This is a genomic window from Pseudomonas citronellolis (genome assembly GCF_001586155.1).
Lineage (GTDB): Bacteria > Pseudomonadota > Gammaproteobacteria > Pseudomonadales > Pseudomonadaceae > Pseudomonas > Pseudomonas citronellolis.
In genome coordinates, this window is record NZ_CP014158.1 from 2,927,039 (window position 1) to 3,149,436 (window position 222,398).

Here is a 222,398-nt window from a genome sequence, read left to right on the forward strand (position 1 = left end):
CGAATAGTAGGTCTGTACGCTGGAGAAGCGCTGCCAGTTGTTTTGTCTACTGAGTCCATTCGCCTTCATGATCTGCCAGGCAGGCATGTTGCACAGGCCGATGTATCGGATTTTGCCGGAGCGCACCAGGTCATCGAGGGCGGAAAGCGTTTCCTCCAGTGGGGTCAGAGGATCAAGGCCGTGCACCTGATACAGGTCAATGTGGTCCACCTGCAGGCGTTCAAGGCTGGCATCCACGGCATTGAATAGGTGGTGCCGCGACAGTCCAAGTTGATTGATCCCGGGACCCATGCGGGCGAACGCTTTGCTGGCGATAATTAACTCATCGCGCGGTAGACCTAGGTTGCGAATCGACTGACCAACCAGTCTCTCTGATTGACCAAAGGAATAAACATCGGCAGTGTCGATCAGGTTGATTCCGCTATCAAAAGCCAGCCGAATTTGGTTGTTCACGTCACTTTGGCCGAGAGACCCCATGTTGGCAAAGTACCCGGCACCACCATAGTTCATGGTGCCTAGAGCAAGCTCAGAAACGTAAAGGCCTGTTTGGCCGAGAAGACGATAACGCATGGGAAATAACTCCTTGCAGGTAATGCGCGGCCGGCTCGACGCAACTGCAAGGAGCGCGGGAGAACCGGCCGCTCGGGGGGGTTAGTAGGCGACGCCGAAACGCTGTTTCAGGTGCTGAGGTCGTTCCAGCTCGTCAAGAGTGGCGACCGCATAATCGGCGAACGAAATCGTACTGATGCCATCGGCGTCGGTGAGTAGACTGTCGCCGGTGATGCGGTAATGACCGGTACGTTTATCTCCGTCGAAAATGATTGCTGGGCTTAGATAGGTCCAGTCCAAATCAACGGCCTCATTGCGGTAGAGCTCCAACGCCTTGCCTTGAGCCGTAGCTTCCGGCAGGTACTCCGTTGGGAAGTCGGGCATACTTTTCAGTGGAATACCTGGAGCTACTTCCAGGCTACCTGCACCACCGACTACCAGCAGGCGCTTGACTCCAGCTGTGCGTAGCCCTTGGATCAGTGCGCGGGCAGCATCCTCCAATGAGCAGGCTGGGCCGCCGGCACTGGGTCTGGGGGAGATAGAGTTGACTACTGCATCAGCGCCGGCGACCAACTGGGCGACGGTTTCCGTCTGGGTAGCATCTCCCCGTACCAGTTGCAGACGAGGGATAGACTCTTCTCTCTGCGTCGTAGGCTGGCGGCTAACGCCTATGACGTCGTGACCTCGCTTAAGTGCTTCTTGGACGATGTGGCGACCGGCGCGACCGAGTGCACCGAAAATGACGATTTTCATGTTGGCCTCCTCACGGTCGCGCAGCGGCCTGCGCTGGCTGCTTCTGCAGATAGCGGCCTAGGGCCTCCAATTCTGTGTCACTGATCTCTGTCTTACGGAAGAACGGCATCACTGAAATGCCGTGGCGGACAAAATACTTGACCAACTCGGGCGTCAGGTCGGTGCGTTCTTGAAGAGGTCCGGGGACCGTGCCTTTGTAGCGGGCCTCCAGGGCTAGAGTTCCTGGATACTGAGTACCTTTGCCATGGCACGGCAGGCACCATTTCTCGAAGACCTGCTTGCCTTGGACGTCCTCTGCCGCCCATGCGCCGAGCGAGGGCGCCAGGTAGACGCCGAGCAGAATCACGATGGTCTGTAGCTTCATGCCTTGTTCTCCTTGCGCAGGTGTTTCGGCCAGATGCCGAAGCGGCCCGGGGATAGGATCCCGTTGGGGTCGATCGCATCCTTAAGCGTTTCGTGAAAGCGCAACAGGGCATGATTGTTGAACGAGTAGGTATCCATCACAGCATCCTGGAATGCCGGAGCTGTGCGGTATTCCCCCCATCCGTTTTCTGCTGCGAGCTTGATCAGCTTGTGGAAAGTCTCGCGAGTCTCCTTGTTCTTCTTCGGGTCTTTGGTCATATAGAAGGGCAGGATGAAGGTGAAACTGCGCTCCCACGAAGGCACTGGGACGTTCAGGGCAAAAACCAGCGGTACGCCGAGTTCTTTGGCCGCTTTGCCCAATACTTCGTTGATGCGCAGGATCTCTGCGCCATCACGCGGAATAACTGGAGAGAACCAGGCGTGGCCTTCGGACGGTGGTGCTGGGTTCCATTTCGAGCGGGCACCAATGGCAAAGGTGCGCAGGTTGGGAATTCCAAATTGCGCCGGGTACTGGACCTGTTGCTTCTGCTCTTCGGTCAGCGGCAGGCTGTAGAACTCTTTTTCCTCGAAGGTGGACTCGGGGATTGCCTTGCGGAAACTCTCTTGTACGTATTCCCACTGGGCGCGAATGACCTTTTCTGGTCCATAGAAGGTGAAGGCGCAGGTCCAGAATGGAATCTTGTTACGCCGACCATAATCCTCATACTCTTCTGGAGCTGCTCCGCGTTGCAGTAGTTGCATGTACTCCGCATCCCGTTGTTCTGGTCCATGAACTAGGAAGTCATGCAGGCCAGCTAGGCTTGGAGTGCCGAGGACTGGACTATTGAAGTCGGGGAAGCCGGTAAAGATCTTCGAGTTTTCGAGGTGGGTCATGGTGTCCACGAAAGGGATCATGTCCTTGTACCGCGGCATATGCACGACGCCCTTGAGGAAGGCTTCAGGTTCCGGCATCAACCAGAAGCCCATCTTGGTGACTACCCCAAAGTTGGACTGGCTGAATATGCCGTCGATCCATGGACCGAAACCTGACTTGTACATCTGCCAGGTCTTGGCGCCGGGCATAGCCCCCATTCCGGTGCGCATCAGTGTCCCATCCGCCAGTACCACTTCCATGCCGCAGTGAGCATCGAAGTGGTTCCGGAATTGGGCTGCGGTGTATCCGGCGCCTCGATCCAGGGCATTGCCGAGCATGCTGCCCCAACCGGGATCGGGTACATCGATCCACAGCTTGATCTTTTTTTCCTGCAGGTAGCGGTACATGTCGAAGTAGCTGACGCCGGGTTCGATGATGCAGTAGGCCTGTTTCTCGTTGACCTCGATGATGCGATTCATGCGCTTCAGATCGAGCACCACAGAGCCTGAGTAGCTGGGGGCAGAACCACCGTAACCCAGGTTCTTGCCGGTCGAGATCGGATACATCGGGATCTTGAAGCGGTTTGCGATGCGCATCAGTGCCTGTACTTCTTCGGTGGAAGAGGGCGCGACTGCTGCGGAGGCGATGCGCTCCTCTGCTTCACCCCAGAACGGAGAATAGGCATCTCGGTAGAGGTCCAGATCCTCGTCACTGGTAAAGACCCATTCCTTGCCGACGACGTCGGTGAACTGGCGAATTGCTTCGGCAAAGTCCTGAGGGCTGATGCCCTGTGGTTGGCGCATAAGATGTTCCTTTTGTTTTCAGTTCTTGAAGGTGTACTCAGGCAGGACGGGCCGGGGCGATGACCCAACTCACCAGGGACGCAGAGCGGCCAGGCTGGTGGAGCGCAGGAGAATTAGCGGTGCCACGCGAGCACGCACCTTGATTTCTCCAAGAACAGTTGGCGCTCATGCGAGCGAGGCGATCACTCCAATCGGCCTGCCCCTCTAGCAAGTTGGCTAGAGGTGGCAATTGATGCCCGGGCGCTTCGATCCGGTGCGCAATGCTGCCGTCGTCGAGCCAGTTATGCTCGACACGCAGCACCACGCGCATACCGCGATCCCAGGCCAAGCGTTCGAGGACGAAAAGTGGTTGGCGTGCGGTCATTCCAGCTACTACTGACTGGTGCTTCAGCCACTTTGGATCCAGATGCTCGAACCAGAGAGATGTGATATCTCCGTCGAAGGAAAAGTGCTGTAGTCCGGCTTGTGCTGCCGCTGCTCCGAATTGCCTGCAGCTTTGGAACCTAGCGTCGGAAACGATCAGCGAGGGCCTGTTGCCTGCCCAGGGGAGTGTGCTGGCCAGGCTCAAGCCGCTAACCCCCGTCAAGGCAGGTATTGTCATGCCGGCAAGGCCGGACTTGAGGAAACTGCGTCTTTTCATATTTGTTCCGATCGAGCCCTGGCGCGCGGTTAGTGCATCTGCTTCACCAAGGCGTTGGGTGGTTCCGGAAGGCGGGGGTTATACGAGATTTACTGGGAACTGAGAGGTGGGGGCTTTGAGCTGCATGGGGCATCTCCTGTGCATCGTTCATTGTTCTTATGGCCGTCTATCGAGACGGTGGTCTTGCAGGCAGAATCGATTGTCAAAGCCGCCAGTATGGGGATCACCTATCAAAAGATAGCGATGTACCCAGCGCAGAACGGGGACTTCGGAAGCGATGCCGGTGCCGCTTTATACGCTCGGAGCTGGTGTAGGAGGGGGCTTTTGATGGTGAGTAATTGGGGAGGGGCAGGCAGCATTCTCATGCAACTGCTGGGAGAAGATCGTGCCTCATCAAGCGATGATGCCGATCATTAGGGGCACTTTCAGGATTCGAGAAATTTCGCCAACGGTTTTTCTGCTGAGGTTTCGAGTCGATGAATTTCCTGCAGGAGCTCCCTCAGTGCCTGCTTGGAGAAGCGTACTTGCAGCGTGCGCCCTGCGTTGGCTCGATGAGGGTTGTGATATTGCACCTTGAGCTCTTCGGTTTGAGTGTCAAGGGTGATTTTTGTGATGTTCTGGACTTCAGCCACAGTGAAAATCATATCGTGCCTCCTAGAGGTGGGAGAGAGCGGTGCCGGTATTCACCGGCACCGACTTCGATTGCTTTAGGACTTGATCTTGATGCCGCCGTGAGCACCTACGGTCGGCCCCTTGTTGTTTTGATCTTCGACCAAGAGGGTGGTCTGCCAGTCGGCCCTATAAGAGCGGCCGGACAGGTTGAAGATCGACATCATCGCCTGACGGGTGGCTTCTCTATCTGCCATAAGGGCAAACATGTTCGCTTCGTCCTCCATTCGTTTCGCAGTGTCGCGTTCTTGGGTGCGGCGCTTCATCTCGATGGCCGTGGGGTTGGCAATCTGCAGGAAGCAACGGCGACGCTCATAGGCGTACCAGTCCAATGCGTCCTCGGCGAACTCGCCGGTAATGACGCCACCCAGGCACTTGATCAGGGTGCTGGCATCCTGTACGCCTGAGGTGAAGCCCATGCCGCCAATTGGATTGGTGGCATGGGCGGCGTCGCCAGCGAGAAAAACACGACCAACGCGGTACGTCTTGGCTGATCGTTGATGAACCCGGTAGGAGTTAGCCATCAATACTTCTATCGGGGCATCAGGGTCGGGGAGGAAGTGCTTGAAGCGTTCCTTGATGCGGGCCAGACGGGCTTCCTCCGGAAGGTTGCTGTCTTCGCCGTAGGCAATACGCCACTGCTGGCGATCGTCGATCTTCGCAATCACGCACCAGTGATCGGGGTCGGCGACCATGGTCGAGGGGGCGTAGCCATATTTGTCGAAGTCGTAGAGGACGTTGGTTGCCATGAAGGTATCGTCCCACGTGAAACCTTCGAACTCTACGCCAAGGTCCTTGCGCACACTGGATCGAGCGCCGTCTGCACCAATCACCCAGTCTGCTTCGAGCGTGCGCGGCCCATTGGGGGTGTGTACCGAGACCTGAACGCAGTCTCCGGCCTGTTCGATGGTGTCGAAGGAGGTTTTCCAGCGCATTTCAGCGCCTGGTAGTTTGAGGAACTCTTCCAGGATCATTTCCGCCAGTACGTCTTGCCCGAAGTGCAGGTTGTAGGCGTAGGGAGTGAGGTCCTCGATAACGTGGTAGTTGAGCCGGCCGATGTTGCCAGTCAGAGGGAAGCGAAGGTTGTATTCGTAACCCCAGGCGGCGACGCTTTTAGCCTTGTCTAGCAGGCCGATCTCGTCGATTACCTTGAGCGTCGAGGGCAGATATACCATGGCGCGCGGCCAGCGCAGGATATCGTCTTCGCGGTCGATGATGGTGACCTGTGCGCCCAGGCGCGCCAGACCAAGTGCCGCGACCAGACCAGTTGGGCCGGCCCCGATGACGATGACGCGTTTTCCTTTGTTCATGAGGTGTCTCCATGGGTCTTGTTATTGGGTTCGGAAGGGGAACCGTCGAGCGGTCCGGCAACAGTGCTGGTCGCTTATGGGGATTTTTCCGGTGATGGCCCCTGGGAGGACCTACCCAAAGATAGTCAGGAGAACATTGCTGATCTGGATCAATTCACCGTTGTAGTCGATAACCTGTCCAGATCGCGAATGTTGCTTTCCAGATAGCGCTCGACTCCGCTAGGAGCCCAGTTTTGCTGGAAGTTGATTAGCTTGCTTCGAACGAACTGATAGCGGCGCTGGATGGGGTCTATATTGGCCGCGACGGCTGGTGATGACCGGGTTAGCTCTTGAAGCTCGGTAATGATTTGTGTATCAAGTCGCCGGTTCGTTTCTTCTGAGATGTCCAGGTTGCTTTTGGGAAGAAGAATGAAGGCTCGAGTCTGGTAGAGCAGTAGGATTTTCCCAATATTGAAGCTCAGAACATGAAGTGCTCTTCGTTCAGTTGATAGGGTGCTGGATTCGACTTTATAGCGAGATGAGAGTTTGCCGTCGAGCTGCTGTTGCAGGCGAAGTAGATTTTCAAGCCCGTGGCCATAGCGGTTAGTACCCTGCCTTGGTAGTGATTCGAGCTCATTCACTTGCTTATGCATTTCGTCTACCAACTGCAGTTCCGGTGCCAGTTGTAGATGCTCGCTAATCTGGCGCATGGCAGATAAGTCGGATCGGTATGTCTCCGGTCTTCTGGGGTCGATATTCTCTTCGTAGTCATTGAACTGTACGAGGACGTTAGAGCAGACGAGCAAGTTCAGAGAGCGCATTTGCTGTAGTTGCTGCGCAGTTACGTTGTTGGCAAGGGCGACGGGTGGCAGTAAAAGGACCCCGAGCAGCAGAGTAAATGGATTCTTCATTGAGTGGGTTTCCTCTTCAGGGCTGGCTCTCGACCATGCTGATTGTTGTTGTTCTTGGCGGAAGGGGAAGGCGTTAAGCGCCGACTTTGCAAAAGGAAGGAGCCGTATTCTGCTCTGTTTGCTGATGGCGGGCGGCATTGCGCCGCCCGCTCGTTTGTTCACTCCTGGAAGAACACTGCTGCTGGAGCGGTGTCCGCATACTCCTTCATGCTCCTTACTTTCCTGTCCCGTATAATGAATAAAAAGTGGTAGTCATTGATGTACTGCTTGCCGTTGGTTAATTGTGCTAGGCCGCTGGCTTCTACGGCAACGCGATCACCCTCTTCAGCCATGCCGTGAATGGTGAAGTTCATGCTGAGGATCAGGGGGCCGACTTGATCGAAGAACGCAGCGACCTGATCTTTACTGAGTTCGCCGGGGCCTGGCATCCAGAATCGTGCGTCGTCGCTGGCCAAGGCCAGTGCTGCCCGTGTATCTCCGGACTCCATGTGGCGCAGATAGTCGAGTACGAGTTGCTTGTTGGCTGATACGTTCATTGACGACTACCTTAGCGGCGGAACAGCATGCTGATGAGGAACCACACTAGTTTCGCGTTCAGCAGGCTGAATCCGCCTCGCATCTCCTGCGGTCGCAGTTGTGCAGTAATCGGCATCGCGCCGAAGGCGGTGCCCTTGAGAAGTAGTTGATCGCCGTCTCGCTCGAGCGCATCAATCTTCATCAGTTCGCTACCATCGGGGGAGTAGAGTTTCATCAGGCTACCTTGTTGAATTTGCCGAAGTTCATCTTTAGGTCATCGAACATACGCATTGCGGTTGCGCGACCGGCACCGAACACTCCGCCACCCGGGTGCTGGAACGGGCCAACCAGGTAGAAACGCTCCAAGCCGGGAACGGTGTTACGTCCGAGCTCAGGGGTTGGTCGATGCGCGCCAAATTGGTGTTGGTAGCCGGCAATTCCGTGGAGGTCACCCCGTTGGAAGCTAGGCGAAGTACGCTGCATATCGAGGGGGGTGTCGATGTGCTTCGCAATGATCAGGCTACTGTCCAAATTGTGGAAGAACGGCTGCATGCGGGTTAGCAGTTGCTCGGCATACGCCTCTTTGATTTCGTCCCAATGCTCCGGGGTGTGTTGGCCGACCTGGAAGGGGACATAGGCCCAGGCATGCATGGTCGCTTTACCTGCGGGAGCTCGGCTCGGGTCGATATTGGTCGGGGAGGCGAGAGCGAGCAGCGGGTTTTTCGGGAGTTCGCCATAACGCACGTCATCGAAAGAGCGACGGAACTCTTCGAGATTCACGGCAAGGAGCTCTATGAAGGCAGCCTTGTCAACGTGATCGCCAGCTTTGAAACGGAGCTTTTCGTTGAGTGCGGCATGGATGGTGATACAGGCGCAGGGTGAGGTTTGCGTGCGCTCGGCGCGGTCGAATACGGCTGGGGCTACGCCTGAGTCATCCAGATAATTGCGCAGTAGGTGTGGATGAATACCCCCGATTACTCCGTCACGGGCTTCGAATGTCTGACCGTCATGTGTGCGGACGCCAACTGCGCGACCTCCTCGGGTTTCGATCTTGGCGACATCGATGGAGGAGAGCACTTCACCGCCATGGTCGCGAATGCAGCGGATCAACGCATCGGTCAAGGCACCGCTGCCTCCGACAGGAATACCAATGCCGTATTTCTCCATGAAGCCAAGGAACATGAACAGGCTGATACCTGAGCCAAGCTCTTCGGGGCTCGCTAGGTTTTCACCAACCATGCGAGCGAAGTGCAAGCGGATCTTCTCGTGGCTGAACCACTCGCAGATGATTTCCCAACTGCTTTTCATCATGGTCGCGAACATCTCCCGACCTTCCGGGCTCTGATCCATCATGGCGAATTGTGCGCCCATAGGAACCGGTGCTGAATAGAGTGTGCCGAGTAGCATTGGGAGATAGTGAGCGGCAATCTCAGAGAATTTTAAGTAGGCTTCGGCATCCTTCTGGGAAAACCTGGCCAGCTCCTGGTAGTTCTTCTGACGGTCGCGATAAAGACTTAGGGTGCTGCCATCTTCGAATACAGAGATCAGCGGAGTTTCGGGATAGATGTACTTGAGTCCGTATTTACTGATCAAGCCAAGTTCGTCATTGCGGATCAGTGGATTGGCCTGGATGAAAATATGGCCGACGCTGTGTTGGTCGTGGCGAAAGCCTGGTACGGTCAACTCGCGAGTAACCACGCCGCCGCCGAACCAGGCGTTCCGCTCAAGTATCAGGACTTTCTTGCCGGCTGCGGCGAGGTAGGCTGCGGCGACCAGACCGTTATGGCCAGATCCCACTGCGACGATGTCGAAGGCGCTGCTCATGTCGTGACTTCCTATTGTTCTTGTGGGGGGCGATTGCCCACTTTGAACGATGCTAGGAAGCGACTTCAGGGTGAACACCTATCGATGGATAGTGCGGGAGGCAAGCATGGTGGTCGCGGGCAGGCAAAAAAAAGAGCGATCTCAGCCCGGAAGATTGAGATCACTCTAAAACCAATGTTGGAACGTGACGGGTCTCGAACATTTGGTGAATGGATGTTCCGCTTGGTTGGCGTTGCGGTCTCCTGTCGAAAGATAGTCGTGGGCTTCAGGTGTGGAACTGGCGCACCAACTGTTGCAGTTCACCACCCAATCGGGCCAATTCGCTGCTGGATCTAGCTATGTCATCGGTGGCAGCGGCCTCTTGGTCGGCAATGCCGCGCACACGCTCGACATTTTCGCTTATCTCACCGGCCACGGAGCTCTGTTCCTCTGAGGCGGTCGCTATTTGTAAGTTAAGCGATTCAATACTACTGACTGCGTCCGTGATTCTCGACAGGGCTGCACGTGTCTGCTCTCCATGGGCAACTGCTTCCTGGCTGAGCAAGGCACTGCCGGCCATTTGCTGTACCGCCTGCTCGGACATGCCCTGCAGTTCCGCGATCAAGGTTTCGATTTGTCGGGTTGAGTCTTGGGTCCGCCTGGCCAAGGCACGGACTTCGTCGGCCACCACTGCGAACCCTCGGCCCTGTTCTCCTGCTCTAGCCGCCTCTATTGCTGCATTAAGAGCCAGGAGGTTTGTTTGCTCCGCCACTGCTTTGATGACATCAAGCACTCCGCCAATCCGCTCGCTACCCTCATGCAGTTGGCGAATCATGTGCATGGAGAGCGCTACGTCATCGGCTAACCGGCCAATCTGATCGGCGCTTTGGCGCACGACTTGTTCGCCAGTACTGGCATGTTGGTTGGCCAGTCTCGCCGCGTGAGAGGCTTGCTCTGCATGCCGAGAAACCGCTTCGGCGCTGTGGGCCATCTGTTGGGTTGCTGTGGCTGCCTGCTCCGTTTCGCGCTGCTGGTTTCTTGCGCCTTCACTGCTTGTGAGGCTGGCTTGCTGAAGTTGGCCGGCGGCATTGTGCAGTTCATCGATGCTCTGGACGATTCTTTGGATCAAGTGGCGCAGACCAGAGCTCATAGAGCCCATCGCCTGGCAAAGTTGGCCAAGCTCATCACTACGCTGGGTTACTATGTTTTGGCTCAGGTCACCTGCGGCTATGGCTTGGGCAAGCGTCAGGGTTTGTCGTAGTGGAGGGACTATCAACTGCCGGATGACGATGCCGGCTATCAGCGCGAGGCCGATGATAATGATGGCGCTAACGCTTAAAAGACGAAGGATGTTCGAGGCCCGTTGCTCCATCAATTGTTTATGGCTAGAGAGCGCCTGATCTGCTTGTCTCAAGACTTGTTCGGCTTGTTGTTTCATCTTTTCAGCCGCGTGTTCATTGCTACTACGACTGGTTTGATAGTGTTGGAAAGCGATTCGATAGTTATCGAGCGCCGTTTCAGCTGCTTGAAGAATGTCTTCATGCTCATGTCCTATCCGATCATGAAGGCGCGAGACGTCACCTTCTGTGCCCTGCATGAGTTCCGTCCACTCCTTGAGCGCCTGATCCGAACCTAGTTGGGCGAAGGCAAATTCGCGAGTTCGTATTGCCAGCAGTTGGCGAAGCAGCGCGGAAGCATTTTCAGCGAAGGTCAGGGTGTCGGGGTTCAGCGAGCCCTGAGAGTTCATCACTTCGCGAAGTGAGCTGTACATATCCAGTTCAACGAACTCGAACTGGATGCGTGCCTCATCGGCTTGCTTCTGCATTACCTCAAAGGTCTGCAGTGCATCTTGTGTGCCGGCGACGAATTGATTGAATTGATTGCGGTAGGTTTGGACGCTAGTGCGAATATCGTTCAGGCGGTCAAGGCTAGTGGAGTCGCCTGTGCGAAGCTCTTCGACTCGTTGCTCAAGTTCATCTAGCCGTTGCCCGAGAATTTGCACCGAGTCTTCGTCGTGGCTCAAGGCAAAGCTCTTCTCTGCACTTCGCGCCTGCAGGAGAAGCAGGTTGATGTCGGCCATGGTTTGGCTCTGTTGGGCCCCTTCAAGTAAGCTTTTTGCCGACTGGATGGCTAGGCCAATCGCCGCCAGAGAGAGCACCGAGAGCATGCCAAAGGCCAACATGAGTTTACGGCCGACCGGAAGGTTAGTTAGGCAATTGAGGAGTGGCTGCAGCATTTTTTGTAGTCCTTCTTGGCTGCGGGCGAACAGATTCATCGCTGCGCCGAATAGGCGCAGCGAGTCGAGGCTAGGTGAGGGAGAGGGGGCTCGGCACCTATCCATGGATAGTGCCGAGCCAGAAGGTTAACGCAGGATGCCTAACTGCCGGGCACGTTCGGCTGCTTGGGAGCGGCGCCTAATTCCGATCTTGTCGTAGATCTGTTGCAGGTACCACTTCACCGAGCCCTCGGTCATCCCGAGCTTGTCGCCTATTTCGCGATTCAGCATGCCGACGGCAACCATTTTTAGTATGTCCAGCTCGCGACTATTCAGCGATCCCGCTATGGCTACCGGCTCGAGTGCAGGCAGGACCGGCTTGGCGGCAAGGGCGTCGTCATTCTGGAAGCGGCGCAGCAGTTCGGCGGCAAAGGCGTCCGTCTGTTCGCCGTCGATTTGGGCTGTCTGTAACTGCTCCCGTAGCAGACTATGTAGCCACGCCCCTTCATCCAAAAATACTCGGATGAAACCACCGGGAGCGGCCTGGAACATCGCGCGGCGAACAATTCGTAAAGCTGCTCGTTGATCGCCGGAAAGCAGGGAGATGTGAGCAATGATCAGGTCCCAGCGTAGGACACTGCGAATGGCGTCTGCAGAACTCATGTGGCGGTGCCACTGCTTGGCAAGGTTGAGTGCTTCGGGGAGCCGGTCCTCTGCTTGTGCTACCCGCACCCAGGCAAGGGCTCGAGCCTCATCGCGTGTAGTGATGCCATGATGCGGTGCCACGTGACTCGCCGGGGTGCGCAACTCATGCTTTCGGCCAAGGCGGATTACCGCATCGGTATTTCCTTGACGCAAGAGCCATTTGAGGCGCTCAGCAAGTGAGAAAAGACGGAGGCGCTCGAAGTCGTGCTTTTGCGCAAATATGTCGGCCTCATCAAGCATGTGGAAGGCATTGGTGGCATCGCCATCGATCATCGAGAGACGGGCTCTGGTCAGCCATCCGGCAATCGCCTGATCGACAAATCCCTGGAAATTTATTTGCGGAAGGTATTCCTCCAGTAGCTTGCGCGATTGGGCGATTTCGTCACGCTCATAGTGAATCTTTGCCAGGTGCATGGCTACCACGGCAGCCAGTGGGGAGCCCTTGCCGGCGATTCGCTCGGCTTGTTTGAGGGTTTCGTTTAGCGATTGCAGTGCGATAGCCACGCGGCCGGCAACGAAGCGTGAAGGTCCCAGAATCGCCTGGTGGAATACTTTACCGAGCGGGCTATCCAGGCGATTTAGGAACTCCGAGGCTTGCGTGTTCAGGCGCTCGATGTCACCGAGCTTATAGTGCTCGCGCCTGGTGTAGATCAATGCGGTGAACAGGCTGGCCCTCATCAAGGGATGTACATCGTCGCATTCGTCGATCAGGGTCCTGGCGCTTTCTTCCACCTGGACCATCTGGTCCGCCAACATGTGGAACATCATCTCTCTGTGTAGTACATGATTATTCAGTGAAGCCAGCTCCGATTCAGAGATCTCTCCTTCGGCCTTCAACTGTTCGATTCGCTGACGAGCAGTGCCCAGAAGCTTCTTGCAGGTCTCGAACTGCCAGCCCATCAGTAGCTTCCAGGTCTGAGCCAACATGATGCGCGGAAAGCGCTCCACGAGATGCCTGGGTATCTTGTCGACCAAAAGGTCGGCATTGCCGTCAATACTAAAAATCTGGTCGCAATGGGCGTCCATGATTTCTGCTGCTCGCTCGGCATCACCGCCGGCTAGCGCATGGTTGAATGCTTCTATATGCAGGTTGTTGTCGGATAGCCAGTCGCTTGCTCGACGATTGAGTTGTTCGAACTGAGCGGGATTGCGCTCTTTCAGATGACGTCGTAGAAATTCGGCGAACAAGGGATGGTATCGATGCCACTTCTGCTCATCATCCATCGGCAGGAGGAACAGCCCACGGGTCTCGCATTCGCGGAGCATCTCCTGGCTGTCATTGCTGTCGGTCACGTAGTTGCACAGTGGAACGCACAGGCGATCAAGGATTGCGCTCTGGATCAGGAAGCTCTGAACCTGCTCTGGTTGGCGGGTAAGCACATCTTGCAGAAAGAAGTCGGCGAATTGACGGCGTTCGCCGGTGAAGTTTGCTAGGTTAGAGAGCAGGTCTGGATCGCGCTGAAGCAGCATGGCCGCCAGTTTGAGTCCGCCAGCCCAGCCTTCGAGTCGCGATTCGAGGATATCGAGTTGTGACTGGTCCAGTGCTTCCACGCCATGCAACTCCATGAGTTGAGCAGTCTCTGCATGGGAGAAGCGCAAGTCTCTGGCGCCAATATCGTAGACTTGGCCATGCATGCGTTGTCGCGCTACTGAAAGACATGGCTCGCCACGGAAGGACAGGATGAAATGCAGCCCGGGCGGCGCGTGATCGATCAGCATTGAAAGCACGCGCACTGAGTCGCTTCCAGCCAAGTAATGAACGTCATCGACGAACACGTATAGGGGCGCAGGCTGGGTTCTGGTCATACCAAGGACAGCATTGAAGGCTTGTTGAAGGTTACTCTCGCCGACCCGGGATAGTTGCTCCTGTAGGGCATCTTCATATCCCGCGAGATCAATGGCTCCTTTGAGATGGGCAATGAAAGTGGGCAGGTCTCGACAATCGGCATCCAGCGTGAGCCAAGTAACCCGTTGGCCATGTTGCTTTAGCCAGCGGTGATGCTGGGCCATAAAACAGGTCTTGCCGTAGCCGGGAGGCGCCTGGAGCAAGGCGAGCACTGCATTTCCAGCTTCGCCGAAGCGTTTGGACAGTCTCGAGCGAGTAATCAGGCTGCTGGTTTCGGGGGGCGGTAGAAGTCGGGAGCCGATCAGAAATACTTGAGTCGATTCCCGATATTCGGATTCGGCATTGGAGGATGCAGTGCGCATGGGAACATGTCACCTTTTAAATCTGAGTCGATGATTCGACTTCTTGTTGATTGTTATTTGTACGTTTCGCTAGGCCTGAGGCCAAGCGCAGCGTGCAGACAAGCTCCGTTATCTCCGAAAGGGACGTGGACGTCCAGTTCAACTGCTGGGCGGGAGGTGTAGTGCTACTACGTCATTGTCGGCGGGACCGTGAAACGGGTAGCGTTCACGAACCAGCGGATCATGGCCGGGAATGAGATGTGCTGGTGAGTCGGCTAGAGCCAAGAGCTTTCGATAGCCGTCCAGCATATCGCCGACGTTGAAGACCACTGGGAATGGTGACTCCATTTCCATGTTGTCGTAATAGTGGCTCGCGTCGGAGGCCAGGACGACCCAGCCTCGGGCTGTGTGCACGCGTACGGCCTGCAGGCCTAGGGTGTGCCCGCCAACCTTGAGTAGCTCGATGCCGGGAGCCAGTTCGCTATCGCCATCGTGGAAGACCACTCGTTCCTGATAGACGCCGCGGACAATGTTGACCACGTCTTGGACATTGAAGGGCTGCCGTAGAGGCTTATAGAGCATGTAGCGCCCTGTGGCATAGCGCATTTCTGCTTCTTGTAGGTGGAAGCGAGATTGCGGGAGTAGATCCGTGTTCCCGGCATGGTCGTAATGCATGTGAGTGATCACGGTGTCGGTAATGTCTTGCGGGCGTAGTCCGAGAGCCTCGAGGGCTTTTATGGGGCAGCGTAGTAAAGTACGGCCACGGGCATCGGCCGCCTGCTGGTTGAATCCAGTGTCGACCAGGATGGTTTTTCCTTCACCGCGGATCAACCACACGAAGTAGTCCATTGGCATGGGCAAGTCATGGGCATCGTGAATCTCCATGAAGTTATCCTGACGACGACGTGCCACATGGGCATAGCGCAAAGCAAATACTTCGTGACACGGCAGGCTAGTCATGCTGGAGCTCCTTGAGTGCTTTCCATCTAGTTTTAGGTGCACCGTTCCACGGGAAGCGGTGCACCTTCTAGTTCTAGGATCAGGCGTTATGTTCGGCTTCCCAGGCCTTGATGGCCTCACTGGCTACGCGGAATCCGGCTAGGGCCAGTGGTACGCCACAATAAATCGCGGCCTGCATCAGAACGGCGCGGATCTCCTCTTTGGAAACACCATTGGTGAGTGCTCCTTTTACGTGCACGGCTAGTTCATGATGCTGGCTCATGGCCGTCAGCATGGCCAGGTTGACGATACTGCGGGTCTTGAACGGTAGGGTTTCGTTGCCCCAGATCGCCCCCCAGCAGTATTCCGTTACTAACTCCTGCATGGGCTTGTTGAAGTCGTCCGCAGCGGCCCAGGATCTTTCGACATGAGCGGCGCCAAGTACTGCTTTGCGGTTCTCGAAGCCTTTCTCGAACAATGCTTTGTCCATGCTGTTCTCCTTATTGGGATTTCGGGCGAGTAGGAACTTCGACGCCGGCCCATTGCTCGATCAAGCAGACCATGCGAGTGAAGTCGGCGTTGTCGCCGAAGGCGGCTCGCGTCATGTTCAGGACCTGGCGGACGGCGCTGCCAACTGGCATGGGGACGCCCATCGCTTCGGCTTCGTCAAGGCAAAGACGGGTGTCTTTCAGCGACAGAGCAGTGGTGAAGCCAAAGTCGAAGGTGCGTGGAAGAACGGCACGCGGCAGTTTGTCGGCTGTAGCGCTGTTTCGGCCGCTGCCGGCGTTGAACACGTCGAGCATGATCTGCGGATCGAGGCCGGCCTTGACCCCCATCACCAATGCCTCGGAAGAAACGGCAAGGGCGGTTACTGAGACCAGGTTATTGACCAATTTCATGGTCTGGCCTAGGCCGGGAGCTTCTCCACAGAAAATCACCTTGCCGAGGTTTTGCAGGATCGGCAGCACTTCGTCATAGGTCGCTTTGGGGCAGGAGGTCATCAGGGCCAGAGTACCTTTCTGCGCACCTGCGGCGCCGCCGCTTACAGGACAGTCGACGGCAACGATATTTCGTTTGGATAGCGCTTCTGCCACTAACTTGGCAGTACGCGGACCAGTGGTGGATAGGTCTACGAAAACACGAACCTTGCTACCGCTGACGATACCTTGGTTTCCCAGGGCGACTTTCTGTACAACGTCGGGGGTAGGTAGGCTGGCGAAGACGATTTCTGCCTGGGAGGCTACTGCTGCCGGGTCGGCAGCGCGCTTGGCGCCGAGAGCTACCAGTCGTTCGACGGCAGCTTCATTCAAATCGGATACGCTCAGATCGAAGCCGGCTTGTGCTAGGCGGGTGGCCATGGGTTCGCCCATAGTGCCGAGGCCGATGAAGCCGATGCTGGGTTGTGACATTTGCTTTGGGTCTCCTGGGTGGATCAACTGGCCAGCCAGCCACCGTCTACCGGTAGCATTGCGCCGGTGATATCGGTACCGGCGTCGCCGCTTAGAAATACGATGAGGTCGCCAACATGCCTGGCATCGTTGAAGCGCCCGGATGGTTGCTTGCCGGACAAGAAGCGGCGTACTGCTTCTTCTTCGCTCAAGTTTTCGCTCTGCCTAAGTGCCTCCACTCGAGCCGCGATTGAAGGGGTCCAGGTCGAGCCTGGAGACACCGAGTTGCAGGTGATGCCGAAGTCGAGGTTTTCCAGTGCAACAACTCGACTGAAACCGAGTAGCGCGCTTTTTGTGGTGACGTAATCGACCCGGTTCGGCGTGCCACGCATGCCGTAAATCGACGTTAGATTGATGATTCGTCCCCAGCGCTGTTCGCGCATTGCGGGAAGCACCCTGCGCGTGGCATGGAATACTGCAGACAGATTGACCGCGAGCGCTCGTTCCCAGGCCTCTACTGGAAACTCGTGAATTGGCGCGAAGTGCCGTGTCACCGCGTTGTTGATCAGGATATCGATGCCACCCAGGCGATTCGCGGCGTCATCGACCAGACCCTGTACGCCGGCTTCAGTGCTCAGGTCAGCAGGTTGATATCCGATACTGGAATTGTGTCGCTCGCTCAGCTCTGTACAGAGACTCGCCATATCTTCGGCTGGTGCTCGCCCATGCAGAATCACATTGCATCCTGCATTGGCTAGAGCTTCGCCTATGGCCAAACCGAGGCCCGCTGCCGAGCCGGTGATGAGTGCGCGTTTACCCGTTAATGGCCTCATGGCAGTCGTTTTCCGGAGGGAGTATTTGCCTCCACCCAGTCAGTGATTGTGACAAGCGAACTGGCCGGGGTGATAGAAACTGCCGGCATGTAAAGCGGATTGAGCATGTTGCCCTCGGTTTTGTTGGGCGGCAGCCCAAGGCAGTGCGTGCCGCGTGATCTTGTGTCGGCAGATTTGCGCCTTGGGTGTCTCTCAGGCACCTGCCGAAAGATAGTGTCGAGCCTGACGATGGATAGGTGCCTGCAGGTTGGACGGACGCATAACGTTGAGTCGTCCAGAGAACCTGCGAGGAGAGGTTCACATGCAAAACCGCGATACCCCGACAGAAGGAATGCCGGCCGTTACTCAATCGATTGCCAGCTTTGTATCGGCAGCAGATTGGGCGGACTTGCCCGATGAGGTCCGCCATGAGGCTAAGCGAGCGCTGGTCAACTACTTCGCGGTTTCACTGGCCGGGTGCAATGACCCGGATATTGTGACGGCGCGAACTCTCTACAAGCAGCTTCATGCCGATGGCGCCGCTTCTGTCATTGGGTGCTCGGAGCGAGTGGGAATGCTGGATGCGGCAGCGCTGAATGCGATGAGCGCCAATGTCTTTGACTTCGATGACACTCATATCCCAACCATTATCCATCCAACGGCCCCGGTGGCTGCAGCGTTATTGGCATTTGCTGAGGAAAGAAAGGTCTCGGGTGTCCAGTTCATGTTGGCCTTGGTGCTGGGCATTGAAATCGAGTGTCGGCTGGGGATGGCAGTGCATCCTTGGCATTACCAGCGTGGTTGGCACATCACTTCGACCTGTGGAGTTCTCGGTGCGGCAGTGGCTGTCGGCAAGCTGCTAGGGCTGGATGTACATCAAATAATTTGGTCGCTTGGTAATGCCAGTGCTCAGGCTTCGGGGCTGGTGGAAACCTTGGGCAGTGCTGCAAAAAGTCTGAGCGTGGGAAATGCTCCGCGGAACGGCATCTTGTCTGCATTGCTCGCTCAGAGAGGATTTGCCGGCCCAGAATACCCATTGGAGGGAGGGCGTGGATTCTTGCATGTGATGGGGGATCAGCCTCGATTCGACGAAATAACCAGGGGGCTTGGGGAGCGTTGGTCGATTTCGGCTAATACGTACAAACCTTATCCCTGTGGCGTAGTGCTGAATCCGGTAATCGAGGCGTGCATTGCCCTGCGAAAGGATCCCGGCTGGTCGTTCAAGGAGGTGAGTCGGGTCGAGTTGACTGGCCATCCTCTGCTCAGGCAGCGCACTGATCGGCCCGGAATCAAACTAGGGCGTGAGTCCCAGGTGAGTGCCCAGCATGCGGTGGCCGTTACCCTTGCAACGGGCAAGGCGGGCCTTGGGCAATTTAGCGATTCTGCGGTGGCTGATCCTATGCTGCGAGCTCTGTATCCATTGGTTGTTTTTCATGATGACACTGAATATTCAGTGGAGTCGGCAACGGTGCGGATTTGTCTTGAGTCGGGATGCTACCTGGAGCATCACGTTGCGGCGGCGAAGGGAGGGCTGACTATCCCGCTCTCTGACGCTGAGTTGGAGGACAAGCTCAGAACGCTGGCCGTTCCAACTGGACTCTCGCGTAAGGTCGATCGGCTTTTGGAGGCGATCTGGTCGTTGGATCGGTGTGAGGACGTAAGCTCACTTTTGGTTTTGGCTACCGGCGACTGAAAAGAGCAAGGCCACCCCGAAGGTGGCCTTTTTCATAACCTGAATATCAGTTGGTGAATATACGCTGTAATAGGGCTCGGCCAAGATCTACTTCGGCATCGCTGACCTGATGTTCTCGGCCTGGGTAAACATGCAGTTCTGCTTTTGCCCCCATTGCCTGGAATGTCGCCAGAGTTTCCTGGGTGCGGGCCAGGGGTACCCAGGGGTCATTGTCACCGTTGGTGAGCAAAATCGGTGTGCTGTCCAGCTTGGGATGACTCTCCCAGGCAAGACCCTCTGGGCCGATCAGTCCTCCTGTGAACGCTATAAGCCCACCCCAGCGTTGGGGGTACCGATATAGGTATTCACATGCCAGGCAGGCTCCCTGAGAAAATCCAACCAAGACGATCCGTGAGCGAGGAACGCCAAGTCCCTCTAATTCCACGACCAACCACTCGAGCCGTTGTAGAGCAAAATCCAGGTGGGGTTGGTTGTTCGCCAGCGGGGCCATGAACTTGTCTGGATACCACGAGTTGCCTGCTGCTTCTACGGCGATATATGGCGCCTCGGGTAGATCGATTCGTTTAGCGACAGCGAACATGTCGGCTGGGCTTTGGGTACGGCCGTGAATGAGTATGACTGCTCGACCTACGGCCTCGGGCGCTGGGCCCGAGGCGTAAGTTGGCAGGTGCAGATGGATGTTGTCGCTCATCTGCATTAGGCCTCAGTATTTCAGCGGTTCGAGGTAGGCCGCGATTTCCTGAGCGCGGGCACCGAGTTGTGGAGGGATCTGAATGGTTTTACCCAGGTCCTCGAATGCTTCGTCGACCAGGAAGCCTTCGGGTTTGGATACCGCGGCTTCGAACAGCGCGCCGCCCGGGGTGCGGACGTAAACTGAGTCGAAGTAGCCGCGGTCCTTGCGATCGGAAACATCGGTGTAGCCCAGGCCCTCCAGGTGCAGCTTGACGCTCTTCTGGATTTCCAGGTCGGTAACTTCGAATGCGCAGTGGTGAACAGTCCCTTCGCCATAGCTCCATGAGCCTTGGGGCAACTCGGGCTGAAGCTGGAAGTCGATGATAGTGCCTGAGCCGCCATTACCGACTTCGTAGCGGGTGAAGGCGCCGTCGTTCTCCTTGAGCTTGCCGCTCCAGCCGTAGTGCATGAATTCGGCCGAGTTTTCCAGGTCGCGTACCGACACGGTAATGCCGTGGGTGCCACGAATTCCGAATTCAGATGGAATGACGCCGTTGGAGTAGGGCGTGCGATCATCATCGGCGATACCCACCAGCTCGTAGCAGATGCCGCACGGATGAGCGAAGTGCAGCAGCTGCTCGCCAAAGCGCTCCTGGAATTCGGGCTTGAACCCATGGCTCTCCAAGTGCTTGGCCCAGAATGCCAGCGATGATACTGGAACGGACAGTGCGAGGGTTTTGATCTGGCCGCTTCCAGGACGTCCCATGCGGCCCGACTGGCGCATTGGGAAGCAGGTGACCAGAGTGCTCTCTTCGCCGGTGTCGTTGCCGTAGTAGAAGTGGTAGATCGGTTCACTGCCGTCATATAGACCGGTCTTTTTGACGCTCTTCAGGCCCAGGACCTTGGTGTGAAAGTCATAGTCTTCCTGGGCGCCGCCAACATTCAATGTGATGTGGTGATGACGCAGGATGTGCGGATTGAGTTCCATAACGTTCTCCTATTGTTGATGCTTTTGAACGTGGTATTGCAGTTAAGGACGGGTGCCGTTGAAGGCGTTTTCGAGCAACTCGCGTATGGCTGCAGGCTCGATCGGTCGGGGGTTCCAGTAGGGGGATGAGCAGGCGATCTCTACAGCCCGGGCGAGATCGCCTTCCTTCATTCCGATGTCTGCGAGGCGGGTGGCCGCTCCGTGTTTGTCCGCAAGATCGAATAGGCCTTGTGCCGCGTTTCCGACGCCCAGTGCGCGAGCGATGCGTGCCATGGCGTCGGGAGCAGCCTTCGCGTTATAGGCGGTGGCATGTGGCAGTACCACCGTGTGGGTTTCGGCGTGGGGAAGGTCGAAGCTGCCGCCCAAGGTGTGGCACAGCTTGTGGTGGATGGACATGCCGACGGCTCCGAGACAAACGCCGCATGCCCATGCGCCAAACAGCGCATCCGAGCGTGCTTCCTTGTCTTGTGCATTGGCATGAATGCGTGGAATGGCTCGGCCGATGGCGGCGATGCCTTGTTCTGCAAGCATCGAAATCAGCGGATTGGCATCTTTGGAATACAGAGCCTCTACAGCGTGCGCTATAGCGTTCATGCCGCTGGTGACGGTCATCTGTGCTGAGAGGCTCAGCGTTAGGTCGACGTCGTAGATGATGACTTCCGGCAGTACCTTGAGGGTACGCTGGGTAGTCTTCAGACCATTCTCGGTTTGCCCGATGATCGGGGTGGCTTCAGAGCCTGCGTAGGTGGTTGGAATGACGATTTGTGGCAGGTCGGTGTTGAGTGCGATCGCTTTGCCTAGGCCGATGGTTGAACCGCCACCCAATGCCACCACGCAATCGGCGCCGCTGCTTTTGACAACGGCCAAGGCATCACGTGTTACCTCGACGGGTGTATGCATAGTGGCGTTGTCGTAAAGCCCTACTGCGAGTTCGCCAAGCTGCGTTACTAGCGCTTCGCCTGAAGTGCGTTGGAATGGCGTGGTCAGCACAAGGGCGCGAGAGCAGCCAAGTGCGCGGATCTCATCGGATACCTGGGCCAAGGTGCCGAAGCCAAAAATGACTCGCGAGGGTAGGGCGTTGTAGATGAATGGCTGCATGTCGCGCTTCGTCTCCCGGTGCTGAGGCGCCTTAAGGGCGCTTTGATGTCTATGCAGATTGGGAGAAGAAACGGTGTTAAACACCTGACGAAAGATAGTGGGACGTGGCCTGTCAGCAGATGGGTAATTTGGTGTGTTTCTGCCGCAAGTCTCGCTCTGGCGATCCTTGGGGGGATAACGATGAGTTAGTCGGCTCGCTCGCAGTTACCCGTATGCCCGCCCCGCGATCTTTTCGACATTCGTGTCCTGGAGGTTTTGGAAAGCGAATTCGCATTCTTTGAGAATGGGGATGGGTGGACTTACCGGCGTACTTTGAGCGAGCTGCTCCCTTGTGCTATTGGCTTGGAGTGTCTGGGTATAAGGTCAGGGCATTTGGTGTTGGTTTGACTAGAGGGGTGGGCCAGATGCCCTCCGTGCAGTGGTGGCTATATCGGTCAATAGCTGAATTTGACGCGCTTGAAGGTGCTCACTTGATTTAGGGGGCCGGAGGCCGAGGCGGTGGCCTCCAGTTTCATTAGATGTCCAGTTCCAGCGTGTCGCTCTTGGCTCGCGAAACACAAATCATCATGCTTTTACCCTCCGCCTTGGCTGCGTCGGACAGCACGAAGTCGCGGTGTTCTGGGGTGCCCGAGAGAACCCGGGTTTCGCAGCTGGAGCAAAGTCCTTCCCTGCAGGAAAAGGGGACAAAGTGGCCGTTGTCTTCCAGTGCTTCAAGGATGCTCTTTTCTGCAGGTACATCTAGTTCCTCACCCGTGCTATTCAGGATGATTTTGAAGCCTCGATTGTTGGAGGTTTCCTGGGTTTTGCCAGAGAACCATTCGAAGTGCACGTTTTCGCTCGGGCGACTCTTTGCGGCATCTTCTACGCGCTCCATCAGAGGGGCGGGGCCGCAGCAGTAAATGTGGCTATAGGCCGGCATGGCGGCTACCGTTGATTCGATATCCAGCGGTTGGCCGCCATTTTCATCCAGGAAGTACAGTGACAGATTGCCCGCGCCTAGTTCTTGCAACTCCTCATAGAAGGCCGCGCGTAGTCGACTGCGAGCTAGGTAGTGCAGCGTCCACGGTTTTTCATTTGCAACGCACCAATGGATCATTGCAAGTATGGGGGTGATCCCGATCCCTCCAGCGATAAAGCTGTAATGGTCCCCATTCTCAAGCAAGGGGAAATTGTTACGTGGTGCGCTGATGCGCAGTTTCCCGCCTACCTTCAATCCTCCATGCAGCAAGCGGGAGCCGCCGCGGCTTTGTGGCGATAGTCCGACACCGATCTTGTAGCGATCGCGTTCACGAAAATCATTGCAGAGAGAGTAGTGGCGAATCAGCCCGTTGGGCAGATATACCTCTAAATGGGCCCCGGGCTCGAAAGGCGGAAGATCCCGACCTTGCGGGTCTGCCAACTCAAAGCTCAATACATCCTTGGCTTCGGCATTGATTGCCGTTATCACTGCATCGAGTTGTCCTGCAGACATGGTGTGACTCCGGATTTAGAAAAGAGAGCGGCGCCGGCGATGCCGGCGCAGGTATCAGGCGAGGAAGTTGGATACAGATGCACGTGCTTCGCTCGACTCATCGAGAACTAGATGGCCTGCATTTGGGAAAAACTGCAGCTTTGCGTGAGGGACAAAGCGATGCCAGTGCTCTGCCTGGCCTGGAGGAACGATGCGATCGTTCTCGCCCCAGATCAGCAGAGTGGGCATGTGGATGCGATGAAGCCAGTTGGGGAGCTTGGCATTGGTCATGACTCCATCGCGAGAGATGCGTGCTACGGAGTTACCTTCCCTCATGCGCATCGCGCCGAACTCGTTATCCGGTGTCGTGGGTAGGAATGGTGCTAGCGTGGCCAGGTCATTCACCAGGTAGGAAGGGATCTCCTCTGGAGGAATCACCATAAAGTCCGGTTGTGGGTGCTCTTTGACATCAAGGCCTGCGGGGGCAATCAGGACAAGCTTATCGATTTGGTGGCCATGTTGAATGGCATATTCAGCAGCCATACGTCCGCCCAGCGAAAAGCCGACCAGATGGAAGTGATCCAATTCCATGGCATCGAACAACTCTTGGTAGTGTTGAATGTAGTCTTGAATGCTCTCGATGTTTGGATTGTTGTCGGACTGTCCGAAGCCAGGATGGTAGGGAAGAATTACACGGAAGCGGTCTGTCCACGCGCGGGCGAAATCAATGCCGTGCCACGTCCCGCCTCCATGCAGGAAGACCAAGGGTTCGCCGGTCCCTGCAGTGTAGACAACCGTATCGCAACCATCGATGGAGTAGAGGTGGCGTTCGAAACCGGAATGGTCGACGCGCGAATCACCGAAGCTGTTGTTGGACATTGTTTGCTCCTGAGGCGCTATTGGGATAGGTGCCTCAAGAGTCGGTGAGGTGAGGTGGATGGACACCTATCCTTGGATAGAGTGAGCGGCTCTATCATAGAAAGCTCAAAGCTTCCTACGTTGCTTGATTGGTCGTGAGTCTCGCGAAATATAAAAGCCAGAGAGGCTTTTGCCTCCCTGGCACACTCAGGGAAGTTGACGCAAATTATGCTGCGCGGAACAGGTTGTGCGGGTCGATGACGAATTTCTTCGGCACGCCGGCATCGAACTCGCCGTAGCCTTTCGGCGCCTCGTCCAGGGTGATGACTTCCACCCCGACGATGTCGGCGATCTTGATGCGGTCCCACATGATCGCCTGCATCAGCTGGCGGTTGTACTTCATCACCGGGGTCTGGCCGGTGTGGAAGCTGTGCGACTTGGCCCAGCCCAGGCCGAAGCGGATGCTCAGCGCGCCGTGCTTGGCGGCGTCGTCCACCGCGCCCGGGTCCTCGGTGACGTACAGGCCCGGAATGCCGATCTGGCCGGCTACCCGGGTGATGCCCATCAGCGAGTTGAGCACGGTGGCCGGGGCTTCGTGCTGCGAGCCCGAGTGGCCGTGGCCGCGGGCTTCGAAGCCCACCGCGTCGACCGCGCAGTCCACTTCCGGCTCGCCCAGCAGGTCGGCGATCTGCTCGTGCAGCGGGGTGTCCTTGGACAGGTCGGCGATCTCGAAGCCCTGGGCCTTGGCGTGGGCCAGGCGGGTCGGGTTGACGTCGCCGATGATCACCACCGCGGCGCCCAGCAGGCGGGCGGAGGCGGCAGCGGCCAGGCCCACGGGACCTGCGCCGGCGATGTACACGCTGCTGCCCGGGCCGACGCCGGCGGTGACCGCGCCGTGGTAGCCGGTGGGCAGGATGTCGGACAGGCAGGTCAGGTCGCGGATCTTCTCCATGGCCTTCTCGCGATCCGGCAGCTTCAGCAGGTTGAAGTCGGCGTAGGGCACCAGCACGTATTCGGCCTGGCCGCCGACCCAGCCGCCCATGTCGACGTAGCCGTAGGCGCCGCCGGCGCGGGCCGGGTTGACCGTCAGGCAGACGCCGGTGTGCTGCTCCTTGCAGGTGCGGCAGTGGCCGCAGGCGACGTTGAAGGGCACCGAGACCAGGTCGCCGATCTTCATGGTTTCCACGCCGCGGCCGATCTCCACCACCTCGCCGGTGATCTCGTGGCCGAGCACCAGGCCGGTGGGCGCGGTGGTGCGGCTGCGCACCATGTGCAGGTCGGAGCCGCAGATGTTGGTGGAGACCACCCGCAGGATCACCCCGTGGTCGATCTGCTTGCCTTGCGGGTCCTGCATCTTGGGATAGGGGATGTTCTGAACTTCGACCTTACCTGGGCCGAGATAAACCACACCACGATTGCCAGACATGTATCGCCCTCTTTTGTTCTGGTTGTTAATACTTGTTCACCGCTGCCGCTGGTGTTTCAGGATATTTAGGGATTCGATTGTCCCAATCTTCATCCCTGCCAACCGTGCTTGACTGCCATTGAGGTGTGCACCTATCTATCGATAGTCGTGTCGATACTTCTCACATCGTAATGTAGGCGTTTATTTATTTGGTCACAGTCTCTGATGGTAATGGGGTGGGGCGAAAATGGAGGGTAAGAGGGCTGCCATTTACTATATGAAGGATTGAGGTCGCGGGGAAGAATATATGATGCTCATTCCTGTTCTTCAGTTTGTGCGTAAAGACTATCGTCTAAAGTTCTCTGGAGCTACGACATATAAGCATGCCGCCTATCAAGGTTGCTTCGGATGGACTTGAGTAGCTAGTAGATGTCTTCCTTGGAAGAAAAATTGAGGTTGGGGTTGCTTGATTGTCCGAATAAGTCCAAAATTGTGTCCGCTGCCCGAGCAGTTGACTGGGAAATTACTTCTAATTCAATAGAATAGGGTTCGAATTCAAGACCCGTTTCCCGCTCCAAATATCGATCTGCAGATGTCCACTGGCATTTGCAAGTCACTGAAAAAAGGGCCGAAAGGCCCTTTTTTCGTTCTGGCGAAAACCACTGGAATCCACTCCCAGCCAGGACTTTCAAGTCCATTTTCAAGTACAGGCTTTTCGGGGGAGGGCGCTTTCCGGATTCCTGCTGGAGGAGCGTGGTCGGCGAGACAAGCATCGGGTCCTGACTCTCTTTCAGGAGCCAGGTCATGGCACTCAAAGACATCGTCGTCCGGCAAGCCCGGGCTACCGGCAAGGACTACACCCTTCCTGATTTCGACGGCCTGTCCCTGGCCGTGTCCGCCAAGGGCAACAGGTCCTGGCATTTCCGCTACTACTGGGCTGCCAAGCAGCAGCGCATGTCTTTCGGAACCTATCCGGAGGTCAGCCTTCTCGAGGCGCGCGCTGCTGGCGAAAGGCATCAATCCCAAGATCGATCGCAAGCAGAAGTTCCGAGCTGTGTGCCTGGCTGCGGAAAACAGCTTCGAATCGGTGTATCGGCAGTGGCTTGGCCACCGCGAACTGGAGCTCAAGGAGGGGCGGCAGAGTACGCTTTCGCAGATTCGGCGCATCTTCGGCAAGGAGGTGCTCCCCACCCTGGGCTCGGTATCCATCTACAACGTCCGTCGTCCCGACTTGCTGGATGTGTTGGATCGGATCGAGCAGCGCAGGGCATTATTGCCGGAGCTTTCGAGCAGCGCTCGCTAAGTACCAGGATCGCAATGGAGGTTCCCAGGGCCGAACTGGCGATTGCCATTGAATCTTGGTGGTCAGGCCACCTCGGCTACGCCCCAACGCATGATCTGGCGGCTCTTCCGACCCCCCTTTTTTCCGGCGTTTGAAGAGGCTCGGGTTGCACGCACTGCGCTGGAGTCGATCATCCAGGTGTCCAGATCAAACAGACCTTCCTGATTCGACCGGACATGCAATCGCTCAAGTACTCGGTCAAACGTGCCCTCGTCTCGCCAATCACGGAACCGTTGATACATCGTCGACCAGGGGCCGAAGCGTAGCTACCAGCCAAGCGCAATGAGCGTGCAGCCGAAAGCTACCTGAACAAGATGCTCGAGCGTCATGCTCGACCGATGATCGTGCGAGTAGAGCTTCCCAGCGGGTTTACATACAAACCGCAGCCACTGCGCCACGACGCCCGCAGGCCCCCCGCATCTGGCCTGCAGCACGGTGCAATGTGCGAATTCTGCCGGCAATCGTCCTTTTCCTTATAGGCCGCGTAGCCCTGGCCGCCTCAGAATCGATTCCGGTCAGGATTTCGTGAGCGGGGCGGGTCGCTCGGCCCGTCGACGGACTCCAATCGAAAGTCAGCCGTTACATCGGTGCTTGGCCCGGGAATGCCTGGTTTGCGCCAAGCGAATGCGGCCGGCGCTGTGGCTTGTGAAGTTGTTCCCCAAGTGCTCTTTCGGAAACTAGAAGAGGGTGGTCGTAAATGAAAACAACAAAACAAATGACCCTGGATTTTGCACAAGGAGCCGGTGCCGCAGGTAAGGGGGCGCACGCGATGAAAGCGCTGCTGTCCTGCACGCCGCTATTGTTGGGCCTGGCCGGGTTCGCGCCGCTTGCCCAGGCGGCGGAGTGCGGCACGGTGACGATCGCGAGCATGAACTGGGCCTCCGCCGAGCTGCTCGCCGAGGTGGACAAGTTCATTCTGCAGAACGGCTATGGCTGCGATGCCAGCATCGTGCTGGGCGATACCGTGCCGACCCTGACCTCGATGGCGGAGAAGAGCAAGCCGGACGTGGCGCCCGAATCCTGGACCAGCCTGCGGCCGCCCATCACGCAGAAGAACATCCAGGAAGGGAAGCTGCTGATCGCCGGCAAGGCCTTCACCGAAGGCGGCGTGCAGGGCATCTACATTCCCAGGTTCATCGTCGATGCCCATCCCGACATCAAGACCATCGCCGATGCCTTGAAGCACCCCGAACTCTTCCCCGACCCGGAAGACCCGTCGAAAGGCGCCTGGTCCGCGGGGCAGCAGGGCTGGGGCGGCACCGTCATCGCCAGTCAGTACTACAAGGCCTACAAGGCCAGGGACGCCGGCTTCAACCTGGTGGACACCGGCTCGGCGGCCGGCCACGACGGCTCTCTCATCCATGCCTACGAGCGCAAGAAGGGCTGGATCGGCTACTACTGGGAACCCACTTCGCTGCTTGGCAAATATGAAATGGTGCGGCTGTCCTCGGGCGCTCCCTACGACGAGGCCGAGTGGAACCGTTGCAACAAGGTGGAGAAGTGCCCGGACCCGAAACCCAATGAATGGCCGGCCGATGAGGTCAACACCATCGTGACCAGGACATTCGCGGAGCACGCCGGCCCCGCCTACAAGTACCTCTCGACCCGCTCCTGGCCCAATGCGCTGGTCAACCGGATGCTGGCCTGGATGGCGGACAACCAGGCCACCGGTGAAGACGGCGCCAAGGCGTTCCTGAAGAGGAACCCGGATGTCTGGGTGAAGTGGGTCGACGCTGACGCTGCCGAGAAGATCAAGTCGGCTCTGTAATGCGCAGCATGGCGCGGTGCGTACCATTGCGCTGCGCTCTCTCGGCCGGGAGAAAACAAGAATGAGCCCGGCATATCGGAAAAGGGCAATCACATGAGCTGGTTTCAGGATTTTCCCCAGATGGACGATGACTCCCTGCGCAGCCTCAAGCAGGTCATCGACGAGGGCTTCCGTTCGTTCACCCGTGGCCATGGCGATAGTATCGAGAACTTCTTCGCCCCCCTGCAGAAGTTCCTGCTGCTGTCCGAGCGTTTCATGACGCAGACGCCCTGGCCGATCATCGTTCTCATCGTCCTGGCCATCGCCTGGGTCGCCAGCCGCAGCCTGAAGGTGGTGCTGGGCGCGCTCGCCACCCTGCTGGCGATCGGTTACTTCGGCATGTGGGACGACTCCATGCGCACGGTATCGATGATCTTCGTCTGCACCGTGCTGTCGATCGCCATGGGCTTGCCGATCGGCATCCTGATGGCGCGCTCGGAACGCCTCCAGCGCCTGGTCAACCCGGTGCTCGACGTGATGCAGACCATGCCCAGCTTCGTCTACCTGATCCCCGTGGTCATGCTGCTGGGCATCGGCCGGGTGCCGGGGCTGATAGCGGTGGTCATCTATGCCATCCCGCCGATGATCCGCATGACCAACCTGGGCATCCGCCTGGTGGACAAGGACGTGCTCGAGGCGGCCGACGCCTTCGGGTCCTCCAGCTGGCAGAAGCTGCGGAACGTCCAACTGCCCCTGGCGCTGCCGACCATCATGGCCGGCATCAACCAGACGATCATGATGGCCCTGGCCATGGTGGTCATCGCCTCGATGATCGGCGTGCAGGGCCTCGGCCAGCCGGTGCTGAAGGCGATCGCCAACCAGTACTTCACCCTCGGCATCTTCAACGGCCTGGCGATCGTCGGCATCGCCATCATCTTCGACCGGATCAGCCAGGCCTACGGGCAGCGGCTGCAGAAACACCTGGAGGTGGTCCATGGCTGAGCGGCAGTTCGACGGCATCAGCATTCGCAATCTCTACAAGATCTTCGGCCCGGACGCGGCGGCCCACGTCGAGGCGGTGAAGCAGGGCATGGGCAAGACCGAGCTGATGGAGCGCTTCGGCCACGTCCTGGGCCTGAAGGACATCAACCTGGACATGCCGGCGGGCTGCATCCAGGTGATCATGGGGCTGTCCGGCTCGGGCAAGTCCACGCTGATCCGCCACATCAACCGGCTGATCGACCCGACCGCGGGCGAGGTGCTGGTCAACGGCGTGGACGTGGTCAAGATGAGCCAGGCCGAGCTGCGCGGGTTCCGCCGCCAGCAGACCGCGATGGTGTTCCAGAAATTCGCGCTGCTGCCCCACCGCAACGTGATCGAGAACACCGTCTACGGCCTGGACATCCAGAAGCTGCCCCGCGCCAGGAGCCTGGACATCGCCATGCGCTGGATCGAGCGAGTGGGGCTCAAGGGCTTCGAGAAGAAGTACCCCAACCAGTTGTCCGGCGGCATGCAGCAGCGCGTGGGCCTGGCCCGCGCGCTGGCCAACGACGCGCCCGTGCTGCTGATGGACGAGGCCTATTCGGCGCTCGACCCGCTGATCCGCATGGACATGCAAAGCGTGCTGCTGGACCTGCAGAAGGAGATCAGGAAGACCATAGTATTCATCACTCACGACCTCGACGAGGCCCTGCGCCTGGGCGACCAGATCGCCATCCTGCGCGACGGCCAGGTCATCCAGCAGGGCAGCAGCCAGGACATCGTCCTGCGCCCCGCGGATGACTACGTGGCGAACTTCGTCAAGGAGGTCAACCGGGGCCGGGTGCTGCACGTCGAGGCGGTGATGACGCCGGCGCGCGCGGGCGCCGCTGCGAGCGGGATGACCATCCCCGCCGGCACCACGGTGGAGGAGGCGGTGCGCACGCTGGCGCTGGCGCCGGACGGCGACGTCACGGTGGTCTCGCCGGGCGGGAAGCCGCTGGGCACCGTGACCTTCCGCCGGCTGGCGGAGGCCATGGTCAATGCGCGGGAGCTGCCGAACCCGCGTAGCCAGGGGGTGGCGGCGGTGCGCTGAGTCTGCTCGGGAGCTCGAGTCCCTTTGCGCCCGTAATGCTGTTCATCCAAGCGCTGCCCTGGTTCAGCGAAGGCGTTCCAATCCTGGCTCCGCCCCTCACCCCAACCCTCTCCCAAAGGGAGAGGGGGCCGTTCGGAGTGGGCGGTGAATGCTGAGTCATCCTGATCACGGTTATCCGCCGTTAGCTGTGCCACCAGGGTGACCGGTGTGTGGCCGGTGAGTCCAATCGCGGACAGAGTCCGCTCCTACGCCCGCCGGCAAACCACCCCGTAGGATGGTGTTGAGCGAAGCGATACCCATCACCCCGACCGCATGGGTTTCGCCAAGGCTCAACCCATCCTACGAAGAGCGCCTCGGCGCAGCCGGCAAGACTGTTGCTCCTACACCTTCCGGCAAATATGACGCCGCGTAGGATGGCGTTGAGCGAAGCGATACCCATCACCACCACCGCATGGGTTTCGCCAAGGCTCAACCTATCCTACGAAGAGCATCTCGGCAAAGTCGGCAAGACAGTTGCTCCTACACCTTCCGGCAAATATGAGGCCGCGTAGGATGGCGTTGAGCGAAGCGATACCCATCACCACGACCGCATGGGTTTCGCCAAGGCTCAACCCATCCTACGAAGAGCGCCTCGGCGCAGTCGGCAAGACAGTTGCTCCTACGCCTTCCGGCAAATATGAGGCCGCGTAGGATTGTGTTGAGCGAAGCGATCACCACGACCGCATGGGTTTCGCCAAGGCTCAACCCATCCTACGAAGAGCGCCTCGGCGCAGCCGGCAAGACAGTTGCTCCTACGCCCGTGCTTCCTGGAACCGAGCGGACTCCGCCCTATGCACCCAGGCCCTTCGCCCGGGCTTTCAGCCGGCCCAGGGCGTACTGGCAGACGACCAGGTCCAGATGGGCGCCGCCGGCGTTCTTGTACAGCGTGCGCTCCGTGGCGGCGCGGGCGAAGGGGTTGCGCTGGTACAGGTCGTAGAGATCGCCCTCGATCTGCCCGGGCTGGATGACGCCGGCCTGCAGCGGCCCCAGGATGTCGCCCGCGCAGGCCGCGCTGCCCCGGTCGTCGACGAATATCCGCGCGTTGGCCACCGCCTGGTCGTCCGCCTCGCGCATGTCCGCGCGGTAGCCGCCGACGAGGTCGAGGTGGGTGCCGGGGCGCACCAGCTCGCCGCGGATCAGCGGGGTGGGGGCGCTGGTGGCGGAGGCGATGATGTCGGCGCGGGCCACGGCCGGGTCGAGGTCGTCGACGATCCGCGCGTTCACGCCCCTGGCCTGGAGTTCGGCGCAGGTCGCCATGAGCTTCGCGGCCGTGCGGTTCCACAGCAGCACCTCGCGGAGGGATGGGCGGATGTGCAGGTAGGCGTCCGCCAGGGCCTGGGCGATGGGCCCGGCGCCCATGACCAGCAGCACGGCGCTGTCCTCGCGGCTCAGCTTGCGGGCGGCCAGCGCCGAATCCGCGGCGGTTTTCCAGCGGGTGATCTCGGGGCCGTCGAGGATGGCGGCGATGGCCTTGCTGGCCTCGTCGATGACGATGAAGGCCGCCTGCTCGGTCGGCACCGGCGGCGTCGCGGCGTTGCCGGCGGGGTAGATGGAGCAGACCTTCACCCCGGCGCCGTAGCCGGGCAGCACCACGCCGCGGCTGAACAGTCCGTATTCGGCGTCGCCGATGAAGTAGCTGTCGCCGGCGGGGCGCGCGCCCAGGTGCGCCTGCTGCAGCGCCTGCAGCACGCCTTCCCAGTCCAGCAGCGCGCGGATCTGCGCGGCGTCGATCATTTGCATTCTTCCATCCTCCTGGATGCCTGGCTGAAAAACGCCGAGGGCGCCTTCGGCTGGGAAGGCGCCCTCGGGGTGGATCATGAGTGACGGAGGCTGCTCAAGCCCAGATGTCACCTATGGTGAAGCCCTCGGTGAAGGGATCGTCGTGGTCCAGCACGAAGGTGTTGATTCCGTAGATCCAGCTCTTCCCGGTGATGGTGGGGACCACCGCCTTGCGCTCGCCGATGCGGGTTTCCTCGATCAGCCGACCGGTGTAGATGTTGCCGACGATGCCCTGGTGGCGGAAGTCCCGGTCCAGCGGCAGCTCGCCCTTGGCGTGCAGGGTGGCCATCTTGGCGCAGGTGCCGGTGCCGCAGGGGCAGCGGTCCAGCGCGCCGGTCCAGGTCGCCGGGTCGTCCCAGGAGAACTCGCCCGAGGCCATGGTCACCACGTTCTTCCAGTCGGCCCTGGGGTCGTCGCTGGGCCCGGACAGCTGCGAGATGGTGATGCCGATGCCCGGGTAGTCGGGGTGCGCCACCGGCAGTTGCTCGATGGCCGCCTGGCGGATCATCGAGGAGATGCGGGCGATCTCGGCGCCGTGCTGCGGGATCAGTTCCAGACCCTTGAACTGGCGGACGTCGGCGATGACGTAGAACATCCCGCCCCAGCCCACGTCGACCCTGACCTTGCCCAGGTGCGGCACGTCGATGGTCGCGTCCAGGTGCGCGGCGAAGGCCGGCACGTTCTGGAAGGTGACGCCCCTGACCTTGCCGTCCTTGCACTCGGCCTTCACCCGGATCAGCCCGGCGGGGGCCTCCAGCACCAGTTCGGTGACCGGTTCGCGCATCGGCAGCATGCCCATCTCCAGCAGCACGGTCACCACCGAGATGGTGTTGCCGCCGGACATCACCGGGTACTCGATCTGCTCCATGATGATGTAGCCGGCGTCGGCTTCCGGGTGCGTCGGCGGCACTATGATGTTGCAGCAGTGCGCCGGGTAGCCCCGCGGCTCGCGCAGCATCAGCTTGCGCAGCTGGTCGTCGTTTTCCTCCAGCCACTTCATCTTCTCGTAGACGCTGTTGCCGGGGATGTGCGGGACGCCGCCGGTGATGACGCGCATGGGCGTGCCGGCGTGGGTGTCCACCGCGTGGATCGTTCTCTTGAATGCCATCTTTTCTACCTGTACGTCTGCGGGCGGGGCCCGGGGTCGAGGTTCCGTCCGACGGCAGGAGGCCCGCCATGCGCGGGCCCGTGCTGCCTGTCGGCCGGGTTCAGTAGCTGAGCGAGCTGGCCTGGTGCAGGTCCAGGGAACGGGTTTCCGGGGCCATCAGCCAGGTGACGAAGAGGCCCACCATGGAGACGCCGAAGGCCACGAACATGGTGTTGGCGATGCCGATGCCGTCCAGCGACAGGGGCACCAGGTAGGTGCCGACGGCCGCGCCGATGCGCGACAGCGAGGTCGCCAGGCCCACAGCCGAACCGCGGATGGAGGTGGGGAACAGCTCGTTGGGGTACACGTACTGCAGCACCTGGGCGCCGCCGATGAACAGCGCGTAGCTGCCGAACAACATCAGCGTGAGCAGGGCCGCGCCGTCCGGGCACAGGCCCAGCAGCAACAGGGCCAGGCCCGACCAGAGGAAGCTGTGCATGAGCATGTTGCGCCGGCCCAGCGGGTTGATCAGGCGGACGCCCAGCAGGCAGCCGAAGACGAACATCACGGTGATGGCCACTGCGCCCCAGGCCGCCAGCTCGCCGGTCAGGCCCATGGTGCTGAGGATTTTCGGGGCGAAGGCGTAGATGGCGAACTGCGGGATGATCGAGCAGGTCCAGAAGATGCTGACGAAGAAGATGCGCTTGCCGTAGTTGGAGTGGAACAGCGACCAGACCGAGACGTGCTGCTCCGGGGTCTTCTCCGGCAGGTTGCGCACCGAGTACTGCTCGCCATAGACCTTCTTGATCACCTGGTCGGCCTCCTGCACGCGGCCCTTGCTCAGCAGCCAGCGGGCCGACTCGGGGGTGCCGGCGCGCATGACCAGGAACAGCACCGCCGGCACCACCGCGCTGGCCAGGGCCCAGCGCCAGGCGTCCGGGCCGGCGCTGCGCAGGATCAGCTCGCCGGCGATGTAGGCCACGGCGGCGCCGACGAACCACATCATCACCAGGCTGGCGAGGATGGAGCCGCGCTGTTTCTTCGGCAGGAACTCGGCCAGCAGGGAAGTGGCCAGCGGGTGGTCGGCGCCGATGGCGACGCCGAGCATCAGGCGCAGGGCGATCAGCGACCAGGCGGAGGCGACCCAGAACTGGCACAGGGAGAACAGTGCCAGGACCACCAGCACCAGCACGTACAGCGTCTTGCGCCCGAGCCGGTCGGTGAACAGGCCGCCGACGAAGCCGCCGAAGAACATGCCCACCAGCGAGGCCGCGGCGATCATGCCTTCCTGCAACGAACTCAGCTGCAGCGCCTGGCTCAGTTGCACCATCACCACGCCGATGATGCTCAGTATGTAGCCGTCGAGGAATGGGGCGCCGGAAGAATAGATCGCCAGCTTCTTGTGGAAGCTGTTCAGCGATGCATCTTCCAATGAAATCTTGTGATTGTTGGACATGGAGCCTCCGTCAGCGCTCAGCATGCTTGTCCATGGGGGGCCGGACAAGGCTCGCCGGCGGAACAAACAGCTGTTTCTTGTTGGAATTGTTCAGTGGCTTTATCTGCACGAGTGCATCGGCCCGGCACGGCCACGGGAAGTCGCGCCGACGCTTGCCGGCGCGGCCCTGCATCCTTTCTTTTCCTGGCGTACAGATACGAACCACAGCCTGGTCAGCACTATCTCACCGAGGGCTTTGGCGGCCATATAACAGGCCTGACTACTTATAGGAGATTCCTTCTGGAGGGCCGCGGGCGCTCTGGCTCGCGGGCTGCAGGCCGCGCCGGGCGGGGCCTGCAGAGGGCGGGAAGGGCGCCGCGACGCCGGGCGCCGCGGCGCAATCCGCTAGGCCGGATCCTCGCCGGGCCGGGCGAACAGCTCGCCGGCCACCGCCCAGTCGCAGGGGCTGACGTTCTCGAAGACGACGTGGATCCACTTGCTGTCCATGCCGGTCTTCTCGGCCAGTACGCGGGTGAACTCCGCGGCGACTTCCGCCTTCACGGAGTCGCTCTTGTCATTGAACCAGGTGACGCGGATTACGGGCATGGCAAGTTCCTCGGTTTGTCTGCCGTTGGTTCGGCGGGAGAGGGCATGATTCAGCGAGGCGTGAGTGCGGGATATAAGTACAAAGACAATTAATGCGATATTGAAAACGGCGGCCCGAAAATAAAAAACGCCAGTGGCGACTCCCGGTGCGCCACTGGCGGAAAGTTGTCAGCTGAACTTGTGCCGAAGGCTCACTGGATATTCAGGCACAGGTATTTGATTTCCAGATAGTCCTCGATGCCGTACTTCGAACCTTCGCGGCCCAGGCCCGAAGCCTTGATGCCGCCGAAGGGCGCCACCTCGTTGGAGATCAATCCGGTGTTGATGCCCACCATGCCGTATTCCAGGGCCTCGGCCACGCGGAACACGCGGCCCAGGTCGCGGGCGTAGAAGTAGGAGGCCAGGCCGAACTCGGTGTCGTTGGCCATGGCGATGACCTCGGCCTCGTCCTTGAAGCGGAACAGCGGCGCCAGTGGGCCGAAGGTCTCTTCCTTGGCCACGGCGGCGTCGTTCGGCACGTCGACCAGAATGGTCGGCTCGAAGAAGGTGCCGCCCAGGGCGTGGGGCTTGCCGCCGGCGACGACCTTGGCGCCCTTGCCCACGGCGTCGGCGATGTGCTCCTCGACCTTGGCCACGGCCTTGGAATCGATCAGCGGGCCGGTGGTCACGCCGCTCTCCAGGCCGTTGCCGATGTTCAGCTTGGCCACGGCAGCCTTGAGTTTCTCGACGAAGGCGTCGTACACGCCGTCCTGGATGTACAGGCGGTTGGCGCAGACGCAGGTCTGGCCGTTGTTGCGGTACTTGGAGATCAGCGCGCCTTCCACGGCGGCATCCAGGTCGGCGTCATCGAAGACGATGAAGGGCGCGTTGCCGCCCAACTCCAGGGAGACCTTCTTGATGTCCTGGGCGCACTCGGCCATCAGTTGGCGGCCGATCTCGGTGGAACCGGTGAAGCTCAGCTTGCGCACGATGGGGTTGCCGGTCAGCTCGCCGCCGACTTCGCCGGCGCTGCCGGTGACCACGCTGAACACGCCTTTCGGGATGCCGGCGCGCTCGGCCAGTTCGGCCAGGGCCAGGGCGGAATACGGCGTCTGCGAAGCGGGCTTGAGCACCATGGTGCAGCCGGCGGCCAGGGCCGGACCGGCCTTGCGGGTGATCATCGCCGAGGGGAAGTTCCACGGGGTGATGGCCGCGGTGACACCGATGGGCTGCTTGATCACCATCAGGCGCTTGTCCGGCTGGTGGCCGGGGATCATGTCGCCGTAGACGCGCTTGGCTTCCTCGCCGAACCATTCGAAGAAGGACGCGGCGTAGGCGATCTCGCCCTTGGCCTCGGCCAGCGGCTTGCCCTGTTCCTGGGTCAGCAGGCGGCCCAGGTCGTCCTGGTGCTCGATCATCAGTTCGAACCAGCGGCGCAGCTTGTTGGCGCGCTCCTTGGCGGTCAGCGCGCGCCAGGCCGGCAGGGCGCGGTCGGCGGCTTCGATGGCGCGGCGCGTCTCGGCGGCGCCCATCTTCGGCACAGTGCCGATGATCTCGTTGGTCGCCGGGTTGTTGACCTTCAGGGTCAGGCCGTTGTCGGCGTCCACCCAGGCGCCGTCGATGTAGGCCTGCTGGCGGAAGAGCGAAGGGTCTTTCAGTTGCATGCAATGCTCCTGTGGATTCGAGTGGGCGAAGGCTGGCCAGCGGCCCGGGGCGGGCCGCTGCGTCCATGGGGGTCAGACTTCCGAGCTGCGGGTTCTGAGCTCGATGTTGAGGATGCGGTCGTTCTCCGAGTAGTCCACCGGGCAGTCGATGACGTGCACCCCGGGCGTGCTCAGGCAGCGCTCCAGCAGCGGCAGGAAGCCCTCCGCGCTTTCCACCCGGTGGCCCTGGGCGCCGTAGGCCCGGGCGTACTGCACGAAGTCCGGGTTGCCGTAGTCCAGGCCGAAGTCGCTGAAGCCCATGTTCGCCTGCTTCCAGCGGATCATCCCGTAGCCGTCGTCGCGCAGGATCACCACCGTGAGGTTCATCTCCAGGCGCACCGCGGTTTCCAGCTCCTGGCTGTTCATCATGAAGCCGCCGTCGCCGCACACCGCGAGGATGCGTCGCTGCGGGTACACCAGGTGCGCCGCCATGGCCGAGGGCAGGCCGGCACCCATGGTCGCCAGGGCGTTGTCCAGCAGCACGGTGTTGGGCATGTGCGCCTTGTAGTTGCGGGCGAACCAGATTTTGTAGATGCCGTTGTCCAGGGCCACGATGCCGTCCGACGGCAGCGCGCGGCGCACGTCGGCCACCAGGCGTTGCGGGTACAGCGGGAAGCGCGCGTCGTCGGCGCCTTCGGCGACCTGGGCCTCGTTGGCCTCGCGGATCGCCAGCAGGCGGCCGAAGTCCCAGTGCGAGGTGTCGCGCAGCGCCTCGCCGATCTGCCACACGGCGTTGGCGATGTCGCCGATCACTTCCACCTGCGGGAAGTACACCGGGTCCACCTCGGCTGAGCGGAAGTTCACGTGGATCACCTCGGTGCCGCCGCGGACCATGAAGAACGGCGGCTTCTCGATCACGTCGTGGCCGATGTTGACGATCAGGTCGGCGGCCTCCACCGCGCGGTGCACGAAGTCGCCGGAGGACAGCGCGGCGTTGCCGAGGAAGCGCGGGTGGCGCTCGTCCACCACGCCCTTGCCCATCTGGGTGGTGACGAAGGGGATGCCGGTCTTGTCGATCAACTGCTTGAGGACCTTGGCGGTCATCTTGCGGTTGGCCCCGGCGCCGATCACCAGGATCGGGCTGCGCGCGGCCTGCAGTTTCTCCACCGCGGCCTCGATGGACTTGTGCTCGGCCAACGGACGGCGCGACAGGCTGCGCGGGATGGGCAGGCTGTCGGTCTGCTCGGCGGCGACGTCCTCGGGCAGCTCCAGGTGCACGGCGCCGGGCTTCTCTTCCTCGGCCAGGCGGAAGGCCTCGCGCACGCGGGAGGGGATGTTGTCGGCCGAGGCCAACTGGTGGGTGTACTTGGTCAGCGGCTGCATCATGCCGACCACGTCGAGGATCTGGAAGCGGCCCTGCTTGGACTTCTTGATCGGCTTCTGCCCGGTGATCATCAGCATCGGCATGCCGCCCAGGTAGGCGTAGGCGCCGGCGGTGACCAGGTTGGTGGCGCCGGGGCCGAGGGTCGACAGGCTCACCCCGGTCTTGCCGGTCAGGCGGCCGTAGGTGGCGGCCATGAAGCCGGCGGACTGCTCGTGGCGCGTCAGCACCAGCCTGATCGTCGACTTGCGCAGGGATTCCAGCAGGTCGAGGTTCTCCTCGCCGGGAATGCCGAAGACGTATTCGACGCCTTCGTTCTCCAGGCATTGCACAACCACATCGGCGGCCTTGGCCATCTTGCTTGCTACCTCGGTATTTCGGGGAGTGGAGGGTTGGGCGGCGGCGCGGCGCCACCCGGTGGAGCATAGGCCCGCTGGCGCGAAGGGCGCGGCGTTGCGCCAAACGGTCGCGGGCGGGGGCGCTAGGCGCCGGGCCCGCTCGAGCGGGTCAGCAGCGCGTCCAGCACCACTTCGCAGGCGGCGCCCCAGTGGGCGTTGGCCTGCAGGTGGTTGAGCATGTCCAGCCCGTTGGCGGTGTAGGTGCCGGGCGTGGCGATGGCCTGGCCGAGGGTCCTGAGGTCGACGCCGGGGTGGTGGCGGGCGCTGGCGATGCAGTCCTGCATGTTGTCCAGCACCAGGCTGCGCGCCTTGTCGGCGGGCAGGCCCTTTTCCACCAGCCATTGCTGCAGGTCGTGGAGGAAGAAGTAGAACCAGCCGTTCATGCAGGCGGCCACGGTGGCCAGTTCGAAGTCGGCTTCCTCCTGCAGCACCACCAGGTGCCCGAGCGCTCGCAGCGCCCGCTCGGTGGCCGCATCCGGCGGGCAGACCACCACGGTGGATTGGTTGAACTGCGCCGCATAGGAAAGCATCGCCCGCACGCAGCGGGCTCCGGGGAAGTGCCCGGCCAGTTGCGCCAGGCCGACGCCGGCGACCAGCGAAACCAGCTTGCGCCCCGGCGGCACCCGCACCTCGTCGGCCAGCGCCGCCAGGGCGTCGGGGCGCACGCCGACGACCAGCAGTTCGGCCGCGTCGACCACCGCCTGGTTGCTGTCCATCACCTGCGCGCGGCAGTCCGCGGCCAGTTGGGCGGAGCGCTCGTAGTTGCGCGGCGACAGCAGGATGCGCCCGTCGAAACCGCTGCGGCGCAGGCCGCGCACGACCTTCTCGGTCAGCTCGCCGACGCCCAGTATGCCAAGGCTGTGCATGATTACCCCCTTTGCCGCGGCACGCGCGGCGTGCCTGGCTCTCGATTCGATCGGCCCACTATCTCACCCGCGCGCCGGCTTGCCATATAACGACCGGGACAAGTGATAGGACGTTCGCGGCCGCGGGACCGGCGGGCAGGGGAGCTGGGCACGGCCGGCGTGGGCGGGCGAGGGGAAACCTGCTGGCAATCGTCCTTTTCGTTATAGGCGCCGGGCTGGCGCGCGCTCCAGAATTCGCCATCCGTTGTGAGAGCAGAACACCGTGAAAATACAAGAAACCCCTGCTGACGATAATGGCTGCGGCTGGTTCCACCTCAGCCCCCCGCGCACCCCGCGGGCCGCCCGCGGCGGCCAGGTGCGGGCGCGCTGGGCGGTGGTCGGGGCGGGCCTGACCGGGCTTGCCGCCGCGCGCCAACTGGCGTTGAACTTCCCGGCCGACGAGGTCGTGCTGCTGGAGGCCCAGGAGGTGGGCTTCGGCTCGTCCGGGCGCAACTCCGGTTTCGCCATCGACCTGCCCCATGACATAGGCGCGCCCGACTACATCGGCGATCCGGCCATTGCGCGGATGAGCCTGAAGCTGAACCTGTTCGCCCAGGGCGTGATCACCTCGCTGGTGGCGCGGCACGGCATCGACTGCCAGCTCAAGCCGGTGGGCAAGTACCAGGCGGCGGTGGAGGACAAGGGCCTGCGGGTGCTGGAAGCCTACAAGAGCGGCCTGGAGAAGCTCGGCCAGGCCTACCAGATCATCGAGGCCGACGAGCTGCCCGCGCACCTGGGCACTTCCTTCTACCGCCGCGCGCTGTACACCCCCGGTACCCTGCTGTTGCAGCCGGCGAGCCTGGTGAAGGGCCTGGCCGACAGCCTGCCGGCCAACGTCTCGCTGTTCGAGCGCTGCGCCGTCACCGAGGTGGACTACCGCGGGCCGATCACCCTGCGCCATGCCGCGGGCAGCGTGGTCGCCGACAAGCTGGTGCTCGCCAACAACGCCTTCGCCACCCAGTTCGGCTTCCTCAAGGGGCGCCTGCTGCCGGTGTTCACCTACGCCAGCATGACCCGCCCGCTGAGCGAGGAAGAGCAGGCGCGGCTGGGCGGCAAGCCGGTCTGGGGAATCATCCCCGCCGACCCCTTCGGCAGCACCCTGCGGCGCACCCCGGACCAGCGCCTGCTGGTGCGCAACAGCTTCAGCTTCAACCCCAGCGGCAGGATCGACGCGCGCCTGCTGGCACGGGCCGCGGCGGCCCAGCGGCGCTCCTTCGAGCATCGCTTCCCGATGCTGCCGGGCGTGGCGTTCGACTACACCTGGGGCGGCGCCATGGGCATGACGCGCAACCACGCCGGCCACTTCGGCGAGCTGGCGCCCAACGTCTACGGCGCGCTGGGCTGCAACGGCCTGGGCATCACCCGCGGCACCGGCACCGGCACGTTGCTGGCCGACTGGCTGGCCGGCCAGCGCAACGAACTGATCGACTTCCTGCTCGCCAGCGCGGGGCCCAGCCGCAACCCGCCGCAGCCGTTCCTGTCCCTCGGCGTCAACGCCAGCCTGTGCTGGGGCCAGCACCGCGCCGGCCTGGAAAGCTGACGGCGCGCAACCCTTACGAATCCGCCCGGGCAGGCCCCGGGCACCCCTTGAAGAGGAACCGAACCCATGGCCGTCAAACCGACCCTGATCAAGAACGCCGCGCAATCGCCCATGGGCGAACCGACCCCGGCCAAGCTGCCGGTCGGCGACCTCGTCGCCCAGGCCCGCCTGGGGCAGGACGTCACCCTGGAGGCGTCCTCCGCCTCGGTGGGCGTCTGGGAAAGCAGCCCGGGGGTGTTCCGCCGGCACATCATGAACCGCGAGTTCAGCCACGTCGTTTCCGGCTGGTGCATCTTCACCCCCGACGGCGGCGAGCCGCTGGAGCTGCGCGCCGGCGACGCGGTGTTCTTCCCGGCCAACTGCGAAGGCGTGTGGGACATCCGCGAACCCTTCCGCAAGACCTACGTGATCTTCTGAGGCGCCGGCGCAGCATGATTACCCGTATTGACGCATCGCCCAGGGCCAGCAAACTGGTCATCGCCGGCGACAGGATCGAAACCTCGGGCCTGGTGGCCAACGACTGCGCGGCGGGCATCGCCGGGCAGACCCGCGACGTGCTGGCCCAGCTCGACGCCCTGCTGGCCAAGGCCGGCGTCGGCCGCGAAGGGCTGCTGCGGGTGCAGATCTGGCTGGCCGACATGCAGGACTTCGCGGCCATGAACGAGGTCTACGACGCCTGGGTCGGCGGCGTGCTGCAGCCGGCCCGCGCCTGCGTCGGCGCGCAGCTGGCCAGCCCCGACTACCGCATCGAGATCCAGGCCTGGGCGCAACGCTGATGATCGCCCGTCTCCCCGCCGAACCCCGGCTCGCCAAGGTCTATCGCGCGTTCCTGGAGCGCTTGCGCGCCGCCGGCTTCCGCGGCGAGATCACCCCGGACCAGGCGACGCGCACGGTGCTCGCCACCGACAACTCCATCTACCAGCGCCTGCCGCAGGCGGCGGTGTTCCCGCTGGATACGGCGGACGTCGTCTGCCTGGCCGAGCTGGCCGGCCGCGCCGAGTTCCGCGAGGTGCTGCTGGCCCCGCGCGGCGGCGGCACCGGCACCAACGGCCAGTCGCTGACCGAGGGCATAGTCGTCGACCTGTCCCGGCACCTGACGCGGATTCTCGAGATCGACCCCGAGCGGCGCTGGGTGCGGGTGCAGGGCGGGGTGGTCAAGGACCAGCTCAACGCCGCGCTGCGCCCCCACGGGCTGTTCTTCGCCCCGGAGCTGTCGACCTCCAACCGCGCCACCCTCGGCGGCATGATCAACACCGACGCCAGCGGGCAGGGCAGCTGCACCTACGGCAAGACCCGCGACCACGTGCTGGAATTGCACAGCGTGCTGCTGGGCGGCGAAGTGCTGCACAGCGCGGCCATGGACGAACCGGCGCTGCAGGCGCAGATCGCCCGCGGCGACCGGCGCGCCGAGGTGCTGCGCTGCGCGCGCGACATCGCCGACAGCAAGGCCGAGCTGATCGCCGCCGGCTTTCCCAGGCTCAACCGCTGCCTGACCGGCTACGACCTGGCGCACCTGCGCGAGGCCGACGGGCGCTTCAACCTCAACAGCGTGCTGTGCGGTTCCGAAGGCACCCTGGGCTTCATCGTCGAAGCCAAGCTCAACGTGCTGCCGATCCCCCGTCATTCGGTGCTGGTCAACGTGCGCTACGCCAGCTTCATGAGCGCGCTGCGCGACGCCAAGGCGCTGATGGCGCTGCGGCCGCTGTCCATCGAGACGGTGGATTCCAAGGTGCTGCTGCTGGCCATGCGCGACATCGTCTGGCACGGCGTGGCCGAGTATTTCCCCGAGGATGCGGATACGCCGACCCTCGGCATCAACCTGATCGAATTCAGCGGCGACGACTGGCCCGCGCTGGAGCAGCGCGTCCACGCCTTCGTCGAGCACCTGCGCAGCGACACCTCCGTGCAGCGCCTGGGGCATACCCTGGCGATCGGCGACGAGGCGGTGAAGCGCGTCTACGCCATGCGCAAGCGCGCCGTCGGCCTGCTCGGCAACGTCGAGGGCCAGGCCCGGCCGCAGCCCTTCGTCGAGGACACGGCGGTGCCGCCGGAGCACCTGGCGGACTTCATCGCCGAGTTCCGCGCCCTGCTCGACGGCCACGGTCTGCAGTACGGCATGTTCGGCCACGTGGACGCCGGCGTGCTGCACGTGCGCCCGCTGCTGGACATGAAGGACGTGCGCCAGGCCGCGCTGATCCGCCCCATCTCCGATGGCGTGGCGGCCCTGACGCGCAAGTACGGCGGGTTGCTCTGGGGCGAGCACGGCAAGGGCCTGCGCTCAGAGTACGCGCCGGCCTACTTCGGCGAGCTGTACCCCGAGTTGCAGGCGCTGAAGGCGGCCTTCGACCCGTGGAACCAGCTCAACCCCGGGAAGATCGCCACACCGGCGAGCCTGCCGGAGGCACGGCTGACCGGTGTGGACGAAGTGACCCTGCGCGGCGAACTGGACCGCCGCATCGACGAGCGCGTCTGGCAGAGCTACGACACGGCCGTGCAGTGCAACGGCAACGGCGCCTGCTACAACTTCGACCCGGACGACGCCATGTGCCCGTCGTGGAAGGCCACCCGCTACCGCACGCAATCGCCCAAGGGGCGCGCCTCGCTGATCCGCGAGTGGCTGCGCCTGCAGGGTGAGCAGGGCGTCGACGTGCTGGCGCAGAGCGCGGCGATCCGCCGGGGCGGGCGGCCGCTGGCGCCGCTGTGGCGCTTGCGCAATGCCCTGGCCCGGCGCCTGGGCGAAAGCGACTTCTCCCACCAGGTGTACGACGCCATGGCCGGCTGCCTGGCGTGCAAGTCCTGCGCGGGGCAGTGCCCGGTGAAGGTCAACGTGCCGGAGTTCCGCTCGCGCTTCCTGGAGCTGTACCACGGCCGCTATGGGCGCCCGCTGAAGGACTACCTGATCGGCTCGCTGGAGTTCAGCATTCCCTTCTTCGCCCGCTTCCCGCGGCTGTACAACGCTTTGATGGACTTCGCCCCGGTGCGCCTGTTCCTCGCCCGGGTGGCCGGCATGGTCGACAGCCCGCTGCTCAGCCGCCTGGACTTCGACGCGGCCTGCGCGCGCTGGGACGTGCAACTGGCGACGCCCCGGCGCCTGGCCGGCCTGTCGGCGGCCGAACGCGAGCGCAGCGTGGTGTTCGTGCAGGACGCCTTCACCCGCTACTTCGAGACGGCGGTGGCCATCGACTGGATCGAGCTGGCCTCGCGCCTGGGCTACCGCGTGTACCTGGCGCCCTTCGCCGCCAACGGCAAGCCGCTGCACGTGCAGGGCTTCCTCGGCGCCTTCGAGAAGGCCGCGCGGCGTAATGGCGGGGCGCTGGCGGCGCTGGCCGCGTGCGGCGTGCCCCTGGTCGGCCTCGACCCGGCCATGACCCTGGTGTACCGCCAGGAGTACGCCAAGCTGCTGGGCGAGAACACGCCCCGCGTGCAACTCATCCAGGAATGGCTTTGCGACGTGCTGCCGGCGACGCAAGCGCCGACGGGGGCGGAGCGGCCCGGCTACCGGCTGCTGGCCCACTGCACCGAGAAGACCAACGCCCCGGCCAGCGTCGGCCAGTGGCAGCGGGTGTTCGAGCGGCTGGGGCTGGAACTCACGGTGCTGGCCACGGGTTGCTGCGGCATGTCCGGCACCTATGGGCACGAGACGCGCAACCTGCAGACCTCCAGGGCCATCTACGCGCAGTCCTGGGGACGGTTGATCGCGGAGCATGGCGTGGAGGCGAACCTGCTGGCCGACGGCTACTCGTGCCGCAGCCAGGTCAAGCGCATGGAAGGCAAGGCCCTGCCGCACCCGCTGCAGGCCCTGCTGGCGCACGTGCGCGGCCGGGCGGCCGGGCAGGGCGCGGGCATCAGCCGCTGCGCGACGCCCACCAGCACACCAGGGAACCCAGGGTCACCATCAGCGTGCCCTGCCAGAAGCTCAGGCCCAGGGCGGTGCTGAGGATCACCGAGCTGAAGGCCGAGGACAGCACCGGCGCGGTATAGGAGGTGGCGGCCAGCATCATCAGGTTGCCGGTGCGCAGCGCCTGGTTCCAGGCCGCGTAGCCCAGGGCGATGACCAGCGCCGTGGCCACCAGCAGCCCGGCCCCGCCGAGGCCGGGCATGGCCAGGGACTCGTCGCTGAAGGCATACTTGATCCAGAGCACCGCGCTGGCCATGGCGAAGAAGGGCACGGTGCCGTCCTTGGTCGGCGCCATGCGCTTGGAGATGCAGCAATACAGGGCCCAGACGCAGGCGCAGCCGACGCCCAGCCCGTAGCTCAGCGGGTTCTGCACGGCGTTGCGGGCGATGCTCTGCACCGACAGGCCCTGGCCGCCGCTGAGGATCCAGCCCACCCCCAGCAGCGACAGCGCCATCCCCGGGATCAGCCAGAGGCTGGCCCGCTGCAGCCGCAGCAGCGCGGCCAGCAGGACGGTCAGGCAGGGCCACAGGTGGTTGAGCATGGCCACCTCGATGGCCTGGGCGCGGTTCTGGGCGAAGGCCAGCGCCAGGAACAGGGCGATCTCGTAGGTGACGAACAGGCTCCCGACCACCACCAGGTAGCGCAGGCTGAAGTGCCGCAGCGAAGGCCAGCCCAGCAGCAGGGCGAGGAAGAGCGTGGCCACCGTGTACATCAGCGCGGCGCCGCCGAGGGGGCCGAAGGCCTCGCTCATCAGGCGCATGAGCGAGGCCATGGTGCTCCAGAGCAGGATGGCGCCTATGCCCAGGAGGTTGCCTTTGGTTTGTTGCGACGCTGCGGCGGTGGTCATGCTGTGCCTTGATCGGAAAGCGGGAGGCGGGGCGTGGCTCGGCGGGCGCCGAGCCTGGCGTCAGGGGCCTTCCCTGGGATTGTGTGGGGGGAGCGGATGAGATGCGGGGTTGCCGTGCGCCTGCCGCCGGGGCGGCAGGGCGCTGCGAGCGGGCCGTTCAGTGGCCGGAATTTATCAGTTTTTCCACGTCGTGGCGGCGCTTGCGGAACGAGCAGGGCGTTTCGCCGAACTGCTTGCGGAACCAGAGGATGAAGTGCGAGGCGTCGGAGAAGCCGGTCAGGTAGGCGATCTGGGTGACGTGCAGCTCGGTGTTCATCAGCATCTTGCGCGCCTCGTCCAGGCGCAGCTTGCGCCAGTACTGGGCGGGCGACTCGTTGGTGCTGGACATGAAGGCGCGGTGCAGCTGGCGCTCGTTGGTGCCGATGCTTTCCGCCACTTCGCGCAGCGAGGTGGGCGAGTCCATGTGGTTGCGCATGTAGGCGATGGCGCGCTCCACCAGGGCGTTCTTGTAGACGTGCAGCTCAGTCACCGGGGCCTTGTCGTCGCTGGCCTGGCGCTGGATTTCCTCGTCGTCCACCAGCAGGTATTCCAGGCCCTTCTGCGCGCGGATCAGCCCGCAGTGGCGGCTGATCAGCTTGGCCGCCAGGTCGATGGCGGTGCCGCCGGGACAGGTGATGATGCCGTCGTCGTCGACGTAGCTCTTGTCCACCAGCACTTCCGCTTCGGGAAAGCGCTGCATGAACTCCTCGCGGATGGTGAAGTGCACGGCGCAGCGGCGGCCGTCGAGCAGGCCGGCCTTGCCCAGCACGAAGGAGCCTGAGCACAGGCCGATGATCGGCGTCTTGGCCGCGCGCAGTTCGCGCAGCAGCTGCAGCAGGGATTCGGGCGGGTTGCGCGTCTCGCTCAGCAGGCCGCCGGCCAGCACCACGTAGTCGTACTGGTCGATGACGCTCAGCGGCTTGGTCGGGGAGATCGGCATGCCGCAGCTGGCGGTCACCGGCTGGTCGTCGCAGGTCATCCAGTCCCACTTGCAGAAGATCTGCTGGCTGCGGAAGGACTTGTCGGCGGCGAAGCGCAGCGAGTCCACCAGGCCGGCGACAGGCACCAGGGTGAACTGGTTCATCAGAATGAAGCCCACCCGCAGGTCGGGCTTCACCACCGGGGCTTCGGCGTCGTCGCCACCGGGTTCGTACACACTGGACATCTTCATTATTGTTGTCCTCTACCTCATGCCCTGGCGGCAGGGGCCGGGCGCTCCAGGTCGCATCGCCAGGGGCCGCGCCGCACGCGCGATGCCCTGCGATGGCTGCAGCTTAATCCCGGCCGGCTGTCTTAAATATAACAACGCTCTCGGAATCTATAAGATTTCGGCGCCCCCCGGGGGATTTCGGACAGCTGGCCGTGCCAGCGGGGCGTCCGGCGTGGCCGGTGAGTCCAATCGCGGACAAGGTCCGCTCCTACCGCATGAGCGAGCATGGCTTTTCGTAGGATGGTGTTGAGCGAAGCGATACCCATCACCACGACCGCATGGGTTTCGCCAAGGCTCAACCCATCCGTTGAGGTGCATCTCGGTGCAGCCGGCAAGACAGTTGCTCCTACGCCCGTGCTTCCTGGAACCGTAAGCGGGCCCTGCCCGCGAATCGCGCGCAGGGCGCGCTCCTACATGGGAATGGCGCGGGTGGGGCAGCGTAGGGGATCTCATCCGCGAATTGCGCCGGGATGTCCGGCGATCGCGGACAAGGTCCGCTACGGGGGAATGCCGTGCCTCGGGGCAACCTGTAGGAGCGGGCCCTGCCCGCGATTTCGCGCGCAGGGCGCGCTCCTACATGGGAATGGTGCGGGTGGGCCTGCGTAGCGGATCTTATCCGCGAATCGCGTCGGGATGGCCGGTTATCGCGGACAAGGTCCGCTACGGGGGGAGAAATACCGTGCTTCCCGGCTACCTGTAGGAGCGGGCCCTGCCCGCGATTTCGCGCGCAGGGCGCGCTCCTACATGGGAATGGTGCGGGTGGGGCTGCGTAGCGGACTCCGTCCGCGATTCGGCGGATAACGCCATAGGCGTTATGCGCCCTACGATGAAATACCCGAGCGCACCGGAACGCCCCTTCAGAGCATATGAAAATCCCGTTCCCCCAGCCAGAGAAACGGCATCCTTTCCCAAGCGAACGGCATTGACTCGGCAGCGGGCTTCTAGCATCTGTCCGTAACCTGATAGTGGCCGGCCGTCCCCTTCGGCAACATGTGTTCTAACCATCACATTCGCAGTGGGTGAATACACATGTACCGTGGCTTTTGGTATGCGCAGGCGCTGGATCGCGATTGTCACCTCGCCCCCTCGCTCAAGGGTAATGAGCAGGCCGACGTCTGCATCGTCGGCGGAGGTTTCCTTGGCCTGTGGTCGGCGATCCGCCTGAAGCAGGCGCATCCCGAGCGCCGGATCGTCATCGTCGAGCGCGACCGCTGCGGCTCCGGCGCCAGCGGCCGCAACGGCGGCATCGCCACCAACTGGTGGGCGAAGTACCTGTCGGTGATGAGCATCTGCGGCGAGAAGGAAGCGCGGCGCATCTGCGAGGCCGCCGAATCGGCCATCGACGAGATCGGCAGCTTCTGCCGCGAGCACGGCATCGACGCGCAGTACCGCAAGGACGGCTGGCTGTGGACCGCCAGCAACCAGCGCCAGGTGGACTCCTGGAAGGTGCTCACCGACAGCCTCGAACGCCATGGCGTCAACCCCTTCCGCAACCTCACCCGCGAGGAGGTGCGCCGGCGCACCGGTTCGGCGCGGATGATGGGCGGCATCTTCGACCCCAACGCCGCCACCGTGCAGCCGGCGATGCTGGCCCGCGGCCTGCGCCGGGTGGCCCTGGAGCTGGGCGTGGTGATCTACGAGAAGTCGCCGCTGACCACCCTGGAGCGCTCCGAGCAGCCGGTGGTGCATACCGCGCAGGGCAGCGTGCGGGCGAAGAAGGTGGTCGTCGCCATGAACGCCTGGGGCGCGCAGTTCCCCGAGCTGCGCCGGATGATCGCGGTCATGTCCAGCGACATGGTGGCCACCGCGCCGGTCAAGGAACGCCTGGATCAGATCGGCTTCAGCGGCGGCGAGTGCATCACCGACTCGCGCACCGTGCTCAACTACTACCGCAACACCCCCGACGGGCGCATCGTCTTCGGCAAGCCGCTGGGGCAGTTCGCCTTCGCCGGCAGGATCGGCGACCTCTACGAGCGCCCGACGCCGGCGGCGCAGAAGGTGGCTGCCGAGATGCGCAGCTTCTACCCGCAACTGAGCGACGTGCCCATCGTCAGCAGCTGGACCGGCCCGATCGACCGCGCCATGAAGGGCCTGCCGAACTTCGGCCAGCTGGGCGGCCACCCGAACATCGTGTTCGGCATCGGCTTCTCCGGCAACGGCGTCGGCACCACGGTGTTCGCCAGCCGGATCATCAAGTCGCTGGTGGAGGAGGCCAACGACGAGTGGGCCAACTGCGGCCTGGTCAACCAGAAGATGAAGCTGTTCCCGCCGGAGCCGTTCCGCTTCATCGGCGCCCACCTGGTGCGTGACGCGCTGGTGCGCAAGGAGTCCCTGGAGGACCGCAACCTGGACGCCAGCTTCCTGACCTCGCAGCTCGCCGCGCTGGCCCCCGCCGGCTACGTTCCCGCCCAGAAGAAATAGGAAAGCATTCCAATGAAGCATCGCATCGTCTTCCTCGACGACGAAGGCATCGGGCCCGACGTCCGCGTGCCGAAGCTGCCTTTCGAGCACACCTGGGTCAGCCACCGCTACACGCGCCCGGAGCAGGTGGTGGAGCACCTGCGCGGCGCCAGCGTGGCGCTGACCTGCAGCGTGCCGCTGCGCGAGGAACACCTGGCCCAGTTGCCCGACCTGCGGATGATCTCCCTGGCGCTGACCGGCACCGACATCGTCGACCTGGACTACTGCCGGGCGCACGGCATCAAGGTCAGCAACGTGCCGGGCTACGCCACCTACTCGGTGGCCGAGCATGCCGTGGCGATGATGTTCGAGCTGTTCCGCAAGGTCTCCAGCTACAGCCGCCTGATGCAGCGGGTGCGCAGCGGCGCCGCCGAGCCCAGGAACATCTACTTCGACTACCCGATCCGCGACCTGCGCGGCCGCGTGCTCGGCATCGTCGGCAACGGCCCCATCGGCAAGCGCGTGGCCGAACTGGGCAGGGGCATCGGCATGCACGTGGTCTTCCATGACCGCGGCGGCCGCTACGCCGGGCCCAGCTACGTACCGCTGGACACGCTGCTGCAGCTCAGCGACGTGCTGATGATCAACTGCCCGCTGACCGACGAGACCCGCGACCTGATCGGCGCCGCCGAGCTGGCGCGGATGAAGCCCGACGCGGTGATCGTCAACACCGGCCGCGGCGGCGTGGTCAACGAGGCCGCGCTGATCGAGGCGATGCTCGCCGGGCGCCTCGGCGGCGCCGCGCTGGACGTGCTGGTGGACGAGCCGGTGCAGCCGGACAACCCGATCCTGCAGTTGATCGAGCAGGACAACTTCATCCTCACGCCGCACGTGGCCTGGAGCAGCAACGATGCGATGCAGCGGCTGATCGACCAGAGCGTCGGCAACATCGCCGAGTTCGTCGCCTCGACCGACGGCGCGCAACGCCTCGGGGTGCTCAAGTGAACACCGGCCCGGCCTGCCGCGCGGCGGGCTGAGCTTAACGATCTCCACTTGTGCTGCCCACCGGCAAAGGTGCGCAGCACTTTTTTATGCAGATGCAACCTGGCGTCCAACGACAATCAACGAGGTATGCAGATGCCGTTCCGCCCGCTCGACATGCTCCGGAAGCTGCGCTACACGCGCGATGTGATGCAGTGCCGGGCCGAGCGGGTGCGCGAGATGCCCGGCCACCTGACCCGCCACCGCTTCCACTATCCCCTCCGGCAGGGCGACCGCTACCCGACCTGGCTGGTGGACATGGGCTTCCGGCTGGTGGAGGCCCTGGGCGGCTGGAAGGTGCCCCTGGCCTACCGCCGCCTGTCCCCTGCGCAGGCCGCCAGCGAGAGTGCCCTGGGACGGGGCAGGGCGGAGGCGCTCTCGCGGATCGCCGCTACGAGGCTCGGCTGCTCCGAGGCCCGTCGTCAGGAAGAGCTGTGCCATTTCGAAAGTCGACAGTGCCGGGCTCGCGAACAGGGCCTTGCCCATTGAGCGAAACCTCTCAGGAGGAATGAGCCATGACCCGGGAGGGCCCGCGGCGTAGTGGATGTTTCGTGCAGGATGCGCCAGCGGAAGCGATGGACCGCCTGGAAAGTCCATGGCCAATGCTGTTTGCCTTCAAAACGCTTTTCGCCGCAAAGCTCGGGCACGCGGTCCGGCCGGGTCCCCGGTGGAGCCAAAGGCTCCACCGGGTGAGGGCTTAGCTGCGCCCGCCTCCATGGCTGTGCTGCCCGCCCTTGCGGCCGGCTTCGGAGGCTTTCTCACGGTCGTTGGCGAAGTTGCCGCCGCTTTGCTGACCGCCTTTCTTCCCTGCCTCGGAGGCTTTTTCGCGATCGTTGGCGAAGTTGCCGGGGTTGGTGTTTTTGGAAGTCATGAAAGTGCTCCTCGGATGCATCGCATCCATTGGGTGGGCCGCCAGTCGGCCCACACAGTTACTGGGAAGGCATCGCCGGACAATGGTTCGAAGAAGTTTCGCCAGTGGTTGAAGCACCGTCGGATCAGGCGCCGGAAGGCGTCCGCGAGGGGCGGAGCAGGTCGATGACCTCCTGGTCGTCGAGCTGGTGGAAGTCCCGGTAGTAGTGGCCGACGCTGTGGAAATCCTCCGGCGTCAGCAGGCACACCAGCTCGTCCACCAGCGGCCGCAGTTTCTCCACGGTGGCCGGCGGCCCCACGGGCACGGCGAGGATGATCCGCCGCGGGTCGTCCTCGCGCAGGGCCTGCAGCGCCGCGCGCACGCTGTTGCCGGTGGCCAGTCCGTCGTCCACCAGGATCAGGTCGCGGCCGCGGCGTGACGCCAGCGGTTGCTGCCCACAGTAGCGGGCGCGGCGGCGCTCGATTTCCCGCAGCTGTTCGGCCAGGCGGCGTTCGAACCAGTCGGGCGCCAGGCGCAGCTGGCGCAGCAGGTCCTCGTCCTTCACCCACCTGGGCGGGTCGCCTTCCACCACCGCGCCCACGGCGTATTCCTCGTGGCCGGGCGCGCCTATCTTGCGCACCAGCAGCTCCAGGGGGTATTGCAGGGCCAGGGAGATTTCATAGGCCACCGGCACGCCGCCGCGGGGCAGGGCCAGCAGCAGGGGCTCGTGCATGGGCCGTTCGCGTAGCGCCTCGGCCAGGGCCTTGCCGGCGTGCCGGCGGTCGTCGAATGCGTTCATCGTCGGACTCCGAAGGGGATGGTGTCCGCCGCGTCCGGCTCCGGCAACGGTTCGGCGGCGTGGCAAAGGCGTTCGCGCCCGGCTTCGCTGGCGAAGGAGAACATGCTGCGTACCTCGTCCCGTGGTTCATTCTGGTTTGAGAAGGCAGCGGGGCGGGCGTTCAGGTTTTCAGTGCGGCGGCGGGCAGAGCAGGAAGCGCAGGGCAGGGGGCCGCTGGCCCCGCTCGCGCCGAAAAGCCGACGTCAGGAAATGACGGTAACTGGCTGGCGAAGCGTCGTTATAACTTCTTCTTATACAGGGGGGATTTCAACTCGCGGACGGCGTCCTGGCGCATGAGCGGGCACGGCTTTTCGTCGGATGGTGTTGAGCGAAGCGATACCCATCAGCGCAACCGCATGGGTGTCGCAAGCTCAACCCATCCTACGAAGAGCGCCTCGGTGCGGGGGGCAAAACCGTACCTCCCTGGAATTGTAGGAGGCCCTGCCCGCGATTCGCGCGCAGGGCGCGCTCCTACAGGGGAATGACGCGGGTGGGGTTGCGTGGGAGCGAGCATGGCTTTTCGTAGGATGGTGTTGAGCGAAGCGATACCCATCGGCGCAACCGCATGGGTTTCGCAAGCTCAACACCATCCTGTTCCTCCACGGCGTCCTTGGCGCGGTAGGCCGGTCGGCGAGCGCGGCTGAACCTTGGCCCGGAGCGCCGGTCAGCCGGAGACCACGCACCACGGAGGAACACGACCATGGCGCAGCCCCCGCGCTTTCGCATCCATTACGAGCTCGAAGGCCAGCCCTGCTCCCACGAGGTGGATGCCCCCAGCGGCAACCTGACCCCCGACCAGGCGCGCTTCCAACTGGAAAGCCTGCATTCGGACAGCAACCCGGCGGACATCACCGAACTGCGCATCGTCCCGCTGACGCCCTGCGAGGGCGAACCCGGCCCCGGCGACGGCTGGCAGGCCGGCGCCCTGGATGGCGTGGCCTGAGGCTGGCGCGTGATGAAACCTTGCAAGCCGTCCCGGGCAGGGGAGCCGCCGGCATGAAGTCCGCCCTGTTGTGCCTGCTCAGGGGCTGCGAGTGGGAAGGCCGGGAGATGCTGGAAGTGGGCCACGAGCGCCTGCTGCACCAGTGCTGCCGGCGCTGCGGCGCGCACCGCTACGCCGCCGCGGCCGAGCTGCCCTGAGCCCCTGGCCGCTGCTCGAGGGCGATCGGCTGCTCGCGGGTGCGCCGGCGATGGCTCATTCGCCCTGCGCCAGCGGCAGTTCGGCGAGGCTCTCCAGGTAGGCGCCGAAACCACCGTGGGCGCGGTAGTCGCGGCGGGCGCTGGTGGTCACGCAGGTCTGGTGCGTCCAGACGATGCGCGCGCCGCAGCGTTCCAGGTCGCGCACCAGGTGCACGTCCTCGTCGGTCGGTAGCGGGCGGAAGCCGCCGGCGCGGCGATAGGCCAGGGCGCAGATGCCCAGGTTGGCGCCGTGCACGTGGCGGTGGCCCTCGCGGGCCTGGTAGTGGCGCAGGTAGCGCGCGCGCACCTCGGGGGCATGGGCCGACCAGTCGTCCAGGCACACCGTGCCGCACACCGCCTCGGCGTCGAAGGCCAGCTGGCGCGCCAGCCAGTCGGGGCCGACGCGGCTGTCGGCGTCGGTGCAGGCCAGCCAGCGCGCGCCCAGGCCCAGCAGGTGCTGGGCGCCGGCGCGGCGGGCCTGGCCGACGTTGCGCGCGCTCACCGGCAGCACCGTCACGCCCAGCTCGGCGGCGATGGCCGCGCTGCCGTCGGTGCAGCTGTCGAGCACTGCCAGCACGGTTACCGGCTCGCCGTTCAGGGCCGGGTGGCGCGCCGCTTCCAGCAGTGACAACAGGCAGCCACGCAGGCGCTGTTCCTCGTTGTGCGCCGGCACCAGCACGCCGATCACGGGGCGGCCCCGGCGTTGTCGTCGAACCACAGCTCCAGGCGGAAGTCCGGTTCCAGGTGGCAGACCCGCGCCGGCGTGCCCATGGCCTCGGCGAGCAGGGCATGGACGGCGTCGCCGGCCAGTTCGCAGCCCTGGATCGGATGGCGCCAGTGGCAGGCCGCCAGCGCGGCGCCGCGCTCCAGGCTGGCGGCGGCGCGTTCGCAGGCCAGGCGCCAGGACTCCGCATCGAGGTAGTAGCCCAGCTCGCTGAGCACCACCAGGTCGAAACGGCCGGCGGGCCAGTCCTGGGGCAGGCCGCCCTGGCGCACGCGGGCGTGGTCGCAGCTGGCCAGGCGCTGGCGTGCCAGGCTCACGGCGGTGGCGCTGGGGTCGCTGCACAGCAGTTCATCGCAGCGCTGGGCCAGTTCGATGCTCAGTTCGCCGTTGGCGCAGGCCGGCTCGAAGCCGCGGGCGAAGCGCGGGCGCGGCAGGCAGGCCAGCAGCAGCGCACGCTTGCGCCGTTCGTACCAGCGGGTGCGGAAGGCCCAGGGGTCTGGATCGTCGGCATACAGCGCCTCGAAATGGCTGGCGGGCAGGCTCACAGGAAGTACACCTCGAAGGGTTGGTTGAGGGTTTCCAGCAGGTGCGGGCCGAGGATGGGGCCGGCGCCGTGGGCGGGGTCCGCTTGCAACTGGCTGGCGTGGGCGGCGATGGCCCGGCGCTTGCGCCCCCGGGCGCGCGCGTCCAGGTCCAGGCGCCGGGCCCGCGCCCAGGGCAGGCGCGGGTCGCCGGGGGCGGCCCAGTGCCAGGCCCAGATCGGCACTTCGCAATGGCGTGCGCCGCAGGCAGTGGCTGCCGCCGCGCAGGCCAGGCCGACCTGCTCGTGGTCCGGGTGGCCGTCGCGGCGCCAGGTGCTGAGCAGTCTGTCGCCGGGGCGCAGCAGGCCGCGCAGGGCGGTGTCGAGGGGGGCCGCAGCGACCTGGCCGTCGGCCATGCCCAGGCGCCGCCAGTGCAGGCGCGACAGGTCCAGGCCGAGGCGGGCGAGGGCCTCGCGGCTCTCTTGCGGGCGCACTTCGCGCAGGCGTTCGCGCGTCCAGCGGGACGAGCCGGGGTGGCTGGCCTCGCCATCGGTGACCGACACCAGCAGCAGCTCGCCGGCCCAGTCGCCCAGGCTGGCGAGCAGGCCGCCGCAGCCGAGCACCTCGTCGTCGGGGTGCGGCGCTACCAGCACCAGGCGCCCTTCGCCCAGCAGGGCCCGCGGGGTGATCCGCGGCAAGCGCTGCAGCGCCCGGCAGGCGCGCCAGGCCTGCGGGTCGGTGCCGGCGCCGGCTGCGGCTATCGGGTCCTGCGTCGCGCTCATAGCGCCCAGGCCTCGGCGGCCTGGGCGGTCAGGCGCAGGCCGAGGAAGGCCAGGTCGCGCTCGCCGTGGCTCTGGCGCAGGAACACCGGCAGGTCGGCGGCCAACTGGGCGAAATGCTGGTCGCGGCAGAATGGCGTGGCGCCCAGGGCGTGGCCGACGTGCCATTGCACCGCCTCCACGGCGCCCTCGACCTGGGCCCGCACGCGCCGGGCGCCGAGTTCGGCGCAGGTGTCGGGGTTGCCGTCGATCCAGCCGGCGCATTCCCGCAGCGCGCCGGCGGCGCCGGCCAGGGCGGCGTCCACCGCGCCCAGGTGGGCCATGGCGTGCGGGTCGTCGGTGTGGCCGTGGTGCAGGTAACTGGCCAGGCGGCTGGCCGCGCCGTACCAGCAGGCGGCGATGCCCGCCGCGCCGTGCCAGAAGCCCGGGCGCTCCAGGTAGGCCAGCGGCCCGCCCACGCAACGCGCCCCGGCTGCCGCGAAGCTGACCTCGACGCTGGCGGTGGCGGCCATGCCCACCGCGTTCCAGCCGCCCTCGGCGACCTGCACGCCCGGCTGCTTCAGGCTCACCGCCACCAGTTGCGGGCGCTGGTTCTCGTCCCGGACGCTGAGCAGCGCCTGGTCCACCTGGGCGGCGCCGGAGCACCAGGGCTTGACCCCGCTGATGCGCACCTCGTCGCCCCGGCGCGCCTCGATGCGTACCCGCTGGCTTGGCGGGTCGGCGGCCCACACCGCCCAGACGCCGGGGCGCCGCGGCACTTCGGGGGCCAGCTCGGCGAGGATCGCCAGGGCATCGGTGTGGCCTTCGTACAGCTTGAGCAGCGACAGGTCGGCGCCGGCCACCGTGGCCAGCGCCTGCCAGCGCTGCAGGGTGCGGCCGCTGCCGGGGCGGGGCAACTGGTCGAGGCCGGCGGCGCACAGCTCGCGCAGGCGCCGGCCCAGCGTGTCGGGCTGGCGGCTGAGGTCGCGGGGGAGTTCGAAGTCGGCGAGGGCCTGCAGCAGGCCGGTGGGCAGGTCGTGGGACATGGCGGCTCCGGCGGAGGTCGTTTCCCAGCCGACTGCCGGGCAAGGCCGGAGGTTCAAACCAAGCGCCGAACGCGCCGCCGGCCTACCGCCGGGAAAAAAGCCTGAACTCCGCCGCCGCGCCCGCCCCCAACCAAGAGCCAGTGCGCCCATGGGCGCCGCCCACCTGATCAGGAGATGGACAGATGACGCAGAACAAAGAGTCCGGCAAGCAGAGCCAACTGGCGGGGACCCAGACCACCGACCGCGCCAACGTCAACGAGAAGCTCGAACAGCTGGAGCGCTACCGCGAGGACGCCACCGGGCAATCCCTGACCACCAATACCGGCACGCGCATCGCCGACAACCAGAACAGCCTCAGGGCCGGCCCGCGCGGCCCCTCGCTGCTCGAAGATTTCATCCTGCGCGAGAAGATCACCCACTTCGACCACGAGCGCATCCCAGAGCGCGTGGTGCATGCCCGCGGCTCGGCGGCCCACGGCTATTTCGAGGCCTACGAGGACTGCAGCGCGCTGACCAAGGCGGCGTTCCTGGGCAAGGCCGGCAAGCGCACCCCGGTGTTCGTGCGCTTCTCCACCGTGCAGGGCCCGCGCGGCTCGGCCGACACCGTGCGCGACGTGCGTGGCTTCGCGGTGAAGTTCTACACCGAGGAGGGCAACTTCGACCTGGTGGGCAACAACATGCCGGTGTTCTTCATCCAGGACGCGATCAAGTTCCCCGACTTCGTCCACGCGGTGAAGCCCGAGCCGCACAACGAGATCCCCACCGGCGCCTCGGCCCACGACACCTTCTGGGACTTCGTCTCGCTGCAGCCGGAGTCGGCGCACATGGTCATGTGGCTGATGTCCGACCGCGCCATCCCCATCGCCTTCCGCAACATGCAGGGCTTCGGCGTGCATACTTTCCGCCTGGTCAACGCCAACGGCGAGAGCCACCTGGTGAAGTTCCACTGGCGGCCGAAGTCCGGCACCTGCTCGCTGGTCTGGGACGAGGCGCAGAAGCTCGCCGGCAAGGACCCGGACTTCAACCGCCGCACGCTCTGGGAGGACATCGAGAAGGGCGACTACCCGGAATGGGAGCTGGGCGTGCAGGTGATCGCCGAGGACGACCAGGACAAGTTCGACTTCGACCTGCTCGACGCCACCAAGCTGGTGCCGGAGGAACAGGTGCCGGTGCAGCTGCTCGGGCGCATGGTGCTGGACCGCAACCCGGACAACTTCTTCGCCGAGACCGAGCAGGTGGCCTTCCACGTCGGCCACATCGTGCCGGGCATCGATTTCAGCAACGACCCGCTGCTGCAGGGCCGGCTGTTCTCCTACACCGACACCCAGCTGCTGCGCCTGGGCGGGCCGAACTTCAACCAGATCCCGATCAACCAGCCGCTGTGCCCGTTCCACAACAACCAGCGCGACGCCTACCACCAGCACAGCCTGCACCGCGGGCGGGCTTCCTACGAGCCCAACTCCATCGACGCCGGCTGGCCCCGGGAAACCCCGCCGGCGGCGCGCCAGGGCGGCTTCGTCAGCTACCACGAGCCGATGACCGGCAGCAAGGTGCGCGAACGCGCGGCGTCCTTCGCCGACCACTTCAGCCAGGCCGCGCTGTTCTGGCACAGTCTGAGCGAGGCCGAGCAGAATCACGTGGTGGCCGCTTACGCCTTCGAGCTGGGCAAGGTGGAGCGCCAGGCGATCCGCGAGCGCGAGGTCAACGAGGTGCTGGTGAACATCGACGCCCAGCTGGCCGCGCGGGTGGCCGCGCAGATCGGCGTGCAGGTCACGGCGAAGGCCCCGCAGCGCCCGGCGCCGCAGCCATCGCCGGCGCTGAGCCAGGTGAACCTGCTGGCCGGCGACATCCGTTCGCGCAAGGTGGCGATCCTGGTGGCCGACGGCGCCAGCGAAAGCGAGATAGGCGACATGCTCCAGGCCCTGGGCGCGGAGGGCGCCAGCGCCAAGCTGATCGGCCCCACGGCGGCGCCGGTCAAGACCGACAGCGGCACCAGCCTGGCACCCCAGGGCACCTGGGACGGCCTGCCCTCGGTGGCCTTCGACGCGGTCTACGTGCCGGGCGGGGTGGCGGTCACCCTGGGCGGCGACGGCCGCGGCCTGCATTACCTGCTGGAGGCCTACAAGCACCTCAAGCCGCTGGCCTTCAGCGGCGATGCGCAGGCGTTGCCGGGGCAACTGGGGCTGCAGCCGGACGATGGCCTGGTGATGGGGACGGCGGTGGGGGATGTGTTCGCTGGTTTGAAGAACGCATTGCTGCAGCATCGTATCTGGGCGAGGGAGGCGCAGGTGGGGGTGGTGCCGGCGTGACGTGGGGACGCTCCTACGGCCAGAAGGCACGGACGTAGGAGCAACTGTCTTGCCGGTTGTGGTGATGGATATCGCTTCGCTCAACGCCATCCTACGGGTTGTGTTTGCCGGGGGCGTAGGAGCGGACTTTGTCCGCGATTAGACTCACCGAGCGCACCGGACACCCCGATGGCACGGACAGCCCCCTCTCCCTCTGGGAGAGGGCTGGGGTGAGGGCAGCGGACTTCGCCCACACACCGTTGCCAACCCTGACTCCACACTTGTCTAGCCGCACCCATCGCGGACTGGCCGCCACCGCACTGAACTCGCCGTCCGCTGCGCCAGTCCACTGCCAGAGAAGCTCCGGAGGCGGTGATGAAAAGACGCTACAGCCTGCTCCTGTCGAGCGTCCTGGCGATCCTGGCGTTGCTGCTGGTCGCGCATGTCGCGTTGCCCTACGTGATCCGCGACTACCTCAACGGCAAGCTCGACCGCATGGGCGACTACCACGGCCAGCTCGCCGACGTCGATCTCGCGCTGTGGCGCGGGGCCTACCGGATCAATGGCCTGAAGATCGTCAAGGTCAACGGCAAGGTGCCGGTGCCGCTGCTGGACGCGCCGGTGATCGACCTCTCGGTGAGCTGGCACGCGCTCTGGTACGACCACGGCATTGTGGCGCGGGTGGTGTTCCTGCGGCCGCAGCTGAACTTCGTCGACGGCGGCGACCGCCAGGACTCCCAGAGCGGCGCCGGCACCGACTGGCGCGAGCAGCTGGACAAGCTGCTGCCCATCACTCTGGACGAGGTGCGCATCGACGACGGCCGCATCCACTTCCGCAACTACCGCTCCAGGCCGCCGGTGCACCTTACCGCCAGTGCGGTGCAGGCGAGCCTGTACAACCTGACCAACGTGAGGGACGAGAAGGGCGAGCGGGTGGCCCGCTTCGAAGGCCACGCCCAGCTGTTCGGCCAGGCGCCGCTGGAGGTGCAGGCGTCCTTCGACCCCTTCGCCAACTTCGAGGACTTCGAGCTGCGCCTGCGCGCCAGCGACGTGGAGCTGCGGCGGGTGAACGACTTCGCCGCGGCCTACGGCAAGTTCGACTTCAACCAGGGCCACGGCACCCTGGTGATCGAGGCCAGGGCGGACGAGGGCCGGCTCAGCGGCTACATCAAGCCGCTGCTGCGCGACGTCGACGTGTTCAACTGGCAGCAGGACGTGGAGGAGAAGGACAAGGGCCTGTTCCGCTCCATCTGGGAGGCGCTGGTGGGCGGCGGCGAGACGCTGCTGAAGAACCAGCGCAAGGACCAGTTCGCGACCCGCGTCGAGCTCAGCGGCAACATCCATGACCGGGACGTCAGCGCGTTCCAGGCCTTCCTCGGTATCCTGCGCAACGCCTTCATCCAGGCCTTCACTGCGCGCTACGAGCGTTCCGCGCCCGAGGACTGAGGCGCCCGCTCAATGGCTGGTGGAGCCCTGGCCGCCGTTCTGCGCCGGCGGGCGGGCGAAATGGCGTTCCTGGCCGCGCGGGGTATCGCCCGGCGCCTCGACGTTGCGCAGCTCGCGGACCGGGAAGGCGAAGTCGACGCCCAGCGCCTGCACCCCGGCCAGCAGCCCCAGGTTGATCTGCTGCTGCACGTCCATGTAACGGTTGTAGTCGGCCGTCTGCATGATGTAGACGACCTCGTAGAGCAGGCGGCTCTCGTCGAAGCAGAGGAAGTGGGCGCGGTCGAACTTCGCCTCGCGCTGGGCGTCGATGATTTCCTTCACCAGCTCCGCCACCGCCTTGGCCTGCTCGGCCGAGGTCCGATAGCTGATGCCGAACTGGAAGACGATGCGCCGGGTGTTCATCCGCTTGTAGTTATGCAGCGTCTGCTTTAGCAGCTCGGTGTTCGAGCAGACGATCTGCTCGCCGCTGAGGCTGCGGATGCGCGTGGTCTTCAGGCCGATGTGCTCGATGCTGCCGGCCACGTCGCCGAACACCACGAAGTCGCCGATCTCGAAGGGCTTGTCGAAGCCGATCGAGAGGGACGCGAACACGTCGCTGAGGATGGTCTGCACGGCCAGCGCCACGGCGATGCCGCCCACGCCCAGGCTGGCGATCAGCGCGGTGATGTCGACGCCCAGGTTGGCCAGGATGGACAGCAGCATCACGGCCCAGACGACGATCAGGATCACCACCGAGAGGAGGGTCGCCATCACCGGGTTGCGGATGCCGCCGAAGCGCGAGCGGGCCAGCTCGCCGGTCCACAGGCGCACGCAGGCGTCGAGCCACAGGGCCACCTGCAGCGCCAGGATGACGAACCAGCCATGGGTCAGCGCCGCCTCCCAGTTGCCCGGCAGGGCAACCAGCTTGAGGGCCAGCATCAGCGAGAAGGCGAACAGCAGCAGGTTGCTGGTCTTGTTGGCGATCGCCGAGGCATAGCGGGCCCACTGGCTGGTCCTGGCCGCCAGGCGCTTTCTCAGGGAACCGATGAGCAGGTGCAGCAGCCCGGCGACCACGAAGGCGGCGGCCACCACCAGCAGCAGGCGGCCGAGGAAGGCGAGCTCGAGCCAGGAATTCAGCGACGCCATGGTATTCCCCCTTATCAATGCGTATGAGTAGTTTTGGTCGGGGCGAGGCGGCAGAAGTTCAGGAAAACGGCGAAGCTCGCGCTGCCGCCGGGGAGAACTTCTGAACTCTCGGCCGCGGCGCTTTTCCACCGAGGGCGACACCAGAGGCTTTGGGGGCTCGGCCCCGGGAGAGAACGTGATGAGCGAGAAGAACACCATCGTGCAGAAACCCCGCCCTGGCCCCGTGGCCGAACATGACGACCCGCCGAAGGCGCCGGTGCGCGAGCGCAAGGGCGAGCCGCGCCGGCCCGGCCCGGTCATCGAGACGCCCGAGGAGGACGGCAGCGAGGGTTGCGTGCAGAAGCCCCCGGCTTCGACGGCGGAGTATTCGCCGGAGGACATCGACATCCAGGGGATCGGCGATGAGAAGCGCCCGGGCTGAGCGGCCGGGGCAGCGTGCGAAGGCGGCCGCGCCGGAGGCCGACGAGGCGCCCCCGGCCGCGGCTGGCGCCGAGCGGGAAAAGCCCGGCGGGCTGTCGTTTTCCCGCTTCGCCCAGTGGCTGTCGCTATGGGCCGGGCGCCCGCCGACCTTCGCCGTGGCCTGCGCGCTGCTGGTGGTCTGGGCCGTCAGCGGGCCCTTCTTCCACTTCAACGACACCTGGCAACTGGTGATCAACACCTCGACCACCATCGTCACCTTCCTCATGGTGTTCCTCATCCAGAACACCCAGAACCGCGACACCGACGCCCTGCACATCAAGATCGACGAGTTGCTGCGCACCACCCACGCGGCCCACGACGCCCTGATGGGGCTGGACGAACTGGACGCCGAGCAGCTGCAGAAGCTGCGCGACACCTACCAGCGCATGGGCGAGAGCGCCGGCGCCGGGGAAACGCCCCAGCGCGTGGCCGACCAGGAGCAGGCCGAAGGCGACGAGCCGCCGCGCTGATCCACGCAGAACACTTCGCAGCCGCTCATTTGCCGCTCTCGGGAATGATGGAGATCTTGCCGTTCTTCTCCAGGATGGCGAAGCGGATCTGCTCCATGCGCTCCAGGCCCTGGGTCTGGCGCGCGGCGAGGAGGATGTCTTCCTCGCGCAGGCGCGCCTCGGCCAGGCGCGCGCGCAAGGGCCGGCCGTACTCGACGATGAGCGTCGGCGAGCCCTCGATCAGCCGGTCCACCGCCGGGTGGCGCAGCTTGAGCAGCGACAGGCCGACGTCGATGACGATCAGCGTGACTATCACCAGCGCCGCGTTGATCAGCGAGAAGTCGTTGCCCAGCAGGGCCTGCTGGGTGGCCTCGCCGATGATCATCAACAGCAGCAGGTCGAAGGTGGTGATGTCCGCCAGCGACCGCCTGCCGGCGATGCGGAAGAGGATCAGCAACAGCAGGTAGATGGCCGCGGCGCGCAGGACCGACTCCATGGGGCACCTCCTCAGGGGTAGATGAGCTGGTTGAATTCCAGGGCCTGGCCGGCGCCTTCCACCCGGTAGTCGAGCAGGCCCGGCGCGTCGGGCAGCAAGGTCAGGAACAGGTGCCACTCGCCGCGCTCGTCGTGCCGCCCGTGGATGGCCAGCCCGCCGCGCCAGCTGTCGCCGCGCTGCATCGGCTGCAGGCTCTGCACGCTCTGGCGGGCGAGGAAGTCGCCGCCCAGGCGCAGCTCGGCCGGGCTGCCCGGGGCGCCCCGCAGGCGCACGTGCAGGTTGTGGCTGGCGCCGATGCGGCCGAAGCGCTCGTACTCCACCTGCAGCCGGCCATCCTGGCTGGCCAACTGGCGCGAACTCAGCGGGCCGCTGGCGAACAGGCCGCTCAGGGCCACCAGCACTATGCCCAGCAGGACGGCCAGCCCCAGGCGCTCCAGGCGCCAGGCCCGGCGCTGGCCGGCCATGTGCTCGGCGACCGGGTGGCTGCGTTCGCTGAACTCCTCCGCGGGCTCGGCCGGGAGGGGGCGGGGATGCTCTGTCATGGCGGGTACCTTCGCTTGGCCGCTCTTTGCTGCGACTGCGGCGGCGCCGCTTGGTGCCGGCCAGCTTACCGGCGGCTGCGCTGGGCATTTTGCAGCGCACGGCGGAGCCGCCAGCGCATTCTGCTGATGTCGTCCTGCCATGCGGCGTGGCGCGGATGCTCTGCGCCGGGCTTCGCTCCCGGGTGGCGGGTGGGCGTGGTTCTTGCTCGGTTCCTGCCTGGTAGTGCAAAGGCTCCATTGACCGACAGGAGGGACGAGACATGAGCGAAACGGACAAGGTGGTGCTGCTGCTCGCCGAGCAGGCCGACCAGCTGTGGCGCCTGGAGCAGCTGTTGCTGGAGCGCGGCTACGCGGTGCTCAGCGCGGGCGATACGGAACAGGCGCTGGATCACCTGGCGTCCTCGGTAGTGATCGACCTGATGCTGGTGGACGAGCCCTTCGCCGGGCCGCACACCGGCCCGGCGCTGATCCAGTCGTCCCTGCCGCTGCGCCCGCTGACGCGGGTGCTGGTGCTGACCCAGGACCCGCAGCGCTCGGCCACCCACGGCCGCTCCTACCCCGTGCTGCTCAAACCGGCGGGCCTGGATGAACTGGGCCTGGCCATCGACGTGGCGCTGCACAGCCCGCCCGTGCAGCCGTGGCTGTGAAGAAGGCGCAGGACATGCCGGCAGCCTTGAACGAAGCCGAGGGCCGCGCGCTGGTGGCCTACGGCGACCTCGATGCCGAAGAGGCGCTGGTACAGGCGAGCCAAGTCAAGCGCAGCCAGGAGCGCGACACCACCCCGGGGCACTACCGCCAACCCTGAGGCCTTCAGGCCAGGCGCCGCAAGGTCAGCAGCACCGCGGCGATGCGTTCCACCTGGCGGTAGGCGGGCACTTCCAGCTCTTCGCCGAACACGTCCGGGTCCAGTTCCTCGTAGCGCCATTCCCAGCCGGGGCGGGCCGCCAGCAGCCGGCTCGCCTGGCGCCACAGCGGCGCCTCGCCGTCGATGACCGCGGCGCCCGTGTAGAGCAGCAGGCTGCCGCCGGGCGCCAGGCGGCCGAGGGCGCTTTCGAGGATGCGCAACGACAGCTCCGCGCCCTGGGAGCCGCCGCCATGGCGGTAGGTGCGCTGGGCCGCGTCGAGCATGTAGGGCGGGTTGGCGACCATCAGGTCGAAGTCGCCGGCCAGGCCCTCCAGCAGGTCGCTGCGGCGCACCTGCAATTGCGGCGCCTCGGCCAGCAGCGCGTTGACGCGGGTGAAGGCCAGGGCGTGGGGGTTGATGTCCAGCGCATGTACCTCCGCCTGCGGGCAGGCCCCGGCGAGGAGGATGGCGCCGGGCCCGGCGCCGCAGCCGATGTCCACCGCGCGATGGATGTCGCGGCTGTCCAGCGTGCGCAGGTGCTGGGCGATGGCGCGGGCGAAACGGTAGGTGTCGGGGCCGAAGAACACCGCCTCGGCCGCCTCGGTGGGGTAGGCCGAATGGGCGAACAACTGGTCCTCCAGGCTCGACCAGCGCACCTTGCTGTGCCAGTGGCGGCCGTCCCACTGCAGCAGGTCGGCGGCCGCCAGCAGGGAGAACAGCGAGCGCTCGAGCAGGTCCTCGGCGAAGGGCCGGCTCCAGCCGAAGACGTCGCGCAGGTCGCGGGCCAGGGCGTTTTCCTCGCGGGCATTGACCCGCGCGTGGGTGGCCGGGCTCACGGTGACGAAGGCGTAGCCTTCCCCGCGCAGGCGCCGCCCCAGCGCCAGCAGGGCTTCCAGGCGTGGCGGCAGCGGCGTCATGGCGCCACCCCCAGGTCCTGGCTGAACAGGCGGGTGGCCAGCAGGCCCAGCGGCGTCCAGTGGCGCTGCGGGGCCAGCAGCGGCAGCAGGTGCCGGCGGCGCTGGTGCGGCGCCAGCTGGGCCAGTTCGCGGCGCAGCCGGCGTTCTTCCTCGTCGAGGTCGGCCGGCGCCGCTTCCAGCGCCACCGGCTGCGGCGCGCGCCGGCCAGGGGCGTGCGGAGGCGACCAACTGCCGGCGATCCAGTCGTGCAGCAGCTGCTGCTCATAGCCATCGAAGACGCCGAACATGGCCGCGTCGGGGCCACTGACCAGGCGCCAGAAGCGGCTGTGCGCCGGGTCGGCGTCGCGGCGGATCCAGCCCTCCTGCTGCAGCGCCCGCAGCAGCGCGGCCACGCCCCAGGGCGCGGCCAGCCACTGGTTCAGGGTGCGGCCCTGGATGCGCGTGCGGTCGCTGTGCAGGTGGCGGGCGAAGGGCTGCTTGCGCTCCAGCATGGCCAGCAGCTCGCGGTCGAGGTCGAAGCCGTCGATCACCTGGGTGCTGGACAGACCGACGTCGTTCAGCCCCATGCCGGCCCGCACCCGGGCGAGGAAGGCCTGGCGCCGCGGTTTGTCCGGCAGGTGGTTGTAGAGCGCCTGCAGGGCCCGGCGGGCGTGGCCGCAGCTGGCGTTGTCGATGGTCACGTGGAGGCGGAAGTAGGTGGCGTCGATGCCCAGCTCCTGCAGCTCCCAGGTGGTCACCAGCAGGTGCAGCGGCGGCAGCTCGTAGCCCAGGTTGTAGCCGATCAGCTCGGGCAGGCGCTGCCCGGCCAGGCAGCCCAGCGCCAGTTGCACCGCGCCCTGCACGTAGTGCTCGGCGGACAGCTCGGCCGCGCCGGCGCAGCCCAGGCTTTCCAGCAGGTGGCGGTAGATCAGCACGTGGTTGCTGGCGGCCACGCCGCGGCCGAGTTCCTCCAGGTAGGTATGCAGCAGGGGCAGCAGGCGGGCGTCGCCGGCATGGCCCAGCACGCCATACAGCCAGGCGCCGTCCACCAGCTTGGTGGGGGCCACGCCGCGCAGGAAGTGCAGCGCGTGGGCGCGGTTGCGGAAGTAGCGCCGCGGCGCGCCGGCATGCCGCTCGGCCAGGTACCGGGCATAGTCCCGCGCGGTGCGGGCGGCCCGCGCGTCCAGCCACTGCGGCCAGGCCGCCGGGGTGTCGGGCAGGTCGACGGGCAGCTCGGCCGCCTGGCGCAGTTGCCGGTCGAGGAAGGTTTCGGCCGCCGTCAGGTGCTCCAGGGGCGCATGGAGCAGCGCCCTGTGCAGCGAACGGGCATCGACCGCCTCTTCGCGGGGCGGAGTGCAGGGCAGGTTCATGGGGCGGCTCCTCTGGCGATGGTTCCTGAACATTGCGAGTGGCGCCGGCGGCGAAGGTTTCAACGATCGGCACCAGCGGCTGCGCGTGGGAAAAACGGAACCCGGGGCGGGGCCGCGGCGTCGATCCTGTAACCCTTCCGGCAGGGATCCCCATGGTCGCGACGCCCGCCCACCCACCGGCCCGCTTCGGCATCGAGGAAGAGGCCTTCCTCGTCGACGGCGCCAGCCTCGACCTGGCCCGGCAGGTCCCGCCCGAATGGGCGCAGGCCTGCCGTCGGGCGCTGGGCAACTGCTTCGCCGAGGAGATGTTCCAGTGCCAGGCGGAACTGGTCAGCCCGGTGTTCCGCCAGTTGGGCGAGGCCGCCGCCTTTCTCGCCCGCGGCCGCGCGCAGCTGAGCGAGCTGGCCCGGGCCAACGGCCTGCGCAGCCTGGTGGTGGGTGCGCACCCGTTCAGCCGCCTCGCCGACGCCGCGCCCAGCGAGCAGCCGCACTACCGCGCCTTGTTCGAGGACTACGTGCAGCCGGCCCGCAACAGCCTGCTGTGCGGCCTGCACGTGCACGTGGAAGTGCCGCCGGGGCCGGACCGGGTGGCGCTGCTGAACCGGGTGCTGCCCTGGGCGCCGCTGCTGCTGGCGCTGAGCTGCTCGTCGCCATTCTGGCAGGGCCGCCACACCGGGCTGGCGAGCTACCGCCGGGCGCTGTCCGGGCAATGGCCGCGGATGGACATCCCGCCCTGGTTCGACGACGAGCCGGCCTACCAGGCCTACCTGAAGCTGCTCCACACCCGGGGCCTGATGCGCGAGCCGGGCCACGCCTGGTGGTTCGTCCGGCCCTCGGCACGCTACCCGACCCTGGAACTGCGCATCAGCGACGCCTGCCCGCGCCTGGCCGATGCGCTGTGCATCGCCGGGCTGTTCCGCGCGCTGCTCACCCAGGCCATGGCCGATGCCGACGCAGAGGAGCCGCACCGGCTGCGGGCGCTGCTGGCAGAGAACTACTGGCAGGCCCAGCGCCACGGTTGCCGGGCGCGCTTTCTGCTGGCCGATGGGGATTGCGTGGACCTGGCGCGGTGGCTGGAACTGGCCTGGGCGCAGTGTGGGACAGCGGCGCGTGCCGGCAACGAATGGGCCTATGCCCATGCCTGCCGGCTGGCCCGTGAGGGTGGCAGCGCGGTGCGGCAGGTTCGCAGTTTTCGCCGCCACCTGGCGCGCAAGGGCGATGTGGATGAGGCGTTGCGGGAGGTGGTGGTCGAGTTGCTGGAAGAGAACAGCCAGGCGCCGGTGGGGCTGGCGTAGCCGACGAGTCCAATCGCGGACAAGGTCCGCTCCTACGCCGGTGCTTCCTGGAGCCGTAGGCGCAACCGTCTTGCCTGCTGCACCGAGTCGCTTTTCGTAGGATGGGTTGAGCCTGCGAAACCCATGCGGTGGTGGCGATGGGTATCGCTTCGCTCAACCCATCCTACGGGGCTTTCCTGGAACTGTAGGAGCGGGCCCTGCCCGCGAATCGCGCGCAGGGCGCGCTCCTACATGGGAATGGCGCGGGTGGGGCAGCGTAGGAGGACTCTGTCCGCGATCCGGCGGATAACGCCGGCGGTCGGGGTCAAGAGCACCCTCACCCCAACCCTCTCCCGCAAGCGGGAGAGGGGGCCGTCCGTGCCACCGGAGTGTCCGGCGGGGGCGTTGAGTCCAATCGCGGACAAGGTCCGCTCCTACGCCCGTGCTTCCTGGAACCGAGCGGACCTTGTCCGCGATTCGGATTTCCAGCGAAACATCCGCGCACTCCGAAACGCCCCTTCAGCAGGCCGAGCGAAACCGGCGCTCAGGAGGTCATGCGACATGGATGTCGCGAGAGCCCCGATGGGCTACAGGGACGTACCCTCGGGGCGGGCCTCCGTGGCGGGGGAATTCGTGAGGGTAGCCCGGCTTTATCGGGCCCGTATGTTGGGGCAAGCCTTTTTGGTTCCTTTTGTGGCGATTGACAAAAGGGACTCGCCCGAGGGGGCGAAACAAGACGGTCGGGCAAACTCGGAGCGGCGCAGAAACACCCAAGCCAAGGCAGCTGGGTTATTCCCCGTCGGGCCAGCGCAAGCGCTGTTCGCGATGGAGCCGCGTCCCGCGTTCGCGGGAATGACGAAGTGAAGGACGGAACTACACCTCACCACCATTCGTCGCCCCAATGGCTCCCCCACCCACCCCCGCGACTCACCAGAGAGTCCAGCCCAGCGACCCACGCCCCCAGGAGCCCCCATGTCCACCCACATCATCCACTTCACCGGCCCGATCAACTCCTCCACCTGCGGCAACCTCATCAGCACCTGCACCCGCGCCCTGCAGCAGGGCGCCAGCCACCTGCAGCTGAACATCGCCACCATGGGCGGCGACTGCAGCTACGGCTTCACCCTCTACAACTACCTGCTCTCGCTGCCGGTGCAGGTGGACACCCACAACCTCGGCACAGTCGAGTCCATGGGCAACATCCTGTTCCTCGCCGGCCAGGTGCGCACCGCGTGCCTGTACAGCAAGTTCCTGTTCCACCCCTTCCACTGGTCGCTGCACGGCGCGGTGGACCATGCGCGCATGGCGGAATACGCCATGAGCCTGGACTACGACCTGAAGCTCTACGCCGACATCGTCGACGAGCGCACCCGGGGCGCGGCGGAGCGCCTGGACATTCCCAGCTACCTGATGGCCTACCCGCGCATCCTCGGGGCGCAGGAAGCCATCGCCTGCGGCCTGGTCGAGCGGGTGGACGCCATGCCCATCGCCGATTCCACCTGCCAGTGGACGGTGCACGCCTGACGCCCGGGCAGATTCTTCGAACCCTGGCGGCGACGGACTTTCCACACAGGTGAGTCCACCCTTGAGGAGAACAGCGATGAAAGTCAGCGAAGTCATGAGCCGCGAAGTCCGCACCATCGACCCGGCCACCACCCTGCAGGAGGCGGCGCTGCTGATGCGCCAGGCGGACATCGGCGCCCTGATCGTCGGCGAGGGCGAGCGCATGACCGGCGTGGTCACCGACCGCGACCTGGTGGTGCGCGGCCTGGCCGATGGCCTGGACGGGCGCACGGCGGTCAGCGAGGTGATGAGTCCCGGCGTCTGCTACTGCTTCGACGACGAGGAGCTGGACCACGTGGCCAAGAACATGGGGCAGATCGAGAAGCGCCGCCTGGCGGTGGTGAACCGGCAGAAACGCCTGGTGGGCGTGGTGTCCCTGGCCAACGTCGCCAGCTGCAATGCCGACAAGCTGGGCGCCAACCTGCTGCGGGCGGTGGCGCGGCCGCATTGAGCGCAGGTCCCGCCGCCGGCGCATGCCGGCGGCGGGGCAGGGGGGTTACCAGCGCGGGTTGCGCTCGGCCAGGGCGCGCAGGCGCTCGCCGGCGACCACTATCTTGCGTGGCCGGTGCCGGTAGTTGCCGGGGACGAAGGTGCGCAGCTCGATACGCTTGAGGAACCAGTCGACGTTGTCCGGCTGCAGCGGACCCGACTCGGTGATCAGGTCGCGGCGGATGCGCTCCACCAGGCTGTTGAGCAGGACGTCGTTTTCCTGCTCTTCCTTGTGCAGCACGCGTAGGGCGATGCGCTCGCCGTTGGCGTCGTGCAGGTCCATCAGCACCGAGCCGTCGGGGCGGTAGGAGAATTGCGGGGCATAGGCGCGGAACTGGTTCTGCAGGTATTCGATGGCGGCGTTGGAAATGGCAGGCATGACGTACTCCCTGTGTGTTGGTTGGGTAGCCGATGCCTTTGCAGCAATCGTTCCGCCCGTGCCGCTATTCCTAAGCGGCTGTTTACGTTGAACTTTCAGCTGAATAGATGGCCCTTTGATGCTTGCGCATTGCAAAGCCTCGGCAACGCCCGGCGCCTTACTGCAAGCCCGGATGCTGGCGAAGTGGTGTCGAGGCGCGCCGCGGCTGCGGCAGGCGCCGGCGGTTGGTACGGCGGTACCGATAACGCCCTGGGGCGCGTACCGCTCGTCGGCCCCGGCGTCTTTTTTGGCGACAAGAAAGCGGCGCGCAGGTCCGCGGTCCCGCTAAGTGGATGACCCGCGGAGCGCTTTTGCCAATCAGGCATTCTGCATGGCCAAAGGATGGCGTCCTGCCAGCCTTTTTTCGCTGGCGACCGGCGCTACCTTTTCCCGAAAGAGGGGCTTTTTCCCGGGGAGGGTATCCGCATGACGCATTTCACTCGTGGCGAAATCGAAGCCTTGTTGCAGCACAACCATCCGGGGTTCCGCTTCAACTGCTGCCGGCAGCTCGATGGCTGCTACGCCATCAGCCTGCGCCACCCGTCGCAGGGCAGGGCGCCCACCACGGTGGTGGGCATCAGCGGCGAGGAACTCTGCACCGCCGAGCAGGTGGAAAGCCTGGGCCAGGAGCTGATCCGCACCTACGCCGCCGCCTGAGGCGCGGCGGCGTCGCCTGCGGGAAAAGCTGAACTCCCCGCTTGCGTCCGGCTCAACCGAGGTAGAGCTGACGCACGGAGGAGCCTGGAAATGAAACCCGATATCTGTGCCTGCCCCAACTGCATCTGCGAGCTGGACGCCGCCGCCGTGCGCGAGGGCGAGCGCTATTTCTGCTGCCAGGCCTGCGCCCAGGGCCACCCCGAGGACCGCCAGTGCAAGGACCCCGAATGCCCCTGCGCCGACAGCGGCAGGCTGAAGAAGGCGCAGGAACGGCAACTGGACCACTCCCTGGAAGAAACCTTCCCCGCCAGCGACCCCATTTCCCCCTGAGGCCCATGCGCCGCGCGCGGCCCGTAGGTGGCCGGACAGGGCGGCGCTCAGCAAGAGGAGAAGGCCATGAGCGACGATCGCAAGCACAGCCAGCCGCAGGAAATCGACGACACCGAAGACCGCATGGGCTCGGTGCGCGAACTGGATTTCGAGGACGAGCGCGCCGCGGGCCGCATCGGCGACGAGCGTCCGCGCCGCGAAGTGAATGAGGAGTTCCCGCCGCAGCGGGCCGCCGAGATGGGCATGACCGGCGGCGAGACCCTGGTCGACGGCGAGTACGAGGACCACGTGGACAGCGACGACCTGGCCCCGGAGACGCTGCTCGACGAAGGCACCGAGTCCGAACTCGACCCCGCCGACGAAACCCCGGTGGACCGCGAACTGCGGGTGGTGGGCGAGGAGGAGATCGGCGGCGGCATCGGCCTGGACGAGGCCGAGCTGGGCCGCTCCGCGCCTTTGGACGGCAAGCCCTGGACCGACCAGGTGTCGCCGCCGGACACTGACGAGGAAGAACGCTGAAGCGGCCCGCCGCGGAGGAAACGCCCATGGCCAGTGATACGCCGAGCCTGGAGGAGTACGCCCGCCGCCGTGACTTCAGTGGCACGCCGGAGCCGCGCGGCGAGGCCCCCGGACACCAGGCCGGGGAACTGGAGTTCGTCGTCCAGAAGCATGACGCCAGCCACCTGCACTACGACTTCCGCCTGGAACTCGATGGCGTGCTCAAGAGCTGGGCGGTGCCCAAGGGGCCCTGCCTGGACCCTTCGGTGAAGCGCCTGGCCATCGAGGTGGAGGACCACCCGCTGGAATACGCCGGCTTCGAGGGCCACATCCCCGAGGGCCATTACGGCGCCGGCGACGTCATCGTCTGGGACCGCGGCCGCTGGCAGCCCCTGGGCGACCCGCGGCAGGGCCTGGAGAACGGCCACCTGAAGTTCCGCCTGGAAGGCAGCAAGTTGCACGGCAGCTGGAACCTCATCCGCACGCGCATGGCCGGGCGCAAGCCGCAGTGGTTCCTGGTCAAGGGGCGCGACGATGAGGCCCGCGACTTCCCCCGCCACGACATCCTCGCCGAGGCGCCGCAGAGCGTGCTCAGCGGGCGGACGCTGCCCGGCGAGGCGGCACCGGCGCAAAAGCCGGCCGACCCGCCCAGGCGCGCCGCCGCGGCCAAGGCGCCGCGCCGCAAGGCCGCCAAGGCCGGCGCCATGCCCGAGCGTATCTCCCCGGAACTGGCCACGTTGCTGGATGCGCCCCCGGAGGGCGACTGGCGCTACGAGCTGAAGCTCGACGGCTACCGCATCCTGGCACGGGTGGAAAAGGGCGAGGTGCGCCTGCAGACGCGCAACGGCCACGACTGGGCGGAGCGCCTGCCGGACATCTGCGCCGCGCTGCGCGCCCTGCCGCTGGAGTCGGCCTGGCTCGACGGCGAAATCCTGGTGGTGGACGAGGAGGGCCGCCCGGACTTCCAGCGCCTGCAGAACGCCTTCGACGTCGGCGCCAGCGACGAGGTGCGCTACACCCTGTTCGACCTGCTCTGGCTGGACGGCGAGGACCTGCGCCGGCAGCCCGTGGAGCAGCGCCGCGCCATGCTGGCCGGGTTGCTGAAGCACAATGCCAGCGACCGCCTGCGCTACTCGGAGGATTTCACCGACGACCCGCGCAGCATCCTCGACAGCGCCTGCCGTCTGGGCCTGGAAGGGCTGATCGGCAAGCGCGCCGGTAGCGTCTATGTCGAGCGCCGCTCCACCGACTGGATCAAGCTCAAGTGCAAGCGCCGCCAGGAATTCGTCATCCTCGGCCTGACCCCGCCCAAGGGCAGCCGCCGGCATTTCGGCGCGCTGCTGCTGGGCCTGCACGACGACCAGGGCGAACTGCGCTACGCCGGCAAGGTGGGCACCGGCTTCGACGCCGCCACCCTCAAGCGGGTGCACGACAGCCTGCGCCCGCTGGCCAGCAAGACCTGCCCGCTGGCCTCGCCGCCGCGCGGCCAGGCCTTCCAGGGCGTGACCTGGCTGCGCCCCGAGCGGCTCTGCGAAGTGGCCTTTGCCGAAATGACCCGCGAGGGCCTGGTGCGCCACGCGGTGTTCCACGGCCTGCGCAACGACAAGCCCGCCAAGGCGATAGTCGAGGAACGCGCGAAGCCGGCGGCCGGGGAGGGCGCGCAGCCCACGGCGAAACGCCCGCGCAAGGCGGCGAAGGACGACGCGAAGGTGGCCGGCGTGGCCATCACCCACCCCGAGCGGGTGATCGACGCCGCCAGCGGCCTGCGCAAGCTGGACCTGGCGCGCTACTACGAGAGGGCCGCCGAGCACATCCTGCCCTGGCTCGGCGACCGTCCGGTATCGCTGCTGCGCGCCCCGGACGGCGTCGGCGGCGAGGTGTTCTTCCAGCGCCACGCCTCGCGCAACGCCATGCCCGGAGTGGAACAGCTGGACCCGCGCCTGGACCCGGGCCACGCGCCGCTGCTGCGCATCGCCACCGCCAAGGCCCTGGCCGGCGCCGCACAGATGGGCGTGGTCGAGCTGCACACCTGGAACGCCCGGGTGGACGACCTGGAGCACCCCGACCGCTTCGTCCTCGACCTGGACCCCGACCCCAGCCTGCCCTGGGCGCGGATGATCGAGGCGACCCGGCTGACCCTCGCAGTGCTCGACGAACTGGGCCTGGCCTGCTTCCTCAAGACCAGCGGCGGCAAGGGCATGCACATCCTGGTGCCGCTGGAGCGCCGCCACGGCTGGGACGAGGTCAAGGACTTCGCCCACGCCATCACCCGCCACCTGGCCAGGCAGATGCCGGACCGCTTCAGCGCCGTATCCGGGCCGAAGAACCGCGTCGGGCGGATCTTCGTCGACTACCTGCGCAACAGCCGCGGCGCCAGCACCGTGTGCGCCTGGTCGGTTCGCGCCCGCGAAGGCCTGCCGGTGTCGGTGCCGGTGGCCGAGGGCGAGCTGGATGCGTTGCGCGGCGCCAATGCCTGGAACCTGGGCAGCATCGACGAGCGCCTGGCGCTGAAGGGCGAGGATGACCCCTGGACGAGCTGGGGCGAGACCCGGCAACGCCTGACGCGGCGGATGTGGCAGCAGTTGGGCGAGGAGCGCTGAGGCCGGCCTGCCGGCCGGATCGCGGACGAAGTCCGCTCCTACGTCCGCAAGCACAATCCGTAGGATGGCGTTGAGCGAAGCGATACCCATCGCCACGACCGCATGGGTTTCGCCAAGGCTCAACCCATCCTACGAAAAGCGCTTCACAGTTGCTCCTACGTCCGGGCTGTAGGGCGCATAACGCCTATGGCGTTATCCGCCGTTTGGCCTTGGTTTCCAGCAGCTCCGGGGGGATCTGGGCGTTGGCCATGACCTCGGTGTATCGGCGGATAACCGCGAACGGTTATTCGCCCTACGTCACTGACGAAGTCTCAGGACGACTGCGAATTCATCGCCCACGCCGAACGGCTCCCTCTCCCTCTGGGAGAGGGCTGGGGTGAGGGCAACGGACTTCGCCGACACACCTCTGCCAACCCTGACTCCGCTCCCCCTCCCTAACCCTCCCCCGCAAGCGGGAGAGGGGATCGCTCGGCATGATGCGCAACCACGAAGCTCCCTGGCTCCACAGGCAGGCGAATAGCAGCAGCGAAATGCGCGCAGCCGGCGGGCCGCTGGCGGGAAAAGCTGAACTCCGCCGCCCACGGCCGGCCGAACCCTGTGACCGGCGGGGCTGCGGCCCCGCGCCACGAAGCGGAGGAGACCTGCCATGAGCGACCAACCCTGCGCCTGCCCCGGCTGCCAATGCAGCCTGGGCGCGGCGGCCGTGTTCGCCGACGGCCGCGCCTATTGCTGCCAGGCCTGCGCGGACGGCCATCCCGATGGCGAGAAGCACTGCCAGGACCCGCACTGCCATTGCGGCGAGACCCTGCCGCCGCGCGGCTGACGGCCCGCGCTACCGACCCACGCACCGGAGGACAGCCACCATGAGCGAGAAACTACCGCCCCAGCACCAGGACCGGCAGCCCGGCCGCGAGGAGATCATGCAGCCGCCGCCGGAGTTCGCCTCGGAAAGCTACCGCGCCGCCGGCAAGCTGGAGGGCAAGGTGGCGGTGGTCACCGGCGGCGACAGCGGCATCGGCCGCGCCGTGGCGCTGACCTTCGCCCGCGAGGGCGCCGACGTAATGCTGCTGTACCTGGAGGAAACCGAGGACGCGACCAAGACCTGCCAGTTGATCGAGGCCTGCGGCCGGCACTGCCTGGAACTGGCCGGCGACGTCGCCGATGCCGGTTTCTGCGCCGAGGTGGCGCGGCGCCTGAAGGAACGCTGGGGCAGGCTGGACGTGCTGGTGAACAACGCCGGCGAACAGCACCCGGCCGACTCCCTCGAAGACATCAGCGAGGAACAGTGGGAGCGCACCTTCCGCACCAACATCTTCGGCATGTTCCAGCTGACCAAGGCGCTGCTGCCGCTGATGGGCGAGGGCGCGGCCATCGTCAACACCACCTCGATCACCGCCTACAAGGGCAACCCCAGGCTGATCGACTATTCCTCGACCAAGGGCGCCATCACTTCCTTCACCCGTTCCCTGGCGCTGAACCTGGTGCAGCGCGGCATCCGGGTGAACGCCGTAGCCCCGGGGCCGATCTGGACGCCGCTGATCCCCTCGACCTTCAGCGCCGAGGAGGTGGCGAAGTTCGGCAGCAACACGCCGATGGGGCGCCCCGGCCAGCCCGACGAGCTGGCCCCGGCCTACGTCTACCTGGCCTGTTCCGACTCCTCGTATATGAGCGGCCAGGTGCTGCACGTCAACGGCGGAACCGTGGTCAACGGCTGAGACGCCCGGCCCCTGGCGCAATGCAGCGCCAGGGGCCAGGGATCAGGCCTTGCGCAAGGCCTCGATCAGCTCCTGCTTGCGCATGGACGAGCGTCCGCGGATGTTCTGCCGGCGCGCGCGCTCCAGCAGCTCCTGCTTGTTCATCGCCTCCAGGCGCTGGCCGGGGCGCGGCACGCCGTGCTTGGTGGCCACCGCGCGGCGCGCCGAGGAACGCCGCGATTCGGCCTTGGCCGTTGGGCTCTTCTTCTGGCCCGAGCCGCCGGCTCGCTCGCCGCCGCCGGACTGCTTGTTGACGGTGGCCCAGGCCCGCGCTTCGGCCTCGTCCCTGGACACGCCACGCTCCTCGTAGCTTTCCTCGATATGTTCGGCCTTGCGCTTCTGCTTGTCGGTGTACTTGTCTTTGCTGCCTCGGGGCATCGCTCTTCTCCTTTCGCGGCCGCTTCACTGCGGGGTTCGTTCGGGAGAGGCCGCGGCGCCGGGCGGTGTTCAGCGATTCGGACGGACGGCCGCCCCGGGCGGGGAAAACACCTGAACTCTGGCCGGCGCACCGGGCCTAGATACACGAGGCGGCCGCCGGCGCCGCCCTTTTCCCAAGGCGAACCACGGAGAACACGCCATGCACGGCTCCAGCACCCCCGTTCCCGAACAGGTGGAAACCTTCAAGCAGGAAGTGCTGACGCGACTGCGCTACGACGTCGGCAAGGACGCCGCCGACGCCTACGCCCACGACTGGTTCGAGGCCGTGGCGCTGGCCGCGCGGCGCTACATCGTCGACGGCTGGGACGAGGCCAGCCGCAGCATCGACCGCGGCCAGCGCAAGCGCGTCTACTACCTGTCGCTGGAGTTCCTCATCGGCCGCCTGCTGATCGACAACCTGAGCAACCTCGGCCTGCTGGAGATCGCCCGCGAGGCCCTGCTGCAACTGGGCGTAGACCTGGAGCAGGTGCGCCTGGCCGAGCCCGACGCGGCCCTGGGCAACGGCGGCCTGGGCCGCCTGGCGGCGTGCTTCATGGAGAGCATGGCGACCCTCGACATCCCCGCCTACGGCTATGGCATCCGCTACGAGCACGGGCTGTTCCGCCAGAGCATCGCCGACGGCTGGCAGCAGGAGCAGCCGGAGACCTGGCTGGACTTCGGCAACCCCTGGGAGTTCGAGCGCCCGGAATGCAGCATCAGCATCGGCTTCGGCGGCAGCGTGTACGCCATCGACGGCGGCGACGGCAGCGCGCGGCAGCACTGGGAACCCATGGAGCGCCTGCGCGCGGTGGCCTACGACATGCCCATCGTCGGCTGGCGGCGGGCCGGGGTGAACACCCTGCGCCTGTGGCGCGCCCGCGGCGAGGAAACCCTCAAGCTCGACCGCTTCAACGCCGGCGACCACCTCGGCGCGGTGGCCGACACGGCGCGCGCCGAGAGCATCTCGCGGGTGCTCTACCCGGCGGACAGCACCGAGGCCGGCCAGGAGCTGCGCCTGCGCCAGGAATACTTCTTCGTCAGCGCCTCGCTGCAGGACCTGCTGCAGCGCCACCTGGGCCAGGGCCTGGCGCTGGCCAGCTTGCCGGCGCGGGTGGCCATCCAGCTCAACGACACCCACCCGGCCATCGCCGTGGCCGAACTGATGCGCCTGCTGCTGGACGACCATTACCTGCAGTGGGAGCAGGCCTGGGAGCTGACCGTGGCGACGCTGTCCTACACCAACCACACGCTGCTGCCCGAGGCCCTGGAGTCCTGGCCGGTGGGGCTGATGGAGCGCATGCTGCCGCGGCACATGCAGATCATCTACCTGATCAACGCCTTCCACATCGACGCGCTGCGCGCCAAGGACATCCACGACTTCGCCCTGCTGCGCGCGGTGTCGCTGATCGAGGAGGACAACGGCCGGCGGGTGCGCATGGGCAACCTGGCGTTCCTCGGCTCGCACAGCGTCAACGGCGTCTCCGCGCTGCACACCGAGCTGATGCGCGAGACGGTGTTCCGCGACCTGCACCGCCTGTACCCGGGGCGCATCAGCAACAAGACCAACGGCGTGACCTTCCGCCGCTGGCTGTTCCAGACCAACCCGGAGCTGACCGGGCTGCTCTGCGAGTTCCTCGGGCGCGAGCTGCTCGACGACCCCGAGACGCGCCTGCGCGCCCTGGAGGCCCACGCCGGCGACGCCGCGGTGCAGCGCGGCTTCGCCCAGCAGCGGCGGCACAACAAGGCGCGCCTGGCGCGGCTGGTGGAGGAGCGCCTGGGCATCCGCCTGGACGTCGAGGCGCTGTTCGACGTGCAGGTCAAGCGCATCCACGAGTACAAGCGCCAGTTGCTCAACCTGCTGCACGCCGTGGCGCTGTACCAGGACATCCGCAACGACCCGGCCACCCCGCGGGTGCCGCGGGTGAAGATCTTCGCCGGCAAGGCCGCGCCCAGCTACCACCAGGCCAAGCTGATCATCAAGCTGGCCAACGACGTCGCCCGCATCGTCAACGACGACCCCACCGTGCGCGGCCTGCTCAAGGTGGTGTTCATCCCCAACTACAACGTCAGCCTGGCCGAGGCCATCATCCCGGCGGCGGACCTGTCCGAGCAGATTTCCACCGCGGGCCTGGAGGCCTCGGGCACCAGCAACATGAAGTTCGCCTTGAACGGCGCGCTGACCATCGGCACCCTGGACGGCGCCAACGTCGAGATGTCCGAGCGCATCGGCCTGGAGAACCTGTTCATCTTCGGCCTCACCGCCCAGCAGGTGGAGGCCCGCAAGCACGCCGGCGAGCTGTCCATGGCCGGCGAGATCGCCGCCTCGCCGCGCCTGCAGGAAGCCCTGAAGGCCATCGGCTCGGGGGTGTTCTCGCCGGACGACGCCAACCGCTACACGGCCCTGGTGGAGGGGCTGCGCCACGACGACAGGTTCATGCTCTGCGCCGACTTCGAGGCCTACTGGCAGGCCCAGGAACGCGTCGAGGCGCTGTGGCGCGAGCCGGCGCGCTGGTGGCGGGCGGCGGTGCTGAACACCGCGCGGGTCGGCTGGTTCTCTTCCGACCGCACCATCCGCGAGTACGCCGAGGACATCTGGAAGGTGCCGCTGGGCGGCGCCTAGGGCCTACCAGAAGCCGCCGCCGTGGCGGCGCGCCAGGTAGTCCGGGCTGAGGCCGAAGCCGGTCTGGAAGAAGGCCTGCAGGCGGGTGTCCAGCACCATGCGGTTGAGCGAGGCCAGCGGGCCGACGATGCGCTCCGGCTCGCTGCGCCCGCCGTAGTGGTTCTCGTGCACCAGGCTGGCGCTCTGCGGTTCGGCGCTGATCAGGCAGCGGCAGTCCAGGCCCTCGCCGGGGCGGCGGGCGTGCAGGCCCAGCTCGGAGAGCCCGCCGGCGCCACGGTGCAGGCCCACGTGGCAGAGCAGGCCGTGGGCGCGGGCGTACTCGCCGGCGGCGGCGAAGGCGGGCAGGGCCACTTCGGTCAGGGCCTGTTCGTAGGCCTGGGCGAAGTCGGTGTCGTCGCGGCTGTTCATGGCGCATTCCTTTGGTGTTCGACGCTTGCCGGGGTTGGACAGGCGCGGCGGGCGAATGCGCGGACGATCCGCCGGGCGGTAGTGCCGGCGCTACCGCCGGGGAAATCGTTCAAACCATCGGCCGGCGCGGCAGTCTGCACCTGCAACGGCCCTTCGCGGAGAAGCCCATGGAAACACTGTCGCGCATCGCCGCAGCCCTGCTGGCGGAGTTTTCCGACCTGCGCGAGCTGGAGCAGATCACCCGCGCCTGCTTCCGCCTGGCGCTCGCCGCGCTGCTCGGCGGCCTGCTGGGCTACGAGCGCGAGGCCCAGGGCAAGGCCGCCGGGCTGCGCACGCACATGTTGGTCACCCTGGGCGCCGCGCTCTTCGTCATGGCCATGAGCGAGGGCGGCGCCGGCGACGACGCCATCAGCCGGGTGATCCAGGGCATCGCCGCGGGCATCGGCTTCCTCTGCGCCGGCACCATCCTCAAGGGCGGCGCCGACACCGCGCGGGTGAAGGGGCTGACCACGGCGGCGGGGCTGTGGCTGAGCACCGCCATCGGCATCTGCGTGGGCCGCGGCCATTCCGCCACCGCGGTGCTCGGCACCCTGCTGGCGCTGCTGGTGCTGCACAGCCTGCCGCGCCTGTTCGAGCGGCCGCGGGCGCCGCGCAAGCCAGCCGAGACAGCGGAGCAGCGGCATGTTCCGTGAATTCAGCGGCAGCAGCGCCTGGACCGACGCCATGCGCAGCGGCGGCGCCTACGTCGGGCTGATCGAATACCAGCCCAAGCGCGAGGGCGCGGCGGTGCAGGTGCTCTGGGTGTTCGCCCCCGGCAGCCGCAACGAGGCCCAGGCCGAGGACGCGGCCCGGCGCATGCTGGCGCGCATCCGCGACATTTCGGCGGACGGCCGCGTCCGCTTCGACGACGGCATCTCACTGTAGGAGGCATGCATGGCGCGCGTGATCTGGAAGGGCGCGATCAGTTTCGGCCTGGTGCACATCCCCGTGGGGCTGAACAGCGCCAGCCGCTCCGGCGGCACCGACTTCGACTGGCTGGACGCCCGCAGCCTGGAGCCGGTGGGCTACAAGCGGGTGAACAAGGTGACCGGCAAGGAGGTGCCCAAGGAGCAGATAGTCAAAGGCGTGGAATACGAGAAGGGCCGCTACGTGGTGCTCAGCGAGGCGGAAATCCGCGCGGCGCGCCCACGGGCCACCCAGACCATCGACATCCTGCGCTTCGTCGAACGCGGCGAGATTCCCCTGGCGTACTTCGACTCGCCCTACTACCTGAGCCCCGAGCGGCGCGGCGAGAAGGTCTACGTGCTGCTGCGCGAGACCCTCGCGCGCAGCGGCAAGGTCGCGGTGTGCCAGCTGGTGCTGCACAGCCGCCAGCACCTGGCGGCGCTGCTGGCCGACGGCGAGGCGCTGCTGCTGATGACGCTGCGCTGGCCGGGCGAGGTGCGCTCGGTGGACGAACTGGGCCTGGAGCTGGACGACGTCGACCTGGACAAGCGCGAGCGCGAGATGGCCACGCGCCTGGTGGAAGACATGAGCCAGGCCTGGGACGACGCGGCCTTCAAGGACAGCTTCAGCGACGAGATCCACGCCCTGGTCGAGCAGAAGGCCGCCAAGGGCCAACTGGAGGAAGTGCCCGGCGCCGAGGCGCCGGAAACCGGGGAGGGCGCCGACATCATCGACCTCACCGACCTGCTGCGGCGCAGCCTGCGCGGCAACGCCGGGGGCGGCGGCAAAGCGGCGCCCAGGGGCAAGGCCGGAGAGGCGCCGGCGCCGCGCAAGAGCATCGGCCGGCGGCGCGCCCCGCGCTGAGCCGGCCCGCCGGCGAAAAGTCTGAACTTGCCGGCGGGCCCGGCCTCGGAAAGCATGGGGCCGCAGGTTGCGGCCGACGACGAACATGCGATCGCCTGGCGAGGAGGGCGCAGCGATGAATCCGGACCTGCAGGGGCGCGCCAGCGCCGCGGCCAAGGCGCCGCGCATCGCCATCGAGGGCATCGAGCCCCAGGTCGAGGGCGGGCGCTTCGCCGCCAAGGCCATCGCCGGCCGGGGCTGCCCGGTCAGCGCGCGCATCTTCATGGACGGCCACGAGCAACTGGGCGCCGAAGTGACCTGGCGCCTGGAGCCGGAAGAGGTCTGGCGCAGCCTGCCGCTGGTCTGGCAGGGCAACGACCTGTGGCGGGCCGAGCTGCTGCCGCCCCACGAGGGGCGCATCCAGTTCGTCATCCAGGCCTGGCTGGACCGCTACGCCAGCTTCCGTCACGACCTGGAGAAGAAGTACGCCGCCGGCCAGGCCGTGGACCTGGAACTCAGCGAGGGCGAGCAACTGCTGCGCGAGGCGCGGCAGGGCGCCCAGGGCGAGCCGGCCGCGCAACTGGACGCCCTGCTGGGCCAGCTCGCCGCCGAGCAGGCCCGCGACGGCCGCGTGGCCCTGCTGCTGGCCCCGGCCACCCTGGAACTGATGCAACGAGTGGAGCCGCGCCTGCACCGCGTGCGCAGCCCGCTGCTGAGCCTGGAGGTGGAGCGGCCGCTGGCCGGCTTCGCCAGCTGGTACGAGCTGTTCCCGCGCTCGGAGGGCGCGCAGCCGGGCGTGCATGGGCGCTTCGAGGACGTGCGCCGGCGCCTGGCGGAAATCGCCGCCATGGGCTTCGACGTGCTGTATTTCCCGCCCATCCACCCCATCGGCCGCACCCACCGCAAGGGCCCCAACAACAGCCTGCAGGCCGGCCCGGACGACCCCGGCAGCCCCTACGCCATCGGCGCCGAGGAGGGCGGCCACGAGGCCGTGCACCCGCAGCTGGGCAGCCTGGAGGACTTCCGTGCGCTGGTGGCCGACGCCCGCGCCCACGGCCTGGAGGTGGCCCTGGACTTCGCCATCCAGTGCTCGCCGGACCACCCCTGGCTGCGCCGGCACCCCGGCTGGTTCAGCTGGCGCGCCGACGGCAGCATCCGCCATGCCGAGAACCCGCCGAAGAAGTACGAGGACATCGTCAACGTCGATTTCTACGCCGCCGATGCCGTGCCCTCGCTGTGGCTGGCGCTGCTGGAGGTGGTGCTGGGCTGGGTGGCCCAGGGCGTGACGCTGTTCCGCGTCGACAACCCGCACACCAAGCCGCTGCCGTTCTGGGAATGGCTGATCGCCGAGGTGCGCCACCTGCACCCCGAGGTGATCTTCCTGGCCGAGGCCTTCACCCGCCCGGCGATGATGGCGCGCCTGGGCAAGCTCGGCTTCAGCCAGAGCTACACCTACTTCACCTGGCGCAACACCAAGCAGGAATTGCAGGAATACTTCGCCGAGCTGAACCAGCCGCCCTGGCGCGACTGCTACCGGCCCAACTTCTTCGTCAACACCCCGGACATCAACCCCTTCTTCCTGCAGCGCAGCGGGCGCGCGGGCTTTCTCATCCGCGCCGTGCTGGCGGCCACCGGCTCGGGGCTGTGGGGGATGTATTCGGGCTTCGAGCTGTGCGAGGCCGCGGCCATCCCCGGGCGCGAGGAATACGCCGACTCCGAGAAGTACCAGCTGCGCCAGCGCGACTACCGCGCGCCGGGCAACATCGTCGGCGAGATCACCCGGCTCAACCGCATCCGCCGCGAGAACCCGGCGCTGCACAGCCACCTCGGCTTCCAGGCCTACAACGCCTGGAACGACAACATTCTCTATTTCGGCAAGCGCACCGCGGACCTGGCCAACTTCGTGCTGGTCGCCGTGTGCCTGGACCCGGACAACGCCCAGGAGGCCGACTTCGAGCTGCCGCTGTGGGAGTTCGGCCTGGCGGACGACGCCGCCATGGGCGGCGAGGACCTGATGAACGGCCACCAGTGGACCTGGTACGGCAAACGCCAACGGATGCGCATCGAGCCCTGGCACCTTCCCTTCGGCATCTGGCGCCTGCATCCGCAGCGCCGCTAGGAGTCCGCCCATGGCCAGACGCCTGAGAAAGCCCCGTCCCTTCCTGCACGACCCGCTCTGGTACAAGGACGCGGTCATCTATCAGTTGCACGTGAAGTCCTTCTTCGACGCCAACAACGACGGCATCGGCGACTTCCCCGGGCTGATCGAGAAGCTCGACTACATCGCCGACCTGGGGGTGAACACCCTCTGGCTGCTGCCGTTCTACCCCTCGCCGCGGCGCGACGACGGCTACGACATCGCCATGTACCGTGGGGTGCACCCCGACTACGGCAGCCTGGCCGACGTGCGCCGCTTCATCGCCGCCGCCCATGCGCGCGGCCTGCGGGTGATCACCGAGCTGGTGATCAACCACACCTCCGACCAGCACCCCTGGTTCCAGCGCGCGCGGCGGGCGAAGAAGGGCTCGCGGGCGCGGGAGTGGTACGTGTGGTCCGACACTGACGAGCGCTACGCCGGCACCCGCATCATCTTCGTCGACAGCGAGACCTCCAACTGGACCTGGGACCCGCTGGCCGGGCAGTACTACTGGCACCGCTTCTACTCGCATCAGCCGGACCTGAACTTCGACAACCCGCAGGTGCTGCGCGCCGTGCTGGGGGTGATGCGCTTCTGGCTCGACCTGGGCGTGGACGGCCTGCGCCTGGACGCCATTCCCTACCTGATCGAGCGCGAGGGCACCAGCAGCGAGAACCTGCCGGAAACCCACGCGGTGCTCAAGCGCATCCGCGCCGAGCTGGACGCCCACTACCCCGACCGCATGCTGCTGGCCGAGGCTAACCAGTGGCCGGAGGACACCCGCCCGTACTTCGGCGGCATGGACGACGGCGGCCCCGGCGACGAATGCCACATGGCCTTCCACTTCCCGCTGATGCCGCGCATGTACATGGCCATCGCCCAGGAAGACCGCTTCCCCATCAGCGACATCCTGCGCCAGACCCCGGCCATCCCAGACAACTGCCAGTGGGCGATCTTTCTGCGCAACCACGACGAGCTGACCCTGGAGATGGTCACCGACGACGAGCGCGACTACCTGTGGAACTACTACGCCGCCGACCGCCGCGCGCGCATCAACCTGGGCATCCGCCGGCGCCTGGCGCCGCTGGTGGAGCGCGACCGGCGGCGCATCGAGCTGCTCAACAGCCTGCTGCTGTCGATGCCCGGCACGCCGACGCTGTACTACGGCGACGAGATCGGCATGGGCGACAACATCTACCTGGGCGACCGCGACGGCGTGCGCACCCCCATGCAATGGTCGGTGGACCGCAACGGCGGCTTCTCCCGCGCCGACCCGGCGAGCCTGGTGCTGCCGGCCATCCTCGACCCGCTGTACGGCTACCAGAGCGTCAACGTCGAGGCGCAGCTGCGCGACCCGCATTCGCTGCTCAACTGGACGCGGCGCATGCTCGCCGTGCGCAAGCAGCAGAAGGCCTTCGGCCGCGGCAGCATGACCCTGCTGTCGCCGAGCAACAGGCGCATCCTCGCCTACCTGCGGCAGTACCGCGGCGAGGAGGGCGAGGACAGCCTGCTGTGCGTAGCCAACCTGTCCGGCGCGGCCCAGGCGGTGGAACTGGAGCTGGCCGAGTTCGACGGCCGCGTGCCGCTGGAAATGCTCGGCGGCGCGGCCTTCCCGCCGATCGGCCGGCTGACCTACCTGCTGACCCTTCCGCCCTACGGCTTCTACTGGTTCTACCTGGCCGACTCCCAGCGCATGCCCAGCTGGCACCGCCAGCCGGAGGAACGCCTGCCGGAACTGCCGACCCTGGTGCTGGGCCAGCGCCTGGAAGAGATCATGGCCGGCGCCCCGCGCGAGCTGCTGGAGAAGGATTCGCTGCCGCGCTACCTGCCGCGCCGACGCTGGTTCCCCCATGCCCTCGCGCAGGCCGGCAGCGTGCGCCTGCTCTACGCGCTGCCGCTGGAAGAGGGCGACGCCGCGCCGCTGCTGGCGGAGCTGGAATACCGCGATGGCGAACTGCACGAGCGCTACCAGTTGCCCCTGGCCGCGGCGCCGGAAAAAAGCAGCAGCGGCTACGACCTGCCGCAGCAACTGGCCCTGGCCCGGCTGCGCCGCGGCCGCCGCGTCGGCCTGCTGACCGACGCCCTGAGCCTGCCGCGCTTCAGCCGCGTGGTGCTGCGCCTGCTGCGCGAGAACGCGACCCTGGCCGGCGACGGCGGCGAGGTGCAGTTCCTGCCGCAACCCGGCCTGGCCGAGCTGGAACTGGCCGAGGACATCCCGGTGCGGGTGCTGGCCGCGGACCAGTCGAACACCTCGGCGCTGGTCGGCGACGGCCTGCTGCTCAAGGTGCTGCGCCGCGTCTCGCCCGGCTTGCACCCGGAGGCGGAAATGGGCGCCTACCTGAGCCGCCACGGCTTTGCCAACGTCGCGCCGCTGCTGGGCGAGGTGCGCCGGGTGGACGAGCAGGGGCAGACGCACACCCTGATGCTGCTGCAGGGCTACCTGAGCAACCAGGGCGATGCCTGGACCTGGACGCAGAACAACCTCGAACGGGCCATCCGCGAGGCCCTGGCCGCCGGCGCCGCGCAGCCTCCGGAATTCGATGCCCTGGACGAGCTGCGCGGCTTCGCCGCCACCCTCGGCCGGCGCCTGGGCGAGATGCACCAGGTGCTGGCCGACGGCGCGGACGAGCCGGACTTCGCCCCGCGGCGCAGCGCCCCGGCCGATAGCCGCGCCTGGCAGGAGGGCGTCGGCGCCCAGGTCGAGCAGGCCCTGCGGGCGCTGGAAGACGCCCCGGGGCTGGACGAACGCGGCCGCGCCCAGGCCGCCCGCCTGCTGGAGCTGCGCGACGAGCTGCTGCTGGCGGTGGGCAACCTGGCGCGGCTGGCCGAGGGCGGCCTGATGATCCGCGTGCACGGCGACCTGCACCTGGGCCAGGTGCTGGTGGTGCAGGAGGACGCCTACCTGATCGATTTCGAAGGCGAGCCCAACCGCTCGCTGGCCGAACGCCGGGCCCTGAACAGCCCGATGAAGGACGTGGCCGGGGTGCTGCGTTCCTTCGACTACGCCGCCGCCATGGCCGAGCGCAGCCTGCAGAGCGCCGACGTCTCGGAAGAAGCGGTGCGGGTGCGCCGCGCCCTGGCCCAGCGCTACCGCGCGGACGCCCGCGACGCCTTCCTCGACGCCTACCGCCTGGCCGCCGCCGGGCTGCCCCACGAATGGCGCGGGCGCGAGGGGGAGGGCGCGGCCCTGGCGCTGTTCAGCCTGGAGAAGGCGGCCTACGAAGTGGTCTACGAGAGCGGCCACCGCCCCGACTGGGTCGCCGTGCCGCTGCAGGGAATGCTGGAACTGACGCTCCACCTGCTGGGAGGAAGGCCATGACACAAGCGTCGCAAGACGACGAACGCAACCACCTGCAAGGGCTGCAACGGGCCGAGCACGGCGACCCCTTCGCCTTCCTCGGCCCGCACCCGGAGGGCGACGGCTGGCGCGTGCGCGCCTGGCTGCCGGGGGCCTTCGCCTGCGAGCTGCTGGGCCGCGAGGGCGAATTCCTCGCGGCCATGCAGCAGCAGGACGCCAGCGGCCTGTTCAGCGCCCACCTGGATGCGCGCCAGGCCTACCTGCTGCGCATCCACTGGCCCGAGGGCGAGCAGATCACCGAGGACCCCTACGCCTTCGGCCCGCTGCTGGGCGACACCGACCTGTACCTGTTCGCCGAAGGCAACCACCGCCACCTGGGCCAGTGCTTCGGCGCCCAGGCCATGAGCGTGGACGGCGTGGCCGGGGTGCGCTTCGCCGTGTGGGCGCCCAATGCCCGGCGCGTGTCGGTGGTGGGCGACTTCAACGCCTGGGACGGGCGCCGCCACGCCATGCGCCTGCGCTACCCCAGCGGCGTGTGGGAACTGTTCGTGCCGCGCCTGCAACCCGGGGAAATCTACAAGTACGAAATCCTCGGCCCCGGCGGCCTGCTGCCGCTCAAGGCCGACCCTGTGGCGCTGGCCACGGAACGGCCGCCGGCCACCGGCTCGCGGGTGGCCGACCCGGCGCCGCGGCACTGGCGGGACGAACGCTGGATGAGCGAGCGGCGCAGCCGCCAGGGCGCGGAAAGCCCGCTGGCGATCTACGAACTGCACGCCGGCTCCTGGCAGACCCTCGACGGCCGCCCGCCGAGCTGGGACGAGCTGGCCGAGCGGCTGATCCCCTACCTGCAGGACATGGGCTTCACCCACGTCGAGCTGATGCCGATCATGGAGCATCCCTTCGGCGGCTCCTGGGGCTACCAGCCGCTGTCGCTGTTCGCCCCCACCGCGCGCTATGGCAGCCCGGCGCAGTTCGCCGCCTTCGTCGAGCGCTGCCACCAGGCCGGGATCGGCGTCATCCTCGACTGGGTGCCGGCGCATTTTCCCACCGACGCGCACGGCCTCGGACAATTCGACGGCACGGCGCTGTACGAATACGCGCACCCTTTCGAGGGCTTCCACCCGGACTGGGACACCTACATCTACAACCTCGGCCGCACCGAGGTGCACGGCTTCCTGCTGGCCTCGGCGCTGCACTGGCTGCGCGAGTACCACGTCGACGGCCTGCGCGTCGACGCCGTGGCCTCGATGCTCTACCGCGACTACTCGCGCAAGGAAGGCGAGTGGATCCCCAACCGCCACGGCGGGCGCGAGAACCTGGAGGCCATCGAGTTCCTCCGCCATCTCAACGAGGTGGTCGCCGCCGAGGTGCCCGACGCCCTGGTGATCGCCGAGGAATCCACCGCCTGGCCCGGCGTCAGCCGCCCGGTGGCCGAGGGCGGGCTGGGTTTCTCGCACAAGTGGAACATGGGCTGGATGCACGACACCCTGGCCTACATCCGCGAGGACCCATTGTACCGCGGCTACCACCACCACCGCCTGACCTTCGGCCTGCTCTACGCCTTCACCGAGCGCTTCATCCTGCCCATCTCCCACGACGAGGTGGTGCACGGCAAGGGCTCGCTGCTGGGCAAGATGCCCGGCGACCGCTGGCGCCAGTTCGCCAACCTGCGCCTGTACCTGAGCCTGATGTGGACGCACCCGGGGCGCAAGCTGCTGTTCATGGGCTGCGAGTTCGGCCAGTGGCGCGAGTGGGACCACGACGACCAGTTGGACTGGTACCTGCTGCGCTACGCCGAGCACCTGGGCGTGCAGACGCTGGTGCGCGACCTCAACCGCCTATACCGCGAACTGCCGGCGCTGCACCAGCTGGACGACAGTCCCGAGGGCTTCCACTGGCTGATCGGCGACGACCAGCGCAACAGCGTCTACGCCTGGCTGCGCCTGGACCGCGAGCGCTCGCCGCTGCTGGTGGTGCACAACTTCACGCCGCTGCCGCGCGAAGGCTATCGGGTAGGGGTGCCGCTGCAGGGCGCCTGGCAGGTGCGGCTGAACTCCGACGGCGCCTGCTATGCCGGCTCCGATGCCGGCAGCCGCGAGCGCTGCGAGACACTCCCGGAGCCGTCCCACGGCCAGCCGTACTCGCTGCTGCTGGACCTGCCGCCGCTGGGCAGCCTGGTCCTGGAGCCGGCGCCGGCCCTGCCGGCGTAATCGCGGATGAATCCGCTCCTACGCTGCGCCACCTGCGCCATTCCCCTGTAGGAGCGGGCCCTGCGCGCGATTCGCGGGCAGGGCCCGCTCCTACAGGTTTGCGCGAGGCACGGCATGCCCTTGTAGGAGCGGATTCATCCGCGATAGCCGGACGTCCCGGCGCGGTTCGCGGATAAGATCCGCTCCTACGCTGCGCCACCTGCGCCATTCCCCTGTAGGAGCGCGCCCTGCGCGCGAATCGCGGGCAGGGCCCGCTCCTACGGGTTTGTGCGAGGCACGGCATGCCCTTGTAGGAGCGGATTCATCCGCGATAGCCGGACGCTCCGGCGCGGTTCGCGGATAAGATCCGCTCCTACGCTGCGCCACCCACGCCATTCCCCTGTAGGAGCGCGCCCTGCGCGCGAATCGCGGGCAGGGCCCGCTCCTACGGGTTTGTGCGAGGCACGGCATGCCCTTGTAATTGGATGGACTCACCCTCACCGAGGCGTCGAGGCGCCACGGTGGCGGTCTAAGAAGCCACCGACAGTGAGGGTGAATCCATGAAAAAGCATACGACGATGAATAAGCCGGTGTCTGCAACCGATGTATCGGTGTGCACGACAGTCGCCGTGGATCTGGCGAAAAAGGTCTTCCAGGTGGCGGGGGAAGACGCCCTGGGTCAACTGGCATACGAACAGCGAATCAAGTCGCGTGAAGCGTTTCAGGTGTTTCTGCAGAAGCTGCCGGAGGGCGTGACGGTGCTGATGGATACCGGCCCTGGAGCACAAGCCTGGGCCCGGCTGCTGCAGGCGCAGGGCAACCCGGTGCGTATCCTGCCGGCCCAGCGGGTGGCCGAGCACCGGAGCGGAGCGAAGAATGATCGCAATGACGCCCACGCCATTCTGCGGGCGGGCCGGGATAGCAGTATCGCGTCGGTGCCGGTGAAGAGCGTCGCGGCACTGGCGATGCAGGCCTGGCACCGTGTCCGGCGGGGCTATGTGCAGCGGCGCACCGCCATGGGTAATCAGATCCGCGGGCTGCTGCTGGAGCAGGGTATCGCCCTGGCGCAGGGGGATGTGGGCTTGAAGCAAGGTGTCACCCGGGTGCTGGAAGACGCCCGCCAGCCGTTGCCGGCTCTGCTGCGCGAGCTGATCGACGAGATGCTGAACGAATGGAAACGGCTGGGCGAGCGTATCGCCGCGCTGACCGGGCGTCTGGAAGCCTGTGCCGCCGCCGACCCGACAGCGAAACGGCTGATGACGGTACGTGGTATCGGTCCGATCACGGCCACGGCCTTGCTGGCCAAACAGGTCGAGCCGGAACGTTTCGCCAATGCGCGTCAGTTCGCTGCCTACTTCGGTATCGTGCCCGACCAGCACAGCAGCGGGCAGAAGGTACGGCTGGGCAAGATGACCAAACGTGGCGACGCCTATGTGCGCAGCCTGATGGTCGTGGGCTCGCATGCGGTGTTGAAGCAACTGCGGCCCGATTCCGAACACCCGGACGATCGGCGCCTGCAGCGCTGGCTACAACGCCTGGGGCGCAAGGGCGCGGCAGTGCGACTGGCCAACCGCAACCTGCGTATCGCCTGGGTGCTGCTGTGCAGCGAACAGACCTACCAGCGCAAGCCGAATGCTTGCCGGGAGATGGAAATGAGCCACTGATCAACGAGTTCCCGCCAACGGGGCGCCAAGTCGCTCCAACCCTTGCTGAAGAACATTGACCCCTGGTCAGACCGTCGCGGATCGATGCCTACGCTCCTACCGGCCTTCGAGGCCTCTTTGTAATCGGCATTCCGCGGGCTTACCCAATGTTGGCCAGAAGCCCGACGTGGCTTCCTCGAACAGGCCTAATACATAGATGCAGTCGGGTTTTCATGTTCAAAAGCGGGTTGACGGTGGGGGTGAGTCCATACATAGGAGCGGATTCATCCGCGATAGCCGGACGTCCCGGCGCGGTTCGCGGATAAGATCCGCTACGCTGCGCCACCTGCGCCATTCCCCTGTAGGAGCGCGCCCTGCGCGCGATTCGCGGGCAGGGCCCGCTCCTACAGGTTTGCGCGAGGCACGGCATGCCCTCGTAGGATGGCGTTGAGCGAAGCGATACCCATCAACCCGCCCGCGCCAGGCGCCGTTGCCGGCGGCGCAGACGGCGTGCCCGGCGCTCCAGCCACAGGTAGACCAGGCAGGCCAGGAACAGCGGCACCAGGAAGTACAGCACCCGGTAGCCGATCAGCGCCGCCAGCAGGGGCCCGCGGCCCAGGTGGTCGTGGAGGATGGCGATGAACACCGCCTCCAGCACGCCCAGGCCCGCCGGCACGTGCAGCGCCACCCCGGCGATGCTGCTGATCAGCAGGGTGGCCAGCACCTCGGTGTAGCTGGCCTTGTCCGGCAGCAGCACGCTCACCAGCAGCGCCATCAGCGACCAGTTGGCCGCCCCCATGGCGCCCTGCAGCAGCGCCAGGCGCCAGCTCGGCAGGGCCAGGCTGAACTGCCGCCAACCCCAGGCGCGGCGCCGGGCGTAGCGGCAGGCCAGGGGGTAGGCCACGCCCAGGGCCAGCAGCAGCGCGCCGATCAGGCGCAGGCCGTTGCGCCCCACCGACCAGTCGTCCGGCAGGTCGGGGTAGCCGCTGGCGAACAGCGCGCCGGCCAGCAGCAGGTAGCCGTACCAGTTGGTCACCAGGCTGAAGCTGAGGATGCGGGTGATGTCCGCCGCGCTCATGCCCAGGCGGCCGTACAGCCGGTAGCGCAGGGCCACGCCGCCGACCCAGGAGCTGAGGTTGAGGTTGAAGGCGTTGCACACGAAGGCCACGGTGAACACCCGCCGCACCGGCAGCGGGTGGCCGATGTAGTAGCGGCTGAGCACGTCGAAGCTGCTGAACACGCCATAGCTGGCCAGGCTGATGCCCAACCCCAGGAGCAGAGTAGTGGCGCGGTACTCGCTGAGCAGGTGGAATACTTCCCCCCAGTCGGTGGCGCGGATCAGCAGGAACAGCAGCACCGGCAGCAGCGCCAGCAGGGCGATGGAGAAGCCGCGCCGGGCCAGCTTCCAGGCCTGCTTGTGCTTCTCCCGCGGCGCGGCGGCGTTCATGGGCGCACCCGCGGGGCGTCCGCCGCCGGTTCGCCTTCCAGGCCCCGCGGCGAGCGCAGGCGCTGGCGGTGCGCCGGCAGCTGCCCGGCGATGGCCGGGAAATGCCGCAGGAAGTGGAAGCTGAGGAACACCAGGGGCGCGCGCCACCAGTAGCCGCGGCGCGCCACCTTGCGGGTGATGCGCCGGCAGTTGTCGCGGGCCAGGGCGTCCAGGTGCGCCTGCAGTTCGTCGGCGAAGCGCGCGTCATCGATCATCAGGTTGCCTTCCAGGTTCAGCGACAGGCTCAGCGGGTCCAGGTTGCTCGACCCCACAGTGGCCCAGCGCCCGTCGGCCACCGCCACCTTGCCATGCAGCGGGCGGTCGCAGTACTCGTAGATCTCCACGCCGTCGCGCAGCAGGGTGTCGTAGAGCAACTTGCTGCACAGGCGCACCAGCGGCATGTCCGGCAGGCCCTGGAGGATCAGGCGCACCTTCACCCCGCGCTGCGCGGCCTGGCGCAGCGCCCGCAGCAGGCGGTAGCCGGGGAAGAAGTAGGCGTTGGCGATGGTCAGCCGCCGCTGCGCGCCCTGGATCGCCGCCAGGTAGTGCTGCTCGATGGCCGTGCTGCGCGGGCCGTTGTCGCGCAACACCAGGCAGGCGCGGGCCTGGCCGGCCAGCGGCGGCAGGCTGGGCGGCACCCAAGCCGGCGCGCTGCCGTACTCGTGCAGCAGGGCCAGGCTGGCCTGGCGGATGTCCCGGGCCACCGGGCCCTGCACCTGCACCGCGTAGTCCTGCTTGGCCATGGCGCCGAAGTCGGCCAGGTGGTCGGCGCTGAAGTTGATGCCGCCGACGAAGGCGGTGCTGCCGTCCACCACCAGCAGCTTGCGGTGCAGGCGGCGGAACAGGTTGGTGCGCAGGCCCAGCAGGCGCGGGCGCGGGTCGAACAGGTGCAGGCGCACCCCGGCCTCCAGCAGGCTGCGCACGTAGTCCCGGCCCAGGTCGGCGGTGCCGTAGCCGTCGACGATCAGCTCGACGCGCACGCCGCGCCGGGCCGCCGCCAGCAGCGCCCGGCGCAGGGCCAGGCCGACCTTGTCCTCGTAGATGATGAAGGTTTCCAGCAGCACCTCGCGCCGGGCCCGGGCGATGGCCTCGAACACCCGCGGGTAGAAGGCCTCGCCATTGACCAGCAGTTCGATGCGGTTGCCCGCGTGCCAGCGCTCGTTCATGGGCTCACCTCGGCGAGCAGCGGCAGATGGTCGGACAGGTGCGGCCAGGGGCGGCTGCCCAGCACCTGACTGCTGCGCACCCGCAGGTTGCGCAGGTAGATGCGGTCCAGGCGCAGCAGCGGCCAGCGCGCCGGGAAGCTGCGCGGCGCGCCGGCCTTGTCGGCGAAGGCCGGCTCCAGCCCGCAACCGGCGAGCAGGGCGCCGGCCTGGCAGCGCCAGTCGTTGAAGTCGCCGGCGACGATCAGTGGCGCCTGGGCGGGGAAGCCTTCCAGCAGGCGGCAGAGCAGCGCCAGTTGCTGCCGCCGCTGCGCCTCGCGCAGGCCCAGGTGCACGCACACGGCATGCAGCGGGGCGCTGCCCGGCAGGTCGATGCAGGCGTGCAGCAGGCCGCGCTCCTCGTTGCCGGCGATGGAGATGTCGTGGTTGTCGTGGCTGAGGATCGGGTAGCGCGAGAGCAGGGCGTTGCCGTGGTGGCCCTCGGGGTACACTGCGTTGCGCCCGTAGGCGAAGGCCGGCCACATGCTGTCGGCAAGGAACTCGTAGTGCGGCTTGGCCGGCCAGCCGGGGTGGCGCCCGGCGTGCAACTGGTGCTCGCCATGTACCTCCTGGAGGAACACCAGCTCGGCCGCGGTGCTGCGCACCGCCTCGCGCAGTTCGTGGAGGATGAAGCGGCGGTTGAAGGCGTTGAAGCCCTTGTGGGTGTTCACCGTCAGCACCCGCAGCGACGGGCCGCTGGCCAGCGCCGGGCCGGCGCCGGTGTTGGCCGGCTGGTTCATGTCCAGCCCTCCGCCGGTTCGCCCGGCACCTGCTGCTGCGGCAGGCGCACGTCGAGCAGCTGCATGAGGCGGAAGGCATCGAAGGGCGCGCGCACCTTGATGTCGTTGTCGAAATAGCAGTACAGCTCGCGGTGCCGGCGGTCGCCGCGCTTGTCCGCGTCGATCAGCTCGGCATCGGCGGGCTGCAGGCCGTTGCGCCACAGGCGGATGCGCTCGCTCCAGCGGCGCAGCGCCGCCTCGCCATAGCCGCTGGCGTACAGCTGCTCGGCGCCGTGCAGGCGCAGGTAGGTGAAATCCGGGGCGGTGAGGTCCTCGGCGTAGGGCCACTTCGAGGGCGCGTCGGCCATCACCAGGGCCACGCCGTGCCGGCGCAACTGGTCGGTGAACTCGGCGCTGCAGAAGCTCTTGTGGCGCACCTCCAGGGCATGGCGCAGGGCGAAGCGCCGGCCCGGCGAAGGCGCCTCGTGGCGCAGGCGCGCGTCCGCCGAACCGGCCAGTTCGGCCGCCGCATGGCTGTCGCGCGGCAGCAGGGCGAGGAAGGCCTCCAGCAGCTCGCCATCGTAGGCCAGGCTGGGCGGCAACTGCCAGAGGAAGGCGCCGAGCTTGTCGTCCAGCTCCAGCGGGCCGGAGGCGAAGAAGTTGGCCAGCCCCTGCTGCGGCTCGCGCAGGCGCCGCAGGTGGGTGACGAAGCGCGGGCCCTTGACGCTGAAGCGAAAGCCCGCGGGCGTCTGCGCCTTCCACTGGCGGTAGCGGCCGGGCGTCTGCAGGCCGTAGAAGGAGCCGTTCAGCTCGATGCTGGCGAAGGCATGGGCGGCGTAGCGCAGCTCCTCGCGCTGGGGCAGGCCCCTGGGGTAGAACTCGCCGCGCCAGGGAACGTAGCGCCAGCCGGAAATACCGATGTACAGGCCGTCCGTACCCATGGCGTCACTCCGCGGCGGGCGGCGCCGGCGGGCGGACGTGTTCCTCGTCGCCCTCGGCGGCATGTTGGCGCTGCGGCTGCAGCTCCACCTTCACCCAGCCGGTCTGGCGCTGGTCGAAGGCCTCGAAGGCGGCGATGGCGTCGCTGATGGGCTTGACCTGGGTGAGCACCTTGGCCGGGTCGATGCGCCCGCTGAGCACCAGTTCGATCAGCTGCGGGATGTACTTGCGGTGGTGGCAGTTGCCCATCTTCAGCGTCAGGTTGCGGTTCATCGCGATGCCGATGGGGAAGGTCCGCGAGTCCGGCCCGTACACGCCGATGATGCCCAGGGTGCCGGCCTTGGCCAGCCCGGCCACCGCCCAGTCGAGTACCTGGGCCGGCGCGTTGCCCGGCGTCCAGGGCATCTCGTGGCCTGCGCCGGGGGCCGGGGTGACTTCGCCGTGGCTGCGCTCGGCGTCCACCCCGACGGCGTCGATGGCGCGGTCCACGCCGATGCCGTCGGTGAGCCAGAGCAGCGCCTGCACCGGGTCCTCGCGTTCGAAGTCGATGACCTCCGCGCCCTGCTGGCGGGCCATGTGCAGGCGGTCGGGGTGGCGGTCGACGGCGAACACCCGCGAGGCGCCCTTGAGCAGCGCGCTGGCGATGGCGAACTGGCCCACCGGGCCGCAGCCGAACACCGCCACGGTGTCGCCGATGCCCACCTCGGCCAGCTCGGCGCCGAACCAGCCGGTGGGGAAGATGTCCGAGAGCAGGATCGCCTGGTCGTCGCCGATCTGCGAGGGCAGGCGGATCAGCCCGATGTTGGCGTAGGGGATGCGCGCCTTCTCGGCCTGCAGCCCGTGGAAGGCGCCGTTGGCCTCGGGGCCGCCGAAGAAGGCGGTGCCGGCGCGCTGGCCGCCGGGGTTGGCGAGGTCGCACTGGGCGTAGTAGCCGGCGCGGCAGTATACGCAGTTGCCGCAGGCGATGGTGGAGGGGATCACCACCCGGTCGCCCACCTGCAGGTTGCGCACCTCGTCGCCCAGCTCCTCGACTATGCCCACGCCCTCGTGGCCGAGGATGGTGCCGGGCTTCATGCCGCCCACGCTGCCGCGCACGAAGTGCAGGTCGGTGCCGCAGATCGCCGAGGCGGTGAGGCGCACGATGGCGTCGTTGGGCTGGCGCAGCGTCGGCTCCGGGACCTCGTCCAGGCGGATGTCGCCGACGTCGTGGAATACCACAGCTTTCATGTCGTTCTCCCCGCTATCCGGCCGGCCACGGCCCGGGCGGCGCCGTGGCCAGGGGAAGCTCAGTGGGCCTGGGCCACGCCGCGCAGCACGGTGTCGCTGGCCTTGGCATCGCGGCAGGCGGCGATGTTGCCGAGGGAGACCACGCCCACCAGGCGCTTCTCGCGGCTGAGCACCGGCAGCCGGCGCATCTGGATCTGCGCCATGTTGCTGGCCACGTGCTGCACGTCCTCGTCCTCGAAGCAGTAGTGGATGTCGCCGCTCATCACCCGCGCCACCGGGGTATCCACGCCCAGGCCGGCGGCCACCGCGCGGATGACGATGTCGCGGTCGGTGACCATGCCCACCAGGCGGTCGCCGTCGTTGACCAGCAGCGCGCCGCTGTCGATCCGCGCCATGGCCGCGGCCGCCTGGTGCAGCGGGGTGTCAGGGGCGGTGGTCTGGACGTTGCGCGTCATGATTTCGCTGATTTTCATGCTGTCCTCCGTAGCGGTTGCGGTTGGGGCGCCTTCGCGGACGCCTATAGCTTCCGACTGGGCGGTGGGGGCACCGTTCAGGCGGATTTCATGGATTGTTTGGGGAGGGGAGTGTGGGGCTGGCGGTGGAGTGGGGGCGGAGTCCGTTGCCCTCACCCCAGCCCTCTCCCGGAGGGAGAGGGGGCCGTTCGGCGTAGCTGAATAATGCAGCGTCAGCCGGTGATCGTAGGGCGCATAACCGTTCGCGGTTATCCGCCGCCTGGCCTTGGCCATAGGGCGCGCCGGATCCGAACCCGAAGCTTCCGTTTCCGCGCGCTCCGGGCTGGACCAGGAGGCCAATCGCAGGCGGCGTTCGCTCTACGAAGCCGTGGTGATGGGTATCGCTTCGCTCAACCCATCCTACGGGTGTGTTTGCCGGGGAGGTAGGTGCCGGGGTCAAGAGCACCCTCACCCCAGCCCTCTCCCGGAGGGAGAGGGGGCCGTTCGGCGTGGCTGGATAACGCAGCGTCAGCCGGTGATCGTAGGGCGCATAACCGTTCGCGGTTATCCGCCGCCTGGCCTTGGCCACAGGGCGCTCCGGATCCGAACCCGAAGCTTTCGTTTCCGCGCGCTCCGGGCTGCCCTCGCGGCTCCTTCAGCCATCCCCATCCTTGCGCAACACGAACAACGCCAACGACCGCGGCCCCATCTCGAAGGCCGCATCGAACCCGTGCACCAGCCCGTCGTCCAGCGCCGGCGGATCGGCCATGGTGTCCAGCAGGCACTGCCAGTCGCGCCCCTGAGCCACGCCGGGCAGCTGGAACTGCAACGCCTCATGGTGGGCATTGAGCAACAGCAGCAGGGTGGCATCGGCCCCGCTGCGGCGGATGCCGGTGGGCTGCGCGCGGCCGTCGAGGAGCATGCCCAGGCAGCGGGCCTGGGGCGTCTCCCAGTCCTCCTGGGTCATCTCGCGGCCGTCGGGGGCCAGCCAGGTCACGTCCTTCACCCCCAGCTCGGCGTTGTACTCGCCGACCAGGAAGCGCCCGCGGCGCAGGATCGGGTAGCGCCGCCGCAGGCGGATCAGGTAGCGGGTAAAGGCCAGCAGCTGGCGGCCCTCGTCGTCGAGGTTCCAGTCGATCCAGCCCAGTTCGTTGTCCTGGCAGTAGACGTTGTTGTTGCCCTGCTGGGTGCGGCTGAACTCGTCGCCGGCCAGCAGCATGGGGGTGCCCTGGGACAGCAGCAGGGTGGCCATCAGGTTGCACATCTGCCGCAGGCGCAGCTGGCGGATCGCCGGATCGCCCGTGGGGCCTTCCTCGCCGTGGTTCCAGGAGCGGTTGTCGTCGTGGCCGTCGCGGTTGTCCTCGCCGTTGGCCTCGTTGTGCTTGCGGTCGTAGGACACCACGTCGCGCAGGGTGAAGCCGTCGTGGGCGGTGATGAAGTTGACCGAGGCGTAGGGCCGCCGGCCGCGGTGGTTGTACAGGTCGCCGGAGGCGGTGAGGCGCCGCGCCAGGTCCGGCAGCTGGCCCTCGTCGCCGCGCCAGTAGCTGCGCACGGTGTCGCGGAAGCGGTCGTTCCACTCCACCCAGCCGGGCGGGAAGCGGCCCACCTGGTAGCCGCCGGGGCCGCAGTCCCAGGGTTCGGCGATCAGCTTGCGGTGGCTGAGCACCGGGTCCTGGCGGCAGGCCACCAGGAAGCTGTGGCGCTCGTCGAAGCCTTCGGCGTAGCGGCCGAGGATGGAGGCCAGGTCGAAGCGGAAGCCGTCCACGCGCATTTCCGTGGCCCAGTAGCGCAGCGAGTCGGTGACCATCTGCAGCACGCAGGGGTGGCTGAGGTCGAGGGTGTTGCCGGTGCCGGAGTCGTTGACGTAGTAGCGCCGGTCGTCGGCCTGCAGGCGATAGTAGGAGACGTTGTCGATGCCGCGCATGCTCAGCGTCGGGCCCAGTTCGTTGCCCTCGGCGGTGTGGTTGTAGACCACGTCGAGGATCAGCTCGATGCCGGCGTCGTGCAGGTGCGCGACCATTTCCTTGAACTCGTTGACATGGCCGCTGGCCAGGTAGCGGGCGTGGGGCGCGAAGAAGGCGATGCTGTTGTAGCCCCAGTAGTTGCTCATGCCCTTTTCCAGCAGGTGCTTGTCGTCGACGAAGCCGTGCACCGGCAGCAGCTCCAGGCTGCTGATGCCCAGGTGGCGCAGGTGCCCGAGCAGCTCGGCGTTCATCAGCCCGGCGCAGGTGCCGCGCAGGCGCTCGGGCACCGCCGGGTGGCGCATGCTGATGCCGCGCAGGTGCGCCTCGTAGATCAGCGTCTCGTCCCAGGGGATGCGGGTGAACTGCTGCTCGCCCCAGGTGAAGGCCGGGTCGATGACCTTGCACCTGGGCACGAAGGGCGCGCTGTCGCGGGTGTCGAAGCTCAGGTCGGCGTCGGCCGAGCCGATGGTGTAGCCGAACAGCGCCTCGGACCAGCGCAGCTGGCCCACCAGTTGGCGGGCGTAGGGGTCGATCAGCAGCTTGTTGGGGTTGAAGCGGTGCCCGGCGTCCGGTTCGAAGGGGCCGTGCACGCGGTAGCCGTAGATCTGCCCGGGGTGGGCGTCGGGCAGGTAGCCGTGCCAGATCTCGTCGCTGTACTCGGGCAGCTCGATGCGTTCCAGTTCGCGCTTGCCGGTGGCGTCGAACAGGCACAGTTCGACGCGGGTGGCATGGGCCGAGAACAGGGCGAAGTTGACGCCCAGGCCGTCCCAGGTGGCGCCCAGGGGGAAGGGGCGGCCCTCGATGACTCGCGAGTGCGAGCGTTTGCTCATGGGGGTTTCCTCTGCTGGCCGGTGGTTCGGGGCGGATGCATGGATCAGCCCTCGTCAGGGCGCTCGGGATCGGCGGCGGGCAGCTTGCCCTTGCGCCGTGGCGGTTTCTGCAGCAGCGCCGGTTTCTCCGGCGGCTCGCCAGGAGGCTCGCGCTGGGCGAGCTGTGCCTGCTCGGCCTCGGCCAGGCTGCGGGCCATGCGCCAGTGGCGCTCGGCCTGGCCTTCGGGGCGGCCCTCGGATTCCCATATCTGGTGGGCCAGTTCGCGGACGCGCGCTTCGTCGATCTTCATGGGCTTGCCTCCTGGTGCTCGTCGACGCTGATCAGCAGGTTGACCGGCAGTTCGCCCAGCACTTCGGCCACCGCCAGTTCGCCGCCGTCGTCCCGGTGCCCGGCGGCCAGGCCCTGCCAGTGACGGCCGGCCAGTTCGGCGGGCAGGCGCATTCGGGTGTCGCCCCAGCGTTCGGGCGGCACCTGCGGCCTGTCTTCCAGCAGGCCCGCGCACAGCCGCGGCACCAGCACCAGCAGGTGCCGGCCGGCCTGGCTGCGCAGGAAGCCGAAAAGGCAATCGGCGTACTCGCCGTGCAGTTCGAGCGGCTGGTAGCTGCCCTGGCTGAACAGCTGCGGCCAGCGCCGGCGCAGTTGCAGGGCCTGGCGCAGCAGGGCCTGCTTGATGCGTCCGTCGCGCCAGTGCTGCAGCAGCTGCGGCCAGTCCGGCTGCGCCTGCAGGGCGGCCTGGCGCCGGGCGTAGTCCGGCGTGCGGCGGTTGTCCGGGTCCACCAGGCTGAAGTCCCAGAACTCGCAGCCCTGGTACAGGTCCGGCACGCCCGGGGTGGTGCAGCGCAGCAGGCACTGCGCCAGGCCGTTGAGGGCGCCGGCGGGCATCAGCGCCCGGGCCGCCGCGGCAATGGCCTGGCGCAGCGCCTGGCCGGCGGGTTGCAGGAGCAGGGCGTCGAGGAAGTCCGCGCAGGCGTTTTCATAGGCCTGCACCGGCGCGCTCCAGTCGGTTTCCAGCTTGGCTTCGCGCAGGGCCTTGAGTTGCCATTGGGCGATGCGCGCGTGGTAGGCGCGCAGCCCCTCGGCGTCGTCTTCCGTCAGGTCGTGAGGCCAGCTGGCCAGCAGGCATTGGTAGAGGATCAGTTCGTCGCCGCCGCTGGGCGCGTGGGGCGTTTCGGGGTGGCGCAGGGTCGCGGCCAGGGGCCGCCACTGCGCCACCTGCTCGGCGAACCAGGGCGCGCGCTCGCTCAGCGCGGCCAGGCGGGCGCGGCAGTCCTCGCCGCGCTTGTGGTCGTGGGTGGCGGTGGCCAGCAGGGCGCGGGGGTAGTCGGCCAGGCGCGCCTGGCAGGCGGCGTGGAAGTCCGCCGGCGGGGCCGCCAGGCGCTGCGGGTCGAAGCCCACGTCGTTGCGCCCCAGGGCCGCGGCGTGACGGTAGCAGGCGGTGTCTTCCAGGGCCTTGGCGGCGATGGGCGGGGTCAACTGCTGGAAGCGCGCCAGCACCTGCCGGCGCTTCTGCCGCAGCGGCCCGGGCGGCACCGCGCGCAGCGGCTCGCCACCCAGCACCCGGTCGAGCCAGGCCAGGGTGCGGCGGTCGTGCTCGTCCAGCCGTTCGGCCGCCAGCGCGCGGGCCTGTTCGAAGTAGCGCCGGTCCTGCGCGGAGCGGCCGCAGGCGCCGGCGTAGCTGCGGTACACCGGGAAGGCCCGCAGCAGCTGGAACAGTGCGCGGCGGATGGAGCCCAGCGGCAGGTCGCGTCTGGCCAGGTCGGTGCGCGCCAGTTGCCAGAGCTGCTGGGCCATGCCTTCGAGGTCGCCGGCGAAGGCGCCGCACAGCACCCATTCGCGGGCCGCCAGGCGCTCTTCGTCGAAACCCTGGCGGCGGCCGCTGGTCTGCTCCCAGAGCGCGCGCAAGGGGATTTCGCCGCGCGGGTCGTGCTGCAGCAGCGACACCTGGTTCATGAAGTCGTAGCCGCTGGTGCCGTCCGCCTGCCAGTCCGCCGGCAGGTGTTCGCCGGGGGCGAGGATCTTTTCCACGTACAGCGGCGCGGCGCCGTCGCAAAAGGCGCGGCGCAGGCGCCGGCAGTAGCCGCGCGGGTCGGCCAGGCCGTCGACGTGGTCGATGCGCAGGCCATCCACCAGGCCTTCCTGCATCAGTTGCAGGAGGTAGGCGTGGCAGGCGCCGAACACGTCCGGCAGCTCCACGCGCAGGCCGACCAGTTCGTTGATGTCGAAGAAGCGCCGCCAGTTGATGTCGTCGGCCGCCACCCGCCAGTTGGCCAGGCGGTAGTGCTGGTGTTCCAGCAGGCGGTGCAGGGGGCGCCAGTCCTGGCCTTCGGCCACCCGGTAGAAACCCAGCAGGCGTTCGCGCAGGGCCGCATCGCCCAGCAGCGCGGCCAGGCGCCGGCACAGCGCGGTGGCGAGGACGCGGGCCTGGGGGTGGCCGCGCAGCTCGGCGAAGCGCGGCGCCAGTTCGTACAGCGGGCCCTGCTCGGCGTGCACCAGGATCATGCCGTAGCTGGCCGGGCACACCGGGAAGCAGTGCTCGCCATAGTGCAGCTGGAAGCAGCCGGCGTGCTCGGCGAAGCCCAGGCGGATGCGCCCGGCCTGCAGCTCGTCGAGGTAGTCGCCGCCCAGGCAGGGCAGCAGCACCTGGCGGTCCAGTAGCGGGTCGTCGCTGCGCCAGTGGATGTCGAAGAAATGCGCGTAGGGGCTGGCCAGGCCCCACTTGAGCACGTCCTGCCACCAGGGGTTGGCCTGGCCGATGCGCATGTGGTTGGCCACGCTGTCGACGATCAGCCCCATGCCGCGCAGGCGCAGGCCGCCGACCAGCCGGCGCAGGGCCGCCTCGCCGCCCAGCTCGGGGTTGATGCGGGTGGGGTCGACCACGTCGTAGCCGTGGCCGGAGCCGGGCTGGGCGGTGAGCAGCGGCGAGGCGTAGAGGTGGCTGATGCCCAGCTCGGCGAAGTAGTCCAGCCAGGGCAGGGCGTCGTCCAGGGTGAAGTCGCGGTTGAACTGCAGGCGCAGGGTGGCGCGGATGGCGTTCATCGCTCGCCCTCCCGGCGCGCCTGGTCCAGCCGCTGCAGGCGCGCGTCCACCGCGGGGATGTCGAGCATCTGCCCGGCCTGCGCCGGGTAGCGCCGGCGCCAGTTCGGGTGTTCGTCGCCGGGGCCGGGCAGGTTGGGCTGCTCGACGCTGCCCAGGGCGTCCTCAAGGGGCAGCAGCACCAGTGGCGCCGGGGTGCGGCCGACGAACTCGATGGCGCCATCCAGCGCTTCGCGACCGATGCCGTCCTCGTCCAGCGCCCGGGCCAGGCCCTGGACCTCGCGCTGGCGTTCCTCGCGGTCCTGCCTGGCCTGCTCCCCGCTGCGCTGGCCCAGGCGTTCGCGCCAGTCGATGTCGTGGCCCTGGCGCCAGCCTTCGAGGCTCGGCAGGTCGTGGGTGCTGGTGGTGGCCAGGGCCTCGGCGGACCACTGCCGCGGGGCGTGGAAGTGGCCGCCGGCCTGTTCGAAGAGCAGCACCCGCATGCCCAGGATGCCGTGTTCGGCGAGGCGCTCGCGCAGGCCCTCGGGAATGGTGCCGAGGTCTTCGCCGACGATCAGCGCGCGCGCCTGCCAGGCTTCCAGGCAGATGAGCCGGAGCAGGTCGTCCAGCGGGTATTCCAGGTAGGCGCCGGCCTGCGGCGGCGCGCCCTCGGGGATCACCCAGAGGCGACGCAGCCCCAGCACGTGGTCGATGCGCAGGCCGCCGGGGTAGCGCAGGTTGGCCCGCAGCATCTCGATGAAGGCGCGGTAGCCGTGCAGGCGCAGGCCGTGGGGCGAGAAGGCGCAGATGCCCCAGTTCTGCCCGGCGCGGTTGAGCACGTCGGGCGGGGCGCCGACGCTGACCCCGGCCAGCAGTTCGTCCTGGCGCATCCAGGCCTGGCTGCCGCGCGGGTCGGCGCCCACCGCAAGGTCGGCGATCAGGCCGATGCCCATGCCGGCCTCGCGCGAGGCCCGCTGGGTGTGTTGCAGGCTGCGCGCCAGCAGCCACTGGCAGAACTGCTGGAAGTCGATTTCCTCCGGCTGTTCGAGCAGGAACCGGCGCACGCCCTCGGCCTCCGGGCGGCCATAGGCCGCCGGCCAGCGGCGCCAGTCCAGGCCATCGCCGGCTTCGCCGCGCCGGCGTTGCAGGGCCTGGAAACAGCAGTGCTGCAGCAGGGCCTCGCCACCGTCGCGGCGGAAGCGCTGGAAGTCTCGGCGCAGGCCGGCGTCGGCCCGGGCGAAGCTGGCGTGCAGCTGGCGCAGCAGGCGTTCGCGGGCCCGGGCGCTGCCTGGCCAGTCCACCAGGGGCAGGCTTTCCAGTTCGTGCAGTTCCCCGGCGAGCCCGGCCTCGGCGATGGCCCGGTCCACCGCGGCCTGGCCGAACACCTGGCGCGGCGCGGCGTGCAGTTCGTTGAAGAACAGCCGGCTGGACGGCGAGTAGGGGCTGTAGGCCTGGCGGGCGGCGGCGAACATGGCGTGCAGCGGGCTGATGGCCAGGGCGTCGGCGCCCTTGGCGGCGGCGCTGCGGGCCAGGGCCTCCAGCGCGGCGAGGTCGCCCAGGCCGCCGTCGCCGGGCTCGCGCAGGGCGTACAGCTGCGCCGCCAGGCCCCAGGCGCGCCGGCGCCCGCCGCACAGTTCCGGCACTTGGGGGCAGCGCGGCGGGGCGACGGCCAGAGTCAGCTCGCGCTCGGCCAGTTGCAGGCGGTAGTAGCCGCATTGCGCCAGCGGGGGCAGGGCGGTGGCTTCGTCCAGGCGTCCTTCGATGTCTTCGCCGCGCTCGGGGATCAGCCGGAAGGCCTCGTTGGGCCTGGCCAGACGATCCAACCGCAGCGGCCGGCCCTGGTCGAGGGTCAGCAGCGACGGCGGCGCGGCGCGCTCCTGGCGCACCAGGGCGAGGCTCTGGCGCAGCTGTTCGGGGCTCTGCGCCGGCAGCCCCAGGGCCTCCAGCACCTGGCGCAACACGTCGGGGCCGGCCTGCTGCGGGCGGTTGTCGGCGTCCACCCAGTCGGGCTTCAGGCCCACTTCGCCGGCCAGGTCGCGCAGCAGCGCATCGCTCATGGGCTTTCCTCCAGGCTCAGGGCCAGGCTGCCGGGGGCGAGCCGGCCGGCGCGGTAGTCGGCGACTTCCTGGCCTTCGCAGAAGAGGATCTGCGCCTGCGCCGCCGGCGCTTCGACGAAGACTTGCTCGCCGCCCAGGTTGAGTTCGATGCGCCACAGGCTGCCATCGCCCAGGCGCCAGCGCGCGCTGACCGCCGCCTCGCCCAGGGGCACTGCGCCCAGTGCGCGGGTGCCGCCCAGGCGCGGGATGAGCCAGGCGTGGCGCAGCTCCAGCAGGCGCCGGTAGTGGGCGCGCCAGTTGCCGTCGGCGTGTTCCGGGCGCGGCCGCGAGGCGACGAAGGTTTCGTAGTCGTTGGGCTCGGGGATGGCGCCGGAGAAGCGGCCGAAGGCGGCGAACTCCTGGCGCCGCCCGTCGCTGACCGCCTTGGCCAGCTCGCCCTGGTAGTCGGTGAAGTACAGGAAGGGGTTGCGCTCGCCCCATTCCTCGCCCATGAACAGCATCGGCACCATGGGCGCCAGCAGCACCAGGGCCACCGCCACGCGCAGGCGCTCGGGGCGGCTCAGGGCGACCAGGCGCTCGCCCAGGGCGCGGTTGCCGACCTGGTCGTGGTTCTGCAGGAAGGCCACGAAGGCCAGCGGCGGGAGGTCCGCGCTGGGCTCGCCGCGCGCCCGCCCGCGATGGTCGCGCTGGCCCTGGAAGACGAAGCCTTCGCCCAGGCAGGCGCACAGCTTGGCGGTGGTGGCCTCGGCGTAGTCGGCGTAGTAGCCCTCGCGCTCGCCGGTCAGCAGGTGGTGCAGCACGTGGTGCAGGTCGTCGTTCCACTGGGCGTCGAAGCCCTTGCGCAGCAGGCTCGCCTGGTTGTCCTCGTTCTCCAGCACCAGGTGCAGGTGGCGGCCCTGGGCGGCGGCGCGGGCGCGCCCGGCCAGCTCGACCAGGAAATCCTTGTCGGCGATGGCGTGCACGGCGTCCAGGCGCAGGCCGTCGACGCGGTAGTCGCGCACCCACATCTCGGCGTTGCCGATGAAGAACTCGCGCACCGCCGGGCGGGCGAAGTCGATGGCGTGGCCCCAGGGCGTGGGCTGCTCGCCGAAGAAGCCTGAGGCGTACTCGCCCAGGTAGTTGCCCTGGGGGCCGAAGTGGTTGTAGACCACGTCGACGAAGACCATCAGGCCCAGCAGGTGGGCCTGGTCGATCAGCCGCTTGAGGTTTTCCGGCGTACCGTAGGCCGCGGCCGGGGCGTAGGGCAGCACGCCGTCGTAGCCCCAGTTGCGGCGCCCGGGGAAGGCGCCCAGCGGCATCAGCTCGATGGCGGTGACGCCCAGCTCGACCAGGCCCGGGAGGAAGTCGAGCAGGGCGGTGAAGCCGTCGAACAGGCCCACGTGCAGTTCGTAGAGCACCGTTTCGTGCCAGGGCCGGCCGCGCCATTCGCGGCTCTGCCAGGCGTAGGCGGTGTGGTCCAGCACCAGGCTGTCGGCTTCCACGCCGCCGGCCTGGGCCCGTGAGGCCGGGTCGGCCACCGACAGGCGCTCGTCGATGCAGAAGCGGTAGGCGCTGCCGGCCGCGCAGGGGATTTCCAGGCTGTACCAGCCGTCGTCCATGGCCTGCATGGGCAAGCGGCTGCCGTCACCCAGTTGCAGGTCCACCCGGCGCGCGTCCGGCGCCCAGAGGGCGAAGCGCGTCAGCCCGTCGGGTTGCGGCAGGGCGCCGGCGCGGGGCAGTTGGCGGCTCATCGGCGCACGCTCGCGGGCAGCTCCGCGAGCAGGTCGCGGTACAGCCGGGTGTAGGGACGGGCCGCCTCGCTCCAGTAGGGCGGGGCCTCCATGGCCTTGCAGCGCATGGCGTTGAGCAGCTCGGGGTAGCGGTAGATGTTCAGCGCGCGCTGCACCGCTTCGAAGTAGCTGTCCGCGTCGCCCTCGCGGAACAGCAGGCCGGTGACGCCGTCGACGATGGTGTCGGCCAGGCCGCCGGTGCAGCGGGCGATGGGCAGCGAGCCGAAGCGCTGGGCGTACATCTGGCTCAGCCCGCAGGGTTCGTAGCGCGAGGGCATCAGCAGGAAGTCGCTGGCGGCGTAGATGCGCCGCGCCTGGGTTTCGTCGAAGCCGATGCGCACGCCCACGCGGCCGGGATAGCGCTCGGCCAGCCGGGCCATGGCCTGCTCCAGCGGCGGCTCGCCGCAGCCGATCGCCACCAGGCGGCCGCCGGCCTCGATCATGCGGTCGGCGATGGCCAGGGTCAGGTCGATGCCTTTCTGCTGCACCAGGCGCGAGACCACGGCGAACAGCGGGCCGCGCCCGGGCAGCAGGCCGAAGCTGCGCTCGACGTACTCGGCGTTGCGCCGCTTGCCCTGCAGGTGGCGGGCGTCGAAGCGCGCGACGAGGTGCGGGTCGCTGCGCGCGTCCCAGCTGGCGTCGATGCCGTGGGTGATGCCGCTGAGGCGGCCCTCGCGGTGGCGCTGGGCGAGCACGCCCTGCAGGCCGCAGCCGAAGGTTTCGCCGGTGATCTCGCGGGCGTAGGTCTCGCTGACGGTGGTGATGTGGCTGGCATGGTTGAGGCCGGCCTTGAGAAACGACAGCCGGCCGTAGAATTCCATGCTCTCCGGCAGCCCGGCGTGCTCGGGCAGGCCCAGTTCGGCGCAGCAGCCCAGCGGGCAGGCGCCCTGGTAGCCGAGGTTGTGGATGGTCAGCACGCTGGGCGTGGCCTGGCCGCGCCAGGCCATGTAGGCCGGGGCCAGGGCGCTGGGCCAGTCGTTGACGTGGAGCAGCTCGGGGCACCAGCCGGGGGTGGCCAGCCCTGCGGCCAGGTCGGCGGCGGCCAGGCTCAGGCGGGCGAAGCGGATGTGGTTGTCCGGCCATTCGTTGCCGGCGTCGTCGCCGTAGGGGGTGCCGTCGCGGTCGTAGAGTTCGGGGCAGATCACCACGTAGACGCGCAGGCCGTCGTCCAGCTGCAGCTCGCCGATGTCGCAGGGCGGCAGCGCGGCCAGCCCCGGCAGGTGGCCGACCACCTTGCAGGCCACCGCGCCCTTGAGCACCTGGCGGTAGCCGGGCACCAGCACGCGGATGTCGTGCTCGGCCAGCAGCGCCCGCGGCAGGGCCGCGGAAACGTCGCCCAGGCCGCCGGCCTTGACGAAGTCGGTGAGCTCCGATGTGACGAAGAGGATCCGCCTGCGGCGCCTGGGCGCGACTTCCGCCGTGAGGGAAAACGGTGGCAGCTCGGGTGGGCAGGGGTCTTCCAGGCGCGCATCGGCCAGCAGGTTTTGCATCTTCCGCTTCCTCTTTGCAGTGGGCCGGGCAGTCCTGCCGGCCGCATGGGGTGGTCGCCTTCGCGGGCGGCCTCTTCCGGGGGACCGGAACGCACGGCGCGAAGTTTCGATTTTCTGCCGGGGTAGGCCGGCGGGTGCCGCTGTCACGCAGGCTCGCGGGCAGGCGGCGGGGCATGGGTGGCTCGCCATTCTTTCGGTGTATTGCGCAAGAGCGGGAAGCAGGCTCCGTACCAGGCGATGCGCTTGTTTCAGGTGGTTGATTTGGAAGGAGAAAGGGAGTGGTTGATAGCGTTGTGATGCGGGCGTGTTGCACGAATGGGGTGGGGGTGCCGCGCATTTTGCAGGGGTGGTAGGGAGGGCGTTCTGAGTGGCTTGTGGTGCGTGGGAGCCAGTTGCTTCGACCTGGGTGTTTCTGCGCCGCACCGAGTCTGCCCGACCGTCTTGTTTCGCCCCCTCGGGCGAGTCCCTTTTGTCAATCGGTGGAAGGCCACCCCCGCAAAAAGGAACCAAAAAGGCTTGCCCCGCATACGGGCCCGATGGAGCCGGGCTACCCTCGCGAATTCCTCCGCCACGGAGGCCCGCCCCGAGGGTACGTCCCTGTAGCCCATCGGGGCTCTCGCGACATCCATGTCGCATGACCTCCTGAGCGCCGGTTTCGCTCGGCCTGCTGAAGGGGCGTTTCGGAGTGCGCGGATGTTTCTCTGGAAGTCCGAATCGCGGACAAGGTCCGCTCCTACACCTCCGGCAAACACCACACCCCGTAGGATGGGTTGAGCGAAGCGATACCCATCACCATGACCGCATGGGTTTCGCAAGCTCAACCCATCCTACGAAAAGCGCCCCGGCGCGGCCTGCAAGACATCTGGCGTATCTGCGCTTCGCGGTCCGGGTCCATCGTCCTGTTCTCGCTTCATCGGGCGTGTAGAACCACTGACTGCGGGCACAGTCGAGTGTTCATGTGCCACGCACGAAGGGAGCGGCCGCATGATCCACGCCGAGAACCGCCGTATCGTCATCGCCACCTCGCCGCAGGCCGAACCGGCGCCCGAGGATGCCTGCAGCAACCGCGAACTGGCCCGCTGGCTGGCGGAAATCCAGGGGCTGGAGTTCTTCGACGGCCCGCCCGCGGAACGCGACCCGCGGCGGCGCTACTACTGGGTGCCCAGCGACACCCTGGTGGGCCGCGAGCAGGCCCGCCAGTTGGGCGTGCAGGGGCCGCTGGACCTGTTCGGCGGCTACGTCGAGCAGGCCCACCAGGCCGGCAAGGCCATCGTCCACCCGCTGATCGAGCAGGCCGCGTTGACGCCCAAGGGCTGGGCGGCCGGTTTCGCCGAGCGGGTGGCGCCGGTGGTGCTGGACGGCCACAGCGCGTTCTGCCGCCAGGACGCTTGGCGCTGCGCCAGCGCGCGCCTGCCGCGCGGGCCGCAGCGGCTCAAGCCGGCCGGCGGGCGCGGCGGCCTGGGGCAGCGGGTGGTGGCCGATGCGGATGAACTGGAGGCCGCGCTGGCGGGCTACGACGAGGCGGACTACCTGGCCGGCCTGGCCATCGAGGACGACCTCGACGCGGTGCGCACCCACAGCGTCGGCCAGGCCCAGGTCAGCGGCGTGCTGCTGTCCTACCACGGCTTCCAGCAGCAGAACCGCAACGCCCGCGGCGAGCTGGTCTACGGCGGCTCCGACCTGCTGGTGGTGCGCGGCGGCTTCGACGCCCTGCTGGGGCTGGACCTGGCCGCCGAGGTGCGCCTGGCCATCCAGCAGGGCCGGGCCTTCGACCGGGCCGCCAGCCAGTGCCTGCCGCATTTCTTCGCCTCGCGGCGCAACTACGACGTTGCCCAGGGCGTGGATGCCGCCGGCCACGCGCGCAGCGGCGTGCTGGAACAATCCTGGCGCGTCGGCGGCGCCAGCGGCGCGGAACTGGCCGCGTTGCAGGCCTTCGTAGCCGATCCGGCGTTGCAGGCGGTGCGTGCTTCGTCCTTCGAGATATTCGAGGACAAGGCGCTGCCGGCCAATGCCCGGGTGATCTACCGCGGCCCCGACCGGCGTGGCGACTTCCTGTTGAAATACGCCATGGTGGAGGACCTATGACGCCTTATGACGAGCGCGTCGACATCGATGTCGACTCCCTGCGCCTGCAGGGCAACTTCCTCAGCCCGCGCACCCACGTGCCCGGCGTGCTCTTCGTGCACGGCTGGGGCGGCAGCCAGCAGCGCGACCTCAAGCGCGCCCGCGGCATCGCCGGCCTGGGCTGCGTGTGCCTGACCTTCGACCTGCGCGGGCACGGCGCCGAGGAGCGCCAGCGCGAGTGGATCACCCGCGAGCACAACCTGCGCGACCTGCTGGCCGCCTACGACCGCCTGGCCGCGCACCCGCAGATCGACCCCGAGGCCATTGCCGTGGTCGGCACCAGCTATGGCGGCTACCTCGCCTGCATCCTCACCGAGCTGCGCCGCATCCGTTGGCTGGCCCTGCGGGTGCCGGCGCTGTACCGCGACGAGGACTGGGACCGGCCCAAGCGCGAGCTGCCCCGCGACGACCTGATGGCGTACCGCTCCAGCCGCGTGCCGGCGGCGAGCAACCGCGCCCTGCGCGCCTGCGCCGCCTTCACCGGCGACGTGCTGCTGGTGCAGTCGGAGCACGACGACTTCATCCCCCGCGCCACCATCCTCAGCTACCGGGCCGCCTTCCAGCAGACCCACTCGCTGACCCACCGGATCATCGACCAGGCCGATCACGCCCTGAGCACCGAGCTGGCCCAGGACGCCTATACCGACATCCTGGTGCGCTGGATCACCGAGATGGTGGTGGGCGAGCGCGCCAACCGCCTGGTGCTGGGCTGACGCACGCCGGGGTGCTCCTTTGGGCGGCCAGGGAGGTGCGCCCGGCGAAGCTGTGCTTTGCTGAAGCGATTCGGTGGAGGAACGCCATGTCAGGAACGATCGCCAGCAACGCGCAACTGGTGGAGGACGCCCGCTATCGGTTGCTGATGGAGGCAGTGACGGACTACGCCATCTACATGCTCGACCCCAACGGCCTGGTCGGCAGTTGGAGTTCCGGGGCGCAGCGGCTCAAGGGCTACGAGGCGCGCGAGATCATCGGCCGGCATTTTTCCTGTTTCTACCTGCCCGCCGACCGCGAGGCCGGGTTGCCCGAGCGGGCGCTGGCCACCGCCGCGCGCGAGGGCCGCTACGAAAGCGAGGGCTGGCGCCTGCACCGCGACGGCTCGACCTTCTGGGCCCACGTGGTGATGGACGCGGTGCGCGACGACAGCGGCGAGCTGCTGGGCTACGTGAAGATCACCCGCGACCGCACCGCCCAGCACGAGACCGAGCAGGCGCTGCGGCGCAGCGAGGAGCAGTTCCGCCTGCTGGTCAACGGCGTGTCCGACTACGCGCTGTACATGCTCGAACCCGACGGCCGCGTGGCCAGCTGGAACTCCGGGGCGCAGCGGATCAAGGGCTACCGCCCGGAGGAGATCGTCGGCCGGCACTTCTCCTGCTTCTACACCGTCGAGGATTGCAACGACGGCGTGCCCGAACGCAGCCTGAACATCGCCCTGGCCGAGGGGCGCTACGAGGAGGAGAGGCTGCAGGTGCGCAAGGACGGCAGCCGCTTCTGGGCCAACCTGGTGATCGACCCGGTCCACGACGAGGCCGGCACCCTGCTGGGCTTCGCCAAGATCACCCGCGACATCACCGACAAGCGCTACGCCCAGGAGGAACTGGAGCGGGCCCGCAACGAGCTGGTCCAGTCGCAGAAGATGGAGTCCCTGGGCCAGCTCACCGGCGGCGTCGCCCACGACTTCAACAACCTGCTCACGGTGATCATCGGTGGCCTGCAGTTGCTGCACCGGCACCTGCCGGCCGACGCCGAGCGCGTCCAGGACATCTGGCGCAATGCCCTTGAGGCCACCCGCCGCGGCGCCCAGCTGACCCAGCGGATGCTCGCCTTCGCCCGCAAGCAGCGGCTGTTCCCGCAGCCGATCGAGCTGCCGACGCTGCTGCAGGACATGAGCGAGCTGCTGCTCAGCTCGCTGGGGCCGACCATCACTATCGAAACGCGCTTCCCGCTGCACCTGAACCGGGTGATGAGCGACCAGAACCAGCTGGAACTGTCGATCATCAACCTGGCGACCAACGCCCGCGACGCCATGCCCCAGGGCGGCGCCATCACCATCTCGGCGCGCAACGAGACGCTGCTGGACGGCCAGCGCACCAACCTGGCCGGCGGCGACTACGTGTGCCTGGCGGTCTCCGACACCGGCCAGGGCATGGACGCCGAGACCCTGCGCCGGGCGGCGGAGCCTTTCTACACCACCAAGGCCACCGGCAAGGGCACCGGCCTGGGGTTGTCCATCGTCCACGGCCTTGCCCAGCAGCAGGGCGGCGCACTGATATTGCACAGCGCGCCGGGGCAGGGCACCACTGCGGAAATCTGGCTGCCGGCGGTGCTCCCGGCGGCGGACGGCGAAACGGACGACGCCGAGGACACGGCGGCCCAGGCGGCGCTGCCGGAAACGGTGGAACTGCGTGTGCTCATCGTCGACGACGACCCGCTGGTGCTGACCGGCACCGCGGCCATGCTGCTGGAGCTGGGCTGCGAAGTGCGCCGCGCCGACTCCTCGCAGCACGCCCTGGAGCTGCTGGAGAAGGAAGGCGATGCGTTCGACCTGCTGCTGACCGACTACGCCATGCCCGACCTGGACGGCATGCAGCTGATCCAGCGCGCCCGGCAGACGCACCCGGCGCTGTGCTGCGTGTTGATGAGCGGCTATTCGGCGCGCCTGGAGGGCTGCCCCGCGTCGCTGCGGCGCCTGGCCAAGCCCTTCGACCGCGAGCAGTTGCTGGCACTGCTGGTGGAGGTGCAGGCCGAGGCCGGAAAAACCGAACCAAACTGAGGCGCCGCTTCCAAAGCAAGGGTGACAGCCACCCTTGCCCAGGAGGTACGCCATGGCCCCGTTCACCGAACTCCAGCGGCCCCAGCCCGAGCAGCCGCCGACGCTGCCCGAGCGGGAAAGCCAGGTGCCCGAGGACTTCCCCGAGGAGGTGCCCATGCAGCAGCCCCCGGAGGAGCCGCTGCCGCCTCCGGGCTCACTGCTCCAGGTATTCGCCGCTGCCGGCCATGCTCTGCCCCCAGAGTTCGAGGAAGGCGAAGGCCGTGGTCAGTAGCGCCAGGAAGCCGAAGCCGAGGATGCAGCCGGCATAGAACACCGCCTTGCGCTGGCGCAGGTGCATGAACACCGGCAGCCCGCTGAACAGCAGGAAGGCCGAGCAGGCCGTGGCCAGCGCGGCGGCGAGCAGCATCAGCCAGCGCGAGGGCACCAGCGCCACTACCCCGGCCAGCATCAGCGGCACGGCGATGGTGGTGGTGAAGGCCATGCTGCGGCCGATGTCCGGTCGGCTCTCGGTGCGGAACAGCACCCAGCGCACCAGGTAGGCCATGATCACCACCCCGCAGAGAAAGCCCAGGTAGCACCACAGCGCCAGCAGCGCGCCGCTGCTGGCGCTCAGGTACTGCGTCTGGTCGTTGCCCGGCAGTCGCCAGCCCACCTGGGTGGTGCCGATGAACAGGCAGATCGCCGGGATCAGCGGCAGGGCCAGCCACAGCGGCACGAAGGCCCGCGGGTGACGGTCGACGCTGGCGCTGAGGTCGTCCCAGGCGTGTTTCGGTTGGGTCAGCAGGGTCGTGAACGGGATCATCGATGAGCCTCCTTCCGTTGCGGCGGGCTGTCAGCGGGAATGCTTGCCCTTGCTACCGGCGTCCGGCAGTTCGCTTTCCAGCAGCGAGCCGGGGTCTTCGTTGCCCGGGTCGTTGATGCCCGGATCGCTGATGCCGCCGTTGGGCGGCGGGGTGGTTTCCTGCAGGGGGATGTCCATCGGCAGGACGGCGGCGCCGGAGACCTCCCTGAGCCGCGGCAGCAGTTCGTCGCGGAAGCGTTGCTGCTGCTCCTCGGACAGCGCGGCGAAACCGTGCTCGAGGATGTAGCGGGCGAGGATCTCCTCGCGGCTGTCCGGTTCCAGGCTGCCCTGGGCGAACAACTGCCGCAGCGCGGCGGTGAATGCGGCGTCCTGATGGTCGTTCCAACCCATGTGCCGGTCCTCCTGTAGGTCGATGGCTGGCCGCCGGCATGACCCCCGGCGGTCTCTCGGAGGACTGGAGGGCGGCGGCCATGTTCAGCCACCGGGACGAACGGTACGCCGCCGCGGCGCCGGTCCAGGCGATGGAACCTTGGCCGCGCGGGCCGGCCCACCGCAGACATCGACTGTGCCGAGGAGGTGCGCCATGACCCCGTTCGTCTCCCTGATGCTGATCGCCGTGGCGGTGATCATCGTGCTGCTGGACCTGTGGGCCATCGTCAGCGTGTTCCGCAGCGACAAGGGCGTGAACGCCAAGGCCCTGTGGGCGCTGCTGATCGCCATCTTCCCGGTGGTTGGCCTGGCCATCTGGGGCATCGCCGGGCCGCGCGGCATGGCGCAGCCGCCGGGCTCGGCGGAGCACGGCGAGTGAGCGGCCGGGCAGGGCAGGTTCAGTCGGGCAGCAGCGGGTTGCGCGTGTTCTTCAACCGCTCGACCTGTTCGGCCGGGGTGCCGATCAGCAGGTGGGCGAATAGCCAGGGCTCGACGCCCATGGCGCGGGCGTGGATGCACAGCTCGGCCCAGCCCTTGCGCAGGCGGTAGGCCTGTGCGTCTTCGTTTTCCTTGAGGCGGGACAGTTCGATCTCCCGGGCCAGGGCAGGAACGCGGCGAAGAAACTCCGCCACGGCAGCCTGCCGCTGCGCGGAGTTCAATAGGATTTGCATGAGGAGGGGAGGAAAAGCCTGGTGAAGGGAAAGGCCCCGAGAACATCCAGGGAAATATGTAGCAGAAGACCTGAAAAAGTACGCCTGTAAGTGCGGTGGCTCAAGCGAAAAAGGCCATCAGTTGAAATTATGGATACGACGTTGCGCGCAAATTTCGAGCAATTCGCCGTATGCCGCGGATTCACTGGGTGCGAAGAAGCGATAGCATCATTTGGATATCAGCATGATGCGGTCATCGGCCGGCAATCCTTCATGCAATATGCGGGAATCGGCTTTATCGGTTCGATTTTTCAATGTCGATTGCGCCACCTGCCAGGCTCTGCCTGAATAGTTATTGCGAACTCCCCTTGATATGCACGCCCCAGGGACGGGGTGCTTTTTTCAAGCATCCATTCACGCCCTTGCCGATGCATTTCGGCGCATTGGTGAGGTCGGCGTCTGCCTGGCCACCGCCATCCACCTGCTCAACGGGCTGTACGACGCGCGCAGGAGCACCAGCCGGTGCTGGCCATCGTCGGCCAGCAGGCGGTGACCTCCTTGGGCAGCGATTACCAGCAGCAGGTTGAACAGGCTTCTTCGGGACCGGAGAAGCGGCTTCAGCGGAAGGTCATATGTCTGCGCAACGCCTTGAGTCTTTCCAATTCTTCGCTCGGCGTGCCGAGCAACATATGGGCGAACAACCAGGGCTCCAGCCCCGAATGCTTGGCTTGCGCGCAAAGTTCGCCCCAGCCCTTCCTGAGTCGATAGGAGTCCAGATCCTCGTCGCTTGCAAGTTGTGAAAGTTCTATCTCTCTGGCCAGGGTGGGCACCAGGCGCAGAAAGACGTTGACCGCCTCTTGTTGCTGTTGCGGGGAGAGCAATCTTTCCATCGGGCGACTTCACGATATGGGGTTGGATTTCTGCAAGACGCCGACAGGTTGCGGAAGGGAAAACTAAGGTAAGCCCCGGGCTGTTTCAAGGCGGAAAACCGGCGTGAAGAAATTTTGAATATAACCTTGGTGAGGTTTTTTAACATTGCCGGTTATAAGCAGAAAAGTTGCCGATGGCAGCGCCGCGATAGCCAGTGGATATCAGGCGAATTACACGGATTACATGGCAAAATGCACGCCTTATCAGGAGCTTGTGAAGGGTTTCAACAGTATTTTCAATGAATGTGGAAGCGCCCTGGGCTTGTACCTAGAATCACTTCGGTTCCTTTGTTCAGATGCCTCGCTTCAGGGATGAAGCTTCTTTTTCCCACTCTGATTGCACCCGGCGCAGCCGTTCGACCGCGCCGGGACGCCGCTCATTTGCGCGCCCCTTCAGGGCGAGATGGGGTCGCTGGCCGGAAAGGTTTCCTCCAGGGCGTTGTCCACGCGCTTTTCCTGGCTTTCGCGAGCCGGCCCAGGGATGACGCCAGGCGCTGCCTCGGCATGCCCGTCCCCGTGGCCGAGCAGCGCCGCCTTGACCCGACAATGGCCGGTCAGGCCGCGCTTGACCATCAGCGCCGAGGCGCCCACTTCCAGCCAGCCCTGCAGGCCGCCGCGACGAAAACCGTTGCGCATCCCGGCCAGGCCCAGGGCCACCGAGAACAGCCGCTCCCAGCGGCCCAGATTCTGTGCACTCATCTGTTGTCCCTCTGTCTGCATGGGTGGATGGGCCTCAGGCCGCCAGGGCCTGGCCGATGGCCTCGTTGAAGGCCGGCAGGTCGCTGGGGTTGCGCGAGGTGATCAGCGTCCAGCCCTGGGCCGGGCAGACCTTGACCTGCGCGTCCACCCACTCGGCCCCGGCATTGGCCAGGTCGGTGCGCACGCTGGAATAGGAGGTCAGCGTCTTGCCGGAGACCACGCCGGCATCGATCAGCAGCCAGGGGCCATGGCAGATCGCCGCGACCGTCTTGCCGGCCTCGGCGAACTCGCGGACCAGGCGCTGCGCATCGGCATCCTGGCGCAGGGTGTCGGCATTGACCGTGCCGCCGGGTATCACCAGGGCGTCGTAGTCCGCGGCGCTGGTGCCCTGGAGCCGGGCATCGGAATTCACCGTCACGTCCTTCTCGCTGTCCTTGAGCCAGGTCTGGGCTTCGCCGCCCTGGATGCTGGCATGGCTGACGCTGGCGCCCTGATCCTTCAGGGCCTGCAGCGGGCGCAGCAGTTCGTCGCGCTCGATGCCGGCGTTGGCGGTGATGATCAGGACTTTCTTGCCTTGCAGGTTCGCACTCATGATCGGGCTCCTTCGCTGAAGCGCCACGCGGGCGCAGTGGCCGGCCACGCCTCGCGGCGCGGCACTCACCAGGCTTTGGAAGCCGTGGCGGCGGCGAGTTCGAAAGAATTGCCCAACGGAACAGCGCGCCGCTGCTCGGTGCGTTCGAACCCATGGCGGGCCGGGCAGTCGCAACAGGCAGGGCCGGCGCGAAACACCGGCAAGCCAACGAAACGAACAGCGCGGGAGACACGCCATGAGCTACGACTGGGACCTGATCGAACAACTGCTGCTACACGCCCAGCAATGCGCCGACGAACCCTACAAGGCCCGCGAGTACGGCGAGGAGGTGGCCGAGGAACGCCTGGCCCAGGGCGAGCCGCTGGGCGGCAGCGTCGACCACATCAAGCGCGTGGCCGGCGACCTGGAGGGCGTGCTGTTCGACGGCGGCTTCATCCAGGACCGGCCGCGAGACCATGGCGGCACCGGCAACAACTTCGAGCTGACCGAGCGTGGCGTGCGCCTGCTGACGCTGATCGGCCGCAGCTTCCCGGAGCACCTGGTGTTCCGCCGGCTGCTCGACGAGCAGGGCGAGGAGGCGCTGAGCGCGGAAACCTTCGACGCCCTGGCCGCAAGCGCCGCGCGGGACCGAATCGACGACAAGCCGATGATCTGAGGCGAGGTGCAGCGATAGACATTGGTCTGCGGGGAAAAGTGCTCACCGAAGTCATCGTCGCCAATGTCCACTGGCATTTGCAAGTCACTGAAAAAAGGGCCGAAAGGCCCTTTTTTCGTTCCAGCGAAAACTACTGGAAATCATCCCGCCCAGCCCTCCCTTCCGCCGAGCCCCGGACAGAAAGACCGCCGGGTTGCCCCGGGCGGTCTTTTCAATTGGCGGTCTCGCCCATGCGCAAGCCGCAGCCGGGCACGCGACCCGGGCGGAATCGATTGGCTCGCGCGTCCCGCGCCTCACCAGTTGTAGCTCACCTTGGCCGTGATCTCGCGGCCCGGGTTGTAGTAGTCCGCGCTACCGCGACCGACCACGTGCTGCTCGTCGAACAGGTTGCTGACGTTGATGGCCAGGTCGGTGTCCTTGAGGAGCTGGTAGTTGAACGCGGCATCGAACAGCGTGGTGGCGTCGCTCTTGCCGGTGTCGTTGAAGTCGCCGAAATAGTAGGCCCCCGTATACCGGGCGCCCAGGCCGACGCTGACGTCCGTTCCCGGCACGCTGTAATAGCTCCAGAGCGAAGCCGAGTGCCTGGGTGCGGAGACGAGCTGGTTGCCCTTGATCGACACGACCTCGTAACCCGTCCCGCTCCATACCTGCAGCGCACCGCGAAGCACCTCGGTGTCCATGTAGGAGTAGCCGCCGACTAGGCTCAGGTTATCCGTCAGCTCGGCCTTGACCTCCAGGTCCAGGCCTCGCACGCGCTGCGAGCCTACGGTCTGCTGGTCGATGACGCCGTTCGGCTGCACGACCGCGGTGGCGACATCGTCCTGGGTCAGCTGGTAGACGGCAGCGGAGAACAGCGCGTTCATCTCCTGCGGCGAATACTTCACACCCACTTCGTACTGGGTGCCGCGCTCCGGGGTGACGCCGACCTCGGGCGGGGAAACCGACTCCACCATGCTGACGTAGGTGGAAACCTCGTCGTTGACGATATAGGTCAACGCGCCGCGGAAAGAGTTTTCCGAGAAATTGTCCGAGGACTTGATGCCGGAGAGGTGGTCGGTTTCGGAAACGTCCATGGAGTCGTTGCGCATACCGGCGGTGACGATGAAACGCTCGAAGAACGACAGGTTCTGCTGCAGGAACACCGACTTGATGGTGCTGTCCTGGTCCTTGTCCTGGTAGACGATGGCCGGCGAAACGCCGCGGTATACCGGGTTGGCAACGTCTATCGGGTCGGCGGAGCCATAGACGGAAACGTTCTTGGCGGAGGAGTCGAGATATTCCACGCCGACGATGCTGCTGCTGTCGATGTTCTCGAAGCGCGCGTCGTACTGCAGCATCAGGTTGCCGTTGAACTGCTCGGCGTCGCTGTCGGAACCCAGGTAGCCACGGTCGACCAGGGTTCCGGTATGCCCGGAAGCGTCGCTGATATAGGCATAGCCGTATTCATCGCTCAGATCGCTGTGGCGCAGGTTGCTGCGCAGGGTGAAACCGTTGTCGAAATCATGGGTGAAGTTGGCGCTGACGTTGGTGCGCTCGACATCGTGGAAGTTGTAGCTCGGCTCGCCGAAGAACTTGTCGCGGTCATACTCCCTGTCCATCGGGTAACCGCCACTGTTGGGCGTGTTGTCCTGGCGCAGGTGGTCCACCACCAGGGTGGCGGAGGTATAGGCCGTCGGCGCCCAGGTCAGGCCGCCCATCAGGAAGTTGTTGTCGTCCTGGGAGTGGTCGTATTCGCGATCGCTGTCCTGGAACTTGCCGGTGAAGCGGTAGGCCAGGGTCTTGTCTTCGTTCGCATCGCCGGTATCCAGGCCGGCCTCCATGTGGTTGAACGAGCCGTAGGTCGCATAGACCTGGCCGAACCTGCTGAAACGCGGCTGCTTGGTCACGAAGTTCACCGAGCCGCCCGGGTCGGCCGGGCCGAACAGCGTGGAGTTGGCGCCTCGCAGCACCTCGACGCGCTCATAGGCGAAAGGCTCCTCGCGCACGCCGCGCATCGAGCCCAGGGTCAGGCCATCGCGGTAGGTGGTGGCCTGGAAGCCGCGAATCAGGAAGTAGTCGTTGCGGTCATCGGTGCCGTAGTAGTCGGTGATGGTCCCCGGGGTGTACTGCAGGATTTCCTCGGTCGTGCTGGCGCTGCGCTGCTCGATTTCCTTCTGGGTCACGACGGAAACCGAGGCCGGGGTGTTCTGGATGTTGGTCGCCACCTTGCCGCCGACCCACAGTTCCCGGGTCACCACCGAGGCTGCGGGGTCGTCCGCTACCGCCTGGGCGTTGACGATGACGGGAGCGAGGCGATAGGGCTCCGCGCCTGGCGCCTTCTGCAGTCCATAGCTGCCATCGGCCTGCCGAACGGCCTCCAGGCCGGTTCCGGAAAGCAGCGCGGCCAGGCCGTCCGACACCGTGTAGCTGCCTTGCAGGCCCGGGCTGGTCACGCCCTCGGCCACGCTGCCGGCACCGACCAGATACACGCCTGCCTCGCGGGAAAAACGCGTGAGCACGCTGGTCAGCGGGCCGGCGGGAATGTCGTAGCTGCGCTCGGCGCTGGCCACGACGCCGTCCCCGGCCATGGCGACCGGCGACCAGGCCGCCAGGCCCACGGCGCTGCCCGATAGCGCCAGGTGAAGCGCCAGGGTCAGCGGGCGCAGGGCAAAAGCGTGTGCGACAACACCCGGGTGGGCAGCGCGCGGGTGACAGCGGAGGGACATGGACGGCATTCCTCTGGGGACAAGGGTTGATGAGCGAAGACCCTCAACAGCCGATGCCATACGGCCCCTCGAGGCGCCGATGCGGCGATGTTTCACGTCTTCTCACTGGGTAAACCAGCGAGCGGGCGAAACCCGGAACCCTTTTTCCGATTTTTTTTTGCCCGCCCGGCTCAGCGCCGGGCTTCGATGCTCGCCCACCAGGGCAGGGGCTGTTCGATACGGATCGGCAACGCTGAGGCCAGCATGCGCAGCACGCGCTCGGAGTCCTGGATGGGGAAGTTGCCGTACACCCGCAGGTCGGCCACCTCATCGGCAACGCCGAGGTGGCCGTGGCGATAGCGGCGCAACTCCCGCACCACCTCGCGCAGGGAGATGTTGTCGGCCAGCAGCGAGCCCTGGGTCCAGGCTTCACGGGCCGCGTCGGCGGTCTGGTTGTCACCGATGTGGCTGGCGCTGAAATGCGCCTGCTGGCCGGCCTTCAGCACGCGGACGGCGCCCTTGGCAGTGCGTATTTCCACAGCGCCTTCATAGACGGCCAGCCAGGTTCGCTCGCCCTCGCAGCGCACGTTGAAGCGTGTGCCCAGCGCTTGCAGGCGCCCATGCCCGGTCTCGACGTAGAAGGGGCGCGCGCCCTTGGCGGTGGCGATGAACACCTCGCCGCGCACCAGCGTGACGCGGCGAGCCCGGGCACTGAACGCCAGGTCGATGGCGCTGGCGGTGTTGAGCCAGGCGCGGGAGCCATCGGCCAGGGTTATTTCATGTTGCTCGCCGGTGGCGGTGCGGTAATCCGCGCCCCAGGCCATCAGGGCGGGCGGCAACAGCGCTTCCCGCCAGCCCAGCCAGCCGCACAGGGTGCCAGTGCTGACGGCCGCCATTGCGGTCAGCAGCCGGCGGCGCGAATGCATGCGTTCGGCGGCGATACCCAGCGCATCGGCGGCCAGGTGCGTGTCGGGCCGGCCGCGCAGCGGCTCGAAGTTGCGGCTGACGCCTTCGACATAACGCCAGGCCTGCTCGTGCATCTGATCCGCGCCCAGCCATGCCTGCCAGTGGGCGCGCTGCTGGGCGCTGGCCTGGCCGTCACGCAGGGTGGCGTACCAGTAGGCCGCCTGCTCCAGCACGGCGTGCGAGGGCAGGGGGCTTTCGTGACCGGGGTTCGCCATCAGTAGAGCGGCTCCTGGCGCAACGCGGCAGCCGTCTCGCCGGCGCGCAACGTCAGGCACGCGAGCATGGCCTGGGCCACGTACTTGCGCACCATGCGCCCGGAAACCCCCAACTGCGCGCCGACCTCGTCGTCGGTCATCTCGCACACCACGGCGAGGGTAAAGGCCCGTGCCGCCTTGGTGGACAGCGTCTGCAGCATGCAGCTGATTTCCTCCAGGGCTTGCAGAACCGCGGCCTGCCGCTCGGCGGAGGGGCACTGCTCTTCCGGCAGCGCCGCCAAGGTGTCGAGCCAGGCGCGTTCGATTTCCTGGCGCCGCCACAGGTTGATGCACAGGTTCTTGGCGGTGGTTCGCAGGTAGGCGCGCACTTCGGCCATGCTGGCGAAGCGCGGCTGGCTGGCCCCGCCGATCAGCCGCAGGAAGGTGTCGTGGGCCAGGTCCGCGGCATCGCTGGCGTGCCCCAGGCGCCTGCGCAGCCATGCCTGCAGCCAGCCGTGATGGTCGCAGTACAGCGTCTCCAGCGATGGAGGAGTGGCATAGGCAGATGAGCTCACAGACAGTCACCACGCCGCCGGGTGGTGTCCCGCGGCCATCAGAGTCTTTTGGTAAATGAGAATCGATACTAATCATCACATAGCTTGCCATTGGCCAGCAACTCGGCGCCGCTGCCGGCGCAGCTCGTATCGATGAGTCGTATAATTCCTGGGCTGTCGACAGAAGCTCCGGCGAGATCGCCTGGAAGGTCCACGCTGGAAATCGGCCCGGAGGCGAGCGAGATGAAAGTCCGTATCTACCGTTATCTCCCGGAACAGGATGCAGCGCCGCGCCTGCAGGACTACACCTACGACCTGCAGCCGGGCGAGGACATGATGGTGCTCGACCTGCTGGAGCACCTGAAAACCCAGGACCAGACGCTGACCTACCGGCGCAGTTGCCGCGAAGGCGTCTGCGGCTCCGACGGCATGAACATCAACGGTGCCAACTGCCTGGCCTGCATCACCAGCGTCTCGACCCTGCTCCACGGCGGGCAACTGCCATCCGGGCAGGCGATCAGGCCGTTGCGCGGCGAGGTGGACATCGTCATACGGCCATTGCCCGGCCTGCCGGTGATACGGGACCTGGTCGTCGACATGCGGACGTTCTACAGGCAGTACGAGCGGATAAAGCCCTACCTCATCAACGACCAGCCGCCACCGGCCATTGAGCGGCTGCAGTCGCCGGAGGAGCGGGCCAGGCTGGATGGCCTGTACGAGTGCATCCTGTGCGCCTGCTGCTCGACGCAGTGCCCCTCCTGGTGGTGGAACCCGGAGCGCTTCATCGGCCCGGCGGGCCTGTTGAATGCCTACCGCTTCCTCGTCGACTCCCGCGATACGGCCACCGAGGCGCGGCTGGCGGCGCTGGACGACCCGTTCAGCGTGTTTCGTTGCCGCTCGATCTACAACTGCATCGCCTTCTGCCCGAAAAAGCTCAAGCCGCGGGCGGCCATCGGGCATATCGAGAGGATGCTGCTGAAGCGCGGTACCTAGCCGCTCACGCCGGCGGCGAACCAGTCGCGGGATAGACCACCGAGCCATCCGCCTGGACGACGGCGCCGGGCGTCAACCGGGCCAGCTCCAGGCGGCCTTCCCCCATGATGTGGAAGACCGCCTCGCCCCTGGCGATGAGGTAGTCGCTGACGATGCGGCGGTGGCAGCGCCACCACACGGCTTCCGAGCACATGATCGCGCAGCGGCGCTGGCGCCCGGCTTCCAGCAACTGCTCCAGGCCCTGCTGGAACGGCGCCGAGAGCGCGTAGTCGGCATAGTTGTGGAAGCTGCGGTTGTCCCAGAATCCATTGACCTGCGCCGGCAGGCCCCGGGCCTTGCCGCGCAGCCCGCCGAGCGCGGCCAGGTGCTCGTAGGCAATACCGCAGTCGGCCAGCGCCCCGGGAAGCGTATCGGCATTGAACTGCGGGTTGGACGCGGAGCGCGGGACCTTGCGGATGTCCACGAGCAGCCCGACGTCGGGCCCGCGCAGCAACTCGACGAAGGCCTCGAGGCTTCGGTTGGAGTGGCCGATGGTGAAGAACGGAAGCTTCACGGGCCGCCAGCATCACACAAGGGTGAGGGCGCTGCCCTTGTGCGCCGCGATGTGGTCGGTCCTGTCGCTCTTGATCTCGTACTGCGGATCGTCTTCCGAGGCGTGATGGCGGTGGCCCTTGTAGTCGAAGTCGCGGGTATGGATGGCGATGATCGTCCCCGACACGCGGCCCGCCTCGGAATTCCAGCTCACATGATCGCCGATCTCGAATCTCCTGGTCATCGTGCAGGCTCCTCAAGACGTTGCGCTAACCGCTGGCGCTGCCAGCACGGACAGTCTAGCTCGCCCTGGATGCGCGAAGCCGAGCTGCGCCCGGCGGAAGTTCTTGATCCCGCTCAGGAGGCGCAACGCCCACATGGGTGTATCTTTGGACGGACGACTTGCAGCGACAGACTGCCAGCGTCCGAGGAGCCGTGCCATGTCTGAGTCGATGAGTTTCAACCGCGCGCTGGTCGAGAAGTACGATCGCCCCGGCCCGCGCTATACCTCCTATCCCACCGCGCCGCAGTTCCATGGCGCGTTCGCCGCCGACGACTATCGCCAGGCCGCCCGGTCGAGCAACCGGGCGCCGGCCAAGCCGCTGTCGGTCTACATCCACATCCCGTTCTGCAAGAGCCTCTGCTACTACTGCGCCTGCAACAAGATCATCACCCAGAAGACCCACCGCGCCGTGGAGTACCTGGACTACCTCAAGCGCGAGATTGCCATGCAGGCGGCGCTGTTCGAGGGCTCGCGCAAGCTCACCCAGTTGCACCTGGGCGGCGGTACGCCGACCTACCTGACCAGCGAACAGTTGTCGGACCTGATGGACAGCCTGCGCGAGCACTTCAACCTGGACGAGAGCGACGACCACGAGTTCTCCATCGAGGTCGACCCGCGCACCATCAGCCGCGAACGCATCGCCGAATTGCGCGCCCAGGGCTTCAACCGCCTCAGCTTCGGCGTGCAGGACTTCGACGAGAAGGTCCAGGCCGCGGTCAACCGCGTGCAGAGCGAGCAGCAGATCTTCGACCTGGTCCAGGCCGCCCGCGAGGCGCGCTTCAAGTCGGTCTCGGTGGACTTGATCTACGGCCTGCCGCTGCAAACGGTGGAGAGCTTCGACGCCACCCTGGGCAAGATCATCGCGCTGCGCCCGGACCGCATCGCCGCCTACAGCTACGCCCACCTGCCCGAGCGGGTGCGCGCGCAGCGGCTGATCCGCCGCGAGGACATGCCGCCGCCCGAGCGCAAGCTGGAGCTGCTGGAGCTGACTATCCGGCGGCTGACGGGGGAGGGCTATGCGTACATCGGCATGGACCACTTCGCGCTGCCCGACGACGAACTCACCGTGGCCCGCGCCAGGGGCACGCTGCAACGCAACTTCCAGGGCTATTCGACGCATGCCGACTGCGACCTGATCGCCCTGGGCGTGTCGTCGATCAGCAAGGTCGGCGACACCTACGGGCAGAACGTGAAGGAGCTGTCGCAGTATTACGCGCGCCTCGACGAGGGCCTGCTGCCGGTGCACAAGGGCTACCGGCTGACCGACGACGACCGCCTGCGCCGCGAGGTGATAGGCGCGCTGATGTGCCATGGCCGCGTGGACTACGCGCCGCTGGAGGCGCGCCATGGCATCCGCTTCAGCGAGTATTTCGCAGGCTCGCTGCGGCAGTTGCAGGAGCAGGTCGACGACGGGCTGGTGGAGCTGCGCGACGACGCGCTGATCCTGCTGCCCCAGGGCCAGCTGATGATGCGCAGTGTGGCGATGGCCTTCGACGCCTACCTGGGCGGCGAGCAGCAGGAGCGTTTCTCGCGCACGATCTGAGGCGGGCCACGGCGCCGCCCTGGCCGGCGGTCTTCCTATCGTCGCCCGCCGGGGGCCCGCTGCCGAGCGGGCTCCCCGGCGGGCTTCGCGCTACTCAGTCGAGCCCGAACAGGCGCGCGGCGTTGCCATGGAAGAAGCGCTCCAGGGCGTGTTCGCTCAAGCCCAGGCGCCGGGCGTCCTCGATGCTCTGGCGAATGGGCCTGAAGGTGTAGGAGGAGCCGAACAGCAACTGGTCGGCGAGGAAGCCGTTGGCGGCCTGCACGTAGGCTTCGCTGCCGGGCAGGAACAGGTACATGTCCGGCACCAGGTGGACGTTCTCGTAGCGGAACGCCAGGCCGATGGCCTGCTGCACGTTGGGCCAGAAGCCGTGGTAGACGACGATCCGCAGGTCCGGGAAGGCCCGGGCCACCGCCGCCAGGCGGCCGGGGTCGTTGTAGGTCGGGTCGGGCGTGGTCGGCCCGCTCATCAGGAACAATGGAATGGCGCGCTTCTGCAGGTGCTCGTAGATCGGCCAGTACAGCGCGTCGTCCGGGTGCCGCGCCGGTTCGCCAAAGCCGGGCTCCAGGTCGATGCCGGCCAGGCCCAGGTCGTCGATCGCATGGTCGATCTCCGCGAGCGCGCCTTCCACACCCTGCAGCGCCGGGTCCACCGAGCCGATGCCGAGCAATTGCGCGTGGCCGTCGACGATGGCGTGGATCCGCTCGTTGGGCAGGTGCTGCGCCGGCGTGTGCCGGCCGACCACCACGGCCTTGTGCAGGCCGGCGTCGCGCACCTCGGCGAGGAAGCCTTCCTGGGTCAGCGAGCGTTCGAAGTGGGCATCGTCGCCACGAGTGCCGACGCGCCGGTTCAGCCAGCGCGCCGTGGCGTGCTCGGCCGAGCCGGGCACGGCGCCGAAGAACGGATGCAGGAAGGCCGGGCGGCAGCGCATGTCGATGATCTTCATGCGCCGTGCTCCTGTTTCCGCTCGCCGCGGGAGAGGCTTGGCTGGCGGTTGTCGCTGGAAGAGGGTGGGGCGCGGAAAGCGTCCAGACTCATGTTGCTGTCCTCGTTGGCATCGGTTGGCGCCGTTCACCTGGCAGGGAAGGGGGCCATGGGAGGTGTTCCCGAAATAAGCGGTGATGCCCCGAGGCAATCCCTGTGCCACTGGCATACCTCAGTGATTTCGGGGGTTGTGGCTTTCTGCCAGGCTTTTACTGTTGTTCTTCCAACTGTTCTGTTGGGGCGCTGTCGGCGGGCCAACAGTTGGCCCGGCCTGCCGCAAGTGATTTCAGAACGGGTGGGCGACGGCCTTGAGGAAGATGCCGATCGAGAGCCCTGAGGCTGGCAGGTGAGTCTTCAGAGGCGAATGAAGAAATTTAATCTCAGGTGTTGCCAGCCTTGTCCCATTAGTCCATAATCCCGGCCATCGAAAGCGCAGGGCGATGAAAACTCTGTGTAATCAATAGGTTAGAGCTTGAAAGAAAGCCAAGCCGAACAGAATTGCAGCGAACCGCAGCGCGGTTTGCCAGGTTCAAAGGCTGAGTAGCAGAGTGGTTATGCAGCGGATTGCAAATCCGTGAACGCCGGTTCGATTCCGACCTCAGCCTCCAACAGAAAAGCCCCGTAGATCAAGGTCTACGGGGCTTTTTCTTTGCCCGCTGTAAGCCCGGCGATTTCCACTATTTCAGAATCATTTCCACTATCCGCGCGTCAACGTGTCGGGCTGACAACCTCGCCGACACGCCGATAAACGGTCTTCGTAATTTGCTCCTGCAGTGCCCGAGTAGTTTGCTGGCGTCGGTCAGGTCATCGATTTCGCTTGCCGCCTTCGGTTGGATATCGCTGAACCTGAACTGCTTGATTCGATGGGCGAGGGGAGAGTCTCCAGCATCGATCGCAGCCTGCATGGCGGCCGCTCTAGACTCCTGCCACCGATTGCGCAACATGGCGTAGCTCAACCGCACCCCGTCGGGGTTGGTGATCAGCCGTGAACTCGTGATACCGGCCAACTTGCGGCGCTCCAGCAGGTCATCAATGAAGGTGCCCGGCCCAGTACGCTGGCCGTTCTCCTCAAGGAGGATGCGCAATTTCTTCGTCGTCTTGCCCTGCGCTACCAGGAGGAACTCGACCGTCAGGTCGCCGGTACACGCCTTGAGTGTGTCAGCCGGACGCTGGCCGGTCAGGTAGGTTAGGTCCATTGCGTCGCGTACCATCGTGACCGTAAGCCGCTGTCAGTATCGTGTGTCGCGGATGTCCTTCATCCGGCTCCGCCGGAAGATCGAACGCACCTATCCGGTGCTCAACATCCTGTCGCTGATAATCCTTCAGGACGTCCTGGAAGAGTTCGGTGTAGGTTTCGGGATTGAACCCTACGATGACCGCCATCCTGGTGATCAGCTCACCAGGCGATATAGACGTTCGGTGCCGAGGTCAGCCAAGGCCTTGAGCCCTTCGCTGCTGACATCGCTCTGGAATACTTCCGGGGCGGTGTTGAAGAGGATCTCGTTCTGAACAGCCATGGCGCGGACTTTGGCCAGGTTTCGGCGCAGGGCGTCGTATTTTTCACCGATCACGGGTAGGCCAGATAGGGTGCTATCGGCAGGCACGGCCTCTTCTAGCTGGCGTAAGGTCTGCACGATCTCGGTGAAGGGCTGCTCGTTGAGCAGCGAATCCGGCACTTATCGCGCTATTGGCCGAGAGCGGCCATGGCTCGCTTGATGTCCTCACGAATCTTGGACTTTTGGGCAAGCTCTTGTGATGCTGCTTGCCGGCCTTCTGGCTGTCCAATTGGAGGGGCGCTGCCAACTGGGCGTATGAGGTCGAAATGCTCAGCGCCAGGCTGAGCATCGCTACCTTGGCGAAAGGAACCTTCGTGCGAGCCATGCGGCTCTCCCGAGCAAACTACGGGCCAAAGGTAGCACTACAATTTAATGTGAGGCTGCTATGGCCGGCTCTACAACGGATTCAGAGCCGGGGCAGGGCGGTCATCAGCTCAGAGCAGAGCCGGGAGGGAAGGGCTGGCAGAAACGAAAAGCTCGGCACTAGGCCGGCTTGGGGGCAGCGGAAGAGTTAGTCTTCTCGCGGGCCGCCGTTCAGGGCAGCTAGAACATGGACCGGATCATTATCGATGGCTCGGAGCAGCGCGCGAGCAGGCCCCTCGGGATCGCGGCGCCCTTGCTCCCAATTGCGCAGCGTGCCGACAGCAACATTAATTTTCCGGGCGAATTTGGCCTGGGACAGGCCAGTAGCGCGGCGGATTTCGCGAACCTTCACGGCGTCGATGTGGAATTCGCGGGAAGGTTGACGTTCGCCGCGCACGATCTCGTCCATCTGGGTCACGCTTTCGACCAGTTCAGCGAAGAGTTCTTTGTCCATGGCTATCTCCAGTTCTCAACGATCTGCCGAAGTACCTTTTTCTGATCGGCAGTCAGGTCCTCCTGCGATGCCTTGTCATAGACCAGCAGGAATGCAATTTGAGAGGCGGATGTGAAGTGGTAGTAGATGACCCGGGCGCCGCCTCTTTTCCCGTGTCCATTGGCAGCAATGCGAATCTTGCGCACGCCACCCGTGCCTTCAATGACTGCTCCGGCGTCCGGGTGGAGCGTTAGGTCTTCCTGAAGCTTGCGATAGGTCTCATCGTCTACTAGCGCGAGAATCCGCTTCGTGAAGACTGGCGTTTCGATGAAGATCATCCGTTTCTTCGTGCGTCATTGGCGTATGGCAAACTGTAGCTAATAGTGGTACTAGATTCAATACTGGCTTTCTGTGCAGCTACTCAGGATCGGATTTGGCTTCCTGGATTGCCAGATCGGCCATGGCGCCTGCCATGGCGTCCGCGTTCTCGATCAGCGTCTCCAGATGGAGCTTCACGGCGTCCGAGGTTTCGGTTGAGCCTCGTTGCTCAACCAAAGTCGCCAGCTCCTCGACAGCCGAGCCGATGGCGTTGATGTTCAGGTTGAGGCGGTAGAGTAGGGCGGGGAGGGGGAGTCGGCCATGGCAACCTCCTGGGCAGAGGTTTCAGCGTAGACCTTTGGCTAGAGGCTGGGCCTGCCTGGCCCTGAATGCAGGGTAAATTCGGCTGAAGCCCGCATGGTTGCTGGATCAGCACTTGGCCCAAACCTCTGGACCTAGGTTCTGTACGAAAAGTACTGCCGTAGACAGCGCAGGCTGACCGACGGAGGCCGTGATTGGCTCGACCAGCAAATCCGCAAGGTCACGCTGATCGCGGATAGCTCGGTTGACCGCAAGGACTTCGAAGTCAGATGCATGCAGGCGTTCGGGCTGCCGGGCCAGCTCCGGCTGATCTACCCACAAGCGGCCTAACCCCAAGCCCAACGAAAAGCCCGCCTAGCGCGGGCTTCGTCGTTTCTGGCGATACGTTCTTTAAACCTGATTAAAAGCCGGGTTGCGGATCAAGAGAGAAGCTATGCCCTGTAGCTCTCACAGCTACAAGGTTCGGCGAGTGAATTTTCGCCCTTTCCAAAAGACACTGGGCGCATACCGAAGCGAAAGTGAAGTACACGGCAATGAGCGTCACCCCCTGTAGGGTTTTGTCCTGGCAGGTCGTGACGGCACGATTTGCTCACCGGCCAAAAAACAAACCCCCGAGAGCTGGCCGGCTCACGAGGGTTTCTATTTCCACCCCTTGTCAGACCCAAGGAGCAGAACATTCGTGGATCTTAGCAAGATCATTCGCGAGGTGCGAATCATGACTGACAAGCTGTCGCCGCCGCGCTTCTGGGCGCTCTGGCTGATCGGCATCATGCTTGCTGCTGGATACCTGTCTGGGAATCTTCCGTGGGACAAGTTGCTCGGATGACGCTGCAACCTTTTGCGTTGCGCCCGAGCCTGAAGCGCCTAGTGTGGACCTAGTTGTTTCAGGAGTTCAGTGTCTAAATCGCCAGATTTTAACGGATTGGCGATACTTTATGATTTCTTCCGCCCGGCCGGAGTAGCGTATCCAGGCAATCTCGAACAGGTACATTGGACATGCAACCAACACGGCTACCCCTGGTGTACGTGCGAGCGGCACATCGGAAAAAATGAATGAGTCTCGTAGTCCCATTGCGAGAACCCATAGCCCAAGCCAAAGTAAAAACAGAATCTGAGAGGTGTGGCCTCGGCTGACTTCACGTCCGATCCACGCTGTGTCGAAGCGATGCTTGCGGATCCACCTAAGGTTTCTTAGTTTCAGGTGCCTGAAAGAATTGCGAATCCAATTCGAGCGCTTAAGTCGCACCTTGCGGAGGAAAGCAGGAGCTCTATTTGTGAGCCATTTTGCGATCCACTGAGCCTTGCGGAGTAAGCGGACTATGGCCCAGACGCAGAAGGTGCTCCAGATGCCTGAAGCCGCGTTGTCCCATAGCCACTGGACTAGATCGATGAACGTGGCTGTTTTGAAGTACATGGCCGATCCTTGACTATTTGATCAGTCGTTTTTGGGTGGTTGTGGTGGCGGCGGTGGAGCTAAAGGGGCTTTGGTGGGCAGCGCGCTAATAATCAGGGTTCCGGCTATCTAGGTCATTGAGTATCTGTTAGGCATCCGCTGAGAATTGCTGAAATAGATAATCGTAACCTGTGTCTCCCTGCCAGTAACGCCACCGCTGCCCATCAATGGATGCTCTGGATTTTACAGTGTTGTTCTCCTCGTCAGGCCAAGTCTGAACAGAAAATAAGTTGCGATTTCTTATGAACAATAAAACTTCATTATCCCGAACTGACGAGGCGAGCTCTACATCCGCCTTTCTTTGCGCTGGAATCATGAGGGTCTAGGGAGCGCGGCCATTACGAAGCTGTGCTTCAAAAAAACTATTTATATATCCTTTCCTGGGCCTGTTAGGTGGTGCAGGACGGTCGCTCATTTCTGCGAGTGGCGCATGAGGTCAAAAGGCTACTTCAGGCCCTGCCGGCTATCCGCAAGCACGGCATGTATCTTCACGCTCCGGTGATGTGCCCTTCGCTGACGAAAGAGCACTGGGCTGAGATTTACAGCAAGGTCGACAGCCTGGGCGTTCCAAAGGTCAGGTTGTATGTGGTCGACGAGGAAAACGATGATTCCGGCGAGCCTGGGTGATGGGTGAAATGATCCACTACCGCTCGTCGAACTGGGATCGATGCAGAAATTCAGGCCACCGGAGAGAACACGGCTTCGTCTCCTCGGACTAAGCGCTCTGCCCTTGCGGCGCACACGAAAAAGCCCCGTGGGTTCGTGCCCACGGGGCTTCGGCATTCCGGTGCGGCGCTGGATTTACTTCTTGCCGCCGAGGGCGCCGCCCGCCGCGCCGCCCAGGCCGGCGCCGATGGCCGCGCCGGTGCTGCCGCCGAGCTTGTTGCCGATGAGCGAGCCACCGGCGGCGCCCAGGCCGCCACCGATGGCGGCCTTGGTCTTCCTGCCTTTCTTGGCGGTGGCCGCGCTACCTGCCGCGCCGCCGACGCCGGCGCCGATCGCGGCACCGGTGCTGCCGCCCAGTTGCTGACCGACGACGTTGCCCAGGGCGCCACCCAGGCCACCGCCGACGGCTGCCTGGGTACCGCCGCCGGCCATGGCGGCTTGGGCGAAGAGCAGGCTCAGGGCCAGGGCGGGGAGTGCTTTGCGCATATTGCTAACCTCGAGGGATGAAGGGCGGCAGGCTTGCCGCCCGGGATGGTCGATGGAGCGTCCGGATCGCAGGGCGATCCGCAATGTGAATTCGCTGGCGGTGTCAGACCGGCCGCAGCCGTTCCGGTTCCCGGGGCGGCGGAATTCTACCGGGCCCGGCGCTGCGTCGCTCGTTTCCTTGCCTGCCGGTGAATGCCGGATGCCATCCATGGTTCGTCATGGCATACTGGCACTTTGGAATTGCGCTGCTCAAGGATGAGAGATGTCGCGCTTCGAATGGCTCGTCGTGGCCGCCGCCTGCCTTTTCATCGCCTGCTATCTGGCGGCCTATCTGCTGCTCCCATACGAAAACATCGCGCCCGGCTGGCTGCCGCTGCGCTAGGCCGCGCCGTCTAGAGTGAAGGGAAAGCCCGATCGCGGAGGGGCCCGGCATGGCTGGCGTGAATCGGCGGTTGCTCTGGCACGGCTTGCTGCTGCTGTTGCTCGGCCTGCTCACCGGGCTGGTCGAGGCGCAGCTGAGCAATCCGCGCATGGCCCTGGCGGCCCACCTGGAGGGCATCCTCAATGGCCTGCTGTTGCTGGCGTTGGGGGCGATCTGGGGTGAGGTGGCGCTGTCGCGCAGGTGGCAGGGTGTCACTTTCTGCGCATTGCTCTACGGCGCCTATGCCAATTGGGCCTTCACCTTGCTCGCCGCGGTTTTCGGCACCGCGGCCATGTCGCCCGTCACCGCCGCGGGGCATAGCGGGGAGCCCTGGCAGGAGCTGCTGGTGACCCTTGGTTTCGTCAGCGTCGGCCTGGCGATCATCGTCGCCATCGGACTGCTGCTCTGGGGATTGCGCGGCAGGGTGGCGCGCTGAGAAGGGCGAGTGGCTGGCCGTCGCGTCCCTGCTCGGCCGGCCATGTCCTCAGCAAGAGGGCCAGGCATATTGCCATTACGCGACAGCGAAATAAACATACATCCTCGATTGCATGTATGCGAATCGCTCATACCTTGAGCTGATGCAAGTTTTCACTCGAACGATGGATAGCGGAAAGGAAAAAGCCCCGCGGCGAGGCGAGGCTTCTTCGTACTACCGATGGGGGCTGGTCCGTCAGCCTTCATGCAGTATAGAAGCGTGATGTTGCTTTGATATTGCAGGCGGTCGAGCGATACGCTCTTTCGTCAGCCAGCCCGCAGGGCAGGGGCTGTCTGCGGGCTGGCCAGCATGGAAGGTGGCAGCGACCCGTCCAGGGTGGCGATCACGGTCGCTCCGTCGCGGGCCCGCAGCAGGTTGCGAACCACGCCGACGCGCTGGCGGCTCAGGGGCAGGCGGGTTTCCGTGCCGTCGATGCCGATGCTGGCCGAATAGGCGTCCCAGCGCAGGTTGCTGACCAGGCTGCGGCGCACCAGGTGGCTGCGATGGATGCGGATGAACTCCTCCGCGAACTCGATTTCCAGGGCCTTCAGGGTGGCGTCGAAATGGATGCGTCCCTTGGCGGTGAAGGCCGTCACATACTTTTCTTCCGCGCTGAAATGCGTGATGTCCTTGGTTTCGATGACGACCAGGGACCTGCCCACGCGGGTGGCAATACGTTGCCTCATCGGACCTCTCCTGTTTGGCGTTTCGTGATCCACTGAACGTCAAAGTCTTGTACCGATGATGGCTCTGTGCTGGCTTTTCGACGGTTATGTGATTGGGTTCACGCTGCTCGGCTGTCCAGGGAAGGTGGCGGAAGAAAAAGCGGCCGCATCCGGGGTAATGCGGCCCAAGACGGAGTCGGCTTCCCTTCCGCCCCGTGGGTGGGCAGCTTATGCGACAGGGGAGATGGCAAAAAGCCGGTAATTCCGACTAGTCCCTTGTGCAGGGCGCCCGGAAAGAAGGGAATCGGCTGTGCCATCAAGCGCTTACGCCCATGGTCCCGGCTTTACCGCAACGAGTCGACTCGGTATAGTCTCGGCCCTTCCACATTGCCCGGTGGCCGCGCTCTTCCGGCCTCGGCAATGCCCGCCCGGCTCGGATGGTGAAATTGGTAGACACAGCGCACTTAAAATGCGCCGGCCTCACGGTCTTGCGGGTTCGAGTCCCGCTCCGAGCACCAGAATCCCCCCTCTGCATTCCCAGCTTCCCGATTCGGCAGCGTGACAATCGGCCGCGCCGCCGATGCCTGCCGCCGCGTCATCCGCCGGCTTGCGCACGGGGCCTGCGCTTGACCATTGGTCAGAATGCAACTCGCTGAAATCTTTGAGAAATATTGTTGTCCTAGGGTGCTCGCACTTTGTCATGAGGACCTAACGTGCAACGTGCAGCCCGCAACATCCGCAAGGTGCTGGACTCGGTAGCCAGCAACAACGAAGCCACTGCCATCGAAGTGATGCGCGCCGTGGAGCAAGTGCCCGACGAACTGCTGCGCCAGCGGTTGCTCAAGGCCATCCACCACCTGAACCAGGATGCAGCCGAATTGCGCGCCCTGCGCGACGAGGTCACCGGCGCGGACATTCGCCTGGCCTGAGGCCGGGTAGCCGGGGGAGCCGGCCTGCTCCGGGGCTGTCCAGCCTCGCCCGTCGGGCGAGAAAGCCGGGGCAGGAGCCTGTGCGGGGTTTCCGAAAAGCCTGAATGACGGCGGCCTGCTGCCGCCTCAGCGATGACTCCACGTTAGCCAGCCGGCATGGCGCCTGCGCGGGGCCGCCTGCGGCTGCGCCTGGGGTGCCGGCGCCTCGTGGGAGTGGGCCTGGGCCTCGCTGCGCGAATGCAGCCGGGCCCGGCGCATGGGCACGCGCAGGAAGGCCCACAGGGTGACGCCCGCCAGCAGCAGCCAGCCGAAAATCATGAGTGTGACGAACGTGCCAGGATTCATGCTGAAACTCCTCGCCCCCACACGAAGGATAGACCACGCCGGTGCGCTTGCCGGCGGCTGTCAATGGAGTGGGGAATGGCTTGCCGGGTTCACATTGTTTCTGGTATCTGTATGTATGTACAGTATTCCGAGGATGCCCCGTCATGTCTCATACCGCTTTCCTTCCTGCCGCCGCCGATCCGTCGGCGTTCCTTCAGGCGCAGCCGCGGTCGCTGGATGACCTGCTCGAGCTGCACACGCCCCATACCTACATAGTCCGCGCACATGGCGATGGTATGACCGGCGCCGGCATCCACGACAACGACCTGCTGGTGGTGGACCGCGCCTGCCTGGCCAGCTCCGGCGAGGTGGTGGTGGCCGCGGTGAACGGCGAGCCGCTGATCCGCCGCCTGGACATCATCGATGGCGACTATGCGCTGCTGCCGGCCAACGACCGCTACCCGCCGATCCGCATCGGCGAGGGCGACGAACTGGCGATCTGGGGCGTGGTGCGCTGGAACCTGCACCGCCTGGCCAGCTGAGCCACTAGCGGAAATCGCGGCTGGGCACGTCCAGGCCGCTGAGCAGGGGCGTCAGGTCGACCAGTTGCTCGGCGATCACGTGGCGCACGCCGCTCTCGCTTTCCAGCCGGCCGCGCACCTGCAGCAGTTGCGCTTGCAGGAAGACGCGGCGCTGGCGCTCGGCCAGGTCGCGCCAGACCACCACGTTGACCAGGCCGAACTCGTCTTCCAGGGTGACGAAGGTAACGCCGCTGGCGGTCTGCGGCCGCTGCCGGCCGATGACCAGCCCGGCGACGCTGACCGGCCGGCCGTGCTCCAGGCCGGGCAACTCGCGGGAGCTGCGGCAGCGCAGCGCCTTCAACTGGCCGCGCAGCAGGTTCAGCGGGTGCGGGCCGAGGGTGGTGCCCAGGCTGGCGTAGTCGGTGAGCATTTCTTCGCCCAGGCTGGGCAGCGGCAGGCTCACCGCGGTTTCCGTCATCACATCCTGGCCGGCGAACAGCGGTAGCTGCGGCTCCACCCCGGCCACGGCCCAGCGCGCCCGGTGGCGGTGCCCGGCCAAGCCGCGCAGGGTGCCGGCGTCGGCCAGGCGTTCGCGGGCCGCGGCGTCCAGACCGGCCCGGTAGCTGAGGTCCTCGACGCTTTCGAAGGCCCGTCGCCCGCGGGCCCGGACGATGCGCAGGGCCAGCTCCTCGCGGAAGCCGCGGGCCATGCGCAGCCCCAGGCGGATCGCCGGCTGTGCCTCGCCCTTGTCCTCCAGGCCGCAGTCCCAGTGGCTGTAGCGCACGTCCACCGGGCGCACCTCGACGCCGTGGCGGCGGGCATCCTGCAGGACCTGGTCGGGGCTGTAGAAGCCCATCGGCCAACTGTTGACCAGGGCGCAGGCGAAGGCTGCCGGCTCGTGGCATTTCAGCCAACTGCTGGCGTAGGTGAGCAGGGCGAAACTGGCGGCGTGGGACTCGGGGAAGCCATAGCTGCCGAAGCCTTTGATCTGTTCGAAGATGCGCGCGGCGAATTCGGCGGTATAGCCATTCTTCAACATGCCTGCGGTCAGGCGCAGGCGGTGTTTTTCCAGGCCGCCGTGGCGTTTCCAGGCGGCCATGGAGCGGCGCAGGTCGTCGGCTTCGCCGGCGGTGTAGTCGGCGGCCACCACCGCGACCTCCATGACCTGTTCCTGGAACAGCGGCACGCCCAGGGTGCGGCGGAACACCTGTTCCAGGGCCGGCGAGGGATAGGTGATCGGCTCCTCTCCATTACGCCGTCGCAGGTAGGGGTGGACCATGTCGCCCTGTATCGGACCCGGGCGGACGATGGCGACCTCGATCACCAGGTCGTAGAAGGTCTTCGGCCGCAGCCGCGGCAGCATGGCCATCTGCGCGCGGGACTCGATCTGGAACACGCCTATGGCGTCGGCGCGGCTGATCATTTCGTAGGTGGCCGCGTCTTCCGGGGGGATGTTGGCAATGCTCATCGGCGTGCCGCGCAGGCGATGCACCAGGTCAAAGCAGCGGCGCAAGGCACTGAGCATCCCGAGGGCGAGTACGTCGACCTTGAGCAGCTTCACTGCGTCGATATCGTCCTTGTCCCACTGGATCACGGTGCGTTCGGGCATGGACGCGTTCTCGACCGGGACCAGGCTGGTCAATGGCTGCTCGGAGATGACGAAGCCGCCGGGATGTTGCGACAGGTGGCGGGGAAAGCCGATCAGCTCGGCGGTGAGCGCCAGCACCCTGCGCATGACCGGGCTCTGTGGATCGAAGCCCGCTTCGCGCAGTTGCTCTTCGGGTGGCGTTTGCTCGCTCCAGCGCCCGCAGCATCCGGCCAGGGCGTCCACCTGGTCGGGCGGCAAGCCCAGGGCCTTGGCTATGTCGCGCATGGCCCCTGCGCCGCGGTAGCTGCTGACCACGGCGGTCAGGGCTGCACGCTGGCGGCCATAGCGACGGAAGACGTACTGGATGACTTCTTCGCGCCGCTCGTGCTCGAAGTCGACGTCGATGTCCGGCGGCTCGTTGCGTTCGCGGGAGATGAAGCGGCCGAAAAGCAGCTTGCTGCGCGATGGGTCCAGTTCGGTGATGCCCAGGGCGAAGCACACCGCGGAGTTGGCAGCCGAGCCACGTCCCTGGCAGAGAATGCCCTGGCTGCGAGCGAACTGGACGATGTCGTGGACCGTGAGGAAGTAGTTCTCGTACTCCAGTTCGGCGATCAGCAGCAGTTCCTTGCCGATGCGTTTGAGCACCTTCTTCCGCGCCCCCTCTGGCCAGCGCCTGCGGATGCCGGCATAGGTCATCTGGCATAGCCAGGACTTCGGCGTATGCCCCTCGGGCACCAGTTCGCGGGGATACTGGTAGCGCAGTTGCTCGAAATCGAAACTGCAGCGCCCCGCGATCCGCACCGTCTCCTCCAGCAACTGCGGCGGATACAGCCCGGCCAACACTTCCCGCGGGCGCAGGTGGCGTTCGCCGTTGGGAAACAGATAGGCGCCGGCTTCGCTGACCGGCAGGTGCTGACGGATGGCCGTCATGCAGTCCTGCAGGGCGCGGCGGCCGCGGCTGTGCATGTGCACGTCGCCGCAGGCCACGGCGGCGATGCCATGGCGGGCGGCCTGGGCGAGCAAGGCTTGCAGGCGGGCGCTGTCATCCGCGCCGCGGTGCAGCTCGACGCCTAGCCAGAGGCGTTGCGGGAAGCGTTCGCGCAGCCAGGTTCCGTCGGTATCCGTTGGCGCGTCGGGCAGCCAGATCGCCAGCAGGCCCTCCAGGTCGGCCTGCAGGTCTTCGCGCAGCAGGCGGTAGCTGCCCTTTTCGGCCCGGCGCCGGGCGTGGGTGATGAGCCGGCAGAGGTTCTGGTAGCCGGCGAGGTTCTCGGCCAGCAGCACCAGCTTGGGGCCGGCCTCGATGCGCACTTCGCTGCCGACGATCAGCGCCAGCTTGCATTCCTTCGCCGCCTGCCAGGCGCGGACGATGCCGGCCAGGCTGCATTCGTCGGTGATCGCCAGGGCGCGGTAGCCCAGGCGCGCGGCGCGTTCGAAGAGCTCGCTGGCGCTGGAGGCGCCGCGCTGGAAACTGAAGTTCGACAGGCAGTGCAGCTCGGCGTAGGCGGGAGTCATGCGAACCAGCCGTGGATCAGCCACGGCCCCTCGCTGCCGACCTCGCGGTAGACCCAGGCCTGCTGGCCGGCGCGGGTCTGCACCCGGTAGTAGTCGCGGCGCAGGTCGGCGCCGTCCCACCAGCCGGACTCGATGCGTTCCGGCCCGGCGAGCACCCTGGGCAGGCTTTCGCGCAGCGCCTGTGGCTGCAACAGCAGCCACCCGGGACGCGGCCCGCAGGGCGGCAAGGGCAGGGCGCGCGGGCTTTCCCGGGGTTGCCAGGCCTGCTCCGGGCGGTGCTCGGCGAGGGCGCCCAGGCCATGCACGGCCTCGTCGCCGAGGCGGGCGCGCAGGCGTTCGCGCAACTGCTCCCAGGGTTGCGTCTGCTGGGGGCGCTCGTCGAACAGCTGGCGCCGTTCGGGGGCGAAGGGTGGCAGGTCGTCGGCCTGCAGGCGCACGGCGTGCACTGCGGCGGGTAGTTGCAAATGCTCCAGGCGGCCGCGGCTCAGCTCGAAGAGCATGGCCGGCTCGCGTTCGGCGCTGAGCAGGCCGACCGGCATGCAGGTGTCGCTGCGGCCGTGGTGCTCCAGGTACAGCTCGAAGCGCTGCACGCCGCTGTCGCGCCCGGCGAGGAAGGCGGCGAGGTCGCCGGTCAGGCGGCGCAGGGGGAAGAGCAGGGCCTGGGTCGATTCGATGTCGAAGTTCAGCTCGATGCGGCTTTCGAAGCGCTCCGGCGGCCGGTAGAAGTCCAGGGCCAGTGGCCGCTGGCCGAGCAGGCTGTCGACCTGCCGCAGCAGTTCCGCCGGAAAGCGCCGGGCCAGGCCATCGCGGGGCAGAGCGAGCAGTTGCTGCAGGCTGCGCAGGCCCATGCGCGCCAGGCTGGCCACGCTTTCCCGGGGCAGCCCGCAGCGCTCCAGGGGCAGGCGGCCGAGGGCGCTGCGCAGGGCTTGCGGCCGTTCCACCAGCAGGCCGTCGCCGACGTTGACCAGTACCCGCGCGGCGGCGGGATTGGGCGCCACGCCGATGCGGTGGCTGAAGCCCAGGGCCCGCAGCTCCTCGCGCAGACGGGCCTCGAAGCGCGGCCAGGGGCCGAACAGCGCCAGGCTGGAGGCGACCTCCAACAGCAGCGCGCGCGGGTAATGCTGGCTGACCTGGGAGCTGAAGCCGTAGGCCCAGGCGGCGAGCAGGTCCTGGCTGCGCTGGATGGCCGCCTGGTCGTACTCGGCGCAGTCGAAATCGCGGCACAGGGCGCGCGCCGCGGTCAGCGACAGGCCGGGACGCAGGCCGAGCCGGCGGGCCGCCGGGTTGACCGCCTGCAACATGCGCCGCTGCGGCGGGCCGGCGAGCAGGGCGAGGGGCGCCTCGGGATCGCTGCGCTGGCGCAGGGCGGCGTCCATGGCCAGCTGTGGCAGGAGAATGCAGGCCCAGAGCATGGCGACCTCAGTTCAGGGCAGCCAGCGGCAGGGGGCTGGCCGGGGCGAGGCCGCCACGGCACTTGAGCACCCGCAACTGTGCCGGGCGGGCTTCGAGGGCCAGGCGCAGGGCAGCCGGCGAGGGGTTGAGCGCCTCGCGCAGCGGGCGAAAGGCGAAGGCCAGCGTCTGGCCGCTTTCCGCCGCCACCTGCAGGCGGCGCAGGGCGCGGTCGTCGGCCTGCTGCGGCCAGCACAGCACGGCGCCGCAGCAACCCGAACGCAGGCATTGCTCGGTCGCCCAGAGCGCATCGCGGCCACTGGCCTCGACCCACACCAGGTGTTGCAAGTCGACGCCGGCCGCCAGCCAGGCGCGGGGGTAGGGAATGTGCGGCGGCGCCACCAGCACCACGCGCTCGCTTGCGCGGCTCAAGCGCGCCAGGGTCGGCCAGAGCAGCTGCAGCTCACCGATGCCCTCGGCGCCATGGAGAATCTCGCTCAGCGCCGACTCCGGCCAGCCGCCGCCGGGCAGCAGGGCGTCCAGCCGGGCGTGGCCGGTGGGCTGGGCCGCGCTGGGCGCGGTGCCGGCCTGGCCTTTCCAGACGCGTCGCTGGTCGAGCAGCGCGCCCAGGTCTACGGCGAGGCCCATGGTCGGCACCGGTGGTGGGGAAGGCAGAAGCGACGCAAGATGGAGTCCTATAGTACTGTATGTAAATACAGTATCCGGTCTCGTCCCTATCCGGTCAATACGGCCGGATCGCTCCGCCGCGACGATCCGCCGGAAGGCTGAGCCAGGTCAGCCCGAGGCGTGGCGGTGTCCTTCAGAGTGTGTAGGTCGAGGCCGACAGACGGTCGCCGAGGGCAGCCGGTGCTGACTTTTTGCCAGTATCGGCCGAACTTGCCGGCGCCGCGGCGGTCTGACTAGCCGTTGCCCATCTCCCGACGGGCCTGCGCCTCCGCTGGCGGGCGCGCAGCGTGGGCATTGTAAGCCGCACGCGGGCTCATTAGACTGCGCGCCATTCACACCCTCGTTCATGTCGAAGGACTTCCATGATCAAGAAATGTCTGTTCCCGGCTGCCGGCTACGGCACCCGCTTCCTCCCGGCCACCAAGGCCATGCCCAAGGAAATGCTGCCGATCGTCAACAAGCCGCTGATCCAGTACGGCGTCGAAGAGGCGCTGGAAGCCGGGCTGTCGGAGATTGGCATCGTCACCGGCCGCGGCAAGCGTTCGCTGGAAGACCATTTCGACATCAGCTACGAGCTGGAAACCCAGATCCGCAACACCGACAAGGAAAAGTACCTGGTCGGTATCCGCCGCCTGATCGACGAGTGCACCTTCTCCTACACCCGTCAGATCGAGATGAAGGGCCTGGGCCACGCCATCCTCACTGGCCGCCCGCTGATCGGCGACGAGCCCTTCGCCGTGGTCCTGGCCGACGACCTCTGCCTGAACCTGGAAGGCGACAGCGTCCTGAAGCAGATGGTCAAGCTGTACAACCAGTTCCGCTGCTCCATCGTGGCCATCCAGGAAGTGCCGCCGGAAGAGACCAACAAGTACGGCGTGATCGCCGGCGAGATGATCCGCGACGACATCTACCGCGTGAACAACATGGTCGAGAAACCCAAGCCGGAAGAGGCGCCGTCGAACCTGGCGATCATCGGCCGCTACATCCTGACCCCGGACATCTTCGAGCTGATTGAGCAGACCGAGCCGGGCAAGGGTGGCGAGATCCAGATCACCGACGCCCTGATGAAGCAGGCCCAGGACGGCTGCGTGCTGGCCTACAAGTTCAAGGGCAAGCGCTTCGACTGCGGTAGCGCCGAGGGCTACATCGAGGCGACCAACTTCTGCTACGAGAACCTCTACAAGACCGGCAAGGCCTGGTAACCCCAGCGCGTTCCCGGTCCGTCGAAGAAGCCACCCGCGGGTGGCTTCTTCGTTTCCGGCGCCCGCATGATCCACATGCTTTTCGTAGGAGCGAGGGGGACGCCTGGTTCTTGCTCGCGAACGCTCCTTCCGGTACGTGGGCGGTTCGCGAGCAAGCTCGCCCTACAAAAAACGCTGCAAAGCTATGGCGCCTGAGGGATCGGCATGTCTTCCGAGCCCGGCCCCAGCGGCTGGCCGTAGCTGAACTCGACGTAATTGCCTGCTGGGTCCCTGAGGCCGCAGTAATAGCCAACAGGGTATGGCTCCTGGCGCGGCGCCCAGATCAGGCAGCCGGCGCGTTCGGCCTCGGCGGCGATGGCGTCGACCTTCTCGTGGCTGTCCACCGCGAAGCCGAAGTGGCTGTAGTCGTCGCTGGCCAGGTGGCGGGCTTCGCCGCCGGGCATGATGACGAAGATGAACTGGTGCTCCTTGCCCGGCTCGGCCATCCACACGATGCGCGAGCCCTTGCCCTCGCGCTGGTGGATCACGCGCATGCCGCAGAAGCGTTCGTAGAAGGCGATGCAGGCCTCCAGGTCCGGTACGTGCAGGGCCAGGTGAGTCAGGGTGGGGCGCATGGCGGCTTCCTCCTGTGGGCTCTGCTGGCAGGATAGGCCAGCGGCGATGAGGTATGCTGCCGGGCATCTGCCAGTGGAGAACGACGATGGCTTTCGATTTCGACCTGTTCGTGATTGGCGCGGGTTCCGGCGGCGTGCGCGCCGCGCGGTTCGCCGCGGGGTTCGGTGCGCGCGTGGCGGTGGCCGAGAGCCGCTACCTGGGCGGCACCTGCGTGAACGTCGGCTGCGTGCCGAAGAAGCTGCTGGTGTACGGTGCGCACTTCCACGAGGACTTCCAGCAGGCCGCCGGCTTCGGCTGGAGCCTGGGCGAAGCGCGCTTCGACTGGCCGACCCTGATCGCCAACAAGAACCGCGAGATCCACCGCCTCAACGGCATCTACCGCAACCTGCTGGTGAACAGCGGGGTGAGCCTGCTCGAAGGCCATGCGCGCCTGGTCGACGCCCACACCGTGGAAGTCGATGGCCAGCGCTTGCGTGCCGCCAACATCCTCATCGCCACCGGCGGCTGGCCCCAGGTGCCGGACATCCCCGGCAAGGAGCACGTCATCACCTCCCAGGAGGCCTTCTTCCTGCCGCAGCTGCCGCGCCGGGTGCTGGTGGTGGGCGGCGGCTACATCGCCGTGGAGTTCGCCTCCATCTTCCACGGCCTGGGCGCGCAGACCAGCCTGCTGTACCGCCGCGAGCTGTTCCTGCGCGGCTTCGACCGCAGCGTGCGCGAGCACCTGCGCGACGAACTGACGAAGAAGGGCCTGGACCTGCAGTTCAACGCCGACATCGCGCGCATCGACAAGCAGGCCGACGGCAGCCTGCTGGCGACACTCAAGGATGGCCGCCTGCTGGAGGCCGACTGCGTGTTCTACGCCACTGGCCGCCGGCCGATGCTCGATGGCCTGGGGCTGGAGAACGTCGATGTAGCCTTGAGCGACAAGGGCTTCGTCAAGGTCGACGAGGCCTACCGCACCAGCGAGCCGTCGATCCGCGCCATCGGCGACGTCATCGGCCGCGTGCAGCTGACCCCGGTGGCCCTGGCCGAGGGCATGGCCGTGGCGCGCCACCTGTTCCGCGCCGAGGAGTACCGGCCGGTGGATTACAAGCTGATCCCCACGGCGGTGTTCAGCCTGCCGAACATCGGCACCGTCGGCCTCACCGAGGACGAGGCGCGCGCCGCCGGGCACCGCGTCAAGCTGTTCGAGAGCCGCTTCCGCGCGCTCAAGCTGACCCTGACCGAATCCCAGGAAAAGACCCTGATGAAGCTGATCGTCGACGCCGACAGCGACCAGGTGCTGGGCTGCCACATGGTCGGCCCGGAGGCCGGCGAGATCCTCCAGGGCATCGCCGTGGCGCTCAAGGCCGGGGCCACCAAGCGCGTGTTCGACGAGACCATCGGCATCCACCCGACGGCGGCCGAGGAGTTCGTCACCATGCGTTCGCCGGTGGCCTGACTTCGCGGGGCATCAACCTGTAGGAGCGGGCCCTGCCCGCGATTCGCGCGCAGGGCGCGCTCCTACAGGCAAATATGACACTCCGTAGGATGGGTTGAGCGAAGCGATACCCATCGCCGTGGCCGCATGGGTTTCGCCAAGGCTCAACCCATCCTGCGAAAAGCGCCTTGGCTCAGCGCGACTGCGCCACCTGCGCCGCCGCCGCGCTTTCCTGCTGGCGCCTGGCGTAGCGCTGGGCCAGCACCGCGCAGACCATCAGCTGGATCTGGTGGAAGAGCATCAGCGGCAGCAGGATCACGCCGATGCTGCCGGTGGCGAACAGCACCTGGGCCATGGGCACGCCGGTGGCCAGGCTCTTCTTCGAGCCGCAGAAGACGATGGTGATCTCGTCTTCCTTGTTGAAGCCCAGGCGGCGGCTGAGCTGGCTGGTGGCGAACAGGGCGATCGCCAGCAGGATGCAGCACACCACCACCAGGCCGGCCAGCGCGGTCAGCGGCACCTGGTGCCACAGGCCCTGGATCACCGCGGCGCTGAAGGCGGTGTAGACCACCAGCAGGATCGAGCCCTGGTCGACGTAGCGCAGCACCGGCTTGTGCCGGTCCACCCAGCCGCCGATCACGCCGCGCAGGGCCTGGCCGGCGATGAAGGGCACCAGCAGTTGCAGGGTGATCTTGCCGATTGCGTCCAGCGTGGAGACGCCGGTGTCGCCATGCACGCCCAGCAGCAGCTGGACCAGCAGCGGGGTGAGGAAGATGCCGATCAGGCTGGACGCCGAGGCGCTGCACACCGCCGCCGGAATGTTGCCGCGGGCCAGCGAGGTGAAGGCGATGGACGACTGCACGGTGGCTGGCAGGGCGCACAGGTACAGCAGGCCCAGGTACAGGTCCGGGGTCACCAGCGGCGAGAGCACCGGCTTGAGCGCCAGGCCGAGGATCGGGAAGAGGATGAAGGTGCAGGCGAACACCAGCAGGTGCAGGCGCCAGTGGGTGGCGCCGGCGATGATGGCCTGGCGCGACAGCTTGGCGCCGTGCAGGAAGAACAGCAGGCCGATGGCCAGGTTGGTGATCCAGCCGAAGGCGGTGGCCACCTGCCCCTGGCAGGGCAGCAGGCTGGCGATGGCCACGGTGGCGACCAGGGCCAGGGTGAAGTTGTCGGGGAGCAGACGTGGACGAGCCATGGCGATCATCTCGGGCAAGGTACGAAGAATACGGTCGCCGTCTCTGACGGACGGACGACGGTTCCGACTCTATGCCCGCGGTGGCCTTCCGGCTAACGCGAGAAAGCCAGCCTGTATCGCTGAACGGACAGATCGCTCCGTCAGCAGCCGCTGAACGCTAATTCCACCGCCGCCACGCTGACCAGCGAGCGCATGCGCTCGGCCATCACCTCGCCACGCTGCTCCGGCATGCCCGCGATGCGCAGGTCCACCTGCAGCCATTCGCCCGCCTGCACGGCATGTACTTCGGCCGGCAGCCAGCCCTGCAGAGCGAACAGGTTCAGCAGCTTGCACAGCACGTCGGCGTCGGCTTCGGCCCGGATGGCGAAGTGTGCCTGGCGCGCCATATCGGCCGGGCGGCGGGTCCAGCCGTCGGGGCGTTCGGCGGGAGCGGCGTCGAACAGGCTGGCGGGCAGGGTGGCGGTGCTGCTGGGCAGGGAAACGGCTTGGTTCATGGCGGGTGACCGGCAAGGCTGGGAGGTGGCTCATTGTCGGTGGCCCGGCCGGGTTTTGCTTTGCGGAATGGGCGCCAAGGTCGGCGATTTGGGAATAGACTATGCGTGAATTTATGGATTGGAGAATAAATCATGCCGATCGAGCTGGATGCCTATGACAAACGCATCCTCGCCCTGTTGCAGGAAGAGGCGACCCTCTCCACGGCCGAGATCGCCGAGCGCATCGGCCTGTCGCAGTCGCCGTGCTGGCGGCGCATCCAGCGCCTGAAGGAAGAAGGCGTAATCCGCCGCCAGGTGACCCTGCTGGACCGCAAGAAGATCGGCCTGAACACGCAGATCTTCGCCCAGGTGAAGCTGAACACCCACGGCCGCAACAACCTCACCGAGTTCGCCGCGGCCATCCGCGAGTTCCCCGAGGTGCTGGAATGCCATGTGCTGATGGGCGCGGTGGACTTCATGCTGCGCATCGTCACCGAGGACATCGAGGCCTACGAGCGCTTCTTCTTCGAGCGCCTGTCGCAGGTGCCGGGCATCCAGGAGATCAACTCCATAGTCGCGCTGTCGGAGATCAAGTCGACCACCAGCCTGCCGCTGCCGGGACGCTGACGGGAGGAGGGCGCCGGCCTGGCCGGCGCCCGCGGGCGGGCTCAGGCGCCGCCGAGGAAGTCCATCTTGCCCAGCTCCACGCCGTTGTGGCGGAGGATGGCGTAGGCGGTGGTGACGTGGAAGTAGAAGTTGGCGTTGGCGAAGCCGAGCAGGAAGTCCAGGCCCTTGAACTGCAGCTCGCGGCTCGGCGTCTTGATGTGGATGTCGCGGGTTTCGGCGCCTTCGAACTGCTCGGGCTTGAAGCCCTTGAGGTAGTCGACGGTCTTCGCGATGCGCGCCTGCAGGTCGGCGAAGCTCTGTTCGTCGTCGGCGTAGCTGGGAATCTCCACGCCGGCCAGGCGGGCGGCGCAGCCCTTGGCGGCGTCGCTGGCGATCTGCACCTGGCGCGTCAGCGGGAACATGTCCGGGGCCAGGCGGGCGTTCAGCAGCACCGTCGGCTCGATGGACCTGGCCTGGGCATGGGCCTCGGCCTTGGCCAGGATGGCCGAGAGGTTGCCGAGCATGCGGATGAACACCGGAACGGAAATCTGGTAGATCGACAGGGACATGCGAGGTACTCCAGACAGGGAAAATGAGGCCTGCGCGACAGGGCGCACCCGCTGAGTCTACTGCCGGGCGCGGCGGCCGTCGCCTGGCTTTCAGCGCCCGGCGACGCTGCCCGCGCTGCCGCAGCCCTGCAGGTCGATCTTGCCCACGTAGGGGTTGCCCCAGCCCATCACGCAGCCGACCATCTGGTTGCGCTGACGCTCCCAGCTTTCCACCGGGTACTGCTTGCTCCAGGCCTGGTACAGCTGGCGGTCCTGCCTGGACAGCCTCAGGCCGTAGCGGTCGCTCATGTAGAAGTAGGTGCGGGCGATCATCCCGCGGATCTGCGGGCGCGGCATGGCCTTCTTCGCCTTGAAGTCGATGACCATCGGGCAGGCGCCGTACTGCGGCGCCTGCTGCGGCAGCCAGCCGTAGCCGAAGTTGTTGCGGTCGCCGTTGACCTCGCCGATGCTCGGCACCAGGTTGAACAGGTCGGCCTCGGCGCGCTGGTACACCGGGTCGTGCCGCGAGCAGTTGCTGCGCCCGCCGCTCTGCCAGCACTGGCGCTGGTGGCCGATGACCCAGGCCGGGACTATGTGCTCCCACTCGATGCGCCCGGCGCGCTTGGCGTTCTTGCGCGGCACGTAGCCGCAACTGGCCAGGTCGACGCGGTTGCCCTTGTAGCGGCAGCCGCAATAGAACTCCACCGACTGGCGGGCATAGAGCTTCCAGCCGATCTTCTTGGCTTCCTGGAAGGTGCGCGGGGCGGCGGCGGAGGCGGCCAGGGGCAGGACCGCGAGCAAGAGGAACAGTGCTTGGCGACGAATATTCATCAGAAACTTCTTTCAGAAATCGTCGCATCTTACTGATATGAAACGATCTGCCAATCGTGGCAATCGAATGGCAAGGAACAGGTGCGTAGGAAACTGGAGTTGTTAGACTGGGAACATTTCCAGCCTAACCGGAGGTTCAGCCAGCATGACCCGCATGAAGAGCCGAGCGCTTTGCGGCCTGCTCGCCAGCCTGGTGGCCGGGGTGGCGCTGGCCGGCCAGCCGCCGGTGCGCAGCATCGAGCGCATCTACGTCAGCCCCGGTGCCAGCGGCAGCATCGACAGCTCGTCCAGCGTGCAGCGCTATGACGGCTATGGTGGCGTCCAGGTTCCGCGCAGCTACGAACAGGGCTCCAGCCGGGTGATCATCGACAACAGCGGCGGCGGTACCAACGGTGGCATCCGCCAGAGCATCGAATACCCCAATGGCGTGCAGTTCGACGTCACCCCGGGGACGACGCGTTCGAACGGGCAGCGGCAGTCGTATCCCTGAGGGAGTGGCGTTCGCGGGGCATGGCCGGCCTGGCGGCCGGATCGCGGATGAATCCGCTCCTACGTTGCCGGCTGCGCCGAGGTGCCTTTCGTAGGATGGGTTGAGCTTGCGAAACCCATGCGGTCGCGGTGATGGGTATCGCTTCGCTCAACACCATCCTACGAAAAGCCAGGTTCGCTCATACGGAGTGGGCCCGGTGCAGGACTACCGGAACGGTCCCTGCCCGCGATTCGCGCGCAGGGCGCGCTCCTACAGGGGGAGGGTGCGGGGTTACCTGTAGGACAACTGTCTTGCCGGCTGTGCCGAGATGCTTTTCGTAGGATGGGTTGAGCTTGCGAAACCCATGCGGTGGTGGTGATGGGTATCGCTTCGCTCAACACCATCCTACGAAAAGCCAGGTTCGCTCATACGGAGTGGGCCCGGTGCAGGACTACCGTAGCGGGCCCTGCCCGCGATTCGCGCGCAGGGCGCGCTCCTACAGGGGGAGGGTGCGGGGTTACCTGTAGGACAACTGTCTTGTCGGCTGCGCCGAGATGCTTTTCGTAGGATGGGTTGAGCTTGCGAAACCCATGCGGTGGTGGTGATGGGTATCGCTTCGCTCAACCCATCCTACGGGGTTACATCGCGATCACGCGTGGTATGTGGGATGGTGTAGGAGCGGACTCGGTCCGCGATTCGCGCGCAGGGCGCGCTCCTGCAAGGGGCTCGGTGCCGCGAAGGCTCAGGACTCCTTGCGCACCAGGCGCGACTTGCTCAGCCCGCCCTTGCAGTAGAAGGGGCCGGTGTCGCCGCGCAGGTGGTAGAGGGTGGCGAGGAAGGCGGAACTGGTGCGGCCGACGGAGAGGCTGCGAAGTTTGTGGTAGGCCCACAGCCAGTCCTTGGGGAGCGTCTTGCTCATGGACTCGTCCTTGATTCAGCGTGCTGGTGCGAAACTGCCCCAAGGACATTAGTGGCCGAACCCCTTGTGCGCAAGTCCGGCCGCTCTGCGGCAAGCCTTTGCGGCCTTTTGCCATCCCCGCGGAGGGGTTGGCCTCAGGCCCCCGCCGCCTCGCTGTGGGCCTCTTCCACGTATTCCTTCAGCCAGCGCAGCACCTGCACCGCCTCCCAGCGCGTGGGGTCGAACATGGCGTAGGCCTGGCCCTGGTAGCCCACCACGTCCAGCGGGCGGTGGTAGCCGGCGCGCTGCAGCAGCGCCTCGATCTCGGCGAAGCAGGTGTTGAAGTGGGTGCGCGAGAAGGGCGTCTTGCCCTCGGTGACCAGGCCCTCGAGATGCAACTCGGCGACCGCTTCGCTGACTTCCTCCACGCCCATGTGGTTCACGGTGTATTTCATCTGGCGGATGTCCACCATCGCTTTCGCTCCTGTTCGGGTCCTTGCCTGCCACCTGTTGCCAGGGTGCCTTTCGTCGATGACAGAAGCATAATCGAAAAATACTGTATGCATGAACAGTATTTTGTGGCTACCATGGTTTCGCTGGCTCACAGAATCCATGGCTGCCGCGAAACCGGGCCCCGCCCCGCGGCGACGACGAAGAAGAGGAACGCGTGATGAAGCAAGTCAAAGCCCTGCTGGTGCTCGCCCTCCTGGCCCTGCTCGGTGGCTGTGCCCAGCCGCCGGCGGAAGGCCCCAAGGCCAATGGCGCCTACCTGGTGATCGATGGCCGCGAGGCCTGGGCGGTGCTGGTGGCCGACGGCAAGCGCGTGGAGGAACACGGCATCGTGCGCGACGCCATTCGCGTGCCGCGCTCGCGCTCGGCGATGGTGGCCAGCTATGTGATCGACACGCCCAACTGCGGGCGCCTGCAGACGCTGACCGAGGTGTACGACGACGGCACCGGCGCCACCCGCCTGCTGAGCGTGGGCGAGGAGGGCGGCGACCTGTCCGCCTGCCGCATCCGCGACGACCTCAGCCGTGCCTGGACGGCGCTGGATTATTCCGGCTGAGCCCGAGTTTCTTCACGAAATTTTCACGCGCGTGGGGCGATGGTAGGCACATTGCTAAAGGACTAGCGCCCCAATAAAGAACCCGCCATCGGCGGGTTTTTTATTGCCAGCGATTCCTCTGCGGCGAAAGGCCGGCTCGCGGCGGCGCGGTGGGCGGGCTAAGGTTGCCTGGCGGGTCCGTTTCACGGATTCCTTCAATCGAGGTGCAGCATGCTCGCCAGCCAGATGACCAGGGCCCTGTGGCAGGCCCTGGAAGAGAACGCGGCCCTGCCCGCGTCCCTGTCCTTCGAGGCCGAGGGCGGGCTGCCCTCGACCTTCGCCGTCACCGACCTCGCTGGCGCCTCCATCGCCGCGGCCGGCCTGGCCGCCGCGGCCTTGCTCAAGCGCGCCGGCCTGGCGCCGGGGGCGCTGCAGGTGGACCGCCGCCTGGCGTCCTTCTGGTTCGCCTGGACGCTGCGGCCCCAGGGCTGGGCGCTGCCGCCCATGTGGGGCGACATCGCCGGCGACTACGCCACCCGCGACGGCTGGATCCGCCTGCACACCAACGCCCCGCACCACCGTGCCGCCGTGGTGCGGGTGCTGGGCCCGGTCGCCAGCCGCGAAGAGGCGGCGGCCCGCGTCGCCACCTGGAACAAGGCCGAACTGGAGCATGCGGTAGTGGCTACCGGCGGTTGCGCCGCCGAAATGCGCTCCATCGACGAATGGAAGGCGCACCCCCAGGGCCAGGCCCTGGCCGAACAGGACCTGATCTGGTGCCAGGAACAGGCCATCGCCCCCGCGCCGGCCTGGGCGCTGGCGGCGGAGCGGCCGTTGGCCGGGGTGCGGGTACTGGACCTCACCCGGGTGCTCGCCGGGCCGGTGGCCAGCCGCTTCCTCGCCGGGCTCGGTGCCGAGGTGCTGCGCATCGATCCGCCGGGCTGGGACGAGCCGGGGGTGATTCCCGAGGTCTGCCTGGGCAAGCGCTGTGCGCGCCTGGACCTGAAGGACCCGCCCGGGCGCGAGCGCTTCGAGGAACTGCTGCGCCACGCCGACGTGCTGATCCACGGCTACCGCGGCGACGCCCTGGAGAACCTCGGTTTCGACGCCGAAGTGCGCCAGGACCTGGCGCCGGGGCTGGTCGACGTGAGCCTGAACGCCTACGGCTGGAGCGGCCCCTGGCGCAACCGCCGCGGCTTCGACAGCCTGGTGCAGATGAGCACCGGCATCGCCGAGGCCGGCATGCGCTGGCGCCAGGCCGACAAGCCGGTGCCGCTGCCGGTGCAGGCCCTGGACCACGCCACCGGCTACCTGATGGCCGCCGCCGCGCTCTGCGGCCTGGGCCGGCGCCTGGCCAGCGGGCGCGGCAGCACCTGGCGCCTGTCGCTGGCGCGCACCGCGCAGTTCCTGGTGGAGCAGGGGATGCAGGCCGAGGCCTTGCCGGCGCTGGCCGGGGAGGCGCCGGCCGACCTCGACCCAGCCATCGAGGCCACCGCCTGGGGCCCGGCGCAACGCCTGCGCCCGCCATTGCTGCTGGAAGGCACGCCGCTGCAGTGGGCCTCGCCGGCGGCGGCGCTGGGCTCGTCGAAGCCGTACTGGGCCTTCGAGCGGGGCGCCTGAACGGCGCTCAGCGCTGCGGCGGCAGCAGCAGGCCGCCGCGGGCCTGGCGCCAGGCGCGGAAGCTGGCGGCCAGGCGCGAGAACCACAGGTAGATCACCGGCGTGGTGTACAGCGTCAGCACCTGCGACACCAGCAGGCCGCCGACGATGGCGATGCCCAGCGGCTGGCGCAGCTCGGCGCCGGAGCCGGTGCCCAGGGCCAGCGGCAGGGCGCCGAACAGCGCCGCCAGGGTGGTCATGAGGATCGGCCGGAAGCGCAGGGTGCTGCCCTCGATGGTCGCCTGCTCCGGCGTCATGCCGCCGCGTTCGGCCACCAGGGCGAAGTCGATCATCATGATGGCGTTCTTCTTGACGATGCCGATCAGCAGGATGATGCCGATCATCCCCATCAGCGACAGGTCCTGGCCGCACAGCAGCAATGCCAGCAGCGCGCCGAGGCCGGCCGAGGGCAGGGTGGAGAGGATCGACAGCGGCAGCAGCGGGCTCTCGTAGAGCACGCCGAGGACGATGTACACCGTGACCACCGCCGCCAGGATCAGCCACGGCTGGCTGCGCAGCGAGTCCTGGAAGGCCTGGGCGGTGCCCTGGAAGGTGCCGCTGACGCTGTCCGGCAGGCCGGCCTGGCGGGTGGCCTGCTGGATGGCGGCGACCGCGTCGCCCAGGGCGTAGCCCGGCGCCAGGTTGAACGACAGGGTGACCGCCGGGAACAGCCCCTGGTGGTTGATGGTGATGGGCGCCAGGTCCGGCTCCAGGCGGCCGAGCACGCTCAGCGGCACCAGCTCGCCGGTCAGGCTGGAGCGCGCATAGAGGTGCCTGAGGCTTTCCTCCGACACCTGCCAGCGCGGGTCCAGTTCGAGGATCACGTGGTACTGGTCCAGCGCGGTGAACAGCGTCGCCACCTGGCGCTGGCCGAAGGCGTCGTAGAGCACGTCGTCGATGGCCTGCACGTTCACGCCCAGGCGCGCGGCGCTGTCGCGGTCGATGTGCAGGGTGGCGCGCGGCGCCGCCTGCTGCTGGTCGGTGGCCACGTCGCGCAGTTGCGGCAACTGCTTCAGGCGCGCCAGCAGCACCGCGGCCCAGTGGTCCAGCTCGTGGCTGTCCGGGTCCTGCAGGGTGTACTGGAACTGCGTCTTGCTCGGCCGCCCGCCGATCTGCACGTCCTGGCGGATCTGCATGTACAGGGCGATGCCTGGCACCACGGCCAGTTCACGCTTGAGCCGCGCCACCACCTGGTCGGCCTTGGCCGCGCGCTGCTCGTAGGGCTTGAGGTTGATCATCACCCGGCCCTGGCTGAGGGTGGGGTTGGGGCCGATCCAGTAGTAGACGTTGGCCACGTCCGGGTCGCGCTGGATCACCTCGCTGAGCGCGGCCATGCGTTCGCGCATGGCGGCGAAGGAAATGTCCGCGTTGGCCTCTGCCACGCCCATGATCACGCCGGTGTCCTGCTGCGGGAAGAAGCCCTTGGGCACTTCGACGTAGAGCACGGCGGTGACCAGAAGGGTGAGCAGCGCCACCGCCAGGGTCAGGCGCTCGTGGCGCAGCACGCGGCGCAGGCTGCGCCGGTAGCCGTCGAGCAGGGCGTCGAAGGTGCGCTCGCTCCATTGCAGGAAGCGGTTCTGCGCGCCGTGCAGGTCGTGGCGGATGAACCAGGCGCAGAGCATCGGCGTGACCGTCAGCGAAACCACCCCGGACATCACCACCGCCACGCTCACGGTCACCGCGAACTCGCGCAGCAGGCGGCCGATCACCCCGCCCATGAACAGGATGGGGATGAACACCGCCACCAGCGAGACGGTCATGGAGACGATGGTGAAGGCCACCTCGGCGGTGCCCTCGATGGCGGCCTGCAGCGGCGGCTTGTGCATCTCCAGGTGGCGGATGATGTTCTCCATCACCACGATGGCGTCGTCCACCACGAAGCCCACGGCGATGCTCAGCGCCATGATCGACAGGTTGTCCAGGCTGTAGCCCAGCACGTACATGGCCGCGAAGGTGGCCACCAGCGACAGCGGGATGGTCAGCGCCGGGATCACAGTGGCGCTGACGTTGCGCAGGAACACGAAGACCACCGCCACCACCAGGACGATGGACAGCAGCAGATTGAACTGCACTTCGTCTATGGAGGCGTCGATGGTCTGGGTGCGGTCGCCCACCAGGTTCACTTTCACGTCGCGCGGCAGTTGCGCGATCAGCGCCGGCAGGCGGTCCTTGATCGCCTGGGTCACCGCCAGCACGTTGTAGCCGGGCTGCTTGTGGATGTCGACGATCACCGTCGGCCGGCCCTGCAGGCCGGCGGCCTGGCGCACGTCCTCGGCGCCGTCGATCACCGTGCCCAGGTCGCTGATGCGGATCGGCACGCCGTTGCGGTAGGCGATCACCAGCGAGCCGTACTGCGCGGCGCGGGTGAGCTGGTCGGTGGTGTCGAGAGTCACCGCGCGCTCGGCGCCGTCGAGGTTGCCTTTGGGCGCATCCACAGTGGCGTTGCCCAGCACCTCGCGCACGTCATCCAGAGTCAGGCCGCGGGCAGCCAGGGCGTCCGGGTCGATGCGCACGCGCACCGCCGGGCGCTGCTCGCCGTGGAAGTCCACCAGGCCGACGCCGGGAATCTGCGACAGCTGCTGGCCGAGGTAGTCGTCGGCGTAGCGGTCCAGCTCCGGCAGGGTGCGGGTGGGCGAGGTCAGGGCCAGGGAGAGGAAGGTGAATTCCGCCGGGTTGACCTTGTGGAAGGTCGGCGGCGCCGGCAGGTTCTTCGGCAGGTTGCCGCCGGCGGCGTTGATCGCCGTCTGCACGTCCTGGGCGGCGCCGTCGATGTTGCGCTCCAGGTCGAACTGCAGGGTGATCTGCGTCAGCCCGAGGGAGCTGGCGGAGGTCATCTGGGTGACCCCGGGAACGCTGGCGAAGGCCCGCTCCAGCGGCGTGGCCACGGAAGACGCCATGGTCTCGGCGCTGGCGCCGGGTAGCTTGGCCTGCACCTGGATGGTCGGCATGTCCACCTGCGGCAGCGGCGCCACCGGCAGCAGGAAGTAGGCGGCGGCGCCGAGCAGCAGCACGCCCAGGGCCAGCAGGGTGGTGGCCACCCGGCGGCGGATGAAGGGCTCGGAGAGGGTCATTGGCGCTGCTCCGCGCTGGCGGTCTGCCGCGCGTCTGCCAGGGCCGCGACCTTCAGCCCCGGGGCCAGGCGGTACTGGCCGCCGGTGACCACGGTTTCGCCGGGCGCCAGGCCCTGGTGGATCCACTGCAGGCCATCGACCACCGCGCCGGCCTGCACCTCGCGCACCTGGGCCTGCTGGTCGCGCCCCACCACGTACACGAAGCTGCCCTGCGGGCCTTGCTGCACGGCGCTGGCCGGCACTACGGTGGCGGCCTTCTCGGTGCGCAGCAGCAGGCGCACGCTGAGCAGTTCGCCGGGCCAGAGCTTGCCGTCGGCGTTGGCGAAGTCGGCCTTGAACAGGATCTGCCCGTTGCCGCTGGAGACCTGGCTGTCGATGAAGCTCAGCCGCCCCGTGGCGATGTGCTGGCGGCCGTCGCGGCTCAGCGCCTCGACCTGCAGCGGCTGCCCGGCGTTGGCCTGCAGCACTTCGGCCAGGTCCTCCTGGGGCAGGCTGAAGGCCAGGGAGATCGGCGCCATCTGGGTGAGCGTCAGCAGGCCGGTGTTGTCGCTGGCGTGGACGATGCTGCCGGCGTCCACCAGGCGCTGCCCGGTGCGCCCGGCGAAGGGCGCGGCGATGCGGGTGTAGCCGAGCTGCAGCTGGGCGGTGTCCAGCGCCGCCTGGTCGGCCTGGATCGTGGCCTGCAGGGTGGCCACCTGGCCGCGCAGGGTGTCCACGTCCTGGCTCGGCCCGGCATGGGCGGCGGCCAGCTTGCTGGCGCGTTCGAGGTTGACCTTGGCCACCGCCAGCTGCGCTTCGTCGCGCGCCTTGTTGGCCTTGGCCTGCAGCACCTGGGCGGCGTAGGGGCGCGGGTCGATTTCGGCGAGCAGTTGCCCGGCCTTGACCATCTGGCCCTCCTGGAAGTGCAGCTGTTGCAGCTCTCCATCCACCCGCACCTTGATGTCCACCGCGTTCAGCGCCTGCACCGTGCCGATGGTCTGCAGCCAGATCGGCAGGTCGCGCTGGTCGGCCACCCCCAGGCTCACGGGCACCGGCGCCTCGGCCGGCTTGGCCGTCGTGGTGGCGGAGAAGTGGCGCCAGGCGAAGGCGGCCAGCGCCACGGCCAGGAAGAGGAACGCCAGGCGCCAGTAGCGCCGTTGGGAGGAGGGTTGGGACGGGCTCACGGTCGAATCGCCTGTGCGGAAGGTTGATTGCTGGCCAGTTCGGCGCCCGCCGGCGCCTGGAAGCCGCCGCCGAGGGCGCGGTTCAGGCCGACGGAGGCCTGCAGGCGTTGCAGGCGCACTTGCAGCAGGCTGTCCTCGGCCTGGTACAGGGTGCGCTGCACGGTCAGCAGGGTGAGGAAGTCGGTGCTGCCCAGGCGATAGCGCACCTGGGCCAGGTCGGCGGCCTTGCGCGCCGAGTCCACGGCGGCCTGGTCGATGCGCTGGGTCTGCGCCAGGCGGGCGTTGGCGCTGAGCTGCGTCTCCACGTCCTGCAGGGCCTGGAGCACGTTCTGCCGGTAGTCGGCGACCAGCTCGCGGGCGTGGGCGCGGTCGGCCTGCAACTGGCCTTCCAGCAGGCCGCCGTCGAACAGCGGCTGGCTGAGGCTGGCGGCCAGCTGCCAGAGCCCGCCGCCGGTATGCACGTCGCTGCCGGCGAGGGCGCCCAGGGAGATGTTCGGCAGGAAGGCCGCGCGCGCCGCGCCGACATCGAAGTTGGCCGAGACCAGCCGCGCCTCGGCGGCCTGGATATCCGGCCGCTGGCTCAGCAGGCTGGCCGGCAGCCCGGCGCGCGCCTCGGGCAGCTGGATGCCGTCCAGGCCGCTGTGCTGCAGGGCGAAGCCCTCGGGCGCGGCGCCCACCAGCACCGCCAACTGGTAGAGCGCGGCGTCGCGCTGCTGGGCCAGGACGCTGACGTTGGCCTGGAAGTTCTGCAGGGCGTTGCGTTGTTGCTCCACCTCCAGGTCGGAGGAAGAGCCCAGGCGCGACTGCGTCTGCACCAGTTGCAGGATGTTCTCGGCGTCGTCGGCGATGTGCCTGGCCACGGCCAGGCGCTCGTCCAGCGAGAGCACCTGGAAGTAGCTGTCGGCGATGTCCGCCTGCAGGCCGATGCGCGCTGTCTCCAGGTCATAGGCCGTGGCCTGGGCCTGCGCCGTGGCGGAGTCGGCCAGGGCGCGGTTGCGGCCCCAGAAGTCCAGCTCGTAGCTGGCCTGGGCATAGAGGTCGTGGGCGTTCTTGCTGCTGTCGTGATCGTGGACGTAGCTGCCGCCCAGGCTCAGGTCCGGGTACAGCGCGGCCCCGGCGACGCGGGCGCTGGCCCGGGCCTGGTCGACCCGCGCCACTGCTGCCTGCAGAGTGAGGCTGTCGCTGCCGGCGCGCTGGATCAGGCTGTCCAGCTCGGCGCTGGCATAGTCCTTCCACCACTGCTGCGGCATCTGGGCGGCGGGCGCGGCGGCATTGTCCCAGTGGCTGGCGACGGGCACGCCGGGCCGCTGGTACTGCGGCACCAGCGAACAGGCCCCGAGCAGGGCCAGGGAAAGGGCGGCGGCCAGCCGGGGCAGGGCGCCGGCGGTGGTTGGGGGCATGGGTTCGTCCTTCTGCGTCCCGCGTGCTGCGGGCTGCTGTGATGGACGAGCCTAGCGCCGGGTAGCTACCGGGCGGTTCTTCCCAAGCTGAATAAAAGTTTAGGTGGCGCTTGGGAGGTTTCCGATTGGCTTTGCGGCTTTTGCCTAACCGTTGGCTGACAACTCCAGAGCTTTGCCGGTTGTACCGTGACGCGGTACATTTCCCTTCAAGGAAGCCGGCCCATGATCGGGAGTTTCAGGGATGCGTGGCTGGAAGCGTTCTTCGTGCGGGACAGGATGCCGCGGCAGATTCCCGCGGATATCCAGGAGCGCCTGTTCCGCAAGCTGCAGATGCTCGACGACGCCACCACGGACGCGGACTTGCGTAGCCCACCCAGCAACCATTTCGAGCGCTTGCAGGGGCGCCTGCGGGCATACCACTCGATCCGGGTGAATCGCCAATGGCGCCTGGTCTTTCATTGGGATGGCGAAAAAGGCGAAGCCTCGGACGTCTACCTCGACAACCATTCGTACCGATGAGGTGCAACGTGATCATCACCGAACGCAAGCCGGTCAGCGTCGGCGAGGTGCTCAGCAGCGAGTTCCTCGATCCGCTAGGCCTGACCCAAGGCCGCCTCGCCGAAGCGATGGGGGTGCAGCGCAAGCTGGTCAACGAACTGTGCAACGACCGGAGGGCAGTGACGGCCGATACCGCCCTGATGCTGGCCCGGGTATTCGGCAACTCTGCGGAGTTCTGGCTCAACCTGCAGCGGCGCAACGACCTGTGGGCGGCGTTGAATTCGCCAGAGCGACGTGCCCGCATAGAGCGGGCTCGGCCATTGAATCGGGCGGCCTGAATGCCAGGTGTGGTGGAGTTGCGGCCCTTATAGGCACGCTTGCAGGCTGCGCTGAGGTGTTTTGCAGGAGCGGGGGCCCTGCCCGCGATTCGCACGCAGTGCGCGCTTCTATATGGGAATGGCGCGCGAGCGGACTCTGCCCGCGATCCCGTCGGCAGGACCGGTGTTCGGTTGGGGGGCGATGGGTATCGCTTCGCTCAACCCATCCTACGAAAAGCGCCTTGGAGCGGCCTGTTCCGGCGGCGTTTCGCTGAGCATGTAGCCGGCGCCGGGGACCGTGTGGATCAGCGGGTGCCCGAAGCCCTGGTCGACCTTTTGCCGCAGGCGGTGGATGTGCTTGTCGATGACGTTGTCGCGCGGGTCGAAGTCGTAGTCCCAGGCGCTTTCCAGCAGCATGCCGCGGGTCACCACCTGGTCGGCGTGGCGCATGAGTTTTTCCAGGATCAGGAATTCGCGCTGCTGCAGCGCGATGCTGTGCCCCTGGCGTTGGGCCACGCGGCCTTCGCAGTCCAGTTGCAGGTCGCCGACCTGCAGGCGCGCGCCGAGCAGGCGGCGGCCGGGGCGGCGCAGCAGGGCGGCCAGGCGGGCGTGGACTTCGACGAAGGCGTAGGGCTTGGCCAGGTAGTCGTCGCAGCCGGCCTGCAGGCCCTCGACGCGGTGGTGGGTGGAGGCCAGGGCGCTGAGCATCAGCACCGGGGTGTCGGAGCCGGCGGCGCGCAGCCGGCGCACCAGTTCCAGGCCGTCCAGGCCGGGCAGGCGGCGGTCCACCACCAGGGCGTCGTAGAGGTTCTCCAGGGCCAGGTCCAGGCCCTGGACGCCATCGCCCGCGGCGTCGACTATGTGGCCGCTCTCGCGCAGGCCCCGCACCAGGTAGCCGGCGGTCTGCGGGTCGTCTTCGATGACCAGGATTCTCAAGGTTGCACCTAAACTTTTGTTCATCTTGGCGCGAGGCCGACGTTCGCCCGCGCCAGACAAAATATACTGCCGAACACCTCCCGCTGCCGCCACGGACCGCGCCCATGACCCAGGTTCTCGTCGTCGAAGACGACCCCGCCACCGCCGCCGAGATCGGCGCCGCGCTGCACGACCACGGCTACCAGGTCAGCCTGGCCGGCAACGGCCGCGACGGCCTGGTGCGGGCCCTGAGCGAAAGCTTCGCGGTGATCGTCCTGGACCGCATGCTGCCCGGCGGCATGGACGGCCTGGCCATGCTCACCGCGCTGCGCTCGGCCGGGGTGGAGACGCCGGTGCTGATCCTCAGCGCGCTTTCCGACCTAGACGAGCGCGTGCGCGGCCTGCGCGCCGGCGGCGACGACTACCTGACCAAGCCCTTCGAGTTCATCGAGCTGACCGCCCGCTTGGACGCCCTGACCCGCCGCGCCGCGCGCGGTGGCGAGGCGCGCGACAGCCGCCTGCGCATCGGCAACCTGGACATCGACCTGCTGCGCCGTTCGGTGCGCCGCGGCGAACGGTCGATCGACCTGGTGCCGCGCGAGTACCAGCTGCTTGAGTACCTGGCGCGCCACGCCGGGCAGATCGTCACCCGCACCATGCTCTTCGAGGCGGTGTGGAACTACCGCTACGACGAGCGCACCAACGTCATCGAGGTGCACATCGGCCGCCTGCGGCGCAAGGTCGACGTCGACGGCGAGCCGCCGATGATCCACACCGTGCGGGGGGCGGGCTATGTTCTCCGGGCGCCTGAGTGAGATTCCGCGCACCACCAGCTTCCGCGTGGCGCTGCTGTTCCTGCTGCTGTTCGGCGTGGCCTCGCTGGCGCTGTTCGGCTACGTGTATTGGCGCACCGCCGGCTACCTGCGCGCCGAGGTGCAGGCCAACCTGACGCGGCAGATCCACAACCGCGCCGGCCTGGAGTTGCCCGAACTGCTGCGCGAGGTGCAGGAGCACGCGGCCAAGGACCCCGAGCAGCACTTCCCCCAGGCATTGTTCGACGCCAGCGGCCGGCGCCTGGCCGGCACCCTCGCCGAGCAGCCGCCGACCACGGCGCTGGACACGCCCATCGAGTTCAGCCGGCGCAGCCTCTCCGGCGGCGAGCGGCGGGTGCGCGGCATCGTCCACCGCATGCCCTCGGGCGAGGTGCTGGTGATCGGTCAGGACATCCAGGACCTGCTGGAATTCGACGAACTGCTGGTCAGCGCCATGGCCTCCGGCGGGGTGCTGATCCTGATCCTCGGCCTGGCCGGCGCGATCATCGCCGGGCGCACCTCGCAGCAGCGCCTGGACGCGGTGACCGGGGCCATCGAGCGGATCGTCAAGGGCGACCTCAGCGAGCGCCTGCCGGTGCGCGGCAGCTCCGACGACGTCGACCGCCTGGCGGTGGTGGTGAACCGCATGCTCGACGAGATCGAACGGCTGATGCATGAGGTGAAGGGCGTGTGCGACGACGTCGCCCACGACCTGCGCACGCCCCTGACGCGCCTGCTCGCCGGCCTGGAGCGCGCGCAGCGGCGCGATTGCAGCAAGGAGGAGTATGCCGCGGCCATCGACCAGGCCATCGAGGACGCCCACGGCCTGCTGCTGACCTTCCGCGCGCTGCTGCGCATCTCCGAGATCGAGGACAGTGCGCGGCGCACCGGCTTCGTCGCGGTGGATCTGACCCAGGTGGCGGCCGACGTGGTCGAGCTGTTCGAGCCCCTGGCCGAGGAGCGCGGCCTGCACCTGAGCTACAGCTGCCCGGCGCAGCCGGCCTGGCTGCAGGGCGACGCGCACCTGCTGTTCGACGCCCTGAGCAACCTGGTGGACAACGCGCTGAAGTTCACCCCGGCCGAGGGGCGTGTCGAGGTGCGGGTGGAAGCGGGTGAGGATTCGGTGGAAGTGCAGGTGCGCGACAACGGGCCGGGGATTCCCGAGCACGAGCGCGAGGCGGTGCTGCGGCGCTTCTACCGTTCCGAGCGCAGCCGGCATACGCCGGGCAATGGCCTGGGGCTGAGCCTGGTGGCGGCGGTGGCGCGGTTGCATGACCTGGCGATGAGCGTGGGGGATGGGGCCCCGGGGTGTTGGGTGAGTTTGCGGGGGCGGGTGGTTTCGGCGGCGGTGCGGGGGTAGGGCTGGGTGTAGGGGTTGAGCGCGGCTGCCCTCACCCCGGCCCTCTCCCAGAGGGAGAGGGGGCTGCCCTCTGCCTGCTGAAGCATCAGAGCACTCCTGCACCACCGGCTGAGGCCAGGCCATCAGAGCATGCCGAACGGCCCCCTCTCCCTCCGGGAGAGGGTTGGGGTGAGGGGCTCTTGCTCTTTATGCCTTAACCACCTGAAACGCCTCCCCCGTCGCAAAGAAAGCCCCACCCGCCTGGTAATGAATGGTCCGCGACTCCTCGTCCGGAAAATGCCAGCGCCCCTTCGAGAACACCCGCTCGTCCGCATAGGCCGCCACCACCTCGGCGATGAACAGGTCGTACTTCTCCTGGTTGTGTGGCTCGGCGATCACCTTGCATTCCAGGTAGGCCAGGCAGCCTTCGACGATCGGTGCCTGCACCTGTTGGGCGCGGGCGGTGGCGATGTCGTAGCGGGCGAACTTGTCCAGTTCGCCGCCGTTGCTGGAGCCCACCGCCAGGGTGAGTTCGGCCTGGCGCCGCGAGGGCAGCTGGATGACGAAGGCGCCGGAGCCTTCCACCAGGTGCCGCGACCAGGTGTTGCGGTCCAGCACCAGCATCAGCTTGGGCGGGTCGAAGTCCAGCGGCATCACCCAGGCCGCGGCCATCACGTTGGCCACGCCTTCGTGTTCGCTGGTGACTATCGTGGACGGGCCGTGGTTGAGCAGCAGGTAGGCCTTGGCCAGGGGAACGTCTTGCAGGTGGTTCATGGATGGTCCTCGCGGATCAGAGCAGCAGGCCATCGACCGGCTCCAGCGGCGCCGGCAGCTCGCTTTCGCCGAGGATCTCCATGACGGCGATCTCCAGGTGGCGGCTCATGGCGTCCAGCGGCAGGTCGTTGGGCTGGGTGTCGAACGGGTCGGCGATCTGGTCGCCCAGGGCGTCCAGGCCGAAGAAGGTGTAGGCCAGCACGCACACCGCCAGCGGGGTGAACCAGCCGATGCTGTCGACCAGGCAGAACGGCAGCAGGAAGCAGTACACATGGACGATGCGGTGCAGCATCAGGATGTAGGGGGAGGGGATGGGCGTGCCCTTGATCCGCTCGCAGCCGCCGAGCACGTAGGACAGGCGGCTGACCTGCTGGTCGACGTTGGCCAGCAGCATGTCGCTGGCGTTGGCGCGGCGGCCGGCTTCGGCGAAGTCGCGGCCCAGGCGGGCGAGCAGGGCGCTGGCCGGGCCGGGCGTGTGCGCCAGGGCGTCGGCCAGTTCGCTGCCGAGCAGGCGGCGGGCGTCTTCGCTTTGCGGGCGCTCGCGCAACTGGTCGCGCAGCACGTAGGCGAAGGCGGCCAGGCGCTGGGCCAGCAGGCGGCGCCCGGCGTCGTCCAGGCCGGGCAGCAGCGACAGGCTCTGCCGCGCCAGGTTGCGCGACACCACCAGCAGTTCGCCCCAGAGCGTGCGCGCCTCCCAGAAGCGCTGGTAGGCCACGTTGTTGCGGAAGCCGAGGAAGATCGCCAGGGTCAGGCCCCAGAGGGTGAAGGGCGTGGAGGTGATCACCACCTTGTAGTGGTAGAGGGTGCCGTGGGTGGCCACCACCAGCGAGCTGAGCAGCACCGTGTAGAGCACCTTGCGCCAGATGGCCGGGATGATCGAGCCCTTGAGGGAGAACAGCAGCACCCAGAGTGTCGGGGTTTGCGGGCGGAGGATCATGCGCGGGCTTCCAGGCGGGGACACGGAGAGCGCGCATCATAGCCGAGATGGCCGCCGGGGGCAGCGGGGGCGGAGGGCGCAGCGCCCTCCGCCGTGGGCTCAGGCGCCGGCCTGTACCTGCCGGGCCTTGCGTTCGGCCAGTTCGTACAGCTGCCGCGCTTCTTCCAGCAGCGGCGCGAGGCTGGCGGACAGGCGCGCCACGCCCAAAGGCATGGGCATTTCGTCGGCGCTGTCTTCCAGCAGGCGCAGCAGCACGCTGAGGGATTCCAGGCGACGTTCGGCGGTGCCCATCAGATGGTCCACCGGGGCCTGCAGGTTGACGTAGAGCACGTCCTCGTGGGGTTGGGAAAGGGTGGTGAGGGGGATCATGTCAGGCATCGTCTGCCTCCGGATGAGAGGCAGCAGGGCGATGCACACGGATGGCCGGAAATTGCATGTCCATTGCTCCTCGAGTGGGTGAGGAACCGCCTTCCGGAATGGGAGGCGGGCCGCGCGGGGGTAGCAAACCGGAGCCAAGGAACCGGCCAGGCCAAAGCCTGCCCCGCGCGGCCCGCCACAGAAGCGAGAAAAAGCGCCAGCGCATCGAAATGCCTGGCGCTACCGCGCCTTAGCTATCCGGGTTGCTACACCCGTGTCACGGCATTGACCGTGACGGGCAGAGCCTACCGGCGGGGTTTGTAGGGGCTCAATGGAAAGGTCGGGTGTGAAATTTCGCAGAGTGCAGGAGGGGAGTGGAGCTTTTGTAGGAGCGAGCTTGCTCGCGAACAGGGTTCCGGGCTGGGAATGGTGTGGGCCCTGAAGAGCGCCCTCTCCCTAACCCTCTCCCTGAAGGGAGAGGGGACCGTTGGGCAGAACTGGGTGTTCTGGAGTCAGCCGGCAACACCGGAGGTTTCCGGCTGAAACCATTCCCTCTCTCGGCACGGACAAGCCCCCTCTCCCTTCAGGGAGAGGGCTGGGGAGAGGGTTCGGAGTCAACCTCAAGCACCACCACCGCCGGTTGACTCCATTCGCGAGCAAGCTCGCTCCTACGAGAGCAGAGGATCTCACCCCTCCTGATACAGCTTCACGATCGCCGAGAAGTCGAGCTGGCCATTCCCCTGGTTGCTGAACGCCTGGAACAGCTGCTGCGCCAACGCCCCGAGCAGCACCGGCTGGCGTACCTGGCGGGCGGCCTCGCTGGCCAGGCCCAGGTCCTTGAGCATCAGGTCGGTGCCGAAGCCGCCGCTGTAGCCGCGGGCCGCCGGCGCGCCGGTGAGTGGGTTGTTCACTTCCGAGGCCCAGCAGCGGCCGCTGGAGGTGTTGATGATGCCGGCCAGCACTTCTGCATCCATGCCCAGCTTCACGCCCAGGGACATGGCTTCGGCCACGCCGATCATGCTGATGCCCAGCAGCAGGTTGTTCGCCACCTTGGCCACCTGGCCGTTGCCGGCGCCGCCGCAGTGCACGATGTTCTTGCCCATGGCCGCCAGCACCGGCCTGGCGCGTTCGAAGTCGGCCGCCTCGCCGCCGACCATGAAGGTCAGGGTGCCGGCCGCCGCGCCCGCGGTGCCGCCGGAGACAGGGGCGTCGAGCATCGGGTTGCCGTGGGCCTGGGCCGCCGCCGAGACCTCGCGGGCGCTGTGCGGATCGATGGTGGAGGAGTCGATCAGCAGCACGCCGGGCTGCACCTTGGCCAGCAGGCCCTGGTCGCCGAGGTAGACCTGCTTCACGTGGGCCGCCGCGGGCAGCATGGTGATGATCACTTCCACGTCGGCGCCGGCCAGTTCCGCCGGCGAGGCCACGGCCTTGGCGCCCTGGGCTACCGCTGCCTGCACGGCGGCGCTGGAAAGGTCGAAGACGCTCAGGTCGAAGCCGGCCTTGAGCAGGTTGGCGGCCATGGGGCCGCCCATGTTGCCGAGTCCGATGAAGCCGATGCGCATGGGGTTTCCCCTTGTTGTCGTTGTCGGGAACAGGGCCCGCACCGCGCGTGGCCTGTGGCCCCGCTGCTTCCTGCTGGGGGGCCTGGCCGGCGGGGCGCGCGGGCGGGTTCTGGCGGCTTACTTGAGGTGGATGGTGGTGTTCACCGCGCCGCCCACTTCGTTCTCGTCGAACCAGCGTTCGGTGACCGTCTTGGTCTGGGTGTAGAACTGCACCACCTGCTTGCCGTAGGGGCCCAGGTCGCCCAGCTTGGAGCCGCGCGAGCCGGTGAAGGAGAACAGCGGCACCGGCACCGGGATGGGCACGTTGACGCCCACCTGGCCGACGTCGATCTCTTCCTTGAAGTGCCGCGCGGCGGCGCCGGAGCGGGTGAAGATGGCGGTGCCGTTGCCGTTGGGATTGGCGTTGATCAGCTCGATGGCCTCGTCCAGTGTCTTCACCGAGACCACGCAGAGCACCGGGCCGAAGATTTCCTCGCGGTAGATGCTCATCTGCGCGCTGACGCCGGAGAATATGGTCGGGGCGACGAAGTTGCCTTTCTGATAGCCGGCCACCTGCGGGTTGCGGCCGTCCAGCTCCAGCTTGGCGCCTTCCTGGATGCCGCGCTCGATCAGGCCGCTGACGCGGTCCAGGGCGGCGCAGGAGACCAGCGGGCCGACGTCGGTGCCGGCCTCGGTGCCGCCGCTGACCTTGAGCGTCCTGGCCTTGGCCACGAGGTCCGGGATCCACTCGTTGGCCTCGCCCACCAGGATGGCCACGGAAACCGCCATGCAGCGCTGCCCGGCGGCGCCGAAGGCCGCGCCGGCGATGGCGTTGAGGGTCTGCTCCTTGTTGGCGTCGGGCAGGATCACGGCGTGGTTCTTGGCGCCCATCATGCACTGCACGCGCTTGCCGGCCAGCGAGGCGCGGTTGTAGACGTGGGTGCCGACGCGGGTGGAGCCGACGAAGGACACGGCCTTGATGTCCGGGTGGTCGCAGATGGCGTTGACCACGTCCGGGCCGCCGTGGATGACGTTGAGCACGCCCGGCGGGATGCCGGCCTCATGGGCCAGCTCGACCAGGCGCATGGTCACCATCGGGTCCTGCTCGGAGGGCTTGAGGACGAAGGTGTTGCCGGTGGCGATGGCCATCGGGAACATCCACAGCGGGATCATTGCCGGGAAGTTGAACGGAGTGATGCCGGCGCACACGCCCAGCGGCTGCAGCAGGGTGAAGGTGTCGACGCCGCCGGCCACGTTGTTGGCCAGCTCGCCCAGCTGCAGGTTGCCGATGGCCGCGGCGTGCTCGACCACCTCCAGGCCGCGGAACACATCGCCTTCGGCGTCGGGCAGGGTCTTGCCCTGTTCGGCGGTGAGGATGGCCGCCAGTTCCTTCATGTTCTCGCGGATCAGCTGCTGGTACTTGAGGAAGATGCGCGCGCGGGCGCCGATCGGGGTTTTCTTCCAGGTCTTGAACGCGGCCTTGGCGCTGGCCACGGCGCGCTCGACTTCCTCGGCGGTGGCGAAGGGCACGCGGGCGAGGACTTCCTGGGTGGCGGGGTTGATCACCTCGCGCCATTCGCTGCTGGTGGACTCGACGGGCTTGCCGTCGATGAAGAGTTTGACCGTGGGAACGGCAGTAGTGGTGGTACTCATCGGAACTCCCAGCCTGCGGCGGTTTGTTGTTATGGGCCTTGGGCATGCCTCAAGGCGGTTGGATTGATCCTAGCAGTGCATTTTTGATGAATTCAATGCGGTGATGTGCAAGCATGCTCTGCGTTTTTGCACACTCGGAGCCGGCGATGGACTGGGACAACCTGCGTTTCTTCCTCGAACTCTCCCGCGCCGGCAAGCTCACCGTGGCCGCGCGGCGCCTGGGCGTGGACCACACCACGGTGGCGCGGCGCCTGCAGGCGCTGGAAAAGAGCATCGGCGCGCAGCTGCTGGTGCGCGAGCCTTCCGGCTATCGGCTGACCGAGGCCGGGCACGGCCTGCTGCCCCAGGCCGAGGCCATGGAAAGCGCCTGCAAGGTGATCGAGAAGCGCCTGGCCGGGGCCGAGGACAACCTCTCGGGCAAGGTGCGCATCGGCGCCACAGAAGGCTATGGCTCGACCCTGCTGACCTCGCAGCTGGTGGAGCTGAACCGCCGTCACCCGCACCTGGGCGTGGACCTGCTGGCGGTGCCGCGGGCGCTGCAGCTGTCGCGCCACGAGGCGGATATCGTCATCACCCTGGAACGCCCCGGCCGCGGGCCCTACCTGATCACCCGGCTGACCGACTACGTGCTGCGCCTGTACGCGGCCGGGGACTACCTGGCCGAGCGCGGGCCGATCCGCAACCGCGACGACCTGCGCAAGCACGCGCTGGTGGGCTACGTCGACGACCTGCTGTACAGCAAGGAGCTGCAGTACCTGGACGAGATCGGCCGGCCGCTGCACATGGCCCTGCGCTGCACCAGCATCCTGGCCCAGCAGCGCGCGGTGGCCGAGGGCGCGGGGCTGGCCATCCTGCCGGCGTTCGCCGCGGCGGAGGACCCGACGTTGCAGCCGGTGCTGGCGGACGAGATCGAGTTCGTGCGGACCTTCTGGATGCTGATGCCCACGGAGCTCAAGGACATCGCGCGTATGCGCACCACCTGGGACTTCCTCCGCGAGAAGGCCGAGGCGAGCCAGGCGGTGTTGATGGGGCGGGGAACGTAGGGCGAATAACGCTCCGCGTTATCCGCCGTTTGGCCTTGGTCGAACCCCGCCTGGGGGCGAGCCTGGGCATTGCGCTGCGTTTCGCGGATGAGATCCGCTTGTCCCGTAGGATGGGTTGAGCGAAGCGATACCCATCACCATGGTTCAGCCATGGCGTTGGCGATGAAGAAGGTGTAGCGGCGTATAACCGCGAACGGTTATACGCCCTACGCCCCCGGGAACCCGGCGCGTGGAGTCAGGCCAGGCCGACGTAGAGGTTCTGCACGTCGTCGTTGCCGTCCAGGGCGTCGAGGAAGGCTTCGACTTCCTCCAGCTCCGCGCCGGACAGGCTCACCGGGTTCTTCGCCTTGTAGCCAAGCTTGGCCGAGGCGACTGTGAAACCGTGTTCGGGCAGGGCGCGGCAGACGGCGTCCAGGTCGGTGGCGTCGGTGAGGAACAGGGTATCGCCGTCTTCCTCGCCCGCCTCGAAGTCCTGGGCGCCGGCCTCGATGGCGGCCAGTTCCGCGTCGGCGTCGCTGCTGGCCGGGGTGGCTTCGATCATGCCCAGGTAGTCGAAGTCCCAGGCCACCGAACCGGAGGCGCCCAACTGGCCCTTGCGGAACAGCACGCGGATTTCCGCCACGGTGCGGTTCACGTTGTCGGTCAGGCACTCGACGATCACCGGCACGCGGTGCGGGGCGAAGCCTTCGTAGACCACGCGCTCGAAGCTGGCGCCGCCGTCGAGCAGGCCGGCGCCTTTCTTGATGGCACGCTCCAGGGTGTCGCGCGGCATCGAGGCCTTCTTGGCCTGCTCGACCACCAGGCGCAGTTTCGGATTCATGTCCGGATCGGCGCCATTGCGCGCGGCGATCATGATTTCCTTGGCGAGTTTGCCGAAGACGCGGCCCTTGGCGTTGGCGGCGGCTTCCTTATGTTTGGCTTTCCACTGGGCGCCCATGGTGTTCTCTTGGCTGGTTCATGATGGGCGGCAAGTCTAAGCGCTGGCGCGGCGCCTGGCGATATCCGCCGGTGTCTTGCCGGCTGGACCGGGGCGCTCTTCGTAGGATGGGTATCGCTCCGCTCAACCCATCCTACGAAAGCTCGTCCTGGCGGGAGAGGAAGGCGTAGAGCCGTTCGTCCAGCGAGTGGGCGACGTTGAAACGCAGCCAGGGCACGTGGCGGCCGTCGGGCATGAACAACTGGCCGGGGAACAGCAGGATCTTCGCTTCCTTGGCCCGTTCGGCCAGTTGGGTGGCGTCGGCCACCGCGCGGTGCCGGGCCCAGAGGAACAGCCCGGCGCGCGGTTCGTGGAACAGCTCCAGCCCCGCCGCCTCCAGGCGCCGGGCCACGCTGTCGTGGGCCTCGCCGAGCTGTTCGCGGAGCTGGCGCACGTGCTTGCGCTGGCGGCCCTGGAGGAGGATGTCCAGGGCGAGAGTCTCGGTCAGCTCCGAGCTGGTCAGCCCGGCCACCATCTTCAGCGGCAGCAGTTCCTCGATCAGCTCCGGGTGGGCGGCGATGAAGCCCACGCGCAGCGCCGGGGCGATCACCTTGGACAGGCTGCCGATGTAGATCACCCGCGCCAGTTGGTCGAGGTTGGCCAGCAGCAGCTGGCCGGCGGGGTCGAGGTCGGCGTAGATGTCGTTCTCGACGATCAGGAAGTCGTACTTCTCCGCCAGCTGCAGCAGGCGGTGGCTGGCGGCCAGGGACAGGCTGGCGCCGGTGGGGCTCTGCAGCCGCGCCTGGGTGAAGTAGACCCTGGGCCGGTATTCGCGCACCAGCTGCTCCAGGCGCTCCAGGTCCAGGCCGTCGGCGCTGCGCGGCACGCCCAACAGGTTGGCGCCCTGCAGGCGCAGGTTGAGGAACAGGTTGTGGTAGCCGGGCTCGTCCACCAGCACCGGGTCGCCGCGCTGCACCAGGTAGCGCACGGCCAGGTCCAGGGCCTGGCTGGCGCCGCTGGTCAGCAGTATCTGCTCGGGGCTGGCGGCCACCCCGGCGTCGGCCAGGCGGTCGGCCAGCTTGCCGCGCAGGCGCGGGTTGCCCTTGCTGTGGCCGTAGTTGCCGAACTGCGCCGGTTCCTCCCGGGCCAGGGTGCGCAGGCCGCGCAGCAGGCCTTCGCCATCCAGCCAGTGCTCGGGCAGCAGGCCGACGCCGGGGCGCAGTTCCATGCCCAGGGGCTGGAACACCTTGTGCAGCAGCAGGTGGGCGTCGAAGTCGAATTCCGGCGCGGCCTGCTCGTCGGCGGTTTCCCCGGGCAGCGGGCCGCGCACGTAGAAGCCGGCGTTGGGCACGGCGTTCAGGCAGCCGCGCGCCACCAGGCGGTCGTAGGCCTCGACCACGGTGAAGTGGCTCACCCCATGGGTCTGGGCGAACCGGCGGATGGAGGGCAGCTTGGCGCCGGGGCGCAGGCGCTGCTCGTCGATGGCCTGGGCGATGCCGTCGACGATCTGGGTGACCAGGGGCGTTTCGCTAGTGGGGTCGAGCAACAGCATCGAAGCGTCCGGTGGAAGGGAAACGGAAACTGTACAGGCCGCGCGGCCATAACAGCACTGCAGGCACTCCAGCGCCCCTGTGCATGGCGGCCGGGCGGGCGGCCCAGCACACTGCGGGGCACGACGCGGCAGCCAAGCCGCGCAAGCCTGATAACAAGGAATTGCCATGCGCGACACAGCTTACAGCATCGACCCCGCGAGTATTTCCGCCGAAGAGTGGCAGGCGCGCTGCGACCTCGCCGCGCTGTACCGGCTGGTTGCGCACTTCCGCTGGACCGACCACATCGACACGCACATCTCCGCCCGCGTACCGGGCGAGCCGGGGCACTACCTGATCAACCGCTACGGCGTGATGTTCCACGAGATGCGCGCTTCCGACCTGGTCAAGGTCGACCACGCCGGCGACGTCATCGACCCGCGCTTCGGCCCGGGCAGCGTCAACCGCGCCGGCTTCAACATCCACTCGGCGGTGCACGCCGCGCGCCCGGACGTGGCCTGCGTGATCCACACCCACACCGCCGCCGGCATCGCCGTGTCGGCCCAGGAAGAGGGCCTGCTGCCGATCAGCCAGCACGCGCTCAAGTACCACAACCGCCTGGGCTACCACGACTACGAGGGCATCGCCCTGGACCCGGACGAACGCTCGCGCCTGGTCCGCGACCTCGGCCCGCACATGGCGATGATCCTGCGCAACCACGGCCTGCTGGCCACCGGGCGCTGCATCGCCGAGGCCTTCAACCAGATCTACTTCCTCGAACGCGCCTGCCAGGCCCAGGTCCAGGCCCTGGCCGGCGGCCGCCAGCTGCGCTACCCGCCCGAAGCGGTGCGCGAGCGCGTCGCCGTGCAGGAGGAGGAAGCCCTGGCCGGCGGCCTGCATCTGCTGGCCTGGGAGTCGGCCCTGCGCCTGATCGAGGACGGCGCGGCCGACTACCGCAGCTGATCCCTTCGCCTGCGTCCCGGCCCGCAGAGGCCGGGCGCCTAGCGTGCTTGCAATCTGCCAACAACAAAGCCAAGAGGTGGAAATGAAGAACCCGATAGCGGCGGCCCTGCTCATGGGCCTGGCGTCCGGCGCCATGGCGGCCGACCTGAGCGTGATCTCCTTCGGCGGCACCAGCAAGGATGTGCAGACCGAAGCCTTCTACAAGCCCTTCACGCAGGCCACCGGCAACAAGGTGATCGCCGGCGAGTACAACGGCGAGATGGGCAAGATCAAGGCCATGGTCGACACCCACAGCGTCAACTGGGACGTGGTCCAGATCGAGGGCCCGGAGCTGCTGCGCGGCTGCGACGAGGGCCTGTTCGAGCAGCTGGACCCGGCGCGCCTGGGCAATGCCGCCGACTTCGTGCCGGGCACCTTCTCCGACTGCGGCGCCGGCCTGCTGGTGTGGTCGATGGTCATGGCCTACGACAGCAAGCACCTCTCTGCCGCGCCCACGGGCTGGGCGGACTTCTGGGACACGAAGAAATTCCCCGGCAAGCGCGCCCTGCGCAAGGGCGCCAAGTACAGCCTGGAGATCGCCCTGCTGGCCGACGGCGTACCCCGGCAGGATATCTACAAGGTGCTGGCCACCCCCGAAGGCGTCGACCGCGCCTTCCGCAAGCTGGACCAGATCAAGCCGTCGATCCAGTGGTGGGAGTCCGGCGCCCAGCCCATGCAGTTCCTCGCCAGCGGCGACGTGGTGATGAGCACCGCCTACAACGGCCGGGTGTTCGCCGCCCAGGAAGAGGGCGCGCCGATGAAGGTGGTGTGGAACGACAGCCTCTACGCCATCGATTCCTGGGCCATCCCCAAGGGCAGCCCGAACAAGCAGGAGGCGGAGGACTTCATCGCCTTCTCGCTGCGCCCGGAGCAGCAGAAGATCCACACGGTGAAGCTGGGCTATGGCTCGGTCAATACCAGGACCAACGCGCTGGTCGACCCGGCCCTGGTGGAGCGCCTGAACACCGCGCCGGCTAACCTGGAGCAGGCGGTGCCGGTGGACTTCGCCTTCTGGGTGGACCACGGCGAGGAGCTGGAACTGCGCTTCAACGCCTGGGCCGCCAAGGGCAGCTAACCGACGCGCCGCCACACGCTGGCCAGCCAGGGCTGCTGCTCGCGCGGCAGCCCGGCGGGCCGGTAGTAGTGTTCCAGCTGCTCGAAGCCCGCTGCTTCGAGCAGCTGTTTCCAGTTATCCCAGTCGTGATAGGCACCGTAGCGCGGGCCGTTCCAGCCCTCGGCGTTGTCCCCGCGCGGGTTGGAGGCGAAGAGCACGCCGCCGGGCTTGAGCGCCGCGCGCATCTCGCCCAGTACCCGCGGCAATTCCTGGCGCGGCACGTGGAACAGGCTGGCGTTGGCATAGATGCCATCGAAGCGCGCCGCCGGCAGATCCAGCGCCAGGAAGTCCTGCAGCCACACCTCGCAAGCGCTGGCCTGGCGGGCCATTTCCACGAAGTCCGGGCAGCCGTCGAGGCCCACCGGCGCATGGCCCAGGGCCTTGAAGGTGCACAGATCGCGGCCGGGGCCGCAGCCGAAATCCAGCAGGGCAAAGGGCGGCTGGCCGTGGATGTGCCGCAGCAGGGCGGCGATGTTCTGGCTGACGTCATGGTCGCGAGTGCCTTCGCGGAAGGCCTCGGCGGTGGCCTGGTAGTGCTGCAGGGTCAGGCGAGAGATGTCGCGGAGGGTCTGGTCGTCTAGGGGCATGGCGGGCGTCGGTGGGTCGCTGGGAGGGTCATTCTACGCCGGGGTTTGGGGGGTAGGAGCGAGCTTGCTCGCGAACGGTGTTCTGCCGGTCGTGGGTGGTGCCTGTGCTGCAGAGCGCCCTCTCCCTAACCCTCTCCCTGAAGGGAGAGGGGACTGTTCGGAGTGCTCGGGTATTTCGGAGTTAGTCGGCAACACTGATGGTCCCCGGCTGAAACCATTCCTTCTCTCGGCACGGACTAGCCCCCTCTCCCTCTGGGAGAGGGTTGGGGTGAGGGGACGGCGTTCATCCCGAACACAACTGCTACCGGCTGGCACCGTTCGCCAAAAATAAAAAAGCGCGGCACACCCCGAAGGACTGGCCGCGCAACACGCTCAACAGGGAATCAGAACTGCTCGGCCTCCAGCCCATAGAGGCTTCCGCTGCCAGCCCGCACCGCGCTGGCCAGGGACTGGGTACGCGGCAGCAGGCGGGCGAAATAGAAACGCGCCGTCGCCAGCTTGCCCTGGTGGAAGTCATCGGCCTGGCCGCTGGCGGCGCGGGCCATGCGCGCCCACATGTAGGCGTAGGCGGTGTAGCCGAACAGGTGCAGGTAGTCCACCGCCGCGGCGCCGGGTTCGCGCGGGTTTTCCTTGGCGCGCTCCTGGAGTTGCCGGGTAAGGGCTTCCAACTGGTCCAGGGCTTCCAGCAGCGGGGTGCTGAACTCGTCGTCCGCCGCGGCCTCGGCGAAGGCGCGGATTTCCCCGGCGAACAGCGCCAGCAGCTCGCCGCCGTTGGCCAGCACCTTGCGCCCGACCAGGTCCAGGGCCTGGATGCCGTTGGTGCCTTCGTAGATCTGCGCGATGCGCACGTCGCGCACCAGCTGTTCCTGGCCCCATTCGCGGATGTAGCCGTGGCCGCCGAACACCTGCTGGCCGTGCACGCAGCTTTCCAGCCCGGTGTCGGTGAAAAAGGCCTTGGCCACCGGGGTGAGCAGCGCCACCAGGCCTTCGGCGCGGCTGCGCTCTTCAGCGTTGTCGCCGTACTTGGCGATGTCCAGCTGCTGCCCGAGGTAGGTGGCGAAGGCGCGGCCGCCCTCGGTCAGGGCCTTCATGGTCAGCAGCATGCGGCGCACGTCGGGATGATTGATGATCGGGTCGGCGGCCTTGTCCTTGGCCACCGGGCCGGTCGGCGCGCGGCTCTGGATGCGCTCGCGGGCGTAGCCCACGGCGGCCTGGTAGGACATCTCGGCGCAGCCGATGCCCTGGATACCGATGGACAGGCGCTCGTAGTTCATCATGGTGAACATCGCCGCCAGGCCCTTGTTCGGCTCGCCGATCAGCCAGCCGGTGGCGCCGTCGAAGTTCATCACGCAGGTGGCCGAGGCCTTGATGCCCATCTTGTGTTCGATGGAGCCGCAGTTGACCGGGTTGCGCGCGCCGAGGGAGCCGTCGTCGCCCACCAGCACTTTCGGCACGAGGAACAGCGAGATGCCCCGCGAGCCGGCCGGCGCATCCGGCAGCTTGGCCAGCACCAGGTGGATGATGTTTTCGGTCAGGTCCTGCTCGCCGCCGGTGATGAAGATCTTGGTGCCGCTGATTTTGTAGCTGCCGTCGGCCTGGGGTTCGGCGCGGGTGCGGATCAGCCCGAGGTCGGTGCCGGCGTGGGGTTCGGTCAGGCACATGGAGCCGGCCCAGCGGCCTTCGTACATGGCCGGCAGGTACTTCTGCTTCAGCGCCTCGCTGGCGTGGGCGTCCAGCGCCAGGCAGGCGCCGGCGGACAGGGTGGAGTAGAGGGCGAAGCTGGCGTTGGCCGCGTAGACCATCTCCTCGAACTGCACCGAGAGCATCTTCGGCATGCCCAGGCCGCCGAAGTCCGGGTTGCCGGCCAGGCCGACCCAGCCGCCCTCGGCGTAGGTGGCGTAGGCCTCGCGGAAGCCCGCTGGGGTGCTGACCGCGCCGTCCTTCCATTGTGCGCCCTGTTCGTCGCCGCTGCGGTTGAGCGGGGCGAGCAGGGTGCCGGTGATTTTCGCCGCTTCTTCGAGGATGGCCTCGGCGGTGTCGGCGTCCACCCGTTCGGCCAGGGCCGGCAGGCGGCGCCACAGGGCCGGGGCGTCGAACACGTCGGTGAGCAGGAAGCGCATGTCGCGCAGCGGAGCCTTGTAGTCGGGCATGAATGTACCTCGGCGCCCCGGCCTGGCCGGGGCGCTATCGCAAGTGGGAAGGGGAGGTCAGAGCTTCTGGGCCCAGTCGCGCAGGACGAATTTCTGCACCTTGCCGGTGGAGGTCTTCGGCAGCTCGGTGAAGACCACGGTCTTGGGCACCTTGAAGCCCGCCAGGTGTTCGCGGCAGAAGGCGATGATCTGCGCCGCCTCGGTGTCGGCATGGCCGGCCTTGAGGGTGACGAAGGCGCACGGGGTTTCGCCCCAGCGCTCGTCCGGGCGCGCCACCACGGCCGCTTCCAGCACCGCCGGGTGGCGGAACAGCACGCCCTCGACCTCGATGGTGGAGATGTTCTCGCCGCCGGAGATGATGATGTCCTTCAACCGGTCGCGGATCTCCACGTAGCCGTCGGGGTGCCACACGGCCAGGTCGCCGGTGTGGAACCAGCCGCCGGCGAAGGCTTCCTCGGTGGCGCTGGGGTTCTTCAGGTAGCCCTTCATCACGGTGTTGCCGCGCATGAAGATCTCGCCGACGCTCTGGCCGTCGCGCGGCACCGGCTCCAGCGTCTTCGGATCGGCGACCATCACGCCCTCCAGGGTCGGGTAGCGCACGCCCTGGCGCGACTTGATCCTGGCCCGCTCGTCCAGCGGCAGTTCGTCCCACTCCTCGTGCCAGGCGCACACGGTGACCGGGCCGTAGACCTCGGTGAGGCCGTAGACGTGGGTGACGCGGATGCCCATTTCCTCCACCGCGCCTATGACCTTGGCCGGCGGCGCGGCGCCGGCGACCATGGCGTGCACCGGGTGGTCGATGGCGGCCTTGGCCGAGTCGGGCATGTTGATCAGCGCGTTGAGCACGATGGGCGCGCCGCACATGTGGCTGACGCGGTGCTCGCGGATCAGGGTGAGGATCTTCTGCGGGTCGACGCGGCGCAGGCACACGTGGGTGCCGGCCAGTGCGGTGACCGTCCAGGGGTAGCACCAGCCGTTGCAGTGGAACATCGGCAGGGTCCACAGGTACACCGGGTGCTGGCCCATGGACCAGGTCATCTGGTTGCCCAGCGAGTTCAGGTAGGCGCCGCGGTGGTGGTAGACCACGCCCTTGGGGTTGCCGGTGGTGCCGGAGGTGTAGTTCAGCGAGATGGCGTCCCACTCGTCGCGCGGCCAGGCCCAGGCGTACTCGGGGTCGCCCTCGGCCAGCAGGGCCTCGTAGTCCAGGCTGCTGACCGGCTCGCCCTCGCCGTATTCCGGGTCGTCGACGTCGATCACCAGCGGCGGGTGGTCGAGCATGCCCAGGGCGGCGCGGATCACGTCGTGGAACTCGCGGTCGGTGATCAGCACCTTGGCCTCGCCGTGCTGCAGCATGAAGGCGATGGCCTCGGCGTCCAGGCGCACGTTGAGGGTGTTGAGCACCGCGCCGATCATCGGGATGGCGAAGTGCGCTTCGAGCATCTGCGGGGTGTTGGGCAGCATCACCGCGACGGTGTCGCCACGGCCGATGCCGCGCCAGGCCAGGGCCGAGGCCAGGCGGCGGCAACGCTGGTAGGTTTCGCGCCAGGTGCGGCGCAGGCTGCCGTGGATCACGGCGGTACGGTCGGGGTAAACGCTGGCGGTGCGTTCGATGAAGCTCAGCGGGGTCAGCGCGGTATGGTTGACCGAGGCAGGCGCGAGACCCTGTTCGAAGATCGACATATGGACACCCTGTGGCTGATTGTTAGCTCATTGTTCTTGGCTGCCCGCAGGCGGGTCGGGCGGCTGATGGGGCGATTTATAGCAATGCCGAGATAGTTATGGAAGTACAACCATATGCTTATGGTATAAATACTATATTCAAATAAAAGCACCCGGAACTGCCTCCATGCCTGAACTCAACACCCTGGTGCGCCTGCTCCGCGAGCCCGCGCCGGCGGCCGCCCAGGCCGATGCGCTGCTCGCCCTGTGCCGCGCCCGTGCGCCCCTGGAGCGCGCGCTCTACCTGGCCTGGCGGCCGCGTTCGCGCAGCTACGAGGCGCTCGGCGATGAACGCCTGCCGCCCGGTGCCGGCGACCCGCTGCAGGCCAACGACGAGGCCCTGCATGCCGCCTTCGCCGGCCGCCGCGACATGCCCCTGGACGAACTGCTGGCGCTGCCCGGCTGGCTGGGCGGGCGCCTGCGCCGCGCCGGCTGGAGCCATGGCCTGGCCTTGAACCTGGCCCTGGGCGGCGAACCCGGGCTGTTGCTGCTGGCCGCGCGGGATGCCGCCGCCACGCCCTGGCTGGGTTGGGTTGGCGAGCTGCTGGGTGAAGTAATGGCGCTGGCCGGAGGCGCCCGCCGCACCGCGCCGTTGCTGGCCGCCGAGCCGCTGCCGGCGTTGCTGCTGGATGGCGACGGGCAGTTGCTCGACGGCAACCCGGCCCTGCATGGCCTGGCCGCCGGACTGGGCCTGGACGACGTGCGCGAGCTGCTGCCGAGCAACCACCGCGAGCTGCTGCGCAGTTGCCTGGCCCAGGCCCGCGCGGTGCAGGACGCGCCCAGCGAGCAGGGCGGCCGGCACTTCCTCTGGAGCTTCATCCCCGACGCCGGCCAGGCCGAGGTGCTGGTGCGCGGCCGCGAGGCCAGCGCGCAGATCCAGGGCGAGCGCGAGGCGGCCCAGGCGCGGCGGCTGTACCGGCAGATCATCGAGAACACCAGCGACCTGATTTCGCGGCGCACCCTCGACGGCGTCATCCTCGACGCCTCGCCCTCGTCCTGGCCGCTGCTGGGCTACTGGCCGGAGGAGATGCGCGGCCAGTCGGTGCTGCCGCTGCTGCACCCGGACGACCGCAAGCGCGTGGCCCGCCACACCCGCGACGCCCTGGAACAGGACGGCTACGCGACCCTGACCTACCGCCTGCGCCACCGCGACGGCCACTACCTGTGGTTCGAGACCGCCAGCCGCGCCATCCGCGAGACCTACACCGGGGCGGTGGTGGAGGTGGTCAGCGTGTCCCGCGACATCACCGCGCGGGTGCGCGTCGAGGAGAACCGCCGGCGCCTGGCCGAGGTGGTGGAGGCCAACGCCGACCTGGTGCTGTTCGTCGATGCCGGCGCCCGCCCCAACTACGCCAACCCGGCGGCGCGCAAGGCGCTGAACCTGGGCGAGGATAGCCTGCCGGAAAGCCTTGCCGGGCTGTTCGACGAAGCCCTGCTGCAACGCCTGGCGGAGGAGGGCTGGAAGGCGGCCGACAGCCAGGGCGTGTGGCGCGCCGAGGGCCAGCTGCGGCCGCTGGGCGATGGCGCGCCGGTGCCGGTGTCGCTGGTGCTGCTGGGCCACCGCGCGGCCGGCGGCGAGCGCTACTACTCGCTGGTGGCCCGCGACATGACCGAGCGCGAACTGCGCGAACACCAGCAGCGCCGCCACCAGGACGAACTGGCCCACAGCGCGCGCCTGGTCACCCTCGGCGAACTGGCCTCGGGCATCGCCCACGAGATCAACCAGCCGCTGGCCGCGGTGGTCAACTACGCCGGCGCCAGCCAGCGCTACCTGGCGGCCCTGGGCAGCAACCCGGAAGCGGCGCAGCGCGTGGCCCAGGGCCTGGCGCGCATCACCGAACACGCCAACCACGCCTCGGAAGTCATCCGCCGCCTGCGCGCCTTCCTGCGCAAGGGCCAGCGCCGCCTGCAGGCGCTGGACGTCAACGAGCTGGTGCGCGAGTCCCTCGGCCTGTGCGCCTGGGAAGCGGGGCAGGGCGGGGTAGCCATCGGCCAGGCGCTGGCGGAGAATCTGCCGCCGGTCTACGCCGACCGAGTATTGCTGCAACAGGTGCTGCTGAACCTGCTGCGCAACGCCATCGAGGCCAACCGCGAGCGCCACGCCGGCGCGCCTTCGGCCATCGCCATCGGCTCGGCGCTGGAGGCGGACGGCCGGCTCTGCGTGTGGGTGGAAGACAACGGCCCGGGGGCCGACGAAGAGACGCTGGGGCGCATGTTCACGCCCTTCTACAGCAGCAAGCCGGACGGCCTGGGCCTGGGGCTGTCGATGAGCCGCGGCATGGTCGAAGGCTTCGGCGGCACCCTGGACGCGCGCCCGGCGGCCGACGGCCTGCGCCTGGAGTGCCGGCTGCCGGCGGCCGGCGAAGGGGGCAAGGCATGATGGAAAAAACACGGGAGCAGGGCATGGAAGTACCGCAAGAAGCGGTGGTGTACGTGGTGGACGACGACCCGGGCATGCTCGAGTCCACCGTCTGGCTGTTCGAGTCGGTGGGCCTGAAGGCGCTGCCCTTCACCAGCGGCCGCGACTTCCTCGAAGCCTGCCCGGCCGACGCCCACGGCTGCGTGCTGCTGGACGTGCGCATGCCCGGCCTGGGCGGCCTGAGCGTGCAGGAGGAAATGCGCCGGCGCGGCCTGGAGCTGCCGGTGATCTTCGTCAGCGGCCATGCCGACGTGCCCATCGTCATCCGCGCCTTCAAGGCCGGCGCGCTGGACTTCATCGAGAAGCCCTACAACGAGCAGTTGCTGCTCGACAGCGTGCAGCAGGCCCTGCAATCCCGCGCCCGCCAGCACGCCTCGCAGGCCGGCCTGGGCGAGGTGGACGAACGCCTCGCCGCGCTCACCCCGCGCGAGCGCGACGTGCTGCTGCCGCTGGTGCGCGGCTACACCAACCGCGAGGTGGCGGAGCAACTGGATATCAGCGTGAAGACCGTGGACCTGTACCGCGCGCGGGTGATGAAGCGCATGCAGGCGCAGACCCTGGCCGACCTGGTGGGGATGGCTATTGCTGCGGGGTTGGTGGATCCGCTGCGGTTGCGGCCGTAGAGCACCCTCACCCCAGCCCTCTCCCGCAAGCGGGAGAGGGTGCCGTTCGGCGTCAACCTGTAGGAGCGGGCCCTGCCCGCGATTCGCGCGCAGGGCGCGCTCCTACATTGGAATGGCGTGGGTGGGGTGGCGTAGGATCTTATCCGCGATCCGCGCCGGAGGCTCCGGTTATCGCGGATAAGGCCCTACGACTGTACTTGCATGGAGCGTAGGGCGAATAACCGTTCGCGGTTATCCGCCGATACACCGGAGCCATAGCCAACGCCAAGGTCAACCCTGGCGCCGCCGGAAGCCAAGGCCAAACGGCGGATAACGCCATAGGCGTTATGCGCCCCACGTGAAACGCCGCTGACCACCGGGGCATTCCCGGGAGCTAACCCCCCACCGCCGTTGTCTGAAACAACACGGGTATACTCGCCCGCCTGCCCGAACCCAGGAGCCCCGCTTGTCGAAGTCCCGTCCGTCGCGTCCGCTGCTTTCACTGCTCCTTGCCGCCGGCCTCAGCGCCAGCGCGGCGCTGTATGCCTGCCCGGCCGGGCAGTCGGAGGTCTGCCTGGGCGGCTGCATCTGCGTGGCCGACCCCGATGGGGTGTTCGGCGTGCTCCAGGAAGATGCCCGCAACGTCGCGGCACCCGCCCTGGCGCAGTGGCTCAGCCAGTCCCGCGAGCGCATGGTGGCCGCCGGCGTGCAGCCGCTGCCGCTGGACCTGCGCGCGCAACTGCAGGCCTGGTACCCGGACGACCTGCTGCAGGCGGTGCGCTATCGCGTCGGCCAGGGCCAGGACGTCGACGCCGCCAGCGCCATGCTGCAGAACCAGGACGTGGTCGCCGTGACGCTGATCGACGTGGTGGTGTTCCGCAACGAGGACGACGCGCTGCACAACCTGGCCCTCTGGGCCCACGAGCTCAAGCACGTGCAGCAGTACCGCGAGCTGGGCGTGGACGGCTTCGCCCGCCAGTACGTGCGCAACTTCAGCGCCCTGGAAGACCCGGCCTACGCCATCCAGAACCAGGTCTCCCGGGAAATGCGCAGCGCCCGGGCGCCGGCCGGCGACTAGCCGGGTTCGCCGCCGGTTGGCAGGCGCTGCGGCGCGTTTGATGCACATCAAGGGGCCGGCGGTGGCGAAGGCGCAGGCTTAGGGCACAACCCCTGTCCCCCTCCGGAGGTCCCCCATGAACGCCTACACGCGCCTGCTGCTGATCTGCGATCCCCTGCTCCGTGACTCCGCCGCCATGGCGCGGGCCAAGGCCCTGGCGTTGGCCGGTGGCGGCCATCTGCACATGGTCACCCTGGATGCCCTGCCGGTCGGCCTGGGCGTGCTCGACAGCGTGCTGCAGACCCGCGCCCGCGAAGAAACCCGCCTGCGCCAGGAGCGCTGGCTGGAGGAACGCGCCGGGGAGCTGCGCGCCCAGGGCATCGAGGTCGGCGTCGAGGCGATCTGGACCGAGAACCCGCTGGAGGAGGCGCTGCGCCTGGTGGAGCTGCATGGCATCGACCTGGTGGTGAAGGACAGCCAGTACGAGCCGGCGCTGAGCCGGGCGATCATGACGCCGCTGGACTGGCAACTGCTGCGCCGCTGCCCGGTGCCGTTGCACCTGGTCAGCACCGCCGACAACCCGCGCCCGCAGCGGGTGCTGGCCGCGCTGGACCTGTCCCAGGACGACGTGCTCGTCGACCAGCTCAACGACCACATCGTCGAGTCGGCGCAGGCCCTGGCCCGGCAGTGCGGCGCCGAGCTGCACCTGCTGCAGGCCTATGACCTGGCCAGCGGCTACCTGGCCTATGCCGCCGGGCCCGTGGCCTGGTCGCCGGAAGTCGCCGAGCAGATGAGCGGCCGCTCGCGCCAGCGCATGGACCGCATCGGCGAGCGCTTTGGCGTCGGCCGGCCCTACCAGCACCTGGTCAAGGGCGCGGCCACCCAGGTCATCAGCGAATTCGCCAACGAGAAATGCTTCGACGTGGTGGTCATGGGCACCCTCTACCGCCCGGGCCTGGCGAAGATCATCGGCAGCACCACCGAACAGGCGCTGTACCGGGTGCATTCGGGCATTCTCGCGGTCCGGCCCTGAGGCGCGCGGCCATGAAGATGGTCGCGTTCCTCGCCCTGCTGCTGTCGCTCTGGGCCATCGCCGTGGTGGCCTGGATGATGCTGCGCTACACCCCCGCCGGCGGTGACGCCCAGTACGTGTTCCTCTGGGACCGCTGGGAGAACCGCGTGTGCCTGGTGTCCATCGGCAACCCGTCGCGGATCATCTGCGACCCGCGCTCGCTCTGGGTGGAACAGCAGAAGGACGACGGGCCCACGGCGCGTCGTCCTTGATAGCAGGCGCTCAGCCGCCCTGGCGCCGTTGCGCGACGTCGCGGCGACGGGCCTCGGCCAGCGCGTGGGGCGCGGCCAGGCGTTGCTGCAGGCGCTCCAGGTAGTCGCGGGCCTGGGTTTCGTCGTGGAAGGGCACCCGGAACTGGTCGAGCTGGACGTAGCAGTGGCCATCGCGGGTGTGCAGCAGTTGCGTGCGCATGGAAGCCTCCTGGCGGAGCCGGCGGGGAAGTGGACTGCAACCACTTGTACGCCGCGCAGGGGGCGACGGCTTGATCCGCATCAACCTCGCGCAGCGGGCGCTGCCGGCCACAGCCGGACGGCAGCGCGGCGCTTTCTCAGCAGTCGCCCTGCAGGGCGGCCCTTTCCTGGCGGCGGCTGGCGGCCAGGGAGATCGACCAGAGCACGAAACCGCCGATGGCCAGCAGGCTGCCCACCCAGCCCGGCGAGGTCCAGCCGTAGCCGGCGGCCAGGGCCAGGCCGCCGAGGAACGGGCCCAGGGCGTTGGCGAAGTTGAAGGCCGAGTGGTTCAGCGCCGCGGCCAGGCCCTGGGCGTCCTCGGCCACGTCCATCAGGCGCGTCTGCAGCACCGTGCCCAGGGCGCCGCCGAAGCCGACGAAGAACACGCAGACCGCAATGCTCCAGATGTTGCCGGCGGTGAACGGGAAGATCGCCAGCACCACCGCGCTCCACACCAGCAGGCCGCCGGCGGTGGGCATCAGCGCGCGGTCGGCGAGCACCGGGATGAACATGTTGCCGAGGGTCATGCCGACGCCGAACACCGCCAGCACCAGCGGCACCACGGCGGGGGAGACGTGGGTGACCGCGCCGAGGATGTCGGCCAGGTAGGTGTACACCGCGAACAGGCCGCCGAAGCCGATGGCGCCGATGCCCAGGGTCAGCCACACCTGGCCGCGCTTGAGCGCGCCCAGCTCGCGCAGCGGGCTGGCGCCGGCCTCGGGCGGCGAGTAAGGCGCCAGCAGGCGCACGCAGAGCATGGTGGTCACGCCCAGGGCTGCGACCAGCGCGAAGCTCCAGCGCCAGCCCAACGCCTGGCCCAGCCAGTTGGCCAGGGGCACGCCGACGATGGTGGCCACGGTCAGCCCGAGGAACATCCGCCCGACCGCCACCGTGCGCCGGTGCGGCGGCACCAGCGAGGCGGCCACCAGCGCGGCGATGCCGAAATAGGCGCCGTGGGGCAGGCCGCTGATGAAGCGGAACAGCAGCATCCAGTGGTAGGTCGGCGCCAGCGCGCTGAGGCCGTTGCCGATGGCGAACAGCCCCATCAGCAGCACCAGCAGGGTGCGCCGCGGCAGGCGCGCGCCGAGCACCGCCAGCAGCGGCGCGCCCACCACCACGCCCAGGGCGTAGGCGCTGATCACATGGCCGGCGGTGGGCGCATCGATGCCCAGCGCCGGGGCGAAGAGCGGCAGCAGGCTCATGGTGGCGAACTCGGTGGTGCCGATGGCGAAGCCGCCCACGGCGAGGGCGAATAGCACCAGGGCCGCACCGCGGCTGCGCGGTTCGGTTGCGGAGGTAGTCATCAGGGGTCCTTTGGTCTTATGCGGTGCGCCGGGGCGCGGCTGTCACGGGGAGCACGGTCAAGGCAGTGACCGACAGCGAAAGGACGCACAGGATAGCAGAAGGTTCCGCCTGGGTGGACGGAAGGCTCGGAATAGACGGGTAGGGCGATGGTCGTTTGGGCTGGGTAAAGCGGTGTCTATGTCTGTAGGAGTGTTCCTGGTGGGCGTGTCTGTCAGGGTGATGGGTATCGCTTCGCTCCACCCATCCTACGTCAGGGTTTGCGCTGCTTTGCGGGATGGAGGCTGGGTCGGGAAGCGTCGGCGAAAGGGGGCTGGAGAGGGGCGACACCTTGCTTGGCGGGCAGCGGGGGCGGGCTGCCGGCGGGGCGATGACGGATTTGGATACTGAGTAGTATGTTGATCGCAAGACGGGATTCCGGCCTGCCCGGGATGCGTCGTCACTTTCTAAAAACCTACTCGGTAGTATTCTCATGAGCATCATCTGGAGCCCACCGCTGACCGCCGACGAGCGCCGCTGGCAGGAGATCGCCCGGCTGCTCGGCGAACGGCATTTCCGCCCACTGGCCGCCGAGATCGACCGCGACCAGCGCTACCCGCTGGAACACCTGCCCGTGCTGCTGGAAAACCGCCTGAGCGGCATGTTCGTGCCGCGGGAACATGGCGGCGAAGGGGCGTCGCTGTGCGCGCTGGTGGCCGTGGTCGAGGAGCTGGCGCGCGGCTGCGCTTCCACCGCCGCGATCATGGCGGCCTTGTCCCTCGGCGCGTTCCCCGTGCTGCTCGGCGGCAGCGACGCGCAGAAGCGCCGGCTGCTGGGCGGGCTCGCCGAAACCGGGGCCGCGGTGAACTTCGCGCTCAGCGAGCGTGGCGCCGGTTCCGACCCCGCCGCCCTGCAGACCACCGCCACCCGCACGGGCAAGGGCTGGCGGATACGCGGCGAGAAATGCTGGCTGGGCAACGGCGGCCACTCCCGGCACTTCATCGTCTTCGCCGCCACCGGCGAGAGCGCCGGGAGGAAGGCCATCAGCGCCTTCGTCGTGGCCCGGGACGCCGAGGGCGTGGTGATCGACCACTACGAAGACAAGATGGGCATCCGCGGCACCACCACCACCAACCTGAAGCTGGACACCTACGTCGAGGACGACGCCATCGTCGGCGAAGCCGGCAAGGGCCTGGGCCTGGCGCTGGCCACCCTCGGCGTGGGGCGCGTGGTCATCGCCGCCCAGGCCAACGGCATCGCCCTGGCGGCATTCGAGGAGGCCGCGGCCCATGCGGTGGAGCGCAGCACCTTCGGGCGCCCGATCATCGACCACCAGGGCGTCGGCTTCAAACTGGCCGACGCCGTCACCTCGCTGTCCGCGGCCCGCATGCTGACCTACGAAGCCGCCCGCGCATACGACCGCGGCGACGACATAACCGGGCTGGGGGCGATGGCCAAGCTGTTCTCCAGCGAATCTTCCCACCGCATTGTGGACGATGCCCTACAGATTCTGGGTGGCCGGGGCTACGTAAAGCCCAGCGCGATGGAACGTTATTATCGCGACCAGCGGATCACCGAAATCTACGAAGGCACTTCGGAGATCCAGCGAGTGGTCCTGGCGCGCCAGGTAAAACATTCGTTGTGTGCAAACCCGAACAAGAAGGAATGAAGTGTGGCCAATAAATCCGTCCGTTACGAAAACATGCCGCTGCGTCAGTCGGCGATATTGGATGCCGCGGCAGAGGCGTTTTCCAGAGTTGGTTATGAAGCAACTTCGATCGATTACGTGGCGGACCAGATTCAGGCTACCAAGGGCAGTGTCTATTACTACTACCGGAGCAAGGGGGACCTGTTCGCCGCCGTGCACCGGCGGGCCATGGAAATGAACCTGGAAAGCGTTGCGCCCATCGCCGCGGACTTAGCCCTGGGCGCGGACCAGCGGCTGCGGCGGATGGCGGTCGAGCATACCCGGCTGATGATGGAATACACGTCCTACCAGCGGGTGACCGTGCAAGGCGTCGAGAAGCACCTCACCGGCAGCCTGACCGATGCCCAGCGCGCCGAAATGCAGCGGCTCATCGTCATGCGCGACGAATACGAAGCGCTGTTTCGCGAAGTGATAGAGGAGGGAATCGTCGCCGGCATATTCAAGTCCGTCGATTCGCACCTGTTGGTCAAGCCGCTGTTGGGGGCATTGAACTGGACGACCATGTGGTATCGCCGCCAACCGGGCGAAACGGATATGCAGCGGCTGAAAGTTGCAGAAGAGATTGCGGATTACGTCGTAGATGGTCTCAGGCAAACCTAAAACAACTAGAAGGTAGTAGAGATGAATACGGTAGTCGATAAAGAAACCAGCGAGGCATGGCATGCGGTAGCGCACTGGTACCACTCGTTTTTCACCGGGATGGTACTTTCCTCGGTGACCCGGCAAGGCACATCCCGCGCGGCGGAACTGGTCTACCAGGTGTTCTGCCGGCAACGCTCGGAACGGTTCCTCCAGGGCCTGGCGAAACTGGGCATCGACAAGCTCCCGCCCGCGGTGGCCGCCGCGCAATATCACTACCTGTCGAACAACATCGGCGGCGTCTGCGTCGAGTACATGTACGAGAGCGACCGCAAGGCCTGGGTGCGCTACACGCCGCCGCGCTGGATCTGGTCGGGCACCGCGCTGTGCGGCATCCCCTCGGAGGTTTCCGCGGCCATGCTGCGCGGCTGGCATGCGCAGAACGGCGTCACCCTGGGCAACCCGCGCCTGGGCTTCGTCTGCACCAAGCAGACCGCCGATGGCCAATCCGGCCTGGAAGGCTACTACTACGAATACGACGCGCCCCTGGCGCCCCACGAGCGGCTGCGCTTCGCCCGCCACGAAGACGCCCCGGACTTCGACGCGGCCGCCGCGCCCACGCTGCCCTCCAGTGATTGGCCGCAGGCGCGCATCGAGAAGGCCAGCCGCAACTATGCGATGGAATACGTACGCTCGACCCTGCCCACCGCCGTCGACCTCTTCGGCCCCAGCGAGGCGGTGAACGTGCTGCGCCTGTCGGCGCGCCAGGTCGCCATGCAGTGCTATCACGAGACGGCGGCGCGTCTGGGCGTGGCGCAGGACAAGTCGCTGCACGCCTTCGTCGACTTCCTGGCCAGGCTGGCCCGGGCCCAGGGGGACGAGGTCAGGGTGCAGGAAAGCGCCGACGGCTACGCCATCAGCCAGCGCGGATGGACGCTGTTCGGCCAGGCACAGGCCCTGCACCCGGCGGTCTTCGACATCTGGAACGGCCTGCTGGAAGGCGCCGCCGATGCGCACAACCACCGGCTGGCGCTGAGCGTCACCCACAAGGACCTGGCCAACGGCCGCTTCGCCTGGCACGTCGGGGGAGGTGTGTGATGGCCGGCGCACTGGAAGGACTGCGCGTCATCGACGCCTCGCGGGTCCTCGCCGGGCCCTTCGCCGCGCAGATACTGGCGGATCACGGCGCCGACGTGGTCAAGGTGGAAGGCCCCGAGGGCGACGAGTGCCGGGGCTTCGGCCCGCCGTTCGTGGAGGGCAGCGCGGCCTATTTCAACGCGGTGAACCGCAACAAGCGGGCGATCACCCTGGACATGGGCTCCGAGGCCGGCCGCGAAGTGTTCTGGACGCTGCTGGAAAGCGCCGACGTGCTCATCGAGAACTTCAAGGCGAGCACCCTGCGCGCCTGGGGCATCGAATCGCCGCTGGAGATCACCCGGCGCTTGCCCCGGCTGGTGCATTGCCGCATCACCGGCTTCGGCGACGACGGCCCGCTCGGCGAACTGCCCGGCTACGACGCCGTGGTCCAGGCGCTGTCCGGCCTGATGAGCATCAATGGCGAACCCGGGCGGCTGCCGGTCCGGCTGGGCTCGCCCATCGTCGACATGTGCACCGGCATGAACGCGGCGCTCGCGGCCCTGCTGGCGCTGCACGAGCGCAACGGCAGCGGCCGCGGGCAGATGGCCGACGTCGCCCTGTACGACAGCGGGGTGAGCATGGCGCACCCGTACCTGGCGAACTTCCTGGCCTCGAAGGTGCCGCCGAAGCCGGTCGGCAATGGCCATCCGAACATCGTGCCCTACGACCTGTTCGAGACCGCGGGCGCGCCGATATTCGTCGCCGTGGCGAACAACCGGCAGTTCCGCCTGCTCGCCCAGCTGCTGGGGGCGCCCGGCCTGGCGGACGATGCGCGGTACGCCAGCAACGGGCTGCGCGTCGAGAACCGGGCCGCGCTCGAAGTCGAGCTGAAAAGGCTGTTCGGGCAGGTCCGCGGCGAGGCGTTCGGCGAGGAACTGCTGCGCAAGGGCGTGCCGGCTGCGGCCATCCTCGACGTCGGGACGGTGGCGCAGGCGCCGCATACGCTGCACCGCCAGATGGTCATGCACGAAGAGGGCTACAGCGGCCCGGGCATCCCGGTGAAACTGGCGCGCACGCCGGGCGCCCTGCGCAGGCGGCCGCCCCGGCTCGACGAGCACCGCGACGAAGTGCTCATGGCCTACGGTTTTTCCGCCGCGCAGATAAGGGCGCTCGCCGAGCGCGGCGTATTCGGCGCCGAACGGGAGCCTTGAGGCCTCCCGCGCGCCTTTCGCGTCTGGGCCGGCCGCGAGGCTGACCCCGCACTCACCAGCACGATCAATCGAATAGCGGCTGTCCCTCTGCGAAGAGCGGGCAAGGGCCTTTGCATGCTTTTCGCAGGCAGCCAACGGGTGGAGAACAACGATGCAATCAGCAACCCCCGCAATAACGCTGGCCGAACTGAACCCGTCGGACGTCGACGCGACCTATCGGAAACTCAACCTCAGAATCCTGCCTTTCCTGTTCATCTGCTACGTGCTCGGCTTCATCGACCGGGTGAACATCAGCTTCGCCCACCTGGAGTTCAGCGCCGACATCGGCCTCAGCGAAGCCGCCTACGGCTTCGGCGTGGGCCTGTTCTTCGTCGGCTACATCCTCTTCGAAGTGCCGAGCAACCTATGCCTGCAGCGTTTCGGCGCGCGGGTCACCATCTCCCGGATCATGATCCTATGGGGGCTGATCTCCACCTGCATGATGTTCGTGCAGACCCCCATGCAGTTCTACGTCGCGCGCATAGCGCTGGGCTGCGCCGAGGCGGGTTTCCTGCCCGGGGTGATTCTCTACCTGACGTACTGGTACCCGTCCGGGCGCCGCGCCCGCGTCACCTCCAGGTTCATCCTCGGCATCGCCGCGGCCGGCACCATCGGCGGCATCGTCTCCGGCTGGATCATGCACAACATGGTCGGCGTGTACGGGCTGAAGGCCTGGCAGTGGCTGTTCCTGCTCGAAGGCTCGCCGTCCATCGTCGCCGGCGTGATCGCATACTTCTACCTGGCCGACAAGCCGGAGCAGGCGAAGTGGCTCAGCCCGGCGGAAAAGGCCATCGTCCAGGCGCACCTGGCCGAGGACGCCAGCGCCAAGGCCGCCGTCGAGAAGGGCCACGACTTCTCCGCGGCGCTGCGGAACCCCTGGGTCTACATCGCCGCCTTCGGCTACTTCGTCATTCCCTGGGCCGGCTCGGTGCTGAACTTCTGGGCCCCCACGCTGATCAAGCAGTCGGGCGTGACCAACGTCTGGTACATCGGTCTGCTCTCCGCGCTGCCCTGGATGGTCGGCGCGGTCGGCATGCTCATCGTCTGCTGGAACTCCGACCGGGTGGTGGAGCGCCGCTGGCACTTCATGGCCTGCATCCTGGTGGTGGCCGGCGCCGTCGCCGCCATCGGCTACCTGCCGTCGAACTGGACGCTGTCGATCGTCCTGCTGTCGATCATGTGCGTCGGCTACCTCTCGGTGACGGCGTTGTTCTGGACCATTCCCACCGCCTTCCTGTCCGGCACGGCGGCGGCCGGAGGCATCGCGCTGATCAGCAGCCTGGGGCAGGTGGGCGGACTGACCGCGCCCATCGTCATCGGCTGGGTGCGTGGGGCGACGGGGAGCCTGTCGTGGGGGATGTATACGGTTGCGCTGGTGTTGATCGCGGGTGGCCTGACCATTCTGCTGGGGATTCCCAGGCGCATGTTGCGGGAGAACAAGGCGAAGTAGGGGGGCTTTTTACCGATGGGGCCGAGGTGCTTTTCGTAGGATGGGTTGAGCTTGCGAAACCCATGCGGTGGCGGTGATGGGTATCGCTTCGCTCAACGCCATCCTACGGGGCGTTGTGTTCACCGGTGGCTTCGGTGTTTTGGTTTGGCGCCTTTCCCTCTCCCTAACCCTCTCCCTGAAGGGAGAGGGGACCGTTGGGCAGACGCTGATGTTTTGGAGTCAGCCGGCTAGCGCAGAAGCTGCCGGCTGAAGCCAGGCCTCCTCTCGGCACGGACAAAGCCCCCTCTCCCTTCAGGGCGGGGCGCGCAGCCGAGGGCTGGGGAGAGGGAGCGGAGTCGACCAGACACACCAAGGCAACAACATATCGCCAATCTAAAAATAATGATTATCATTCGCCACCTGCCACCTGCCACCTGCCACCTGCCACCTGCCACCTGCCACCTGCCACCTGCCACCACACCCCACCAGGACACCCCATGCCCCCAGCCCCCGCACCCACCCAGGGCACCCCCGGCCTGGCCCCCATCCGCGATGGCCGCGAGCTGTTCTACCAGGCCCTCCCAGGCCCGGCAGATGGGCAGGCGCCCACCGTAGTGTTCGAAAGCGGCCTGGCCGCCAGCCGTTCCTTCTGGGGGCTGGTCCAGCCTTTGGTGGCTCAGTGGACCCGCGCCGTGGTCTACGACCGCAGCGGCCTCGGCCGCAGCCCGGCGGACGCCCGGCCGCGCAGCATGCAGCGGATGGCCGACGACCTCAACGACCTGCTCGACCACCTCGGCCCCGGGCCCTTCGTGCTGGTGGCGCACAGCGGCGGCGGCCCCCTGGTGCGCGCCGCCACCGCCGCGCGGCCGGAGCGCATCGCCGGCCTGGTGCTGGCGGACGTCTCCGACGAAGCCTGCGAGCTGATCTTCACCCCGGCCTTCCGCCGCCTGGAGAAATTCGCCCACGCGGCCAGCTGGCTGCTGGCCCGCTGCGGCTTGCTGGAGCGCTGCTACCGCAAGGCCATCGCCGTACTGCCAGAGGACGTGCTCGCCGACCTGCGCCGGGAAGGCTTCACCATGCCCGTAATGCATACCCGCGGCGCTGAGCTGGCCGGCCTGGTGGCGGCGCTGGAAACCTATCGCAACCAGCCGCCGGCGCTGCCGGACATCCCGCTGACGGTCATCTCCGGCGCCCTGGCGGACTTCGGCATGAGCGAGCGCATCCGCGCGGCGGCCAACGCCGCCCATGCCTACCGCGCCCGGCAGTCGCCTCAGGGCCGCCATGTGCTGGCCGCGCGTTCGGGACATGGGCTGATCCTCAGCGAGCCGGCGCGGGTGGCCGAGGAGATCGCGCGGCTGCTCGGCGTGGCGGATGCCCGTGGCTGACGCCGCTCACGGCCCCGGCCGCCAGACCGCCGGGGCGATGCTCACGGCGCGCGGCAGTATGCGGTTGGCGTAGAACAGGTCGGCGGTGCGTTGCTGGGCGGCGACGTCGGCGTCGTTCAGCGGACGGATCGGCGAGGCCGGCGGGCGGTGGCTGAAGGTGAGTTCGATCACCTGGGGCGACAGGCCGGTGACGCGGGCCATGATCGCCACGCTGCCGGCCTTGTCGCTGCGCGTCAGGGCTTCGGCCTGGGTGAAGGTGTCCAGCACCTGGCGCAGGAACTCGCCGTTGCGCTCGGCAAAGGCGCGCGAGGCCAGGTAGAAGGGGCCGGACAGGTCCAGGCCCTCGCCGTTGGCCAGCAGCCGCGCGCGGCCTTCCAGTTCCAGTTGCGAATACCACGGGTCCCAGATGGCCCAGGCATCCACCTGGCCGCTTTCGAAGGCGGCGCGGGCGTCGGCCGGGGTCAGGTACAGCGGCTGGATGTCGCCGATGCCCAGGCCGGCCTTCTGCAGCGCGCGCAGCAGGGTGTTGTGCGAGCTGGAGCCTTTCTGGAAGGCCACGCGCCTGCCTTTCAGCCCGGCCAGGTCATGGATCGGGCTGTCTCGCGGCACGATGATCGTTTCCGCCTGCGGCTTGGCCGGCTCGGTGCCCACGTAGAGCAGGTCGGCGCCGGCGGCCTGGGCGAAGATCGGCGGGACGTCGCCGCTGCCACCCAGGTCGATGGCACCCACGTTCAGCGCCTCCAGCATCTGCGGGCCGGCGGGGAACTCGACCCAGTCGATTCGGGTGTGCGCGAAGCGCTGCTCCAGCAGCCTGTGCTCCTTGGCCAGCACCTGGCTGGTGGAGGCCTTCTGGTAGCCGATGCGCAGTTGCGCGGGGGCGTCGGCCCAGGCGCCGCCGGCCAGTGCGAATAGGGTGAGCAGGGCCGCCAGGCGGCCCTTCAGGTGCTTGGTCATGCGTCCTGCCAGTCGGTGGAGGGTTTTTCCCAGAGGTTGATCCCGCCTTCCACGGCGTGGCGGTCGATTTCCGCCAGTTCCTCGGCGCTCAAGGCCAGGTTGTCCAGGGCGGCGACGTTCTCGTGCAACTGCTGCGGGTGGCTGGCGCCGATCAGCGCCGAGGTCACCCGCGGATCGCGCAGGGTCCAGGCCAGGGCCAGCTGGGCCAGGCTCTGGCCGCGGCGCGCGGCTATCTCGTCGAGCGCGCGGGCGCGGCGCAGGTTGTCCTCGGACAGGTGCTCGGGGCGCAGCGAAGCGCCGCCGGGGCGGTTGATCCGCGCGTCCTCGGGCACGCCGTTCAGGTACTTGCCGGTGAGCAGGCCCTGGGCCAGCGGGGTGAAGGCGATGACGCCGGCGCCGAGTTCGTCGGTGGTGGCCAGCAGGTCCTTTTCCACCCAGCGGTTGAACAGGTTGTAGGCCGGCTGGTGGATCAGCAACGGCACCTTCCAGTCGCGCAGCAGCGCCGCCAGCTCGCGGGTCTTGCCTGCGGAGTAGCTGGAGATGCCCACGTACAGCGCCTTGCCCTGCTGCACGGCGCTGGCCAGGGCGCCGGCGGTTTCCTCCAGCGGCGTGTGCGGGTCGAAGCGGTGCGAGTAGAAGATGTCCACGTAGTCCAGGCCCAGGCGTTGCAGGCTCTGGTCCAGGCTGGCCAGCAGGTACTTGCGCGAGCTGCCGCCCTGGCCGTAGGGGCCGGGCCACATGTCCCAGCCGGCCTTGGTGGAGATGATCAGCTCGTCGCGGTAGGCGGCGAAGTCCTCGCGCAGCAGGCGGCCGAAGTTGATCTCGGCGCTGCCGTAGGGCGGGCCATAGTTGTTGGCCAGGTCGAAGTGGTTGATGCCCAGGTCGAAGGCGGTGCGCAGCAGCGCGCGCTGGGTGTCCAGCGGCGTGGCGTCGCCGAAGTTGTGCCACAGGCCCAGGGACAAGGCCGGCAGCACCAGGCCACTGCGGCCGACGCGGCGGTAGGGGAGGCGCTGGTAGCGCTCGGGGGCGGCGAGGTAGGTCATGGGTAGCTCCGTGTTCAGGCGAATCGGTTGGCCGGGCGCGCCAGGCCCAGGTGGTCGCGCAGGGTGCTGCCGGCGTAGTCGCGGCGGAACAGCCCGCGCCGCTGCAGCTCCGGCACCAGTAGGTTGGCGACGTCTTCCAGGCCGCCGGGCAGGTGCGGCACCAGCACGTTGAAGCCGTCGGCGGCGCCCTGTTCGAACCAGGCCTGCAGTTCGTCGGCGATGCGTTGCGGGGTGCCGACCAGGCTGTAGTGGCCGCGCCCGCCGGCGATGCGCCGGCCGAGCTGGGCGAGGCTCAGGTTCTCCTTGCCGGCCAGTTCGGTGAGCAGCAGCTGGCGGCTGCGCTGGCCGCTGTCGGTCAGCGGCAGTTCAGGCAGCGGGCCGTCCAGCGGGTAGGCGGAGAGGTCGAAGTTGCCGAGCATGCGCGAGAGCAGGGCGACGCCTACTTGCGGCTCCACCAGTTCCTGGAAGGCTTCGTGCTTTTCCTGGGCCTCGGCCTGGCTGTCGGCGACCACGATGTACACGCCGGGCATGATCTTCATCTCGTCCGCCTGGCGGCCGAAGCGCGGCAGGCGGCCCTTGAGGTCGGCGTAGAAGTCGCGGGCGGCGGCCAGCGAGGTCTGCGCGGTGAACACCACCTCGGCGGTCTGCGCGGCCAGCTCGCGGCCGGTTTCCGAGGAGCCGGCCTGGATCACCACCGGGCGGCCCTGGGGCGAGCGCGCCACGTTCAGCGGGCCGCGCACCTGGAAGTGTTCGCCCTGGTGGTCGAGCTGGTGCAGTTTGGCCGGGTCGTAGTATTGGCCGCTGGCCTTGTCGCGCAGGAAGGCGTCGTCCTCCCAGCTGTCCCACAGGCCGCTCACCACGTCGTGGAACTCGCGGGCGCGGGCATAGCGCTCGGCGTGGCCGAGGTGCTCGCTGCGATTGAAGTTCAGCGCCTCGGCGGCGTTGTCCGAGGTCACCAGGTTCCAGCCGGCGCGCCCGCCGGAGAGGTGGTCCAGCGAGGCGAACTTGCGCGCCACGTGGTAGGGCTCGTTGTAGCTGGTGGTGACGGTGGCGATCAGGCCGATGCGTTCGGTCACCGCGGCCAGCGCGCTGAGCAGGGTGAGCGGTTCGAAGTGATCGGAACGGGCCATGCGGCTGGCGATGGGCGCGCTGGGGGCGGCCACGCTGTCGGCGACGAACAGGGTATCGAACTTCGCCGCCTCGGCGATCTGCGCCAGGCGCTTGTACTGCTGGAAGCTCAGCCCGGCGTCGGCCGGTACGTCCGGGTGGCGCCAGGCGGCGACGTGGTGCCCGGTGGCCATGAGGAAGGCGCCGAGGGAAAGGGTGCGGTTGCTTGCGGTCATGCTGGTGTCCTCTGCGGAAGGGTGGCGCACGCCGGGCGGGACGGTTTCTTGGTTGGCGCCCCGCCGGCGAGGGCGGGGCGCAGGTTCCGCGGCTCAGAAGTCCTTGCGCAGCTCGAAGCCGAAATAACGGCCGTCGTCGCGCGGCACCAGGCGGTAGACGTAGCTCCCGCCGCTGGCCAGCAGTGGCGAATAGGACTTGTCGGTGAGGTTCTTGGCCAGGAAGGCCACGCGCCAGCCGGCGTTGTAGTCGGCCAGGGCCACGCTGGCATTCCAGATGCCGTAGGCGCCCTGGATGGTGTCCGGGTTCTGGCTCAGGTCGTACTGCACCTTGTCCTGCCAGCTGTAGTCGGTGCCCAGCTCCACATCCAGGCCGTTGTCCAGCGGGATGTCGTAGTCGGCGCGCACGTAGCTCTTCCAGTCCGGCGAGAAGGGCAGCGGCTTGCCGTTGACGTTGCAGCTGGCGGCGGCGCCCGGCGGGCAGCTGAACTCGTCGATGCGCGCGTGGGTGTATGCCACCGAGCCGGACAGCTTCAACTGGCGGGTGGCCTGCCAGGCCAGGTCGGCCTCGGCGCCTTCGGTCTTCACCGAACCGGCGTTGATCAGGCGCGTCACCACCTGGTTGGCCACGGTGTCGTAGAAGTTCGCCTGGTAGTTGTCGTACTCGGTGTGGAACACCGCGAAGTTGGCGCTCAGGCGCTTGTCCAGGGCGGTGGCCTTCAGGCCCAGCTCCCAGGAGTTGGAGGTTTCCGGCTTGAGCGCCTCGGTGTCGCGCGGCTGCATGTTGAAGAACACGTTGTAGGCCGGGCCCTTGTAGCCGCGCGAGTAGGTCAGGTAGCTGGTGAGGTTCTCGCTCAGGTCGTACTGCACACCTAAACGCCCGGACCAGCCGTCTTCGTCGGTGGAGCCGGAGCTGCGGGTGGACGGCTGGATGCCGGTGACCGCGGTGGCCGAGGTGGACACCCGGCGGTGGTCGTATTCCAGCTCGTCGTGGGTGTAGCGCAGGCCGGCGATGCCACGGAAGGCCGGGGTGAAGTTCAGCGTCGCCTCGCCGAAGGCCGAGTAGCTGTCGCTGGTGGTGCCGTAGCCGGCCACGCCGGTGTCGACCGAGCCGGTGGTGGTCAGGGTGCGGCGGTAGGTCTCGTCGTCCTTGGCGTGCATGTAATACAGACCGGTGACGTACTCGGCGAACCGGCCCTTGGGCGAGGCCAGGCGGATTTCCTGGGAGTACTGGTCGTAGTCCAGCTCGCCCTTGTCGTGGGAGCTGGGGAAGGCCGCGCTGACCTGGGACAGGCGGTCGCCGTCCTGGTACTGGGTGTTGTCCCAGCCGCGCCAGGCGCTGATCGAGGTCAGGGTGTAGTCGCCCAGGCTCCAGTCCAACTGGGCCGACAGGCCCTTGTTGGTGTCGTCGACATGGGTGCGGTAGTCGGCGTTGATCTTGCGGTTGTCGCTGTCGGCCACCACCGGGCGCAGGGCATTGGCGAAGGCCGCGCTGCTGGTATCGGTGACGACGCCGCTGGGGCTGTCGTCGTTGGCCTGCATGTAGTCGGCGATCAGCGTCACCTTCAGATCGTCGCTGGGCGTCAGCTCGAACTTGGCGCGCGCGCCCTTGCGGTTGTAGCCGTTGACCTCGTGGCCGTTGTAAACGTTCTCCACGTTGCCCTCGTAGCTGCCCAGCAGGGCAGTGACGCTGGCCTTGAGCTTGCCCGGCACGAGGGTGCCGCCGATGCCGAAGCTGGTGCGGTTCTCGTTGCCGCCGCCGAAGTGCGAGTAGTCGACGAAGCCGCTGGTTTCGTCCGGCACCGCCCGGGTGACGATGTTGAGCACGCCGGCCGAGGCATTCTTGCCGAACAGCGTGCCCTGCGGGCCGCGCAGCACCTCGATGCGCTCCAGGTCGAGCAGGTCCAGGGTGGCCATGCCGGGGCGGCCGTAGACCACGCCGTCGACCAAGGTGGAAACGCTCGGCTCGACGCCCGGCGAGGTGCTGATGGTGCCCACGCCGCGGACGAACAGCGAGGTGTCCTTGTTCGAGGCGCCGGCGCGGTAGTTCAGCGTCGGCACTTCGCTGACGAGGGTCGAGACGTTGTTGCGGTTGTCGCGCTGCAGCTGCTCGCCGCTGATCACGCTGACCGCCACCGGCACCTTCTGCAGCGATTCCTCGCGGCGCGTCGCGGTGACGGTCACGGCATTGAGGGTGGGGGCCGCTTCCTCGGCCTTGGGCTGCTCGCCATCGGCGGCCTGCGCCGGCAGCTGCACGCCGCCCACCAGCGTGGCGATGGCCAGCGCCAAGGCGCTGAGCCGGGGGAATTGATCGTGGGCGTTCGCCCGGTACTGCTGAGTCATGGCCACTCCTGGATTGCCCTGGTCCGCCGCCAGCCTCTTGTGCGGGCCGCTGCGGCGCCTGTTCGCGGAAAACTTCACGAGCGCTCGCTCGTGCGAGTGGCCGATGGATGAAGAAGGCTTTTTGTCAGCGGCAAAGCTTGTTTGTTAGCGCTAACATCGGCGAGTATCCGGATCACGCTTTAGAGCGTCAAATACTGAAAAATTACTTTTATATTCCTGAAATGGAGGTCGTCACTGGACAGTCCCCGCAAGCGCCGCGGCGCCGGCCGCGTCACCCTCACCGCCGTGGCTGAGCGCGCTGGAGTGTCGGCCATCAGCGTGTCGCGCTACTTCAACCAGCCGGCGAGCCTTTCCGAGGAGTTGCGCGAGCGCATCGGCGAGGCGGTGGCGGCGCTGGGCTACGTGCCCAACCAGGTGGCTGGCGGGCTGGCCTCGGCGCGCGGGCGCATCGTCGGCATGGTGGTACCGAACATCTCCGGGCCGATCTTCGCCGACACCATCCAGGCCTTCAGCGACGTCCTGGCCGCGGCCGGCTACCAGCTGTTGCTGGCCTCCAGCTACTTCGACGGCGAGAAGGAAGAGAGCGCCGTGCGCGCCTTCCTCGGCTGGAACCCGGCGGCCCTGGTGCTGACCAGCCACTTCCACACCCCAACCTGCGAGAAGCTGCTGGAAGACGCCGATGTCCCGCTATTGGAAATGTGGGACTACCAGCCGGCGCGCCGGCCCATCCAGGTGGGCTTCTCCCACTACCAGGTGGGCGTGGACGCCGCGCGCTACCTGCATGGCAAGGGCTACCGGCGCATCGCCTTCGTGCAGAACAGCGCGCCGGGCGACTACAGCGCCCTGGACCGCCGCGACGGCTACGCCGACACTCTGCGCGCCCTGGGCCTGCAACCCTGGATGTTCGTGCCCACCGCCAGCGCCCCCTTCGAGGCCGGCAAGCAGGCGATGGAAGCGCTGATGGCGCGGCGCGAGCGCCCGGACGCCATCGTCTTCGCCAACGACAACCTCGCCGCCGGCGGCCTGCTCGCCGGGCAGCGTGCCGGCCTGCGCATCCCGCAGGACTGCGCGGTGCTCGGCTTCGGCGACTACCCCTTCGCGCCCATGCTGCTGCCCAGCCTCACCACCCTCAAGCCGCCGGCCCGGGAAATCGGCGAGATCGCCGCGCAGCGGGTGCTGCAGGCCATCGGCGCGCAGCCGGCGGAAGGGGTGGTGGAGCGCCTGAACCTGCTGCAGTGCCGGGTGGTGGAGCGGGAGAGCTGCTGAGGCAGCGAGGCGATGCCCATTGCCGTGGCCGCATGGGTTTCGCCAAGGCTCAACCCATCCTACGAAAAGCACTTCGGCGCGGCCGGTGCGAACAGCCTCGTGGGATGGGTTGAGCGAAGCGATACCCATCGCCGTGGCTGGTGCGAACAGGGGACCAGTCATATTGGCTGAAGGAAAGGCCATACGCCTGCCTAGCCGACGCTCCGTCGAGCCTCTAGACTCGTCCTACGCCCCGATCGCTACGAGTCGTGACCTTGCCCAGTGCAATAACAAGATCCTCGCCGCTCGCGCGCACACTCCCGACCCTGGCCCTGACGCTCTTCCTCGCGCTGCTGCCGGCCCTGGCGCTGGCCGGAGCGCGAGGTCTACGCCTACTTCTCCGGGGCCATCCTGCAGCCCTCGCGGAACATCCTGTTCATGCGCAAGGGTGACCCCGCCCGGGACGGTCTGCATGGCCTGCTGGACCTGTTGGGCACCTCGTTCCGCCTGGGCGCGCAGGTCGGCGTGAGCTACGGCGAGTCCTACCAGCAACTGCTCGCCAACGACGACTTCGCCAGCCGGATGTTCTTCAACCCCAGCCGCGGCAACCTCTGGCACATGATCGACAAGGGCCGCCTCGACGGCATCATCGCGGACGAGAACAGCGGCCTCTACGAGCTGGAGCAACTGGGCCTGAACGAACGCATCGGCCCCACCGTCGTGGTGGTTTCCAGCGATGCCGCGGAAGTCGCCTTCAGCAAGCGCACCACCACGCCGGCATTCGTCGAGCGCTATGCCCGGGCGATGCGCGAGCTGGTCGAGGGCGGGGAGTACCAGGCGATCCTGCAGCGCTACCTTAGCCCCCTGTAGGAGCGCGCCCTGCGCGCGATTTCGCGGGCAGGGCCCGCTCCTACAGGTCAGGCACGGTAGTCCTCCCCCCGTAGGAGCGGACCTTGTCCGCGATAGCCGGAGGTATCGGCGCGGTTCGCGGATAAGATTCGCTCCTACGCTGCCCCACCCACACCATTCCCCTGTAGGAGCGCGCCCTGCGCGCGAATCGCGGGCAGGGCCCGCTCCTACAGGTCAGGCACGGTAGTCCTCCCCCCGTAGCGGACCTTGTCCGCGATAACCGGATGCCCCGGCGCGGATCGCGGATGAGATCCGCCTACGCTGCCCCACCTACGCCGTTCCCCTGTAGGAGCGCGCCCTGCGCGCGATTCGCGGGCAGGGCCCGCTCCTACAACAGCGTCATGCGCCGGGCCTCAGCCCAACCCCTGCGCCCGCAGGTGCGCCTTCAGGGCCTCGATGAACACCCGCACCTTGCGCGTGTTGCGCCGGTGCGGCAGGAATAGCACGTGGATGGTGGCGCCGAAGGCGCTCTGGTCGCGCCAGCAGTCCGGCAGCTGTTCCACCAGTTCGCCGCAGGCCAGGTAGGGCAGGGCGCTCCATTGCGGCAGGAACTGCACGCCGCGGCCAGCCAGCAGGCAGGCGAGCAGGAAGTCGTAGTTGTCGCTGGCCAGGCGCGGCACCGGCTGCTTCAGGCGGATGCGCTCGCCGTCGCGGTTCACCCACCAGAAGTTCCGGTTGAGCATGGGGTGGCGGAAGATCAGCCAGTCGTGCTCGGTGTAGTTCTCCAGGGTCACGTCCATGCCCTTGCGCGCCAGGTATGCGGGGCTGGCGCACAGCAGCAGGTGGTTCTCCAGCAGCGGCTGGGCGATCACCCCGGGCAGGTCGACGGGGCCGTCGCGCAGGGCCAGGTCGTAGCCGCCTTCCACCAGGTCGGCGAACTCGTCCTGCAGGTCCACCTCCAGGCGCACCTGCGGGTATTCTTCGAGGAAGGCGCCGCACACCTGGTTGAGGAAGGCCGGGGCGAAGGAGGGCGGGGCGGCGATGCGCAGGGTGCCGCGCAGGTCCTTCTGCAACTGCTCCACTTCCGCGCCGGCCGCCTGCAGGTGCAGCAGCGCCTGGCGCGCGCCCTCCAGGTAGATCTGCCCGGCCTCGGTCAGCGCCATGCGCCGGGTGGTGCGCTCGAACAGCCGCGCGCCGAGTTCCGCCTCCAGCTGCGCCACGCCCTTGGTCACCGCCGAGGGCGTCTTGCCCAGGTGTTCGGCGGCGCGGCTGAAGCCGCCGTGGTCGGCGGTGGCGACGAACATGGTCAGGGCGGTCATCTTGTCCATTCATCTATTTCTGTCAGGCACAGAAGTTGTGCAAAAAATCGGCATTAAAGCCGTGCCGGGCTTTGGTTAACCTGCGTTCACACAACAAGAACCTGGGCGAACCCATGAAAATACTGATTCCGGCGCTGGTGTCCATGGCCTGTGTTTTTTCCTCAGCGGAAAGTATGGCCGCCGCTGACCTCATCCTCCACGGCGGCAAGGTCTACACCGCCGAGCCCGGCCAGGGCCTGCAACAGGCGGTGGCCATCGAGAACGGCAAGGTCCTGGCGGTGGGCAGCGACGAGCAGGTACTGCGCCTGAAGGCCGCCGGCACCCGCGTCGTCGACCTGCAGGGCAAGGTGCTGATGCCCGGCTTCATCGACTCCCACAGCCACACCGTGAAAGGCGGCCTGCAGATGCTCCAGGCCAACCTCGACGGCGAACTGCTGCCGGTGCCCGAGCTTGAGAAAAAGCTGCGCGAATGGCGCGACAACGGCAAGGCGAAGCGCGGCGAGTTCCTCAGCGTCGGCGGCCTGCCGTCCACCTACTGGGGCGACATCCCGGCGCTGGAGAAGACCTTCAACCAGGGCGAATGGGCCCAGGTGCCGATCCTCTTCGTCGGCTGGGACCTGCACACCGGCTGGGCCAACCAGGCCATGCTGAAACTCGCCAAGGTGGACGCGGCGAAAGTCGCGACGCTCAAGGGCGAGGAGAAAGCCACCCTCGGCGTCCACGCCGACGGCACCCCCAACGGCTTCCTGGTCGACGCCGGGCTCTACCCGCTGCAGGCGCTGCTGCCGCTGCCCAGCACCGAGGAACTGACCCGCGGCGCCTACGCCGCGCTGCGCTACTACAACAGCCTGGGCATCACCGCCTGGATGGACCCGCTGGCCAACGAAATCCCCGGCGCCGACATCACCAACGCCTCCACCGGCGTGCTGCCGATCTACAAGGCGCTGGCCGAGAAGGGCGACCTGTCCGCCCACGTCGCCGCGCTGCTGATGGCCGACTCCAAGGCCACCCCGAAGGACCTCGACGAGCTGGACAAGGTGCGCCAGCAGTTCCTCGGCGTGCCCAACCTGACGCTGCCGGGCATCAAGGTTTTCGCCGACGGCGTGGCCGAGGTGCCGGCGCAGAGCGCGGCCATGCTCGAGCCCTACAAGAACTCGCACAAGTTCGGCGAACTGCTGATCGACCCCAAGCACTTCGGCGAGCTGGTCAGCGCCGCCGACGCCCGCGGCTGGCTGGTGCACGTGCACGCCATCGGCGACCGCGCCATCCACGAGGCGCTCAATGGCATGGCCCAGGCGCGCCGCGACCGCCACAGCGGCATCCCGCACTCCATCACCCACCTGCAGATGGTCAACCCCAAGGACTTCGACCGCTTCAGGCAGTTGGACGTGATCGCCTCCATGCAGCTTTACTGGGCCAGTGCGGATGAATCGAGCATCGACCTCGTCAAACCCTACGTGGACGCCATGGTCTTCATGTACACCTACCCGGCCCATTCCCTGCTCAAGCACGGCGCCACGATAGCCGGGGCCAGCGACTGGCCGATCACCACGCCCGACCCGTGGAAGGCCATCTACCAGGCGGTGACGCGCAAGGGCCCCAAGGGCGTGCTCAACGCCGACGAAGCCATCGACCGCCAGGTGATGTTCCAGGCCTACACCCTCAACGCCGCGCGCATGCTCCGCCTGGAAGACAGCATCGGTTCGCTCAAGCCCGGCAAGCAGGCCGACATGGTGCTGCTGGACCGCGACGTCTTCACCGCGGAACCCGAAGCCCTGCGTGACACCCAGGTGCTGACCACCTGGTTCGCCGGCCGCGAAGTCTACAGCCGGCCGCTGACGGCCCAGCGCTGATCAGCCGGGCGGGGAAGCCCGCCCAGCGTTTTTCCAAATCGACAAAGGAGCCTTGCAGTGATCATCCATTCCTTCGTGAGCGAAACCCGCGAGCCGTTCGAGCGCGGGCGGCAGATTGGAGAGCGGTGGGCGGAACAGATTCGGCGCACCGTGGCGCTGTACCTCGACTTCTTCCCCCGCGTGGGCGTGCCCGCCGAGCAGGTGCGCGGCATCGGCGAGGCCAGCCTGGCCGCGCTGGACGCCTGGTGTCCGGCCCTGGCCCGTGAGGTCGAGGGCCTGGCCGCCGGCGTGCAGCTGCCGCTGTGGCAACTGGCGGCGCTGAACGCGCGCACCGAAATCCTCGCAGTGATGCCTGCGCAACCGCTGGAAGGCGAGTGCTCCACCGCGGTCTACGCGCCCCATGGCGCCGCCGCGCCGCTGAGCATCCAGACCTGGGACTGGCACGACAGCCTGGTGCCCCACGGCCTGCTGCTGCAGCTGGTCGCCGGCAGCGGCCTGACGGTCAAGCTGTTCACCGAGTTCGGCATGCTCGGCAAGATCGGCGTCAACAGCGCCGGCCTGGGCATGCACTTCAACATCCTCCACCATGCCGGCGACAACGGCGAAGCCGGGGTGCCGGTGCACGCCATCGCCCGCCGCGTGCTGGAAGAGGCCACAAGCGTGGCCGAGGCCATCGAACTGGTGGGCTCGGCCCGCGTCAGCGCCTCCACCGTGCTGACCTGCTTCAGCCGCGACGACGCCGAACTGCGCGCCGCCAGCATCGAGATGAGCCCGGCGGCCACCGCCGTGGTGCCGCCGCGCGCCGACGGCTGGGTGCTGCACACCAACCACTTCGTCGACCCGCAGCAGGCCCGCGGCGAGCGCACCGCCGACGTTTCCACCACCTACGCGCGCTTCGACCACCTGGCGGCCATGGCCCCGGGCATGGCCCGCGAGGTCCTGGCGCAGCGCGCCGAAGCCTTCTGCGGCGAGGCCGGCGAGCAGGCGGTGGTGTGCTTCCATCCGGACCTGTCGCAGCCGGACACCGAGCGCTGGGAAACCCTGCTGACCATCGGCCTGGACAGCGTCGGCTGCAACCTGGAGTACCACGCCGGCAACCCGCAGGCCCTGGCCCGCGACGGCTTCCAGCGCTTCTGAGCTGAACGACCCACCCCCGCGGCGGCCACCCGGCCGCCGCGCGGAACACTGCTGCCACAAGAACAAGAGCAGACCACCATGATCGACCACACCCCCACGCCCGGCTCGCGCTCGGCGTTCAAAACCTTCTGCGTCTCCGGCATGGGCACCGCGCTGGAGTTCTACGACTTCGTCATCTACGGCTACGCCGCCGCCCTGGTCTTCCCCAAGCTGTTCTTCCCCGGCATGGACCGCCTCACCGCGGTGCTGGTGGCCTTCGCCGCCTTCGGCGCCGGCTTCTTCGCCCGGCCCCTGGGCGGCGTGGTGTTCGGCCACCTGGGCGACCGCTACGGGCGGCAGAAGGCGCTGGTCGCCACGCTGCTGCTGATGGGCATGAGCACCCTGCTGATCGGCTTCCTGCCGGACTATGCCAGCCTCGGCATCGCCGCGCCCATCCTGCTGGTGGGCCTGCGCCTGGTGCAGGGCTTCGCCGCGGGCGGGGAGTGGGGCGGCGCCGCGCTGTTCGGCATCGAGGTGGCGCCCCGCGGCCGCCGTGGCCTGTGGGGCAGCTTCACGAGCATGGGCATCGGCATCGGCGGCATCTTCGGCTCCGCGGTGTTCGCCCTGGTCAGCCTGGCCTTCGACGACGACCTGGGCGGCATCGCCTGGCGCATCCCGTTCTGGCTCGGCGGCGTGCTGGTGCTGGTCGGCCTCTACGCGCGCCTGCAGAACCCGGCGCCGGCGCAACCGGCCAAGGCCCAGCCCAAGGCCCGCCTGCCGTTGCTCGAAGCCCTGCGCCAGCACCCGCGCGAACTGCTGCTGTGCACCGGCATCGCCTTCGGCTACATCACCGTGGCCTACATCAGCACCTTCTTCCTCGCCTACGCCACCGACATCGGCTACAGCAGCAGCCAGGCGTTGCTGTTCGACTTCGCGCTGTCCATCGCCATCGTCATCTCGGCGCCGTTCTTCGGCCACCTGTCCGACCGCTACGGCCGCCGCACGGTGATGATCTTCGGCGCGGCCATCATGGCCCTGGGGCTGTTCGCCTTCTTCCCGCTGCTGGGCACCCACCACCTGGCGCTGGCCCTGCTGGCCTACCTGGCCGTGGGCTTCTTCATGGGCGCCACCCAGGGCCCGATCCCGGCCTTCCTCGCCGAACAGTTCCCGCGGCGGATGCGCTACTCCGGTATTTCCGCCAGCTATCAGTTGGGGGCTGCACTGGGTGGTGGGACTGCTTCCAGCGCGGCTACCGCGATCCTTATCGCCAGTGGTCACCAGCCGGTCTACGTGGCGCTGTATGGCGCGGCGGCGATGGCGCTGGTGGCGGTTTGTTCGTTGGTGATGCGTGAGACGGCGTATCTGGAGATGGAGGAAGTGGACAGGGGCGTGGCGTCGACGGGGGAGGGGGTGCGTAGTTTGTCCTGAGGCGGGGAGCTTTTTTGTAGGAGTGAGCTTGCTCGCGAATGGAGTCAACCGGCGGTGGTGGTGCTTTGGGTTGACTCCGTCCCCTCTCCCCAGCCCTCTCCCTGAAGGGAGAGGGGGCTAGTCCGTGCCGAGAGAGGGAATGGTTTCAGCCGGAAACCTTCGGTGTTGCCGGCTGACTCCAGAACACCCAAACACACCGAACGGTCCCCTCTCCCTTCAGGGAGAGGGTTAGGGAGAGGGAGCGGTATCAAGCCCAGCTCCAGCGCAACCAGGTAACTCTGTTCGCGAGCAAGCTCGCTCCTACAAAAGCCCAAAGCCCAAACCCCAAACCCCCAACCTCAAACCACCCCCCGCCGCCGCACCCCAGGCACCAACCCCAGCACCAACGCACACCCCGCCAGAATGATCAGCGCCCCCAGCCCCTGCACCAGCGACAGCGGCTCGTGCAGCCACAGCGCCCCCACCAGCACCGCCACCACCGTCACCACGAACTCCACGCTGATGGTGCGAGTAGCCCCGATGCGGGCGACCAGGTGGAAGTACACCACGTAGTTGAAGGCGCTCATCATGCAGCCGCACAGCAGCAGGTAGAGCACGTCCAGCGCCGAGGGCACGCCCGGCGGCGGCACCCAGTACAGCAGCGGCAGGGTCAGCAGCCCGCCCACCAGGAAGGCGCCGCAGGTCACCTCCCAGGGGGCCGCCGTGCGCAGGCGCAGCGCCGCGTAGTTGCTGCCGAAGGCCGCGCACACGCCACCGAAGATCGAGGCCGCGCAGCCGAGCATGAAGGAAGGCGTCACCGGCACCGCCGGGAAGCCCACCAGCAGGAGCATGCCCAGCAGCCCCAGGGCCAGCCCGAAGGCCCCGGCCAGGGTGATGCGCTCCAGCCCCCAGAGGCGGCCGATGACCATGGAGAACAGCGGGATGGCCGCCACGAAGATCGCCGCCATGGCGGTGCCGATCAGCGGCGTGGCGAAGGTCATGCCGATCAACTGGCCGGCCACCGTGGTGGCGCCCAGCACGCACAGCGGCCGCCACAGGCCGCGGAAGTTCAGTACCCGCCCGCTCAGCCGCGCCGCCACCAGCAGGGTGAGGCTGGCGATCAGCGCGCGGAAGCTCACCGCGCCCACCCAGCCGAAGCCGGCTATCGCCTTGAGCAGCACCAGGAACGACAGGCCCCAGGCCACAGCGAGATACAGGTAGGCGACGAGATCGCGAGGTTGCATGGGGCACCGGCAGAAAAAGGGAAGGGGACACGCGCGAAAGCGCCCCGGTGGGGCGAGCCTATCTTGTCCGAACGGCCAGCTCGGCGGGAAGGGGGGGCTGTCGCTTCTGGCTGTCTGCATGCCGCAGCGATGCCAGCCGGGCGAACCACACGCCCCGGGCATTAGGAAAACTGATCGCGCATTCGCTGAAATCATCGGAGTCGATCTGGAGTGCGCCCCGCCGCGGTGCTAGAAATAGCCCGCGCCAGCCCCTCCGACCGCCGATAGAGAGATGCCTCGATGCAACCCGTACTGCCCCTGATCGACCCTGAGGTCGCCCGCCTGGCCCCCGGCTTCCGCGCCCTGAGCCTGACGGCCGAGGCCGCGCCCATCCTGCGCCCGGAGGTAGCCGGCGAGGCCGTGGAGCGCGCCTGCCGGGTGCTGCTCGACGGCGGCCCGGCCTGGGCCGAGGCGCACATCGCCGCCTGGGCCGAGGTGTTCCGTGGCTTCGGCGCCAAGCCCCAGCGCACCCCCTGCTCGGTGGAAGCCCTGCGCAAGCGCGTGCTGCGCGACGGCAGCCTGCCGAGCATCGACCCGCTGGTGGACCTCTACAACGCCATCAGCATCCAGTACGCGCTGCCGGTGGGCGGCGAGAACCTGGCCGCCTACGTCGGCACGCCGCGGCTGGCCATCGCCGACGGCAGCGAGCCGTTCGACACCTTCAAGGAAGGCCAGCCGGCCAACGACCCGCCGCTGCCCGGCGAAGTCATCTGGCGCGACGACCTGGGCGCCACCTGCCGCCGCTGGAACTGGCGCCAGGGCGTGCGCACGCGCCTGGACGCCGAGGCCCGGCAGATGTGGTTCATCCTCGAAAGCCTGCCGGCCATGCCGCTGGAGGCCCTGCACGAAGCCGGCGAGCGCCTGGCCGAGGGCCTGCGGCGGATGATGCCGGGCGTGCGGGTGGAGCAGCGGCTGGTGAGCGACACCGGAGCGAACTGACCCGGCTACCCATTGCCCATCAAAGCCGAAGGCCGGAGCCCGCGCCTCCACAAGGAAGCACAGGCCCCGGCCTTCGGCCATCCAGGCGGCGCGATCAGCCGCCGCTACGCTCGGCCCGTTGCTGGGCCAATTCGTACAGGTGCCGCGCCTCGCCGGCCAGCGGCACCAGCGCCGAAGCCAACCGCGAGGTTTCCTGCACCAGCACGTCGTCGCCATCGTGGCATTCCAGCACGTGCAACAGGTCCTCCAGCGCCGCCAGGCGGCGCGCGGCGGCATCGTACAGATGCGCCGCGGGCGCGCCGGCATTCACGAACAGAACATCCTCGAAGGACTGATGGTGCAGCGGCACCAGTTTCGGATCAGCCATGGCACACCTCCAGGGCGAGGACGCAGGGCAGGGGGGACGGCAAGGTGAACACAGCAAGATGTAAGCGACAGTGCATTTCCGTTGCTCCTTCTGGGAGGGAGAAACCGCCAGCCTGGAAAGAGGGGCGGCGGATCGTGCGGGGGTCGCAGTACCGGGACGAAACGCGCAAAGAACCGGCCAGGCTTCGGGGCCTGCCCCGCACGACCCGCCATGACTGCACGATGCAGCAGGCAAGAAAAAGCGCCTTTGCAGGTGCCGAGGCGCTTCGTGCACGCAATTCATCCGACGGGCTGCGACACCCGGCCACGGGATTGACCGTGACAGGGAGCGAATCTAGCGACGGCCTTTGTAGGCCCACAAGGGCGAATGTGGGTGGGAAATTTCAGGTGAATCTGCAGCCCGCATCACAGGCCGAAGAGGTAACCCAACACAGCCGCCGTCATGGCCAAAGCCGCCACCACAAAAGCCGGCCTGGACGTAACCAGCCCCAGGAAAAGTTGTCGGTTCCGCCGACGTATCTCCACCAACTCCCGCGCCGCCTCCGGATGAATGTCCCGGAGAAGCTGCTGGCTGCTATAGATCAAATGCCGCGCCTGCCCAAGCTCGCTCGCATTCAGGCAGACAATGGAAAACATCGCCTCACCCTCCGGACTGACGCCGGTGTTGAAGACATAAGAGTCCAGCCCATGCCTGCGCAGCGCCGAGTTCAGGTACTCGGCGAGGGCTTCTTCCTTGAAGTCGAGGAGGGTGTACATGGGGTAGTCCGCCTATTCGTTTTGTGCGCGCCTCAGACGGCAAGGCAGGACGTCACCATATCGTCGAGCATGTCCACCAGTTCAGGATCCATGAAGCGGTAGTCATCGGGAATATCCAGAACGTGAAGCCGCTTGTGTTCAAGCAGACGGGCATATTCCGCCCGCAGACGATTCAGGTGCTTGCGCTCCATCACGAAGATCACATCGGCCCAACGGATATCCGCTGGGCCGACGGGTTTGCGGGCGTTCGGGCTGGTGCCTGCCGAACGGGCATCGAAGCCAGGCCGGCGGCGCCAGATAGCTTCCGCGGTGGGGCTACGCCATTGATTTCGGCTGCAGATGAAAAGGAGGTTGGTCACTCTTGATCCAGCAGTTGGCGGACGGTGCGGATGGGATAACCCAGGCCAAGTTGGCGGGCCCTGAACAGCTTGTCGGCGCGGGTATATAACAGCTTCCAGTTCTTTTCCGGCCGGGGCCGCGGCGGACGAAACGCCTTTTGGGAGGCATGTCTACGGGCCTGCGAGCGTCTCCAGGCGCGAGTTCTTTCCATGGTCATATCCTCGTGAATACCGGGTTCAGCAGCCGCGGTAATACGGGATGGGGCGTATGGTAGACGTGGATCGAGGCGGTGGCCAGGATGGCGAGATTGCGGTGGCTCCAAGCCGAGCCTGAAGCCACCGTGCGCTTGTTTGTTGTCTGCTGCAAACGTCCGATTTTGGTCGACTGCTGCCCTTAGTCATAGGCTGCTTCCGACCCATAACGGCCACTCTCCTCTCGTCGAGCGGAGGTCATTATTCCGGTAGTTGCAGCGTAGGTATCTTGGTTACTGCAACAGAAAGTTTGTACTCGAAAAGCTCCACATCCTTGATACTAGAGCAGGCCAGTCGTAAATCTTCGGACATGCTGCGGCACACGATGATCCCTCGGACCCTCTGGCCTGGGTCGGCTAGGTCACGCCGTACCCAGTTCATGTAACGCAGAAGTTGGCCGACCACTCGGTCGTAGCCCCGAGAAACCTTGAGCTCAATCACTACGAAGGCACCATTGTGATCGACGGCGAGTATATCGATTCGTCTACCTCCGCCGGCTTCATACTCAATGCCCCGCAGATCTTCGTCCTCGTAAAGCTTAAGGCCTGGCTCGATACATTCGAGATTTTCCGCCAAGTAGCGCTGTAGGTCTCTTTCCAGCAGAAATTCGGTAGAGCCAGGCAAATTGGTTTCGGTGAGAACAATATTCTCAGTATCCGTCTCTTCCTCATCCTGCTCGGCGATGTCACCTTTCACCATCTCATGGATAGGCGCGGGATCCTTACCTGCTTCAAAGAGCCGAAACTCCCCTGGAGCAACCTTGAACAGAAGGTCATCGGTCGTGTTAGTAGAGGGGTGGTGTAGACGGCTGGGGTCGTTTGTGGCGGATTGAACAAGGTGCGCGCGAATGCTGCCTGGTTTCAATTTGGGATAGTGTGTTGCAAACCATTGAATTGCGCGAGTTGTGGTGAAGACCTGACCTGGTTTTAGGTCCCAACTCATGAGCATGTCCTTCAGCAGCGCGCGAGTCGATTTCTCGTAGATGGTTCGGGCCATGAGGAGCCTCCTTGTGAGGTTGTGAGATTTTCCGATTAAGGCCACATCTTGCCTATAGCAGCATGTAAGTATCGATTGGATTTGAGCTGCTGAATTCGAGCAGAGGCCGGAGCGTGCAAATAATTCTTTAACTTTGAGTGCCGTTTGGATCGAAATTTGCTCCGTTCAAATGTCCACCTCTGGCCCAGACTGTGCGAAAACCTGAGCGGCTCTTCGAAGAGCGCGTTCCTACGTGAAATCTGAAAAGGCTTGGCTATTCAGCAACCCAGAACCCGCGTAGAAACGCGAAATCGAGGTTGTTTTTTAACCAGCTGGACCGATCCGGAGGTTTTCACACAGCCTGAGCCGAAAGCAGACGTTTTTTGCAGCATCGGTACTCTTCCGGGCCAGGCGGGAGCATGGATGCGGTTACTACCCAGGCTGACAGCGATGATTGCCCCGTCGTCTTAAGTCCGCTCCCTTTCCCCACTGCGCTCGGTGAACCAGATGGCAACGGCCATCACCGCGACGCCCATCAACTGCAGAGCACCCAGGCGCTGCCCGTAGAACAGCCAGTCGATGACGATGGCCACGGCCGGGTAGATGAACTGGTAGACCGCGATCCTGTCGGTGTTCAGGCGCGCCATGCCGGCGTACATCAGCGAATAGGCGAGCCCGGTGTGGATCAGCCCCAGGCCTGCCAGCCATGCCCAGGAGGCGCCCCATTGCGGCCAGCCGTGGAGCATGGGCCACGCCAGCAGGGCCAGCGTTCCGATCGCGCACTGCCACCAGGCGAGGATGCCGGCCGACATGTGCCGTAACCGCCGGGCGACGATGGTGACGCAGGCGGTGCAGAAGGCGCCGACCAGGCAGAACGCCACGCCCCACCAGTAGCTCGCGGGGTAGGCCTGGTCCGCGCCGAACAGCGAAAGGTGCTCCAGTATGCCGGTCGCCAGCACCAGGCCGGCCATGGCGACGAGCACCGATACCACGCGCCGCTTGGCAGTCGGCTCCTTCAGATACCAGGCACCCAGGATCAGCACCCACAGCGGCTGCACATGGAAGAGCACCGTGGCCACGCCTGCGGAGGTGTGCTCGATGGCGGCGAAGAACAGGCTCCAGGCCAGCACCATCAGGCCTCCTGCTGCGAGCAGCGCGAAGGTCGCCTTCCTGCCCGGGAGCAGGCTGCGCAACTGGCGGCGACAGGCTGCCCAGAGCGTCAGCCCCAGCAGGCCGAAGGCGCAGCGGAACCAGGTCGCGGTCAGCGGATCGGCGCCGGACTGGTGCAGGAAGAGGCCGATGGTGCCCAGGACGACGCTGCCTAGTACGAAGGGCAGCGTTCCGCCGGTGACGTCGGAATGGACGTGTGCGGCTTGCTGGCTGAAGGCCGAAGCCTTCGGCCCCGCCATTTGTTCATGTGCGTTCATGCGGCGAGTGTGGGACTGGCCCGTTGGAACGAGAAGCGCATAATGCCGCATGCAAGTATTCGATAAACGAATTTAAAGGGCCGATCAAGATGATGCCGCGTGACCTGCAGCTGGACTGGCTGAAGTGCTTCGTTTCCGTGGTCGATGCGGGCTCGCTGTCGAACGCGGCGGGCGAGGTGCATCGTTCGCAGTCGGCGGTCAGCATGCAACTGAAGAAACTGGAAAACGCCCTGGGCCGGCAACTGTTGGTACGCGGCCCGCGCAGCCTGCAGCTGACCGCGGACGGCCAGACGCTGCTGGGCTTCGCACGCCGCATGCTCGACCTGCACGCCGAAACCCAGGCCGCCTTCCATGGCGAGGAACTCAGCGGCCGGGTTCGTCTTGGCGTGCCCGACGACTACGCGGCCAAGTACCTCACGCCGGTGCTCAAACGCTTCGCCCAGCGCTATGGCAGCGTGGAAATCGAACTGAACTGCGAGCAGTCGACGGCGCTCATCCCGCGGGTAGCCAGCGGCGATCTGGACCTGGCGCTGGTTTCCCGCGACCACTCCCGGCGCGGAACGCTGCTGTTCCACGAACCCATGGTCTGGGTGGGCTCGCCGCAGTTCGAGCTTTGGCGGCGCGACCCGCTGCCGATCGCGGTCTACGAGAGTACGAGCCTCGCACGGCGCAGCGCGATCAACTCCCTGGCGCTGCAGGGCCGGCGCTACAAGGTGGTGTACAACAGCTCCAGCCTCGCCGGGCAGCTCGCCGCGGTGGAGAGCGGCCTGGCGGTGGCGGTGCTGACGCAATGCAGCGCCCCCGATCACTTGCAGATACTGGGCGTCGAGCAGGGGCTCGGCCCGCTGGAGCCCATGGAGGTCGCCGTCTATCGAAGCCGCGCTTCCCAGGGCTCCAAGGCCGTGGACAGCCTGCGGAGCCTGTTGATCAGGACGTTGAGGTTGTCGAGCGAGGGCTGAAGGATTGCTGGTGGAGTTCGCCTCCTTCGAGGCGAGCGACATTCGATGCTGGTGCCGGCCCAGGTCGATCCGCTAGGCTTGCCGCTCCCGGCGCAGGTGCCGGACCCCAGGAACGCCACTTTCAAGGAGATGCCCCATGGCGAACATTCCCCAGGCGCTGCCGCGCGCCTTTCCCCTGAAGCTCGTCGCCGGCGGCCTGATCGGCCTGCTGGTGCTGGTCGCCGTGGGCGGCTCGTTCTACACCATCGACGAGAAGGAGCGCGGCGTGGTGCTGCGCAACGGCAAGCTGGTGGACGTGGCCGAGCCCGGGCTGGGCTGGAAGGTGCCGTTCATCGAGACGGTGAAGACCCTGTCGATCCAGAACCACACCAGCCGCTACGAGCAACTGCAGGCCTACAGCCGCGACCAGCAGAGCGCGGCGCTGGTTGTCTCGGTGTCCTGGCACGTGACGCCGGACGAGGTGGCGAAGGTCTACTCCGGCTACGGCGACCTGCAGGGGCTGGTGGACCGTCTGATCAGCCGCCAGGTGCCGACCCAGGTGGAAAACGTCTTCGGCCGCTATACGGCGATCCAGGCGGTGCAGAACCGGGGGCAGTTCGTTGCCGACGTGGCCACCGCGGTCAAGGCCGCGGTCAAGGGCCCGGTGGTGATCGACGGCGTGCAGGTGGAGAACATCGACTTTTCCGACGCCTACGAACGCTCCATCGAGGAGCGCATGAAGGCCGAGGTGGCGATCCAGACCCGCCAGCAGAACCTCGCCACCGAGCAGGTGCAGGCGCAGATCCAGGTCACCCAGGCGCAGGCCGAGGCCGACTCCAAGCTGGCCCAGGCCAAGGCCGACGCCGAGGCCACCCGCCTGCGCGGCCAGGCCGAGGCCGATGCCATCCGCGCCAAGGCCGAGGCCCTGGCCTCGAACCAGAACCTCATCGAACTGACCAAGGCCGAACGCTGGGACGGCAAGCTGCCGGAAACCATGCTGCCGGGCTCGACGCTGCCGTTCATCGATGTGAATCGCGCACGTCCCCACTGCTGTCCGGCACGCCTCATGCTATTAACAGCTGCCCCTGACGCAGGTTGATCTCGCGTATTCGCTCCTGCCGTCGTCGGTAACGTTCGGCCTCCAGGCCTGGGCGCTGAAACAGCGTTGCCTGTACCTCCACCATCAGCATCCACAGGCTTTGCCGCGTTCCCGTCCTGCGTTGGTAAAGGTTCAGCAGCAAGTAGCTGATCAGCGCACAGAGAATCTGGATGCGCACGGCATTCTCGCTACGGCCCAGGAAACGCCTGACCTTCAGGTGTTGCTTGATCCATTTGAAAAACAGCTCGATCCGCCAGCGATCCCGATAGCGCTCGGCGATTTCTGCCGCCGGGCTGCTCAGGTCGTTGGTCGCCAGGCTCAGAGGCGGCTCATCGCCTGGGCGGTTCACCAGGATCCGCCGCAGGGGCTGGGTGTAGTGATTACGCCGTCGGCCACCTGGGTTGCGGTTGGAGAAGCTCACCTCTTCGTCTCGCAGGATCGTTTCCCGGTCTTGCTGGGGAACCTCGCGCTGGGCCAGGACCTTGAGCCGCACATTGGACTTGAATCGTGTGACGAAGCGGGCCTTCTGGGCATCCAGGCTCGCCCACCAGTTGAAGTCGTAATAGCCCTTGTCGAATACGTAGGTGGCCTGTGGCTCGATACCCAGCGTCCGGCCTTCGTCGATGTCGTTGACGTTGGCTGCGCTGAAGCTGCAATGCACCGGTGCTGCCGCCTGCTCGGCATACAGCACATGGACTTTCAGCCCCTGGGAGCGGGTTCGATTGGACAGCGTCCATTCGTCGAAGCCAGGGCCCTTGAGGGTGATCGTGGTGGAGTCCAGCAGGTACAGCAGTTCCTTCCCGTCACGGCGTAACTGCCGGCAGACGCCCGCCATCAGGTAGTGCGCAACCTGGGCGAAGACCTCGGTATTACGGCGTTCGTTGGCATCGGCCAGGGTGGAACGCCGGATCGGGCCCGTCCCCAGGTGATAGTGCTGATGGGGATGGCTGTTGAAGCTGGTTTCAAGCGCCCGCAGGCTGCTCACGCCGGCCAGTTGGGCATACACCATGGCGACCAGGTGATCCCAGCTGCCAAAGCGCTTGCTGTGCTTGTCGGCGCCGTGTTCGGCGACCAGTCGATCGAAGACGCCGCGAGGCAGCGCTTTTAGTACATCGTGAAAACGGCTTATCCTGAACATCTTGCGGGGGCTGTGAGGTTGAGTTGGCGCTCAACGGTTTAACCCGTGCCTTCAGCCCCCGCAAGCCCTCCAGACGCCCCCTCGAAAATATTCCGGACAGTAGTGCGCACGTCCCTGATTCCGGCATCGGTTCCTCGTGGGGCCGGGCCCGGTGGGTTTGGCGCCAACCTGTAGGAATAACTGTCTGCGCCGAGGCGCTTTCCGTAGGATGGGTTGAGCTTGCGAAACCCGTGCGGTTGCACTGATGGGTATCGCTTCGCTCAACACCATCCTACGAAAAGCCATGCTCGCTACGTTCGTGTGTCCCTGGAACTGGACTGTGTTCCGTGCCGAGGTTGAGATCGGAGTGGAGGGCCGCGGAAGAGCACCCTCTCCCCAGCCCTCTCCCGCAAGCGGGAGAGGGGGCTGCCCGGCATGCTCGGGGAGTTCGGCACCACAACCTGTAGGAGCGGGCCCTGCCCGCGATTTCGCGCGCAGGGCGCACTCCTACATGCTGTCCGGGAGAGCGTAGCGGATCTCATCCGCGAATCGCGCCGGAGCCTCCGGCCATCGCGGACAAGGTCCGCTCCTGCCATACGGGTGGGCACGGCTTCTCGTAGGAGCGAGCTTGCTCGCGAACACACTTCACTGCGCTGCTCATTCACGAGCAAGAACCAGGCGTCCCCTCGACCCTACGAAGAGGCGATCTGCCTGTCTCCACCGAGCCTGGCAGATAGTCGATGACGTGGCGCATTCGATGGTCGGTGATGGCTGCGTTGATGGTGTAGGCGCCGCCTCCGCAGATGCCGATGGCGCCGATGCGATCGGCATCTGCGGAGGGTTGGGCCAACCTCTCCATCCCCCAGCGACCCCCTTCATACATTTGTCTAGCGCAACTGCCCGTCCCTTGGATTTTGTCGATGTTCAGCCCCGGTGGAGGTCCCTAACCTTCTGAAAAGGCAGCGTTGATTACCAATAATAAAAGGAGACGACCAGTGCCTATTCAGACAGAACACGACCCGCGCCTGAAGCGTGCGCTCAAGACGCGGCACATCAGCATGCTGGCCCTGGGCGGCGTTATCGGCGCCGGGCTTTTCGTGGGCTCCAGCGCGGTCATCGCCTCGACCGGGCCCGGCGCTTTCATCACCTATGCCATCACCGGGCTGATCGTCGCGCTGGTGATGCGCATGCTCGGCGAGATGGCCGCCGCGCATCCCGCCAAGGGTTCCTTCGTCGATTACGCGAGGCTGGCCTTCGGCCGTCCGGCCGGGTACATGACCGGCTGGCTGTACTGGTACTTCTGGGTGATCGTGGTGGGCTTCGAGGCCGTGGTCGGCGGCCAGATCATCAACGGCTGGTTCCCGGACATCCCGGTGTGGGCCATCGCCCTGGGGCTGATGGTGGGCATGACGCTGCTGAACCTGATGTCGGTGCACTCCTTCGGCGAGGCCGAGTACTGGTTCGCCGGCGTCAAGGTCGCGGCCATCGTCGTGTTCCTGGTCGTCGCCGGGGCCTATGCCTTCCGGCTGTGGCCGGGCTCCACCGCCAGCTTCGACAACCTCACCGCGCATGGCGGGTTCCTGCCCCACGGCGTGACGTCGCTGTTCACCGGCGTGGTGGTGGTCATCTTCTCCATGACCGGCGTGGAAGTCGCCACCCTCGCCGCGGCGGAGTCCGAGGACCCTTCGCGCAACATCCGCAAGGCCGTCAATACCGTGATGCTGCGCATCCTGGTGTTCTTCGTCCTGGCGACCTTCTTCATCGTGGTCGCGCAGCCGTGGACCGAGATCAAGGCCGGCAAGTCGCCGTTCGTGGCCACCCTGGAGCACATCGGCATTCCCGGCGCCGGCCACATGCTGACCGCGGTGATCCTGGTGGCGGTGCTGTCGGTGCTCAATGCCGGGCTCTACACCTCGTCCCGCCTGCTGTACGTGCTGGCCTCCAACGACGAGGCGCCAAGCTGGATCGCCGGGGTGAGCCGCAAGGGCGTGCCGGTGCGCGGCGTCATCGCCTCCACCCTGGTGGGCTATGGCTGCGTGGTCATCGCGGCGCTCTGGCCCGATACCGTGTTCCAGTTCCTGATCAACTCCTCCGGCACCGTCTTCCTGTTCGTCTACCTGATGATCTGCCTGTCGCAGCTCAAGCTGCGCCGCAGATGGGTGGAGGAGGGCAGCCTGAAGTTCGCGATGTGGGGCCACCCCTGGCTGCCGCTGCTGGTGACCGCGTCGATCGTGGCGGTGCTGGTGAGCATGGCCTTCGACCCCTCAATGCAGATCAGCCTGCTGCAGTGCCTGATCGCCATCGCCGCGATCGCTGCCTCCTACGCGCTGGTGCGGCTGTCCCGCTGCCGCCGGCAAGCCGCCGTGCTACCCGCACGCAGCGCTTCGTAGCCCCCACCCATGGCCGTCAATTGGAAGCCAACCCCATGACCGCAAAATTCGATCTGACCCAGTTACCCAACAAGCCGCTCTGGTTCGAACAAGGCCCGGTCCGCGCTGCGCTGGAGGGCACCACGGACGCTGATGTCGTCATCGTCGGCGCGGGGTACACCGGCCTGTGGACGGCCTACTACCTGCTCAAGAGCGACCCCTCCCTGCGTGTGGTGCTGCTGGAGAAGCGCGAAGTCGGTTTCGGCGCCTCCGGACGCAACGGGGGCTGGGCCTCGGCGATTTTCCCGATCTCGCTGTCCCGCGTGGCCGAGATGTATTCCCACGATGCCGCGCTGAAGCTGCAGCTGGCCATGAACGACACGGTGGACGAGATCGGCCGGGTGCTGGCGCTGGAAGGCGTCGACGCCGACTACGCCAAGCAGGGCTTCCTCTCCCTGGCCCGCAGCGCGCCGCAACTGGCCCGTGCGCGGGCGGCGGTGGAAGGCTCGGCGCGCTTCGGGCTGCCGGAGCAGTGGCAACTGCTCGATGGCGCCCAGGCCGGCGCCAGGGTCGGCGCCGAAGGCACGCTGGGCGGGCTCTATACCGAGCATTGCGCGCTGATCCACCCCGGCAAGCTGGTGCGTGGCCTGGCGCGGCTGGTGGAGACGATGGGCGCGACCATCCACGAGCATTCCGCCGTCACCGAGTTTGCCGAGGGCGTGGTGCGCACCGGGCGTGGTTCGGTGCGCACGAAGTTCACGGTGCGCGCCACCGAGGCGTTCACCTCGCAGCAACCCGGGCACTCGCGCTTCGTCATCCCGCTGTATTCGCTGGTGCTGGCGACGGAGCCGCTGCCCGCCGAGCTGAGACGCAGGCTGGGGCTCGACCACCGCCTGGCCTTCAACGACATGCGCCACCTTCGCGTCTACGGGCAGGTCACGGCCGAGGGGCGGCTGGTTTTCGGCGGCCGCGGCGCGCCGTATCGCCTGGGCTCCCGGATCACCGAGGAGGCCGACCTGGTGGACGGCATCCACGCGAAGATCCACCAGACGCTGCTGGAATTCTTCCCGGACCTGGCCGATGCGCGCATCACCCACCGCTGGGGCGGCGCGCTGGGCGTGGCCCGCGACTGGTGCCCGACGGTGAGCATCGACCGGAAGAAACGCATCGCCTGGGCCGGCAACTACGTGGGCGATGGCGTCGCCACCAGCAACCTGGCGGGGCGCATCCTGCGCAACCTGATCCAGGGCCGCGACGAGGCGATCAACGCCTTGCCCCTGGTCAACCACCGCTCCCCGTCCTGGGAGCCCGAGCCGCTGCGCTGGCTGGGTGTCAACAGCGGGCTCGCCGCAGCCTCGCTGAGCGACATCGAAGAGCGCATCACCCATCGTCCATCCCGCACCGCGATGTTGCTCGAGAAGCTGACAGGTGCGCATTAACAGGAGTACGCCGTGACCACTTTCACGATCATCAAGTCCGCCGCCATCCAGTCCCTGCCCCTGAGCCCCGCCGGCCAGCGCGCCGGGGCGGACAAGGGCGACCCGCAGATCGCCATCCAGCAACTGGCGCCCGAGGCGACCGGCAACCTCGGCGTCTGGGAATGCCAGCCCGGCGGCTGGCCGGTGATCGAGCGCCCCGACACCGAGTTCACCTACATCATCTCCGGTAAGGCGCTGCTCACCGATAGCGGTAGCGGCGAGGTGGTGGAAGTGACTGGTGGCGATCTGATCATCTTGCCTCCGGGTTGGACAGGGCGCTGGGACGTGCTGGAGACCGTGCGCAAGGTGTACGCGATCTACTGATTCTGCAAGGTGGTGGCTGAGCGCTACCGCTGTTATCCCTTGATGTGAGAAAGACAATGACCCAAACCATCATGAATTGGATCTCCGGCGCCCGGGTGGCGGCCACCAGCGGCCAGCAACTGCCGGTCTACAACCCGGCCACCGGCGTCGTCACCGGCCAGGTGCAACTGGCCAGCCACGCCGACGTGGACGCGGCGGTGGCTGCCGCCAAGGCCGCCTTCCCGGCCTGGAGCAATCTCTCGCCGCTGCGCCGCTCGCGGGTGCTGAACCGCTTCCTGGCCCTGCTCAACGAACACCGCGACGAACTGGCCCGGCTGATCACCGCCGAGCACGGCAAGGTGTTCACCGACGCCCAGGGCGAAGTCACCCGCGGCATCGAGATCGTCGAATTCGCCTGTGGCGCGCCGCAACTGCTGAAGACCGACTTCACCGACCAGGTCAGCAGCAACATCGACAACTGGACGCTGCGCCAGCCGCTGGGCGTGGTGGCGGGCATCACGCCGTTCAACTTCCCGGTGATGGTGCCGATGTGGATGTTCCCCGTGGCCCTGGCCACCGGCAATACCTTCGTGCTCAAGCCCAGCCCGATCGACCCCAGCCCGAGCCTGTTCATCGCCGAGCTGCTCAAGCGGGCCGGCCTGCCCGACGGCGTGTTCAACGTGGTGCAGGGCGACAAGGGGGCGGTCGACGCGCTGCTCGAACATCCCGACGTGCAGGCCATCTCGTTCGTCGGCTCCACACCCATCGCCAACCACATCTACGAGACCGGCGCGCGCCACGGCAAGCGCGTCCAGGCCCTGGGCGGGGCGAAGAACCACCTGGTGGTCATGCCCGACGCCGACATCGACCAGGTGGTGGATGCGCTGATCGGCGCGGCCTACGGCTCGGCCGGCGAGCGCTGCATGGCCATCAGCGTGGCGGTCTTCGTCGGCGACGAGACCGCCGAGAAGGTCATGCCGAAACTGATCGAACGCACCCGCGCGCTCAAGGTGCTCGAGGGCAGAAACCTGGCAGCCGAGATGGGGCCGATCGTCACCCGCGCCGCGCTCGAGCGCATCACCGGCTACATCGAGCAGGGCGTCCGGGAAGGGGCGACGCTGCTGGTGGACGGCCGCGGCTTCGACGGCGAGGCGGCGGGCGAGGGCTGCGGTGACGGCTTCTGGCTGGGCGGAACGCTGTTCGATGACGTCACCCCCGACATGCGCATCTACCGGGAAGAAATCTTCGGCCCGGTGCTGGCGTGCCTGCGCGTCAAGGACTTCGCCGAGGCGGTGCAGCTCATCAATGACCACGAGTTCGGCAACGGCGTGAGCCTCTACACCCGCGACGGCCACATCGCCCGCGAGTTCGGCCGGCGCATCCAGGTGGGCATGGTCGGCATTAACGTGCCGATCCCGGTGCCGATGGCCTGGCATGGCTTCGGCGGCTGGAAGAAGAGCCTGTTCGGCGACATGCATGCCTATGGCGAGGAGGGTGTGCGCTTCTATACCAGGCAGAAGAGCATCATGCAGCGCTGGCCGCAGGCCATCGCCAAGGGGGCCGAGTTCGCGATGCCGACCAGCGACTGAGGCTGGCGGCGAGTGGGCTCCGACGGCCCCGCACCCCAGGTGCGGGGCCGTTTGCATTCAAGGTGTCCGATCGAACAGCTCGGTGTTCTTCGCGGCCTGGAGCGCGATCCAGAAGCGTGCGATGCCATTGGTGGAGGTGGGCTTGAGGCCCGTCAGCTGCTCCACGAGCTTCAGCCGGTAGACCAGGGTCTGGCGGTGGATGCTCAGGTCGAAGGCGGTGGCTTTCCAGTTCCCGTCGTTTTCCAGGAAGGCCAGCAGCGTGGGCAGCAGCGCGGCGCCCTGGGTGCGGTCGTGCTCGATCAGTGGGCCCAGGTAGCGCCCCACCAGCGCCCGGGCTTCGGCGAGGGACTTCGGGGCCATGATCAGGCCGGTCTCCGCCTCGCCATAGCGCAGCACGCCGGCCTCCACTTCCTGCGCCTGGGCCAGGGCCAGGCGCGCCTGCCTGACGCTTTCGCGAAAGCCCGTCGCCGCGGCGATCGGCCCGCTCACGCCGATCACGGTGCCCTCGCCGAGATTGCTGCGCAGGGCATCGAATAGCTCGTTGTCGTCGCGGCTGATCGCCAGCAGCAGGCCCTTGTCGTTCAGCAGCAGGGGGCTGGCCTGGTGCAGGGCGGGCGCCTGGTGCAGCTCGTCCGGCCCCCAGGGCCCGTTGCCGCCCGGCTTGATCGCAAGGCACACCAGGGTGCCGAGCAGGCCGCGCTGTTCCAGGAGGGGGCGGGCGAGGCTGAACTCCGTCTCGCCTTCCAGCAGGCTGCGCAGCAGCGCCGAGCCCTCTTCGCGCTGCTGGTCGCGGTGGATCATCAGGCGTTCCAGCTCGACGCCGAGCAGGCCGACCAGCGAACGTACCAGGAGGGGGTCGTCGAGTGTCCTCTCGCCCTTGCGGGCCATGACCAGGTTGGCCCGCGCCCGCCCGGCGATGGGTATCCGTTCCAGCCGCTCCGGGGGCGGCCTGCGGGCCGAGCGGGTTTCGACGATGTCGACGCCGCTGACCGCGTCCTCGATCGCCAGGTACATGTCCAGCGTGGCGGCCAGGATCGAAAGGCGGCCGGCCATGTCAGGCTCCTTGCGCAGGGCTTCGGCGTAGGTCTGGAACAGCCGCTCGCTGGCATTGAAGCGCTCGCGCTGGGCCTGCAGCACGCTTTCGATCACATGGTGGGACAGCTTGACGAACTCGAGCTCGAAGCTGGCCCGGAGGATGGGGAACAGCAGGCGATCGGCCGCCGCCAGCAGCTCGTCCGACAGCGCCGGCGCGTCGTCCCTGGGCGCGACCACCAGTGCGCTGGCGTTGCTCTGCACCAGTTGTTCCAGCCAGGCGACCTGGTCCTGCGCGGCCGCGGGCAGGCCAACGCCGGTGGTCATGACCAGGTCGCCCGGGGAAACCCAGCGCCACGGGTCCGGCAGGTCGACGGCATGGGCCCAGGTGATCAGCCTGCCGGTGCCGGCGAGGCCGGCGACCGCCTGCAGTTTCAGCAGCTCGATCTCGATCAGGTCTTGCACGGTGAGCATTGGGGCCTCTTGTTTCGACGCGGGCGGGATGTCGTTCATTATCCGGAGTTATCCGGGGGCGCCTAGCTCTTCCTTGTCGTTCTTGTGAGCGTGGAGTGATGGGGTTGAGGTTGGAGCGGAGGTTCGCAGAAGAGCACCCTCACCCCAGCTCTCTCCCGGAGGGAGAGGGGGCCGTTCGGAGTGGGCGGGGAGTCCGGAGTCATCCTGGGACTCCTGTATCCGCCGTCGGCCGTGCCATCGGGGCGTTCGGCGTGGTCGGTGGGCCCAATCGCGGACGGAGTCCGCTCCTACAGTACGGGCTGGCAGCCTGCAAGGCAGTCGCTCTTGTGTCCGGGCTTGAACAGCTGCCAACAGAGCAAACATCCCTACCTCGCCGACTGCGCGATATAGCCGATGAACAACCGGAACAGGTCCGAGTTGCTGGAGATTTCCAGGCGCTGGTAGATGTTGTGCTTGTGGACCTTCACGGTGCCTTCGGAGATGCCCAGCAGGTGGGCGATGGAGGCGTTGCTGTGGCCTTGCAGGATGAGCTTGGCGATGTAGCGCTGGGCGTCGGTCAGCTGGCCGAGGGCACCGACGAAGGCGCTTTCCAGGTGACTGTCCGCATCGGAGGGTGCCACCTCGCGTGGCAGTTGGCGGCCGTGCAGTTCCAGGGCGGCGCTGATCAGCGGGGCCAGCAGTTGCAGATGGGCGACTTCGGCGCTGTCGAAGGGGCCGTGTTCCTGCGCCTTCATCAGGCTGAACACCAGCGCGGTACGCGCCTGCAGGTGGACGATATAGCCGATCTCGTCGATCTGTGTGCCGTGTGTGGACGACACGCAGGGGTGCAAGTCGGGGGAAATGGCGAAGCCGGAGGAAAAGAAGCTATCCGGGGCCAGTTCGCTCATCCGCCACAGACCGCCGGGGTGGAGGTTCATGCTCGCGACGTAGAAGGGGTCGAGCAGGTAGCCGCCACGGCAGTAGGCGTCCAGGGTGCGGGCGGCGACCTGGTCGTTGTAGCCGTTGTGCAGCAGTTCGGCAGGGCGGTCGAAACGAAACAGGTAGAGGCAGCTCATGTCGAAGCTGACCTTGCCGTCCAGCAGCGCGCAGAGGCAATGCCCCAGTTTGGCGCTACCGACGGCGGCGATCAGTTGCGCCACGGCGTGGGCGTCTTGGCTATTCATCTCGGCGCTCCTGTACAAGGGCGCCAAGACGGATAGCGCTCTCGGGTCGGCTCACTGATGCTGCGCAGCAGGGTTGAACGGGGCCTGTTCGGCGGCATCCTCGCTGGCCAACTCGTGGGCCTTGAGTACGGTCAGCCAGCATACCAGAAGCACTCCAACAGGCCGCTGGCGATCTTGCCAACAATCAGCCACCTGCGCCATGTAGTCGTCTTCCATGAGGGCAAGGAGCGACTATGGCCTCAACGGGTACATTGCCTACCTCTTCCAACCCCCACGGCCGGGGGGAGGAGGGAGGGGCCTGGCGGCGGCGCGCGGTCGAAACCGGAACACAGGCCACGCCTCCAGGACACCGGGAGCAATGCTGGGCGATGCTCAGCCGAACAAGGGGCGCAGGTGATCATTGAGGAAGTAGCCGTTCGGGTCCACGCT

Annotated in this window: 201 protein-coding genes, 2 tRNA genes and 5 pseudogenes (2 of these 208 running past the window's edge); 86 read left to right on the plus strand and 122 right to left on the minus strand. The window is 67.0% G+C overall.

What is annotated here, in order from left to right; translation table 11 throughout:
* The 18 genes and pseudogenes from PcP3B5_RS12935 to PcP3B5_RS30680 form a co-directional block, all read right to left on the minus strand.
* Positions 1-570: the 5' portion of an aldo/keto reductase gene (locus PcP3B5_RS12935; RefSeq protein WP_061561485.1), read on the minus strand. It extends 456 nt beyond the left edge of the window; only the first 570 of its 1,026 coding nucleotides appear in the window; the start codon lies at positions 568-570; the stop codon falls past the left edge of the window.
* Positions 571-651: 81 nt separating this feature from the next.
* Positions 652-1,302 (minus strand): NAD(P)-dependent oxidoreductase, encoded by a 651-nt coding sequence (locus PcP3B5_RS12940; protein ID WP_061561486.1) that lies wholly within the window; start codon positions 1,300-1,302, stop codon positions 652-654.
* A 10-nt stretch (positions 1,303-1,312) separates the two neighbouring features.
* The gene (locus PcP3B5_RS30675) at positions 1,313-1,666 is read right to left on the minus strand and encodes a c-type cytochrome (RefSeq protein WP_082816319.1); all 354 of its coding nucleotides are present in this window, start codon (positions 1,664-1,666) and stop codon (positions 1,313-1,315) included.
* Positions 1,663-3,321, minus strand: a complete 1,659-nt coding sequence (locus tag PcP3B5_RS12950; RefSeq protein WP_061561487.1) for an FAD-binding oxidoreductase — start codon at positions 3,319-3,321, stop codon at positions 1,663-1,665. The genes PcP3B5_RS30675 and PcP3B5_RS12950 overlap by 4 nt, the downstream gene beginning before the upstream one ends.
* Before the next feature lie 37 nt (positions 3,322-3,358).
* A complete protein-coding gene (locus tag PcP3B5_RS31445; protein WP_145923901.1) occupies positions 3,359-3,961 on the minus strand; it encodes a hypothetical protein in 603 nt (200 codons plus the stop codon).
* Between the two features lie 425 nt (positions 3,962-4,386).
* On the minus strand, positions 4,387-4,605 hold the full coding sequence (locus PcP3B5_RS12955) for a hypothetical protein (protein WP_061561488.1): 219 nt from the start codon (positions 4,603-4,605) through the stop codon (positions 4,387-4,389).
* A 63-nt stretch (positions 4,606-4,668) separates the two neighbouring features.
* Entirely contained in the window at positions 4,669-5,940 is a 1,272-nt protein-coding gene (locus PcP3B5_RS12960; protein WP_061561489.1) for an FAD-dependent oxidoreductase, read from the minus strand.
* Between the two features lie 149 nt (positions 5,941-6,089).
* Entirely contained in the window at positions 6,090-6,968 is an 879-nt protein-coding gene (locus tag PcP3B5_RS31450) for a hypothetical protein (protein ID WP_145923902.1), read from the minus strand.
* 20 nt (positions 6,969-6,988) lie between these two features.
* Positions 6,989-7,366 (minus strand): nuclear transport factor 2 family protein, encoded by a 378-nt coding sequence (locus PcP3B5_RS12965; RefSeq protein ID WP_061561490.1) that lies wholly within the window; start codon positions 7,364-7,366, stop codon positions 6,989-6,991.
* 11 nt (positions 7,367-7,377) lie between these two features.
* Complete coding sequence (locus PcP3B5_RS12970) at positions 7,378-7,581, minus strand: hypothetical protein (RefSeq protein ID WP_061561491.1); 204 nt, start codon at positions 7,579-7,581, stop codon at positions 7,378-7,380.
* Positions 7,581-9,170, minus strand: a complete 1,590-nt coding sequence (locus tag PcP3B5_RS12975; protein ID WP_061561492.1) for a phytoene desaturase family protein — start codon at positions 9,168-9,170, stop codon at positions 7,581-7,583. The genes PcP3B5_RS12970 and PcP3B5_RS12975 overlap by 1 nt, the downstream gene beginning before the upstream one ends.
* A gap of 265 nt (positions 9,171-9,435) precedes the next feature.
* On the minus strand, positions 9,436-10,308 hold the full coding sequence (locus PcP3B5_RS32555) for a methyl-accepting chemotaxis protein (RefSeq protein WP_420820168.1): 873 nt from the start codon (positions 10,306-10,308) through the stop codon (positions 9,436-9,438).
* Positions 10,309-10,341: 33 nt separating this feature from the next.
* Positions 10,342-11,490 (minus strand): annotated as a pseudogene (locus PcP3B5_RS32560) (methyl-accepting chemotaxis protein); the annotation flags it as partial.
* Between the two features lie 21 nt (positions 11,491-11,511).
* Positions 11,512-14,277, minus strand: a complete 2,766-nt coding sequence (locus PcP3B5_RS12985; protein ID WP_082816321.1) for a winged helix-turn-helix domain-containing protein — start codon at positions 14,275-14,277, stop codon at positions 11,512-11,514.
* A gap of 138 nt (positions 14,278-14,415) precedes the next feature.
* Complete coding sequence (locus PcP3B5_RS12990) at positions 14,416-15,216, minus strand: N-acyl homoserine lactonase family protein (RefSeq protein ID WP_061561495.1); 801 nt, start codon at positions 15,214-15,216, stop codon at positions 14,416-14,418.
* Positions 15,217-15,295: 79 nt separating this feature from the next.
* Positions 15,296-15,685 carry a carboxymuconolactone decarboxylase family protein gene (locus tag PcP3B5_RS12995; protein WP_061561496.1) on the minus strand — a complete coding sequence of 130 codons (390 nt, stop codon included), beginning with the start codon at positions 15,683-15,685 and terminating at the stop codon, positions 15,296-15,298.
* Between the two features lie 10 nt (positions 15,686-15,695).
* The gene (locus PcP3B5_RS13000) at positions 15,696-16,604 is read right to left on the minus strand and encodes an NAD(P)-dependent oxidoreductase (protein WP_061561497.1); all 909 of its coding nucleotides are present in this window, start codon (positions 16,602-16,604) and stop codon (positions 15,696-15,698) included.
* 23 nt (positions 16,605-16,627) lie between these two features.
* On the minus strand, positions 16,628-17,416 hold the full coding sequence (locus tag PcP3B5_RS30680) for an SDR family NAD(P)-dependent oxidoreductase (protein ID WP_082816322.1): 789 nt from the start codon (positions 17,414-17,416) through the stop codon (positions 16,628-16,630).
* A gap of 301 nt (positions 17,417-17,717) precedes the next feature.
* Between PcP3B5_RS30680 and PcP3B5_RS13010 the strand changes: the two genes are divergently transcribed.
* Positions 17,718-19,088 carry an MmgE/PrpD family protein gene (locus PcP3B5_RS13010; RefSeq protein ID WP_061561499.1) on the plus strand — a complete coding sequence of 457 codons (1,371 nt, stop codon included), beginning with the start codon at positions 17,718-17,720 and terminating at the stop codon, positions 19,086-19,088.
* Positions 19,089-19,134: 46 nt separating this feature from the next.
* On the opposite strand, the gene PcP3B5_RS30685 is transcribed toward PcP3B5_RS13010, so the two are convergent.
* The 6 genes from PcP3B5_RS30685 to fdhA all read right to left on the minus strand — a co-directional run bounded on the left by PcP3B5_RS30685 (position 19,135) and on the right by fdhA (position 25,580).
* Positions 19,135-19,779 carry an alpha/beta hydrolase gene (locus PcP3B5_RS30685; RefSeq protein ID WP_160336931.1) on the minus strand — a complete coding sequence of 215 codons (645 nt, stop codon included), beginning with the start codon at positions 19,777-19,779 and terminating at the stop codon, positions 19,135-19,137.
* 12 nt (positions 19,780-19,791) lie between these two features.
* Positions 19,792-20,748 carry a VOC family protein gene (locus PcP3B5_RS13015; protein ID WP_061561500.1) on the minus strand — a complete coding sequence of 319 codons (957 nt, stop codon included), beginning with the start codon at positions 20,746-20,748 and terminating at the stop codon, positions 19,792-19,794.
* Positions 20,749-20,790: 42 nt separating this feature from the next.
* Entirely contained in the window at positions 20,791-21,846 is a 1,056-nt protein-coding gene (locus PcP3B5_RS13020) for a maleylacetate reductase (RefSeq protein WP_061561501.1), read from the minus strand.
* Between the two features lie 514 nt (positions 21,847-22,360).
* The gene (locus PcP3B5_RS13025) at positions 22,361-23,317 is read right to left on the minus strand and encodes a PDR/VanB family oxidoreductase (protein ID WP_061561502.1); all 957 of its coding nucleotides are present in this window, start codon (positions 23,315-23,317) and stop codon (positions 22,361-22,363) included.
* Between the two features lie 54 nt (positions 23,318-23,371).
* Positions 23,372-24,175, minus strand: a complete 804-nt coding sequence (locus tag PcP3B5_RS13030; RefSeq protein WP_061561503.1) for an alpha/beta fold hydrolase — start codon at positions 24,173-24,175, stop codon at positions 23,372-23,374.
* 205 nt (positions 24,176-24,380) lie between these two features.
* Positions 24,381-25,580 carry a formaldehyde dehydrogenase, glutathione-independent gene (fdhA, locus tag PcP3B5_RS13035; RefSeq protein ID WP_061561504.1) on the minus strand — a complete coding sequence of 400 codons (1,200 nt, stop codon included), beginning with the start codon at positions 25,578-25,580 and terminating at the stop codon, positions 24,381-24,383.
* A 783-nt stretch (positions 25,581-26,363) separates the two neighbouring features.
* Between fdhA and PcP3B5_RS30690 the strand changes: the two are divergent.
* Positions 26,364-26,832 (plus strand): annotated as a pseudogene (locus PcP3B5_RS30690) (tyrosine-type recombinase/integrase); the annotation flags it as partial.
* An 81-nt stretch (positions 26,833-26,913) separates the two neighbouring features.
* Here the strand turns inward: PcP3B5_RS30690 and PcP3B5_RS30695 are convergent.
* A pseudogene (locus PcP3B5_RS30695) lies at positions 26,914-27,164 on the minus strand (IS5/IS1182 family transposase); the annotation flags it as partial.
* A gap of 434 nt (positions 27,165-27,598) precedes the next feature.
* Between PcP3B5_RS30695 and PcP3B5_RS13045 the strand changes: the two are divergent.
* The 3 genes from PcP3B5_RS13045 to PcP3B5_RS13055 all read left to right on the plus strand — a co-directional run bounded on the left by PcP3B5_RS13045 (position 27,599) and on the right by PcP3B5_RS13055 (position 30,722).
* The gene (locus PcP3B5_RS13045; RefSeq protein ID WP_203228549.1) at positions 27,599-28,669 is read left to right on the plus strand and encodes an ABC transporter substrate-binding protein; all 1,071 of its coding nucleotides are present in this window, start codon (positions 27,599-27,601) and stop codon (positions 28,667-28,669) included.
* A gap of 120 nt (positions 28,670-28,789) precedes the next feature.
* Positions 28,790-29,650, plus strand: coding sequence for an ABC transporter permease (locus PcP3B5_RS13050; protein ID WP_009619743.1), 861 nt, complete (start codon positions 28,790-28,792; stop codon positions 29,648-29,650).
* Complete coding sequence (locus tag PcP3B5_RS13055) at positions 29,643-30,722, plus strand: quaternary amine ABC transporter ATP-binding protein (protein WP_058072393.1); 1,080 nt, start codon at positions 29,643-29,645, stop codon at positions 30,720-30,722. The genes PcP3B5_RS13050 and PcP3B5_RS13055 overlap by 8 nt, the downstream gene beginning before the upstream one ends.
* Positions 30,723-31,550: 828 nt before the next feature.
* Here the strand turns inward: PcP3B5_RS13055 and PcP3B5_RS13060 are convergent.
* The 7 genes from PcP3B5_RS13060 to PcP3B5_RS13090 all read right to left on the minus strand — a co-directional run bounded on the left by PcP3B5_RS13060 (position 31,551) and on the right by PcP3B5_RS13090 (position 39,935).
* Positions 31,551-32,501, minus strand: coding sequence for an ornithine cyclodeaminase family protein (locus PcP3B5_RS13060; protein ID WP_061561507.1), 951 nt, complete (start codon positions 32,499-32,501; stop codon positions 31,551-31,553).
* A 94-nt stretch (positions 32,502-32,595) separates the two neighbouring features.
* Entirely contained in the window at positions 32,596-33,648 is a 1,053-nt protein-coding gene (locus PcP3B5_RS13065) for a proline racemase family protein (RefSeq protein ID WP_061561508.1), read from the minus strand.
* 100 nt (positions 33,649-33,748) lie between these two features.
* Complete coding sequence (locus PcP3B5_RS13070) at positions 33,749-35,083, minus strand: MFS transporter (RefSeq protein ID WP_061561509.1); 1,335 nt, start codon at positions 35,081-35,083, stop codon at positions 33,749-33,751.
* Between the two features lie 384 nt (positions 35,084-35,467).
* A complete protein-coding gene (locus tag PcP3B5_RS13075) occupies positions 35,468-35,668 on the minus strand; it encodes a tautomerase family protein (RefSeq protein WP_061561510.1) in 201 nt (66 codons plus the stop codon).
* A gap of 191 nt (positions 35,669-35,859) precedes the next feature.
* Positions 35,860-37,311 (minus strand): NADP-dependent succinate-semialdehyde dehydrogenase, encoded by a 1,452-nt coding sequence (gene gabD / locus PcP3B5_RS13080; RefSeq protein WP_061561511.1) that lies wholly within the window; start codon positions 37,309-37,311, stop codon positions 35,860-35,862.
* A 72-nt stretch (positions 37,312-37,383) separates the two neighbouring features.
* A complete protein-coding gene (locus PcP3B5_RS13085) occupies positions 37,384-39,027 on the minus strand; it encodes an acetolactate synthase large subunit (protein ID WP_043266505.1) in 1,644 nt (547 codons plus the stop codon).
* 125 nt (positions 39,028-39,152) lie between these two features.
* A complete protein-coding gene (locus PcP3B5_RS13090) occupies positions 39,153-39,935 on the minus strand; it encodes an NAD(P)-binding domain-containing protein (protein WP_061561512.1) in 783 nt (260 codons plus the stop codon).
* A 262-nt stretch (positions 39,936-40,197) separates the two neighbouring features.
* Between PcP3B5_RS13090 and PcP3B5_RS13095 the strand changes: the two genes are divergently transcribed.
* The 4 genes from PcP3B5_RS13095 to ydiJ all read left to right on the plus strand — a co-directional run bounded on the left by PcP3B5_RS13095 (position 40,198) and on the right by ydiJ (position 45,451).
* Positions 40,198-41,514, plus strand: a complete 1,317-nt coding sequence (locus tag PcP3B5_RS13095; protein ID WP_061561513.1) for an NAD(P)/FAD-dependent oxidoreductase — start codon at positions 40,198-40,200, stop codon at positions 41,512-41,514.
* A gap of 66 nt (positions 41,515-41,580) precedes the next feature.
* Entirely contained in the window at positions 41,581-41,931 is a 351-nt protein-coding gene (locus PcP3B5_RS13100; protein WP_009619756.1) for a cupin domain-containing protein, read from the plus strand.
* Positions 41,932-41,945: 14 nt separating this feature from the next.
* Positions 41,946-42,290, plus strand: a complete 345-nt coding sequence (locus PcP3B5_RS13105) for a RidA family protein (RefSeq protein WP_009619757.1) — start codon at positions 41,946-41,948, stop codon at positions 42,288-42,290.
* On the plus strand, positions 42,290-45,451 hold the full coding sequence (gene ydiJ / locus PcP3B5_RS13110; protein WP_061561514.1) for a D-2-hydroxyglutarate dehydrogenase YdiJ: 3,162 nt from the start codon (positions 42,290-42,292) through the stop codon (positions 45,449-45,451). Before PcP3B5_RS13105 ends, ydiJ begins: the two co-directional genes overlap by 1 nt.
* On the opposite strand, the gene yddG is transcribed toward ydiJ, so the two are convergent.
* Both yddG and PcP3B5_RS13120 read right to left on the minus strand, forming a co-directional pair.
* Positions 45,360-46,259 carry an aromatic amino acid DMT transporter YddG gene (gene yddG, locus PcP3B5_RS13115; RefSeq protein WP_009619759.1) on the minus strand — a complete coding sequence of 300 codons (900 nt, stop codon included), beginning with the start codon at positions 46,257-46,259 and terminating at the stop codon, positions 45,360-45,362. The genes ydiJ and yddG overlap by 92 nt on opposite strands.
* Before the next feature lie 157 nt (positions 46,260-46,416).
* Positions 46,417-47,469: a GlxA family transcriptional regulator gene (locus PcP3B5_RS13120; RefSeq protein WP_009619760.1), complete on the minus strand. Its 1,053-nt coding sequence runs from the start codon at positions 47,467-47,469 to the stop codon at positions 46,417-46,419.
* 1,068 nt (positions 47,470-48,537) lie between these two features.
* Here PcP3B5_RS13120 and PcP3B5_RS13125 point away from each other — a divergent pair.
* From PcP3B5_RS13125 to PcP3B5_RS31985, 3 genes are all read left to right on the plus strand, one after another.
* Positions 48,538-49,929: an NAD(P)/FAD-dependent oxidoreductase gene (locus PcP3B5_RS13125; protein WP_009619761.1), complete on the plus strand. Its 1,392-nt coding sequence runs from the start codon at positions 48,538-48,540 to the stop codon at positions 49,927-49,929.
* A gap of 12 nt (positions 49,930-49,941) precedes the next feature.
* On the plus strand, positions 49,942-50,913 hold the full coding sequence (locus PcP3B5_RS13130; protein WP_061561515.1) for a D-2-hydroxyacid dehydrogenase: 972 nt from the start codon (positions 49,942-49,944) through the stop codon (positions 50,911-50,913).
* Positions 50,914-51,066: 153 nt separating this feature from the next.
* Positions 51,067-51,438, plus strand: a complete 372-nt coding sequence (locus tag PcP3B5_RS31985; protein WP_203228550.1) for a hypothetical protein — start codon at positions 51,067-51,069, stop codon at positions 51,436-51,438.
* A gap of 208 nt (positions 51,439-51,646) precedes the next feature.
* On the opposite strand, the pseudogene PcP3B5_RS13140 reads toward PcP3B5_RS31985, so the two are convergent.
* Both PcP3B5_RS13140 and PcP3B5_RS13145 read right to left on the minus strand, forming a co-directional pair.
* A pseudogene (locus tag PcP3B5_RS13140) lies at positions 51,647-51,796 on the minus strand (con-10 family general stress protein); the annotation flags it as partial.
* 148 nt (positions 51,797-51,944) lie between these two features.
* Complete coding sequence (locus PcP3B5_RS13145) at positions 51,945-52,598, minus strand: phosphoribosyltransferase (RefSeq protein ID WP_061561517.1); 654 nt, start codon at positions 52,596-52,598, stop codon at positions 51,945-51,947.
* A gap of 739 nt (positions 52,599-53,337) precedes the next feature.
* On the opposite strand from PcP3B5_RS13145, the gene PcP3B5_RS13150 reads away from it, so the two are divergent.
* Positions 53,338-53,580, plus strand: a complete 243-nt coding sequence (locus PcP3B5_RS13150; RefSeq protein ID WP_009619767.1) for a hypothetical protein — start codon at positions 53,338-53,340, stop codon at positions 53,578-53,580.
* A 53-nt stretch (positions 53,581-53,633) separates the two neighbouring features.
* Positions 53,634-53,777: a PSPA7_2676 family Cys-rich small protein gene (locus tag PcP3B5_RS31990; RefSeq protein ID WP_162839907.1), complete on the plus strand. Its 144-nt coding sequence runs from the start codon at positions 53,634-53,636 to the stop codon at positions 53,775-53,777.
* Between the two features lie 55 nt (positions 53,778-53,832).
* On the opposite strand, the gene PcP3B5_RS13155 is transcribed toward PcP3B5_RS31990, so the two are convergent.
* Genes PcP3B5_RS13155 through PcP3B5_RS13170 form a run of 4 tightly spaced genes read right to left on the minus strand, consistent with a single transcriptional unit; the run spans position 53,833 to position 56,865 of the window.
* A complete protein-coding gene (locus tag PcP3B5_RS13155; protein ID WP_061561518.1) occupies positions 53,833-54,504 on the minus strand; it encodes a glycosyltransferase family 2 protein in 672 nt (223 codons plus the stop codon).
* On the minus strand, positions 54,501-55,085 hold the full coding sequence (locus PcP3B5_RS13160; protein WP_043266490.1) for a methyltransferase domain-containing protein: 585 nt from the start codon (positions 55,083-55,085) through the stop codon (positions 54,501-54,503). The genes PcP3B5_RS13155 and PcP3B5_RS13160 overlap by 4 nt, the downstream gene beginning before the upstream one ends.
* The gene (locus tag PcP3B5_RS13165; protein WP_061561519.1) at positions 55,082-55,843 is read right to left on the minus strand and encodes a PIG-L deacetylase family protein; all 762 of its coding nucleotides are present in this window, start codon (positions 55,841-55,843) and stop codon (positions 55,082-55,084) included. Before PcP3B5_RS13165 ends, PcP3B5_RS13160 begins: the two co-directional genes overlap by 4 nt.
* Positions 55,840-56,865 (minus strand): acyl-CoA dehydrogenase family protein, encoded by a 1,026-nt coding sequence (locus PcP3B5_RS13170; RefSeq protein ID WP_058072382.1) that lies wholly within the window; start codon positions 56,863-56,865, stop codon positions 55,840-55,842. Before PcP3B5_RS13170 ends, PcP3B5_RS13165 begins: the two co-directional genes overlap by 4 nt.
* A 182-nt stretch (positions 56,866-57,047) precedes the next feature.
* Between PcP3B5_RS13170 and katE the strand changes: the two genes are divergently transcribed.
* Positions 57,048-59,174 (plus strand): catalase HPII, encoded by a 2,127-nt coding sequence (gene katE / locus PcP3B5_RS13175; protein ID WP_061561520.1) that lies wholly within the window; start codon positions 57,048-57,050, stop codon positions 59,172-59,174.
* A 354-nt stretch (positions 59,175-59,528) separates the two neighbouring features.
* Complete coding sequence (locus tag PcP3B5_RS13180) at positions 59,529-60,599, plus strand: DUF748 domain-containing protein (RefSeq protein ID WP_061561521.1); 1,071 nt, start codon at positions 59,529-59,531, stop codon at positions 60,597-60,599.
* A gap of 9 nt (positions 60,600-60,608) precedes the next feature.
* Here the strand turns inward: PcP3B5_RS13180 and PcP3B5_RS13185 are convergent, their stop codons facing one another.
* Positions 60,609-61,724: a mechanosensitive ion channel family protein gene (locus PcP3B5_RS13185; protein ID WP_061561522.1), complete on the minus strand. Its 1,116-nt coding sequence runs from the start codon at positions 61,722-61,724 to the stop codon at positions 60,609-60,611.
* A 178-nt stretch (positions 61,725-61,902) separates the two neighbouring features.
* Between PcP3B5_RS13185 and PcP3B5_RS13190 the strand changes: the two genes are divergently transcribed.
* Both PcP3B5_RS13190 and PcP3B5_RS13195 read left to right on the plus strand, forming a co-directional pair.
* On the plus strand, positions 61,903-62,145 hold the full coding sequence (locus tag PcP3B5_RS13190) for a hypothetical protein (protein ID WP_043266479.1): 243 nt from the start codon (positions 61,903-61,905) through the stop codon (positions 62,143-62,145).
* 91 nt (positions 62,146-62,236) lie between these two features.
* Positions 62,237-62,653 (plus strand): low affinity iron permease family protein, encoded by a 417-nt coding sequence (locus PcP3B5_RS13195; RefSeq protein WP_061563254.1) that lies wholly within the window; start codon positions 62,237-62,239, stop codon positions 62,651-62,653.
* Positions 62,654-62,678: 25 nt separating this feature from the next.
* Here PcP3B5_RS13195 and PcP3B5_RS13200 read toward each other — a convergent pair whose 3' ends face one another.
* Positions 62,679-63,128, minus strand: coding sequence for a DUF421 domain-containing protein (locus tag PcP3B5_RS13200; RefSeq protein WP_009619789.1), 450 nt, complete (start codon positions 63,126-63,128; stop codon positions 62,679-62,681).
* Positions 63,129-63,139: 11 nt separating this feature from the next.
* Positions 63,140-63,670, minus strand: coding sequence for a hypothetical protein (locus PcP3B5_RS13205; RefSeq protein ID WP_043266477.1), 531 nt, complete (start codon positions 63,668-63,670; stop codon positions 63,140-63,142).
* Positions 63,671-63,930: 260 nt separating this feature from the next.
* On the opposite strand from PcP3B5_RS13205, the gene PcP3B5_RS13210 reads away from it, so the two are divergent.
* Positions 63,931-64,317: a response regulator gene (locus PcP3B5_RS13210; RefSeq protein WP_058072379.1), complete on the plus strand. Its 387-nt coding sequence runs from the start codon at positions 63,931-63,933 to the stop codon at positions 64,315-64,317.
* Positions 64,318-64,331: 14 nt separating this feature from the next.
* Positions 64,332-64,475 carry a hypothetical protein gene (locus tag PcP3B5_RS31825; protein ID WP_160326801.1) on the plus strand — a complete coding sequence of 48 codons (144 nt, stop codon included), beginning with the start codon at positions 64,332-64,334 and terminating at the stop codon, positions 64,473-64,475.
* 5 nt (positions 64,476-64,480) lie between these two features.
* Here the strand turns inward: PcP3B5_RS31825 and PcP3B5_RS13215 are convergent, their stop codons facing one another.
* Positions 64,481-65,431 (minus strand): N5-glutamine methyltransferase family protein, encoded by a 951-nt coding sequence (locus PcP3B5_RS13215; RefSeq protein WP_058072378.1) that lies wholly within the window; start codon positions 65,429-65,431, stop codon positions 64,481-64,483.
* Entirely contained in the window at positions 65,428-66,780 is a 1,353-nt protein-coding gene (locus tag PcP3B5_RS13220) for an iron-containing redox enzyme family protein (protein WP_061561523.1), read from the minus strand. Before PcP3B5_RS13220 ends, PcP3B5_RS13215 begins: the two co-directional genes overlap by 4 nt.
* Positions 66,781-66,932: 152 nt before the next feature.
* Here PcP3B5_RS13220 and PcP3B5_RS13225 point away from each other — a divergent pair, with 152 nt between their 5' ends.
* From PcP3B5_RS13225 to PcP3B5_RS13240, 3 genes are all read left to right on the plus strand, one after another.
* Positions 66,933-68,075, plus strand: a complete 1,143-nt coding sequence (locus PcP3B5_RS13225; protein WP_061561524.1) for a carboxylate-amine ligase — start codon at positions 66,933-66,935, stop codon at positions 68,073-68,075.
* 951 nt (positions 68,076-69,026) lie between these two features.
* Positions 69,027-69,578, plus strand: coding sequence for an ATP-dependent Clp protease proteolytic subunit (locus PcP3B5_RS13235; RefSeq protein WP_009619802.1), 552 nt, complete (start codon positions 69,027-69,029; stop codon positions 69,576-69,578).
* Positions 69,579-69,654: 76 nt separating this feature from the next.
* Positions 69,655-70,068: a CBS domain-containing protein gene (locus PcP3B5_RS13240; RefSeq protein WP_043266468.1), complete on the plus strand. Its 414-nt coding sequence runs from the start codon at positions 69,655-69,657 to the stop codon at positions 70,066-70,068.
* 45 nt (positions 70,069-70,113) lie between these two features.
* On the opposite strand, the gene PcP3B5_RS13245 is transcribed toward PcP3B5_RS13240, so the two are convergent.
* A complete protein-coding gene (locus PcP3B5_RS13245) occupies positions 70,114-70,485 on the minus strand; it encodes a DUF3509 domain-containing protein (protein WP_061561526.1) in 372 nt (123 codons plus the stop codon).
* Positions 70,486-70,950: 465 nt separating this feature from the next.
* On the opposite strand from PcP3B5_RS13245, the gene PcP3B5_RS13250 reads away from it, so the two are divergent.
* The 6 genes from PcP3B5_RS13250 to PcP3B5_RS13275 all read left to right on the plus strand — a co-directional run bounded on the left by PcP3B5_RS13250 (position 70,951) and on the right by PcP3B5_RS13275 (position 76,324).
* On the plus strand, positions 70,951-71,181 hold the full coding sequence (locus PcP3B5_RS13250; protein ID WP_009619807.1) for a hypothetical protein: 231 nt from the start codon (positions 70,951-70,953) through the stop codon (positions 71,179-71,181).
* Positions 71,182-71,271: 90 nt separating this feature from the next.
* Positions 71,272-71,511: a metallothionein gene (locus tag PcP3B5_RS13255; protein ID WP_043266464.1), complete on the plus strand. Its 240-nt coding sequence runs from the start codon at positions 71,272-71,274 to the stop codon at positions 71,509-71,511.
* A 66-nt stretch (positions 71,512-71,577) separates the two neighbouring features.
* Positions 71,578-72,030 carry a hypothetical protein gene (locus tag PcP3B5_RS13260; RefSeq protein ID WP_061561527.1) on the plus strand — a complete coding sequence of 151 codons (453 nt, stop codon included), beginning with the start codon at positions 71,578-71,580 and terminating at the stop codon, positions 72,028-72,030.
* A gap of 26 nt (positions 72,031-72,056) precedes the next feature.
* Positions 72,057-74,609 (plus strand): DNA ligase D, encoded by a 2,553-nt coding sequence (gene ligD, locus PcP3B5_RS13265; RefSeq protein ID WP_061561528.1) that lies wholly within the window; start codon positions 72,057-72,059, stop codon positions 74,607-74,609.
* Between the two features lie 646 nt (positions 74,610-75,255).
* The gene (locus tag PcP3B5_RS13270; RefSeq protein ID WP_009619813.1) at positions 75,256-75,432 is read left to right on the plus strand and encodes a metallothionein; all 177 of its coding nucleotides are present in this window, start codon (positions 75,256-75,258) and stop codon (positions 75,430-75,432) included.
* Positions 75,433-75,472: 40 nt separating this feature from the next.
* On the plus strand, positions 75,473-76,324 hold the full coding sequence (locus PcP3B5_RS13275; protein ID WP_043266458.1) for an SDR family oxidoreductase: 852 nt from the start codon (positions 75,473-75,475) through the stop codon (positions 76,322-76,324).
* A gap of 42 nt (positions 76,325-76,366) precedes the next feature.
* On the opposite strand, the gene PcP3B5_RS13280 is transcribed toward PcP3B5_RS13275, so the two are convergent.
* Positions 76,367-76,741, minus strand: a complete 375-nt coding sequence (locus PcP3B5_RS13280) for a Rho termination factor N-terminal domain-containing protein (RefSeq protein ID WP_043266456.1) — start codon at positions 76,739-76,741, stop codon at positions 76,367-76,369.
* 199 nt (positions 76,742-76,940) lie between these two features.
* On the opposite strand from PcP3B5_RS13280, the gene PcP3B5_RS13285 reads away from it, so the two are divergent.
* Positions 76,941-79,400 carry a glycogen/starch/alpha-glucan phosphorylase gene (locus PcP3B5_RS13285; RefSeq protein ID WP_043266453.1) on the plus strand — a complete coding sequence of 820 codons (2,460 nt, stop codon included), beginning with the start codon at positions 76,941-76,943 and terminating at the stop codon, positions 79,398-79,400.
* A gap of 3 nt (positions 79,401-79,403) precedes the next feature.
* Here the strand turns inward: PcP3B5_RS13285 and PcP3B5_RS13290 are convergent, their stop codons facing one another.
* Positions 79,404-79,808, minus strand: coding sequence for a hypothetical protein (locus tag PcP3B5_RS13290; RefSeq protein ID WP_043266444.1), 405 nt, complete (start codon positions 79,806-79,808; stop codon positions 79,404-79,406).
* A 167-nt stretch (positions 79,809-79,975) separates the two neighbouring features.
* On the opposite strand from PcP3B5_RS13290, the gene PcP3B5_RS13295 reads away from it, so the two are divergent.
* From PcP3B5_RS13295 to PcP3B5_RS13325, 7 genes are all read left to right on the plus strand, one after another.
* A complete protein-coding gene (locus tag PcP3B5_RS13295; RefSeq protein WP_061561529.1) occupies positions 79,976-80,500 on the plus strand; it encodes an MgtC/SapB family protein in 525 nt (174 codons plus the stop codon).
* A complete protein-coding gene (locus PcP3B5_RS13300; protein ID WP_043266441.1) occupies positions 80,490-80,732 on the plus strand; it encodes a hypothetical protein in 243 nt (80 codons plus the stop codon). Before PcP3B5_RS13295 ends, PcP3B5_RS13300 begins: the two co-directional genes overlap by 11 nt.
* A 9-nt stretch (positions 80,733-80,741) precedes the next feature.
* Complete coding sequence (ku, locus tag PcP3B5_RS13305; protein ID WP_061561530.1) at positions 80,742-81,617, plus strand: non-homologous end joining protein Ku; 876 nt, start codon at positions 80,742-80,744, stop codon at positions 81,615-81,617.
* A gap of 115 nt (positions 81,618-81,732) precedes the next feature.
* Positions 81,733-83,715, plus strand: coding sequence for an alpha-1,4-glucan--maltose-1-phosphate maltosyltransferase (locus PcP3B5_RS13310; RefSeq protein WP_061561531.1), 1,983 nt, complete (start codon positions 81,733-81,735; stop codon positions 83,713-83,715).
* 10 nt (positions 83,716-83,725) lie between these two features.
* Positions 83,726-87,052 (plus strand): maltose alpha-D-glucosyltransferase, encoded by a 3,327-nt coding sequence (gene treS, locus PcP3B5_RS13315; protein WP_061561532.1) that lies wholly within the window; start codon positions 83,726-83,728, stop codon positions 87,050-87,052.
* Positions 87,049-89,241 (plus strand): 1,4-alpha-glucan branching protein GlgB, encoded by a 2,193-nt coding sequence (gene glgB, locus PcP3B5_RS13320; RefSeq protein WP_058072366.1) that lies wholly within the window; start codon positions 87,049-87,051, stop codon positions 89,239-89,241. The genes treS and glgB overlap by 4 nt, the downstream gene beginning before the upstream one ends.
* Before the next feature lie 539 nt (positions 89,242-89,780).
* Complete coding sequence (locus PcP3B5_RS13325) at positions 89,781-90,884, plus strand: IS110 family RNA-guided transposase (protein WP_061561533.1); 1,104 nt, start codon at positions 89,781-89,783, stop codon at positions 90,882-90,884.
* Between the two features lie 445 nt (positions 90,885-91,329).
* Here the strand turns inward: PcP3B5_RS13325 and PcP3B5_RS13330 are convergent, their stop codons facing one another.
* From PcP3B5_RS13330 to glgA, 12 genes are all read right to left on the minus strand, one after another.
* Positions 91,330-92,310, minus strand: coding sequence for a lysylphosphatidylglycerol synthase domain-containing protein (locus PcP3B5_RS13330; protein WP_061561534.1), 981 nt, complete (start codon positions 92,308-92,310; stop codon positions 91,330-91,332).
* The gene (gene clsB, locus PcP3B5_RS13335) at positions 92,307-93,515 is read right to left on the minus strand and encodes a cardiolipin synthase ClsB (RefSeq protein WP_061561535.1); all 1,209 of its coding nucleotides are present in this window, start codon (positions 93,513-93,515) and stop codon (positions 92,307-92,309) included. Before clsB ends, PcP3B5_RS13330 begins: the two co-directional genes overlap by 4 nt.
* The gene (locus tag PcP3B5_RS13340; RefSeq protein ID WP_061561536.1) at positions 93,512-94,291 is read right to left on the minus strand and encodes an endonuclease/exonuclease/phosphatase family protein; all 780 of its coding nucleotides are present in this window, start codon (positions 94,289-94,291) and stop codon (positions 93,512-93,514) included. Before PcP3B5_RS13340 ends, clsB begins: the two co-directional genes overlap by 4 nt.
* Positions 94,288-95,211 (minus strand): DUF72 domain-containing protein, encoded by a 924-nt coding sequence (locus PcP3B5_RS13345; protein WP_061561537.1) that lies wholly within the window; start codon positions 95,209-95,211, stop codon positions 94,288-94,290. Before PcP3B5_RS13345 ends, PcP3B5_RS13340 begins: the two co-directional genes overlap by 4 nt.
* Before the next feature lie 4 nt (positions 95,212-95,215).
* A complete protein-coding gene (locus PcP3B5_RS13350) occupies positions 95,216-96,436 on the minus strand; it encodes a zinc-dependent alcohol dehydrogenase (RefSeq protein WP_061561538.1) in 1,221 nt (406 codons plus the stop codon).
* 59 nt (positions 96,437-96,495) lie between these two features.
* A complete protein-coding gene (locus PcP3B5_RS13355) occupies positions 96,496-96,909 on the minus strand; it encodes a CBS domain-containing protein (protein ID WP_058072360.1) in 414 nt (137 codons plus the stop codon).
* Positions 96,910-97,543: 634 nt separating this feature from the next.
* A complete protein-coding gene (gene glgX, locus PcP3B5_RS13360) occupies positions 97,544-99,682 on the minus strand; it encodes a glycogen debranching protein GlgX (protein ID WP_061561539.1) in 2,139 nt (712 codons plus the stop codon).
* 44 nt (positions 99,683-99,726) lie between these two features.
* Positions 99,727-99,972 (minus strand): DUF2934 domain-containing protein, encoded by a 246-nt coding sequence (locus PcP3B5_RS13365; RefSeq protein ID WP_009619832.1) that lies wholly within the window; start codon positions 99,970-99,972, stop codon positions 99,727-99,729.
* Positions 99,969-102,719: a malto-oligosyltrehalose synthase gene (treY, locus tag PcP3B5_RS13370; protein WP_061561540.1), complete on the minus strand. Its 2,751-nt coding sequence runs from the start codon at positions 102,717-102,719 to the stop codon at positions 99,969-99,971. Before treY ends, PcP3B5_RS13365 begins: the two co-directional genes overlap by 4 nt.
* Entirely contained in the window at positions 102,716-104,752 is a 2,037-nt protein-coding gene (gene malQ, locus PcP3B5_RS13375) for a 4-alpha-glucanotransferase (RefSeq protein ID WP_061561541.1), read from the minus strand. The genes treY and malQ overlap by 4 nt, the downstream gene beginning before the upstream one ends.
* Positions 104,749-106,482: a malto-oligosyltrehalose trehalohydrolase gene (gene treZ / locus PcP3B5_RS13380; protein ID WP_061561542.1), complete on the minus strand. Its 1,734-nt coding sequence runs from the start codon at positions 106,480-106,482 to the stop codon at positions 104,749-104,751. The genes malQ and treZ overlap by 4 nt, the downstream gene beginning before the upstream one ends.
* Positions 106,479-108,011 (minus strand): glycogen synthase GlgA, encoded by a 1,533-nt coding sequence (gene glgA, locus PcP3B5_RS13385; RefSeq protein WP_061561543.1) that lies wholly within the window; start codon positions 108,009-108,011, stop codon positions 106,479-106,481. Before glgA ends, treZ begins: the two co-directional genes overlap by 4 nt.
* Before the next feature lie 984 nt (positions 108,012-108,995).
* Between glgA and PcP3B5_RS13390 the strand changes: the two genes are divergently transcribed.
* From PcP3B5_RS13390 to PcP3B5_RS13400, 3 genes are all read left to right on the plus strand, one after another.
* On the plus strand, positions 108,996-110,096 hold the full coding sequence (locus PcP3B5_RS13390; protein ID WP_061561544.1) for a DUF3182 family protein: 1,101 nt from the start codon (positions 108,996-108,998) through the stop codon (positions 110,094-110,096).
* Positions 110,093-110,848 (plus strand): alpha/beta hydrolase family protein, encoded by a 756-nt coding sequence (locus PcP3B5_RS13395; RefSeq protein ID WP_043317116.1) that lies wholly within the window; start codon positions 110,093-110,095, stop codon positions 110,846-110,848. The genes PcP3B5_RS13390 and PcP3B5_RS13395 overlap by 4 nt, the downstream gene beginning before the upstream one ends.
* Positions 110,849-110,934: 86 nt before the next feature.
* The gene (locus PcP3B5_RS13400) at positions 110,935-112,905 is read left to right on the plus strand and encodes a hybrid sensor histidine kinase/response regulator (protein ID WP_061561545.1); all 1,971 of its coding nucleotides are present in this window, start codon (positions 110,935-110,937) and stop codon (positions 112,903-112,905) included.
* A gap of 193 nt (positions 112,906-113,098) precedes the next feature.
* On the opposite strand, the gene PcP3B5_RS13405 is transcribed toward PcP3B5_RS13400, so the two are convergent.
* Positions 113,099-113,707, minus strand: coding sequence for a Yip1 family protein (locus PcP3B5_RS13405; protein ID WP_058072352.1), 609 nt, complete (start codon positions 113,705-113,707; stop codon positions 113,099-113,101).
* Between the two features lie 30 nt (positions 113,708-113,737).
* Positions 113,738-114,097, minus strand: coding sequence for a hypothetical protein (locus PcP3B5_RS13410; RefSeq protein WP_061561546.1), 360 nt, complete (start codon positions 114,095-114,097; stop codon positions 113,738-113,740).
* A 193-nt stretch (positions 114,098-114,290) separates the two neighbouring features.
* On the opposite strand from PcP3B5_RS13410, the gene PcP3B5_RS13415 reads away from it, so the two are divergent.
* The gene (locus tag PcP3B5_RS13415) at positions 114,291-114,515 is read left to right on the plus strand and encodes a PLD nuclease N-terminal domain-containing protein (protein ID WP_009619843.1); all 225 of its coding nucleotides are present in this window, start codon (positions 114,291-114,293) and stop codon (positions 114,513-114,515) included.
* A 19-nt stretch (positions 114,516-114,534) separates the two neighbouring features.
* Here the strand turns inward: PcP3B5_RS13415 and PcP3B5_RS13420 are convergent, their stop codons facing one another.
* A complete protein-coding gene (locus PcP3B5_RS13420) occupies positions 114,535-114,768 on the minus strand; it encodes a hypothetical protein (RefSeq protein ID WP_203228551.1) in 234 nt (77 codons plus the stop codon).
* A gap of 418 nt (positions 114,769-115,186) precedes the next feature.
* Here PcP3B5_RS13420 and PcP3B5_RS32155 point away from each other — a divergent pair.
* A pseudogene (locus tag PcP3B5_RS32155) lies at positions 115,187-115,383 on the plus strand (thiamine pyrophosphate-binding protein); the annotation flags it as partial.
* A gap of 20 nt (positions 115,384-115,403) precedes the next feature.
* Here PcP3B5_RS32155 and PcP3B5_RS13425 read toward each other — a convergent pair.
* The 3 genes from PcP3B5_RS13425 to PcP3B5_RS13435 form a co-directional block, all read right to left on the minus strand.
* Positions 115,404-115,676 carry a hypothetical protein gene (locus PcP3B5_RS13425; RefSeq protein WP_009619846.1) on the minus strand — a complete coding sequence of 91 codons (273 nt, stop codon included), beginning with the start codon at positions 115,674-115,676 and terminating at the stop codon, positions 115,404-115,406.
* Between the two features lie 432 nt (positions 115,677-116,108).
* The gene (locus tag PcP3B5_RS13430; protein WP_009619847.1) at positions 116,109-116,414 is read right to left on the minus strand and encodes a YgaP-like transmembrane domain; all 306 of its coding nucleotides are present in this window, start codon (positions 116,412-116,414) and stop codon (positions 116,109-116,111) included.
* A gap of 34 nt (positions 116,415-116,448) precedes the next feature.
* Entirely contained in the window at positions 116,449-117,006 is a 558-nt protein-coding gene (locus tag PcP3B5_RS13435; RefSeq protein WP_058072349.1) for a type 1 glutamine amidotransferase domain-containing protein, read from the minus strand.
* A gap of 235 nt (positions 117,007-117,241) precedes the next feature.
* Between PcP3B5_RS13435 and PcP3B5_RS13440 the strand changes: the two genes are divergently transcribed.
* Positions 117,242-117,661 carry a hypothetical protein gene (locus PcP3B5_RS13440; protein ID WP_043274036.1) on the plus strand — a complete coding sequence of 140 codons (420 nt, stop codon included), beginning with the start codon at positions 117,242-117,244 and terminating at the stop codon, positions 117,659-117,661.
* Between the two features lie 293 nt (positions 117,662-117,954).
* Here the strand turns inward: PcP3B5_RS13440 and PcP3B5_RS13445 are convergent, their stop codons facing one another.
* The 3 genes from PcP3B5_RS13445 to PcP3B5_RS13455 all read right to left on the minus strand — a co-directional run bounded on the left by PcP3B5_RS13445 (position 117,955) and on the right by PcP3B5_RS13455 (position 122,080).
* On the minus strand, positions 117,955-120,366 hold the full coding sequence (locus PcP3B5_RS13445; RefSeq protein WP_338052364.1) for a TonB-dependent siderophore receptor: 2,412 nt from the start codon (positions 120,364-120,366) through the stop codon (positions 117,955-117,957).
* 170 nt (positions 120,367-120,536) lie between these two features.
* Positions 120,537-121,526 (minus strand): FecR domain-containing protein, encoded by a 990-nt coding sequence (locus PcP3B5_RS13450; protein WP_061561548.1) that lies wholly within the window; start codon positions 121,524-121,526, stop codon positions 120,537-120,539.
* On the minus strand, positions 121,526-122,080 hold the full coding sequence (locus tag PcP3B5_RS13455) for a sigma-70 family RNA polymerase sigma factor (RefSeq protein WP_061561549.1): 555 nt from the start codon (positions 122,078-122,080) through the stop codon (positions 121,526-121,528). The genes PcP3B5_RS13450 and PcP3B5_RS13455 overlap by 1 nt, the downstream gene beginning before the upstream one ends.
* Positions 122,081-122,302: 222 nt before the next feature.
* Here PcP3B5_RS13455 and PcP3B5_RS13460 point away from each other — a divergent pair, with 222 nt between their 5' ends.
* The gene (locus tag PcP3B5_RS13460) at positions 122,303-123,052 is read left to right on the plus strand and encodes a succinate dehydrogenase iron-sulfur subunit (protein WP_058072347.1); all 750 of its coding nucleotides are present in this window, start codon (positions 122,303-122,305) and stop codon (positions 123,050-123,052) included.
* A 4-nt stretch (positions 123,053-123,056) separates the two neighbouring features.
* Here the strand turns inward: PcP3B5_RS13460 and PcP3B5_RS13465 are convergent, their stop codons facing one another.
* Complete coding sequence (locus PcP3B5_RS13465) at positions 123,057-123,605, minus strand: DUF488 domain-containing protein (RefSeq protein ID WP_061561550.1); 549 nt, start codon at positions 123,603-123,605, stop codon at positions 123,057-123,059.
* Positions 123,606-123,617: 12 nt separating this feature from the next.
* Complete coding sequence (locus PcP3B5_RS13470) at positions 123,618-123,827, minus strand: hypervirulence associated TUDOR domain-containing protein (protein WP_009619863.1); 210 nt, start codon at positions 123,825-123,827, stop codon at positions 123,618-123,620.
* Between the two features lie 196 nt (positions 123,828-124,023).
* Here PcP3B5_RS13470 and hemN point away from each other — a divergent pair, with 196 nt between their 5' ends.
* Entirely contained in the window at positions 124,024-125,409 is a 1,386-nt protein-coding gene (gene hemN, locus PcP3B5_RS13475) for an oxygen-independent coproporphyrinogen III oxidase (protein WP_043317102.1), read from the plus strand.
* A 94-nt stretch (positions 125,410-125,503) separates the two neighbouring features.
* On the opposite strand, the gene PcP3B5_RS13480 is transcribed toward hemN, so the two are convergent.
* On the minus strand, positions 125,504-126,352 hold the full coding sequence (locus tag PcP3B5_RS13480) for an amidohydrolase family protein (RefSeq protein ID WP_043317100.1): 849 nt from the start codon (positions 126,350-126,352) through the stop codon (positions 125,504-125,506).
* Between the two features lie 572 nt (positions 126,353-126,924).
* Here PcP3B5_RS13480 and PcP3B5_RS13485 point away from each other — a divergent pair.
* Positions 126,925-126,998 (plus strand) — tRNA-Cys (locus tag PcP3B5_RS13485).
* Between the two features lie 69 nt (positions 126,999-127,067).
* Here PcP3B5_RS13485 and PcP3B5_RS13490 read toward each other — a convergent pair.
* The 6 genes from PcP3B5_RS13490 to PcP3B5_RS13520 form a co-directional block, all read right to left on the minus strand.
* Positions 127,068-127,586: a site-specific integrase gene (locus tag PcP3B5_RS13490; RefSeq protein WP_338052366.1), complete on the minus strand. Its 519-nt coding sequence runs from the start codon at positions 127,584-127,586 to the stop codon at positions 127,068-127,070.
* A gap of 195 nt (positions 127,587-127,781) precedes the next feature.
* Entirely contained in the window at positions 127,782-128,066 is a 285-nt protein-coding gene (locus PcP3B5_RS31995; protein WP_203228552.1) for a hypothetical protein, read from the minus strand.
* Between the two features lie 391 nt (positions 128,067-128,457).
* A complete protein-coding gene (locus tag PcP3B5_RS13500) occupies positions 128,458-128,763 on the minus strand; it encodes a helix-turn-helix domain-containing protein (protein ID WP_009619925.1) in 306 nt (101 codons plus the stop codon).
* Between the two features lie 2 nt (positions 128,764-128,765).
* Positions 128,766-129,080 (minus strand): type II toxin-antitoxin system RelE/ParE family toxin, encoded by a 315-nt coding sequence (locus PcP3B5_RS13505; protein WP_043317089.1) that lies wholly within the window; start codon positions 129,078-129,080, stop codon positions 128,766-128,768.
* 79 nt (positions 129,081-129,159) lie between these two features.
* Positions 129,160-129,297: a hypothetical protein gene (locus PcP3B5_RS13510; protein ID WP_237143091.1), complete on the minus strand. Its 138-nt coding sequence runs from the start codon at positions 129,295-129,297 to the stop codon at positions 129,160-129,162.
* A gap of 2,338 nt (positions 129,298-131,635) precedes the next feature.
* Positions 131,636-131,986, minus strand: a complete 351-nt coding sequence (locus tag PcP3B5_RS13520) for a hypothetical protein (RefSeq protein ID WP_009619928.1) — start codon at positions 131,984-131,986, stop codon at positions 131,636-131,638.
* 431 nt (positions 131,987-132,417) lie between these two features.
* Here PcP3B5_RS13520 and PcP3B5_RS13525 point away from each other — a divergent pair, with 431 nt between their 5' ends.
* On the plus strand, positions 132,418-132,843 hold the full coding sequence (locus PcP3B5_RS13525) for a styrene oxide isomerase (protein WP_058489395.1): 426 nt from the start codon (positions 132,418-132,420) through the stop codon (positions 132,841-132,843).
* Positions 132,844-133,148: 305 nt separating this feature from the next.
* On the opposite strand, the gene PcP3B5_RS13530 is transcribed toward PcP3B5_RS13525, so the two are convergent.
* Positions 133,149-133,568, minus strand: a complete 420-nt coding sequence (locus tag PcP3B5_RS13530; protein WP_052267801.1) for a LytR/AlgR family response regulator transcription factor — start codon at positions 133,566-133,568, stop codon at positions 133,149-133,151.
* A 410-nt stretch (positions 133,569-133,978) separates the two neighbouring features.
* Between PcP3B5_RS13530 and PcP3B5_RS13535 the strand changes: the two genes are divergently transcribed.
* Both PcP3B5_RS13535 and PcP3B5_RS13540 read left to right on the plus strand, forming a co-directional pair.
* Positions 133,979-134,065, plus strand: a tRNA-Leu gene (locus PcP3B5_RS13535).
* A 195-nt stretch (positions 134,066-134,260) separates the two neighbouring features.
* Entirely contained in the window at positions 134,261-134,476 is a 216-nt protein-coding gene (locus tag PcP3B5_RS13540) for a hypothetical protein (RefSeq protein WP_009619935.1), read from the plus strand.
* A 126-nt stretch (positions 134,477-134,602) separates the two neighbouring features.
* Here the strand turns inward: PcP3B5_RS13540 and PcP3B5_RS13545 are convergent, their stop codons facing one another.
* Positions 134,603-134,821, minus strand: coding sequence for a hypothetical protein (locus tag PcP3B5_RS13545; RefSeq protein WP_043273722.1), 219 nt, complete (start codon positions 134,819-134,821; stop codon positions 134,603-134,605).
* A gap of 143 nt (positions 134,822-134,964) precedes the next feature.
* On the opposite strand from PcP3B5_RS13545, the gene PcP3B5_RS13550 reads away from it, so the two are divergent.
* Positions 134,965-135,342, plus strand: coding sequence for a LexA family protein (locus tag PcP3B5_RS13550; RefSeq protein ID WP_070065497.1), 378 nt, complete (start codon positions 134,965-134,967; stop codon positions 135,340-135,342).
* Positions 135,343-135,346: 4 nt separating this feature from the next.
* On the opposite strand, the gene PcP3B5_RS13555 is transcribed toward PcP3B5_RS13550, so the two are convergent.
* The 3 genes from PcP3B5_RS13555 to imuA are packed head-to-tail and all read right to left on the minus strand — an operon-like array spanning position 135,347 to position 140,458.
* Complete coding sequence (locus PcP3B5_RS13555; protein ID WP_061561554.1) at positions 135,347-138,421, minus strand: error-prone DNA polymerase; 3,075 nt, start codon at positions 138,419-138,421, stop codon at positions 135,347-135,349.
* Positions 138,418-139,833: a Y-family DNA polymerase gene (locus PcP3B5_RS13560; RefSeq protein WP_061561555.1), complete on the minus strand. Its 1,416-nt coding sequence runs from the start codon at positions 139,831-139,833 to the stop codon at positions 138,418-138,420. Before PcP3B5_RS13560 ends, PcP3B5_RS13555 begins: the two co-directional genes overlap by 4 nt.
* A 7-nt stretch (positions 139,834-139,840) precedes the next feature.
* Entirely contained in the window at positions 139,841-140,458 is a 618-nt protein-coding gene (gene imuA, locus PcP3B5_RS13565; RefSeq protein ID WP_061561556.1) for a translesion DNA synthesis-associated protein ImuA, read from the minus strand.
* Positions 140,459-140,859: 401 nt separating this feature from the next.
* Between imuA and galU the strand changes: the two genes are divergently transcribed.
* Entirely contained in the window at positions 140,860-141,699 is an 840-nt protein-coding gene (gene galU, locus PcP3B5_RS13570; protein ID WP_009619948.1) for a UTP--glucose-1-phosphate uridylyltransferase GalU, read from the plus strand.
* A gap of 182 nt (positions 141,700-141,881) precedes the next feature.
* On the opposite strand, the gene PcP3B5_RS13575 is transcribed toward galU, so the two are convergent.
* Entirely contained in the window at positions 141,882-142,313 is a 432-nt protein-coding gene (locus PcP3B5_RS13575) for a VOC family protein (RefSeq protein ID WP_061561557.1), read from the minus strand.
* Positions 142,314-142,399: 86 nt separating this feature from the next.
* Here PcP3B5_RS13575 and gorA point away from each other — a divergent pair, with 86 nt between their 5' ends.
* Positions 142,400-143,755: a glutathione-disulfide reductase gene (gorA, locus tag PcP3B5_RS13580; RefSeq protein ID WP_061561558.1), complete on the plus strand. Its 1,356-nt coding sequence runs from the start codon at positions 142,400-142,402 to the stop codon at positions 143,753-143,755.
* A 172-nt stretch (positions 143,756-143,927) separates the two neighbouring features.
* Here gorA and PcP3B5_RS13585 read toward each other — a convergent pair whose 3' ends face one another.
* Positions 143,928-144,932 (minus strand): bile acid:sodium symporter family protein, encoded by a 1,005-nt coding sequence (locus PcP3B5_RS13585; RefSeq protein WP_061563256.1) that lies wholly within the window; start codon positions 144,930-144,932, stop codon positions 143,928-143,930.
* 140 nt (positions 144,933-145,072) lie between these two features.
* On the minus strand, positions 145,073-145,426 hold the full coding sequence (locus tag PcP3B5_RS13590) for a hypothetical protein (RefSeq protein ID WP_058072323.1): 354 nt from the start codon (positions 145,424-145,426) through the stop codon (positions 145,073-145,075).
* 132 nt (positions 145,427-145,558) lie between these two features.
* Between PcP3B5_RS13590 and PcP3B5_RS13595 the strand changes: the two genes are divergently transcribed.
* On the plus strand, positions 145,559-146,032 hold the full coding sequence (locus tag PcP3B5_RS13595) for an Lrp/AsnC family transcriptional regulator (protein ID WP_043273730.1): 474 nt from the start codon (positions 145,559-145,561) through the stop codon (positions 146,030-146,032).
* Positions 146,033-146,073: 41 nt separating this feature from the next.
* On the opposite strand, the gene PcP3B5_RS13600 is transcribed toward PcP3B5_RS13595, so the two are convergent.
* Positions 146,074-146,580: a DUF1993 domain-containing protein gene (locus tag PcP3B5_RS13600; RefSeq protein ID WP_061561559.1), complete on the minus strand. Its 507-nt coding sequence runs from the start codon at positions 146,578-146,580 to the stop codon at positions 146,074-146,076.
* A 90-nt stretch (positions 146,581-146,670) separates the two neighbouring features.
* Entirely contained in the window at positions 146,671-147,390 is a 720-nt protein-coding gene (locus PcP3B5_RS13605) for an endonuclease (protein WP_058072321.1), read from the minus strand.
* Positions 147,391-147,535: 145 nt separating this feature from the next.
* Here PcP3B5_RS13605 and PcP3B5_RS13610 point away from each other — a divergent pair, with 145 nt between their 5' ends.
* Positions 147,536-147,880, plus strand: a complete 345-nt coding sequence (locus PcP3B5_RS13610) for a hypothetical protein (RefSeq protein ID WP_061561560.1) — start codon at positions 147,536-147,538, stop codon at positions 147,878-147,880.
* A 721-nt stretch (positions 147,881-148,601) separates the two neighbouring features.
* Here PcP3B5_RS13610 and PcP3B5_RS32000 read toward each other — a convergent pair.
* The gene (locus PcP3B5_RS32000; RefSeq protein WP_009619965.1) at positions 148,602-148,778 is read right to left on the minus strand and encodes a hypothetical protein; all 177 of its coding nucleotides are present in this window, start codon (positions 148,776-148,778) and stop codon (positions 148,602-148,604) included.
* 134 nt (positions 148,779-148,912) lie between these two features.
* Entirely contained in the window at positions 148,913-149,230 is a 318-nt protein-coding gene (locus PcP3B5_RS13615; RefSeq protein ID WP_009619967.1) for a hypothetical protein, read from the minus strand.
* Between the two features lie 197 nt (positions 149,231-149,427).
* Here PcP3B5_RS13615 and PcP3B5_RS13620 point away from each other — a divergent pair, with 197 nt between their 5' ends.
* Both PcP3B5_RS13620 and PcP3B5_RS13625 read left to right on the plus strand, forming a co-directional pair.
* Positions 149,428-149,823, plus strand: coding sequence for a hypothetical protein (locus PcP3B5_RS13620; RefSeq protein ID WP_043273733.1), 396 nt, complete (start codon positions 149,428-149,430; stop codon positions 149,821-149,823).
* Positions 149,824-150,048: 225 nt separating this feature from the next.
* On the plus strand, positions 150,049-151,419 hold the full coding sequence (locus PcP3B5_RS13625; RefSeq protein ID WP_061563257.1) for a CoA transferase: 1,371 nt from the start codon (positions 150,049-150,051) through the stop codon (positions 151,417-151,419).
* A 7-nt stretch (positions 151,420-151,426) separates the two neighbouring features.
* On the opposite strand, the gene PcP3B5_RS13630 is transcribed toward PcP3B5_RS13625, so the two are convergent.
* From PcP3B5_RS13630 to PcP3B5_RS13640, 3 genes are read right to left on the minus strand one after another with little or no spacing between them, the layout of a single operon-like run.
* Entirely contained in the window at positions 151,427-154,528 is a 3,102-nt protein-coding gene (locus PcP3B5_RS13630) for an efflux RND transporter permease subunit (RefSeq protein WP_061561561.1), read from the minus strand.
* A complete protein-coding gene (locus tag PcP3B5_RS13635; RefSeq protein ID WP_043273736.1) occupies positions 154,525-155,691 on the minus strand; it encodes an efflux RND transporter periplasmic adaptor subunit in 1,167 nt (388 codons plus the stop codon). The genes PcP3B5_RS13630 and PcP3B5_RS13635 overlap by 4 nt, the downstream gene beginning before the upstream one ends.
* Positions 155,688-157,091, minus strand: a complete 1,404-nt coding sequence (locus tag PcP3B5_RS13640) for an efflux transporter outer membrane subunit (protein WP_061561562.1) — start codon at positions 157,089-157,091, stop codon at positions 155,688-155,690. The genes PcP3B5_RS13635 and PcP3B5_RS13640 overlap by 4 nt, the downstream gene beginning before the upstream one ends.
* Positions 157,092-157,313: 222 nt before the next feature.
* On the opposite strand from PcP3B5_RS13640, the gene PcP3B5_RS13645 reads away from it, so the two are divergent.
* Together PcP3B5_RS13645 and PcP3B5_RS13650 are read left to right on the plus strand one after the other, a co-directional pair.
* Positions 157,314-157,610 carry a type II toxin-antitoxin system RelE/ParE family toxin gene (locus PcP3B5_RS13645; RefSeq protein ID WP_043273738.1) on the plus strand — a complete coding sequence of 99 codons (297 nt, stop codon included), beginning with the start codon at positions 157,314-157,316 and terminating at the stop codon, positions 157,608-157,610.
* An 8-nt stretch (positions 157,611-157,618) separates the two neighbouring features.
* Entirely contained in the window at positions 157,619-157,927 is a 309-nt protein-coding gene (locus PcP3B5_RS13650; protein WP_024128404.1) for a HigA family addiction module antitoxin, read from the plus strand.
* Between the two features lie 207 nt (positions 157,928-158,134).
* Here PcP3B5_RS13650 and PcP3B5_RS13655 read toward each other — a convergent pair whose 3' ends face one another.
* Positions 158,135-158,842 (minus strand): response regulator transcription factor, encoded by a 708-nt coding sequence (locus PcP3B5_RS13655; RefSeq protein ID WP_061561563.1) that lies wholly within the window; start codon positions 158,840-158,842, stop codon positions 158,135-158,137.
* A gap of 104 nt (positions 158,843-158,946) precedes the next feature.
* Here PcP3B5_RS13655 and PcP3B5_RS13660 point away from each other — a divergent pair, with 104 nt between their 5' ends.
* Both PcP3B5_RS13660 and PcP3B5_RS13665 read left to right on the plus strand, forming a co-directional pair.
* Complete coding sequence (locus PcP3B5_RS13660; RefSeq protein WP_058489774.1) at positions 158,947-159,636, plus strand: response regulator transcription factor; 690 nt, start codon at positions 158,947-158,949, stop codon at positions 159,634-159,636.
* Complete coding sequence (locus tag PcP3B5_RS13665; RefSeq protein WP_061561564.1) at positions 159,614-160,993, plus strand: sensor histidine kinase; 1,380 nt, start codon at positions 159,614-159,616, stop codon at positions 160,991-160,993. The genes PcP3B5_RS13660 and PcP3B5_RS13665 overlap by 23 nt, the downstream gene beginning before the upstream one ends.
* 186 nt (positions 160,994-161,179) lie before the next feature.
* Here PcP3B5_RS13665 and PcP3B5_RS13670 read toward each other — a convergent pair whose 3' ends face one another.
* The 5 genes from PcP3B5_RS13670 to PcP3B5_RS13690 form a co-directional block, all read right to left on the minus strand.
* Positions 161,180-161,746 (minus strand): flavin reductase family protein, encoded by a 567-nt coding sequence (locus tag PcP3B5_RS13670; protein WP_061561565.1) that lies wholly within the window; start codon positions 161,744-161,746, stop codon positions 161,180-161,182.
* 16 nt (positions 161,747-161,762) lie between these two features.
* A complete protein-coding gene (locus PcP3B5_RS13675) occupies positions 161,763-162,683 on the minus strand; it encodes a bestrophin family protein (protein WP_061561566.1) in 921 nt (306 codons plus the stop codon).
* Positions 162,684-162,782: 99 nt separating this feature from the next.
* Positions 162,783-163,061 (minus strand): hypothetical protein, encoded by a 279-nt coding sequence (locus PcP3B5_RS13680; protein WP_043273743.1) that lies wholly within the window; start codon positions 163,059-163,061, stop codon positions 162,783-162,785.
* Positions 163,062-163,726: 665 nt separating this feature from the next.
* Positions 163,727-164,602 carry a 3-hydroxyisobutyrate dehydrogenase gene (gene mmsB, locus PcP3B5_RS13685; RefSeq protein ID WP_061561567.1) on the minus strand — a complete coding sequence of 292 codons (876 nt, stop codon included), beginning with the start codon at positions 164,600-164,602 and terminating at the stop codon, positions 163,727-163,729.
* A gap of 117 nt (positions 164,603-164,719) precedes the next feature.
* Positions 164,720-166,234, minus strand: a complete 1,515-nt coding sequence (locus PcP3B5_RS13690) for a CoA-acylating methylmalonate-semialdehyde dehydrogenase (protein ID WP_009619995.1) — start codon at positions 166,232-166,234, stop codon at positions 164,720-164,722.
* Positions 166,235-166,380: 146 nt separating this feature from the next.
* Here PcP3B5_RS13690 and PcP3B5_RS13695 point away from each other — a divergent pair, with 146 nt between their 5' ends.
* Positions 166,381-167,277: a LysR family transcriptional regulator gene (locus PcP3B5_RS13695; RefSeq protein WP_061561568.1), complete on the plus strand. Its 897-nt coding sequence runs from the start codon at positions 166,381-166,383 to the stop codon at positions 167,275-167,277.
* Positions 167,278-167,512: 235 nt separating this feature from the next.
* Here the strand turns inward: PcP3B5_RS13695 and PcP3B5_RS13700 are convergent, their stop codons facing one another.
* Together PcP3B5_RS13700 and PcP3B5_RS13705 are read right to left on the minus strand one after the other, a co-directional pair.
* Positions 167,513-168,214 (minus strand): YebC/PmpR family DNA-binding transcriptional regulator, encoded by a 702-nt coding sequence (locus PcP3B5_RS13700; RefSeq protein ID WP_043314557.1) that lies wholly within the window; start codon positions 168,212-168,214, stop codon positions 167,513-167,515.
* A 133-nt stretch (positions 168,215-168,347) separates the two neighbouring features.
* On the minus strand, positions 168,348-169,745 hold the full coding sequence (locus PcP3B5_RS13705) for an aminotransferase-like domain-containing protein (RefSeq protein ID WP_061561569.1): 1,398 nt from the start codon (positions 169,743-169,745) through the stop codon (positions 168,348-168,350).
* Positions 169,746-169,911: 166 nt separating this feature from the next.
* Here PcP3B5_RS13705 and PcP3B5_RS13710 point away from each other — a divergent pair, with 166 nt between their 5' ends.
* A complete protein-coding gene (locus PcP3B5_RS13710) occupies positions 169,912-170,685 on the plus strand; it encodes a class II aldolase/adducin family protein (RefSeq protein WP_061561570.1) in 774 nt (257 codons plus the stop codon).
* Between the two features lie 82 nt (positions 170,686-170,767).
* On the plus strand, positions 170,768-171,799 hold the full coding sequence (locus tag PcP3B5_RS13715) for an ABC transporter substrate-binding protein (protein WP_061561571.1): 1,032 nt from the start codon (positions 170,768-170,770) through the stop codon (positions 171,797-171,799).
* Here the strand turns inward: PcP3B5_RS13715 and PcP3B5_RS13720 are convergent.
* From PcP3B5_RS13720 to PcP3B5_RS13730, 3 genes are all read right to left on the minus strand, one after another.
* Complete coding sequence (locus PcP3B5_RS13720) at positions 171,796-172,425, minus strand: class I SAM-dependent methyltransferase (RefSeq protein WP_061561572.1); 630 nt, start codon at positions 172,423-172,425, stop codon at positions 171,796-171,798. The two genes, PcP3B5_RS13715 and PcP3B5_RS13720, sit on opposite strands and share 4 nt — an antisense overlap.
* Before the next feature lie 383 nt (positions 172,426-172,808).
* Entirely contained in the window at positions 172,809-174,575 is a 1,767-nt protein-coding gene (locus PcP3B5_RS13725) for an acyl-CoA dehydrogenase C-terminal domain-containing protein (RefSeq protein ID WP_061561573.1), read from the minus strand.
* 57 nt (positions 174,576-174,632) lie between these two features.
* Positions 174,633-176,255, minus strand: a complete 1,623-nt coding sequence (locus PcP3B5_RS13730) for an acyl-CoA synthetase (RefSeq protein ID WP_043314566.1) — start codon at positions 176,253-176,255, stop codon at positions 174,633-174,635.
* 166 nt (positions 176,256-176,421) lie between these two features.
* On the opposite strand from PcP3B5_RS13730, the gene PcP3B5_RS13735 reads away from it, so the two are divergent.
* The 5 genes from PcP3B5_RS13735 to PcP3B5_RS13755 all read left to right on the plus strand — a co-directional run bounded on the left by PcP3B5_RS13735 (position 176,422) and on the right by PcP3B5_RS13755 (position 181,656).
* Positions 176,422-178,674 (plus strand): PAS domain-containing sensor histidine kinase, encoded by a 2,253-nt coding sequence (locus PcP3B5_RS13735; RefSeq protein ID WP_061561574.1) that lies wholly within the window; start codon positions 176,422-176,424, stop codon positions 178,672-178,674.
* A 23-nt stretch (positions 178,675-178,697) separates the two neighbouring features.
* Positions 178,698-179,336 carry a response regulator transcription factor gene (locus tag PcP3B5_RS13740; protein ID WP_043314570.1) on the plus strand — a complete coding sequence of 213 codons (639 nt, stop codon included), beginning with the start codon at positions 178,698-178,700 and terminating at the stop codon, positions 179,334-179,336.
* A gap of 445 nt (positions 179,337-179,781) precedes the next feature.
* Positions 179,782-180,393: an eCIS core domain-containing protein gene (locus tag PcP3B5_RS13745; protein ID WP_061561575.1), complete on the plus strand. Its 612-nt coding sequence runs from the start codon at positions 179,782-179,784 to the stop codon at positions 180,391-180,393.
* 115 nt (positions 180,394-180,508) lie between these two features.
* Entirely contained in the window at positions 180,509-181,405 is an 897-nt protein-coding gene (locus PcP3B5_RS13750) for a universal stress protein (RefSeq protein WP_061561576.1), read from the plus strand.
* 11 nt (positions 181,406-181,416) lie between these two features.
* Positions 181,417-181,656, plus strand: coding sequence for a hypothetical protein (locus PcP3B5_RS13755; protein WP_009620020.1), 240 nt, complete (start codon positions 181,417-181,419; stop codon positions 181,654-181,656).
* 10 nt (positions 181,657-181,666) lie between these two features.
* On the opposite strand, the gene PcP3B5_RS13760 is transcribed toward PcP3B5_RS13755, so the two are convergent.
* Both PcP3B5_RS13760 and PcP3B5_RS13765 read right to left on the minus strand, forming a co-directional pair.
* On the minus strand, positions 181,667-181,855 hold the full coding sequence (locus PcP3B5_RS13760; RefSeq protein WP_061561577.1) for a hypothetical protein: 189 nt from the start codon (positions 181,853-181,855) through the stop codon (positions 181,667-181,669).
* Positions 181,856-181,991: 136 nt separating this feature from the next.
* Positions 181,992-183,197 carry an MFS transporter gene (locus tag PcP3B5_RS13765; RefSeq protein ID WP_061561578.1) on the minus strand — a complete coding sequence of 402 codons (1,206 nt, stop codon included), beginning with the start codon at positions 183,195-183,197 and terminating at the stop codon, positions 181,992-181,994.
* A 470-nt stretch (positions 183,198-183,667) separates the two neighbouring features.
* On the opposite strand from PcP3B5_RS13765, the gene PcP3B5_RS13770 reads away from it, so the two are divergent.
* The 6 genes from PcP3B5_RS13770 to PcP3B5_RS13795 all read left to right on the plus strand — a co-directional run bounded on the left by PcP3B5_RS13770 (position 183,668) and on the right by PcP3B5_RS13795 (position 190,602).
* A complete protein-coding gene (locus tag PcP3B5_RS13770; RefSeq protein ID WP_061561579.1) occupies positions 183,668-184,843 on the plus strand; it encodes an acyl-CoA dehydrogenase family protein in 1,176 nt (391 codons plus the stop codon).
* A gap of 3 nt (positions 184,844-184,846) precedes the next feature.
* Positions 184,847-185,482: a TetR/AcrR family transcriptional regulator gene (locus tag PcP3B5_RS13775; protein WP_082033768.1), complete on the plus strand. Its 636-nt coding sequence runs from the start codon at positions 184,847-184,849 to the stop codon at positions 185,480-185,482.
* 114 nt (positions 185,483-185,596) lie between these two features.
* Positions 185,597-186,559, plus strand: a complete 963-nt coding sequence (locus PcP3B5_RS13780) for a hypothetical protein (protein WP_237143092.1) — start codon at positions 185,597-185,599, stop codon at positions 186,557-186,559.
* Positions 186,559-187,749 (plus strand): CaiB/BaiF CoA transferase family protein, encoded by a 1,191-nt coding sequence (locus PcP3B5_RS13785; RefSeq protein WP_082816325.1) that lies wholly within the window; start codon positions 186,559-186,561, stop codon positions 187,747-187,749. The genes PcP3B5_RS13780 and PcP3B5_RS13785 overlap by 1 nt, the downstream gene beginning before the upstream one ends.
* Positions 187,750-187,900: 151 nt before the next feature.
* The gene (locus PcP3B5_RS13790) at positions 187,901-189,238 is read left to right on the plus strand and encodes an MFS transporter (RefSeq protein WP_061561581.1); all 1,338 of its coding nucleotides are present in this window, start codon (positions 187,901-187,903) and stop codon (positions 189,236-189,238) included.
* A gap of 476 nt (positions 189,239-189,714) precedes the next feature.
* Positions 189,715-190,602, plus strand: a complete 888-nt coding sequence (locus tag PcP3B5_RS13795; protein WP_061561582.1) for an alpha/beta fold hydrolase — start codon at positions 189,715-189,717, stop codon at positions 190,600-190,602.
* A 6-nt stretch (positions 190,603-190,608) separates the two neighbouring features.
* On the opposite strand, the gene PcP3B5_RS13800 is transcribed toward PcP3B5_RS13795, so the two are convergent.
* The 4 genes from PcP3B5_RS13800 to PcP3B5_RS13815 all read right to left on the minus strand — a co-directional run bounded on the left by PcP3B5_RS13800 (position 190,609) and on the right by PcP3B5_RS13815 (position 196,282).
* Positions 190,609-191,556 carry an aliphatic sulfonate ABC transporter substrate-binding protein gene (locus PcP3B5_RS13800; RefSeq protein ID WP_009620034.1) on the minus strand — a complete coding sequence of 316 codons (948 nt, stop codon included), beginning with the start codon at positions 191,554-191,556 and terminating at the stop codon, positions 190,609-190,611.
* Positions 191,553-192,599, minus strand: a complete 1,047-nt coding sequence (mgrA, locus tag PcP3B5_RS13805; protein ID WP_061561583.1) for an L-glyceraldehyde 3-phosphate reductase — start codon at positions 192,597-192,599, stop codon at positions 191,553-191,555. Before mgrA ends, PcP3B5_RS13800 begins: the two co-directional genes overlap by 4 nt.
* Before the next feature lie 14 nt (positions 192,600-192,613).
* A complete protein-coding gene (locus PcP3B5_RS13810) occupies positions 192,614-193,942 on the minus strand; it encodes an LLM class flavin-dependent oxidoreductase (protein WP_061561584.1) in 1,329 nt (442 codons plus the stop codon).
* 93 nt (positions 193,943-194,035) lie between these two features.
* The gene (locus PcP3B5_RS13815) at positions 194,036-196,282 is read right to left on the minus strand and encodes a TonB-dependent receptor (protein ID WP_145923904.1); all 2,247 of its coding nucleotides are present in this window, start codon (positions 196,280-196,282) and stop codon (positions 194,036-194,038) included.
* A 216-nt stretch (positions 196,283-196,498) separates the two neighbouring features.
* On the opposite strand from PcP3B5_RS13815, the gene PcP3B5_RS13820 reads away from it, so the two are divergent.
* Together PcP3B5_RS13820 and PcP3B5_RS13825 are read left to right on the plus strand one after the other, a co-directional pair.
* Positions 196,499-197,548 carry a LacI family DNA-binding transcriptional regulator gene (locus PcP3B5_RS13820; protein ID WP_061561585.1) on the plus strand — a complete coding sequence of 350 codons (1,050 nt, stop codon included), beginning with the start codon at positions 196,499-196,501 and terminating at the stop codon, positions 197,546-197,548.
* 417 nt (positions 197,549-197,965) lie between these two features.
* The gene (locus PcP3B5_RS13825; protein ID WP_061561586.1) at positions 197,966-198,397 is read left to right on the plus strand and encodes a type 2 periplasmic-binding domain-containing protein; all 432 of its coding nucleotides are present in this window, start codon (positions 197,966-197,968) and stop codon (positions 198,395-198,397) included.
* A gap of 392 nt (positions 198,398-198,789) precedes the next feature.
* Here the strand turns inward: PcP3B5_RS13825 and PcP3B5_RS13830 are convergent, their stop codons facing one another.
* Entirely contained in the window at positions 198,790-199,704 is a 915-nt protein-coding gene (locus tag PcP3B5_RS13830; protein ID WP_061561587.1) for a LysR family transcriptional regulator, read from the minus strand.
* 104 nt (positions 199,705-199,808) lie between these two features.
* Here PcP3B5_RS13830 and PcP3B5_RS13835 point away from each other — a divergent pair, with 104 nt between their 5' ends.
* From PcP3B5_RS13835 to PcP3B5_RS13845, 3 genes are all read left to right on the plus strand, one after another.
* Positions 199,809-201,548 (plus strand): amidohydrolase, encoded by a 1,740-nt coding sequence (locus PcP3B5_RS13835; RefSeq protein WP_061561588.1) that lies wholly within the window; start codon positions 199,809-199,811, stop codon positions 201,546-201,548.
* Positions 201,549-201,605: 57 nt separating this feature from the next.
* The gene (locus tag PcP3B5_RS13840; protein ID WP_061561589.1) at positions 201,606-202,685 is read left to right on the plus strand and encodes a C45 family autoproteolytic acyltransferase/hydrolase; all 1,080 of its coding nucleotides are present in this window, start codon (positions 201,606-201,608) and stop codon (positions 202,683-202,685) included.
* A gap of 78 nt (positions 202,686-202,763) precedes the next feature.
* The gene (locus tag PcP3B5_RS13845; protein WP_061561590.1) at positions 202,764-204,092 is read left to right on the plus strand and encodes an MFS transporter; all 1,329 of its coding nucleotides are present in this window, start codon (positions 202,764-202,766) and stop codon (positions 204,090-204,092) included.
* 338 nt (positions 204,093-204,430) lie between these two features.
* Here PcP3B5_RS13845 and PcP3B5_RS13850 read toward each other — a convergent pair whose 3' ends face one another.
* On the minus strand, positions 204,431-205,315 hold the full coding sequence (locus PcP3B5_RS13850) for a DMT family transporter (protein WP_061561591.1): 885 nt from the start codon (positions 205,313-205,315) through the stop codon (positions 204,431-204,433).
* A 279-nt stretch (positions 205,316-205,594) separates the two neighbouring features.
* Between PcP3B5_RS13850 and PcP3B5_RS13855 the strand changes: the two genes are divergently transcribed.
* Positions 205,595-206,293: a B3/B4 domain-containing protein gene (locus PcP3B5_RS13855; RefSeq protein ID WP_061561592.1), complete on the plus strand. Its 699-nt coding sequence runs from the start codon at positions 205,595-205,597 to the stop codon at positions 206,291-206,293.
* Between the two features lie 94 nt (positions 206,294-206,387).
* On the opposite strand, the gene PcP3B5_RS13860 is transcribed toward PcP3B5_RS13855, so the two are convergent.
* The 6 genes from PcP3B5_RS13860 to PcP3B5_RS13880 form a co-directional block, all read right to left on the minus strand.
* A complete protein-coding gene (locus PcP3B5_RS13860; protein ID WP_009620055.1) occupies positions 206,388-206,660 on the minus strand; it encodes a hypothetical protein in 273 nt (90 codons plus the stop codon).
* A 404-nt stretch (positions 206,661-207,064) separates the two neighbouring features.
* Positions 207,065-207,415 carry a hypothetical protein gene (locus PcP3B5_RS13865; protein WP_061561593.1) on the minus strand — a complete coding sequence of 117 codons (351 nt, stop codon included), beginning with the start codon at positions 207,413-207,415 and terminating at the stop codon, positions 207,065-207,067.
* 32 nt (positions 207,416-207,447) lie between these two features.
* On the minus strand, positions 207,448-207,774 hold the full coding sequence (locus PcP3B5_RS13870) for a low molecular weight protein tyrosine phosphatase family protein (protein ID WP_024128409.1): 327 nt from the start codon (positions 207,772-207,774) through the stop codon (positions 207,448-207,450).
* Positions 207,771-207,965 carry a hypothetical protein gene (locus tag PcP3B5_RS32160; RefSeq protein ID WP_082816326.1) on the minus strand — a complete coding sequence of 65 codons (195 nt, stop codon included), beginning with the start codon at positions 207,963-207,965 and terminating at the stop codon, positions 207,771-207,773. The genes PcP3B5_RS13870 and PcP3B5_RS32160 overlap by 4 nt, the downstream gene beginning before the upstream one ends.
* Before the next feature lie 241 nt (positions 207,966-208,206).
* Entirely contained in the window at positions 208,207-209,001 is a 795-nt protein-coding gene (locus tag PcP3B5_RS13875; RefSeq protein WP_058071871.1) for an endonuclease NucS domain-containing protein, read from the minus strand.
* A gap of 446 nt (positions 209,002-209,447) precedes the next feature.
* Entirely contained in the window at positions 209,448-210,407 is a 960-nt protein-coding gene (locus PcP3B5_RS13880) for a DMT family transporter (protein ID WP_203228553.1), read from the minus strand.
* A gap of 89 nt (positions 210,408-210,496) precedes the next feature.
* On the opposite strand from PcP3B5_RS13880, the gene PcP3B5_RS13885 reads away from it, so the two are divergent.
* Positions 210,497-211,366, plus strand: a complete 870-nt coding sequence (locus PcP3B5_RS13885) for a LysR family transcriptional regulator (protein WP_061561594.1) — start codon at positions 210,497-210,499, stop codon at positions 211,364-211,366.
* A gap of 136 nt (positions 211,367-211,502) precedes the next feature.
* Positions 211,503-212,444 carry an SPFH domain-containing protein gene (locus PcP3B5_RS13890; protein WP_061561595.1) on the plus strand — a complete coding sequence of 314 codons (942 nt, stop codon included), beginning with the start codon at positions 211,503-211,505 and terminating at the stop codon, positions 212,442-212,444.
* Here PcP3B5_RS13890 and PcP3B5_RS13895 read toward each other — a convergent pair.
* Positions 212,410-213,582: an IS4 family transposase gene (locus PcP3B5_RS13895; protein ID WP_061560270.1), complete on the minus strand. Its 1,173-nt coding sequence runs from the start codon at positions 213,580-213,582 to the stop codon at positions 212,410-212,412. The two genes, PcP3B5_RS13890 and PcP3B5_RS13895, sit on opposite strands and share 35 nt — an antisense overlap.
* A 974-nt stretch (positions 213,583-214,556) precedes the next feature.
* On the opposite strand from PcP3B5_RS13895, the gene PcP3B5_RS13900 reads away from it, so the two are divergent.
* Genes PcP3B5_RS13900 through PcP3B5_RS13915 form a run of 4 tightly spaced genes read left to right on the plus strand, consistent with a single transcriptional unit; the run spans position 214,557 to position 219,300 of the window.
* Positions 214,557-215,951 (plus strand): amino acid permease, encoded by a 1,395-nt coding sequence (locus PcP3B5_RS13900; RefSeq protein WP_061561596.1) that lies wholly within the window; start codon positions 214,557-214,559, stop codon positions 215,949-215,951.
* Between the two features lie 35 nt (positions 215,952-215,986).
* A complete protein-coding gene (locus PcP3B5_RS13905; RefSeq protein ID WP_043273787.1) occupies positions 215,987-217,369 on the plus strand; it encodes an NAD(P)/FAD-dependent oxidoreductase in 1,383 nt (460 codons plus the stop codon).
* A gap of 12 nt (positions 217,370-217,381) precedes the next feature.
* The gene (locus PcP3B5_RS13910; protein ID WP_043273788.1) at positions 217,382-217,732 is read left to right on the plus strand and encodes a cupin domain-containing protein; all 351 of its coding nucleotides are present in this window, start codon (positions 217,382-217,384) and stop codon (positions 217,730-217,732) included.
* A 56-nt stretch (positions 217,733-217,788) separates the two neighbouring features.
* Positions 217,789-219,300: a CoA-acylating methylmalonate-semialdehyde dehydrogenase gene (locus tag PcP3B5_RS13915; protein ID WP_061561597.1), complete on the plus strand. Its 1,512-nt coding sequence runs from the start codon at positions 217,789-217,791 to the stop codon at positions 219,298-219,300.
* Positions 219,301-219,357: 57 nt separating this feature from the next.
* Here the strand turns inward: PcP3B5_RS13915 and PcP3B5_RS13920 are convergent, their stop codons facing one another.
* From PcP3B5_RS13920 to PcP3B5_RS13930, 3 genes are all read right to left on the minus strand, one after another.
* A complete protein-coding gene (locus PcP3B5_RS13920; RefSeq protein WP_061561598.1) occupies positions 219,358-220,806 on the minus strand; it encodes a PucR family transcriptional regulator in 1,449 nt (482 codons plus the stop codon).
* A gap of 365 nt (positions 220,807-221,171) precedes the next feature.
* Complete coding sequence (locus PcP3B5_RS13925; protein WP_061561599.1) at positions 221,172-221,969, minus strand: helix-turn-helix transcriptional regulator; 798 nt, start codon at positions 221,967-221,969, stop codon at positions 221,172-221,174.
* A 372-nt stretch (positions 221,970-222,341) separates the two neighbouring features.
* Positions 222,342-222,398: the final stretch of a D-arabinono-1,4-lactone oxidase gene (locus tag PcP3B5_RS13930; protein WP_061561600.1), read on the minus strand. 1,191 nt of this gene lie beyond the right edge of the window; only the last 57 of its 1,248 coding nucleotides appear in the window; the start codon falls outside the window, past its right edge — the gene reads right to left on this strand; it ends in the stop codon at positions 222,342-222,344.

What these genes read in the sequence shown, in the direction of transcription:
- PcP3B5_RS12940 (WP_061561486.1), bottom strand. Translation starts at nt 1,302, where the DNA reads ATGAAAATCGTCATTTTCGGTGCACTCGGTCGCGCCGGTCGCCACATC.
- PcP3B5_RS30675 (WP_082816319.1), bottom strand. Translation starts at nt 1,666, where the DNA reads ATGAAGCTACAGACCATCGTGATTCTGCTCGGCGTCTACCTGGCGCCC.
- PcP3B5_RS12950 (WP_061561487.1), bottom strand. Translation starts at nt 3,321, where the DNA reads ATGCGCCAACCACAGGGCATCAGCCCTCAGGACTTTGCCGAAGCAATT.
- PcP3B5_RS31445 (WP_145923901.1), bottom strand. Translation starts at nt 3,961, where the DNA reads ATGAAAAGACGCAGTTTCCTCAAGTCCGGCCTTGCCGGCATGACAATA.
- PcP3B5_RS12955 (WP_061561488.1), bottom strand. Translation starts at nt 4,605, where the DNA reads ATGATTTTCACTGTGGCTGAAGTCCAGAACATCACAAAAATCACCCTT.
- PcP3B5_RS12960 (WP_061561489.1), bottom strand. Translation starts at nt 5,940, where the DNA reads ATGAACAAAGGAAAACGCGTCATCGTCATCGGGGCCGGCCCAACTGGT.
- PcP3B5_RS31450 (WP_145923902.1), bottom strand. Translation starts at nt 6,968, where the DNA reads ATGCCGCCCGCCATCAGCAAACAGAGCAGAATACGGCTCCTTCCTTTT.
- PcP3B5_RS12965 (WP_061561490.1), bottom strand. Translation starts at nt 7,366, where the DNA reads ATGAACGTATCAGCCAACAAGCAACTCGTACTCGACTATCTGCGCCAC.
- PcP3B5_RS12970 (WP_061561491.1), bottom strand. Translation starts at nt 7,581, where the DNA reads ATGAAACTCTACTCCCCCGATGGTAGCGAACTGATGAAGATTGATGCG.
- PcP3B5_RS12975 (WP_061561492.1), bottom strand. Translation starts at nt 9,170, where the DNA reads ATGAGCAGCGCCTTCGACATCGTCGCAGTGGGATCTGGCCATAACGGT.
- PcP3B5_RS32555 (WP_420820168.1), bottom strand. Translation starts at nt 10,308, where the DNA reads ATGGGCTCTATGAGCTCTGGTCTGCGCCACTTGATCCAAAGAATCGTC.
- PcP3B5_RS12985 (WP_082816321.1), bottom strand. Translation starts at nt 14,277, where the DNA reads ATGCGCACTGCATCCTCCAATGCCGAATCCGAATATCGGGAATCGACT.
- PcP3B5_RS12990 (WP_061561495.1), bottom strand. Translation starts at nt 15,216, where the DNA reads ATGACTAGCCTGCCGTGTCACGAAGTATTTGCTTTGCGCTATGCCCAT.
- PcP3B5_RS12995 (WP_061561496.1), bottom strand. Translation starts at nt 15,685, where the DNA reads ATGGACAAAGCATTGTTCGAGAAAGGCTTCGAGAACCGCAAAGCAGTA.
- PcP3B5_RS13000 (WP_061561497.1), bottom strand. Translation starts at nt 16,604, where the DNA reads ATGTCACAACCCAGCATCGGCTTCATCGGCCTCGGCACTATGGGCGAA.
- PcP3B5_RS30680 (WP_082816322.1), bottom strand. Translation starts at nt 17,416, where the DNA reads ATGAGGCCATTAACGGGTAAACGCGCACTCATCACCGGCTCGGCAGCG.
- PcP3B5_RS13010 (WP_061561499.1), top strand. Translation starts at nt 17,718, where the DNA reads ATGCAAAACCGCGATACCCCGACAGAAGGAATGCCGGCCGTTACTCAA.
- PcP3B5_RS30685 (WP_160336931.1), bottom strand. Translation starts at nt 19,779, where the DNA reads ATGAGCGACAACATCCATCTGCACCTGCCAACTTACGCCTCGGGCCCA.
- PcP3B5_RS13015 (WP_061561500.1), bottom strand. Translation starts at nt 20,748, where the DNA reads ATGGAACTCAATCCGCACATCCTGCGTCATCACCACATCACATTGAAT.
- PcP3B5_RS13020 (WP_061561501.1), bottom strand. Translation starts at nt 21,846, where the DNA reads ATGCAGCCATTCATCTACAACGCCCTACCCTCGCGAGTCATTTTTGGC.
- PcP3B5_RS13025 (WP_061561502.1), bottom strand. Translation starts at nt 23,317, where the DNA reads ATGTCTGCAGGACAACTCGATGCAGTGATAACGGCAATCAATGCCGAA.
- PcP3B5_RS13030 (WP_061561503.1), bottom strand. Translation starts at nt 24,175, where the DNA reads ATGTCCAACAACAGCTTCGGTGATTCGCGCGTCGACCATTCCGGTTTC.
- fdhA (WP_061561504.1), bottom strand. Translation starts at nt 25,580, where the DNA reads ATGTCTGGCAATCGTGGTGTGGTTTATCTCGGCCCAGGTAAGGTCGAA.
- PcP3B5_RS13045 (WP_203228549.1), top strand. Translation starts at nt 27,599, where the DNA reads ATGAAAACAACAAAACAAATGACCCTGGATTTTGCACAAGGAGCCGGT.
- PcP3B5_RS13050 (WP_009619743.1), top strand. Translation starts at nt 28,790, where the DNA reads ATGGACGATGACTCCCTGCGCAGCCTCAAGCAGGTCATCGACGAGGGC.
- PcP3B5_RS13055 (WP_058072393.1), top strand. Translation starts at nt 29,643, where the DNA reads ATGGCTGAGCGGCAGTTCGACGGCATCAGCATTCGCAATCTCTACAAG.
- PcP3B5_RS13060 (WP_061561507.1), bottom strand. Translation starts at nt 32,501, where the DNA reads ATGCAAATGATCGACGCCGCGCAGATCCGCGCGCTGCTGGACTGGGAA.
- PcP3B5_RS13065 (WP_061561508.1), bottom strand. Translation starts at nt 33,648, where the DNA reads ATGGCATTCAAGAGAACGATCCACGCGGTGGACACCCACGCCGGCACG.
- PcP3B5_RS13070 (WP_061561509.1), bottom strand. Translation starts at nt 35,083, where the DNA reads ATGTCCAACAATCACAAGATTTCATTGGAAGATGCATCGCTGAACAGC.
- PcP3B5_RS13075 (WP_061561510.1), bottom strand. Translation starts at nt 35,668, where the DNA reads ATGCCCGTAATCCGCGTCACCTGGTTCAATGACAAGAGCGACTCCGTG.
- gabD (WP_061561511.1), bottom strand. Translation starts at nt 37,311, where the DNA reads ATGCAACTGAAAGACCCTTCGCTCTTCCGCCAGCAGGCCTACATCGAC.
- PcP3B5_RS13085 (WP_043266505.1), bottom strand. Translation starts at nt 39,027, where the DNA reads ATGGCCAAGGCCGCCGATGTGGTTGTGCAATGCCTGGAGAACGAAGGC.
- PcP3B5_RS13090 (WP_061561512.1), bottom strand. Translation starts at nt 39,935, where the DNA reads ATGCACAGCCTTGGCATACTGGGCGTCGGCGAGCTGACCGAGAAGGTC.
- PcP3B5_RS13100 (WP_009619756.1), top strand. Translation starts at nt 41,581, where the DNA reads ATGGCCGTCAAACCGACCCTGATCAAGAACGCCGCGCAATCGCCCATG.
- PcP3B5_RS13105 (WP_009619757.1), top strand. Translation starts at nt 41,946, where the DNA reads ATGATTACCCGTATTGACGCATCGCCCAGGGCCAGCAAACTGGTCATC.
- ydiJ (WP_061561514.1), top strand. Translation starts at nt 42,290, where the DNA reads ATGATCGCCCGTCTCCCCGCCGAACCCCGGCTCGCCAAGGTCTATCGC.
- yddG (WP_009619759.1), bottom strand. Translation starts at nt 46,259, where the DNA reads ATGACCACCGCCGCAGCGTCGCAACAAACCAAAGGCAACCTCCTGGGC.
- PcP3B5_RS13120 (WP_009619760.1), bottom strand. Translation starts at nt 47,469, where the DNA reads ATGAAGATGTCCAGTGTGTACGAACCCGGTGGCGACGACGCCGAAGCC.
- PcP3B5_RS13125 (WP_009619761.1), top strand. Translation starts at nt 48,538, where the DNA reads ATGTACCGTGGCTTTTGGTATGCGCAGGCGCTGGATCGCGATTGTCAC.
- PcP3B5_RS13130 (WP_061561515.1), top strand. Translation starts at nt 49,942, where the DNA reads ATGAAGCATCGCATCGTCTTCCTCGACGACGAAGGCATCGGGCCCGAC.
- PcP3B5_RS31985 (WP_203228550.1), top strand. Translation starts at nt 51,067, where the DNA reads ATGCTCCGGAAGCTGCGCTACACGCGCGATGTGATGCAGTGCCGGGCC.
- PcP3B5_RS13145 (WP_061561517.1), bottom strand. Translation starts at nt 52,598, where the DNA reads ATGAACGCATTCGACGACCGCCGGCACGCCGGCAAGGCCCTGGCCGAG.
- PcP3B5_RS13150 (WP_009619767.1), top strand. Translation starts at nt 53,338, where the DNA reads ATGGCGCAGCCCCCGCGCTTTCGCATCCATTACGAGCTCGAAGGCCAG.
- PcP3B5_RS31990 (WP_162839907.1), top strand. Translation starts at nt 53,634, where the DNA reads ATGAAGTCCGCCCTGTTGTGCCTGCTCAGGGGCTGCGAGTGGGAAGGC.
- PcP3B5_RS13165 (WP_061561519.1), bottom strand. Translation starts at nt 55,843, where the DNA reads ATGAGCGCGACGCAGGACCCGATAGCCGCAGCCGGCGCCGGCACCGAC.
- PcP3B5_RS13170 (WP_058072382.1), bottom strand. Translation starts at nt 56,865, where the DNA reads ATGTCCCACGACCTGCCCACCGGCCTGCTGCAGGCCCTCGCCGACTTC.
- katE (WP_061561520.1), top strand. Translation starts at nt 57,048, where the DNA reads ATGACGCAGAACAAAGAGTCCGGCAAGCAGAGCCAACTGGCGGGGACC.
- PcP3B5_RS13180 (WP_061561521.1), top strand. Translation starts at nt 59,529, where the DNA reads ATGAAAAGACGCTACAGCCTGCTCCTGTCGAGCGTCCTGGCGATCCTG.
- PcP3B5_RS13185 (WP_061561522.1), bottom strand. Translation starts at nt 61,724, where the DNA reads ATGGCGTCGCTGAATTCCTGGCTCGAGCTCGCCTTCCTCGGCCGCCTG.
- PcP3B5_RS13190 (WP_043266479.1), top strand. Translation starts at nt 61,903, where the DNA reads ATGAGCGAGAAGAACACCATCGTGCAGAAACCCCGCCCTGGCCCCGTG.
- PcP3B5_RS13200 (WP_009619789.1), bottom strand. Translation starts at nt 63,128, where the DNA reads ATGGAGTCGGTCCTGCGCGCCGCGGCCATCTACCTGCTGTTGCTGATC.
- PcP3B5_RS13205 (WP_043266477.1), bottom strand. Translation starts at nt 63,670, where the DNA reads ATGACAGAGCATCCCCGCCCCCTCCCGGCCGAGCCCGCGGAGGAGTTC.
- PcP3B5_RS13210 (WP_058072379.1), top strand. Translation starts at nt 63,931, where the DNA reads ATGAGCGAAACGGACAAGGTGGTGCTGCTGCTCGCCGAGCAGGCCGAC.
- PcP3B5_RS31825 (WP_160326801.1), top strand. Translation starts at nt 64,332, where the DNA reads ATGCCGGCAGCCTTGAACGAAGCCGAGGGCCGCGCGCTGGTGGCCTAC.
- PcP3B5_RS13215 (WP_058072378.1), bottom strand. Translation starts at nt 65,431, where the DNA reads ATGACGCCGCTGCCGCCACGCCTGGAAGCCCTGCTGGCGCTGGGGCGG.
- PcP3B5_RS13220 (WP_061561523.1), bottom strand. Translation starts at nt 66,780, where the DNA reads ATGAACCTGCCCTGCACTCCGCCCCGCGAAGAGGCGGTCGATGCCCGT.
- PcP3B5_RS13225 (WP_061561524.1), top strand. Translation starts at nt 66,933, where the DNA reads ATGGTCGCGACGCCCGCCCACCCACCGGCCCGCTTCGGCATCGAGGAA.
- PcP3B5_RS13235 (WP_009619802.1), top strand. Translation starts at nt 69,027, where the DNA reads ATGTCCACCCACATCATCCACTTCACCGGCCCGATCAACTCCTCCACC.
- PcP3B5_RS13240 (WP_043266468.1), top strand. Translation starts at nt 69,655, where the DNA reads ATGAAAGTCAGCGAAGTCATGAGCCGCGAAGTCCGCACCATCGACCCG.
- PcP3B5_RS13245 (WP_061561526.1), bottom strand. Translation starts at nt 70,485, where the DNA reads ATGCCTGCCATTTCCAACGCCGCCATCGAATACCTGCAGAACCAGTTC.
- PcP3B5_RS13250 (WP_009619807.1), top strand. Translation starts at nt 70,951, where the DNA reads ATGACGCATTTCACTCGTGGCGAAATCGAAGCCTTGTTGCAGCACAAC.
- PcP3B5_RS13255 (WP_043266464.1), top strand. Translation starts at nt 71,272, where the DNA reads ATGAAACCCGATATCTGTGCCTGCCCCAACTGCATCTGCGAGCTGGAC.
- PcP3B5_RS13260 (WP_061561527.1), top strand. Translation starts at nt 71,578, where the DNA reads ATGAGCGACGATCGCAAGCACAGCCAGCCGCAGGAAATCGACGACACC.
- ligD (WP_061561528.1), top strand. Translation starts at nt 72,057, where the DNA reads ATGGCCAGTGATACGCCGAGCCTGGAGGAGTACGCCCGCCGCCGTGAC.
- PcP3B5_RS13270 (WP_009619813.1), top strand. Translation starts at nt 75,256, where the DNA reads ATGAGCGACCAACCCTGCGCCTGCCCCGGCTGCCAATGCAGCCTGGGC.
- PcP3B5_RS13275 (WP_043266458.1), top strand. Translation starts at nt 75,473, where the DNA reads ATGAGCGAGAAACTACCGCCCCAGCACCAGGACCGGCAGCCCGGCCGC.
- PcP3B5_RS13280 (WP_043266456.1), bottom strand. Translation starts at nt 76,741, where the DNA reads ATGCCCCGAGGCAGCAAAGACAAGTACACCGACAAGCAGAAGCGCAAG.
- PcP3B5_RS13285 (WP_043266453.1), top strand. Translation starts at nt 76,941, where the DNA reads ATGCACGGCTCCAGCACCCCCGTTCCCGAACAGGTGGAAACCTTCAAG.
- PcP3B5_RS13290 (WP_043266444.1), bottom strand. Translation starts at nt 79,808, where the DNA reads ATGAACAGCCGCGACGACACCGACTTCGCCCAGGCCTACGAACAGGCC.
- PcP3B5_RS13295 (WP_061561529.1), top strand. Translation starts at nt 79,976, where the DNA reads ATGGAAACACTGTCGCGCATCGCCGCAGCCCTGCTGGCGGAGTTTTCC.
- PcP3B5_RS13300 (WP_043266441.1), top strand. Translation starts at nt 80,490, where the DNA reads ATGTTCCGTGAATTCAGCGGCAGCAGCGCCTGGACCGACGCCATGCGC.
- ku (WP_061561530.1), top strand. Translation starts at nt 80,742, where the DNA reads ATGGCGCGCGTGATCTGGAAGGGCGCGATCAGTTTCGGCCTGGTGCAC.
- PcP3B5_RS13310 (WP_061561531.1), top strand. Translation starts at nt 81,733, where the DNA reads ATGAATCCGGACCTGCAGGGGCGCGCCAGCGCCGCGGCCAAGGCGCCG.
- treS (WP_061561532.1), top strand. Translation starts at nt 83,726, where the DNA reads ATGGCCAGACGCCTGAGAAAGCCCCGTCCCTTCCTGCACGACCCGCTC.
- glgB (WP_058072366.1), top strand. Translation starts at nt 87,049, where the DNA reads ATGACACAAGCGTCGCAAGACGACGAACGCAACCACCTGCAAGGGCTG.
- PcP3B5_RS13325 (WP_061561533.1), top strand. Translation starts at nt 89,781, where the DNA reads ATGAAAAAGCATACGACGATGAATAAGCCGGTGTCTGCAACCGATGTA.
- PcP3B5_RS13330 (WP_061561534.1), bottom strand. Translation starts at nt 92,310, where the DNA reads ATGAACGCCGCCGCGCCGCGGGAGAAGCACAAGCAGGCCTGGAAGCTG.
- clsB (WP_061561535.1), bottom strand. Translation starts at nt 93,515, where the DNA reads ATGAACGAGCGCTGGCACGCGGGCAACCGCATCGAACTGCTGGTCAAT.
- PcP3B5_RS13340 (WP_061561536.1), bottom strand. Translation starts at nt 94,291, where the DNA reads ATGAACCAGCCGGCCAACACCGGCGCCGGCCCGGCGCTGGCCAGCGGC.
- PcP3B5_RS13345 (WP_061561537.1), bottom strand. Translation starts at nt 95,211, where the DNA reads ATGGGTACGGACGGCCTGTACATCGGTATTTCCGGCTGGCGCTACGTT.
- PcP3B5_RS13350 (WP_061561538.1), bottom strand. Translation starts at nt 96,436, where the DNA reads ATGAAAGCTGTGGTATTCCACGACGTCGGCGACATCCGCCTGGACGAG.
- PcP3B5_RS13355 (WP_058072360.1), bottom strand. Translation starts at nt 96,909, where the DNA reads ATGAAAATCAGCGAAATCATGACGCGCAACGTCCAGACCACCGCCCCT.
- glgX (WP_061561539.1), bottom strand. Translation starts at nt 99,682, where the DNA reads ATGAGCAAACGCTCGCACTCGCGAGTCATCGAGGGCCGCCCCTTCCCC.
- PcP3B5_RS13365 (WP_009619832.1), bottom strand. Translation starts at nt 99,972, where the DNA reads ATGAAGATCGACGAAGCGCGCGTCCGCGAACTGGCCCACCAGATATGG.
- treY (WP_061561540.1), bottom strand. Translation starts at nt 102,719, where the DNA reads ATGAACGCCATCCGCGCCACCCTGCGCCTGCAGTTCAACCGCGACTTC.
- malQ (WP_061561541.1), bottom strand. Translation starts at nt 104,752, where the DNA reads ATGAGCGATGCGCTGCTGCGCGACCTGGCCGGCGAAGTGGGCCTGAAG.
- treZ (WP_061561542.1), bottom strand. Translation starts at nt 106,482, where the DNA reads ATGAGCCGCCAACTGCCCCGCGCCGGCGCCCTGCCGCAACCCGACGGG.
- glgA (WP_061561543.1), bottom strand. Translation starts at nt 108,011, where the DNA reads ATGCAAAACCTGCTGGCCGATGCGCGCCTGGAAGACCCCTGCCCACCC.
- PcP3B5_RS13390 (WP_061561544.1), top strand. Translation starts at nt 108,996, where the DNA reads ATGATCCACGCCGAGAACCGCCGTATCGTCATCGCCACCTCGCCGCAG.
- PcP3B5_RS13395 (WP_043317116.1), top strand. Translation starts at nt 110,093, where the DNA reads ATGACGCCTTATGACGAGCGCGTCGACATCGATGTCGACTCCCTGCGC.
- PcP3B5_RS13400 (WP_061561545.1), top strand. Translation starts at nt 110,935, where the DNA reads ATGTCAGGAACGATCGCCAGCAACGCGCAACTGGTGGAGGACGCCCGC.
- PcP3B5_RS13405 (WP_058072352.1), bottom strand. Translation starts at nt 113,707, where the DNA reads ATGATCCCGTTCACGACCCTGCTGACCCAACCGAAACACGCCTGGGAC.
- PcP3B5_RS13410 (WP_061561546.1), bottom strand. Translation starts at nt 114,097, where the DNA reads ATGGGTTGGAACGACCATCAGGACGCCGCATTCACCGCCGCGCTGCGG.
- PcP3B5_RS13415 (WP_009619843.1), top strand. Translation starts at nt 114,291, where the DNA reads ATGACCCCGTTCGTCTCCCTGATGCTGATCGCCGTGGCGGTGATCATC.
- PcP3B5_RS13425 (WP_009619846.1), bottom strand. Translation starts at nt 115,676, where the DNA reads ATGGAAAGATTGCTCTCCCCGCAACAGCAACAAGAGGCGGTCAACGTC.
- PcP3B5_RS13430 (WP_009619847.1), bottom strand. Translation starts at nt 116,414, where the DNA reads ATGAGTGCACAGAATCTGGGCCGCTGGGAGCGGCTGTTCTCGGTGGCC.
- PcP3B5_RS13435 (WP_058072349.1), bottom strand. Translation starts at nt 117,006, where the DNA reads ATGAGTGCGAACCTGCAAGGCAAGAAAGTCCTGATCATCACCGCCAAC.
- PcP3B5_RS13440 (WP_043274036.1), top strand. Translation starts at nt 117,242, where the DNA reads ATGAGCTACGACTGGGACCTGATCGAACAACTGCTGCTACACGCCCAG.
- PcP3B5_RS13445 (WP_338052364.1), bottom strand. Translation starts at nt 120,366, where the DNA reads ATGTCCCTCCGCTGTCACCCGCGCGCTGCCCACCCGGGTGTTGTCGCA.
- PcP3B5_RS13450 (WP_061561548.1), bottom strand. Translation starts at nt 121,526, where the DNA reads ATGGCGAACCCCGGTCACGAAAGCCCCCTGCCCTCGCACGCCGTGCTG.
- PcP3B5_RS13460 (WP_058072347.1), top strand. Translation starts at nt 122,303, where the DNA reads ATGAAAGTCCGTATCTACCGTTATCTCCCGGAACAGGATGCAGCGCCG.
- PcP3B5_RS13470 (WP_009619863.1), bottom strand. Translation starts at nt 123,827, where the DNA reads ATGACCAGGAGATTCGAGATCGGCGATCATGTGAGCTGGAATTCCGAG.
- hemN (WP_043317102.1), top strand. Translation starts at nt 124,024, where the DNA reads ATGTCTGAGTCGATGAGTTTCAACCGCGCGCTGGTCGAGAAGTACGAT.
- PcP3B5_RS13480 (WP_043317100.1), bottom strand. Translation starts at nt 126,352, where the DNA reads ATGAAGATCATCGACATGCGCTGCCGCCCGGCCTTCCTGCATCCGTTC.
- PcP3B5_RS13490 (WP_338052366.1), bottom strand. Translation starts at nt 127,586, where the DNA reads ATGGACCTAACCTACCTGACCGGCCAGCGTCCGGCTGACACACTCAAG.
- PcP3B5_RS13500 (WP_009619925.1), bottom strand. Translation starts at nt 128,763, where the DNA reads ATGGACAAAGAACTCTTCGCTGAACTGGTCGAAAGCGTGACCCAGATG.
- PcP3B5_RS13505 (WP_043317089.1), bottom strand. Translation starts at nt 129,080, where the DNA reads ATGATCTTCATCGAAACGCCAGTCTTCACGAAGCGGATTCTCGCGCTA.
- PcP3B5_RS13520 (WP_009619928.1), bottom strand. Translation starts at nt 131,986, where the DNA reads ATGCGCAAAGCACTCCCCGCCCTGGCCCTGAGCCTGCTCTTCGCCCAA.
- PcP3B5_RS13525 (WP_058489395.1), top strand. Translation starts at nt 132,418, where the DNA reads ATGGCTGGCGTGAATCGGCGGTTGCTCTGGCACGGCTTGCTGCTGCTG.
- PcP3B5_RS13530 (WP_052267801.1), bottom strand. Translation starts at nt 133,568, where the DNA reads ATGAGGCAACGTATTGCCACCCGCGTGGGCAGGTCCCTGGTCGTCATC.
- PcP3B5_RS13545 (WP_043273722.1), bottom strand. Translation starts at nt 134,821, where the DNA reads ATGAATCCTGGCACGTTCGTCACACTCATGATTTTCGGCTGGCTGCTG.
- PcP3B5_RS13550 (WP_070065497.1), top strand. Translation starts at nt 134,965, where the DNA reads ATGTCTCATACCGCTTTCCTTCCTGCCGCCGCCGATCCGTCGGCGTTC.
- PcP3B5_RS13555 (WP_061561554.1), bottom strand. Translation starts at nt 138,421, where the DNA reads ATGACTCCCGCCTACGCCGAGCTGCACTGCCTGTCGAACTTCAGTTTC.
- PcP3B5_RS13560 (WP_061561555.1), bottom strand. Translation starts at nt 139,833, where the DNA reads ATGCTCTGGGCCTGCATTCTCCTGCCACAGCTGGCCATGGACGCCGCC.
- imuA (WP_061561556.1), bottom strand. Translation starts at nt 140,458, where the DNA reads ATGGGCCTCGCCGTAGACCTGGGCGCGCTGCTCGACCAGCGACGCGTC.
- galU (WP_009619948.1), top strand. Translation starts at nt 140,860, where the DNA reads ATGATCAAGAAATGTCTGTTCCCGGCTGCCGGCTACGGCACCCGCTTC.
- PcP3B5_RS13575 (WP_061561557.1), bottom strand. Translation starts at nt 142,313, where the DNA reads ATGCGCCCCACCCTGACTCACCTGGCCCTGCACGTACCGGACCTGGAG.
- gorA (WP_061561558.1), top strand. Translation starts at nt 142,400, where the DNA reads ATGGCTTTCGATTTCGACCTGTTCGTGATTGGCGCGGGTTCCGGCGGC.
- PcP3B5_RS13585 (WP_061563256.1), bottom strand. Translation starts at nt 144,932, where the DNA reads ATGGCTCGTCCACGTCTGCTCCCCGACAACTTCACCCTGGCCCTGGTC.
- PcP3B5_RS13590 (WP_058072323.1), bottom strand. Translation starts at nt 145,426, where the DNA reads ATGAACCAAGCCGTTTCCCTGCCCAGCAGCACCGCCACCCTGCCCGCC.
- PcP3B5_RS13595 (WP_043273730.1), top strand. Translation starts at nt 145,559, where the DNA reads ATGCCGATCGAGCTGGATGCCTATGACAAACGCATCCTCGCCCTGTTG.
- PcP3B5_RS13600 (WP_061561559.1), bottom strand. Translation starts at nt 146,580, where the DNA reads ATGTCCCTGTCGATCTACCAGATTTCCGTTCCGGTGTTCATCCGCATG.
- PcP3B5_RS13605 (WP_058072321.1), bottom strand. Translation starts at nt 147,390, where the DNA reads ATGAATATTCGTCGCCAAGCACTGTTCCTCTTGCTCGCGGTCCTGCCC.
- PcP3B5_RS13610 (WP_061561560.1), top strand. Translation starts at nt 147,536, where the DNA reads ATGACCCGCATGAAGAGCCGAGCGCTTTGCGGCCTGCTCGCCAGCCTG.
- PcP3B5_RS32000 (WP_009619965.1), bottom strand. Translation starts at nt 148,778, where the DNA reads ATGAGCAAGACGCTCCCCAAGGACTGGCTGTGGGCCTACCACAAACTT.
- PcP3B5_RS13615 (WP_009619967.1), bottom strand. Translation starts at nt 149,230, where the DNA reads ATGGTGGACATCCGCCAGATGAAATACACCGTGAACCACATGGGCGTG.
- PcP3B5_RS13620 (WP_043273733.1), top strand. Translation starts at nt 149,428, where the DNA reads ATGAAGCAAGTCAAAGCCCTGCTGGTGCTCGCCCTCCTGGCCCTGCTC.
- PcP3B5_RS13625 (WP_061563257.1), top strand. Translation starts at nt 150,049, where the DNA reads ATGACCAGGGCCCTGTGGCAGGCCCTGGAAGAGAACGCGGCCCTGCCC.
- PcP3B5_RS13630 (WP_061561561.1), bottom strand. Translation starts at nt 154,528, where the DNA reads ATGACCCTCTCCGAGCCCTTCATCCGCCGCCGGGTGGCCACCACCCTG.
- PcP3B5_RS13640 (WP_061561562.1), bottom strand. Translation starts at nt 157,091, where the DNA reads ATGCCCCCAACCACCGCCGGCGCCCTGCCCCGGCTGGCCGCCGCCCTT.
- PcP3B5_RS13645 (WP_043273738.1), top strand. Translation starts at nt 157,314, where the DNA reads ATGATCGGGAGTTTCAGGGATGCGTGGCTGGAAGCGTTCTTCGTGCGG.
- PcP3B5_RS13660 (WP_058489774.1), top strand. Translation starts at nt 158,947, where the DNA reads ATGACCCAGGTTCTCGTCGTCGAAGACGACCCCGCCACCGCCGCCGAG.
- PcP3B5_RS13665 (WP_061561564.1), top strand. Translation starts at nt 159,614, where the DNA reads ATGTTCTCCGGGCGCCTGAGTGAGATTCCGCGCACCACCAGCTTCCGC.
- PcP3B5_RS13670 (WP_061561565.1), bottom strand. Translation starts at nt 161,746, where the DNA reads ATGAACCACCTGCAAGACGTTCCCCTGGCCAAGGCCTACCTGCTGCTC.
- PcP3B5_RS13675 (WP_061561566.1), bottom strand. Translation starts at nt 162,683, where the DNA reads ATGATCCTCCGCCCGCAAACCCCGACACTCTGGGTGCTGCTGTTCTCC.
- PcP3B5_RS13680 (WP_043273743.1), bottom strand. Translation starts at nt 163,061, where the DNA reads ATGCCTGACATGATCCCCCTCACCACCCTTTCCCAACCCCACGAGGAC.
- mmsB (WP_061561567.1), bottom strand. Translation starts at nt 164,602, where the DNA reads ATGCGCATCGGCTTCATCGGACTCGGCAACATGGGCGGCCCCATGGCC.
- PcP3B5_RS13690 (WP_009619995.1), bottom strand. Translation starts at nt 166,234, where the DNA reads ATGAGTACCACCACTACTGCCGTTCCCACGGTCAAACTCTTCATCGAC.
- PcP3B5_RS13695 (WP_061561568.1), top strand. Translation starts at nt 166,381, where the DNA reads ATGGACTGGGACAACCTGCGTTTCTTCCTCGAACTCTCCCGCGCCGGC.
- PcP3B5_RS13700 (WP_043314557.1), bottom strand. Translation starts at nt 168,214, where the DNA reads ATGGGCGCCCAGTGGAAAGCCAAACATAAGGAAGCCGCCGCCAACGCC.
- PcP3B5_RS13705 (WP_061561569.1), bottom strand. Translation starts at nt 169,745, where the DNA reads ATGCTGTTGCTCGACCCCACTAGCGAAACGCCCCTGGTCACCCAGATC.
- PcP3B5_RS13710 (WP_061561570.1), top strand. Translation starts at nt 169,912, where the DNA reads ATGCGCGACACAGCTTACAGCATCGACCCCGCGAGTATTTCCGCCGAA.
- PcP3B5_RS13715 (WP_061561571.1), top strand. Translation starts at nt 170,768, where the DNA reads ATGAAGAACCCGATAGCGGCGGCCCTGCTCATGGGCCTGGCGTCCGGC.
- PcP3B5_RS13720 (WP_061561572.1), bottom strand. Translation starts at nt 172,425, where the DNA reads ATGCCCCTAGACGACCAGACCCTCCGCGACATCTCTCGCCTGACCCTG.
- PcP3B5_RS13725 (WP_061561573.1), bottom strand. Translation starts at nt 174,575, where the DNA reads ATGCCCGACTACAAGGCTCCGCTGCGCGACATGCGCTTCCTGCTCACC.
- PcP3B5_RS13730 (WP_043314566.1), bottom strand. Translation starts at nt 176,255, where the DNA reads ATGTCGATCTTCGAACAGGGTCTCGCGCCTGCCTCGGTCAACCATACC.
- PcP3B5_RS13735 (WP_061561574.1), top strand. Translation starts at nt 176,422, where the DNA reads ATGCCTGAACTCAACACCCTGGTGCGCCTGCTCCGCGAGCCCGCGCCG.
- PcP3B5_RS13740 (WP_043314570.1), top strand. Translation starts at nt 178,698, where the DNA reads ATGGAAGTACCGCAAGAAGCGGTGGTGTACGTGGTGGACGACGACCCG.
- PcP3B5_RS13750 (WP_061561576.1), top strand. Translation starts at nt 180,509, where the DNA reads ATGAACGCCTACACGCGCCTGCTGCTGATCTGCGATCCCCTGCTCCGT.
- PcP3B5_RS13755 (WP_009620020.1), top strand. Translation starts at nt 181,417, where the DNA reads ATGAAGATGGTCGCGTTCCTCGCCCTGCTGCTGTCGCTCTGGGCCATC.
- PcP3B5_RS13760 (WP_061561577.1), bottom strand. Translation starts at nt 181,855, where the DNA reads ATGCGCACGCAACTGCTGCACACCCGCGATGGCCACTGCTACGTCCAG.
- PcP3B5_RS13765 (WP_061561578.1), bottom strand. Translation starts at nt 183,197, where the DNA reads ATGACTACCTCCGCAACCGAACCGCGCAGCCGCGGTGCGGCCCTGGTG.
- PcP3B5_RS13770 (WP_061561579.1), top strand. Translation starts at nt 183,668, where the DNA reads ATGAGCATCATCTGGAGCCCACCGCTGACCGCCGACGAGCGCCGCTGG.
- PcP3B5_RS13785 (WP_082816325.1), top strand. Translation starts at nt 186,559, where the DNA reads ATGGCCGGCGCACTGGAAGGACTGCGCGTCATCGACGCCTCGCGGGTC.
- PcP3B5_RS13790 (WP_061561581.1), top strand. Translation starts at nt 187,901, where the DNA reads ATGCAATCAGCAACCCCCGCAATAACGCTGGCCGAACTGAACCCGTCG.
- PcP3B5_RS13795 (WP_061561582.1), top strand. Translation starts at nt 189,715, where the DNA reads ATGCCCCCAGCCCCCGCACCCACCCAGGGCACCCCCGGCCTGGCCCCC.
- PcP3B5_RS13800 (WP_009620034.1), bottom strand. Translation starts at nt 191,556, where the DNA reads ATGACCAAGCACCTGAAGGGCCGCCTGGCGGCCCTGCTCACCCTATTC.
- mgrA (WP_061561583.1), bottom strand. Translation starts at nt 192,599, where the DNA reads ATGACCTACCTCGCCGCCCCCGAGCGCTACCAGCGCCTCCCCTACCGC.
- PcP3B5_RS13810 (WP_061561584.1), bottom strand. Translation starts at nt 193,942, where the DNA reads ATGACCGCAAGCAACCGCACCCTTTCCCTCGGCGCCTTCCTCATGGCC.
- PcP3B5_RS13815 (WP_145923904.1), bottom strand. Translation starts at nt 196,282, where the DNA reads ATGACTCAGCAGTACCGGGCGAACGCCCACGATCAATTCCCCCGGCTC.
- PcP3B5_RS13825 (WP_061561586.1), top strand. Translation starts at nt 197,966, where the DNA reads ATGCGCAAGGGTGACCCCGCCCGGGACGGTCTGCATGGCCTGCTGGAC.
- PcP3B5_RS13830 (WP_061561587.1), bottom strand. Translation starts at nt 199,704, where the DNA reads ATGGACAAGATGACCGCCCTGACCATGTTCGTCGCCACCGCCGACCAC.
- PcP3B5_RS13835 (WP_061561588.1), top strand. Translation starts at nt 199,809, where the DNA reads ATGAAAATACTGATTCCGGCGCTGGTGTCCATGGCCTGTGTTTTTTCC.
- PcP3B5_RS13845 (WP_061561590.1), top strand. Translation starts at nt 202,764, where the DNA reads ATGATCGACCACACCCCCACGCCCGGCTCGCGCTCGGCGTTCAAAACC.
- PcP3B5_RS13850 (WP_061561591.1), bottom strand. Translation starts at nt 205,315, where the DNA reads ATGCAACCTCGCGATCTCGTCGCCTACCTGTATCTCGCTGTGGCCTGG.
- PcP3B5_RS13855 (WP_061561592.1), top strand. Translation starts at nt 205,595, where the DNA reads ATGCAACCCGTACTGCCCCTGATCGACCCTGAGGTCGCCCGCCTGGCC.
- PcP3B5_RS13860 (WP_009620055.1), bottom strand. Translation starts at nt 206,660, where the DNA reads ATGGCTGATCCGAAACTGGTGCCGCTGCACCATCAGTCCTTCGAGGAT.
- PcP3B5_RS13865 (WP_061561593.1), bottom strand. Translation starts at nt 207,415, where the DNA reads ATGTACACCCTCCTCGACTTCAAGGAAGAAGCCCTCGCCGAGTACCTG.
- PcP3B5_RS32160 (WP_082816326.1), bottom strand. Translation starts at nt 207,965, where the DNA reads ATGGAAAGAACTCGCGCCTGGAGACGCTCGCAGGCCCGTAGACATGCC.
- PcP3B5_RS13875 (WP_058071871.1), bottom strand. Translation starts at nt 209,001, where the DNA reads ATGGCCCGAACCATCTACGAGAAATCGACTCGCGCGCTGCTGAAGGAC.
- PcP3B5_RS13880 (WP_203228553.1), bottom strand. Translation starts at nt 210,407, where the DNA reads ATGAACGCACATGAACAAATGGCGGGGCCGAAGGCTTCGGCCTTCAGC.
- PcP3B5_RS13885 (WP_061561594.1), top strand. Translation starts at nt 210,497, where the DNA reads ATGATGCCGCGTGACCTGCAGCTGGACTGGCTGAAGTGCTTCGTTTCC.
- PcP3B5_RS13890 (WP_061561595.1), top strand. Translation starts at nt 211,503, where the DNA reads ATGGCGAACATTCCCCAGGCGCTGCCGCGCGCCTTTCCCCTGAAGCTC.
- PcP3B5_RS13895 (WP_061560270.1), bottom strand. Translation starts at nt 213,582, where the DNA reads ATGTTCAGGATAAGCCGTTTTCACGATGTACTAAAAGCGCTGCCTCGC.
- PcP3B5_RS13905 (WP_043273787.1), top strand. Translation starts at nt 215,987, where the DNA reads ATGACCGCAAAATTCGATCTGACCCAGTTACCCAACAAGCCGCTCTGG.
- PcP3B5_RS13915 (WP_061561597.1), top strand. Translation starts at nt 217,789, where the DNA reads ATGACCCAAACCATCATGAATTGGATCTCCGGCGCCCGGGTGGCGGCC.
- PcP3B5_RS13920 (WP_061561598.1), bottom strand. Translation starts at nt 220,806, where the DNA reads ATGCTCACCGTGCAAGACCTGATCGAGATCGAGCTGCTGAAACTGCAG.
- PcP3B5_RS13925 (WP_061561599.1), bottom strand. Translation starts at nt 221,969, where the DNA reads ATGAATAGCCAAGACGCCCACGCCGTGGCGCAACTGATCGCCGCCGTC.